General features: G+C 68.4%; 203 protein-coding genes, 2 tRNA genes and 2 pseudogenes (2 of these 207 only partly in view). 103 read left to right on the plus strand and 104 right to left on the minus strand.

Features of this window, described 5'->3' with window-relative positions:
* Both LTV02_RS32100 and LTV02_RS32105 read right to left on the minus strand, forming a co-directional pair.
* Positions 1–576 carry the 5' portion of a lysylphosphatidylglycerol synthase transmembrane domain-containing protein gene (locus tag LTV02_RS32100; RefSeq protein ID WP_233035440.1) on the minus strand. It extends 1,980 nt beyond the left edge of the window, so the window shows 576 of its 2,556 coding nt (coding positions 1–576); the start codon lies at positions 574–576; its stop codon lies off the left edge, out of view.
* 167 nt (positions 577–743) lie between these two features.
* Positions 744–2,222: a threonine/serine exporter family protein gene (locus LTV02_RS32105; protein ID WP_233035441.1), complete on the minus strand. Its 1,479-nt coding sequence runs from the start codon at positions 2,220–2,222 to the stop codon at positions 744–746.
* Positions 2,223–2,482: 260 nt separating this feature from the next.
* Here LTV02_RS32105 and LTV02_RS32110 point away from each other — a divergent pair, with 260 nt between their 5' ends.
* Genes LTV02_RS32110 through LTV02_RS32125 form a run of 3 tightly spaced genes read left to right on the plus strand, consistent with a single transcriptional unit; the run spans position 2,483 to position 4,994 of the window.
* Positions 2,483–3,403 (plus strand): LysR family transcriptional regulator, encoded by a 921-nt coding sequence (locus tag LTV02_RS32110; RefSeq protein WP_233035442.1) that lies wholly within the window; start codon positions 2,483–2,485, stop codon positions 3,401–3,403.
* Positions 3,404–3,424: 21 nt separating this feature from the next.
* Positions 3,425–4,339 (plus strand): LysR family transcriptional regulator, encoded by a 915-nt coding sequence (locus LTV02_RS32120; RefSeq protein ID WP_067720461.1) that lies wholly within the window; start codon positions 3,425–3,427, stop codon positions 4,337–4,339.
* A gap of 16 nt (positions 4,340–4,355) precedes the next feature.
* The gene (locus LTV02_RS32125; protein ID WP_067720460.1) at positions 4,356–4,994 is read left to right on the plus strand and encodes a class I SAM-dependent methyltransferase; all 639 of its coding nucleotides are present in this window, start codon (positions 4,356–4,358) and stop codon (positions 4,992–4,994) included.
* On the opposite strand, the gene LTV02_RS32130 is transcribed toward LTV02_RS32125, so the two are convergent.
* The 3 genes from LTV02_RS32130 to LTV02_RS32140 form a co-directional block, all read right to left on the minus strand.
* Positions 4,975–6,546 (minus strand): phytoene desaturase family protein, encoded by a 1,572-nt coding sequence (locus tag LTV02_RS32130; protein WP_233035443.1) that lies wholly within the window; start codon positions 6,544–6,546, stop codon positions 4,975–4,977. The genes LTV02_RS32125 and LTV02_RS32130 overlap by 20 nt on opposite strands.
* 66 nt (positions 6,547–6,612) lie before the next feature.
* Positions 6,613–8,094, minus strand: a complete 1,482-nt coding sequence (locus tag LTV02_RS32135) for an FAD-binding protein (protein WP_233041782.1) — start codon at positions 8,092–8,094, stop codon at positions 6,613–6,615.
* Positions 8,095–8,244: 150 nt separating this feature from the next.
* Positions 8,245–9,147, minus strand: coding sequence for an NADP-dependent oxidoreductase (locus tag LTV02_RS32140; protein ID WP_233035444.1), 903 nt, complete (start codon positions 9,145–9,147; stop codon positions 8,245–8,247).
* Positions 9,148–9,213: 66 nt separating this feature from the next.
* On the opposite strand from LTV02_RS32140, the gene LTV02_RS39360 reads away from it, so the two are divergent.
* A complete protein-coding gene (locus LTV02_RS39360; protein WP_067720456.1) occupies positions 9,214–9,633 on the plus strand; it encodes a winged helix-turn-helix transcriptional regulator in 420 nt (139 codons plus the stop codon).
* Here LTV02_RS39360 and LTV02_RS32150 read toward each other — a convergent pair whose 3' ends face one another.
* Both LTV02_RS32150 and LTV02_RS32155 read right to left on the minus strand, forming a co-directional pair.
* Positions 9,634–10,269, minus strand: coding sequence for a class I SAM-dependent methyltransferase (locus LTV02_RS32150; protein WP_233035445.1), 636 nt, complete (start codon positions 10,267–10,269; stop codon positions 9,634–9,636).
* 31 nt (positions 10,270–10,300) lie between these two features.
* Entirely contained in the window at positions 10,301–12,271 is a 1,971-nt protein-coding gene (locus tag LTV02_RS32155) for a DUF6301 family protein (RefSeq protein WP_233035446.1), read from the minus strand.
* 199 nt (positions 12,272–12,470) lie between these two features.
* Between LTV02_RS32155 and LTV02_RS32160 the strand changes: the two genes are divergently transcribed.
* From LTV02_RS32160 to LTV02_RS39365, 4 genes are all read left to right on the plus strand, one after another.
* Positions 12,471–13,532 (plus strand): erythromycin esterase family protein, encoded by a 1,062-nt coding sequence (locus LTV02_RS32160; protein WP_233035447.1) that lies wholly within the window; start codon positions 12,471–12,473, stop codon positions 13,530–13,532.
* 199 nt (positions 13,533–13,731) lie between these two features.
* Positions 13,732–14,787: an alpha/beta hydrolase gene (locus LTV02_RS32165; protein ID WP_233035448.1), complete on the plus strand. Its 1,056-nt coding sequence runs from the start codon at positions 13,732–13,734 to the stop codon at positions 14,785–14,787.
* A gap of 81 nt (positions 14,788–14,868) precedes the next feature.
* Positions 14,869–15,384, plus strand: coding sequence for a hypothetical protein (locus LTV02_RS32170; protein WP_233035449.1), 516 nt, complete (start codon positions 14,869–14,871; stop codon positions 15,382–15,384).
* Between the two features lie 116 nt (positions 15,385–15,500).
* Positions 15,501–16,061, plus strand: a complete 561-nt coding sequence (locus tag LTV02_RS39365) for a hypothetical protein (RefSeq protein WP_067720451.1) — start codon at positions 15,501–15,503, stop codon at positions 16,059–16,061.
* A gap of 52 nt (positions 16,062–16,113) precedes the next feature.
* Here LTV02_RS39365 and LTV02_RS32180 read toward each other — a convergent pair whose 3' ends face one another.
* From LTV02_RS32180 to rpsF, 6 genes are all read right to left on the minus strand, one after another.
* Positions 16,114–16,305, minus strand: coding sequence for a hypothetical protein (locus LTV02_RS32180; RefSeq protein ID WP_233035450.1), 192 nt, complete (start codon positions 16,303–16,305; stop codon positions 16,114–16,116).
* Positions 16,306–16,514: 209 nt separating this feature from the next.
* Entirely contained in the window at positions 16,515–19,160 is a 2,646-nt protein-coding gene (gene dnaB, locus LTV02_RS32185; RefSeq protein WP_233035451.1) for a replicative DNA helicase, read from the minus strand.
* 547 nt (positions 19,161–19,707) lie between these two features.
* A complete protein-coding gene (rplI, locus tag LTV02_RS32190) occupies positions 19,708–20,163 on the minus strand; it encodes a 50S ribosomal protein L9 (RefSeq protein ID WP_067720448.1) in 456 nt (151 codons plus the stop codon).
* 17 nt (positions 20,164–20,180) lie between these two features.
* The gene (gene rpsR / locus LTV02_RS32195; RefSeq protein ID WP_067720447.1) at positions 20,181–20,450 is read right to left on the minus strand and encodes a 30S ribosomal protein S18; all 270 of its coding nucleotides are present in this window, start codon (positions 20,448–20,450) and stop codon (positions 20,181–20,183) included.
* 59 nt (positions 20,451–20,509) lie between these two features.
* On the minus strand, positions 20,510–21,073 hold the full coding sequence (locus tag LTV02_RS32200; RefSeq protein ID WP_067720446.1) for a single-stranded DNA-binding protein: 564 nt from the start codon (positions 21,071–21,073) through the stop codon (positions 20,510–20,512).
* A 144-nt stretch (positions 21,074–21,217) separates the two neighbouring features.
* Positions 21,218–21,508, minus strand: a complete 291-nt coding sequence (rpsF, locus tag LTV02_RS32205) for a 30S ribosomal protein S6 (protein ID WP_067720554.1) — start codon at positions 21,506–21,508, stop codon at positions 21,218–21,220.
* Positions 21,509–21,861: 353 nt separating this feature from the next.
* Between rpsF and LTV02_RS32210 the strand changes: the two genes are divergently transcribed.
* Positions 21,862–23,280: a glycosyltransferase family 87 protein gene (locus LTV02_RS32210; RefSeq protein WP_233035452.1), complete on the plus strand. Its 1,419-nt coding sequence runs from the start codon at positions 21,862–21,864 to the stop codon at positions 23,278–23,280.
* On the opposite strand, the gene LTV02_RS32215 is transcribed toward LTV02_RS32210, so the two are convergent.
* Positions 23,194–23,727 (minus strand): CGNR zinc finger domain-containing protein, encoded by a 534-nt coding sequence (locus LTV02_RS32215; protein WP_233035453.1) that lies wholly within the window; start codon positions 23,725–23,727, stop codon positions 23,194–23,196. The two genes, LTV02_RS32210 and LTV02_RS32215, sit on opposite strands and share 87 nt — an antisense overlap.
* A gap of 83 nt (positions 23,728–23,810) precedes the next feature.
* Between LTV02_RS32215 and LTV02_RS32220 the strand changes: the two genes are divergently transcribed.
* A complete protein-coding gene (locus LTV02_RS32220) occupies positions 23,811–24,737 on the plus strand; it encodes a DMT family transporter (RefSeq protein WP_233035454.1) in 927 nt (308 codons plus the stop codon).
* Between the two features lie 37 nt (positions 24,738–24,774).
* Positions 24,775–25,737, plus strand: a complete 963-nt coding sequence (locus LTV02_RS32225) for a DUF389 domain-containing protein (RefSeq protein ID WP_233035455.1) — start codon at positions 24,775–24,777, stop codon at positions 25,735–25,737.
* Positions 25,738–25,785: 48 nt separating this feature from the next.
* On the opposite strand, the gene LTV02_RS32230 is transcribed toward LTV02_RS32225, so the two are convergent.
* The 3 genes from LTV02_RS32230 to LTV02_RS32240 all read right to left on the minus strand — a co-directional run bounded on the left by LTV02_RS32230 (position 25,786) and on the right by LTV02_RS32240 (position 28,292).
* On the minus strand, positions 25,786–26,409 hold the full coding sequence (locus LTV02_RS32230; RefSeq protein ID WP_233035456.1) for a TerD family protein: 624 nt from the start codon (positions 26,407–26,409) through the stop codon (positions 25,786–25,788).
* 90 nt (positions 26,410–26,499) lie between these two features.
* Positions 26,500–27,621 (minus strand): DUF475 domain-containing protein, encoded by a 1,122-nt coding sequence (locus LTV02_RS32235; RefSeq protein WP_233041785.1) that lies wholly within the window; start codon positions 27,619–27,621, stop codon positions 26,500–26,502.
* Between the two features lie 95 nt (positions 27,622–27,716).
* On the minus strand, positions 27,717–28,292 hold the full coding sequence (locus tag LTV02_RS32240; protein ID WP_067720440.1) for a TerD family protein: 576 nt from the start codon (positions 28,290–28,292) through the stop codon (positions 27,717–27,719).
* Positions 28,293–28,503: 211 nt separating this feature from the next.
* Between LTV02_RS32240 and LTV02_RS32245 the strand changes: the two genes are divergently transcribed.
* The 5 genes from LTV02_RS32245 to LTV02_RS32265 all read left to right on the plus strand — a co-directional run bounded on the left by LTV02_RS32245 (position 28,504) and on the right by LTV02_RS32265 (position 35,209).
* The gene (locus LTV02_RS32245) at positions 28,504–29,709 is read left to right on the plus strand and encodes a hypothetical protein (RefSeq protein WP_233035457.1); all 1,206 of its coding nucleotides are present in this window, start codon (positions 28,504–28,506) and stop codon (positions 29,707–29,709) included.
* A 95-nt stretch (positions 29,710–29,804) separates the two neighbouring features.
* A complete protein-coding gene (locus LTV02_RS32250; protein WP_233041786.1) occupies positions 29,805–30,959 on the plus strand; it encodes an HpcH/HpaI aldolase/citrate lyase family protein in 1,155 nt (384 codons plus the stop codon).
* Positions 30,956–33,355, plus strand: coding sequence for a phosphoribosyltransferase (locus tag LTV02_RS32255; protein WP_233035458.1), 2,400 nt, complete (start codon positions 30,956–30,958; stop codon positions 33,353–33,355). Before LTV02_RS32250 ends, LTV02_RS32255 begins: the two co-directional genes overlap by 4 nt.
* The gene (locus tag LTV02_RS32260; protein WP_233035459.1) at positions 33,355–34,206 is read left to right on the plus strand and encodes an HAD family hydrolase; all 852 of its coding nucleotides are present in this window, start codon (positions 33,355–33,357) and stop codon (positions 34,204–34,206) included. The genes LTV02_RS32255 and LTV02_RS32260 overlap by 1 nt, the downstream gene beginning before the upstream one ends.
* A 1-nt stretch (position 34,207) precedes the next feature.
* On the plus strand, positions 34,208–35,209 hold the full coding sequence (locus tag LTV02_RS32265) for an alpha/beta hydrolase (RefSeq protein WP_067720438.1): 1,002 nt from the start codon (positions 34,208–34,210) through the stop codon (positions 35,207–35,209).
* Positions 35,210–35,266: 57 nt separating this feature from the next.
* Here LTV02_RS32265 and LTV02_RS32270 read toward each other — a convergent pair whose 3' ends face one another.
* Complete coding sequence (locus LTV02_RS32270) at positions 35,267–36,589, minus strand: TerD family protein (protein WP_233035460.1); 1,323 nt, start codon at positions 36,587–36,589, stop codon at positions 35,267–35,269.
* A gap of 111 nt (positions 36,590–36,700) precedes the next feature.
* Between LTV02_RS32270 and LTV02_RS32275 the strand changes: the two genes are divergently transcribed.
* From LTV02_RS32275 to LTV02_RS32330, 12 genes are all read left to right on the plus strand, one after another.
* Complete coding sequence (locus LTV02_RS32275; RefSeq protein ID WP_233035461.1) at positions 36,701–37,324, plus strand: AIM24 family protein; 624 nt, start codon at positions 36,701–36,703, stop codon at positions 37,322–37,324.
* A gap of 10 nt (positions 37,325–37,334) precedes the next feature.
* The gene (locus LTV02_RS32280) at positions 37,335–38,042 is read left to right on the plus strand and encodes an AIM24 family protein (RefSeq protein WP_067720435.1); all 708 of its coding nucleotides are present in this window, start codon (positions 37,335–37,337) and stop codon (positions 38,040–38,042) included.
* Positions 38,039–38,800, plus strand: coding sequence for an AIM24 family protein (locus LTV02_RS32285; RefSeq protein WP_233035462.1), 762 nt, complete (start codon positions 38,039–38,041; stop codon positions 38,798–38,800). The genes LTV02_RS32280 and LTV02_RS32285 overlap by 4 nt, the downstream gene beginning before the upstream one ends.
* Positions 38,801–38,853: 53 nt before the next feature.
* Positions 38,854–39,588 (plus strand): hypothetical protein, encoded by a 735-nt coding sequence (locus LTV02_RS32290; RefSeq protein ID WP_233035463.1) that lies wholly within the window; start codon positions 38,854–38,856, stop codon positions 39,586–39,588.
* Positions 39,589–39,666: 78 nt separating this feature from the next.
* The gene (gene dhaK, locus LTV02_RS32295) at positions 39,667–40,668 is read left to right on the plus strand and encodes a dihydroxyacetone kinase subunit DhaK (protein WP_233035464.1); all 1,002 of its coding nucleotides are present in this window, start codon (positions 39,667–39,669) and stop codon (positions 40,666–40,668) included.
* Positions 40,668–41,297 carry a dihydroxyacetone kinase subunit DhaL gene (gene dhaL / locus LTV02_RS32300; protein WP_233035465.1) on the plus strand — a complete coding sequence of 210 codons (630 nt, stop codon included), beginning with the start codon at positions 40,668–40,670 and terminating at the stop codon, positions 41,295–41,297. Before dhaK ends, dhaL begins: the two co-directional genes overlap by 1 nt.
* Entirely contained in the window at positions 41,294–42,022 is a 729-nt protein-coding gene (gene dhaM / locus LTV02_RS32305; protein ID WP_233035466.1) for a dihydroxyacetone kinase phosphoryl donor subunit DhaM, read from the plus strand. Before dhaL ends, dhaM begins: the two co-directional genes overlap by 4 nt.
* A gap of 83 nt (positions 42,023–42,105) precedes the next feature.
* Positions 42,106–43,158: a radical SAM protein gene (locus tag LTV02_RS32310; RefSeq protein ID WP_233035467.1), complete on the plus strand. Its 1,053-nt coding sequence runs from the start codon at positions 42,106–42,108 to the stop codon at positions 43,156–43,158.
* On the plus strand, positions 43,155–43,622 hold the full coding sequence (locus LTV02_RS32315; RefSeq protein ID WP_233035468.1) for a hypothetical protein: 468 nt from the start codon (positions 43,155–43,157) through the stop codon (positions 43,620–43,622). The genes LTV02_RS32310 and LTV02_RS32315 overlap by 4 nt, the downstream gene beginning before the upstream one ends.
* Before the next feature lie 56 nt (positions 43,623–43,678).
* A complete protein-coding gene (locus tag LTV02_RS32320; RefSeq protein ID WP_233035469.1) occupies positions 43,679–44,434 on the plus strand; it encodes an isocitrate lyase/PEP mutase family protein in 756 nt (251 codons plus the stop codon).
* Positions 44,431–45,147 (plus strand): helix-turn-helix transcriptional regulator, encoded by a 717-nt coding sequence (locus LTV02_RS32325; protein ID WP_233035470.1) that lies wholly within the window; start codon positions 44,431–44,433, stop codon positions 45,145–45,147. The genes LTV02_RS32320 and LTV02_RS32325 overlap by 4 nt, the downstream gene beginning before the upstream one ends.
* 12 nt (positions 45,148–45,159) lie before the next feature.
* Complete coding sequence (locus tag LTV02_RS32330) at positions 45,160–45,573, plus strand: nuclear transport factor 2 family protein (RefSeq protein ID WP_233035471.1); 414 nt, start codon at positions 45,160–45,162, stop codon at positions 45,571–45,573.
* Here the strand turns inward: LTV02_RS32330 and LTV02_RS32335 are convergent.
* From LTV02_RS32335 to LTV02_RS32345, 3 genes are all read right to left on the minus strand, one after another.
* Positions 45,545–47,203, minus strand: a complete 1,659-nt coding sequence (locus LTV02_RS32335; RefSeq protein ID WP_233041788.1) for a glycosyltransferase family 87 protein — start codon at positions 47,201–47,203, stop codon at positions 45,545–45,547. The two genes, LTV02_RS32330 and LTV02_RS32335, sit on opposite strands and share 29 nt — an antisense overlap.
* Before the next feature lie 138 nt (positions 47,204–47,341).
* On the minus strand, positions 47,342–49,978 hold the full coding sequence (locus tag LTV02_RS32340) for a transglycosylase domain-containing protein (protein ID WP_408639286.1): 2,637 nt from the start codon (positions 49,976–49,978) through the stop codon (positions 47,342–47,344).
* A gap of 288 nt (positions 49,979–50,266) precedes the next feature.
* The gene (locus LTV02_RS32345; protein ID WP_084523838.1) at positions 50,267–50,680 is read right to left on the minus strand and encodes a DUF5318 domain-containing protein; all 414 of its coding nucleotides are present in this window, start codon (positions 50,678–50,680) and stop codon (positions 50,267–50,269) included.
* A gap of 173 nt (positions 50,681–50,853) precedes the next feature.
* Between LTV02_RS32345 and LTV02_RS32350 the strand changes: the two genes are divergently transcribed.
* Positions 50,854–51,411, plus strand: coding sequence for a PadR family transcriptional regulator (locus LTV02_RS32350; protein ID WP_067720701.1), 558 nt, complete (start codon positions 50,854–50,856; stop codon positions 51,409–51,411).
* A complete protein-coding gene (locus LTV02_RS32355) occupies positions 51,404–52,501 on the plus strand; it encodes an inositol-3-phosphate synthase (RefSeq protein WP_067720702.1) in 1,098 nt (365 codons plus the stop codon). The genes LTV02_RS32350 and LTV02_RS32355 overlap by 8 nt, the downstream gene beginning before the upstream one ends.
* Positions 52,502–52,562: 61 nt before the next feature.
* Here LTV02_RS32355 and LTV02_RS32360 read toward each other — a convergent pair whose 3' ends face one another.
* From LTV02_RS32360 to LTV02_RS32385, 6 genes are all read right to left on the minus strand, one after another.
* A complete protein-coding gene (locus LTV02_RS32360) occupies positions 52,563–52,988 on the minus strand; it encodes a GyrI-like domain-containing protein (protein ID WP_233035472.1) in 426 nt (141 codons plus the stop codon).
* 5 nt (positions 52,989–52,993) lie between these two features.
* Positions 52,994–53,449 carry a GyrI-like domain-containing protein gene (locus LTV02_RS32365; protein ID WP_067720704.1) on the minus strand — a complete coding sequence of 152 codons (456 nt, stop codon included), beginning with the start codon at positions 53,447–53,449 and terminating at the stop codon, positions 52,994–52,996.
* A 252-nt stretch (positions 53,450–53,701) separates the two neighbouring features.
* Positions 53,702–55,837: a transglycosylase domain-containing protein gene (locus LTV02_RS32370; RefSeq protein WP_408639287.1), complete on the minus strand. Its 2,136-nt coding sequence runs from the start codon at positions 55,835–55,837 to the stop codon at positions 53,702–53,704.
* A gap of 268 nt (positions 55,838–56,105) precedes the next feature.
* Entirely contained in the window at positions 56,106–56,927 is an 822-nt protein-coding gene (locus tag LTV02_RS32375; protein WP_067720794.1) for a carbohydrate ABC transporter permease, read from the minus strand.
* 131 nt (positions 56,928–57,058) lie between these two features.
* Complete coding sequence (locus LTV02_RS32380; protein WP_233041791.1) at positions 57,059–58,039, minus strand: carbohydrate ABC transporter permease; 981 nt, start codon at positions 58,037–58,039, stop codon at positions 57,059–57,061.
* 96 nt (positions 58,040–58,135) lie between these two features.
* Positions 58,136–59,431, minus strand: a complete 1,296-nt coding sequence (locus tag LTV02_RS32385; RefSeq protein WP_233035475.1) for an ABC transporter substrate-binding protein — start codon at positions 59,429–59,431, stop codon at positions 58,136–58,138.
* Between the two features lie 236 nt (positions 59,432–59,667).
* On the opposite strand from LTV02_RS32385, the gene LTV02_RS32390 reads away from it, so the two are divergent.
* Both LTV02_RS32390 and LTV02_RS32395 read left to right on the plus strand, forming a co-directional pair.
* Complete coding sequence (locus LTV02_RS32390; protein ID WP_233035476.1) at positions 59,668–60,504, plus strand: DUF2786 domain-containing protein; 837 nt, start codon at positions 59,668–59,670, stop codon at positions 60,502–60,504.
* Positions 60,505–60,545: 41 nt separating this feature from the next.
* Positions 60,546–61,013, plus strand: a complete 468-nt coding sequence (locus LTV02_RS32395) for a TIGR04338 family metallohydrolase (RefSeq protein ID WP_233041792.1) — start codon at positions 60,546–60,548, stop codon at positions 61,011–61,013.
* 44 nt (positions 61,014–61,057) lie between these two features.
* Here the strand turns inward: LTV02_RS32395 and LTV02_RS32400 are convergent, their stop codons facing one another.
* Together LTV02_RS32400 and LTV02_RS39370 are read right to left on the minus strand one after the other, a co-directional pair.
* Positions 61,058–62,032: an o-succinylbenzoate synthase gene (locus LTV02_RS32400; RefSeq protein ID WP_233035477.1), complete on the minus strand. Its 975-nt coding sequence runs from the start codon at positions 62,030–62,032 to the stop codon at positions 61,058–61,060.
* Positions 62,033–62,544: 512 nt separating this feature from the next.
* Positions 62,545–62,775 (minus strand): hypothetical protein, encoded by a 231-nt coding sequence (locus LTV02_RS39370; RefSeq protein WP_269821576.1) that lies wholly within the window; start codon positions 62,773–62,775, stop codon positions 62,545–62,547.
* Positions 62,776–63,729: 954 nt separating this feature from the next.
* On the opposite strand from LTV02_RS39370, the gene LTV02_RS32410 reads away from it, so the two are divergent.
* Complete coding sequence (locus LTV02_RS32410) at positions 63,730–64,083, plus strand: hypothetical protein (protein ID WP_233041925.1); 354 nt, start codon at positions 63,730–63,732, stop codon at positions 64,081–64,083.
* A 28-nt stretch (positions 64,084–64,111) separates the two neighbouring features.
* Positions 64,112–64,453, plus strand: a complete 342-nt coding sequence (locus LTV02_RS32415) for a hypothetical protein (protein ID WP_233035478.1) — start codon at positions 64,112–64,114, stop codon at positions 64,451–64,453.
* Positions 64,454–64,511: 58 nt separating this feature from the next.
* Here the strand turns inward: LTV02_RS32415 and LTV02_RS32420 are convergent, their stop codons facing one another.
* Positions 64,512–65,681, minus strand: a complete 1,170-nt coding sequence (locus LTV02_RS32420) for a thiolase family protein (protein WP_233035479.1) — start codon at positions 65,679–65,681, stop codon at positions 64,512–64,514.
* Between the two features lie 162 nt (positions 65,682–65,843).
* Between LTV02_RS32420 and LTV02_RS32425 the strand changes: the two genes are divergently transcribed.
* Complete coding sequence (locus LTV02_RS32425; RefSeq protein ID WP_233035480.1) at positions 65,844–66,347, plus strand: winged helix-turn-helix transcriptional regulator; 504 nt, start codon at positions 65,844–65,846, stop codon at positions 66,345–66,347.
* 1 nt (position 66,348) lies between these two features.
* Here the strand turns inward: LTV02_RS32425 and LTV02_RS32430 are convergent, their stop codons facing one another.
* The gene (locus tag LTV02_RS32430) at positions 66,349–67,419 is read right to left on the minus strand and encodes an ABC transporter ATP-binding protein (RefSeq protein ID WP_067720710.1); all 1,071 of its coding nucleotides are present in this window, start codon (positions 67,417–67,419) and stop codon (positions 66,349–66,351) included.
* 213 nt (positions 67,420–67,632) lie between these two features.
* On the opposite strand from LTV02_RS32430, the gene LTV02_RS32435 reads away from it, so the two are divergent.
* From LTV02_RS32435 to LTV02_RS32450, 4 genes are all read left to right on the plus strand, one after another.
* Positions 67,633–68,400, plus strand: a complete 768-nt coding sequence (locus tag LTV02_RS32435; protein ID WP_233035481.1) for an LLM class F420-dependent oxidoreductase — start codon at positions 67,633–67,635, stop codon at positions 68,398–68,400.
* 85 nt (positions 68,401–68,485) lie between these two features.
* Complete coding sequence (locus tag LTV02_RS32440) at positions 68,486–70,321, plus strand: ABC transporter substrate-binding protein/permease (protein ID WP_408639288.1); 1,836 nt, start codon at positions 68,486–68,488, stop codon at positions 70,319–70,321.
* Positions 70,318–71,043: an amino acid ABC transporter ATP-binding protein gene (locus LTV02_RS32445; protein WP_067720712.1), complete on the plus strand. Its 726-nt coding sequence runs from the start codon at positions 70,318–70,320 to the stop codon at positions 71,041–71,043. The genes LTV02_RS32440 and LTV02_RS32445 overlap by 4 nt, the downstream gene beginning before the upstream one ends.
* 118 nt (positions 71,044–71,161) lie before the next feature.
* Positions 71,162–73,225: a PhoX family protein gene (locus LTV02_RS32450; RefSeq protein ID WP_233035482.1), complete on the plus strand. Its 2,064-nt coding sequence runs from the start codon at positions 71,162–71,164 to the stop codon at positions 73,223–73,225.
* 14 nt (positions 73,226–73,239) lie between these two features.
* Here LTV02_RS32450 and LTV02_RS32455 read toward each other — a convergent pair whose 3' ends face one another.
* Positions 73,240–73,962 (minus strand): glycoside hydrolase family 25 protein, encoded by a 723-nt coding sequence (locus tag LTV02_RS32455; RefSeq protein WP_233035483.1) that lies wholly within the window; start codon positions 73,960–73,962, stop codon positions 73,240–73,242.
* 157 nt (positions 73,963–74,119) lie between these two features.
* On the opposite strand from LTV02_RS32455, the gene LTV02_RS39375 reads away from it, so the two are divergent.
* Both LTV02_RS39375 and LTV02_RS32460 read left to right on the plus strand, forming a co-directional pair.
* Positions 74,120–74,251 (plus strand): hypothetical protein, encoded by a 132-nt coding sequence (locus LTV02_RS39375; protein WP_267888464.1) that lies wholly within the window; start codon positions 74,120–74,122, stop codon positions 74,249–74,251.
* Between the two features lie 4 nt (positions 74,252–74,255).
* Positions 74,256–75,377: a YeiH family protein gene (locus tag LTV02_RS32460; protein ID WP_233035484.1), complete on the plus strand. Its 1,122-nt coding sequence runs from the start codon at positions 74,256–74,258 to the stop codon at positions 75,375–75,377.
* Here LTV02_RS32460 and ggh read toward each other — a convergent pair.
* Positions 75,374–76,714 (minus strand): glucosylglycerate hydrolase, encoded by a 1,341-nt coding sequence (gene ggh, locus LTV02_RS32465; RefSeq protein ID WP_233035485.1) that lies wholly within the window; start codon positions 76,712–76,714, stop codon positions 75,374–75,376. The two genes, LTV02_RS32460 and ggh, sit on opposite strands and share 4 nt — an antisense overlap.
* A gap of 161 nt (positions 76,715–76,875) precedes the next feature.
* On the opposite strand from ggh, the gene LTV02_RS32470 reads away from it, so the two are divergent.
* The 6 genes from LTV02_RS32470 (at position 76,876) to LTV02_RS32495 (ending at position 81,088) form a co-directional block, all read left to right on the plus strand.
* Positions 76,876–77,580, plus strand: coding sequence for an SDR family oxidoreductase (locus LTV02_RS32470; RefSeq protein WP_067720715.1), 705 nt, complete (start codon positions 76,876–76,878; stop codon positions 77,578–77,580).
* A 142-nt stretch (positions 77,581–77,722) separates the two neighbouring features.
* A complete protein-coding gene (locus LTV02_RS32475) occupies positions 77,723–78,532 on the plus strand; it encodes a polysaccharide deacetylase family protein (protein WP_233035486.1) in 810 nt (269 codons plus the stop codon).
* Positions 78,533–78,562: 30 nt separating this feature from the next.
* Complete coding sequence (locus LTV02_RS32480) at positions 78,563–79,327, plus strand: polysaccharide deacetylase family protein (RefSeq protein WP_233035487.1); 765 nt, start codon at positions 78,563–78,565, stop codon at positions 79,325–79,327.
* 92 nt (positions 79,328–79,419) lie between these two features.
* Entirely contained in the window at positions 79,420–79,896 is a 477-nt protein-coding gene (locus tag LTV02_RS32485; protein WP_233035488.1) for a COG4315 family predicted lipoprotein, read from the plus strand.
* The gene (locus LTV02_RS32490; RefSeq protein ID WP_233035489.1) at positions 79,896–80,444 is read left to right on the plus strand and encodes a sigma-70 family RNA polymerase sigma factor; all 549 of its coding nucleotides are present in this window, start codon (positions 79,896–79,898) and stop codon (positions 80,442–80,444) included. Before LTV02_RS32485 ends, LTV02_RS32490 begins: the two co-directional genes overlap by 1 nt.
* Positions 80,441–81,088 (plus strand): anti-sigma factor family protein, encoded by a 648-nt coding sequence (locus tag LTV02_RS32495; protein WP_233035490.1) that lies wholly within the window; start codon positions 80,441–80,443, stop codon positions 81,086–81,088. The genes LTV02_RS32490 and LTV02_RS32495 overlap by 4 nt, the downstream gene beginning before the upstream one ends.
* A 96-nt stretch (positions 81,089–81,184) precedes the next feature.
* Here LTV02_RS32495 and leuS read toward each other — a convergent pair whose 3' ends face one another.
* Positions 81,185–84,055 carry a leucine--tRNA ligase gene (leuS, locus tag LTV02_RS32500; protein WP_233035491.1) on the minus strand — a complete coding sequence of 957 codons (2,871 nt, stop codon included), beginning with the start codon at positions 84,053–84,055 and terminating at the stop codon, positions 81,185–81,187.
* A 169-nt stretch (positions 84,056–84,224) separates the two neighbouring features.
* Here leuS and LTV02_RS32505 point away from each other — a divergent pair, with 169 nt between their 5' ends.
* Entirely contained in the window at positions 84,225–84,632 is a 408-nt protein-coding gene (locus LTV02_RS32505; RefSeq protein WP_233035492.1) for an SdpI family protein, read from the plus strand.
* Between the two features lie 30 nt (positions 84,633–84,662).
* Here LTV02_RS32505 and LTV02_RS32510 read toward each other — a convergent pair whose 3' ends face one another.
* The 6 genes from LTV02_RS32510 to LTV02_RS32535 form a co-directional block, all read right to left on the minus strand.
* Positions 84,663–85,094 (minus strand): GNAT family N-acetyltransferase, encoded by a 432-nt coding sequence (locus tag LTV02_RS32510; RefSeq protein WP_233035493.1) that lies wholly within the window; start codon positions 85,092–85,094, stop codon positions 84,663–84,665.
* Positions 85,095–85,370: 276 nt separating this feature from the next.
* Complete coding sequence (locus LTV02_RS32515) at positions 85,371–85,757, minus strand: cupin domain-containing protein (protein WP_233035494.1); 387 nt, start codon at positions 85,755–85,757, stop codon at positions 85,371–85,373.
* A gap of 23 nt (positions 85,758–85,780) precedes the next feature.
* A complete protein-coding gene (locus tag LTV02_RS32520; RefSeq protein ID WP_233035495.1) occupies positions 85,781–86,080 on the minus strand; it encodes a hypothetical protein in 300 nt (99 codons plus the stop codon).
* 138 nt (positions 86,081–86,218) lie between these two features.
* Positions 86,219–86,569 carry a hypothetical protein gene (locus LTV02_RS32525; RefSeq protein ID WP_233035496.1) on the minus strand — a complete coding sequence of 117 codons (351 nt, stop codon included), beginning with the start codon at positions 86,567–86,569 and terminating at the stop codon, positions 86,219–86,221.
* A 72-nt stretch (positions 86,570–86,641) separates the two neighbouring features.
* Positions 86,642–87,505 (minus strand): DUF692 domain-containing protein, encoded by an 864-nt coding sequence (locus LTV02_RS32530; RefSeq protein ID WP_233035497.1) that lies wholly within the window; start codon positions 87,503–87,505, stop codon positions 86,642–86,644.
* Between the two features lie 107 nt (positions 87,506–87,612).
* A complete protein-coding gene (locus LTV02_RS32535) occupies positions 87,613–88,554 on the minus strand; it encodes a TIGR04222 domain-containing membrane protein (protein ID WP_233035498.1) in 942 nt (313 codons plus the stop codon).
* 98 nt (positions 88,555–88,652) lie between these two features.
* On the opposite strand from LTV02_RS32535, the gene LTV02_RS32540 reads away from it, so the two are divergent.
* A complete protein-coding gene (locus LTV02_RS32540; RefSeq protein ID WP_233035499.1) occupies positions 88,653–89,621 on the plus strand; it encodes a bile acid:sodium symporter family protein in 969 nt (322 codons plus the stop codon).
* Here LTV02_RS32540 and LTV02_RS32545 read toward each other — a convergent pair.
* The 4 genes from LTV02_RS32545 to LTV02_RS32560 are packed head-to-tail and all read right to left on the minus strand — an operon-like array spanning position 89,575 to position 94,163.
* A complete protein-coding gene (locus tag LTV02_RS32545) occupies positions 89,575–90,744 on the minus strand; it encodes an aminotransferase class I/II-fold pyridoxal phosphate-dependent enzyme (RefSeq protein ID WP_233035500.1) in 1,170 nt (389 codons plus the stop codon). The genes LTV02_RS32540 and LTV02_RS32545 overlap by 47 nt on opposite strands.
* Positions 90,741–91,781: a 3-oxoacyl-ACP synthase III family protein gene (locus LTV02_RS32550; RefSeq protein ID WP_233035501.1), complete on the minus strand. Its 1,041-nt coding sequence runs from the start codon at positions 91,779–91,781 to the stop codon at positions 90,741–90,743. The genes LTV02_RS32545 and LTV02_RS32550 overlap by 4 nt, the downstream gene beginning before the upstream one ends.
* A 10-nt stretch (positions 91,782–91,791) precedes the next feature.
* Positions 91,792–92,460, minus strand: coding sequence for a hypothetical protein (locus LTV02_RS32555; RefSeq protein ID WP_067720729.1), 669 nt, complete (start codon positions 92,458–92,460; stop codon positions 91,792–91,794).
* A 2-nt stretch (positions 92,461–92,462) separates the two neighbouring features.
* Positions 92,463–94,163 (minus strand): thiamine pyrophosphate-binding protein, encoded by a 1,701-nt coding sequence (locus tag LTV02_RS32560; RefSeq protein WP_233035502.1) that lies wholly within the window; start codon positions 94,161–94,163, stop codon positions 92,463–92,465.
* A gap of 253 nt (positions 94,164–94,416) precedes the next feature.
* Here LTV02_RS32560 and LTV02_RS32565 point away from each other — a divergent pair, with 253 nt between their 5' ends.
* From LTV02_RS32565 to LTV02_RS32575, 3 genes are all read left to right on the plus strand, one after another.
* On the plus strand, positions 94,417–94,932 hold the full coding sequence (locus tag LTV02_RS32565) for an EXLDI protein (RefSeq protein ID WP_067720731.1): 516 nt from the start codon (positions 94,417–94,419) through the stop codon (positions 94,930–94,932).
* A 110-nt stretch (positions 94,933–95,042) separates the two neighbouring features.
* Positions 95,043–95,993, plus strand: coding sequence for an ATP-binding cassette domain-containing protein (locus LTV02_RS32570; RefSeq protein WP_233035503.1), 951 nt, complete (start codon positions 95,043–95,045; stop codon positions 95,991–95,993).
* Entirely contained in the window at positions 95,990–96,763 is a 774-nt protein-coding gene (locus LTV02_RS32575; protein ID WP_233035504.1) for an ABC transporter permease, read from the plus strand. Before LTV02_RS32570 ends, LTV02_RS32575 begins: the two co-directional genes overlap by 4 nt.
* Positions 96,764–96,852: 89 nt before the next feature.
* On the opposite strand, the gene LTV02_RS32580 is transcribed toward LTV02_RS32575, so the two are convergent.
* The 3 genes from LTV02_RS32580 to LTV02_RS32590 form a co-directional block, all read right to left on the minus strand.
* Entirely contained in the window at positions 96,853–97,566 is a 714-nt protein-coding gene (locus LTV02_RS32580; protein ID WP_233035505.1) for an anti-sigma factor family protein, read from the minus strand.
* Positions 97,563–98,048 (minus strand): sigma-70 family RNA polymerase sigma factor, encoded by a 486-nt coding sequence (locus LTV02_RS32585; protein ID WP_408639289.1) that lies wholly within the window; start codon positions 98,046–98,048, stop codon positions 97,563–97,565. Before LTV02_RS32585 ends, LTV02_RS32580 begins: the two co-directional genes overlap by 4 nt.
* Before the next feature lie 174 nt (positions 98,049–98,222).
* Positions 98,223–98,837 carry a YqgE/AlgH family protein gene (locus LTV02_RS32590; protein WP_084535677.1) on the minus strand — a complete coding sequence of 205 codons (615 nt, stop codon included), beginning with the start codon at positions 98,835–98,837 and terminating at the stop codon, positions 98,223–98,225.
* Between the two features lie 87 nt (positions 98,838–98,924).
* On the opposite strand from LTV02_RS32590, the gene LTV02_RS32595 reads away from it, so the two are divergent.
* The gene (locus tag LTV02_RS32595; RefSeq protein WP_233035507.1) at positions 98,925–99,686 is read left to right on the plus strand and encodes a lysophospholipid acyltransferase family protein; all 762 of its coding nucleotides are present in this window, start codon (positions 98,925–98,927) and stop codon (positions 99,684–99,686) included.
* A 67-nt stretch (positions 99,687–99,753) separates the two neighbouring features.
* Here LTV02_RS32595 and LTV02_RS32600 read toward each other — a convergent pair whose 3' ends face one another.
* A complete protein-coding gene (locus LTV02_RS32600; RefSeq protein ID WP_067720738.1) occupies positions 99,754–100,086 on the minus strand; it encodes a GNAT family N-acetyltransferase in 333 nt (110 codons plus the stop codon).
* Positions 100,087–100,187: 101 nt separating this feature from the next.
* Between LTV02_RS32600 and LTV02_RS32605 the strand changes: the two genes are divergently transcribed.
* Complete coding sequence (locus LTV02_RS32605) at positions 100,188–101,507, plus strand: glycerate kinase (RefSeq protein ID WP_233035508.1); 1,320 nt, start codon at positions 100,188–100,190, stop codon at positions 101,505–101,507.
* Positions 101,508–101,564: 57 nt separating this feature from the next.
* Here LTV02_RS32605 and LTV02_RS32610 read toward each other — a convergent pair whose 3' ends face one another.
* Entirely contained in the window at positions 101,565–101,921 is a 357-nt protein-coding gene (locus tag LTV02_RS32610) for a winged helix-turn-helix transcriptional regulator (protein ID WP_233035509.1), read from the minus strand.
* A 137-nt stretch (positions 101,922–102,058) separates the two neighbouring features.
* Here LTV02_RS32610 and LTV02_RS32615 point away from each other — a divergent pair, with 137 nt between their 5' ends.
* Entirely contained in the window at positions 102,059–102,946 is an 888-nt protein-coding gene (locus LTV02_RS32615; RefSeq protein ID WP_233035510.1) for an NAD(P)-dependent oxidoreductase, read from the plus strand.
* 62 nt (positions 102,947–103,008) lie between these two features.
* Here the strand turns inward: LTV02_RS32615 and LTV02_RS32620 are convergent, their stop codons facing one another.
* The 5 genes from LTV02_RS32620 to LTV02_RS32640 form a co-directional block, all read right to left on the minus strand.
* Positions 103,009–103,245: a helix-turn-helix transcriptional regulator gene (locus LTV02_RS32620; protein ID WP_233035511.1), complete on the minus strand. Its 237-nt coding sequence runs from the start codon at positions 103,243–103,245 to the stop codon at positions 103,009–103,011.
* On the minus strand, positions 103,235–104,086 hold the full coding sequence (locus tag LTV02_RS32625) for an ABC transporter permease (protein ID WP_233035512.1): 852 nt from the start codon (positions 104,084–104,086) through the stop codon (positions 103,235–103,237). The genes LTV02_RS32620 and LTV02_RS32625 overlap by 11 nt, the downstream gene beginning before the upstream one ends.
* The gene (locus LTV02_RS32630) at positions 104,083–105,009 is read right to left on the minus strand and encodes an ABC transporter ATP-binding protein (RefSeq protein WP_233035513.1); all 927 of its coding nucleotides are present in this window, start codon (positions 105,007–105,009) and stop codon (positions 104,083–104,085) included. The genes LTV02_RS32625 and LTV02_RS32630 overlap by 4 nt, the downstream gene beginning before the upstream one ends.
* 136 nt (positions 105,010–105,145) lie before the next feature.
* Complete coding sequence (aroQ, locus tag LTV02_RS32635) at positions 105,146–105,583, minus strand: type II 3-dehydroquinate dehydratase (RefSeq protein WP_067720745.1); 438 nt, start codon at positions 105,581–105,583, stop codon at positions 105,146–105,148.
* A gap of 60 nt (positions 105,584–105,643) precedes the next feature.
* On the minus strand, positions 105,644–106,240 hold the full coding sequence (locus LTV02_RS32640; RefSeq protein ID WP_233035514.1) for a hypothetical protein: 597 nt from the start codon (positions 106,238–106,240) through the stop codon (positions 105,644–105,646).
* Positions 106,241–106,704: 464 nt separating this feature from the next.
* Here LTV02_RS32640 and LTV02_RS32645 point away from each other — a divergent pair, with 464 nt between their 5' ends.
* Positions 106,705–108,255 (plus strand): NTF2-like N-terminal transpeptidase domain-containing protein, encoded by a 1,551-nt coding sequence (locus tag LTV02_RS32645; protein WP_233035515.1) that lies wholly within the window; start codon positions 106,705–106,707, stop codon positions 108,253–108,255.
* Here the strand turns inward: LTV02_RS32645 and LTV02_RS32650 are convergent.
* The 5 genes from LTV02_RS32650 to LTV02_RS32670 all read right to left on the minus strand — a co-directional run bounded on the left by LTV02_RS32650 (position 108,252) and on the right by LTV02_RS32670 (position 112,577).
* Positions 108,252–108,629, minus strand: a complete 378-nt coding sequence (locus LTV02_RS32650) for a DUF3054 domain-containing protein (RefSeq protein ID WP_233035516.1) — start codon at positions 108,627–108,629, stop codon at positions 108,252–108,254. The two genes, LTV02_RS32645 and LTV02_RS32650, sit on opposite strands and share 4 nt — an antisense overlap.
* A gap of 53 nt (positions 108,630–108,682) precedes the next feature.
* The gene (locus LTV02_RS32655) at positions 108,683–109,819 is read right to left on the minus strand and encodes a lysylphosphatidylglycerol synthase transmembrane domain-containing protein (protein WP_233035517.1); all 1,137 of its coding nucleotides are present in this window, start codon (positions 109,817–109,819) and stop codon (positions 108,683–108,685) included.
* 4 nt (positions 109,820–109,823) lie between these two features.
* Positions 109,824–111,341 (minus strand): adenylate/guanylate cyclase domain-containing protein, encoded by a 1,518-nt coding sequence (locus tag LTV02_RS32660; RefSeq protein WP_233041794.1) that lies wholly within the window; start codon positions 111,339–111,341, stop codon positions 109,824–109,826.
* 112 nt (positions 111,342–111,453) lie between these two features.
* The gene (locus LTV02_RS32665; RefSeq protein ID WP_067720748.1) at positions 111,454–111,888 is read right to left on the minus strand and encodes a YdeI/OmpD-associated family protein; all 435 of its coding nucleotides are present in this window, start codon (positions 111,886–111,888) and stop codon (positions 111,454–111,456) included.
* A gap of 59 nt (positions 111,889–111,947) precedes the next feature.
* On the minus strand, positions 111,948–112,577 hold the full coding sequence (locus LTV02_RS32670; RefSeq protein WP_233035518.1) for a VOC family protein: 630 nt from the start codon (positions 112,575–112,577) through the stop codon (positions 111,948–111,950).
* Between the two features lie 261 nt (positions 112,578–112,838).
* On the opposite strand from LTV02_RS32670, the gene LTV02_RS32675 reads away from it, so the two are divergent.
* The 6 genes from LTV02_RS32675 (at position 112,839) to LTV02_RS32700 (ending at position 120,129) form a co-directional block, all read left to right on the plus strand.
* On the plus strand, positions 112,839–114,212 hold the full coding sequence (locus LTV02_RS32675) for an AI-2E family transporter (protein ID WP_233035519.1): 1,374 nt from the start codon (positions 112,839–112,841) through the stop codon (positions 114,210–114,212).
* Positions 114,196–115,380: a MacS family sensor histidine kinase gene (gene macS, locus LTV02_RS32680; protein WP_233035520.1), complete on the plus strand. Its 1,185-nt coding sequence runs from the start codon at positions 114,196–114,198 to the stop codon at positions 115,378–115,380. Before LTV02_RS32675 ends, macS begins: the two co-directional genes overlap by 17 nt.
* A gap of 64 nt (positions 115,381–115,444) precedes the next feature.
* Positions 115,445–116,107, plus strand: coding sequence for a response regulator (locus LTV02_RS32685; RefSeq protein WP_067720750.1), 663 nt, complete (start codon positions 115,445–115,447; stop codon positions 116,105–116,107).
* Between the two features lie 109 nt (positions 116,108–116,216).
* On the plus strand, positions 116,217–116,840 hold the full coding sequence (locus LTV02_RS32690) for a DUF1707 SHOCT-like domain-containing protein (RefSeq protein ID WP_233041795.1): 624 nt from the start codon (positions 116,217–116,219) through the stop codon (positions 116,838–116,840).
* A 116-nt stretch (positions 116,841–116,956) separates the two neighbouring features.
* A complete protein-coding gene (locus tag LTV02_RS32695; RefSeq protein WP_233035521.1) occupies positions 116,957–117,775 on the plus strand; it encodes an alpha/beta fold hydrolase in 819 nt (272 codons plus the stop codon).
* Positions 117,776–117,870: 95 nt separating this feature from the next.
* Complete coding sequence (locus LTV02_RS32700) at positions 117,871–120,129, plus strand: DUF2339 domain-containing protein (protein WP_233035522.1); 2,259 nt, start codon at positions 117,871–117,873, stop codon at positions 120,127–120,129.
* A 117-nt stretch (positions 120,130–120,246) separates the two neighbouring features.
* On the opposite strand, the gene LTV02_RS32705 is transcribed toward LTV02_RS32700, so the two are convergent.
* Genes LTV02_RS32705 through LTV02_RS32720 form a run of 4 tightly spaced genes read right to left on the minus strand, consistent with a single transcriptional unit; the run spans position 120,247 to position 126,888 of the window.
* Positions 120,247–123,789, minus strand: a complete 3,543-nt coding sequence (locus LTV02_RS32705; protein WP_233035523.1) for an MMPL family transporter — start codon at positions 123,787–123,789, stop codon at positions 120,247–120,249.
* Positions 123,789–124,538 carry an NYN domain-containing protein gene (locus tag LTV02_RS32710; RefSeq protein WP_233035524.1) on the minus strand — a complete coding sequence of 250 codons (750 nt, stop codon included), beginning with the start codon at positions 124,536–124,538 and terminating at the stop codon, positions 123,789–123,791. The genes LTV02_RS32705 and LTV02_RS32710 overlap by 1 nt, the downstream gene beginning before the upstream one ends.
* Entirely contained in the window at positions 124,535–125,338 is an 804-nt protein-coding gene (trmB, locus tag LTV02_RS32715; RefSeq protein ID WP_067720753.1) for a tRNA (guanosine(46)-N7)-methyltransferase TrmB, read from the minus strand. Before trmB ends, LTV02_RS32710 begins: the two co-directional genes overlap by 4 nt.
* A gap of 59 nt (positions 125,339–125,397) precedes the next feature.
* On the minus strand, positions 125,398–126,888 hold the full coding sequence (locus LTV02_RS32720; RefSeq protein ID WP_233035525.1) for a lipase family protein: 1,491 nt from the start codon (positions 126,886–126,888) through the stop codon (positions 125,398–125,400).
* A gap of 259 nt (positions 126,889–127,147) precedes the next feature.
* Between LTV02_RS32720 and LTV02_RS32725 the strand changes: the two genes are divergently transcribed.
* The 3 genes from LTV02_RS32725 to LTV02_RS32735 all read left to right on the plus strand — a co-directional run bounded on the left by LTV02_RS32725 (position 127,148) and on the right by LTV02_RS32735 (position 131,996).
* Positions 127,148–127,846, plus strand: coding sequence for a hypothetical protein (locus LTV02_RS32725; protein ID WP_233035526.1), 699 nt, complete (start codon positions 127,148–127,150; stop codon positions 127,844–127,846).
* A 6-nt stretch (positions 127,847–127,852) separates the two neighbouring features.
* Positions 127,853–129,925 carry a hypothetical protein gene (locus LTV02_RS32730; RefSeq protein ID WP_233035527.1) on the plus strand — a complete coding sequence of 691 codons (2,073 nt, stop codon included), beginning with the start codon at positions 127,853–127,855 and terminating at the stop codon, positions 129,923–129,925.
* Positions 129,926–130,169: 244 nt separating this feature from the next.
* A complete protein-coding gene (locus LTV02_RS32735) occupies positions 130,170–131,996 on the plus strand; it encodes a phosphoenolpyruvate carboxykinase (GTP) (protein WP_233035528.1) in 1,827 nt (608 codons plus the stop codon).
* A gap of 63 nt (positions 131,997–132,059) precedes the next feature.
* On the opposite strand, the gene LTV02_RS32740 is transcribed toward LTV02_RS32735, so the two are convergent.
* Entirely contained in the window at positions 132,060–132,359 is a 300-nt protein-coding gene (locus LTV02_RS32740; protein ID WP_067720756.1) for a DUF4190 domain-containing protein, read from the minus strand.
* Between the two features lie 60 nt (positions 132,360–132,419).
* Complete coding sequence (locus LTV02_RS32745) at positions 132,420–133,850, minus strand: aldehyde dehydrogenase (RefSeq protein ID WP_233035529.1); 1,431 nt, start codon at positions 133,848–133,850, stop codon at positions 132,420–132,422.
* Positions 133,851–134,116: 266 nt separating this feature from the next.
* Between LTV02_RS32745 and LTV02_RS32750 the strand changes: the two genes are divergently transcribed.
* Both LTV02_RS32750 and LTV02_RS32755 read left to right on the plus strand, forming a co-directional pair.
* Positions 134,117–134,320 (plus strand): hypothetical protein, encoded by a 204-nt coding sequence (locus LTV02_RS32750; protein ID WP_233035530.1) that lies wholly within the window; start codon positions 134,117–134,119, stop codon positions 134,318–134,320.
* A 212-nt stretch (positions 134,321–134,532) separates the two neighbouring features.
* A complete protein-coding gene (locus tag LTV02_RS32755) occupies positions 134,533–134,835 on the plus strand; it encodes a hypothetical protein (protein WP_233035531.1) in 303 nt (100 codons plus the stop codon).
* Here the strand turns inward: LTV02_RS32755 and LTV02_RS32760 are convergent.
* The gene (locus LTV02_RS32760; protein WP_233035532.1) at positions 134,797–135,654 is read right to left on the minus strand and encodes a class I SAM-dependent methyltransferase; all 858 of its coding nucleotides are present in this window, start codon (positions 135,652–135,654) and stop codon (positions 134,797–134,799) included. The two genes, LTV02_RS32755 and LTV02_RS32760, sit on opposite strands and share 39 nt — an antisense overlap.
* A 519-nt stretch (positions 135,655–136,173) precedes the next feature.
* On the opposite strand from LTV02_RS32760, the gene LTV02_RS32765 reads away from it, so the two are divergent.
* Positions 136,174–137,352, plus strand: coding sequence for a glycosyltransferase family 4 protein (locus tag LTV02_RS32765; protein ID WP_233035533.1), 1,179 nt, complete (start codon positions 136,174–136,176; stop codon positions 137,350–137,352).
* Positions 137,353–137,449: 97 nt separating this feature from the next.
* On the opposite strand, the gene LTV02_RS32770 is transcribed toward LTV02_RS32765, so the two are convergent.
* The 3 genes from LTV02_RS32770 to LTV02_RS32780 form a co-directional block, all read right to left on the minus strand.
* Positions 137,450–139,864: a hypothetical protein gene (locus tag LTV02_RS32770; protein ID WP_233035534.1), complete on the minus strand. Its 2,415-nt coding sequence runs from the start codon at positions 139,862–139,864 to the stop codon at positions 137,450–137,452.
* 9 nt (positions 139,865–139,873) lie between these two features.
* A complete protein-coding gene (locus LTV02_RS32775; RefSeq protein WP_408639290.1) occupies positions 139,874–141,331 on the minus strand; it encodes a polysaccharide biosynthesis protein in 1,458 nt (485 codons plus the stop codon).
* 401 nt (positions 141,332–141,732) lie between these two features.
* Positions 141,733–142,905 carry a DUF3068 domain-containing protein gene (locus LTV02_RS32780; protein ID WP_233035535.1) on the minus strand — a complete coding sequence of 391 codons (1,173 nt, stop codon included), beginning with the start codon at positions 142,903–142,905 and terminating at the stop codon, positions 141,733–141,735.
* 381 nt (positions 142,906–143,286) lie between these two features.
* Here LTV02_RS32780 and LTV02_RS32785 point away from each other — a divergent pair, with 381 nt between their 5' ends.
* Positions 143,287–144,348 carry an acyltransferase family protein gene (locus tag LTV02_RS32785; protein ID WP_233041797.1) on the plus strand — a complete coding sequence of 354 codons (1,062 nt, stop codon included), beginning with the start codon at positions 143,287–143,289 and terminating at the stop codon, positions 144,346–144,348.
* Between the two features lies 1 nt (position 144,349).
* Here the strand turns inward: LTV02_RS32785 and LTV02_RS32790 are convergent, their stop codons facing one another.
* The 4 genes from LTV02_RS32790 to LTV02_RS32805 all read right to left on the minus strand — a co-directional run bounded on the left by LTV02_RS32790 (position 144,350) and on the right by LTV02_RS32805 (position 150,895).
* Positions 144,350–148,747: an alpha-(1->3)-arabinofuranosyltransferase domain-containing protein gene (locus LTV02_RS32790; RefSeq protein ID WP_456299829.1), complete on the minus strand. Its 4,398-nt coding sequence runs from the start codon at positions 148,745–148,747 to the stop codon at positions 144,350–144,352.
* A 1-nt stretch (position 148,748) separates the two neighbouring features.
* Positions 148,749–148,919 (minus strand): DUF2613 domain-containing protein, encoded by a 171-nt coding sequence (locus tag LTV02_RS32795; RefSeq protein WP_084535691.1) that lies wholly within the window; start codon positions 148,917–148,919, stop codon positions 148,749–148,751.
* A 292-nt stretch (positions 148,920–149,211) separates the two neighbouring features.
* Complete coding sequence (locus tag LTV02_RS32800) at positions 149,212–150,300, minus strand: isochorismate synthase (protein WP_233035536.1); 1,089 nt, start codon at positions 150,298–150,300, stop codon at positions 149,212–149,214.
* Positions 150,301–150,409: 109 nt separating this feature from the next.
* Entirely contained in the window at positions 150,410–150,895 is a 486-nt protein-coding gene (locus LTV02_RS32805; protein ID WP_067720765.1) for a universal stress protein, read from the minus strand.
* 300 nt (positions 150,896–151,195) lie between these two features.
* Here LTV02_RS32805 and LTV02_RS32810 point away from each other — a divergent pair, with 300 nt between their 5' ends.
* A complete protein-coding gene (locus LTV02_RS32810) occupies positions 151,196–151,642 on the plus strand; it encodes a hypothetical protein (RefSeq protein WP_067720766.1) in 447 nt (148 codons plus the stop codon).
* Positions 151,551–152,828: pseudogene (locus LTV02_RS39725) on the plus strand (ADP-ribosylglycohydrolase family protein); the annotation flags it as partial. The gene LTV02_RS32810 and the pseudogene LTV02_RS39725, both read left to right, overlap by 92 nt.
* 166 nt (positions 152,829–152,994) lie before the next feature.
* Here LTV02_RS39725 and LTV02_RS32820 read toward each other — a convergent pair.
* A tRNA-Ala gene (locus LTV02_RS32820) sits at positions 152,995–153,067 on the minus strand.
* Positions 153,068–153,195: 128 nt separating this feature from the next.
* Entirely contained in the window at positions 153,196–154,518 is a 1,323-nt protein-coding gene (locus tag LTV02_RS32825) for an acetyl-CoA C-acetyltransferase (RefSeq protein ID WP_067720767.1), read from the minus strand.
* 286 nt (positions 154,519–154,804) lie between these two features.
* Here LTV02_RS32825 and LTV02_RS32830 point away from each other — a divergent pair, with 286 nt between their 5' ends.
* Both LTV02_RS32830 and LTV02_RS32835 read left to right on the plus strand, forming a co-directional pair.
* Entirely contained in the window at positions 154,805–156,160 is a 1,356-nt protein-coding gene (locus LTV02_RS32830) for a 3-oxoacyl-ACP reductase (RefSeq protein WP_067720768.1), read from the plus strand.
* On the plus strand, positions 156,160–157,026 hold the full coding sequence (locus tag LTV02_RS32835; RefSeq protein WP_233035538.1) for a MaoC family dehydratase: 867 nt from the start codon (positions 156,160–156,162) through the stop codon (positions 157,024–157,026). The genes LTV02_RS32830 and LTV02_RS32835 overlap by 1 nt, the downstream gene beginning before the upstream one ends.
* A 213-nt stretch (positions 157,027–157,239) precedes the next feature.
* Here LTV02_RS32835 and LTV02_RS32840 read toward each other — a convergent pair whose 3' ends face one another.
* The 4 genes from LTV02_RS32840 to gnd all read right to left on the minus strand — a co-directional run bounded on the left by LTV02_RS32840 (position 157,240) and on the right by gnd (position 161,606).
* A complete protein-coding gene (locus LTV02_RS32840; protein ID WP_233035539.1) occupies positions 157,240–158,415 on the minus strand; it encodes a DUF5685 family protein in 1,176 nt (391 codons plus the stop codon).
* 114 nt (positions 158,416–158,529) lie between these two features.
* Positions 158,530–159,135: a TetR/AcrR family transcriptional regulator gene (locus tag LTV02_RS32845; RefSeq protein WP_067720771.1), complete on the minus strand. Its 606-nt coding sequence runs from the start codon at positions 159,133–159,135 to the stop codon at positions 158,530–158,532.
* Between the two features lie 133 nt (positions 159,136–159,268).
* On the minus strand, positions 159,269–160,438 hold the full coding sequence (locus LTV02_RS32850) for a glycoside hydrolase family 3 N-terminal domain-containing protein (RefSeq protein WP_067720772.1): 1,170 nt from the start codon (positions 160,436–160,438) through the stop codon (positions 159,269–159,271).
* A 139-nt stretch (positions 160,439–160,577) separates the two neighbouring features.
* Positions 160,578–161,606, minus strand: a complete 1,029-nt coding sequence (gene gnd, locus LTV02_RS32855; protein WP_233035540.1) for a phosphogluconate dehydrogenase (NAD(+)-dependent, decarboxylating) — start codon at positions 161,604–161,606, stop codon at positions 160,578–160,580.
* 473 nt (positions 161,607–162,079) lie between these two features.
* Here gnd and LTV02_RS32860 point away from each other — a divergent pair, with 473 nt between their 5' ends.
* Positions 162,080–163,825, plus strand: a complete 1,746-nt coding sequence (locus LTV02_RS32860; protein ID WP_233035541.1) for a VanW family protein — start codon at positions 162,080–162,082, stop codon at positions 163,823–163,825.
* Here LTV02_RS32860 and LTV02_RS32865 read toward each other — a convergent pair.
* Positions 163,812–164,405 carry a TetR/AcrR family transcriptional regulator gene (locus LTV02_RS32865; protein ID WP_233035542.1) on the minus strand — a complete coding sequence of 198 codons (594 nt, stop codon included), beginning with the start codon at positions 164,403–164,405 and terminating at the stop codon, positions 163,812–163,814. The two genes, LTV02_RS32860 and LTV02_RS32865, sit on opposite strands and share 14 nt — an antisense overlap.
* A gap of 87 nt (positions 164,406–164,492) precedes the next feature.
* Between LTV02_RS32865 and LTV02_RS32870 the strand changes: the two genes are divergently transcribed.
* Both LTV02_RS32870 and LTV02_RS32875 read left to right on the plus strand, forming a co-directional pair.
* Complete coding sequence (locus LTV02_RS32870; protein WP_233035543.1) at positions 164,493–165,071, plus strand: RBBP9/YdeN family alpha/beta hydrolase; 579 nt, start codon at positions 164,493–164,495, stop codon at positions 165,069–165,071.
* 280 nt (positions 165,072–165,351) lie between these two features.
* Positions 165,352–166,449: a GGDEF domain-containing protein gene (locus LTV02_RS32875; RefSeq protein WP_233035544.1), complete on the plus strand. Its 1,098-nt coding sequence runs from the start codon at positions 165,352–165,354 to the stop codon at positions 166,447–166,449.
* A gap of 65 nt (positions 166,450–166,514) precedes the next feature.
* On the opposite strand, the gene LTV02_RS32880 is transcribed toward LTV02_RS32875, so the two are convergent.
* The gene (locus LTV02_RS32880; protein WP_233035545.1) at positions 166,515–168,341 is read right to left on the minus strand and encodes an acyl-CoA dehydrogenase; all 1,827 of its coding nucleotides are present in this window, start codon (positions 168,339–168,341) and stop codon (positions 166,515–166,517) included.
* A gap of 289 nt (positions 168,342–168,630) precedes the next feature.
* On the opposite strand from LTV02_RS32880, the gene LTV02_RS32885 reads away from it, so the two are divergent.
* Positions 168,631–169,233 (plus strand): alpha/beta hydrolase family protein, encoded by a 603-nt coding sequence (locus tag LTV02_RS32885; RefSeq protein ID WP_233035546.1) that lies wholly within the window; start codon positions 168,631–168,633, stop codon positions 169,231–169,233.
* On the opposite strand, the gene LTV02_RS32890 is transcribed toward LTV02_RS32885, so the two are convergent.
* The 4 genes from LTV02_RS32890 to LTV02_RS32905 all read right to left on the minus strand — a co-directional run bounded on the left by LTV02_RS32890 (position 169,230) and on the right by LTV02_RS32905 (position 172,865).
* Positions 169,230–169,973 carry a class I SAM-dependent methyltransferase gene (locus tag LTV02_RS32890; RefSeq protein WP_233035547.1) on the minus strand — a complete coding sequence of 248 codons (744 nt, stop codon included), beginning with the start codon at positions 169,971–169,973 and terminating at the stop codon, positions 169,230–169,232. The genes LTV02_RS32885 and LTV02_RS32890 overlap by 4 nt on opposite strands.
* 76 nt (positions 169,974–170,049) lie before the next feature.
* Entirely contained in the window at positions 170,050–171,159 is a 1,110-nt protein-coding gene (locus LTV02_RS32895) for a DUF4185 domain-containing protein (protein WP_067720779.1), read from the minus strand.
* 158 nt (positions 171,160–171,317) lie between these two features.
* Positions 171,318–172,079: a crotonase/enoyl-CoA hydratase family protein gene (locus LTV02_RS32900; protein WP_233035548.1), complete on the minus strand. Its 762-nt coding sequence runs from the start codon at positions 172,077–172,079 to the stop codon at positions 171,318–171,320.
* Between the two features lie 3 nt (positions 172,080–172,082).
* A complete protein-coding gene (locus LTV02_RS32905) occupies positions 172,083–172,865 on the minus strand; it encodes an alpha/beta fold hydrolase (RefSeq protein ID WP_233035549.1) in 783 nt (260 codons plus the stop codon).
* 121 nt (positions 172,866–172,986) lie between these two features.
* On the opposite strand from LTV02_RS32905, the gene LTV02_RS32910 reads away from it, so the two are divergent.
* The 4 genes from LTV02_RS32910 (at position 172,987) to LTV02_RS32925 (ending at position 174,421) form a co-directional block, all read left to right on the plus strand.
* Positions 172,987–173,211, plus strand: a complete 225-nt coding sequence (locus tag LTV02_RS32910) for a hypothetical protein (protein WP_233035550.1) — start codon at positions 172,987–172,989, stop codon at positions 173,209–173,211.
* Positions 173,198–173,494 (plus strand): hypothetical protein, encoded by a 297-nt coding sequence (locus LTV02_RS32915; protein WP_067720782.1) that lies wholly within the window; start codon positions 173,198–173,200, stop codon positions 173,492–173,494. The genes LTV02_RS32910 and LTV02_RS32915 overlap by 14 nt, the downstream gene beginning before the upstream one ends.
* A 47-nt stretch (positions 173,495–173,541) precedes the next feature.
* Positions 173,542–173,886, plus strand: coding sequence for a hypothetical protein (locus LTV02_RS32920; protein WP_233035551.1), 345 nt, complete (start codon positions 173,542–173,544; stop codon positions 173,884–173,886).
* 109 nt (positions 173,887–173,995) lie between these two features.
* Positions 173,996–174,421: a hypothetical protein gene (locus LTV02_RS32925; RefSeq protein ID WP_233035552.1), complete on the plus strand. Its 426-nt coding sequence runs from the start codon at positions 173,996–173,998 to the stop codon at positions 174,419–174,421.
* Between the two features lie 66 nt (positions 174,422–174,487).
* Here LTV02_RS32925 and LTV02_RS32930 read toward each other — a convergent pair.
* Positions 174,488–174,561 (minus strand) — tRNA-Gly (locus LTV02_RS32930).
* Positions 174,562–174,831: 270 nt separating this feature from the next.
* Here LTV02_RS32930 and ctaD point away from each other — a divergent pair.
* The 3 genes from ctaD to LTV02_RS32945 all read left to right on the plus strand — a co-directional run bounded on the left by ctaD (position 174,832) and on the right by LTV02_RS32945 (position 178,876).
* Positions 174,832–176,592 carry an aa3-type cytochrome oxidase subunit I gene (ctaD, locus tag LTV02_RS32935; RefSeq protein ID WP_233035553.1) on the plus strand — a complete coding sequence of 587 codons (1,761 nt, stop codon included), beginning with the start codon at positions 174,832–174,834 and terminating at the stop codon, positions 176,590–176,592.
* A 32-nt stretch (positions 176,593–176,624) separates the two neighbouring features.
* Entirely contained in the window at positions 176,625–177,203 is a 579-nt protein-coding gene (gene dcd, locus LTV02_RS32940) for a dCTP deaminase (protein ID WP_233035554.1), read from the plus strand.
* A 263-nt stretch (positions 177,204–177,466) separates the two neighbouring features.
* Positions 177,467–178,876, plus strand: coding sequence for an Hsp70 family protein (locus LTV02_RS32945; protein ID WP_233035555.1), 1,410 nt, complete (start codon positions 177,467–177,469; stop codon positions 178,874–178,876).
* A 135-nt stretch (positions 178,877–179,011) separates the two neighbouring features.
* Here LTV02_RS32945 and LTV02_RS32950 read toward each other — a convergent pair whose 3' ends face one another.
* Entirely contained in the window at positions 179,012–179,461 is a 450-nt protein-coding gene (locus tag LTV02_RS32950; RefSeq protein ID WP_233035556.1) for a hypothetical protein, read from the minus strand.
* A 201-nt stretch (positions 179,462–179,662) separates the two neighbouring features.
* Here LTV02_RS32950 and LTV02_RS32955 point away from each other — a divergent pair, with 201 nt between their 5' ends.
* From LTV02_RS32955 to LTV02_RS32965, 3 genes and pseudogenes are all read left to right on the plus strand, one after another.
* Complete coding sequence (locus LTV02_RS32955) at positions 179,663–181,081, plus strand: helix-turn-helix domain-containing protein (RefSeq protein ID WP_233035557.1); 1,419 nt, start codon at positions 179,663–179,665, stop codon at positions 181,079–181,081.
* A 28-nt stretch (positions 181,082–181,109) separates the two neighbouring features.
* A complete protein-coding gene (locus tag LTV02_RS32960) occupies positions 181,110–182,366 on the plus strand; it encodes a pyridoxal phosphate-dependent aminotransferase (protein WP_157762583.1) in 1,257 nt (418 codons plus the stop codon).
* 479 nt (positions 182,367–182,845) lie between these two features.
* A pseudogene (locus LTV02_RS32965) lies at positions 182,846–184,111 on the plus strand (YibE/F family protein); the annotation flags it as partial.
* A gap of 838 nt (positions 184,112–184,949) precedes the next feature.
* Here LTV02_RS32965 and LTV02_RS32970 read toward each other — a convergent pair.
* The 3 genes from LTV02_RS32970 to LTV02_RS32980 all read right to left on the minus strand — a co-directional run bounded on the left by LTV02_RS32970 (position 184,950) and on the right by LTV02_RS32980 (position 190,265).
* Positions 184,950–185,708 carry a copper homeostasis protein CutC gene (locus tag LTV02_RS32970; protein ID WP_233035558.1) on the minus strand — a complete coding sequence of 253 codons (759 nt, stop codon included), beginning with the start codon at positions 185,706–185,708 and terminating at the stop codon, positions 184,950–184,952.
* Between the two features lie 67 nt (positions 185,709–185,775).
* Positions 185,776–186,681, minus strand: coding sequence for a phytanoyl-CoA dioxygenase family protein (locus LTV02_RS32975; RefSeq protein ID WP_233035559.1), 906 nt, complete (start codon positions 186,679–186,681; stop codon positions 185,776–185,778).
* Between the two features lie 350 nt (positions 186,682–187,031).
* Positions 187,032–190,265, minus strand: coding sequence for a (Fe-S)-binding protein (locus LTV02_RS32980; protein WP_233035560.1), 3,234 nt, complete (start codon positions 190,263–190,265; stop codon positions 187,032–187,034).
* 441 nt (positions 190,266–190,706) lie between these two features.
* Here LTV02_RS32980 and LTV02_RS32985 point away from each other — a divergent pair, with 441 nt between their 5' ends.
* Positions 190,707–191,339: a hypothetical protein gene (locus LTV02_RS32985; RefSeq protein WP_233035561.1), complete on the plus strand. Its 633-nt coding sequence runs from the start codon at positions 190,707–190,709 to the stop codon at positions 191,337–191,339.
* 425 nt (positions 191,340–191,764) lie between these two features.
* On the opposite strand, the gene LTV02_RS32990 is transcribed toward LTV02_RS32985, so the two are convergent.
* The 6 genes from LTV02_RS32990 to LTV02_RS33015 all read right to left on the minus strand — a co-directional run bounded on the left by LTV02_RS32990 (position 191,765) and on the right by LTV02_RS33015 (position 201,693).
* On the minus strand, positions 191,765–192,601 hold the full coding sequence (locus tag LTV02_RS32990) for an NRDE family protein (protein ID WP_067723564.1): 837 nt from the start codon (positions 192,599–192,601) through the stop codon (positions 191,765–191,767).
* 149 nt (positions 192,602–192,750) lie between these two features.
* Positions 192,751–194,073, minus strand: coding sequence for a S1 family peptidase (locus LTV02_RS32995; RefSeq protein ID WP_233035562.1), 1,323 nt, complete (start codon positions 194,071–194,073; stop codon positions 192,751–192,753).
* 193 nt (positions 194,074–194,266) lie between these two features.
* Entirely contained in the window at positions 194,267–195,622 is a 1,356-nt protein-coding gene (locus LTV02_RS33000; RefSeq protein ID WP_067723568.1) for a S1 family peptidase, read from the minus strand.
* A gap of 106 nt (positions 195,623–195,728) precedes the next feature.
* Positions 195,729–196,865, minus strand: coding sequence for a hypothetical protein (locus tag LTV02_RS33005; RefSeq protein WP_233035563.1), 1,137 nt, complete (start codon positions 196,863–196,865; stop codon positions 195,729–195,731).
* Between the two features lie 45 nt (positions 196,866–196,910).
* Complete coding sequence (locus LTV02_RS33010) at positions 196,911–199,784, minus strand: LuxR C-terminal-related transcriptional regulator (RefSeq protein WP_408639292.1); 2,874 nt, start codon at positions 199,782–199,784, stop codon at positions 196,911–196,913.
* Positions 199,785–199,797: 13 nt separating this feature from the next.
* Positions 199,798–201,693, minus strand: coding sequence for an Hsp70 family protein (locus LTV02_RS33015; protein WP_233035564.1), 1,896 nt, complete (start codon positions 201,691–201,693; stop codon positions 199,798–199,800).
* Between the two features lie 316 nt (positions 201,694–202,009).
* Here LTV02_RS33015 and LTV02_RS39380 point away from each other — a divergent pair, with 316 nt between their 5' ends.
* The 3 genes from LTV02_RS39380 to LTV02_RS33030 all read left to right on the plus strand — a co-directional run bounded on the left by LTV02_RS39380 (position 202,010) and on the right by LTV02_RS33030 (position 208,886).
* Complete coding sequence (locus LTV02_RS39380) at positions 202,010–204,412, plus strand: IniB N-terminal domain-containing protein (RefSeq protein ID WP_269821577.1); 2,403 nt, start codon at positions 202,010–202,012, stop codon at positions 204,410–204,412.
* A gap of 384 nt (positions 204,413–204,796) precedes the next feature.
* Positions 204,797–206,674, plus strand: coding sequence for a dynamin family protein (locus LTV02_RS33025; RefSeq protein ID WP_408639293.1), 1,878 nt, complete (start codon positions 204,797–204,799; stop codon positions 206,672–206,674).
* 577 nt (positions 206,675–207,251) lie between these two features.
* Complete coding sequence (locus tag LTV02_RS33030) at positions 207,252–208,886, plus strand: dynamin family protein (RefSeq protein WP_233041800.1); 1,635 nt, start codon at positions 207,252–207,254, stop codon at positions 208,884–208,886.
* 17 nt (positions 208,887–208,903) lie between these two features.
* Here LTV02_RS33030 and LTV02_RS33035 read toward each other — a convergent pair whose 3' ends face one another.
* On the minus strand, positions 208,904–210,064 hold the full coding sequence (locus tag LTV02_RS33035; protein WP_233035566.1) for a zinc-binding dehydrogenase: 1,161 nt from the start codon (positions 210,062–210,064) through the stop codon (positions 208,904–208,906).
* Between the two features lie 225 nt (positions 210,065–210,289).
* Positions 210,290–211,966, minus strand: coding sequence for an MFS transporter (locus LTV02_RS33040; protein ID WP_233035567.1), 1,677 nt, complete (start codon positions 211,964–211,966; stop codon positions 210,290–210,292).
* 110 nt (positions 211,967–212,076) lie between these two features.
* Here LTV02_RS33040 and LTV02_RS33045 point away from each other — a divergent pair, with 110 nt between their 5' ends.
* The 3 genes from LTV02_RS33045 (at position 212,077) to LTV02_RS33055 (ending at position 214,516) form a co-directional block, all read left to right on the plus strand.
* The gene (locus LTV02_RS33045) at positions 212,077–212,586 is read left to right on the plus strand and encodes a MarR family winged helix-turn-helix transcriptional regulator (protein WP_233035568.1); all 510 of its coding nucleotides are present in this window, start codon (positions 212,077–212,079) and stop codon (positions 212,584–212,586) included.
* 72 nt (positions 212,587–212,658) lie between these two features.
* Entirely contained in the window at positions 212,659–213,522 is an 864-nt protein-coding gene (locus LTV02_RS33050) for a haloalkane dehalogenase (RefSeq protein WP_233035569.1), read from the plus strand.
* A gap of 130 nt (positions 213,523–213,652) precedes the next feature.
* Complete coding sequence (locus LTV02_RS33055; protein ID WP_233035570.1) at positions 213,653–214,516, plus strand: RNA polymerase sigma factor; 864 nt, start codon at positions 213,653–213,655, stop codon at positions 214,514–214,516.
* A 12-nt stretch (positions 214,517–214,528) separates the two neighbouring features.
* On the opposite strand, the gene LTV02_RS33060 is transcribed toward LTV02_RS33055, so the two are convergent.
* Positions 214,529–215,422: an LLM class flavin-dependent oxidoreductase gene (locus LTV02_RS33060; protein WP_067722324.1), complete on the minus strand. Its 894-nt coding sequence runs from the start codon at positions 215,420–215,422 to the stop codon at positions 214,529–214,531.
* Positions 215,423–215,584: 162 nt separating this feature from the next.
* Here LTV02_RS33060 and LTV02_RS33065 point away from each other — a divergent pair, with 162 nt between their 5' ends.
* On the plus strand, positions 215,585–216,229 hold the full coding sequence (locus LTV02_RS33065; protein WP_233035571.1) for an HhH-GDP family DNA glycosylase: 645 nt from the start codon (positions 215,585–215,587) through the stop codon (positions 216,227–216,229).
* 58 nt (positions 216,230–216,287) lie between these two features.
* Here LTV02_RS33065 and LTV02_RS33070 read toward each other — a convergent pair whose 3' ends face one another.
* Together LTV02_RS33070 and LTV02_RS33075 are read right to left on the minus strand one after the other, a co-directional pair.
* Positions 216,288–216,770: a hypothetical protein gene (locus LTV02_RS33070; RefSeq protein WP_233035572.1), complete on the minus strand. Its 483-nt coding sequence runs from the start codon at positions 216,768–216,770 to the stop codon at positions 216,288–216,290.
* A gap of 37 nt (positions 216,771–216,807) precedes the next feature.
* Positions 216,808–217,281: a hypothetical protein gene (locus tag LTV02_RS33075; RefSeq protein WP_067722326.1), complete on the minus strand. Its 474-nt coding sequence runs from the start codon at positions 217,279–217,281 to the stop codon at positions 216,808–216,810.
* A gap of 149 nt (positions 217,282–217,430) precedes the next feature.
* On the opposite strand from LTV02_RS33075, the gene LTV02_RS33080 reads away from it, so the two are divergent.
* The 7 genes from LTV02_RS33080 (at position 217,431) to LTV02_RS33110 (ending at position 225,293) form a co-directional block, all read left to right on the plus strand.
* Complete coding sequence (locus tag LTV02_RS33080) at positions 217,431–218,522, plus strand: DUF1707 SHOCT-like domain-containing protein (RefSeq protein WP_233035573.1); 1,092 nt, start codon at positions 217,431–217,433, stop codon at positions 218,520–218,522.
* A gap of 8 nt (positions 218,523–218,530) precedes the next feature.
* Positions 218,531–219,304, plus strand: coding sequence for a DUF1707 SHOCT-like domain-containing protein (locus LTV02_RS33085; RefSeq protein ID WP_233035574.1), 774 nt, complete (start codon positions 218,531–218,533; stop codon positions 219,302–219,304).
* Positions 219,305–219,539: 235 nt separating this feature from the next.
* On the plus strand, positions 219,540–221,378 hold the full coding sequence (dnaK, locus tag LTV02_RS33090) for a molecular chaperone DnaK (protein WP_067722328.1): 1,839 nt from the start codon (positions 219,540–219,542) through the stop codon (positions 221,376–221,378).
* Entirely contained in the window at positions 221,375–221,983 is a 609-nt protein-coding gene (grpE, locus tag LTV02_RS33095) for a nucleotide exchange factor GrpE (RefSeq protein WP_067722329.1), read from the plus strand. Before dnaK ends, grpE begins: the two co-directional genes overlap by 4 nt.
* 48 nt (positions 221,984–222,031) lie before the next feature.
* Positions 222,032–223,207: a molecular chaperone DnaJ gene (dnaJ, locus tag LTV02_RS33100; protein ID WP_067722331.1), complete on the plus strand. Its 1,176-nt coding sequence runs from the start codon at positions 222,032–222,034 to the stop codon at positions 223,205–223,207.
* A complete protein-coding gene (locus LTV02_RS33105) occupies positions 223,207–223,605 on the plus strand; it encodes a heat shock protein transcriptional repressor HspR (RefSeq protein ID WP_157762751.1) in 399 nt (132 codons plus the stop codon). Before dnaJ ends, LTV02_RS33105 begins: the two co-directional genes overlap by 1 nt.
* A 518-nt stretch (positions 223,606–224,123) precedes the next feature.
* Complete coding sequence (locus LTV02_RS33110) at positions 224,124–225,293, plus strand: globin domain-containing protein (RefSeq protein ID WP_233035575.1); 1,170 nt, start codon at positions 224,124–224,126, stop codon at positions 225,291–225,293.
* A 2-nt stretch (positions 225,294–225,295) separates the two neighbouring features.
* Here LTV02_RS33110 and LTV02_RS33115 read toward each other — a convergent pair whose 3' ends face one another.
* The 3 genes from LTV02_RS33115 to LTV02_RS33125 all read right to left on the minus strand — a co-directional run bounded on the left by LTV02_RS33115 (position 225,296) and on the right by LTV02_RS33125 (position 228,433).
* Complete coding sequence (locus LTV02_RS33115) at positions 225,296–226,081, minus strand: FAD-binding oxidoreductase (RefSeq protein ID WP_233035576.1); 786 nt, start codon at positions 226,079–226,081, stop codon at positions 225,296–225,298.
* 78 nt (positions 226,082–226,159) lie between these two features.
* A complete protein-coding gene (locus LTV02_RS33120) occupies positions 226,160–227,320 on the minus strand; it encodes an FAD-binding oxidoreductase (protein WP_067722339.1) in 1,161 nt (386 codons plus the stop codon).
* Between the two features lie 135 nt (positions 227,321–227,455).
* Positions 227,456–228,433, minus strand: coding sequence for an NADP-dependent oxidoreductase (locus tag LTV02_RS33125; RefSeq protein ID WP_233035577.1), 978 nt, complete (start codon positions 228,431–228,433; stop codon positions 227,456–227,458).
* A gap of 203 nt (positions 228,434–228,636) precedes the next feature.
* On the opposite strand from LTV02_RS33125, the gene clpB reads away from it, so the two are divergent.
* A protein-coding gene (gene clpB / locus LTV02_RS33130) for an ATP-dependent chaperone ClpB (protein ID WP_233035578.1) crosses the window boundary here: on the plus strand, positions 228,637–230,686 show its 5' portion. Its footprint extends 506 nt past the window's final position; the window shows 2,050 of its 2,556 coding nt (coding positions 1–2,050); its start codon is at positions 228,637–228,639; its stop codon lies off the right edge, out of view.

Here is a 230,686-nt window from a genome sequence, read left to right on the forward strand (position 1 = left end):
CATGGCCCGCGACGGCACCACCAGCGATACCACCAGGTGGATCGGCACGAAGGCCAGCAGCAGCGTCCACCACCAGCGCCGCCAGCCCGCGGGCAGCCACGGGCTCGCGACCGTCAGCACCGCGGCCAGCATGGCGATCCAGCGCGGATCGTCGAGGAACTGCGACAGGAAGGTATTGACCTGCTGCGGCTGCGACAGATGCCAGCGCGGCGCGTTGAACCCGGTGCCGGTGATGGAGAACAGCAGCACCGCGATCAGCCCGGCGGACAGGAACCCGGCCAGCAGTTTCCACTGCCCCCGCCAGATCAAGCGGGCCAGAATCGTGAACGGCAGCGCCAGGATCGCGATGCCGTAGATGATGTAGACCAGGTTCGACTGTTCCGGCGTGAGGAAACCCACGATGCCGGAGACCGACTTCTCCAGGTTCTCCCACTGCGGGCGGGTGATGAGCGAGCCCGCGATGACCACAGCCACCAGTAGGGCGGACAGTCCGACACGCAAGATGTCGCTGGTCCGCCGGATCCGCGGCTGCAGCAGGCTGCCGGAGACGGGAATCTCCCGTCCGTCGACTCGCATGTCCTATAGGCGCTTTCGGATCGTGGGAACGGCTGCGGTCCCATGTCGGCTGGTCTGAGTATCGCGCGGGCGGCGGGAACCCCCGCTACCTGACACGCGGGTAACCGTAACCCGAGCCGGGCCCGCGGACGGATGTGCCCGGCTCACACACCGGTACGGCGTGTCTGTTATTCCAGCTTGCCCTGCTGTCCGGGGTCGTGGCGGCGGGCCGAGTGCTTTCCGGTGTCCGGGCCCAGCCACTGCTCCAGCATGGGCGCCAGCTGCGGCGCGCGTTTCTTCGCCAGGCCCGAGCCGACCAGCACGCCCATGGCGATGGCCAGCACCGTGAGCGCGGTGGTGACCAGCACGTGCAGGCCGTTCGGATCGGATTTGGTGATCAGCTGCGAGACCCCGGTCAGGCCGATGCCGCCGGGCACCAGCATCCAGAAGGCGGGCAGGAACGCCACCTGGGTCGGGGGCGCATTGTGATTGCGCTGCACCAGGTATGCGGCCGGCACCGCCACCAGCCCGCCCAGGAACGAACCCAGCAGACCGCCGCCGAGCAGGGTGCCGATCTTCTGCGCGCCGAACGCCGCGTACAGCACCACCAGCAGCCAGGGCAGTGATTTCGGGGGCGCGCTGGAGCGCCAGGAATGCCCGAGGCCGATCAGCAGCACGCCGAGATACGGCGCCCACCAGCCCAATTGGTGCACGATGACCGGCGCCTCGGTCTGTTCCGGCCCGAGCAGCTGCAGGCCGATGAGAATGCCGAACGCCAGCAGGGCCAGCTTGTTCATGCCGTAGATGGTGCGGCTCGCGCCCGCCACCATCGATCCGGTGGCCAGTTCGATGGAACCGTTGGTGAGCATCGAACCCGGCAGCAGCGTCGACACCCCCGGCACCAGCAGCTGGGAGGGATGCCCGCCGCCCAGCGCATCGGGAAAACCGAAGGCCAGCAAGGTCACCGCCGCGCCCGCCACCACCGGCAGGCCCATGGACAGCAGCGGCATCCGGTCCGCGGCCATGATGAGCAGCTGCACCACCAGGCCGATCACGATATAGCCGGGCACCGCGTTGGCGGTCGGGTTCAGCATCAGCCCCAGGCCGATGGTCAGCACCACATTGCCCAGCAGCATCAGCCACACCGGCGTCGGCGGCGGCGCGGCCAGGATCTCTTCGAGTTTTGCGGTCGCCCTGGTCGGGGGCGGCACCTCCCGTTTGATCTGCGCGATCAGCTGATACAGGTCGGCGATCTGGTCCAGCCGCAGCGTGTCCCCGCCGGCCTCCAGCAGATCCACCGCCGAGCCGCGCGAATCCTGCACGCGCACGAAGATTCCCGTGGGCAGCACGAAGAAGTGCACTTCCTCGGCGTCGTAGCGGTGTGCGAGATCGTCGAGAATGGCCTGCACCTGATTGGTGGTCTCACCGGCGGACAGCAGCGCCGCCCCCACGTACCGCAGCAGATCCAGCAGCTCCGCCGAGACCGGCGGCTCCTCCGGTTCGGGCGCTTCGTCGGCGGGCGTCTCCAGCGGCGCGGTGCTGACCCGGCGCAGCCAGCGATCCATCGATCCGGCGGCCCGGCGGGTGGCCCCGTACAGGCGTCCGGCCAGCGGCCGCGGCGCGCGGCGATGCTGCGGCGGGTGCGGTGTCGAATTGTCGGTATCCATGCGCCTCCTCGATGGCGCCGCACGCGGGCGGCCGGGAAGCCGTTCAGCTAATTCATCGCAACACATTGCACCCTAGCGCGCACCCGCGATCCGCCCGCGGAACGGACCGCGAACGAATATTTCGCGAGCGTTCGGCCCGCGCTCGCCCGCCCGCTCGGTCATGCTGGAGCCGGACCTATCGAAGGAGCGACCGTGCCGGCATCCCGCCTCGTGAAGCCAGGGGTGTGCCTACCGGTTGCCATCTTCTTAATCTGAGTGGCATGGATATCGACACGCGACTGCTGCGCTTTTTCATGGCAGTCGCGGAAACCGAACACCTGCCGCGAGCGGCACAGCGGCTGCACGTAGCGCAACCCACGCTCGCCACGCAGATCAAACAGCTGGAACAGCAGTTGGGCGTGGAACTGTTCATCCGGTCCCGGGCCGGGTGGACGCTGACCGCGTCGGGCAAGGTACTGGCCGACGAAGTGCCGGGGCTGCTCGCCTCGTGGGACCGGATCCTGCGCGATACCAAGAGCGATGCCAGCCGGGCTGCGCGGGTGCTGCGGCTGGGCTGCGTCAACAGCGCCGCCGACGGCTACATTCCGGAGATCATCCAGGTGTTCCACCGGCTGCACCCGGACTGGCAGATCGATATCCATCAGGGCGGCTGGACCGACCCCACCGCCGGACTCGACGAGGGGGACGTGGACGTGGCGCTGCTGCGGCTGCCGTTTCCGGGACAGCAGGAGTATCACGTCCGGGAACTGTTCACCGAACCGCGCTGGATCGCCCTGCCGGACAATCACTTTCTCGCCGAACGCGAGGACATCGCGTTCCGGGAACTGTGGGACGAACCGTATGTCGCCTCGCCCGCCGAGACCGGCTGGTGGCGCGACTACTGGATGGGCCTGGACTCGCGACCGGCCGACACCGCGATCATCGGGGCCATCGCGCGCAATACCGAGGAGTGGCTGCGGGCCATCGCCAACGGTTTCGGGGTGAGCTTCACCCCCGCCTCCACCGCCGCCGCCTACGCGCACCCGGGCGTGGTGTTCCGGCCGGTGCACGGCATCGGGCCGACCCGGGTGGCCATCGTGTGGCCGGACGCCTCCGAGGCGGATCCGGTGGTGCGCTACTTCATTCGCTGCTGCGCCGACATCATGGGACAGTCGGCGGGGGACGGTCGCCGCACCTCCTAGCCGCGTCCTTAACCTGGGGGGATGGACATCGATACGCGGCTGCTGCGGTACTTCACGGCGGTCGCCGAAGAGGGCCATCTGACGCGGGCCGCGGCCCGGCTCTACATCTCCCAGCCCGCCCTCACCAAGCAGATCCGGCAGCTGGAACAGCAATTGGGCGTGGAATTGTTCACCCGCACGCCCGCCGGGATGACCCTGACCGAACCGGGCCGGATCTTCGCCGAACACGCGCCGGGCCTGCTCGCAGGGTGGGATCTCATGCTGCGCGCGACCAAGGCCGGGGCGAGCCGGGCGGCACGGGTGCTACGGGTCGGGTTCATCGCCAGTGCGGCAAACGAATTCACCCCCGCGATCGTGGCGGCGTTCCGGGCGGCGCGGCCCGGCTGGCAGGTCGATATGCGGCAGTTCGGCTGGACCGATCCGACGGCCGGACTGGACGACGGGGAAGTGGACGCCGCCCTGGTGCGGCTGCCGTTCCCCGGGGCGGACGCCTATCGCACCGAAGTGCTGTTCGCCGAACCGCGTTGGCTGGCGCTGCCGGCCGGGCATCGGCTCGCGGACCGCGCCGAGATCGAGTTCGAGGCGTTGCGGGATGAGCCCTTCGTCGCCTCGCCGCCGGAAAACGGCTGGTGGCGCGACTTCTGGGTGGGCGCCGACGCGCGGCCCGCCGAAACCGTGGTGGTCGGCGCCATCGCGCACAATACCGACGAATGGCTCACCGCCATCGGCAATGGCTACGGCGTGAGCTTCACCCCGGAATCGTCGGCCCGCTACTACCCGCGGCCCGGCGTGGTCTACCGCCCGGTGCGCGGCATCGGCCCCACCCGGGTCGCGGTGGCCTGGCCGGGCAGCGCCGACGGCAACCCCGCGGTCCGCGAATTCGTGCGCTGCTGCATCGCCACCTGCGGCGGGGCCGCTGCCGCGGATCCCGGCTAGCTGCGATCATTTCGGTATGGGCGACCAGCACCAGCACTGGCAGCAGACCTACCGCAGCCACCCCGGCATGTACGGAGGCGAACCGTCGGAGGCGGCGGTGTACGCCGCGCGGCTGTTCCGGGACCGGGGCGCGCGCGAGGTGCTGGAACTGGGCGCGGGACACGGGCGCGACGCGATTCACCTGGCGCGCCAGGGCTTTCACGTGCGCGCCACCGATTTCAGCGCCGTCGGGCTGGAGCAATTGCGCGCCAACGCCGAGCAGGCCGGACTGGCCGATCGGGTGGACGCCTTCGAACACGATGCGCGCCATCCGATTCCGCTGCGCTACGACAGCGTGGACGCGGTGTTCGCGCACATGCTGCTGTGCATGAATCTCAGCACCCGCGAAATCCTGGATCTGGTGGGGGAGATCCGGCGGGTGCTGCGGCCGGGAGGCGTGTTCGTGTACACGGTGCGCAATACCGAGGACGCGCACTACGGGACCGGCAAAGCGCTCGGCGACGACATCTACGAGCACGGCGGGTTCGCGGTGCACTTCTTCTCCCGCGACCTGGTGAACACGCTCGCGCAGGGGTGGGAACTGCGCGATGTGCAATCGCTGGAAGAGGGCGAGCTGCCCAGGCGGCTCTGGCGGGTCACCCAGTCGCTGCGCTGAGCAGGGCCATGGCCGCATTGTGGCCGCCGATCCCGCTGACTCCGCCGCCGCGCACCGCGCCCGCCCCGCACAGCAGGATATTGGCGTGCGCGGTCGCCACACCCCAGCGCTGCGCCGGACTGTCGGCGGCGTCGTCGCGGAACGGAAAGCTCAAGTCCGCGTGGAAGATATGACCGCCGGGCAGCCCGACCTCCTGCTCCAGCTCCACCGGGGTGCGGGCCTCCAGGCAGGGGGTGCCGTGCTCGTCGACGGCCAGGCAGTCGCGGATGGGTTCGGCCAGCACCGAATCCAGTTGTGCCAGCGTCGCATCCACCAGACGGTTCTTCACAGCCTGTGGATCGTTTGTGAAAAGACGTGCGGGAGTGTGCAATCCGAACAGGGTGAGGGTGTGCATGCCGCGCGCGATCAGGTCGGGCGCGAGGATGGACGGGTCGGTGAGGGTGTGGCAGTAGATCTCCGACGGCGGAGCGGACGGAACGTTCCCGGCGGCGGCCTCGCGGTAGGCGCGTTCCAGCTGGGTCGCGGATTCGGCGATGTGGAAGGTGCCGGCGAACGCGGTGCGCGGATCGACGCTCGTATCCCGCAACCGGGGCAGCCGGTGCAGCAGCATATTGATCTTCAGCTGTGCGCCTTCGGGTTTCGGCGCGCTGTCGCCCAGCAGCCGGGCCAGTTCGTAGGGCGCGGCATTGACCAGCACGTGACCGGCCGCCACCGCGCCGCCGTCGAACCGGACCTCCGCGGTGCGGCCGTCGGTGTCGATGCCGGTCACCGCGCACCCGGTCAGGATCTCCGCGCCCGCGGCCCGGGCGGCGTCCGCGAGCGCGTCGGTCAGCGCGCCCATGCCGCCGACCGGCACGTCCCAGTCCCCGGTGCCGCCGCCGATCACGTGATAGAGGAAGCAGCGGTTCTGCAACAGCGACGGATCATGGGCGTGGGTGAAGGTGCCGATCAGCGCATCGGTCAGCACCACGCCGCGCACGGTGTCGTCGGTGAAGGCGGCCTCCACGTATTCGCCCAGCGGTCGTTCGACGATCGCGTCCCAGGCCACGGAATCGTCCACGCGCGCACGCATTTCCGCGCGGGTCGGCAGCGGCTCGGTCAGCGTCGGGAACACCCGCTCCGCCAGCCGGCCCGTCATGGCGTAGAACCGTTGCCACGCGGCGTAATCCCGGTCCGAGCCGGTGACCCGCGCGAAACTCTCCCGGGTTACGGTCTCGGATCCGTTGTCCACCAGCAGCCCGCCGTCGCCCACCGGGGTGTAGGAGGAGATGCGCCGCTTGCGGGTCTCGAACCGCAGTCCCAGCTCCCGCACGATCCGCTGCGGCAGCAGGCTCACCAGATACGAGTACCGCGACAGCCGGGCATCGACCCCGTCGAACACCCGCTCTGACACCGCCGCGCCGCCGGTGTGGTCACGCGCCTCCAGCACCAGTACCGACCGCCCGGCCCGCGCCAGATACGCCGCCGCCACCAGACCGTTGTGGCCGCCGCCGACGACCACGACGTCGTATCGCGCCCGCGCCGGCACCGCTGAACTCCGCTGTGCGCTCATACGCCGACCTTAGGCGGCGCGGCGGCCACCCCTCGTCATCCCGGGCGCTTCTCGGAATGACGGGGGTCAGCGAGTTGTCATGTCCAACGCCGCGAGGTGGCTGAACAGCACGGACGCGCCGATCGGGTTGCCGCCGCCGGGATAGGTGGTGCCGCTGACCGCCGCCATGGTGTTGCCCGCGGCGTAGAGACCGGGAATCGGCGCGCCGGAGGCGTCCAGCACCCGGGCCGCGGTATCGGTGCGCAGACCGCCCTTGGTGCCCAGATCGGAGATGCCGAACGCGGCGGCATGGAAGGGGCCCTTCACGATCGGGGTGAGCGGGGGTTCGCCATTGGAGAAGGCGCGATCGTAGGCCTCGTCACCGCGGCCGAAATCGGGGTCGATGCCCTGGGCCGCGAACTCGTTGAACCGCGCGACGGTGGCGACCAGCGCATCGGCCGGGACGCCGATCTTCGCGGCCAGCTCCTCGAGGGTGTCGGCGGTGTGCCACAGGCCCGCGTCCACGTACTTCTCGGTCTCGACGACCGGCACGTTCGCGGCCTTCACCGGCGGCACCGTGCCCTCGGTGTCGTCGTAGATCATCCAGTACGGGAGCGTCACCGAACCGTCCTTCAGGCCCTCGATGACATCCCGGCCGAGCCGGTCGTACGGGGCGGACTCGTTCACGAACCGCACCCCCGACTGATTCACGAAGATGCCGCCGGTGAACCACAGCGCGAAGGCCGCGCGCCCGTCCGGATGCACCATGCCCGGCGACCACCAGGCCTGATCCATCAGATCGGTATCCGCGCCGACCGCCAGCGCCGCTTCCAGGGCCTTGCCCACATTCCCCCACGGCCCCATGGTGTCTCGCGCGACACCGGGCACCCCGAAACGAGTGCGCAGTTCGTCGTTGCCCTCGAAACCACCCGCCGCCAGCAGCACGCCCTTGCGCGCACGCACCGCCTTGCGCACCCCGTCCTGCTCGACGATCGCGCCGGTCACCGCGCCGTCCTCGACCACCAGCTCGACCAGCGGGGTGTTCAAACGCACGGAAGCATTGGGGTACTTGGCCATTGCCAGCAGGAACCGGCCGACCAGGGCCCGCCCGCCGATGAGCAGATCCGGTTGCGGTTCGCCGAGCCGGTCGGTGCCCAGCGGGCCGCGCACCGATTCGCTCAGCTCCCCCAGCTTGCCGGGCCGCAACGGCTTGGGGACGATATGCCGCTTGCCGTCCAGCCGCGCCTTGGGCGCCTTACCGAAATAGTCCGGCCACGGGAACATCTGGAAGGCGAGGTCGGAATCCTGCTCCAGGTACTCGATCACCTTCGCGCCGTTGCGGATGAAGGTCTCCTGCAGTTCGGCGGGGGTGCGATCGCCGACTACGGCCCGGAAGTACTCCAGCGCGTCCTCGACGGTGTCGTCCACGCCTTCGCGCCGCAGCACCGGATTGGCCGGGAACCACATGCCGCCGCCATTGGAGTAGGAGGTGGTGCCGCCGAACTTCTCGGTCGCCTCCACCAGCAGCACCGTCAAACCCTCGCGCGCGGCCGTGTACGCCCCGGCCATGCCGCCGCCCGAGCCTGCGACCAGCACATCGACTTCTTCGTTCCAGTCCGTCACCGCAACTCCCTGAATAGTCCGCCCCGCCCGACGCTAAGCGCGCCGCGGACGGTGATGCATCAAGTGTCCCGGTGGGCAGGAAGGCGCAGGTGCGCGTCAGGCGGCCCAGGGGACCAGCACGAGCTTGCCACGGACCCGGCCGGATTCGCCGAGCTCGTGCGCCGCCGCCACCTCCGACAGCGGGAAGACGCGGGTGACCGCGGGACGCAGGCGGCCGGCGTCGGCGAGGGCCGCGATCTCGCGCAGATCCGCGCCGGACGGGGTGACGTAGTGGCGGAAATAGCGGGGATCGTCCAGAGGTTCCTCGCCCTGCGCGTCGATGAGGCGGCCGTCGGGGCGCAGAACGGTGAGGGAGCGGGGTGCGTAATCGCCGCCGACCAGGTCGAACACCACATCCAGGTCGGTGAGTATCGAGTCGAAAGGCGTTGTGGTGTAGTCGATCAGCTCGTCCGCGCCCAGGCCGGACAGGAAGTCGTGATTGACCGCGCGGGCGGTCGCGATGACGTGAGCGCCGCGCGCCTTGGCGAGCTGCACCGCCAGGTGACCGACACCGCCCGCCGCCGCGTGCACCAGGATTCGCTGTCCCGCAGTCAGTTCCGCGAGCTCCTGCCAGGCCGTGAGCGCGGCCGTGGGCAGCGCGGCCGCTGCGGTGTGCGTCAGCGTCCGCGGCTTCGGCGCGAGGTGATCCGCCTGTGCCACCACGTATTCCGCGTACGCGCCCGACCTGCCGAGCACCATCCCGTACACCTCGTCGCCCGCCGCGAACCCCGTCACACCCGGGCCCGGCTCCGAAACCACCCCGGACACATCGAATCCCAGCGTGAAAGGCGGCGCGCCCAGCTTGTCGATGAGCCCCGCCCGCAATTTCCAATCCGCCGCGTTCACCGAGGTGGCGGCCACCCGCACCAGCACCTCGCCCGGCGCGGGGCGCGGCACGGGCAGCTCCACGGTCTCGAGTACATCCGGTCCACCGACGCTGTGCTGACTGATCGCTTTCATGCCTTCGATCCTGCGCTCGGTAGTATCCGGAGGGAAGAAGGCACTATTTCGATCCCGAGGTACCCGATGGATACTGTCTCCGACTGGGCGAAATCCCCGAATCTGGTCGAGAGCTACCTTCAGCGCTGCCCGGCGCGGGACACCCTTGCCGTCCTCGCCGACAAATGGGTGATGCTGGTGCTGGGCGTCCTGCGCGCGAGCGGCGAGCCGGTGCGGTTCAACGAACTCCGGCGGCGGCTGGACGGCATCACCCAGAAAATGCTCACCCGCACCCTGCGCGATCTGGAACGCAACGGCCTGGTGCGGCGCGCCGTCTACCCGACCGTGCCGCCGCGCGTCGAATACTCGCTCACCGCCTTGGGCGCGGAACTGGGCCAGATCACCCACGCGATGGGGCAGTGGGCGCTGCGGCACGCCGACGAACTCGATACCGCCCGAGCGGAATTCGACGAACGGCAGGCGGCGGAACCGACGCCGATCGGCTGACTAGTTCCGGATGGCGATCAGCGCGCCCTGCGGGGTGCGCTCGTCGGGGCGGGCGACGCGGGCGAATCGGGACTGCACCTGGAAAGCGCTGCCGCCCAATACTTCTGCCAGGGTATCCGGCGCCCATCTGTACGAGAGGGCGACCTTGTGGTCGTACTCCTGCACGCCCTGTGCGGTATCCGCACCCTGGAAACCCAGCAACAGCGGTGCGCCCGAACGCATTACGCGCGCGAACTCCTCGAACACGGCGGGCACGCGCTCCGGCGGAGTGTGAATGATCGAATACCAGGCCACCAGGCCGCCCAGCGAATCGTCGGCCAGCGGCAGCTCCTCCAGCGCGCCGAGCTCGAAGACGAGATCGGGGTACTCACTGCGCGCGATCCGCAGCATCTCCGGCGAGATATCGACGCCGAACACATTGCGGCCCAGGCTGTTCAGATAGCCGGTGATACGACCCGGCCCGCAGCCCACATCGGCGATCGGACCGGCCGCGTCATCGCTCAGCTCCGCGAAAATACCGAGCAGCGCGCGATCGTACGGATTCTCACCCAGCAGCGGGCGGGCCATATCCGTATACAGCTCGGCCACCTCGTCGTAGGCCGCCCGGGTGATCCGCACATCCTCGATCTCGTTCACCCCACGACTCTAAGCGCGCCCCCGGGACCGGTCACACATTGCTGGTCGAACCCGTCGACGGGGTGCGCAGGCCCTGATCGGCGCCGTCCAGCCACACCCGCAGTACCGTGCCGGGCCGCATCCGGGTGCACAGCGGCCACAGCGCGAACTCCACGTAGTAGCGGAAATCGCGGAACAGCACGGGTAGTCGCATACCGTACCGCCAATGCGGATTCCCGCTGTCGGGGCGCGACCAGCCATTGGCCGTCATGAGTTCGGTGACTCGCGGCGGCAGCTCCTTGCCCGCGACGGCGTCCAGCCGCACCCGCACGCCCTCCACATCCCGGTCGATGCGGGCGCCGCCGTCCAGATCCGAATCCACCGTCAGATGCCCGCCCGGCGCCAAATCGCCCGCCAGACAAGCCAGTTCGTCGAAGAACTGCCGCCATTCCCGATTGCCCGCCCGGCGTGCGGTGTGCTGCTGCTCCGGAATCAGCCGGCGGGCGCGCTCGGCCGGATTCACGATGTACAACTCGACCGTGTCCGGCCCGGCCACCAAACCCAGCGTCAGCCGCGCGTTCGCCCACACCGGACCGTGCGCCTGCCACAGCGTGCCGTGCACCGGCATGCCGAACTCCTCCCGCAGCCCCTCGGTCGCCCGGGTATGCGCGGCCGTCAGCTGCTCCCGCACCTCCACCGGCAAACCGTCCTCGTACAGCGCGGATTCGATGCTGTCGCTGATGCTCACGCACACCGCCTCCAGCCGATCGCCGTCGAAACAGAACCGCGCCCGGGCGCCGTCCACCCGCACCTCGGTCACCGCCCGCACGATCCGATCACGCGGCCAGGCGCTCACCGCCGCCGCGGTCCCGCGCTGCTCCCGCACCCCCGGGCCGGTCAGGCCGCGCACCACACCCTCCCAGCGCCAGCCGGTCAGCTCCGCGAAACGATCCACATCGGCGCGAGTCCAGGTCCAGTCGAAATCACGGGCGGCGCGGGCGATCTCGACGCCCGCGGGGATATCCACCCGCAGCGGGCCGGCATCGAATACCGAAATGGCGTGCTGGCGCAGGAATTCGGCGCGCTGCGAACGTGACGTCGGATGCGCGGGCACACCCAGCGGCGCGATATCGATATCCGCGCCGCCCTCCACCCAGGCGTCCGCCACCAGATCCGTCGCGGCCGCCACACCCAGCGAACGCAGCGCCTCCACCGAACGCAGCGCGAAATTGCTGACCGCCGCCGTGCCCGAACCACGGGGGAGGGTGCGCCACCAGTTCGCGTCCGGCGCGTCCGACCAGCCGTGCGCGCGCAGCACCCGCTCCACCTCCGCGCCGTAACGCCAAGTGGGGTCGACGAATTCGCTGCGGCTCAGCTCGGCGTGCCAGACCGTCTCGTCCACCGCGAACTGCACGTAGCGGCCGCCCGGCGCGGTCAGCACCACGCGCGCGTCCACCGGCAGCCGCTCCAGGAACGCGGCCAGATCCTCGGCGACCCGGCCCCAGCCGCCCAGGGCGGCCCGTCGGCGCACCGCGTCGTGGCGGCGCTCCATCCAATACCGTTGCTCGATCGGATTCACCAGCAGCAGATCGACCGTGCCCGCGGCATCGGTCAAGCCCACTATCAGGTTCGAGAAATTCCAGGACACTCCGTCGTCCGGCCCCGCACCCGGTTCCGGCTCGCCGTACAGGCGGGTGAGCTTGTCCCGCAGCTGCGCGAACGCGGCCGACAGATGCTCCTCGCGGGCGAAGGCGTCCGGGGCCGGCGCGTCGGAAACCGTCACGCGCACATAGCGCAGGCCGTAACCGCTGCCCCAGAACATGGCCGAGTCGAACCACACCCCGAGCCCGGTCCGCGCGAACACCGGGCCGCGGCGCATGGTGCCGACCGGTTCCGGCTTCCCCCAGCCCGCCCGGCGCGCGAAATCACGCACATTGTCCGGTCCCCACGACCATTTGAAGTCCCGGGCGGCCCTGACGATCTCGACCGCTCCCGCCATATCGACGTATACCGCGAAACCCACCTGGCGACAGTAACCCCGGCCCACCGTCCGGTCGATGGGTTCATCGGCGTGGACGCGAACCCGGTCATTCGACAGAGGCGAGGCACGGGCGGGCGGCCGTAGCGTCGCCGATATGACTGCGACACTTCGTGACCTGGACATTCGGCCCTTCGATCGGGACGCCGCGGCAGCGCTGGCGTGATCCGTCGCCGGTGCGGCCGTGGTGGGTATCGGTGAGACGACGCGGTTCTCGCGGGAGACGTTCGACGCCCGGGACCGGGTGTTCCGGGAACTGGTCCGGGCGCACGGGTTCCGGGTGCTGGCGGTGCAGGACGGCGCGGACGTCGGGGCGCGGCTGGACGAGTACGTGCGGGACGGCGGGAGCGCCGTCGCAGCACTCGAAAACGCCTGGGGTCCTTGGCGAACGCGGGAGATGGCGGCGGCGCTGGATTGGATCCGCGACTTCAATCGGGCGCATCCCGGCGATCGGGTCCGGATCATCGGGGTGAAACCGGCGCAGGCGCAGGTCGCGGACTACGACAGCGTGCTCGCGGCGGTCGGTGAACACGCGCCCGCGCTGCTGGAGGAAGTGCGGGCACCGCTGATTCTGATTCGCTCCGCGCACACCGTGGACGAGCATGTGCAGCAGGCGCGGGGCGTGCACCCGGGTGGATCGTTCGCGGCGCGGGCCCGTGCGGTCGAGGCGGTATTGCGTGCGGCGCCAGGGCTGCCCGAGGACGTACTGCGGCGGGTGCGTTCGATCGTCGCCTTCCACGAGGGGAGCGTCGCCGGGCGCGGGAGTTTCGCCGCCGACGAGGCCGCCTGGGCGGAATCGATGCTCGCCGATCACCGCCGATTCGGTTCGCCCATCGTTTACTGGGATGGGATCGCGCACACCGCCGCGGCTCCGACCGGATACGGCGACAACGCACCCGACCCGACCGCCCCGAGCGCGGGCAGCGTGCTGCGCCGGGAACTGGGGGAGCGGTACGCGTCCATTGCCGTCACCTTCCATCACGGCGATCTCGGGCTGCACCGCCTGCCCGCACCACAGACCGGTCTGGTCGAGTCCTACCTCGGCGAATTCCCGCTACCGGTCCTCTGGGCGGACCTGCGCGACCCGTCCGGGCAGGTCCCCGGACCCGCGGCCCTGCGCGTCGTCAGCGGGATCTACGACCCCGCCCAGGACGCCGCCGCCCGCTTGACCGTGCCCGCGCTGTCCGTCGCCTTCGACGCGATCATCCATTTCCAGGAGGTCTCGCCGGTCCATTGGCTGGCCTGATCAGCGGCGATACCAGGCACCGAAACCTCTTGTGGCTAACACGTAGCAAAACTCTCGATGTGAACGATAGGGAATTCGAGCAAGCGCGACAGCGGCTTCCGGCCGCGGTCGCGCCCTCACGTGTCAGTCCGGTGCGGGGACCGGATCCGTAGTACCGGCGGCCGCTCACCCGGCCGCTCGAACGAAAGGATCGGTAGCGATGAGATCGGTTCCCGGTAGATCGAATTCGACCCAACCCAACCGGGGCAGGCTCCGCCGGACGGTGCTGCTGGTGGCCTTGACGCTGCTGGCGCCCCTGGTGAGCGTGCTCGGCGCGCCCTCCGCCACGGCCGCGTTCAATCCGGCCGCCTTCGACTTCTGGGTCGACTCACCGGTCATGGGCCCCATCAAGACTCGAATTATGCGCGCCGCCGACGGCAATACCAACCGCGTGGTCTACGCGCTGGACGGTATGCGCGCCCGCGAAGACCTCAACGGGTGGGAAATCGAAACCAATATCGCCGAAACCCTGGCGAGCTGGAACATCAATGTGGTGATGCCCGTCGGCGGGCAGTCCAGCTTCTACGCCGACTGGAACGCGCCCAGCTCCTTCTTCGGCATCCCGCCCGGAACCGGTTCCGCCAACACCGGATCCGGCGCCACCGACGCGCTCTCCGGCGGACCCGGCAAGAGCTACCGGTACGACTGGGAAACCTTCCTCAACCGCGACCTGCGCTGGGCACTGCGAGATCGGCTGGGCTTCAACCCCAATCGCAACGGCGTGTTCGGACTCTCCATGGGCGGCAGCGCCGCACTCACCCTGGCCGCCTACCATCCCGACCAGTTCAGCTTCGCCGGCTCCTTCTCCGGCTACCTCAACAACTCCGGACCCGGTATGCGCGAAGCCATCCGGCTCGGCATGATCGACGCCGGCGGCTACAACGTCGACTCCATGGCCCCGCCCTGGGGACCGCAATGGCTGCGCATGGACCCCTTCGTCTTCGCGCCCAACCTGGTCGCCAACAACACCCGGCTCTACATCGCCGCCGCCAGCGGCCGGCCCACCGCCATGGACGGCCCGAACATGGGCACCGTCAACGGCATGGCCCTGGAAGCACTGGCCCTCGCCAACACGCGCGCCTTCCAAGTGCGCCTCGCCACCCTCGGCGGTGGTAATGCCGCCTGGTCGTTCCCCGAATACGGAATACACGCCTGGAACAACTGGCAGGACGAGGCCCACCGGATGATCCCCGACCTCTCCGCCAATATCGGTTAGTCGGCCATCCACCGGCAACGGGCCGGCCGAGTGTCCTCCAGCGGCATCCGGCCGGCCCGAGATCTAAGCGAGGAGCGCATCATGAAATGGCGAATCTGGCAGGTACGCATCGCCGTCACCGCCATGCTGATCGCCATGCCGCTATCGGTCATGGACGCGGTGCTCGGCGGCTGGTCCACCGCCCACCACCCGCCACCCGACTGGCCCACCCTGCTGTGGCTCGCCGTGATGCCCGTACTCGCCAACCCGTTCTGGTGGCTCGGCCTCGGCTTCACCATCTGCGACCCGCTGCTGCCCCGCCGCGCCGCCGCCACCTGGTACCTGATCACGCCCGCCGGCGCACTGCTCGCCTTCGGAATCGCCTGGTCCTCGGCGCATCTCGGCCTGCACGGGCCGATCGCCTGGACCGCCGGGGCGCTCATCGCCTTCGCCTGCCTGCTGGCGCAATCCTGGATCGTCGTCGACATGCCCGAAACCGATGCGCACGCAACCCATCCCGCGCGCGTCCGGCCCGATCTCTACGTCTCCGGCACCGCCCGCATCATCCCCTTCGGCCGCCCCGCCCCGCTCCGACTGGTACGCGTGCACGAAGCCTGACGCTCGCCTTTATGTCGGCGCGCTTACACAACGGATGTCGCTGCGCGAACAGAACTTTCGGCGGGAAATCCGAACAATTGCCTCCAACAGCCCGCAGCTCCCGAGAGGCAACCACCGTGACGACCCCCGCGCCGAAACTCAAAACCCTCCTCGCCACCGCGACCCTCGCCCTGGCCGCCACCGGCATCCTCACCCTCACCGCGACCCCCGCGTTGGCCGACACCGCCCCCGGTACATCCGCGACGCCGACCCCCGCCCGCACCCAAGGCTGGCTGAAGATCTACACCGGCACCGCTCCCGACGGCGTCAACGCGGTCCAGCTCAAAGTGGTCACCGACCCCAAAGTCGGCCAGCGCGTGACCGACCGCGAAGGCCGCTCCCTCTACCGCTTCGACAAAGACACGGCCAACCCCTCGGCCTCCAACTGCGCCGGCGACTGCGCCACCACCTGGCCCCCGCTCCTCGTGGCCCGCGGTCAAGCCCTCTACCTCGACGGAATCGACCCCGCCAAAACAAGTTTCATCGAACGCGCCGACGGCTCCTGCCAGATCACCATCGGCGGCTGGCCCGTCTACTACTTCTCGAAGGACCGCACCCCCGGCGACCTCAACGGCCAGGGCGTCGGCGGCACCTGGTTCGCCGTAGCCCCCACCGGCGCGAAAGCCCAAGCAAAGTGATTCCCGCGCCGCATGCCCGCCCTCGCACGAGGCATGCGGCGCCCCCCAAGAATTACTTGGTGGCGGAACCGGTCGACAGCGACTTCAGGATCGCGGCCAGGTTCTTCGACACCAGGTCGGCGGAACCAGCGGACGAACCGGTGGCCGGGGCCGGCGCCGGATCGGCGGCATTGGCGACGCCGGTCGCACCGAAGATCAGACCGGTGGCCACAGCGGCCACACCGAGCACGCGCATCTTGCTCATTTGGAACTCCTCATCAACTGAACGACCGACTAGTTCGATCGAACGCTGAATGAATATCACGAACAGATCTCAGTGCAACACTGTTGTAAACATCACATTCGAAAGGGTGTACAGGCCAACGGCATCGCGGTTCCGAGAATTCACCTTGGATACACCGGTGCATCATTTACGGACGGAATGGTGTTCCGTCGCCATATTTGAGGTGGTTGTTATCCGCGAGCCATATCGACGAACCGGCTCAGGTGCAGCTGGTGTGCGACCGTGATCGTCGCTGTCGGGCCGTTTCGATGCTTGCCGACAATGATGTCGGCCTCGCCGCCGCGTGGGTCGTCGCGCTCGAACGCATCGGGTCGGTGGAGCAGGATGACCATGTCGGCATCCTGCTCGAGGCTGCCCGATTCGCGAAGATCTGACACCATCGGACGTTTGTCTGTTCGTTGCTCGGGACCACGGTTGAGCTGCGAGATTGCGATCACGGGCACCTCGAGTTCCTTTGCCAGCAGCTTGAGGCTTCGGGAGAACTCGGAGACTTCCTGCTGGCGCGATTCGACCTTTTTGCCTGATGTCATCAGCTGGAGGTAGTCGACGACGACCAGGCGGAGGTCATGCCGTTGCTTGAGCCGGCGGGCCTTGGCTCGAATCTCCATCATGGTGAGGTTCGGCGAATCGTCCACAAACAAAGGCGCTTCGCTGATTTCGCTCATTCGGCGGGCGAGTTTGGTCCAGTCGTCGTCGCTCATCCGACCCGAACGCATATCTCCCAGTTTGATTTTCGCTTCCGCGGATAGGAGACGCATGACGATTTCGGTGCGGCTCATTTCCAGGGAGAAGATGACGCTCGCCAGGCCGTGTTTGATGGAGCAACTGCGCATGAAATCCATACCCAGGGTGGAGTTGTGGGTCGGGATCATCGACCGGCTCGCGAGGTAGAGGTGTTCGGAGTTCGAGACCTCGACGCAGCGCACCGGGACGCTGGGGATCGGGCGGACGTCGACAACGAAACGTGAACCGGAGCGTGTGGTATTCGTCGCGCCACGACGTTGCTTGTGCAGCAGCTCTTTTCGGCTCAGGCCGAAGACTTCGTCCTCGGTTTGGAACGTCAGTGTGTAGGCGGTCGAGGAATCTTCGGTCCGGCCGCGCACCCGCTTGGTGGACAGCTGGCAGCGGTAACCGAGGCTGACGATGAGTTCTTCGACATCCCGGACGAGACGCGCATTGGTCACCGAGAATTGAACCGATCCGCCCTTGGTGACGGTGCCGTCGGTATCCAGCAGGCCGGCCAGCAAGGCGCGGCGTTGTGCTTCCGAGGCACGCAGATACTCGATCGGGATGTGCTTGTTCTCCAGGACGCCGATAGTGCGCAGCCGAGCCTGGACGGATCCGATGCTGTTCCGGCATTCCTGGCACATTCGCAGGCCGATCGATGGGCCACCGCAGTGTGAGCAGGTCGGAGCGGGGACCGGATCCGACAGGAAGCGTGCCTTGCCGCCGCAGGATCGGCCGCAGGTACGTACTTCGCTCGTGAAGGGCACGAACTCCTTGCCGCACACGACACATTCGCGAGGAGCGATGGGTTCCTCCGCGGGCAACTGCAGGCTGTACCGCAGCGCCACGCGCTCGGAGTGCACCGCGACGATGCCTTCGTTTTCGATGTGGAGGATGACTTCGGGGTCCGCGCTGGTCAATTGAGCGCAGGCGGAACTACCGTCACCGAGCCAAGCGCCGAGAGTGTAGGGCGGCACGAGCAATTCGCGCTCGGGCAGATTCAGCGGCTCGGTATTCACAACCGAGTGATTGAGTCGGCGATCCGCCGTTTCACAGCGAAGGGTCGTTGCGATCTCGGCGGTGGTCCGGACCTCGGCGAAAGTCTGCTGGCTGCGGTAGCGGTTCTTGCCGGACGCGGCCTGCTGCGCCGAGCGGCGCGACGCCCTGGTCTCGGTGAGCCATTGGTGCTGTTCGTCTGCGACGATCACTGTGCCGTCGGAGAATTCGACCTCGAAGCACGGGCGGCCGGCCATCACTTCGGTCGCGGCCACCACACGGGTGGGGCGGCCGTGTGCGTCCAGCAGATCATCGCCGACCTGGACCTCGCCCATGGTGGTCCATCCGGTGGGCGTCGGCAGCGGAGTGTCCAACGCGAGCGCTTTGCCGACGCCGGGTCGGGCCGCGACGATGATCATCTGACCGGCGTGCAGGCCGTTGGTGAGTTCGTCGAGTTCGGTGAATCCGGTTGGGACGCCGAGGGAGATGCCGCCGCGGGAGGCGATGGAGTCGAGTTCGTCCATGGTGGGCTGGAGGATTTCCTCCAGGGGGGCGAAGTCCTCGGTGGAGCGGCGTTCGGTGACCTCGTAGATTTCGGCCTGGGCGCGGTCCACGACTTCGGCCACGTCCTGGCCGTCGGCGCCGGCGTAGCCGTATTGGACGATGCGGGTGCCGGCTTCGACCAGGCGGCGCAGAATCGCCTTCTCGGCGACGATTTCGGCGTAGTAGCCGGCATTGGCCGCGGTGGGCACCGTTTGGGTCAGGGTGACGAGATAGGGCGGGCCGCCGATGCGCTTGAGTTCGCCCTTGCGGTCGAGGGCGGCGGCGACGGTGACGGGGTCGGCGGGTTCGCCGCGGCCGTAGAGGTCGAGGATGGCGTCGTAGACGGCCTGGTGCGCGGGGCGGTAGAAGTCGCCGGGGCGCAGCACCTCCACCACGTCGGCGATGGCGTCCTTGGACAGCAGCATGCCGCCCAGCACGGACTGTTCGGCGGCCATGTCGTGCGGGGGTTGGCGGCCGAAGTCCTCGCCGGGAGCTTCGGGATATCCGGAGGGCTCGTGTTCATCGTGGCCGCGATCGTCGATGACTGCCATCTGGCTCGACCGTCCTCTCTCCTCGCGCCCGGAACGACGTCAATGACTCGTTCTACGCCTGCGCACCGACATGTTCGGGCTGCCACGCGGAGCCGACACGCCGAAAAGGCTTGGGTGGTCGGCAAACCCGTGGCTACAAGGCAGGGTAGGCGGAGTCGTGCCGTCTCCGGACTGTGGTCACGACAATGTCTGCGAACCTAGGCGACCGGGAGGGCACTCGCCAAACCGAGCTGTGCACACACCTGTGGACAATCTGGGTATTGTTCACCCGCTGTTGTGCACCCCCTGTGTATTACTTGGGGACAACAGCGGACAGCGCTTGTCAATCTGCTGGTAGTGGCCTGATTCTCAGTGTTCGCAACTGTGGATCATTTTGGTGCGGCGTGTCGCTCGGCACACGCTTCCGCGCGTGTTGGGTGAACAGTTGATCGCCGATAGGTGACCTGTCACACAAGCCGGAAGGTTGGTTTGATTTTTCTTCCACAGGCCGCAAACAACATCGGAGGCCACCGCCGCGCACTGCGGCGATGACCTCCGAATGGCCGAATTACTCGGCTGCGCTGACCTGCAGCTCGACCTTGGCAGCCACGTCCGGGTGCAGGTGCACCACGATGTTGTGCTTGCCGGTGGTCTTGATGTGGGCCTTCGGCAGCTCGATGCTGCGCTTGTCGACGACCGGACCGCCCGCGGTCTTGATCGCGGCGGCCACATCGGCGGCGGTGACCGAACCGAACAGCTTGCCGGTGCCCGCGGTCTTCACGGACAGCGCCACGCCGGTCAGGCCCTCGAGGGCCTGCTTCAGCTCGTTCGCGTGGTCCAGGTCGCGCACGCGGCGGGCGTCCTGCGCCCGGCGAATGCCCTCGACCTGCTTCTGCGCGCCGCGGGTGGCCACGATGGCCAGGCCGCGGGGCAGGAGGAAGTTGCGGCCGTAGCCGTCCTTGACCTCCACGGTGTCGCCGGGCGCACCGAGGTTGTCGACATCAGCGGTGAGGATCAACTTCATTGCTGTGCCTTCCCTTCTCAGCGAGCGGTGGACACGTAAGGCAGCAGAGCGACCTCACGCGAGTTCTTGACGGCAACGGCGATATCGCGCTGGTGCTGAACGCAGTTGCCGGTCACCCGGCGAGCGCGGATCTTGCCACGATCGGACACGTACTTGCGCAGCAGCGCGGTGTCCTTGTAATCGATCTTGGCGCCGTGGGTGTTGTTCTTCTTGCCGGCTTTGTCTTCCTTGCAGAAGGTGCAAGCCTTCTTCTTCAGCACCTTTTCGCGTGCCGGTGCTTTGGCCATGGTCTTTCACTCCGTAATTTCGGGAACCCAGCCTGGTGGATTCCTAGGAAAGCCGTTCGCTAGAACGGCGGTTCATCGTCCATTTGGCCGCCCCCGAAGGAGCCGGCCGCGGGCGCACTGCCCCACGGGTCGTCGCCGGCACTCTGGCCGCCGCGACCTCCGCCGCCACCACTGCTGCCGCCACCGGAGAAACCGCCTCCGCCGCCGCCCTGCTGGCCGCCACCGCCACCGCCGAAGCCGCCGCCACCACCGCCACGGGTGGTCTTGTTGACTTTCGCGGTCGCGTAGCGCAGCGAGGGCCCGACTTCGTCGACCTCGAGTTCGACCACGGTGCGCTTCTCACCCTCGCGGGTTTCGTAGGAGCGCTGCTTGAGTCGACCGCTCACGATCACTCGCGAGCCTCGGGTCAGGCTCTCGGCGACATTCTCCGCAGCTTCACGCCAGATGTTGCAGCGCAGGAAAAGCGCTTCGCCGTCTTTCCATTCATTAGTATTACGGTCGAACACACGGGGAGTCGACGCGACCGTGAAGTTCGCGACGGCCGCTCCCGCGGGCGTGAATCGAAGCTCGGGGTCAGCCGTCAAATTTCCGATGACGGTGATGACCGTGTCGCCTTGGGCCATGGTTCCTCCTGCTTTCCGGTGCAGTCCGCAACTCGCTCGCGCCCGTGCGCCGACAGTGCCCGAATTCGGGCTCAGCGCACGGTTTGCCAGTCAGCCTAGAGATAGGGACCGACGATTTACGAGCGACGTCGCGGGAGGACTGGACTACTTCTTGTCGAGGCGCAGCACCTTGGTGCGCAGCACCGACTCGTTCAGGCCCAGCTGGCGGTCGAGCTCACTCACGGTCGCGGACTCGGCGGTCAGCGTGACCACCGCGTAGATGCCCTCGGCCTGCTTGTTGATCTCGTAGGCCAGACGACGGCGGCCCCAGATGTCGACGTTGTCGACCTTGCCGCCCTCGGTCCCGACAACACCGAGCATGGTGTTCAGATTCGGGCCGACGGTGCGCTCGTCCAGGCTCGGATCGAGAATGACCATCACTTCATAATGACGCACGGACCTCATCACCTCCTGTGGACTGGAAACGGCCCACGGACGGTCCGTGGGCAGGAGGGTTCGTTGCGTCAGCAACCCGACAAGAGTACATGGGGCTGTTGCGCAGCCGAAAAGCGGATAGGCGCCCCGCACTGACGTGCGGGGCGCCGGGAAAAGCAGGGGAAAGGCCATGCCCGCCGTGTCGGCGCGGTTGGACGAGACGTGGGCACCAAGGAAGCCCGCGTCGTCAGCCGAGCCGATGCCGCCGGGCGTTGCCCGCCGCGGATTAGGGGGGAGGTGTTGACGTGCGGGGTTCGGGGCGCGATGAGGGTAAAGGAAGCCGACACGCGGGAGGTCCGCTTACATTGGTCCCCATGTCGAACCGACCCGTCGCCAGCGCACCGGTCACCGGGCGTCGTCTGCCGCGGGATCCGGGAACTATCGGTGTCATCGCCGTGCTGGTGTGCTGGGTCACGCTGTTGTTCGCGTATTTCAACAAGGCGCGCTGTGCCGGGTCGCCGTTCGACGGCAACGGGCGGAGTCTGATCTTCGATCGGATCAAGGACTCCGACGTCTGTTATTCGGATATCCAGTTCCTCTGGCTGGGGCGGGATATCAACGAGCATGTTTTCCCGTACGTGAACGGGGGGATCACGCCGGACGGGACGCTGACCGGGGGTGTGGTCGAATATCCGGTGCTCAGTGGGCTTTTCATGTGGCTGGGCGGGCTGGGTGCGCGCAATGACGCGCAGTTCCTGCTGCACAGCGCCTGGCTGCTGGTGCCGTTCGCGCTGCTGACCGCGTATCTGCTGGGGAAATTGTCGGGATGGCCGGCGCTGCTGTGGGCGGCGGGGCCGCCGCTGGTGCTGTACGCGTTCCACAATTGGGAACTGCCGGTGGTGTGCACCTCGGTGGCGGCGGTGTACGTGGTGGCCGCGCTGCCGCGATATTCGTTGCGCACCAGGGGAATCATCGCCGCGATCCTGCTGGGCATCGGTTTCTGCCTGAAGTTGTATCCGGGAATCTTCGTGCTGCCCTTGCTGATTCACGTGCTGGTCGGTGAGAACGGCCGGGAGCGGCGGGAATACGACGTGCGCGGCGCGCTGGCGGTGGCGGGCGCGGCGCTGGGCACGGTGGTGGCGGTGAATCTGCCGTTCGCGCTGGCCGGTTACGAGGGCTGGCGCGCGTCCATCACCTTCCAGCAATTGCGCCAGGCCGATATCACCACCAATTCCATTTGGTACTGGGGTCTGCGGCCGCTGTTCGGCAATGGGCCCGATGCCGAGAACTCTTTCCAGAACGTGGTGTCGGTGGCCTCGCCGGCGCTGGTGCTGGCCTCGTTCGCGCTGGCGGTGTGGATCGGCTGGAAGCGTTTCCAGATTCGCGGGAACTATCCGTGGATCGGCGTCAGCGCGGCCATGCTGTGCGGATTCCTGTTGTTCCACAAGGTGCATTCGCCGCAGTACACGCTGTGGCTGATCCCGTTCCTGGTGCTGCTGGAGATCCCGTGGTCGCTGATCGGGGTGTATCTGCTGGCCGATGCCGCCATCGGCATCGGCGTCTTCCGCTATTTCTATGCTCTCGGCCAGGGCCACAATGCCGATCTGGAGGAGAGCATCGTGCAGTTCGGCGTGTGGGGCCGGGCCGCGCTGCTGGTGTTGTTCTTCTTCATGTTCGTCTGGGCGCATCCGCGCCGGGGCGGGCTGTTAGCTCTGCCGGGCGCGAAAAGCCGCGCTCTTGGCCCGGTTTCCGCAGATGGTCATATCGCACCAGCGGCGCGAACCGCCGCGTGAGGTGTCGATATAGAGCCGGGTACATTCCGGTCGCCCGCATTCCCTGATTCGCGAATGGTCGGCGCCGCCGAACAGTTCGATGGCGTCCCTGGCGATTTCGGTGAGCGCCTGTTCGGCGGTGCCGGTGCGCCGCACGCTGCCGTCCGCGTGCAGGGTCGCCCGGATGGGTTCGCCGTGCGCGAGTTCGTTCACGATCCGTAGGTCCGCGGCGGGCAGTGGCGCGCTGTCGGTTTCGGCGAGCGCCAGGTGCCAGGCGGCTTCGCGGAGCCGGGTGGCGCGGCGCAGGGTGTCCGCGCCGACCTCGGGCGCGGTATCCAGTATTCCGGCCTCGGTCAGCCATTTCCCCAGTTCGGCGGGGCTGGTGAGGAGGTCGTCGAATGCGCTGCGGCGGGCCTTCACCGTGCCGATGAAGTCCAGGGTGCGATTGCCGCTGACGAAGGTGAACACCCCGCCATAGTAACCGCCTTGACAGGTTATGTGCTGCGGTGCGACGGTGGTAACCGGTCAAGATGGTTAGCGCGGGAGGAATCATGAACAACCGGCTCTTCGAAGTAGCGGGCCCGCCCGCGCTGATCCTCATGTGGAGCAGCGCCTTCATCGCCGGAATCATCGGCGTCGGCGCGGCCCCGCCGATGCTGGTGCTGTTCGCCCGCTTCGGCATCGCCGGCGCGCTGCTCATCCTGCTCGTTCTGGTCACCGGCACGCCCTGGCCGCGCGGAAAGGTCCTGGGCCACAGCGTGATCGCGGGCCTGCTCATGCAGATGGTGCAGTTCGGCGCCTTCTACACCGCCATGGGCGAACACGTCAGCGCCGCCGTCATCTCCTTGGTGCAGGGCCTGAGCCCGGTGGTGATCGCGGTCTTCGCGGGCCTGCTCGGCGAAACCGTGACGTCCCGCCAGTGGCTGGGCTTCGGCATCGGCGGCCTCGGCGTCGGTCTGGCGGTCGTCGACCAATCCAGCTTCTCCCTGGCCGGCCTGCTGTTGTGCCTGCTCGGCCTCGCCGGTCTCAGCCTCGGCACCGTCTACCAGAAGCGCTTCACTCCGGGGGTCGATCCCAAGGCGGGCACCGCGGTGCACGTGGCCGTCAGCGCGCCGTTCGCCGGAATTCTGGCGGTCCTGACCGACGCCTTCCATATCTCGGATCCCGGCCGTTTCGCAGGTTCCATGGTGTGGATGGTGCTGATCAACTCCATGGGTGCGTTCCTGCTGCTCAACACCATGTTCCAGCGCTGGGACACCACCCGCGTGGGCCGCTTGTTCTTCGCCACCCCCGTGGTCACCGCGATCATGGCCTGGCTGATCATCGACCAGCCGGTCGGCCCGGTGACCGTCGCCGGTCTCACCCTGGGCGTGCTGGGCCTGATCCTGGCCTCGCGCCGCGCGGTCCCGCCCGCCGTGAGCGCCGCACCCGCCGATCCCGTTCCGGTCGCGACACCGGCGGTCCCCGCCGGTAGATAACCGGACGCCCCGGCGGGAGCACGGCAGACTGTCAGCCATGCTGCACCTGCGAATCATGGCTCCCGCCACGATGACCGACGATATCCTCGCCCTCTTCGACGACGACTGCGCGGTGAGCGGGCTCGTCGTTCTGCGCGGCGCGGCGATCCGCCCGGCGGGGGACCTGATCATGGCGCAGGTGGCGCGCGAGGGCGCGAACCTCATCGTGCAGCAATTGCGGGCCATGCGCGTGCACCAGCACGGCAGCGTCGAGCTGGAGCAGGTCGATACCTGGTTGTCGCGCAAGGGTTTCGAAGCGGAGGTGCGCACGCCGGGCAGTAGTGCGGACGCGGTGGTGTGGGCGGAGGTGGCGCAGCGGGCCTACGACGACACCGAATTGAACTGGACCTACCTGAGTTTCCTGACCCTGGCGACGGTCATCGCCAGTATCGCCATCGTCACCGATTCGCAGATCCTGGTGGTCGGCGCCATGGTGCTCGGCCCGGAGTTCGGTCCGATCGCGGCGTTGGGCGTGGCCCTGGTGCGGCGGCGATTCATGCTGCTGCAATTGGCGATTCGCACCCTGGTGGCGGGTTTCGCGGTGGCCATCGGCATCACCATCGTGCTCGCCCTGATCGCGCGCGGCCTGGGCTGGATCACCCTCGAGGACGTGATCGGCCCGCGTCCGGGCACCGCGTTCATCTACACCCCGGACAAGTGGTCGTTCATCGTCGCCGTGATCGCGGGCGCGGCCGGCGTGCTGGCCATCACTTCGGCCAAATCCCTCGGGCTGGCAGGCGTTTTCATCTCGGTGACCACGGTGCCGGCGGCGGGCAATATCGCCCTCGGCGTCGTGTTCGGCAATGGCGCGACCATTTGGGGCAGTGTCGCGCAGCTGTTCCTGAACGTCGCCGGAATGGCGATCGCGGGCTGGCTCACGCTGCTCGTCCAGCAGCACCTGTGGTCCCGGATCTCGGTGCGGCGCCACCGGCACATGGCCGTGCCGCGCCGCATGCTCTGAACAGACCGATCTCTCGGGACTCTCGGGGGCTTCGCTCCCGCACCCCCCTTATTTGCGCCCGGGCGTCCAGTTGAGACCCCAGTCGTACGCCTTGTCGATGGCGCTCTGGGAACCGTTGATGTACTGCACTTCCCGGTGCACGGTGAGCCCGCCGCCGCTGTTCTGCAACAGCGCGACCGCGCAGGAGCGCGCCCCGTCCACCGGCGAATCCAGCCGCACCTCGACCTGCGGCCCGTGCGTCGGGAACAGCGTCACCACGCCGTCGGCCGCCGCCCAGTTCGGCACGCCCTCGTAGATGAACGCGTAGATCAGGATGCGCCGGAAGGTATCCGGTTTGGCGAGGTTGATGTGCATGTTCTCGCCGCCGCTGGCCGCGCCCGTGCGGTCGTCCCCGTCGAGCTGGATGTAGGGCGCGGATTGCAATGAGCCGAAAGCGTTTCCGAGCGCCTGCACCACGCCCTTGCGACCGTCGGAGAGCTCGTACAGGCAGCCCAGATCCAGGTCGACGGCATTGGAGCGCCGGAACAGCCCGCGCTTGACGCCCTGGGACCAGTTCAGGTTGACCCGCATCGCGCCTTGGCTGTCACCGGGTTTGGTGAGGTTCACCGACGGCGTGGCCTTGGACAGCGTGACCTTGCCGAGGTTGACCCCACCGGGCTGGTTGGAGCTCATACGCACTTCCCCCCTCAGGGATTCGGATAACGAAAAACCCGCGCCCGCCACCTCGCGAATGCGTGGGACGGGCGCGGGTCGCGACGGAACTCAGCCTACCGGCGTGACTTCCTGCTCGCTCAGGCTTTTGGCGCCGCCGTCGTCATCGCCTTCGCGACGATTGCGGATGATGCTGGTGAGGAAGGCCGCGCCGATGAAGCCGACGCCGACGAGACCGGTGATGAGCTCGTTGATGTGCACGCCGATCGACACCAGCAGGATGACCGCCAGCGCGCCGATGGCCCAGTGCGCGCCGTGCTCGAGGTACACGTACTCCGAGAGCGTGCCCTTGCGCACCAGGTACACGGTGATGGACCGGACGAACATGGCACCGATCAGGCCCAGGCCCAGCGCGATCAGGATCGGGTCGGAGGTGATGGCGAAGGCGCCGATGACGCCGTCGAAGGAGAACGAGGCGTCGAGCACTTCCAGGTACAGGAACAGGAAGAAGCCGGCCTTACCGGTGGCCTTCACCAATTCCGAAGGCCCGGAGGCGTTCTCCTCTTCGAACTCCTCGGTGTGGAACATGGAGCCGAGGCCGTCGACCACGATGTAGGTGACCACGCCGAGGATGCCGGCCAGCAGCACGGTGCTGACATCCTTGTCCTTGGCCAGGAATTCGGCGGCCAGCACGATGCCGACCAGGGTGATGACCACGGAGAGCATGTCGAGCTTGCCGAGCTTGGCGAGCGGGCGCTCCAGCCAGCCCAGCCAGGTGATCTCGTGCTCTTCGAGGATGAAGTTCAGGAACAGCAGCAGCAGGAACGCGCCGCCGAAGGCCGCGATCTGCGGGTGCGCGTCGGTCAGCAGCTTCTCGTAACTCGGGTCCCCATTGGGGAATTCGAGCGCGCCGTCCGCGGGCGGGTTCATGGCCAGGTCGAAGGCCTTGGCCGGGTTGAGGCCCGCGGTCACCCACACGATGGCGAGCGGGAACACCAGGCGCATACCGAAGACGGCGATGAGCACGCCGACGGTGAGGAAGATCTTCTGCCACCAGTCGCTCATCTTCTGCAGGATGGAGGCGTTGATGACCGCGTTGTCGAAGGACAGTGACACCTCGAGGATGCCCAGAATCGCGCACAGCGCGAACGCCGTTGGTCCGCCGTAGAGGAACGCCGCGATCAGCGATGCGATCGTGACGACTATGGAGAGGCCGAAAATACGCACCGCAATGGGGCCTTTCGTAGTGCCGGGTCAGTCAGGTCGGGTGATGCTCGCACGTAGAGGGGCCCGACGCCCGAGCCCCCCTGGTGCGTGTTGCTTTCGTCTTAGACGGTGACGCCGTAGTCGCGGGCGATACCGGCCAGTCCGGAAGCGTACCCCTGGCCGATGGCGCGGAACTTCCATTCGGCGCCGTTGCGGTACAGCTCGCCGAAGACCATGGCGGTCTCGGTGGAGGCGTCCTCGGACAGGTCGTAGCGGGCCAGCTCGTTGCCGTTGGCGCGATCCACCACGCGGATGTAGGCGTTGCGGACCTGGCCGAAGCTCTGGCCGCGGCCCTCCGCCTCGTAGATCGAGACCGGGAAGAAGATGGACTCGATGGTCGGCGGGGTGGCGGCCAGGTCGACGTTGATGACCTCGTCGTCGCCTTCGCCCTCACCGGTGCGGTTGTCACCGGCGTGCACGATGGCGCCTTCGGGCGAAGACAGGTTGTTGAAGAAGACGAAGTGCTTGTCGGACACGACCTTCTTGTCGGCGCCGGTCGCGATGGCGCTCGCGTCCAGGTCGAAGTCGGTCCCCGTGGTGGTGCGCACATCCCAGCCGAGGCCGACGGCGACCTGGGTCAGGTTCGGCGCCTGCTTCGTCAGCGAAACGTTGCCGCCCTTGGACAAACTGACACCCATGCGGGAATCCCTTTCGTAGGAAAGCGTTCTAGCGTTGTTGGTTCGCGGCATGTCCGATTTGCCGGGTCCGCCACTACGACACTAGTAGCAAGTGTGGACCCCGTGCAGGAACAAACCGAGGACAAGGAGCGGGACACTCCTGTGGCACGACTTGTCACCCACACGATCGCGGACGTGGCCGACGATGTGAACAGTCTCCTACGATCGGGGCGTGACAGGCCGTAGACGGGGATGGTTCCGCGGATCTTCCCGGAACACCGAATGGGTGCAGCAGGCGCGCTCGGCGCTGACCGCGGCCTTCCTGGACATGGACAAGCGGCAGAGCATCGCCGAGGCGGCGGTGGCGGCCTCGGCGGCGGTGTTCCCGGAGCGCGGGATGGCCGCCGCGTGGGAGCCGGTGCGGGCGCGTTGCTACGACGCGGCGGGCGCGTATCTGGCGCTGACCGAGCGTTTGGACCAGGTGGAACGGGACGGCGGCACGGTGGCGCAGCCGGAGGTCGACACCCAGATCCGTCGGCTCGGGGACGCGGCGCGGGCGGTGGACGACTTCTATCGGGGCAATCAGGCGCATCTGGAGCATGCGGTCGCGGTGTACGGGACGGTGCCGCAATTGGTGAATCAGGTGCGGTCAGCGGCGCAGGCGGCGCGCGAAGCGGCGGCGGCTTCACCGTATGCCGGGTACCCGTCGGTGCGGGCCGCGGCGGCCGCCGTGGATGAGGGATTGATCACCCTGGAGGGGGTGCTGGCGGGGTCCGGCGCGGGGGCGGCGCGCGAGGCCGCAACCCACCTGGAGACCCGCACCAGAACCTTGTCAAGGGCCCTGGAAGACGCACCGGGCAAACAGCATTCGGCCACCACCGCACTGGCCTCGGCGGGTACCCGGCTGGCCGCCGCGCGCCATCGGCTGGAGCGGATCCCGCCAGCACTGTCCGCCCTGCTCCGGGAGTTCAACGCTGCGAGTTCGTCCGATTTGACCAACAATGAACGCGAAGCCCTGCGGGCCATCGACGCCGCCGACGCGGATCTGTCCCGTGCCCGGGCGGCATTGCAGAACAACGACCCGGAGCAAACGCTTGAACTGACCACATCCGCCCGCGGACAGCTCGCTGTCGCCGAGGAGAAAGCCGACGCGGTTACCGACCGGCTCACCCTCCTGCGAGAGGTTCGCGACAAGCCGCAGGACAAGGCCAAGGCCGTCCGGTTCAAACTGCGCGACGCGCAGATGCTGGCGGTCAACAGCGGTCTCGTCCCGCAATGGGGATCGGTACTGGACGCCCAGTCCGACCGCCTGGATCGGGCCACCGCCGGCCTCGCCGAGGGCCGGCATCCCGACTACTGGGCCTATGTCTCCGAGCTCGACGCCATTACGGCGTTCATCACGGGTGTGGTCGAACGCATGCGAAATACCGATAGATAGAACCGACCGCTTTGTAGGAGAAATGGGGGACGATGACCGCGATTATCACCACCAGGCCGGACGTCGCTCCCGTATCGCTGCACAAGCGCATACCCCTGAGACATCACCGGCAGGTGCCGGGACCCGAGCTACGCGAATTGTTCCTGCGCGCCCCCGAACCGTTCGGCGAATCCCTGGACCGGGACACCCTCGCCATGGCGCTGGGCGCGACGCTGTACGTGCCCGCCACCCGTGAGGATCTCACCGCCGCCATCATCAAGCGGGCTCAGCGCGGGGTGACCTCCATGGTCATCGACCTCGAGGACGCCGTCGCCGACCACGATCTGGAGTTCGGAAAGCGCCAGGCCGCGGCCACCTTGGACGAGATCGGCGCGGGCGTGGACCTGTTCCCGCTGCTGTTCGTGCGGGTGCGCGACGCCGAGACCATCGGCCGGATCATCGACTGGATCGGGCCCGGCGCAAGGGTTTTGACCGGTTTCATCTTCCCCAAGTTCGACAGCGCCTCGGGCGAGAAGTACCTGGAGGCCATCGAAGCGGCGTCGGAACGCCTGGGGCGCACCGTGTTCGGCATGCCGGTGCTGGAATCGCCCGCCCTGGTGCACCGGCAGACCCGGGATCTGGAACTGCATCGCATCCAGGACATGCTCACCGCGCACCGGGACAAGGTGCTCGCGGTGCGCATCGGGGCCACCGACATGTGCTCCACCTTCGGCATCCGGCGCGACCGCGACCTCACCATCTACGACGTGCGGGTGGTCGCCGACGTGATCGCCGACATCGTGAACTATCTGGGCCGCACCGACGGCACCGGCTTCACCATCACCGGCCCGGTCTGGGAGTACTTCGCCGACCACGAGCGCATGTTCCGGCCCATGCTGCGCACCTCCCCGTTCGCCGAGGTGGACGCGGTGCCGTTCCGGGAGTACCTGGTCAGCCGGGATCTGGACGGGCTGCTGCGGGAGATCGCGCTCGATCGCACCAACGGCATCCAGGGCAAGACCGTCATCCATCCCTCGCACGTGGCGGTGGTGCACGCGCTGTCGGTGGTCACCCACGAGGAATACTCCGACGCGCTCGACATCCTGCAGCAGGACGCGGGCGGCGTGGCGGCCTCGGAATATCGCAACAAGATGAACGAGATGAAGCCGCATCGCAGCTGGGCCCGCCAGACGCTGTTGCGAGCCAAGGTATTCGGTGTCACCAACAAAGGGGTTTCGTTCGTGGATCTGCTGAAAGCGCTGGCGTCGTGAGCTCGCCCTGGGCCACCCGGGAGCTGGGACTCGGACTGCGGCACGGCAATTCGTACGTGGCGGAGTGGGAGATCCCCGCGCTCGTCGAACCGGGGCTGCGGCGCAATCCGCGCCGGGCGCACCTGCTGGTGTCCACGGTGCTGGGCAAGCATCTGCCGACCGATCCGCACCGGGTGATCGAGGCCGGGAACCGGCTGGGCGAGCTGGTGCGCGAGGTGGTGACCGGACCGGTGGTGGTGCTCGGATTCGCCGAGACCGCAACGGGACTCGGGCATTGCGTGGCCGCGCGGGTGGACGCCGAGTGCTACCTGCACTCCACCCGGCGCGAGGTGCCGACCGCCGAGACGCTCACCGGGTTCGAGGAGGGGCATTCGCACGCCACCTCGCATCTGCTGCAGCCCGCGCCCGCGCGGATCTTCCTGAACTCCCTGCCCATGGTGCTGGTCGACGACGAGATCTCCACCGGCGCAACGGCGCTGGACGCCATCCGGGCGCTGCACGAGTTCACCCCGCGCACCCACTACGTGCTGGCCTCGCTGGTGGACATGCGCACCGAGGCGGACAAGGCGGCTTTCGAAGCGGCCGCCGCCGAACTCGGCGCGCGCATCGACACCGTCTGCCTGGCCGCCGGTGAGACGCTGCTGCCGGCGAACCTGGTCGATTCCGTGCAGGCGCTGCCCGAGCCGGAGCTGAACCCGGTCGCGGCCGCGCGCGGCCATCTCGCCCGGATCGAACTGCCCTGGCCCGCAGGCGTTCCCGAAGGCGGACGGCACGGCATCCTGCGCTCGGACGGGCACGCCTTCGAGGCCGCGCTGACCGCCGCCGCCGGGACGCTGCGGCGCGGACTGGACGCGCTGCCCTGGGGCGGCGCGGCCGGCGACCGGCACCCCCGGCCGATCATCGTGCTCGGTCACGAGGAGCTCATGTACCTGCCGTTGCGGCTGGCCGAGACCCTCGCCGACGGCGGCATCCCCACCCGCTACCAGACCACCACCCGCTCCCCGGCGTACGTGCTGGACGAGCCCGGCTACCCGCTGCGGCGCGGATTCCGTTTCACCGCACCGGAAGCCGGTGAGGACGCGGCCCGCTACGTCTACAACGCGGCCTGGCCGGAACCGGCCGCCGCGGCGCCGATCCTGCTGGTCGTCATCGACGAACCCGCCGACACCGACCGGCTCACCGCCGACGGCGGGCTGCTCGACGTGCTCACCGCGTCCGGCGCGGACGTGGTGCTGGCCGTGCTCCCCGAGGCCGATCCGCGCGCCCTCGCCGCCGCGCGCACCGAACTGCCGAAACCGTTGCGCGGACCGGAATTCGGGTCCTATACCGCCGACGAGGTGACCTGGCTGCTCAAGGACCTGTCGGCGGTGGATCTGGAAGCCGAGGTGGCCGAGCGCGAACAGCGCATCCAGTCCGGCGTCGCGCACTACGCGGAATCGCTGCCCATCGAATACCAGCCCGACGCCGCCTACCGCGAGCTGTTCGACCGGGTGCTCGAGGACAGCGCCGACCGCCTCGCGCTGGCGGTGGCGACGGTGTCCGAACTCGTGGTGGCGCAGCGCGGCACCGATATCGTGCTGGTGTCGCTGGCTCGCGCGGGCACGCCGGTCGGCATCCTCATGCGCCGCTGGCTGGCGACCCGCGGGCTGGACGTCCCGCACTACGCGGTGTCGATCGTGCGGGACCGGGGCATCGACCCGGTCGCGCTGGATTACCTGGCCCAGCACCATGATCCGGCGAGCATCGTGTTCGTGGACGGCTGGACCGGCAAGGGCGCGATCACCCGGGAACTGACCGAGGCGCTGCGGGCGTACGAGGCCGCGGGCGGCGCGCGTTTCGACGACGAACTGGTGGTGCTCGCCGATCCCGGCAGCTGCGTGCGCACCTACGGCACCCGCGACGATTTCCTCATCGCCTCGGCCTGCCTGAATTCCACGGTGTCCGGGCTGGTTTCGCGCACCGTGCTCAACGACACCCTGATCGGCCCCCGGGACTTCCACGGCGCCAAGTACTACCGCGATCTGGTCCCCGACGATGTGTCCGCGCGCCTGCTGGACCGGGTGAGCGCGAGCTTCGACGCCGTCCGCCCGCAGGTGCCCGCGCAGGTCGCCGCGGTGCGAGCCGCGGATCGCACGCCCACCTGGGCGGGCTGGGCCTCGGTGGAGAAGGTGCGCGAAGAGTACGGCATCGCCTCGGTCAATTTCGTGAAACCCGGTGTCGGCGAGACCACCCGGGTGCTGCTGCGCCGGCTGCCCTGGCGGGTGCTGGTGCGCGACGCGGACGCGCCGGAGCACGCCCACATCCGTCTGCTCGCCGCCGCCCGGGGCGTGCCGGTCGAGGTCGTGCCCGACCTCGCCTACGCCTGTATGGGCCTGATCAAGGACGTGAAGAAGTAATGCCGCACCGAAGACGCCTGTCCCCGAGATCCGTGCTGGTGGCGACGGATCTCGATCGCACCATGATCTACTCCCGCAATGCCTTCGGCGCCGCGCCCGAGCCGTCCACGGTGGTGGTGGAACACCTGGAGGGCTCCCCGCTCTCCTATATGACCACCGCCGCCGCGGATCGCATGCGAGCCCTCACCGTCCCGGCCGCGGTCATCCCCACCACCACGCGAACCATCAAGCAGTTCAACAGGATCCGGCTGCCCGGCGCGCCGTGGCCGTACGCCATCACCACCAACGGCGGCAATATCCTGCACCACGGCAAGCCCGATCTGCGCTGGCGCATCGACCTCGACACCGAGGTCCGCACCACGAGCGCGACCCTGTCCCAGGTGAACGCCGAACTCCGGTCCCGCATCAGCGATTCCTTCGTCAAGAAGTTCCGGGTCGCCGACCACCTCTTCAACTACCTGGTGGTCGACACCGCCGCCCTGCCCGCCGATTTCCTCGCCGGATGGGATGCCTGGTGCCGCCCCCGCGGCTGGTCCGCCTCTCAGCAGGGCCGCAAGATCTACACCATGCCCGCTGCCGTCTGCAAGAGCCGCGCGGTCGCCGAGGTGCGGCGCCGGCTCATCGAATCCGGTGTGCTGGAACCCGATTCGCGAGTGCTGGCCGCCGGTGACGGCGCGCTGGACGCGGAGATGCTGCGCGCCGCGGACGCCGCCATCCGGCCCCGGCACGGCGAACTCGAACAACTCGCCTGGACCTCGCCCAACCTGACCATCACCAGTGCGGCGGGCATTCTCGCCGGTGAGGAAATCCTCGACTGGTTCCACAACGCCACCCCGGAGGTCGCCGCCTGATATGAAAACTTCCTTGCGCCGTATCACCGCCGCCGTGTTCACCGCCGCCCTGTCCGCGGGGGTGGTGGCCGGAGCCGCCACCGCCGCCCCGGCCAAGGCCTCGGCCATCACCTCCGTCGACAAGGACGGCCGCACCTGGCATCTGAAGGTGTACTCGGCCGCGATGGACAAGGAAGTCGCCGTCGACGTGCAGCGGCCGGCCGACGAATCGCAACCCGCCCCGAACCTCTACCTGTTCAGCGGCCTCGATGCAGGTGAGGGCGAGGCGAGCTGGCAGGGCCAGACCACCGCCCTGCAATGGCTGGCCGACAAGCCGGTGAACGTGGTGCTGCCCATCGGCGGGCGCGGCAGCTACTACACCGATTGGATCAAGGAAGATCCCAAACTCGGTGTCAACAAGTGGAAGACGTTCTTCACCGAGGAACTGCCCCCGCTGCTGGACCGGCAATTGAACTCCACCGGCCGCAATGCCCTGGCCGGGGTTTCCATGACCGGCACCTCGGTGCTGCAACTCGCCGAAGCCAAACCCGGCCTGTGGCAGTCCGTCGCCGCCTACAGCGGCTGCGCGCAGATCGCCGATCCCATCGGCCGCCAGTTCGTGAAATTCGTGGTCGAGACCTGGTCCGGCGGCAGCACCCAGAACATGTACGGGCCCGACGACAGTCCGCTGTGGGCCGAGAACGATCCGGTGATCCATGCCGAAAAGCTGCGCGGCACCAACCTTTACGTCGCCACCGGCAACGGCATCCCCACGCCCGAGGACATCCAGTACTACCTGTCCAACGCACCCGGCATCACCGGCGGCGTGAACCTGGGTCTCGGCATGGGCATCGAAGCCGCGGTCAACGGCTGCACCACCAACCTGAAGACCAAACTGGATTCCCTGGCCATCCCCGCCACCTACCACTTCAATCCGGTGGGCACCCACTACTGGCCGTACTGGGAAGACGACCTGCACCGATCCTGGCCGGTGCTGGCCCAGGGCATGGGCTTGCAGGGCTGAGTGATTCGACGCGACGGGCCCGCACCGATCCGGTGCGGGCCCGTTCTCGTACGCGGGTCAGGCGCCGACGAAACGCCCGAGCTGCGGGACGGCCTCACCGGGATGTTTGGCCTGGATGCCCTCGCCGATGGCCTCCAGCTTCCAGTCCCCGCCCGAGCGGTACACCTTGGCCATCACCATGCCGGTGAAGGGCATGCCGCCGGCCAGGGTGTAGCGGGCCAGCTCGGCATTGGACGCGCCGTCCACCAAGCGGCAGAAGGCATTCGCGACCTGTTCGAAGGTGTGACCCTTGTAGGAGGTCACCGTGAACAGCAGCGTGGTCACCTGCGGGGAGATCCGGGTGAGATCGACCAGGATGACCTCGTCGTCGCCCGCGCCCTCACCGGTGAGGTTGTCGCCCTGATGGCGGACCGAGCCGTCCTTGGACGCCAGCGACCCGTAGTAGACGACATCCACCGGGCTCATATCGGCGAAGAGGATGACCGAGGCGTCCAGATCGATATCGACGGCGCGGCTGCCCAGCAGGCCGCCGCGCTTGACCGGATCCCAGCCCAGACCCATCTTGACGTAGGTGAGCGCGCTGCCGCCCTCCTTGCGGAGGTTGACGCGCTGGCCCTTCACCAGGCTGACCGCATGGTTCTTGGGCAGGTCCAGATCCGGGAACGGCTCGTGAGCCGGCTGCTGATAGCCCGGGCCCGCGGGCGGCGGGTAACCGCCCTGCGGGGGCGGGAAGCCTTGTCCCGGCGGCGGATTGCCCGGCGGCGGGTAGCCGGCACCGGGCGGCGGCGGGTAACCCCCGGCCGCGGGCGGCGGATAGCCGGGACCACCCGTCGGCGCGGGCTGCTGATAGCTCGCGGGCGCGGGCTGCGCGGCGGGCTCGTTCACGTTCACGCCGTGATCGGTGACCAGGGCCGCGAAACCACCCGCGTACCCCTGGCCGATGGCGCGCACCTTCCAATCCGATCCGCGCCGGTACAACTCCACGGCGATCACGATGGATTCGGTGGTGAGGCTCTCGATGCGGTACTCGTACAACGGATTTCCGCCGCTGTCGGACACCGTCACCACCGGCGGCGCGATCCGGCCGAAATTGGTGCTCGGATCGTCGAGGGTGATGACCGCGCGCAACTGCGCGATATCGGCGGGCACCGCGCCCAGCGACACCGCGAGCACGCCGGACTGGCCGGGAGCGCCGGGCTGCAACTGCACGCCGGGACCGGTGGGCTGGTTGAAGAACACGAAATCCGCGTCGGAGCGCACCTTGCCGCTCTCGGTGACCAGCAGCGCGGACAGGTCCGCGGGGGCCGCGACCTGGATGCCGATCACCACATCATTGACGTTCAAAGGGCCGTTCTGGCCCTTCACCAGTACTGCGGACAAGACTGACCCTTCGCTTGTCGATGCTGACGCACGCCACTCTAGGGGAAAACTCGGACACCAGCCGTTGACCTGATCGGTTAGGGTTGCCGCAAATACGAGTACGAGGCAGTGATGGCGCAGCTGTTCGAGAAATCCAAGAAGGTGATCGAAGCCCATCTCGCGGGGGACAGCCTCCGCGCGATCGCGGGTTCCATGGTCGCCTATGAAGGCAATGTGCAGTTCAAGAGCGCCGGTTTCGGCGGGGGCGACGGGGTGCTGGCGGGACTGAAACGCCGCGCCACCGGAGAATCGCTGTCCCTCATGGAATGCACCGGCAACGGGCGCGTGTTCTTCGCCGTCAACGGACAGCACGTCACCGTGGTGAACCTGAACAACGAGACGCTGCAGGTGGAATCGCAGCAGCTGCTCGCCTTCGCCGGGCAGTTGCGCACCAATGTGGCGTTCGCGGGCCTGCGCGGAGCCTCCACCGGCGCGGGCCTTTTCACCACCACGGTCAGCGGCACCGGTCAGGTCGCGCTGCTGTCGGCGGGCGGGCCGCTCATTCATCTGGAGGTGTCGCCGCAGTTCCCGCTGGTGGTGGATCCGGACGCGTTCGTGGCCTCGCGCGGCAATCTGAACCAGTCCTTCGTCACCGACGTGTCGTGGCGCTCGGCGCTGGGACAGGATGGCGGAGAAGCGTTCTCGCTGCGCTACGACGGGCACGGCGTCGTGTTGATCCAGCCCGCGGAACGGTGAGGGACCGCTGATGTTCGAGCAGGTGAACGGGAAAGTCGTCAAGGTGCACGCCGGACGGGCCGGGGGAGTGGTGGCCCGCACCGGGTCCATGCTCTTCTACACCGGCGACGTGTCCTTCCAGCCGCACCAGATTCCGGGCGCGGGCCAGATGGGCGGCATGGGCGGCCTGATGGGCATGGCCGGGCGCATGATGGCCGGCGAGCACGAGCGCACCATGCTGGCCACCGGCAACGGCGAAGTGCATTACGGTTTCGCGGGTCTGGAGACCCACATCGTGCATATGCAGCCGGGCGCGGTGCTGCGGGTGGAAGCCTCACGGCTGCTGGCCAATACCGCGCAATTGCAGAGTTCGATCGTCTCCGTGGCGAGTTCGGGCGGCGGTGGCGGCGGCGGGCGCGGCGGCGGCCTGATGGGCGCGCTGCGCGGCGCGGCGAGCGGAATGCTCACCGGCGCGGGCATGTTCACCACCCAGCTGTCCGGTCAGGGCAGCGCGGTGCTGCTGGCGCACGGCGGTTTCCTGGAACTCCAGGTCGGCGGTCAGTACCCGGTGGTGGTGGATCCGCAGGCGTTCGTGGCCGCCTACGGCAATGTGCAGACCGAATTGAAGACGGCACTGAGCTGGCGCGACGCCGTCGGCCGCGGTTCCGGCGAGGCCATGCAGCTGCACTGCGTCGGGCAGGGCGTGGTGTACGTGCAGGCCAGCGAGGAGAAGCTGTGAGCCAGATTCTGAATCCGATGAATCTCGGTGAGAGCGACAATGTTCCGGGCAACGACTACGCCTACTGCATCGATCTGCGTAAACCGTGGTTCATGCGCAAGGGCGCGATGATCGCCCACTACGGCGAGATGCGGTTCCAGGCGCTCACCCACGGGCTGCAGGGCGGGCTGTTGCACATGGTGGCGCAACAGTTCTCGGCCCCGCTCTTCGGCGGTGACTACGTGGTTGCCGAGGGGCAGGGCAAGCTGCTGATCGGCGACCGCGGCTACAACATCAACAGCTTCGACCTGGACAACGGCAACCTCACGGTACGGGCCGCCAACCTGCTGGCGTTCGAACCCGAACTGGCACTGAAACAGTCCATCGTGCCGGGCTTCCTGACCCTGATCGGCACCGGCAAGTTCCTGGCCTCCTCCAATGGCCCGGTCATGTTCGCCGAACCGCCGCTGCGGGTGGATCCGGAATCGCTGGTCGGCTGGGCGGACTGCCCGTCGCCCAGTCATCACTACGATCAGCGCTGGGTGAGCAGCTTCCTGGCGGCCGGCGCGGCCCGCTTCGGGGTGACCTCCGGCGAGGAGCGCCAGTTCGATTTCACCGGCGCGGGCACGGTGCTCATCCAGTCCAGCGAGAAGATCCTCGACGACGCGCACCTGGTGCGCACCATCGAGGGCCAGCTGCAGAGCGGCGTCACCCCCACCGGACTGCAGCGCCTGCAGGGAGTAATCCAGCAGCAATTGGGTACCCAGCAGAATTACTAGTTGTTAACTGTCATTGCACCGATGGGCCGCGAACGCGTGGCAGTATCGGGTACGTGAGTGACGGTGAGGTGGATTCCGCACAAGCGCACGAACAGTATCTGCGCGCGTTCCGGCACCCCGCCGTGTCGCGCGGCCAATTGCAGGGACTGCTCGACGCGGTCAACGGCTTCCTCGACACCGTGACGCCCCGCGACGGCGAATTCGTCCCGCAGGGCGGCTGGGCGCCGGAATCCACCGCCATGGCCTTCCAGATCGGCCGCGCCGTCGAACAGGCGCTCGCCGAACGCGAGGAAGCCGAACGGGAACTGCTGCGCCGGCGCGATATTCGCGATCGCCTGGTCGCCGCCCTGGACGCGGTGCTGGACTGCCTGCGCAGCCTGCCCGACCTCACCGAAGCCGAGATCTCGCTCGGCACCACCGCTGTCAACGAGGGCTTCCAGGTGTACGACGACGGTTCGGTGCGCACCACGCCCGCCCAGGAGAACGGCGCGGATCCCGGTCTGCTGGAAGCCCGCCGCGCCGAACTCGACGAACAACTGATGACCCTGGTCACGCGCCGCAACGATCTCATGGACGACACCACCGACCTGGTGCGCGAACGACTCGGCGTGGCCGAAGTGGGTATCCCGTGGGTGATCCTGGCCGCCACCCAGGGCGGACTGGACGTCTCCGAACCCTTCGAATTCGCCGCCGAACACCTGCCCGACTGCGAACTGCGCGATCTCATGGTGCAGTTGGTGACCGATATCGAACTGGCCCGTTCGCTCGAGGACGGCGCCCCCAAGTAGCCCGAAAGCACACCGCGGCCCGGACCGGAGTGCCAGTCTGGCCTAGGAATTCGTCCCAGCCTGCCGAGGGAGCAGCCGGTGAAGAAGCTGATCAACAAGCCCGCCGACGTGGTCGACGCCGCCCTCGCCGGGATGGCCGCCGCACATCCCGAACTGCGCGTGGACGCGAAAGCGCGAGTGGTGATCCGCGCCGACGCGCCCGTGCCCGGCAAGGTCGGGCTGGTCTCCGGCGGCGGCTCCGGGCACGAACCGCTGCACGCCGGTTTCGTCGGGCCCGGCATGCTCGATGCCGCCTGCGCGGGCGAGATCTTCACCTCCCCGGTGCCCGATCAGATCCTGGCCGCCACCACCGCCGTGGACGCCGGGGCCGGGGTGCTGCACATCGTGAAGAACTACACCGGCGACGTGATGAACTTCGAGATGGCCGCCGAACTCGCCGAAGCCGACACCGGGGTGGAGGTGCGCGCGGTGGTGGTGAACGACGATGTGGCGGTACAGGACAGCCTGTACACGGCCGGGCGGCGCGGGGTCGGCGCGACCGTGGTGCTGGAGAAGATGGCGGGCGCGGCCGCGGCGGCGGGCCGGCCGCTCGCGGAGGTGGCGCGCGTCGCCGAACGCGTGAACGCCGAATCCCGCAGCATGGGAATGGCTTTGACCTCGGGCACGGTGCCCGCCGTCGGGCATCCCACCTTCGAGCTCGGCGAGGACGAGATGGAGATCGGCATCGGCATCCACGGCGAACCCGGCCGCCGCCGGGTCCCGCTCGCCCCCGCCCGCGAGATCGCCGCCATGCTGGTCGAACCCATCGTCGCCGATCTGCCCTTCCGATCCGGCGATCAGGTGCTGTGTTTCGTCAACGGGATGGGCGGGACGCCCCTGCTGGAGCTGTATCTCATGTTCGACGAGGTGGCGCGGCTGTTGCGGGGGGAGGGCATCCACATCGCCCGGTCGCTGGTCGGCTCCTACATCACCTCCCTGGACATGGCGGGCTGCTCGGTCACCCTGACCCGTCTCGACGAGGACCTGACCGCCCTGTGGGACGCGCCCGTCCGCACCCCGGCCCTGCGGTGGGGTATCTGATGAGCGTCGATCCCGCGGCCTGGATCCGCGCCTTCGCCGTCCTGGTGAACGAGCACGCCGACGAACTGAACGCCCTGGACGCGGCCATCGGCGACGCCGACCACGGGACGAATATGCAGCGCGGGCTGATGGCAGCCGTTGCGGCCCTGGACGATTCGGCCGCCACCGCCGACGAGCCGCCCACCCCCACCGAGGTGTTCAAGCAGACGGCCATGGTGCTGATCCGCACCATCGGCGGCGCGAGTGGGCCCCTGTACGGCACGTTCTTCCTGCGCTGCGCGCCCGCCATCGGATCCGGTGCGGAGGTAAGCGATTTCGCGCGTGCCTTCCGGGCCGGACTGGACGGCGTCCTGGCCCGCGGCAAGGCCGAACCCGGTGACAAGACCATGGTCGACGTCCTCGAACCCGCCGCCGACGCGCTCGACAAAGCGGTGGCCGGGCAATCCGCCCCGGACGAGGCGCTGGACGCGGCCGTCGCCGCCGCCGAAACCGGCAGGGACGCAACCATTCCCATGGTCGCCCGCAAGGGCCGCGCCTCCTATCTCGGCGAACGCAGTGCCGGACATCAGGATCCGGGCGCGACCAGCGCCGCCCTGCTCGTCCGCGCCGCCCGGCAGGCGTTGCGATGATCGGCCTGGTAGTCGTCTCGCACAGCCGTTCGCTGGCCCGGGCCGCGGTCGCGCTGGCCACGGAACTCCTTCCGGCCCAACCCGTTCGCGTCGAGATCGCCGCCGGACTCGACGACCACACCCTCGGCACCGACGCCGTCGCGGTGGCCGACGCCATCACCGCCGCGGACACCGGCGACGGCGTGCTGCTGCTGATGGACCTCGGCAGCGCCGTGCTGTCCGCCGAAACCGCCTTGGACCTCCTGGACACCCCGCACGACGTCCGCCTCTGCGCCGGGCCGCTGGTGGAAGGACTGGTTGCCGCCCTGGCCGCGGCGGGCGGCGGTGGCGATCTCGCCGCGGTCGCCCGCGAAGCCGAGTCCGCATTGGACGCCAAACGCGCTCAGCTCGGCGCACCGCCGCCGCCCGGTGGCCCAGCCGCCGACGACCATGCCGGCTCCGACACCCTGATCGGCCGCCCGCAGGCCGATGCCGTCTTCGAGGTCACCAACGAGCACGGCCTGCACGCCCGCCCCGCCGCGGAACTGGTCTCCGCCCTCGGCGCTCTCGATGCCGAAGTGCTGCTGCGCAATGCCACCACCGGCGCGGGCCCGGTGCCCGGCAACAGCCTGACCCGGGTGCTCACCCTCGGCGTCCTGCCCGGTCATCGCCTCGAAGTGGCCGCCACCGGACCGGAGGCGGCCCTGGCGATCGAGCAGGTGCGGGCGGTGACCTCCGGCCACTGAAGCTCTTCCCGGGTAGCCGTCCCACCTCGCACCCGCTATTGTAGTCGTTAAGACTAAAACAGTAGGGCGGGGAGGAACTCCAGATGACCACCATCGAGCAACGGTTTCCGGGCGTGGAGATCGACGATCGGATCGACGAAGGGGCCGAACTGGTCCGGCGCCGGATCGGCGGCATCGACCGGACCTTCTCGCTGCCGGTGACCTTCACCCCCTTCGCTTCCGCCCAGCCGTGCTCGGCCCGCTGCGTCTTCTGCTCGGAGACCCTGCGGCATCGCGACGCCACCGTGCTCTCGGCCGGATTGCGGCCCGGTGCGGGCTATTTCGAAGGATTGGCGCGCACCCTCGCGGAATTGCGCGGCCTGCCCTTCGGGCTCTCGCTGTCGGGACTGGAATCGACCGATGATCCGGATTGGCTGGAACGCGTCCTGGATCTGCTCGACGCGCACGACGGGCCGATCACCGAGAAGGTCCTCTACACCAATACCGCCGGACTGGCCCGCGAAACCCATGGTGCACGGCTGATTCCGCGACTCGCGCGCTTCGGGCTGGACCGGGCCGAGGTCTCGCGCCACCACCGGGAGCAGGCCGCGAACGATCTGATCATGCGATTCCGGGACGGCAAACCGGTTGCCGGCAATGCGGTGTTCGAACGCACGGTGCGGGAGCTGGGCGCCGCGCTGCCGGTGCGGCTGGTCTGCGTCATCCAGCGCACCGGCGTGCACGATCTGGCCGGGGTGGAGGGTTATCTCGCTTGGGCGCGTGACGAATTGGGGGTGACCGATGTGGTCTTCCGCGAGTTCTCCCGGCTCGGCGACCTGTACAAGCCGAACGCGCCGCTGCGCACCATCGCGCGGGACCGGGTGCCGATCGAGGATTTGATCGACGAAATCTGGCCCGCCGCAGCCGATCCCGTCGCCGGCTTCACGCCGATCCGGCACACCCGCGGGTACTACTACTGGAACCTGCGCTGCCGCTGGCGGGACGCGGTGGACGTCACCTTCGAAACCTCCGACTACGAGCTGATGAAAGCGCGCCACCACTCCGACCGGGTCTACAAGATGATCTATCACGCGAATGGAAACCTCTGCGCCGATTGGGATCCCGAGACCGCCGTGCTGCTGCGCACCGCCGGATGATCGCCACCTACCTGGCCGCCCTGCGCGCGCTGCGGGCCTCGGGGGTGCCCTACGTGGTGATCGGCGGACTCGCCCTGCACCTGCGCTACGGCGCACTGCTCGATCTGCCCGTCCGCGACTGCGATCTGCTGCTGCCCTCCGCGGCGATCGGACCGGACGCCTGCACCGCCGCCCTGTGCGCCCAGGGCTGGCGGGTGCGGTCCTGGCAGGACGACGTCCACCCGCCGCTCGATCCCGAAATGCTGGCCGGGCGCTACTACCTGCGCGCCACGCAGGGGAACGGAATCATCGACGCCACTTACGAATACGATGCCGTCACCTGGCCCGAGGCGGAGGCCGCGGCCGAACTCCACGCCGGGGTTCCGGTCGCCGCCCCGGCCCACCTCATCGCGCTGATGGCGGCCCGCGACAGCGCCCAGGACCGCGCGCGCATCGCGGCCGTCCGGAAACTCGCCGGTTTGTGACGAATCGAGCAGTACGGGTGCTACCGCCTGCCCGGTACGCGGGGCAGGATCGGAGGATGACCAGCCTCAGCGCGAAAGCCGTTCTGTTCCGCGAGCTCCACAAGCCGGGCGACCCGGTGATCCTGCCGACCGTATGGGACGCCTGGTCGGCCAAGACGGTGCAGGAAGCCGGATTCGCCGGCCTCACCATCGGCAGCCATCCGCTGGCGGACTCCATGGGCAAGGAGGACCGGGAGGGGATGGCGTTCACCGACGTGCTCGGCCGGGTCCGGGAAATCACCGCGGCCGTGGACATTCCGGTGTCGGTGGATCTCGAATCCGGGTACGGGGTCAAGCCCGCCGATCTGATCGACGGGCTGCTGGAAGCGGGAGCGGTCGGCTTCAACCTCGAGGACACCGTGCACAAGGAGGACGGACGGCTGCGGGAACCGCAGGAGCACGCCGATCTGGTGGGCGAACTGCGGCGCGCGTCCGACGCCACCGACGTGCACGTGGTGATCAACGCGCGAACCGACGTGTTCCTGCGGCCCGACACCGGCGCCCCGGAGGAGCGGTTCGGCAGCGCGCTCGAGCGTCTGCGGCTGGCCGCGGCGGCCGGGGCGGACGTGCTGTATCCGGTGGGCGCGCGGGATCCCGAAGTGCTGCGCGCGCTGTGCGCGGAACTGCCGCTGCCGGTCAATGCCATCGGCTTCCCCGAACAGGGCAGCCGGGTGCAATTCGCCGGAATGGGCGTCGCGCGAGTCAGTTTCGGCCCGTTCCTGCAGCGCGCGCTGACCGCCGAGGCGAACCGGCTCTTCCTGCCCTGGCAGTGACCAAGACCGAGCGGCTGTACGCGCTGGCGGAGGAATTGCGCGCGTACAGTCCGCGGCCCCGGACCGCGCGGCAGCTGGCCGCGCGATTCGAGGTCACCGCGCGCACCATCGTGCGGGATATCGCCGCCCTGCAGCAGGCGGGGCTGCCGATCATCACCCTGCCCGGGCGCAATGGCGGCTACGCGCTGGAGCGGGCGCGCACGCTGGGACCGGTCTCGCTGACCGCGACCGAGGCCACCGCGCTGCTGGTGGCGCTGCCGCAGCTGGCCGGTACGCCCTTCGCGGCGGCCGCGCGCTCGGCCGTGCACAAGGTGCTGGCCGTGCTGACCGAGCATGATCGTGAGCTGGCGGCGCAGCTCAGTGACCGAATCCGGTTGCTGCCCAATGAGACTCCGCCCGCGCCGCCCGAAGTGCTGGAAGCCGTGCTCGGCCGCCGCGTGCTGCGCCTGGAATACGTCGACGGCGAGGGCCGGGCCAGCGCGCGCGAGGTCGAACCGCTGGCCTTGCTCGCCGGGGAGCACTGGTACCTGTCGGCCTGGTGCCGGTTGCGGGACGGTATCCGGGGTTTCCGGCTGGACCGGGTCCGGTCCGCGACCGTGCTGGCCGAAGTCGCGCCGGATCGCGGACTCGACTCCTCGGCCATCCGGATGGGCGACGGCCGGCTCGTCGATGTGACCGCGATCACCGACATACCGTTGTCGCGCAACGCCTGAATGCTCGACGCCATGACCAGCACACCAGTCACCGACACCACCGCCGACCTGATCGCCGCCCGCTGGACCGACCTGTGGAACGGGAATTTCGCACTGGCGCGGGAACTCTGCGCCCCGGACTTCCGCATCGCGTTCGCCGGGGCGGGCGACGCGGACGGCACGCACCGCGGCGACGCGGTCTCCGGCCCGGACGCCTTCGTCGCATTCCTGCACGAGTTCCACGCCGCCCGGCCCGGCGTCCGGTTCGGCATCGAAGGCTCCGCGGTGGGCTCGAATCCGGCGGTGGGGCACGGCAGTTCGGCCTGCCGCTGGTACGCGGAGTTCCCGGACGGCAAGACCGTCAGCGGCATCGACATGTTCGACACCGCCGACGGGGCGCTGGTTCAGGTCTGGTCGGTCACCGGCTCGCGCCGATTCCCGCACTGACCCGGGTTCGCGGCCGCCAGTACGGCGGCAGCCACGGATAGACCGGATCGGCGGCGCGATCGAGCAGGCCGCCGCTGGGATCGTCGGCGCCGTCGCGGCGGACCGGATCGTCGTCGGGGCGGTAGATCTGGCGAATCACCAAGACGCACAGGGCGATCACCGCGATATCGCGCAGCACCACCGTGCCGGTGAACCATTGCTCGGGCAGGCCCTTGTGATCGGTGCCGAGGTAGTAGTACATGCGCGGCACCCACACCAGGGCGTCGATCGTCATCCAGGCCAGCAGGATTCGGCGCTGCGGCAGCGCCAGCACCGCCAGTGGCACCAGCCACAGCGAATACTGCGGGCTCCACACCTTGTTGGTCAGCAGGAACGCCGCCACCACCAGGAAGGTCAATTGGGCCAGGCGGGGGCGGCGGGCGGCGGTCAGGCCGATCCAGCCGATCGCCGCACAGCAGGCCAGGAACAGCAGCAGCGACAGGATGTTCAGGATGGTGGGCGCGCGGCCCGGCGCGAGCCCCCCGTCGAAACCGGTCCAGCCGGTGAACGAGGTGATCACGTTGTAGATGGAATCCGGGTCCGCGTGCCGTTCGGTATTGAGCCGGAAGAACTCTCGCCAGCCCGCCGGATACAGCCACGCGATCGGCGCGTTCACCGCCAGCCAGGTGATGGCCGCCGCCGCGATCGCCGCCCACGCCGCGCGCAACGGCCGCAGCCCGCCCCACGCCGGATCATCGTCCTCGTCATGGCGTTCGACCCGCAGGCACAACACCAGGATCGGGCCCAGCAACAGCAGCGGATACAGCTTCGCCGCCCCGCCCAGACCCAGCAGCACACCGGCCAGCACCGGCCGCCGCCGCGCCCAGGCCAGCAGCCCGCCCGCCGCGAAAGCCGTTGCCAGGGCATCGAAATTGGTGAAGGCGTGCACCAGCACCAGCGGTGACAGCGCCACCAGCGCGGCATCCCAGACCCGGCGGCTGCCCGCCAGCCGGGCCGACGCCCACACCGTCACCAGCCACGCCAGCGCCAGGCCGACGGCCACCACATTGAAGTAGATGACCACTTCCAGCGCGTCGGGCAGTCGCGGCCCGGAATAGTGCTTCTCGCCGTCGCCGGTCACCGGCCCCGGATGCGAGGCGGCCTTCCACGCCTTGGCGATGCCCATGGCCGCGTACTGGTAGAGCCCCGACACCACCGGGTATTCCATGTATCGCGCCTGCGGTTTCCCATTGGCGTCGATATCGGTCCACTTCTTCTTGTACGGGAAAGCGCCCTCGTTCAAGCGTTCCGCGCCGTACAGCGGCACCGTGTCCGAATAGCACATGGCCACGTATTGGCGGCCGTTGTCCCAATCCAGGCCGAGCAGCCCGTTCTCGTCCGGCCGCTGCTGAATACAGCCCGCCTTGCCGAACCAGCTCAGCGCCAGGAACAGCACCGCGAACGCGAGCATGACGCGCACCGGCGTCCAATAGCGGGCCCGCCCGATCAGCGCGTGATCGCCCACCGGGCCGCCGATGAGATCGGCCAGCTGCGCGGACATGGCATCGGTGCGGCTCGGCTTGTCGCGATCGTCGGCCGAGCGCAGATCCCGCGCCAGCGGCGCCGGCGAGTCGTAGCGCTGCGTTGAAATGTGCTGCCCCCCAGCATTGTCGGGCGCGGGCGCGCCCCCGGTGGCACCGGGGGCGGACCCACCCGTTTCCGTATCGCCGGCCGGCCCGGCACCGGCCGGCGGCTGCGGCACGAGTTCCTGCTCGATCACGGCCTGAGGCTACCGACCGCGTGTTCCCCCGTTGCCGTTGCCATTACCGCCGCCATTACCGCCGCCGGTCCCGCCACTGGGCGCGGTGGTGGTCGGCGCCCCGCCATCGGCCGGGGCCACCGGTTGGCCGGGCAGCGGACCGGTACCGCCGCCCCCGCCGCCGCTGTCACCGTCCTGGGTCTGCCCGCGGCTGCCGCCGTTCTGGCCGCCCTGGTTCTGCTGGCTCTGGTTCTGCGGGTTCGGCGCCACCCCGGGAATCGGGATGGAGAAGCCGGGCAGCCCCGGAATCGGCATCTGGCTGGTGGTGAACACCGGCGGTGCGATGGCCGCCTCGGTGGTGGACGGCGCGGTGTACGGGGCCGACCAGGACGGCACACCGGCCTGACCGGCGATGGCGCCCGGCTTCGGGAAGTTCTCCAGCGGCGTGCCCTTGAGCGCGCCGTCCATGGTGTCCTTCCAGATATCGGCGGGCAGGCCGGAACCGTAGATCATGCCGCCGCTGGCATTGCGCAGCTTCTCGCCCTGCTCGGTGCCGATCCACACCGCGGTCGCCAGCGACGGGGTGTAGCCGACCATCCAGGAGTCGCGGTTCTCGCCGGTGTCGCCGAGCTGGTTGGTACCGGTCTTGGTGGCGGACAGGCGGCCACCGGCCAGCTGATGGTTACGCGACCACGCCGCAATGGGTTTCATGGCGTCGGTGACATTGTCGGCGACGGCCGCGGACACCCGCTGCTCACCGGCGACCTCGCCGCGATCCAGCAGCACGGTGCCGTCCGAGGTGACGACCTTGGTCACGAAGTGCGGCTTGTGATAGACGCCGGAGGCGGCCAGCGTGGCGTACGCGGAGGCCATGTCCAGCGGCCGCACCTGGTACTGACCCAGCACGACGCCGTTGTTGGGGCCGGAGCCGTCCGGTTCGGTGAGCGTCTTGCCCACGCCCGGAATGGTTTCCGGAATGCCCAGCTTGTGCGCCATATCGGCGATCTTCTGCGGGCCGTTGCCCGGCATGTCCAGCATCATCCGGTAGAAGCTGGTGTTCAGCGACCGCTTCAGCGCCTCGGAGATGGTGCACATACCGCACTGCTCACCCTCGACGTTGGTGATCTTGATGCCGTTCACCGTCACCGGCGAGGAGTCGTAGAGCGTCGAGAGCGGCTTGCCCAGCTCCAGGTTCTCGGCCAGGCCGAACACCTTGAACGAGGAACCCGGGGGCAGACCGGCATTCGCGAAGTCGTAGCCCTGCCCGTCGGAGCCGCCGTAGTAGGCGCGCACCGCACCGGTCTTCGGATCCACCGCCGCCACGGCGGTGCGTAGCTTCTCCGGCTCGCCCTGCATGTTCTTGGCCACCGCGTCGATGGCCGCCTGCTGCGCCTTCGGATCGATGGTGGTGTAGATCTGCAGGCCCTCGGTATTGAGCTCGTGCTCGGAGATACCGGCTTCGGTCAGCTCCTTGAGCACCTGCGTCTTGATCAGGCCCTCGGGCCCGGTGTCCAGGGTCTTGTCGGCCTGCGCGTCGGCGGCCGGAATCACCTGCGGGTACTGCAGCGCCGCGGCATCGGTGGCGGACAGATTGCCGCCGTCCTTCATGCCGTTGACCACGTACTTCCAGCGTTCCTGCGCGCCGGTCGGATTCTTCTCCGGATCCAGGTTCGAGGGCTGCTGAATGGTCGCCGCCAGCACCGCGCCCTCGGCCACGCTCAGCTCCGAGACCGTCTTGCCGAAATACGCCTTGGCGGCGGCGTTGATGCCGTAGGCGCCGCGGCCGAAGTAGATGGTGTTCAGGTACGCGGTGAGGATCTCGTCCTTGGACCACTGCTTGGCCATCTTGGCCGAGATCACCAGCTCGCGCAGCTTACGGGTCAGCGTCCGCTCATTGCCGACCATGGCGTTCTTCACGTACTGCTGCGTGATGGTGGAACCACCGCCGGCGCTTTCCTTGCCGGTCAGGTTGTCCCAGAACGCGCGCCCGAAGCCCTTCATGGAGAAGCCCGGGTTGGTGTAGAAGTCGCGGTCCTCCGCCGCGATCACGGCATTGCGCACGTGCGGCGGAATTTGGTCGATGGTCACATCGGTGCGGTTGCCCTCGGGCGGAACCACTTTCGACAGCACCGAGCTGCCGTCCGACATGAAGATGGTGGCGACCTGGTTGGTCTTGAGATCGCCCGGGCGCGGCACGTTGACCGTCGAGTAGGCGATCAGGAACAGCGCCGACAGGCCGATGATGCCCAGGCCGCTGCCCACGTAGGCGATGCGGCGCAGGATCCGCCAGATGGACCGCTTGCGCGGCGCGCTCGCACTGCGGCCGCCGCCGGAACCACCGGAACCGCCGCCGCCGGGACGCCGCGGCGGCGCGCCCGGAGGCGTGCCGTTGCCGTTGCCGTTGGGCGCGGGCCGCCGGGCGGCGGGCTGTGCGCCCGAGGCCGGACGGGTGCGGTCGTTCACCGGGCGCGGGCGGGTATCGGTCCCGCCGCGCTGGGTGCGATCGGAGGTCGCGGCGCGCTGGATGTGATCCGGCGCCGGGCGTCTGGGCAGCTCTCCACTGCGCGGCTGCCCGCTCTGCGGCTGCGGGCCGCGCGGCGGTTGGGGACCCCGCGGGGGCTGCGGACCGCGCGGCGGCTGCCCGCCCGGCTGCGGACCCCGCTGCACCGGACCGTTCGGGCCCTGCCCGGGCCGGCCCTGCGGCTGTCGTGCGCCCGGAGGCGGACCGCTCGGGCGAGGCGGCGGATAGCCACCGGGTCCGGATTGCGAACCGCCACGGGGGCGGCCGCGGTGCGGTCCGTCGTCATAGGGCGAATTCACAGCGTGGATCTCCAATAGCTACTCGACAAACAGTTCCTGGCGGCTCGGTGCGGTCCTACAGCGCCCCGCGCGGGCCCGCGACACATGCCGCGGCGGGCAGGTGGCTGCCCGCTAATCAGCAGTCGGCGTGGCCTTTCACTCGGCGGCGGTGCGGCGCGTGCCGGAGCGGCGGCGGCCCGTCGGCGCGGGAGCACGGCCCAGCACATAGGACTGCACCAAATGGTTCCAACTGCAGGTCCGGCACACCTCGACCACGTGCACCGTGAACTCCTCGCGGCCTTCGGCCATCCGGAGCAACTCCTCCGGTGCGCGCGCCGAACCGGCCATCTGGCCGAGCCCGTCGCCGTAGACCCACGATACGAGAGTCAGCTGCTCTTTCCTGCAGATCGGGCATGTGACCTCGCTCCCGCGCCCGTGGAACTTCGCCGCACGCAACAGGTACGGGTTCGCGTCACAGACTTCCGCTACGGCCACACGCCCGGCGTAGACGTCGGCCAGCAGCGACCTACGCCGGAGCGCATAGTCCACTACCTGCCGCTGAATTCGCACGGCACCCAGAGTACTTGCGGCGGTGGCGACCCCGCACGCCCCGGATCGACTCTTATCTATCTCCCAGACGCGCCGTCAGCGGCATAGTGCGCGGGAAATATATCGGCGCGATATAGTTTGGAACTGCATCCATCGGTTAGATCTGAAACGAACCAGTCAGGGGGTGAGGCCCGGTGCTCGAGTTGGCAATCCTCGGGCTGCTCCTCGAATCACCGATGCACGGCTACGAACTGCGCAAGCGGCTCACGGGCCTGCTCGGACCGTTCCGCGCCTTCTCCTACGGGTCGCTGTATCCGACCCTGAAGCGAATGCAACTGGACGGTCTTATCGCTGAGGAGAGCCCGCAAGGTTTGACCACGCGACGTGCGCGGCGGGTTTACCAACTGACTGAAACGGGGCGGGTGCGGTTCGCGGAACTGCTCGCCGACACCGGGCCCCAGAACTACACCGACGACGGCTTCGGCGTTCATCTGGCCTTCTTCAGCCGCACCCCCGCGGAAGCGCGGATGCGGATTCTGGAGGGGCGGCGGAGGCAGGTCGAGGAGCGCCGAGAAGGACTGCGGGAGGCCATCAAGCGAGCCAGCGGGCAACTGGATCGCTACACCCGCCAGCTCCATCAACTCGGTCTCGAATCAAGCGAGCGTGAAGTGCGCTGGCTCAACGAGTTGATTGCTGCGGAGCAATCGACGAAGGCGGCACCACAGAAAGAGGGAAATATCGGCCATGAGTGACATCAACACCGAAGTACGGGTGGCCATCGTCGGCGTGGGCAACTGCGCGTCTTCCCTGGTCCAGGGCGTGCAGTACTACAAGGACGCCGACGCTGACTCGACTGTTCCGGGTCTCATGCACGTCAAGTTCGGTCCGTATCACGTGCGCGATGTGAAGTTCGTCGCCGCGTTCGACGTGGACGCGAAGAAGGTCGGCTTCGATCTCGCCGACGCCATCTTCGCCAGCGAGAACAACACCATCAAGATCTCCGACGTGCCGCCGAGCGACGTCACCGTGCAGCGTGGGCCGACCCTCGACGGCATCGGCAAGTACTACGCGCAGACCATCGAGCTCTCCGAGGCCGAGCCGGTCGACGTGGTGCAGGTGCTGAAGGACAACAAGGTCGACGTCCTCGTCTCCTACCTTCCGGTCGGTTCCGAAGAGGCGGACAAGTTCTACGCGCAGTGCGCCATCGACGCCGGTGTGGCGTTCGTCAACGCGCTGCCCGTGTTCATCGCCTCCGACCCGGTCTGGGCGCAGAAGTTCATCGACGCCGGCGTGCCGATCGTCGGCGACGACATCAAGTCGCAGGTCGGCGCGACCATCACGCACCGCGTGATGGCCAAGCTGTTCGAGGACCGCGGTGTCACGCTGGACCGCACCTACCAGCTGAACGTCGGCGGCAATATGGACTTCAAGAACATGCTCGAGCGTGATCGCCTGGAGTCCAAGAAGGTCTCCAAGACCCAGGCCGTGACCTCGAACCTGGAAGGTCCGCTGGCGGGCAAGGTGCACGACCGCAATGTGCACATCGGCCCGTCGGACTACGTCGAGTGGCTCGACGACCGCAAGTGGGCGTACGTCCGCCTCGAGGGTCGCGCCTTCGGTGACGTGCCGCTGAACCTGGAGTACAAGCTCGAGGTGTGGGACTCGCCGAACTCGGCCGGCATCATCATCGACGCCGTCCGCGCGGCGAAGATCGCCAAGGACCGCGGCATCGGCGGACCCGTCATCCCGGCCTCGGCCTACCTGATGAAGTCCCCTCCGAAGCAGATCGCCGACGACGTGGCGCGGGCGCAGCTCGAAGCCTTCATCATCGGCGCCGAGTAAGTTCTCGAAACACAAGAGCCGGGCTGCGATTCGATCGCAGCCCGGCTCTCGGTTTTTCGGCTCAGTCGAGGGAGACGTAGACCTCTACCGAGGTCGGTCCGGTGTAGCGCTCGATCTCCGCGGTGTGGGAGCGGGTGATGGTGCCCGCGTTCTCCGCCTTGGCGACTTTGGCCCAGGCCGTGCGCAGCAAATCGTAAGGCTTGTCGGAGACAACGAATTTCGCGTAGCGGCCCGACGGAATCCGCGTCACCACATCGCCGGTGTCCAGGTCACCGAGGTCCGATAGCTCGTAGCCGAGCACCGCGACGGCGTGGTCGTTCTGGCCGATGTATGCCGCGACCCGCTCGATCTTCTTCTCGCGCGCCAGGTAGCGATCCCAGGTGAAGTTGACCAGGTCCAGGTCGCGTGCGGTGACCTCGCGTCCCGCCAGGGGAATGGTGAGCCCGCCGACCAGGAACGGATCCAGGGTGACGATTTCGAAGTCCACGGCCCCTACCCCTCCACGCTCGTATCGAGCGCGACGAAAATCTCCACCGTCCGGGAATCCGGATAGTGCTCGAAATCCCCGGTGTAGGCGCGGGTCAGCTGGCCCGTCGCCTCCAGATCCCACACCGTGCGCCAGATGGACACCACGGTGTCGCCGAGGTTGTCACCGGTGCGGACGAAACGCGCGAAGGTACCGGCGGGGACCCGCGCCAGCACATCTCCGGGCAGCAGATCGTCGAGGGTCTTGCACTCGTAGCCGACGATATGGGTCAGGTACGAGCCGATTTCCGGCGCGTGGTCCACGTACGCGGTGGCCGGCGGGCCCGGCAGGTCGCGCGCCATGGTGCGCTTCCACGCCTCTTCGACCTTCGCGCGGCGCGGTCCTTCGACCGCGAGAGCCGGGCTGCGTAGCACCGTTCCGGCTACCAGCGTCTCGTGGCGTTCAACGACATTGAATTCCACCGGCGTCGCCCCTATGTCTCGTGCTGTGTCCGACCCCACCCTGCTCCCACCCGCATCCTGCCACCATTCGCCGGAGTCGCTGGCATCGGTAGCCGGTTCCACCATATCCGCGGCTGCCCATGGATGGGGCGGACCGCCGCGCAAACATGATCAACACCGAATCACGGTGAACAGTAGCCGTGAGTGCCCCGCCTTCACACCCCCGAATGGGGGTGGCGGGCGGCGATTCGGCGCGTCGCGGGGACATGCGGGCTATCCGGGGACCGGAATGCTGAGGCCGGGGAAGATCTCCACCTGCTTCGGCGGTTCGGCGGGCGGGATGATCACCACCGGTTCCTGCTGCTGGGCCGGATTCGGATTCAGGATGTCCCAATTGGCATTGGCCGGCGGCGAACCGGGCAGCGGATCGGGATTGGGGAACTGCTCGACCGGCGCGCCGTCCAGCGCGCCGTCCATGGTCTGCTTCCAGATATCGGCGGGCAGGCCGGAACCGTAGATGGCCGCCCCGCGCGCCGTCCGGATCGGTTGCGACTGTTCGGTTCCCACCCACACCGCGGTCGCCAGCGAGGGCGTGAACCCGACCATCCAGGCGTCCTTGTTCTGCCCGCTGTCGCCGAGCTGGGTGGTGCCGGTCTTGGCGGCCGAGGGCCGGCCCGCGAGATTGTGCCCGTTGGAGTAGGCCGCGATGGGCAGCATGGCCTGGGTGACGGTATCGGCCACGGCCGGGGTGATGCGCTGTTCGGTGCGCTGCGGGTCGGCGGCCCGGTCCAGCAGCACCCGGCCGTCGGCGGTGGTCACCTTCTGCACGAAGTAGGGCGCGCGGTAGGCCCCCGACGCGGCGAGGGTGGCGTACGCCGAGGCCATGTCGATGGGCCGGACCGAGTACGCGCCCAGCACGATCGACGGCAGCGGCGGGCCGCCGTCCTCGGTGAGGGTCTTGCCCGCCACGCCCGGAATGGATTCCGGGATGCCCGCCTGATGTGCCGCGTTGGCAATGGCTTTCGGGCCTTCGAACAGCGATTGGGTGAGCCGGTAGAAGCTGGTGTTGAGCGAGCGCTTGAACGCCTCCGACAGCGGGCAGGTGCCGCAGGTCTCGCCGCCGACGTTCTGGATCTTCTCGCCGTTCACGGTCACCGGACCGCTGTCGATCTTGTAGTTCATGGTGATGCCCTGCTGCAGCGCCGCCAGCACCGCGAAGGTCTTGAAGGCGGAACCGGTTTGCAAGGGGGCTTGCGCGAAATCGAATCCGATACCGTCCGGTCCGCCGTAATAGGCGCGCACCGCACCCGTGCGCGGATCGATCGACACCACGGCCGTGCGCAATTCACCCGGCTGCCCGCCCAGCGAGGAGTTCACCGCGTTCAGCGCCGCCTGCTGCGCCCGCGCGTCGATGGTCGTGATGATCTGCAGCGCACCGGTATTCAATTCCTGCTCGCTGATTCCGGAGGCGCGCAGCTCGCGCAGCACCTGGGCACGGATCAAACCCTCCGGACCGCGCGGAATGCTGTCGTCGAGCTCGGTGACCGGCACGATATTCGGGAACACGGTGGCGGCGCGCTCGGGGCGTTGCAGCACGCCCATCTCGATCATGCCGTCCAGCACATAGGACCAGCGCGCCTTCAACTGGTCCAGATGCGTCTCCGGGTCCAGTGCCGACGGCGTGCGCACCACCGACGCCAGCACCGCGCCCTCGGCCAGCGTCAGCTCCGGGACCGGTTTGGCGAAGTACGCCCGCGCCGCCGCCTGGATGCCGTACGCGCCGCGCCCGTAGTAGATGGTGTTCAGATAGGCGGCGAGAATGTCGTCCTTGCTCCATTCGCGGGCCATCTTGGCGGAGATGATGAGCTCGCGCATCTTGCGGCTCAGGGTCCGTTCGGAACTCAGGAAGGCGTTCTTCACGTATTGCTGGGTGATGGTCGAGCCGCCGCCCGCGTCTTCCTTGCCGGTGAAATTGTCCCGGGCCGCGCGCACGAACGCCGAGGTCGAATAGCCGGGATTGGTGTAGAAATTGCGATCCTCGGCCGAGAGCATGGCCAGCCGCACCGGTTGCGGAACATCGCTGAGCGGGACCGGGACCCGATTGCCCTCCGGCGGAACGACCTTCGCGATGACGGTATTGCCGTCCGCGGTGAGAATCGTGGCGATCTGATTGGTCTGCACCGATTCCGGGTCCGGGATCTCCGCGCTCCAGTACGCCAGCCCGAACAGCGCGGCGGGCAGCAGGACCAGGATCGCGAACAGCGTCACCAGCACCCGGAACACCCGATACCCGCGCGAGTGCTTGGGCCGCAGCGAGTTCGACGGCTTTTCGGGCGGTTTCGCCCGTTTGCGCGGCCGGCTGTGCGAGGGTTGACGCCGTGCGGTAGCGAGCTCATTCCAGCCAGCCATGGTGGCGTACGGTGCCGGATCACTGCGACGCCGTTTACGGGACGAGCTCACGAACATCTCCTCACTGGAGCGTCGAAAAAGCTTGCGTGTACGGAGGAAGCCGCAGACAGCGCTGTGCGGCGCGACCCATGCTAATGGACACACCCGACCGGTCGGCGGTATTGCGCGCCTGCGCCAGGCAAGGGGCCCCGGGGGCGGTGCCTGCGCCCGGTATATGGGGGTCCCGGGGGCGAAGCCCCCGAAACCCCTTTCCTGCTGAGCCGAAGGCTCAGCTCTTCACGCCGCCCGCGGTCAGACCCGAGATGATGCGGCGCTGGAACAGCAGCACCATGATCACCAGCGGAATGGTCACGATGGTGCCCGCCGCCATAATGGCCGCGTAGGGCTGGACCAGGGGGTTGTTACCCGAGAACCGGGCGACGGCCACCGTCACCGGCTCGGTCTTGTCCGAGGACAGCAGCCGCGCCAGCAGGTATTCGTTCACCGCGGCGATGAAAGCCAGGATGGCCGTGGTGAATACGGCCGGCGCCGCCAGCGGCAGCATGATCAACCGGAACGCCTGGAACCGCGACGCCCCGTCGATCCGCGCCGCTTCCTCCAGCTCCCAAGGCAATTCGGTGAAGAACGACGCCAGGATGTACACCGTCATGGGCAGCACGAACGAGATGTTCGGAATGATCATGGCCTGGTAGTGCCCGATCCACCCGATATCGGTGAACAACTGGAACAGCGGCGTCACCAGCACCACCACCGGGAACATGGACGCCGACAGGATCAGCCCCGACACCACGTACTGGCCCTTGAACGTCAGCCGCGCCAGCGCGTACGCCGCCATCACGCCGATGATCAGCGCGATCACCGTGGTGAACAACCCGATGATGACGCTGTTGCCCAGCGCCCGCCCGAAGTCGTTGCCGCGACTGGTGTCGAACGCATTGCTGAAGTTCTCGAACGTCACATGGGTGGGCCACGGGGTGTTGTCGAACTGGTAGTCCGGATCGCGCAGCGCGGTCACGACCATCCAGTAGAACGGGCCGAGGCCCCACACCAGCACGATCAGCGCGCCGAGGTAAACGCGCGCGGAGGCCAGCTTCTTCGTCCACGGAACCGGCTGCACGCCCGGCTTGTTCGGCGCGGCGGCGGACTCTTTGGTCATATCGATGGGCCCACCCGTCACCCGACCGCCGCCCCCCACCGAATCGCTTCGCGATGCTGTACTCATCAGTGCGCCTCCCGCTGTGCTTCCTGGGTGCGAACCGCATTGGCGCCCAGCACCTTCACCAGCAGGAACGCCACCGCGAAGATGAGCAGGAAGGTGATGATCGACAGTGCCGAGGCGCTGTTGGGCCCCTGCCGCACCTGATCCACCACCAGCATCGAGATGGTCCGGGTATTGGCATTGGACTGCGTCATGATGGCCGGCAGGTCGTACATGCGCAGCGCGTCCATGGTGCGGAACAGCACCGCCACCAGCAGCGCCGGCTTCAGCAGCGGCATGGTGATGTGCCAGAACCGCTGCCAGGCGGACGCCCCGTCCACCTTCGCGGCCTCGTACACGTCCTCCGGAATCACCTGCAGCCCGGCCAGGATCAGCAGCGCCATGAACGGGGTGGTCTTCCACACGTCGGCGGCGATGACCGCGAACCGCGACGGCCATTCGTCCACGGTCCACAGGATGTGGGTGCCGAGCACCCGGTTGACCACGCCGTCGTACTGGAACATGAACTCCCACAACCGCGCCGTGACGGCGGTGGGGATGGCCCACGGAATGAGCACGGCCGCGCGCAGCAGCGCCCGGCCCTTGAAGGTCTTGCCCATGATCATGGCCATGCCCAGCCCGATGGTGGCCTCCAGCGTCACCGTGATCACGGTGAAGAACAGGGTGACGCCGATGGCCAGCCAGAACTGCGAGCCCAGATTGCCGGTGGGGCAGCTGACCGTCTCACCGAAACTGTTGGTGCACTGCTGCATCAGCCAGTGCGTGTAGTTGTCGAATCCGGCATTGCCGCCCTCGACGAACATGCCGGTGGCGGGATCGAGCCCGGAATCCTTCTGGAACGACATGATCAGCGCCCGGACCACCGGGTAGCCGATCACCACCGCCAGCGCCAGCAGCACCGGCGTGACGAACAGCCAGGCCTTCGCCGTACCGGATAGACCGGTACGGCGCTTCGGCGCGGAGGCAGCGGGTTTCGTGGACATGCCGGGCAGATCGGGCGGCGCGACCTCGGTCGCTCCCGAAGGACGTGACACCGTTTCTCTTCTCCTGCGGGACGGACTCGTCAAGACGGGAGAATCCTACGACCCGGCGGTCTCGATGCCCTTCTGCATCCCGATGATCGCTTCGTCGACGGACTGCTTGCCTTCGATCGCCTTGTAGGCGTTCTCCTGCACGGCCTTCGACACCGCCGAGTAGTACGGGGTCACCGGACGCGGCACCGCCGAGGCGATGGAGTCCTTGAGCGCGGGCAGGTACGGCATCTTGGCGATCAGCGCCGGATCGTCGTAGACCGAGGCGCGGACCGACGGCAGCGCGCCCTGCGCCACGATGTGCTGGGCGTCCTCGCTGATCAGGTAGCGCAGGAAGTCCAGCGCGGTGGCCTTGTTCTTGGAGAAGGCGCTGATGGCGGCGTTGTAGCCACCCAGGGTGGAGGCGCCGATGCCGTCCTTGCCGGGCAGCGGGGCGACCCCGAACTTGTCCTTCACCGCGGAGGCGTCGGAACCGGCGTCACCGAAGCTGGACGGCCAGCCGCGCATGTACATGAGCTTGCCGGTGACGAAGGCGTTCTGCGACTCCGGCTCCTTGAACGAGAGCGCCTGCGGCGGGATGTCGCCGTTCTTGTACGCCTCCACCAGGATCGACAGCCCGGCGCGCGCCTGCGGCGAGTTCACCGTCGGGGTCTTGCCGTCCGCGCCGACGAAGCTGCCGCCGAAAGCGTTGATGACCTCGGCGGTGTTCACGGTCAGGCCCTCGTAGGGGGCGAACTGGCCCGCGTAGCAACCGATTCCGGCCTCACGCGCCTTGGGGCAGCTGGACAGCAGCTCCGACCAGGTCTTCGGGGCTTCCTGCACCAGGTCCTTGCGGTAGTACAGCAGGCCGCCGTTGGTGTTGCGCGGCGCGGCGTACAGGGTGCCGTTGTAGGTGGCCGAGGCGACCGGCGGCGACAGCAGCGTCGAGGTGTCGATCTGGAACTGGTCCTTGAGCGGCTGGATCCAGCCCTTGGCGGCGAACTCGGCGGTCCACGGCACGTCGAGCGCGACCACGTCGTAGTCGGAGCTCTTGGCGTTCAGGTGCTGCTTGAGATCGTCGTACTGCTGGTTGGCGTCGTTCGACTGCTCCTTGAACGTCACCTTCTCGTCCGGGTGCGCGGCGTTCCAGCGCTCGACGAGCTGCTTGACCGCACCGGTCTCGGTGGTGTCCTTGCCCTCGACGTAGGTGATCGGCCCGCGGCCCGTCAGGTTCTGCGAGACGGGGCTGCTCCCACTGTCACTGGAGCAGGCGCTGACGAAGGTCGCCGTCAGCAGCGCGGCTCCGGTCATGACCACGGCGGCGCGTGGGACCAGTGACGTACGTAGGATCTGCTTCAAAGCCATCGCGGATACTCCAGGGTCGAGACGTGAGCGGCAGCACACTGGGCCGGGTGCACAAGGGAAGATACATGGTTGCGATATCGTGCGCCCGAGCTACCTCGTCAGATCGCGGTTCGCTCCAGGTTCGCGGCCGTCTCGTTCTGGACTGAGTGGAGCGGAGGAGCGAAGCGGGGGAGCGGAGGGAGGGAAGAACGAGACATGAGGGCCGCGAACCCGCCCGGAGCGAAGCGGAGGGCAAATTGAGCACAGAGAAGATGCTCACTCGGATCGGCGGTTTGCTGCGGCAGGCCGAGTCGACCGAGAACTCCCATGAGGCGGAAGCCTTTCTGGCGGCGGCGCAGAAGCTGGCCACCCGGTCCTCGATCGATCTGGCGGTGGCGCGGGCGCACATCTCGACCCGGGAGCGGCGGCCGACGCCGGTGCAGCGGGTGATCCCGATCGGCGAGGCGGGCAAGCGCGGGCTGCGGACGTATGTGCAGCTGTTCGTGGCCATCGCGTCGGCCAATGACGTGAAATGCGATGTGGCGCGGACTTCGACCACCGTCTACGCCTACGGATTCGACACCGATATCGATACCTGCGAGGCGCTGTACACGAGCCTGCTGATCCAGATGGTGCGGGCGTCGGACCAGTACATCAAATCCGGGTCCTACAAATCGGCGACCACCGAGAAAGTGGTGGTCGAAAGCCGCTGGGGGCGCAAGATCCAGCGCAAGGTGCAGACGCCGGTGGCCGCGGTGACCGCGCGCCTGAATTTCCAGATGGCGTTCGCGGCGCGGATCGGCAAGCGGCTGGCCGAGGTGAAAGCCGATGTGGAGGCCGAGGCGGTGCGGGCCGAAGTCGCCGAATCGGTGTCCACCGGAATGGCTTTGGCATTGCGCAACAAGGAATTGGAACTGACCGACTTCTACGGCCGCACCTCCGAAGCCCGTGGCACCTGGCGTGGGCCGCAGGCGTCGGCCGGATATTCCGCGGCGGCGCGGCGGGCCGGGGATCGCGCCGGGCGCAATGCGCGCCTGGGTGATTCCGGTGAACTGGGCGGCGCACGCGGGCAATTGCCGCGAGGCGAGGGGTGACCGTCCGCGATTCCCAGCGCAGCCGGGTCTACGACGCGGAGATGCTGGTCCGGGGGATGTTCGACCGCGCCGATGAATTCGGTACGCGCACTGTCGAAATGCACGGTTCACAAATGACGTTGCCGGTCGAGCGGCGTTTCGCCTCGGTGGAATCGGTGCAGAGTTATGTGGATAAAGTGATGGCGCTGAATTGGATACGCGCCCGATGGGATCGCGCGACCACGCCCGTCACGGTCCGTTCCCGCGCGGGCGCGAAGGCCGCCCACTACGAAGCCGAGGGCTCGATCCTGGCCGTGCCTTTGCACGTCGGTGGAACCGCCTGGGCGCTACGAGAATTGGTGATCCTCCACGAACTGGCGCATCACCTCGACCCCGCCCCCGGCGAAACCGCACCGCACGGCCCCGAATTCTGCGCCCGCTACCTCGAATTGGCGGACGGGATCATCGGCCCCGAGGCCGCACTCATACTGCGCACCACCCTGTATTCCTGCGGCGTCCGCATAGCCTGAGCGCCCGAGCCATTCCGCCGCGCGTGCTGTTGATCCCGCCTGGGTCAGGGCAGCAGCTTCCGCACCCGATCCAATCGTTCCCGCCACCACCGCACCCGCTCCGCATCGGGATGCCGATACCGCTCCAGCAATTCCGGATCCGGTGCGGGCGCACGGTCCGGCACCGAAAGAAATCCGTTCACGGGACGCAGCGGCTCCGCCGCCAAATCCCCCGTGAACAGCGACAAAGTGTCGAGCCCGCAAGCGAATTCGAGTTCCGGCAGCGTGGCCGCCAACCGCACCTGTGCCGCCAGCCCCACACTCGTCTCCAGCGCCGACGACACGATGCACGGCAATCCCGCCGCCTCCGCTACCGCCAGCGCCCGCCGCACCCCGCCCAACGGCGTGCATTTCAATACCGCCACATCGGCCGCCCCCGCCACCGCGACCCGCATCGGATCCTCGGCCCGCCGAATCGATTCGTCCGCCGCGATCCGCACATCCACCCGCCGCCGCACCGCCGCCAGTTCCTCCACCGTCCGGCAAGGCTGCTCCACATATTCGAGCCCACCTGCGGCCCGATCGATCAACTTGATCCGCTCCACAGCCGTATCCACATCCCACACGGCGTTCGCATCCACCCGCACCGCCCCGTCGGGCCCGAGCGCCTCGCGCACCGCCGCCACCCGCTCCAGATCCTCGCCCAGCGAATCCGGATGATCAGCAACCTTCACTTTCGCTGTCCGGCAACCGGATCCGGCCACGATCTCCCGCGCCCGCTCCGGCCCCACCGCCGGCACGATGCAATTCACCGGCACCCGATCCCGCACCGTCGCGGGCCACCCCACCGTCGCCTGCTCGACCGCCGTAGCCAGCCAGGCCGCCGCCTCCCGATCGTCGTACTCGGGAAACGCGCAGAACTCCCCCCACCCGGCGGGTCCGGGAATCAGCATCCCTTCTCGCACGGTGATCCCCCGAAACCGCGTCCGCATCGGAATCGCGTACACCACAGACGCCCCGAAATCCGCGCTCTCGCTCATCGCCCGAACGCTACTCGCCCAGCTCGAACACCCTTCCTCGCGGTTTCGCCGGCCCCCGGTGCCACCTGGTCGGCGAAAGACGTTGCCCAGCCTCATCTACCCGCGTGACATCGGTACGGCCTGGTGAACCGGTATCGCGGGTGATCGAGTGCGGTGTGCGCGCCGGGTTATGGGGTAGCGGTGGCGCGGTGAGCCGTTCAAAATGCGCTCAGAGTGTCGAACGACCCGGGGGGAGCCCGCACATCATGAAGCCGCCGCCAGAGGAACCTCGTCAGGAAGACGTGGAGACCCTCCGATCGAACAAGTCGTCGGAAGGCCGGCCGCCGGAACCGCCGTCGCCGCCGGTATGGGGACCGGGGGAGGGACCCAATTCCTTTGGCGGCCCGCAGCAGAACCTGCCCCCGGCCGGTGGCGCACCCGCGCCCGGACGCCCATATCCGCCGAATTCCGGTGGTCCGGGGCCGCAATCGCGCGGTCCGGCCGCCGACTTCGCACCGAATCCGTCCCGTCCGTCAAGGCCGGAACACAACCAGGCGGTCGGCCCCGGGCAGCGTGGACCACGTCCTGAACCGGGCGTCCAGCCGTTCGGCCCTGCCGGCCAGCCGAGCCCGCCGCAGTTCCCGGGGGCCGGACAACCCGGTGCGCCGCAATCGTTCGGCGGCGCAGGTCAATCCGGTCGGCCCCAGCCGCCCGGCGGACCACAGCCCTTCGGCGGGCCGGGTCAGCCCGGAGGGGGCTCGCAACGGGGCGAAATCTCGCGGCCGGGGGCTCGCCCGCGTGCAGAGATCGGACGGAATGATCCGACCGATGTCGCACCCGCCCGTCATCCCGGAGCTCCGGCGGGGAATCCCGGTCCGGGCGGCAATGCCGCTGCGGCAGTGGATCGTTCGGGGGACGACCGGCCGACCAACAAGCTCGGTGGCGGGGATCCGGCACCGGGTGTCGCGCCCGCTGCGCCAGGCGGCTGGCAACCGCCCAATGAACAAGCCGTGGGACGACAGGGGGATGGCCGCCCGGGGAACGCGGTACCTACCAATCGGTTTGGTGACGAGCCCTCAGGAGTGCGTGGCAACCAGCCGCAGCGCGGGCGTGGAGGCTTCGACCCCTCTCGTGGGCAGTCGCCGAGCCGGCCGGACGCGGGGTCGCAGCCGCGAAACTATGGACCGTCGGCGGGTGGTGCCGGGTCCGGTGGGGCCGATTCGAATTTCGGTGGGTGGGGTGCGCCGGGGGCGGCGCAGAATTTCGGTGGGGCAGGGGTGAATTCGCCGTCGGGGCCGAACAGTGGGGCGTGGCCGCCGCAGTCCGGCCCGGCGAGTGGGGAGTGGCCGCGGCAGGGCGGACCGACTGGCGGTGAATGGCCTGATCAGGCTGGTGATCGGTCGAAGGCCGGTGGGCCGGGTACGGGTGAGTGGCCGAATCAGGCGGGGTCGAAATCCGGTGGGCCGAAGTCCGGTGGGCCGGGGACGGGGGAGTGGCCGAATCAGGCGGGGTCGAAGTCCGGTGGGCCGGGGACGGGGGAGTGGCCCAAGCAGGCGGGGCCGAGTACCGGGGAGTGGGCGGCTGTGGGGAGTGCGGCTGGGCGGGATTCGGGATCGGTTGCGAGTGCGGCTGGTTCGGGAAAGTCGGGGAGTGAGCAGTACGACGGGTTCGGGGCTGCCGGGGCGGCGGTGGAGGCGGCGCCCAAGCGGGGTGTGCGGATGGTCGATCTGGGGATAAGTGTCGGGGCGTTCCTGGTCGGCGTGGTCGCCATGTTCGGGTTCGGGAACGACCTGTTCGGGAAGTTCTTCCAGCTGGTGCACAACCGGTGTACGGCGAAGAAGGACTTCTCGGTGCAGTGCGATCTGGTGCGACCGCCCAGTTCTGCGTTGTGGGGCTTGATGATCGCCGGTGGCGGAATGTCGCTGGCGCTGATCACCGGGTTGGTGCTGACGTCGGTCGCGGCGCTCACGGGTCGGAAGCGGCCGTGGCTGGGGCTTGCCATCGCGGTGCCGGTGATCCTGGTCGCGGGCGCGGCCGGACACGTGCTGGTGAGCAGCGCGATCGCGGACTGAAACGGGGCGGGCTGGGCATCCTGGAGGTATGGCGGAGTATTGGCGGCCGCCGCCGCGGCCGGGAGACCTGGCCGTCGCCGTGGTGATCTACCTGCTGGGCGCCGGATTCGCCTGGTTCATGGCGCTTCTGGTGCCGGAGTACGACCTCCTGGCACGCGAACCGGGCGATACCCGCTACCTCCCGGTGGCATACGCCGTCGGCTGGGCGGGCATCGTCATCGCCGCGATGGTGGTCCCCCTGTGGATCCTCCGCGAGTACCAATACCGCCAGCGTTCCTGGCCCACAGCACTATTGATCTTCCCCCTGGTAACCCTCGCCTGGGTCCTGGGCCTCTTCGTAGCGATCTTCGCCGTCGGGGCGAGCGGTTGAGTGGCACACCAGCGCGGACATTCCGGACAGAAACCCACCCTGGTGTGCCACTCGAATTTCAGAGCCTTTCGTAGATGGTGGCGTTGGCTAGGCCGCCTGCCTCGCACATGGTTTGGAGGCCGTAGCGGGCGCCGCGGTCGTGGAGGGCGTGGACGAGGGTGGTGGCCAGGCGGGAACCGGAGGCGCCGAGGGGGTGGCCCAGGGCGATCGCGCCGCCGTTCACGTTCACCTTGGACAGGTCGGCGCCGGTGTCCCGGGCCCAGGCCAGCACTACCGAGGAGAACGCTTCGTTGACTTCGAAGAGGTCGATGTCGGACAGTTCGAGCCCGGCGCGTTGCAGGACTTTGCGGGTCGCGGGGATGACGGCGGTCAGCATGAGCAGCGGATCGTCGCCGGCCACCGCGAAGCTGTGCAGGCGGGCGAGGGGGCGCAGGCCGAGCTGGGCGGCGCGTTCGCTGGTCATGATCAGGACCGCGGAGCTGCCGTCGTTGATCTGGGATGCGTTGGCGGCGGTGATGTTCCAGCCGATCTGCGGGAAACGCGCGGCCATCTCCTCGCTGTAGTAGGCGGGCCGGAGGCCGGCGAGGGTGTCGAGGGTGCTGCCGGTACGGATGCCTTCGTCGAACGTGATGCCGTTCAAGGGCGCCAGCTGGGCTTCGAAGAGGCCGTTCTTCGTTGCGGTGGCGGCCTTTTCGTGGCTGCTCAGGGCGAATTCGTCGAGCTGGGTGCGGGACAGACCCCATTTGGCGGCGATCAACTCGGCGCTGATGCCCTGCGGGACGAGGCCCTCGGGATAGCGCTCGGCGAACCCGACGCCCGCGATGTCCTCCGCGCCGACCATATTGGCCCCCATGGGGACCCGGCTCATGGATTCCACGCCGCCGGCCACCACGATGTCGTACGCCCCGGCGATCACGCCCTGCGCCGCGAAGTGGATCGCCTGCTGGCTGCTGCCGCACTGCCGGTCGACGGTGGTGGCGGGCACCGATTCCGGATATCCGGCGGCCAGGGCGGCGCGCCGGGTGAGGTTGGAGCCCTGCTCGCCGACGGCGGTGACGACACCGCCGATCACATCGTCGATCAAAGCGGGATCGATCTCGCTGCGCCGCACCACTTCTCGCAGGCTGTGCGCGAACAGATCGACCGGATGCACCCCGTGCAATGCGCCGTTCGGCTTGCCTTTGCCGATGGGGCTGCGGACCGCTTCGACGATGACTGCGTCTCTCATTGCGATTCCTTCCGAATGCGCTGCCGTGCACCGCAGGGGGTATCCGGGGGCCTGGCCCCCGGACCCCCCGAGGGGGCGTGGCAAGCGCTGACTTTGTCGCTCTAAAGTCAGGGTAGGAGCTGGCCATAGTTGAGGCAAGTCAGCTTGGGTATGATGTGTGCCATGTCGGCCGTATTGGAAGGAAAGCTCAGTGACCTGAGCGCGTGGAAGCCCGAGGAATGCTCGATCGCCAAGGCGATGGACCTGGTGGGGACACGCTCGGCGATCTTGATCCTGCGCGAGGCCTACTACGGCACGACCAGGTTCGATGGCTTCGCGACGCGGGTTGGCATCACCGATGCCGCGGCCTCGAGCGCATTGAAGAAGCTTGTGGATTCCGGGCTTTTCGAAAAGCGCCCCTACCAGGAGGAGGGCAAGCGCACCCGGCACGAATACATCCTCACCCCCATGGGTTCGGACCTGGTTCCCGCTGTGGTCGCCCTCTGGCAATGGGGCGACAAGTACCTCCAGAACGGCGAACCGCCCCTGCAACGCCTGGAGGACGCGACCGGCGAACCGGTCCAGGTCGAACTGCGCAGCGCCTCGGGAAACAAAGTCTCCCTGGAGAATCTGCGCGTCCGGGTGAATCCCGGTTGGTGGCGGAAGCGCCGCCACCAACCGGACTGACTCAGTTCAACCGCCGCCCATCCTCGGGCGCGAAGAAGTACACGTGCTCCCCGTCCGCCACCAGGGTGAGCTGCGCGCCCTTGGCCGGCGGATTCCGCCAATCCGCCCGCGCCACAATCGTTTCCCCGTCACCGAGCGTCCGCCCGTACACGTAGGCGTCGGAGCCGAGCTCCTCCACCACGTCCACCTCCATGGCGATCCCCGTACCCTGCCCGGTGATCTCCAGATGCTCCGGCCGCACGCCCACCACCACGCTCGGTCCGGTCGCCGCCGCCACCGACCGCGGCAACTGCAGCGGGCACCCGCCCAGCGTCACGGTCCCATTGGTGACCGGCAGCGTGAACAGGTTCATGGCGGGCGAGCCCATGAACCCGGCCACGAACAGATTGGCCGGATTCCGGTACAGATCCCGCGGCGAGGCGCACTGCTGCAACAGCCCGTCCTTGAGCACCGCCACCCGATCACCCATGGTCATGGCCTCGACCTGATCATGGGTCACGTACACGGTGGTGGTGCCGAGCCGCCGCTGCAACTGGGCGATCTGGGTGCGGGTCTGCACGCGCAGCTTGGCGTCCAGGTTGGACAGCGGCTCGTCCATGAGGAACACCTGCGGCTGCCGCACGATCGCGCGCCCCATGGCGACGCGCTGGCGCTGACCGCCGGAGAGCGCCTTGGGCTTGCGATCCAGGTACTGCTCGAGGTCGAGCAGCTTGGCCGCCTCCAGCACCCGTTCCTGCCGTTCGGCTTTGGACACCTTCGCCATCTTCAACGCGAAGCCCATGTTCTCCGCGACGCTCATATGCGGGTAGAGCGCGTAGTTCTGGAACACCATGGCGATATCGCGTTCCTTGGGTTCGGCGTGCGTGACGTCGTTCGCCCCGATCAGGATGCGCCCGCCGCTCACCTCCTCCAAGCCCGCGAGCATGCGCAGCGAGGTGGACTTGCCACAGCCGGAAGGCCCGACCAGCACCAGGAATTCACCATCGGCGATTTCCAGGTTCAGCGCGTCGACGGCGGGTTTGTCGGAGCCCGGGTACAGCCGGGTGGCCTGGTCGAATGTCACCGTAGCCACGGTGGATCACATCCCTTCACCGGCAGGAACGTGCCGGACGATCCGTAGTAGAGGGGTCCGACCCGACTCTCGGGGGCTCTCGGGGGCTGCGCCCCCGAACCCCCTTTCCGGGGGTACGCCCGAAAGTTTCGGGGTCGGCGAAGAGACTAACCGAGGGGCAGAATGGGCGGCAGTGTCGATCGCCATTTGCTTTCAGCCAATAAAGGAGTGCGCATGAGCCATCCGATCCGCATCGGAGTGCAGTTGCAGCCCCAGCACGCCCCCAATTACGGGTTGATTCGCGATGCGGTGCGCCGCGCCGAGGACCTGGGCGTGGACATCGTCTTCAACTGGGATCACTTCTATCCGCTGTACGGGGATCCGGAGGGCGCGCACTTCGAGTGCTGGACCATGCTGGGCGCGATCGCCGAGCAGACCGAGCGGGTGCAGCTGGGCGCGCTGGTCACCGGCGGCGGCTACCGCAATCCGGACCTGCTGGCCGATATGGCTCGCACCGTCGACCACATCAGCGACGGCCGCCTCATCCTCGGCATCGGCGCGGGCTGGTTCCAGAAGGACTACGACCAGTACGGCTACGACTTCGGCACCCCGGGCAGCCGGCTCGCACTGCTGAAGGACTACCTGGCGCGCATCACCGACCGCCTGGCCAAGCTGAATCCGCAGCCGGTGCGCGACATCCCGATCCTGATCGGTGGCGGCGGCGAGAAGAAGACGCTGCGCCTGGTCGCCCAGTACGCCTCGATCTGGCACAGCTTCGCCGACCTGGACGCGCTGAAGTCCAAGTCCGGCATCCTCGCCGCACACTGCGCGGAGGTCGGCACCGATCCCGCGGCCATCGAGCGCTCGGTGGCCTGGCCGGGCGTCGAGGCGGCCCCCGATTTCGTGGCGGCGGGCGCGACCCTGTTCACGGTGGGCACCGGCGGTCCGGACTACGACCTGACCAAGGTCGCGGAGGCCGTGCACTGGCGCGACAGTCTCTGATCGGGCGGGCGCGAATGTGATTCTTGCCGAATCCCGCTGACCGCAACACTGGAATTGCAGGTCACCCCCACTAGGGTGGTTTGTCATGGTTTCCTTGCGTTCGGCCGCGCCTCGGCGATCCCGGCGGCAGCCCCGCATCCTGGCAGTCGCGGGAGTGCTGCTGACCACCCTGTTCGGCACGGTGACGTTGGGCATGGGGGTGGCCACGGCCGCGCCGACGAACGGCGATCTCTGTTCACCACCGGGCGTGGCCGCCGCGAGTGCCGCCCCGACCAATCTGGCAACCGGTGCGCAAGCGGCCGGAGCGGATCGGTTCACGACGGCGAACACGGTCCCGCTGAACCAGATCGACGTGTCCAAGCTGGGCTTGCTCACCCCGGGCAAGCTCAGCGTGGGCACGCTGTCGGACGCCCCGCCGAGCATCTGCGTCAATTCCAAGGGCACGTTCACCGGTTTCGACAATGAACTGCTGCGGGCCATCGGCGCGAAGCTGGGCCTGCAGGTGGAGTTCACCGGCACCGAGTTCGCGGGCCTGCTGGCGCAGGTCGCCAACAATCGCTTCGATGTCGGCTCGTCCAGCATCACCACCACCGATGCCCGCCGCCAGCTGGTCGGCTTCACCAATGGCTACGACTTCGGCTACTTCTCGCTGGTGACGCCGAACGGTTCGGCCGTCAAGGGCTTCTCGGATCTGAAGCCGGGCAATCGGATCGGCGTGGTGCAGGGCACCGTGCAGGACGAGTACGTGGTCAACGAACTGCATCTGGATCCGGTGAAGTTCCCGGATTACAACACCGCCTACGCGAACCTGAAGTCCGGGCAGATCGATGCCTGGGTGGCTCCGTCGCAGCAGGCCATCGGCGCGATCAAACCGGGTGACGCGACCTCGATCGTGCAGAACACCTTCAGCGTCAACAACTTCGTGGGCTGGGCGGTGCGCAAGAACAACCAGCCGCTCACCGATGCGCTGAACGCCGGCCTGGACGCCATCATCGCCGACGGCACCTACGCCAAGCTGTACGAGGACTGGGTGCCGCGCGAGCTGCCGCCGGGCTGGAAGCCGGGTTCGAAAGCCGTTGCCGCGCCGCAGCTCCCGGACTTCGCGAAGATCGCGGCCGAGCACGCGGGCGACAACTCCGGCGGCGAGGTCGCGCAGCCGAAGTCCACGGTGCAGCAGCTGAAGGACACGTTCTTCGATTGGTCGTTGTACCGCAAGGCTTTCCCGGACCTGATCAAGACCGGTCTGCCGAACACGCTGATCCTGGCGCTGGTCTCGGGTGCGCTGGGCACCGTGCTGGGCATGCTGCTGGCGGTCGCCGGCATCTCCCGCACCCGCTGGTTGCGCTGGCCCGCACGGGTTTACACCGATATCTTCCGCGGCCTGCCCGCCGTGGTGATCATCCTGTTGATCGGTCTGGGCATCGGCCCGGTGGTCAAGGGCATCACCGGCAACAATCCGTACTGGCTGGGCGCGGTCGCGCTCGCCCTGCTGGCCTCGGCCTATATCGGCGAGATCTTCCGCTCCGGCATCCAGTCGGTGGAGCCGGGCCAGATGGAGGCCGCGCGCGCCATCGGTTTCGGCTACCGCCAGGCCATGACCCTGGTGGTGATCCCGCAGGGCGTGCGCCGGGTGCTGCCCGCGCTGATGAACCAGTTCATCGCGCTCATCAAGGATTCCTCGCTCATCTACTTCCTGGGTCTGCTGGCCTCGCAGCGCGAACTGTTCGCGGTGGGCCGGGACCTGAACGCGCAGACCGGCAATCTGTCCCCGCTGGTGGCGGCCGGTCTGGTGTACCTGCTGCTGACCGTGCCGCTGACGCACCTGGTCAATTACATCGACAAGCGGTTGCGCACCGGACGTCCGGAGAATCCGGCCGAGCCGATCGAGCAGGCGGTCGTCACGGAAGGGCGTGGAGCATGAGTGCCTCTCTCACCGGTAAGGATCTGCACCTGACGCTGGGCACGAATCACGTGCTGCGCGGGGTGGACATCCAGGTCGACGCGGGCAAGACCACCACGGTCATCGGGCCGTCGGGCTCGGGCAAGTCGACGCTGCTGCGGGTGCTGAACCGCCTGCACGAACCCGACAAGGGCGACATCATGCTCGATGGCGCGTCCATGCTGAAGGTCAATCCGGACACGCTCCGGCAGCGCATCGGCATGGTGTTCCAGCACTTCAATCTGTTCCCGCACATGACGGTGGCCGAGAACATCGCGCTGGGTCCGCGCAAACTGCACGGTCTTTCGAAGGAGCAGGCCCGCACCCTGGCCGTACAGCAGCTGGAGACGGTCGGGCTGGCGGGCAAGGCCGACGCCCGCCCGGCGAATCTGTCCGGCGGGCAGCAGCAGCGGGTGGCGATCGCGCGCGCCCTGGCCATGAAACCGGATGTGATGTTCTTCGACGAGGCCACCTCGGCGCTGGATCCGGAGTTGGTGAAGGGCGTGCTGGCGCTCATGTCGGAGCTGGCCCGCGGCGGCATGTCCATGATCGTGGTCACCCACGAGATGGGTTTCGCCCGTTCGGTTTCCGACCGGGTCGTCTTCATGGATCATGGCCAGGTGGTCGAAACCGGTTCGCCGGACCAGCTTTTCGACAATGCCGAGACCCCGCGCCTGCGGCAGTTCCTGTCCCAGGTGCTGTAGCGGGAAACCCTCGAGCTAACTAAGGGCAACCTAATTGGTCGGCTGTTCACCTTTTGGTCCCCTGCGGCTCTTCTGGCGTGGTTACGGTGCGCCCGACAGTCGATCCTGGGAGCATGCAGTGAGCCTCAAACCCCTCAGCCTCTTCGTGAAGCACGATGGCGCCTCGTCGCGTTCCTCCGTGACCTGCCAGTACAAGTGCGGTAACGCGTGCTTCCACGAGGTCCCCAACACCTCGGCCGGTGAGTATTTCGGCGATATCGTCGCCGCCATTTCGCGCCGCCGCGTCTTCCAGGGCGGCGCCGCCCTGGTGCTGGCCGCGGGCGCCGGCAGCCTGCTGGCCGCCTGCGGTGACGACAAGGCCGAAGCCGCCGAAGCGAACCCGGGCACGGGCATCGGCACCGACTTCGAAGCGGTCGCGCCGAACAAGGAAGACGCCCTGGTCACCGCCAAGGGCTACGAGCAGAGCGTGGTCATCCGCTGGGGCGACCCGGTGGTGGCCGACGCCCCCAAGTGGGATTTCGCCAATCAGACCGCCGCCGCGCAGGCCAAGCAGTTCGGCTTCAACAACGACTACGCCGCGCTGCTGCCCATCGAGGGCAAGGACAATGCGTTCCTGCTGGTCGTGAACCACGAGTACACCACCGAACCGGCCATGTTCCTGGGCTACAACCCGGACGCGCCGACCCGCGAGCAGTTCGAGATCGCCCTTGCCGCGCACGGGCTTTCGGTGGTCGAGGTCAAAGGCGAGTCCGGCAGCGGCAAGCTCACCCCGGTCATGGGCCAGTACAACCGCCGCATCACCGGCACCACCGAGTTCAAGGTGACCGGTCCGGCCGCGGGCAGCGACTTCCTCAAGACCTCGGCCGACCCGACCGGCGCCAAGGTGCTGGGCACCTTCAACAACTGTTCCGGCGGCGTGACCCCGTGGGGCACCGTGCTTTCCGGCGAGGAGAACTTCAACCAGTACTTCGGCGGGGTGGCGGCCGACGCGACCGTGCAGGCGCGCGGCAAGCGCTACGGCCTCGGCTTCCCGGGCGCGGGCCAGGGCGAGATGCCGCGCCGCTGGGAGACTTTCGACAAGCGCTTCGACGTGGCGGCCGAGCCGAACGAGTCCAACCGCTTCGGCTACGTGATCGAGGTGGACCCGTGGGATCCCACCGGCACCCCGGTCAAGCATTCGGCCATGGGCCGCTTCAAGCACGAGTCGGCGAACATCTACGTCACCAAGGACGGCACCGTCGTCGCCTACTCCGGCGATGACGAGCGGTTCGAGTACATGTACAAGTTCGTGTCCGCCAAGAAGATCCAGCCGGGCGATACCGCCGCCGCCCGCAAGGCGAACATGACCATTCTCGACGAGGGCACCCTCTACGTCGCCAAGCTCACCGGCGATCACGCGGGCCAGGTCGACGGCAGCGGAAAGGTGCCGTCCGACAAGGGCTTCACCGGTAAGGGCCAGTGGATTCCGCTCCTGCAGACCGGCGCGGACGGCAAGGGCAAGTCGCTGGTGGAGGGCATGAGCGCGGAAGAGGTCGCGGTGTTCACCCGCCTGGCCGGCGACAAGGTCGGGGCCACCAAGATGGACCGCCCGGAGGATTTCGAGCCCAATCCGCTCACCGGCAAGGTGTACGTGGCGCTCACCAACAACAAGAACCGCGGTGACGAGGGCAAGGCCGCCGCGGACGAGGCGAACCCGCGCAATCAGAACAAGAACGGGCAGATCCTCGAGCTCGTCGACAACCACGCGGGCACCGACTTCACCTGGTCGCTGCTGCTGGTCTGCGGTGATCCGAAGACCGCCGACACCTATTTCGCCGGGTTCGACAAGAACAAGGTCAGCCCGATCTCCTGCCCGGACAATCTGGCGTTCGATCCGCATGGCAACCTGTGGATCTCGACCGACGGCAATGCGCTGAAGTCGAACGACGGGCTGTTCTCGGTGGTGCTCGAGGGCGAGAAGCGCGGCGAGACCAAGCAGTTCCTCACCGTGCCGCTCGGTGCGGAGACCTGCGGGCCGATCGTCACCAAGGATCGCGTCATGGTCTGCGTGCAGCATCCGGGCGAGCTGGACGGCGCGAGCGCCGACAAGCCGGGTTCGCACTGGCCCGACGGCGGGACCTCGCAGCCCCGCCCCGCCGTGGTCGTCGTCTGGAAGACCGGCAACGGCAAGATCGGGGTTTAGGAACAACTCGCTACCTAGCTGCTGCCGCGTCCGCTCCCGCTGAAAGGCATATTGGCGTAGGCGGCGAAATCGCCTTGCGCTCCGCTGTAGACGTTCAGGTCGACGCCCGCCGCGATGCCGGGAATTCGTCCGGAGTCGCTGGTCTGCCAGAAAGTCCAGGCAGGCCAGCCTCCGGGCACTTCCGGTCCGTCATTGCCGCGATAGTCGGCGATCCACAGCGGATACCGGGTGAACTGATTGCTGTCGGCCATCGCCGTCTGCCAGAAGCGCGGGTAGGTGTAGATGATCGGCACGCGACCGGTCAACGCCTGCACGGTGTTCAGATACCGGTGCGTCCAGTCGATGAGCGCGTCCGGCGGCAGCCCGCCCGAATCCTCCATGTCCAGCACCGGCGGCAGATCCAGCAGCCCGTTCTGGCCGAGCACGATGGTCGCGTACAGCGCCGCCTGCGGTTCGGGCGGCAACGCGGGACGCGCGAAATGGTAAGTGCCCCGGGCGACTCCGGCCACCCGCATGGCGAGGCTGTCCGGAATGAAGTGCGGATTCACGTAGTTCAGGCCCTCGGTGGCCTTGACCATGGCGAATTCGTGGCCCGCATTGCGCACCGCGAACCAGTTGATGCCCTGGCCGCCGGGATGTTGCCAGGACGCGACATCCGGCCCGGTCACGTCCGCGGCCGCCAGGCCCGCGGAGGTTGCCGTAAAGATGCCAGCCGCCGCTACAGATACCACTCTCATCAGGTTTCGGTGGTTCATGCGCTGAAAGGCTAGGTTGCTGACGCGTCATAGTCGGTTAGGCGCGGCTGTGATATTCGCCAATTGTTAGCTATTTCCTATGGAATCAGCTCGAGCCGATTACTTCTCCCGAACCTCCGCGGCCTTCATCATTCGGCCCATGAGTTCAAAACCGCTGTCCGGGCCTGTTGGATGGCTGACGCGTATCGATGCCGATTGGGGATCGGTGTTGTTCGCCGGAGTGATCGTGCTGGCCGCCCTGGCCGGTGTCCTGCCCAAGATTCCGTGGTGACCCGATGAGCACCGTGGACATCACCAAAGAAGAACCCGCTGGTGAATCGGCAGTCTCGAGCGGACCGCGCAAGCTGCTCGAACTGCTCCCCGGCATCCTGCTGCTCGCCGCCGTCGGCGTGGCGGCCAAGTACACCCAGATCTATGTGAACAAGCTGGCCCATCACGAGGGCTGGCGCTTCCCGGATATCGAATACGTGCTGTGGGCCATTATTTTCGGCCTAGTCATCGCCAATACCATTGGCGTGCACCGGATTTTCAAACCCGGTGTGGGCAGCTACGAATTCTGGCTCAAGGTCGGCATCGTGGCGCTCGGCTCCCGCTTCGTGCTCGGTGACGTCGCCAGGCTCGGCGGCAGCAGCTTCATCCTGATCCTCATCGATATGACGGCGGCGGGCGCGATCATCCTGCTGGTGGCGCGGCTGCTGGGCCTGTCCGGCAAGCTGGGATCGCTGCTGGCGGTGGGCACTTCGATCTGCGGCGTCTCGGCCATCGTGGCCACCCGCGGGTCCATCCGGGCCAAGAATTCCGAGGTCAGCTACGCCATCGCCGCGATTCTGGCGCTGGGCGCGGTCTCGCTGTTCGCGCTGCCCGCCATCGGGCACGCGATCGGGTTGACCGACAACGAGTTCGGCCTGTGGGCGGGTCTGGCGGTCGACAACACCGCCGAGACCACCGCCACCGGTTACGCCTACTCCGATGCCGCCGGCAAGGTCGCGGTGCTGGTGAAGTCCACCCGCAATGCCCTCATCGGCTTCGTGGTGCTCGGTTTCGCCGCCTACTGGGCCTCGCGCGGCGAGGCCGACCAGATCGCCACCGGCGTGCGCGCCAAGGCGGCCTTCGTCTGGGAGAAGTTCCCCAAGTTCGTGCTCGGCTTCCTCGCGGTGTCGGCGCTGGCCACCCTGCACTGGATCAGCAAGGCGCAGTTGACGAATCTGGCGAACATCTCGCGCTGGGCGTTCCTGCTCACCTTCGCCGGCGTCGGCCTGAACACCGATCTGCGCGAACTGGCCCGCGCGGGCTGGCGGCCACTGCTGGTCGCCATCGCGGGCCTGGTCGTGGTGGCGAGCGTGTCACTCGGCCTGGTGCTGCTGACCTCCCGGGTGCTGCACTGGGATCTGTTCTAGCCCAGCCAGTCCAATACCGATGCGGCAGTCCAGGATTGCTGCATACTGCCCAGCGGTTCCCCGGTGAAGGGCTCGTAGTACTCCGCGAAGCTCCCGTCGCTGGCCTGGCGCAAACCTTCCGCGCGCAGCATGAAGGAGCGCTCGGCCCAGCCGCGGCGGGCGAACACCCAGGAGAACAACCAGCTCATCACCGGCCACACCGGCCCGCGCCAGTATTCGCGGGACCGGAAGTCCTTGGACACCGGCGATGTCGAGGGCGGCAGCGCGTAGCGCAGATCCGGATGCCCGCACCAGCGCGGGCCTTCGAACAGGCGCAGCAGCCGTCGCTCGGCATCGCGGGTGAGCCCGCCACACAGCAGCGGCGCGAAACAGGCCAGGGTCTCGGTATCGATCCAGCGGTCCGCGCGCACGTCGAAATCGCGGGCCACACCCGTCCGGGCGTCGGTGGTCGCGACCACGCCCGCCCGGAAGTAATCGGCCCATTCGTGCAGTTCCCGCACGTCGGCGTGCGGCTGCTTGTAGTCCTCGCCGATATTGGCCAGCACATCGCAGGCCAGCGCGAAGACGGCGGTGACGAACACGTCCTCCACCGCGAAGCTCATGGTGGACGCCAGCTGGTAGTCGTCGTAGCCGGCCCGGCGCATCTGCTCGACCAGCCACATGTACCGGTCGTATTCGCGATCCGACGGCCGCTGCGTCGGATCGCCGACCACGTGCAGGTCCTCGCGCACATACGGCGGCAGGTCCGGGCCCGGAATCACGTTGTCGTAGGCGCGATCCCAGCGCGGCGAATTGTCCATGCCGGATTCCCAGCCGTGGTACAGCGTGATTCGCCCGTGCTGCTTGGGATCTCGCGCGTACGCCAGCCAGCGATGCCAGCGCATCAGATCGGGCCAGCGGCGCTGCAGGAACTCCTCGGCCACCGCGCGGGTGGAACGCCCGTGCCGGCGGGAGTGATCCAGGATCCGTTGCACCGCAATGGCATGCACGGGCGGCTGGGTGATGCCGGAGGTATCCGGCCCGTCCGGCGCGTCGGCCGCGAGTCGCCGGCATTCCCAGCGTGACGGCCCCGGGAAGTACCCGTCCACGCCATTGGCGAAGACGATGTGCGGAATCATGCCGTTGCGCCATTGCGCCGATAACAAGGTGTCCAGTTCCAGTGCCGCGCGTTCCACACTCAACGGGGCCAGACCGACCGCCACGAACGCCGCGTCCCAGCTCCACATGTGCGGATACAACTTGGGCGCGGCACTGGTCATGGTGCCCAGGTCGTTGCCGCGCAGCAGGTAGGCGGCGCGGGCCGCGAGCTGGGTGGGCGTGAACCCCGGGTTCGTCATCGCCCTATTCTGCGCCGGTACCTTCAGGTATGCGCGGTGGGCATGAATGACGGCGGTACCGACGGACGACTCCTGATCGCCAGATTGCACTCTGTTCGCCTACTTTCCATGAGCCTCGCCCGGAGCATCGCCGCACATCCGCGCCCGGTTACGGTGATCGCATGGCGAATTCCGTAAATAGCGGCGACCGTCGTCCCGTAGCGCTCGTCACCGGGGCCAGCCGGGGCCTGGGCGCGGCCATCGCGCGCGAGCTCGCGCCCACACACCGGCTGCTGCTCGGCGCGCGCACGGCGGCGGCGCTGGAACCGATCCTGGATGAACTGCCCGATGCCACGGGTTTCCCGGTGGAGCTGACGGACTACCCGGCGGTGGCTGCGGCGGTGGAGCCTTTCGACCGGCTTGATGTACTTGTGCACAATGCCGGGATCGCCGACCTGGGAACTTTAGCCGATTCGTCCGTCGCGCAATGGCGGAACACCTTGGAAGCCAACCTGATTGCCGTGTCGGAGCTGACGCGCGTGTTGCTTCCGGCGTTGCGCGCGGCGCGCGGGCACGTGGTGCTGATCAACTCGGGCGCGGGACTGCGGGCGAACCCGGGCTGGGGCGTCTACGCCGCCAGCAAGTTCGGCCTGCGCGCCTTCGGCGACGCGCTGCGGCTCGAGGAACCCGAGCTGCGGGTGACCTCGATTCATCCGGGCCGCATCGATACCGATATGCAGCGGGCGATCGTCGCCGACGAGGGCAACGAATACCGTCCCGATGACTTCCTCGAGGCCGGGACCGTGGCGCGGGTGGTGCGCCAGGCGATCGAGACGCCGCGCGACGCGCACCCCACGGAAATCGTGCTGCGACCCATCCCACGTTGAGGATTCGGTACGTTTCATTCGAATTTCGATCGTTTCGCGCAGATTTCGTGACCTGTTCACCAGTAGTCGATATAACGGATGAGGCGGTGCGTAGGGAGGCGCGGACCGGCCCTCGAGCGGAAATTCGGAGTGAACGACGACCATGGACAGACGACGGCTGCTCACGCTGCTCGCCGCCGGAACGGCCGCCGCCCTGACCGGCTGCACCAAAGCGCAGGGCGACGACCTGATCGACACCGGTTCGGCGGGCAACGGCACCTTCACCATGCCGGATATCCCGACCGCGCCGCGCGGGCTCCCCGCCCCTCCCGGCGGGCCGAAGACGCAGCTCGCGGCGGGCACCACCATTACCGCGCTGCCCGGCAGCGGGAACAGCATGGCGCTCACCGTCGATGACGGCGCGAGCCCCGAGGTGGTCGGCGCCTACATCAAGTTCGCCAAGGACACCGGGGCGCGCTTCACCTTCTTCGTGACCGCGTACTACGACTCCTGGACCACCCACAAGGCCGCGCTGCGCCCGCTGGTGGACTCCGGGCAGATCCAGCTCGCCAATCACACCTGGGATCACGCCGATCTGACCACGCTGTCGGCGAGCGCGGTCTCCTCGCAGCTGGAACGCGCGAAGACCTTCCTGCACAACAACTTCGGTGTCGATGGCGCGCCCTACTACCGGCCCCCCTTCGGCCGGCACAACGGTACGGTGGATCGAGTGGCCGCCGATCTCGGATACACCGTGCCGACCATGTGGTACGGCTCGCTGTCGGATTCCGGCGTGATCACCGAGCAGTACCTGATCGAGTGCGCCCACAAGTACTTCAATCCCCAGACCATCGTCATCGGGCACGCCAACGCGCCCGCCGTGACGCACTGCTACGACCAGCTGGTCGAGATCATCCGCGAGCGCAACCTGTCCATGGTGACGCTCAACGATGTTTTGTTGCCTCCGCGCTAGTTCCGCGGAGTGAGTTGATCGAGGTTCGACATGGATAGACGGCGGCTGCTGACGCTCCTGGCGGCGGGCGCCGCCGCGACGCTCGCCGGTGCGGGCGAAGCGCGGGGCGAATTCCCCTGGGAGACAGGTTCGACCGGGGGCACGGGCGCCGCGCCGGGCCTGCCCCGGGTGCAGATCGGCCCCGGGACCATCCAGTCCCTGCCCGGTGACGGCAACAATATGGCGCTCACCATCGACGACGGCGCGAACCCCGCCACGGTCGGCGCGTTCATAGAACTGGCCCGCCGCACCGGAATTCGCCTCACCTTCTTCGTCACCGCCTACTACGACTCCTGGCTGATCCACCGGGATTCCCTGCGGCCCCTGGTCGATTCGGGTCAGATCCAGCTCGGCAATCACAGCTGGGACCACCCGGACCTGACCAAACTCTCCGCCGGCGCCGTGGCCGACCAACTGGACCGCGCGAAATCGTTCCTGTGGAACAACTTCGGCGTCGACGGCACCCCCTACTACCGCCCGCCCTACGGCCGCCACAACGGACTGGTCGACCAGGTCGCCGCCGACACCGGCTACACGGTGCCCACCATGTGGTACGGCACCTTGAACGACACCGCCCCCGTCATCAGCGAGGGCCTGCTACTCGACAGCGCCCGCCAATGGTTCAACGCCCAATCCATCGTCATCGGCCACGCCAACCGCACCACGGTCAACAACATCCTCGACCAGCTCCTGGACATCGTGCGCGAACGCAACCTGCAGCTGGTCACCCTCAACGACGTCATTCAGGTGATGTGACGGTCATCACAAAACCGAAGTGGCCGAACCACTTCGGCCGGCCCGGCGTCCCTACCATCGGAAATACCCGATACCAGGGATGAGAGCTCACCATGACCGCACGACATCGGCCGATCGTCCTCGCGGTGCTGGCGGCCGCCGCCGCGAGCGCCTGTAGCACCGCATCCGAACCGGCGGGAGCGCCGGCGCTGCCGAGTTCGACCACGAGCGCGGCAACCAGCGCGCAGGCCACAGGCATCGTCATCAAGGACCTCGGCGGCAAACAGGCCCTGGCCGATTCCGCGGGCCGCGCCCTGTACCTGTTCACCAAGGACACCGCGGGCGCCTCCGCCTGCACAGGCGACTGCCTGGTGAAATGGCCCGTCCTCCCCGGCACGGTGAGCGCGGGGGCCGGCGTCGACGCCACCAAGATCGGCACCATCACCCGCCCCGACGGCGGCGCCCAGGCCAGCTACGCCGGCAAACCCCTCTACTACTTCTTCGGTGACAAATCCCCCGGCGACACCGCCGGTCAAGGCGTCAACGGGGTCTGGTTCCTGATCGACGCCGCAGGCGAGGCCATCCGCTGATGCGTCTCCCGTGGACGGCGCGCCGCCCGGTATCGGACGCGGACTTCCTGACCGCGATCGACGCCGCCCACGGCCGCGCCGTCCGCGCCTTCCTCCGCACCCACTGGCGCGACCCGCATCAGATAGAAGACCTGACCCAGGAAGTCCTCATGCGGGCCTGGCGCTCGGTGGAAATCCTGCGCCGCAAGGACATCACCGATCACGAGATCCGAGCCTGGCTGCTGACCACCACCCGCCGCGTCGTCATCGACCGCTGGCGGGCTGAGCAGCGCCGCCCCACAACCACACTCGACCAGTCCGACCTCGTCGCCCTGGCTCCCGCCGACGAACCGCTGGACCGGGCCCTGGACTCCTGGCTGGTAGCCGAGGCACTGTCCCGCCTGTCCCCGGACCACCGCGCGGTGGTGACCGAACTCTTCTACCGCGACCGCACCGTAGCCGAAACCGCCCAGCTGCTGGGCATTCCCGAAGGGACCGTGAAATCCCGCAGCTACTATGCCGTCCGCGCCCTGCGCACCATCTTCGACGAACTGGGGGTGACCAGATGACAGCCCACGACGACTACCGCCACATGCTCGGCGCCTACGTCCTCGGCGGCCTCACTCCCACCGACCGTGCCGCCGTGGACACCCACATCACCACCTGCCCCACCTGCCGAGCCGAACTGGCCGACTTCGCGGTGATCCCCTCCCTCCTGGCCAGAACCGCCGCCCCCGAGCCGGATTCATCGTCGGGCCTGGATGCGCGCGTCCTGCGTGCGGTCGCCGGCTCGCGAGGTTCGCAGCGCCGCCGTCGTCGTTCGGCCGCGGCGGTGCTGGCTGCCGCCGCCCTGGCAATCGGAATCGGCGTCGGCGCCACCCTCGCTCCGGAACCCGTCACACCCGCACCCGCACCTGTCGCCGCTCAGCGTGTCCTACCCTTGACCGCCCCGGTCGGAACCCCCACCGGCTCGGTGGATCTCACCTCCAAACCCTGGGGCACCGAACTCCACCTGACCCTGCACGACCTCCCCGCGGGAATGCGCCTGACCGCAATCGTCATCGGAACCGACGGCCACACCGAATCCGCCGCGACCTGGACCACCCCCGACCAATCCCAGATCAAAGTCACCGGCGCGAGCTCCTTTCGCCCGGAAACCGTGCAACGCATAGAGATCCGCTCGGATACCGGCGCCTCCCTCGCCACGGGCTGACCCTCGCCGACACATGATCAGTGGCCAATCACCCTGAACCAGAGACGAATTCGGCCCCGGCGCATCAAGCGCCGGGGCCGAATCGCACAACCTGAATCAGGCGACGATGTTCACCAGGCGGCCCGGGACCACGATGATCTTGCGGGGTTCCTTGCCGCCCAGCAGTTCCACGACCTTCTCGTCGCCCAGGGCGACGGCCTGGACCGCGGCCTGGTCGGCGTCGGCGGGGACGCTGATGCGGGCGCGGACCTTGCCGTTGACCTGGATGGGGTACTCCACCGAATCCGCCACCAGCAGTGCCGGGTCGGCGATCGGGAAGGGGCCGTGGGCCAGGGATGCGGTGTGGCCCAGGCGTTCCCACAGTTCCTCGGCGATGTGCGGGGACAGCGGGGCCAGCATCAGGACCAGGGGTTCGACCACGGTGCGCGGCGCGCCCTGAGGGTAGTTCTTGGTCAGGTGGTTGGTCAGCTCGATCAGCTTGGCGCCGGCGGTGTTGTCCCGCAGGTTGGCCAGGTCGTCGTCGACGCCGGCGATGGTCTTGTGCACCAGGCGCAGGGTCTCGTTCGACGGCTCGGCGTCGGTGACCTTGACCGCGCCGGTCTCCTCGTCCACGACCAGTCGCCACACGCGCTGCAGGAAGCGGTGCGCGCCGACGACATCCTTGGTCGCCCACGGGCGCGAGGTGTCCAGCGGGCCCATCGACATCTCGTAGAAGCGGAAGGTGTCCGCGCCGTACAGATCGCACATCTCGTCCGGGGAGATGGCGTTCTTCAGCGACTTGCCGATCTTGCCGTACTCCTGGAAGACCTCGATCTCCACGCCGTCGGCATTGGTCCAGAAGAACTTGCCGTCCCGCTCGACGATCTCGGCGGCCGGCACGTACGCGCCGCGCTCGTCGGTGTAGGCGAAGGCCTGGATGTAGCCCTGGTTGAACAGGCGGCGGTACGGCTCGTAGCCGCTCACGTCACCCAGATCGAACAGCACCTTCTGCCAGAACCGCGCGTACAGCAGGTGCAGCACCGCGTGCTCCACGCCGCCCACGTACAGATCCACGCCGCCCGGATCCTTCGGCCCGTGCTCGGCGGTGCGCGGACCCAGCCAGTACTCCTCGTTCTTCGGATCGCAGAACGCCTCGGTGTTCGTCGGATCCGCGTAGCGCAGCTGGTACCAGCTGCTGCCCGCCCAGTTGGGCATGACATTGGTGTCGCGGCGGTACCGCTTGGGCCCGTCGCCCAGATCCAGCGTGACGTTCACCCAGTCGGTGGCCTTGGCCAGCGGCGGCGACGGCTCGGAGTTCGCGTCGTCCGCGTCGAAGGTGACCGGCGCGAAGTCCTCCATCTCCGGCAGTTCCACCGGCAGCATGGATTCCGGCAGCGCGTGCGGCGCGCCGTCCTCGTCGTACACGATCGGGAACGGCTCGCCCCAGTACCGCTGCCGCGCGAACAGCCAGTCGCGCAGCTTGTACTGCACCTTGCCGACGCCGTGCCCCTCCGCCTCCAGCTTGGCGATGATCTCGGCCTTGGCGCTTTCGACGTCCATGCCGTCCAGGAAGCCGGAGTTCACCAGCGCCCCGTCACCGGAGTACGCGGACTCCGAGATATCTCCGCCCGCAATGACTTCCACGATGGGCAGCCCGAACGCGGTCGCGAACTCCCAGTCGCGCTGATCGTGCCCCGGCACCGCCATGATCGCGCCGGTGCCGTACCCGCTCAGCACGTAGTCGGCGATGAACACCGGCACCTTTGCCCCGTTCACCGGGTTGATGGCGTACGCGCCGGTGAAGACGCCGGTCTTCTCCTTGTTCTCCTGGCGCTCCAGATCGGACTTGGCCGCGATCGACTTCCGGTACGCCGCAACGGCTTCCGCGGGAGTGGCGGCCCCGAACGTCCAGTGCGCGTCCACGCCCGCCGGGTACTCGGCGGTGACCAGCCGGTCCACCAGCTCGTGCTCCGGCGCCAGCACCACATAGGTGGCCCCGAACAGGGTGTCCGGCCGGGTGGTGAACACCTCGATGACATCCGAGCCCGATTCGAACCGGACCTGCGCGCCGCGCGAGCGCCCGATCCAGTTGCGCTGCATGGACTTCACGTTCTCCGGCCAGTCCAGCTCGTCCAGGTCGTCGACCAGGCGATCGGAGTAGGCGGTGATGCGCATCATCCACTGCCACAGGCGCTTGCGGAACACCGGGAAGTTGCCGCGCTCGGAACGCCCGTCCGCGGTGACCTCCTCGTTGGACAGCACGGTGCCCAGGCCCGGGCACCAGTTGACCATCGAATCGGTCTGGTAGACCAGGCGATACGAGTCGATCAGCGCATTGCGCTCGGCGGGGGACAGCTCGGCCCAGGCGCGGCTGCCGGCCGGCGCGCGCTTACCCGACTCGAATTCCGCGACCAGTTCGCTGATCGGCCGGGCCTTGCCCTGCCCCTCGTCGAACCAGGCGTTGAAGATGCGCAGGAAGATCCACTGCGTCCACTTGTAGTACTCGGGATCGGTGGTCGCGAAGGACCGCCGCTTGTCGTGCCCCAGGCCCAGCCGGTCCAGCTGGCGCTGCATGGTGGCGATATTCGACATGGTGGTGTCGCGCGGGTGCGCACCGGTCTGCACCGCGTACTGCTCGGCGGGCAGGCCGAAGGCGTCGTAGCCCAGGGCGTGCAGCACATTCCGGCCGCGCATGCGGTGGTAGCGGGCGAATACGTCGGTGGCGATATAGCCCAGCGGGTGGCCGACGTGCAGCCCCGCGCCCGACGGATACGGGAACATGTCCTGGACGAACAGCTTGTCGGCGGGGATGTCGCCCTGCAGCGGGCCGACCGGATTCGGCGCGAAGAAGGTGCCGCGGTCCTGCCAGTTCCGCTGCCACTTCTTTTCGACGCGGCCGGCGAGATCGGCGTTATAACGGTGTGCGGGAACGTCAGTCGCTCCCGCCGCTGCCGCGGTGGGATTTTCGGTTGCCTGAGAGTCCTGCACGGTCCTGCCTTCTTTGCCTAGCCGATCCCCGATAAGGTCGCTCACCAGGGTAAAGCGTGCGTACCCCCATCCCCAAAAAGGGTCGAGCCTCGCGCGACCCGCGCCACGTGTCGCATTCCACGGCGCATCGGTGATCGCCGCCGGATCCCGCTGGAGTAGCCTCGACCGAGTGTTCGTGGTAGCGCTGCTTCTCTTCGTCCTCGCGGCTGTGGCCGTGGTCACCGGCGTGCTCGGAACCACGGGCACCCTGCCGCCGAACCGCTTCTTCGGGGTGCACTCCGAGAACGCCGTGCGCAGCGAGGAGACCTTCAAGCTCGCCAACAAGGTGGCCGGTCCGACCTCGCTCATCGCGGGTCTGCTGCTGGCCGCCGCCGGTGGCGTCGCCCTGGTCGGCGGCGGTATCGCGAGCATCATCGTCCCGGTCGTCGCCGTCGTGATCGCCGTGTTCACCATGGGTGCGGGCGCGGCCGCCGCCGAGAAGGCCCTCGACACCCAGATGCCCGCCCCCGCGGCCGCCGGCTGTGGCAGCTCGTGCGGCGCGTGCTCACTGCGCGACGCCTGCGAGACCGCGAGCTGATCTCACCGTCCCGGTGAATCCGGGCGCGAGCTAGTTCCCCAGCTCCCGGCGCATCCAGATGTGCGGGATGCCCGCGTCCATCTCGATCTCCCCGTACGCCTCGTATCCCAGCCGCTCGTAGAAGCCCTGCGCCTGAGTCTGCGAATGCAACTCGACGGCCACGAGCCCGCGTTCCCGCGCGCGTTCCTCGATCGCCCGCACCAGCGCGACCCCGAGTCCCGTGCCGCGCGTCTCCTTCAATACGGCCAGCCGCCCCAGCAAGGCGACATCGTCGCGCACCAGCATCCGCCCGGCCCCCATGGGCGCGCCCTCGACCCGTCCCAGGAAGTGGTCGGCCACCTCGTCCAGCTCGTCGAGTTCCATCTCGGGCGGCACACCCTGCTCATCGACGAAGACCTGCATGCGGACCGCGTACGCGTCCTTCAACTCCTGCTCGGTAGTGACAGTAACGACCTCGATCATGAGGCCATCGTGCCTCGAGATCGTCGCCCGCAACCCGGCGACCCAGCAGGCGGGACAACCACCTAGGGCGATCAAACCGACCGGGGCCAGCAGTATCGGGGCCGGTCCGAATACCGGCGTCAACGCGAAAGCCCCGATGAGGGAGACGAATCCGAGCGTGCCTCGGATCAGTCGGCGGGGATTCGAGGTTCCGGCGGGGATTCGCCCGGTCCGTGCGAGGTCTATGGTCACCACTAGAAGAGGTGCAGCCCTCGCCGGAGGATTCGCGGGGGTCTGTCAGACCGCGCCCGGAGGCGTATCGATGGGGCGGGACAGCGGACTGCCCGCCGGATTCACGTACAGCACCGTGAGTTTCACGCCGCGGGTACCGGTGTTGCGGGCCAGGTGGGCGTGGGCGCGGCCGGGCGGTTCGCGGAAGATCCGCCACGGCTGTTTCACCACGGGGCGCATGTCGGTGCCGGGGTGATCCAGCGGGCCGCCGGTGACCAGCACGAACAATGTGCCGTCGTGATAGTGCCAGCCGGTGTATCCGCCCGGCGCGAGCACCGTCTGGCGCAGCACCAATTCCTTTCCGGCGCAGCTGAACCGGAACAGCACGCGACTGGCGGTGCCGGACGCGGGGGCGGGATTCACCCGGTACCCGCGTCCCCGATCAGCGTGCACGGCCCCGCCCGCCCCCCGCGGTGTCAGTGGTCGTCGTAATGCCCGTCGTGCGCGGCGTGCCGATGTCCGTCATGGATGTAGTCCACATGATCGCCGTGCGGCACCGCCACATGCCCGCAGTCGGGACCGTGCTGGTGATCGTGATCCGTGTGCGCCACGTGCCCGGCCGGCTCGCACTCGTCGAAATGCCCATCGTGGGCACGGTGAATATGCCCGTCATGCACATAGTCGATGTGATCGTCGTGCGGAATGGCTACATGCCCGCAACTCGGACCGTGAACATGGTCGTGACCGGCATGAGCGGCATGTTGTTGTCCTGCCATGAGCGTCCTTCCAGAGAAGTTGGAGCTTCCAGCAAACATGCCGACATTAGCACTTGCGCATCTGTCCCGGTCTGCGGCAGTCCACTGCGGACATGCCGCTCACGACGTACCGAGGATGCCGGCGCGGTGCGGTCGTGGTCAGCGGTTGCGGCGCAGGCGTGCCCAGCGGTTGCGGCGCGGCCGGGGATCCGGGATGCCGTGGTCGGCGGCGAAGGCGACCGCGTCCGCGACGGTGGAAGTCTTCGGGCGGGTGGCCGCCCATTCCAGGTAGCGGGCGATGAAATCCGGGCCGACCTGGTGCGCTAGTAGCGGGAAACGCCGCGCCACCTCGTCGGCGCGCTTGTGCAGCAGCGTATGTGCGGTCGCGGCGACATCACCGGCGTCGAAGCCGGGCGGCACCTCGGCCCCGGCGACCAGCGCGCGGATCAGGGCGGCTTGTTGCGCGGCCAGCGAGGCGCGGTCGGACTCGGTCGTATCGGGGTCAGCCATTACGCGCGGCTCCCGGAGGACTTGCCGGTTGGCGACGGGGCGAGACCAGGTGCCTGTAGGGCGCGAAACCGCTCATGCGGTAAGGCTTTCCGGCCGGATCGTGATCGGGGCGCGTCCCGACGCGGTCGCGATGGAGTTCAACTCGTCGAACAACTCCGCGGCGGGTGGATAGTTTCCATCGCGCTCCAGCATGAGCGGGGTATCGCGGTCGGCGGTGAAGGCCGCGACCAGCGCGAGCACCTCCGGCGGCACGGGATGCACGTGGGTGTCGTGATAGCGGCCGCCGGTCTCACGGCCACCCGCCACATGGCAGTAGGCCAGGCGTTCGGTGGGGAGGCGCAGCAGTTCGGTGAGCGGATCCCGGCCCCGGTTGCGGGCATTGGCATACACATTCGCGATATCGAGCAGTAGGTGGACGCCGGTGCGTTCGATCAGTTCGCTCAGGAATTCGGCTTCGGTGAATTCCGCGTCGGGCCAATCGAACAGGGTCGCGATGTTCTCCACCGCCAGCGGCACGTCCAGCTCGGCCTGGGTCCGAGAGATGTTGCGGGTCAACGCATCCAAGGCCGCGCGAGTCCGAGGGACCAGCAACAGGTGCCCGGCCTCCAGCTCACCCGCGCGCACGAACGCGATGTGCTCGCTGACCAGAGGTGCGCGCACCGCCGCCGCACAGTCGGCCAGATGCCGCACCCGTCGTTCGTCCACCAGCTCCGCGCCGCCCAGCGAGAGTGAAATGCCGTGCGGCACAGCGGGTACTCCGCTCGCGATCAGCGCCGCGAGTTCGTCGGGCACCACGACCCCGCGCCCCTTGGCCGCAGGCGGCAAGGTCTCCGCGATCACCTCGCAGAACCCGATCCCATCGAATCCCGCGATGATCCCGCAGATCTCCCGCCGCCAGCCGATGCCGACCGTTCCGGCGGGCAACGGACTACCCACAGCCGCTGTGGATGACTGTGCATAGACCGGCGAACCGCCCGCCGGAAGCCGTTGGGGCTGTGGGTCTTCGGCCGAACGCGGCTTCGCCGCGGCGGGGCGGAACGTGCTCATCCGCCGCACCCGCCGCCGCAGCCACCACCACAGCTGCTGCCGCAGGAACTGCCGCCGCTGTCCCCACCGCTGGAACCGCTGTCGCCGCTGGAGCAGCTGCTGCCGCTGTATCCGCCGCCTCCGCCGGCCGCGCCCATGATTCCGGCCAGGCCGGGGTCGAGGCTCCACAGCACGGCCGCGCCGAAGAGGGCGGCGGCCAGGGCGGCGCTGTCGGCTCCGTAGGCGGCGTAGGCGGGGGAGTTGCCGGGGCGCAGATGGGTGTTGCGGCGCACGGTTTCGTCGCGGACGCGGCGGCCGCGGCGGGTCAGGCGAGCGGGGCGCATGATCAAGCCGGCGCAGATCAGGACCGGGATCATGAGCAGGATGAGGTAGCCGACCGGGTGGTGGTTGGCGGATCCGGCGATGATGCGGACGATGCCGAGGACCAGCAGGGCGTCCAGGGGGAGGGCGGCCAGGAAGAGCGCCTTGCGCTGATCGGGCCCGAGCAGATAGCCGAGGTCGGCGAGGGACGCGCGCAGGCGGTCGAGCTGGCCCTTCATCGCGGTGTGCATGGCCGGCACGTTGCGGCGACTGGAAGTTTGCAGGTGTTCCAGCAGGCTGACCGAAAGCGGTTCCAGCACTTCGCGTTCCCGGCGGCCCGGAGTGAGTGTCGGGGTGGCGGTGGAATTGATGTGACCGTGCCCGCGCAATTGCGCGAGACCCGCCAGCACCGGCCGGCGGTCGTCGAAGAGCATGCCGGTTTCGACCGGCGAGAGCGGGACGGCGGGTCGTTCGCCGTCGTCGCCGCGAATGATCCTGGTGCGCTGGGCGAATCCGTAGACCGCGGCGGCCACGGCGAGCAGGGCGTAGAGGGCCAGGAAGGCCGGGCCGGAAATCCCCCAGGTATCGGCGGCGGTAGCCGGGCCGGATGCCGCGGCTGTGTAGGTCCCGTGGACCATGGCTCCCCCTCGGGAGTCGTAGGACTGTCGATCACCCCCAGTATCGCGGCGGTACGGGTGCGGCGTTAATGAATTTTTCGGGTGATTAGTGTGATTCGGTGCGATTTCTCAGCAAGTTCTATATCGACGGATTCATCCTGTCGATCCTCGCCGTCGTCGCCGTGGCCAGTGTCTTCCCGGCCCGCGGCGAGGCCGCCGAGGTGGTGAGCTGGCTGACGAAGATAGCCATCGCCTTGCTGTTCCTGCTCTACGGCACCCGCCTGTCCCCGCAGGAGGCGCTCGCGGGCCTCAAACACTGGCGATTGCACGTGACCGTGCTGGTCTGCACCTTCGTCCTGTTCCCGCTGCTCGGCCTGGCCGCGCGGTTGCTGGTGCCGCACATCCTGACCGAGGACCTCTACACCGGCCTGCTGTTCCTGTGCCTGGTGCCGTCCACGGTGCAGTCCTCGATCGCTTTCACCTCCATCGCCAAAGGCAATGTGGCGGGCGCGATCGTCAGCGCCACGGTGTCGAATCTGCTGGGCGTCTTCCTGACCCCCGCCCTGGTCATCCTGTTGATGAACACCACCGGCCAGGCGCGGGTGGATCCGTCGGCCGTGCTCGACATCGTGCTGCAGCTGCTGGTCCCGTTCTTCCTGGGCCAGCTCATCCGCCCGAAGGTGATCGGCTGGCTGCAACGGCACGCCGAGCCGACCAAACTGGTGGATCGCGGCTCCATCCTGCTGGTGGTCTACAGCGCGTTCAGCGCGGGCATGGTGGAGGGCATCTGGCATGCCATGTCGCCGTGGCGGATTCTGGCGCTGGCCGTGGTGTGCGCGGTGATGCTGGCGCTGGTGCTGGGCGCCACCATGCTCATCGGCCGCGGTGAGCATTTCGATCGCGGCGACCGCATCGTGGTGGTGTTCTGCGGTTCCAAGAAGAGCCTGGCGACCGGCCTGCCCATGGCCACGGTGCTGTTCGCGGGCGCGCCCATCGGCCTGATCGTGCTGCCGCTCATGATGTTCCACCAGATTCAGCTGATCACCTGCGCCGCCCTCGCACAGCGCTGGGCTCGGACCGCACCGTAGCCGACAGCACCCGGCTGTCCTCGTGCCGCAGCGGACGCAGGCCGGCCGCGGAGCGGGAAGCCAAGGCGTGCAGCACCGCTCGATCCGCGCCCGGATCACCGACCGCGATGCGCGCGCTGCCGTCCGGATAGCGTTTGGCGGCGATCCCGGCCCGCGCCAGCGCTGGCGCGATATCGGGACCGGGCAGGTACAGGAAGTTCGCACTGCTGCGCGGCACCCGGATCCCGGTGCGCCGCAGCGAGGTGCGCAGCAGTTCCCGTTCGGTGGTGATGCACAGCACCCGCTCGCCGAGTTCGGCCTGCGCGGCGTAGGAGGCCCGCACCGCCGCCACCGCCGTATCCGGCATACCGAACGGCAATTGCAGCCGATGCACCCGCGCCACCAGCTCGGGCGCCCCGAACGCGTAGCCGATGCGCAGCCCGGCCAGCCCGTACGCCTTGGAGAAGGTGCGCAGGATCAGCACGTTCGGATGCCGTTTCACCAATTCGACGGCATCCAATACATCTGCCGCGCCCAGGAATTCGACGTACGCCTCGTCCAGGATCACCGGCACTGTCGCCGGGATCGCGCACAGGAACGCCTTGAGCTCACTGGGCGCGATCACCGTCCCGGTGGGATTGTGCGGCCGGCACACCGCGACCAGCCCGGTGTGTGCGTTGACCGCGCGGGCCATCGCCCACAGATCCTGGCGTCCGGCGGTGTCCAGCGGCACCGGCACCGAGCGCAGGCCGAGCTGTCCGGCCATGATCGGATAGCCGTCGAAGGTCGGTGTGGCGTAGACGAACGGCGCGCCGGGCGCGGGCAGCGTCTGCATGATCTGCATGGCCACGCCGGTCGCCCCGGACCCGACCACCACCTGCTCGGCGTCGACGCCGAGGTGATCGGCGATCAGCCGCGGCAGCTGCCGGGGCACGAATTCCGGATACCGATTGGCCTGGCGCAGGCAGTCCACCAGCGCCGCCCGCACGGAAGGCAGTGGCGGGAACGGGTTTTCGCTCAGCGTCAGGTCGTAGCGCACCGTCCGGTCCCGCTCGCCGGTCCGGTCGGTGGCGCGCAGCCCGGTCGGCCAGCGCACCGCGGCCATGCGGGGCGCGGGGCGCAGTCGGTCCTCGTGCGCGTTCATCGCGCCGCGCCCCAGCGCACCGCCGCCGCCCCCGCGAAATCACCCGCGTGCGCGAAGGCCGACATCAGCACCACCGAACCATTGCGTAACCGGCCCGCCTGATTCTCGGTGTCCAGGGTGACGGGAATGCCCGCCGCGAAAAGGTTTCCGCACTGATCGAAGGTGTCGGGATGGCGTTCGGCCGGCAACTCCAGCGCATCGTGCCAATTGCGCAGGAACAGCCGATTGGGCTGATTGGTGACGAGGGTGTCGATATCGCGGCTCTTCACCCCGATCCGCTTGCACACCTCCAGCGCCACCTCCGGAACGAGGCGGTTGCCGCGCGAGAACACCTTGGCCACTTTGGATTCGGTGAAACTCACGCAGCCCTGGCCTTCGCCCGGCTCCCAGTACTTGCGGTCGCCATTGGTGCTGAAGTCCATATCCCCGGCGAATTCCGGATAGGTGCGGCATTCGATATCGAGAATGGGCGCGCTGTTGTCCTTCACGACCAATCCCACCCCGCACCCGTCCCCGGGCACCGGCGCCTGGGCCAGCTTGCGGATGTCGGGTTGGGTGAACACCGGTCCCGCGCAGTTCTGGGTGACCGCGATCAGCGCGGTGCGGGCGTCGGTGGTCTGCAGAATCATGCGCGCCAGCCACATCATGTGCACGAAGGCCGCGCAACCGCCGTTGTGCACGTCGAATACCCAGCGCGGCTTCATGTTCAGCCGCCGCGCCACCTCGGGACCGCAGCCCAGCACCGGATTGTCGGGCAGCTGGGTGTGGGTGAGCAGTACGTCGATCTTCGAAAGCGTTTCCGCGCCATGGCGATCCACCAGACCGGCGGCGGCCCGCTCCACCATGTCCACCGCGGTCTCGTCGCGGCCGCGATGATGGCGGCCCTTGGGGGCCCGGAACATGACGTTCTTCGCCATCCGGTCGGAACGGGAGAACTGGGTGAAGTACTCGGTGCCGACGGGCTCGCCGGGCAGATAACTCGCTACATCCACCAGGCTGACCGGCGGCGTCCTGAGGGAGGGGTCGGTGAAATCCATGGCGCACAACTCATTTCATCCAAGCGGGCGTGATGGGCAGGCCGTGCGAGGCGCGATACTCCGCGATCGCCTTGAGATTGTCGAGTTCGAGCTGATGCCCGGCCGAGAACATCTCCCAGAAGTCGCCCACCCACACCTTGCGACCCTCCGGCGCGGTGTGCTGGTAGGGGTTGTCGTCGTAGAAGGGGTGGCGGCAATTCGTCCACAGCACCACCGAACCCGGTTTGTCGAACACCACCTGTGCGTCCACGACCCGCAGCAGGTAGATCATCCACAGGTGTTCGCGCTGATCCCAGGCACAGTGGTAATCGACGGTCATGGCATCCGGATTGGCGACGGTGCGGGTGTAGATATCGGTGTAGATGCCGGTGGCGTCGCCGAGCCGGTCGTACGACACCCACAGGCCGGGTTCGTCGGTCTCCTTGAATCCGCGCAGGCTGTAGGTCCACTCCTCCAAACTCCGTGTGTCCGCGAGGTATTCGTACAGCTCGCGCGGCGGCGCGTCGATGTATCCCTGGACCGGGCAGTAATCGCCGAAGATCTGATCGTGCGGATACACCGACCGCAGCATGTCGAGAATGATCGGGGTGGTGGTCTCCCGGTCGGAATTCTCGATGCGCAGCAGGCCGGGCACCTCCTCGGGAATATCGCTGAGTGCGGGCAGGGCGCTGGCGGTCACGATTACCTCCTGGGTACCGAGAGGAAGGGGGTGAAGGGTGGGATTTCGTCCGGATCGCAATCGATCGAGACGAACGACGGCCCCTGCCGGCCGGTGCAGTGCCGCAGCGCCGCGGCGAGTTCACGCAGGGTGGTGGGTGAATGGGTGCACATGTCCGGGAACATGGCGGCCACGCCCGCGCCGGGATGGGCGGGACGGAACCTGTTGAAGCTGTAGCGATCTCCGTAATAGAGCTGTTCGCGAGTTATGCACATGGCATGTGCGTTGTTGTTGAAGACCACGAAGGTGATGGGCAGCCGGTGCTCGATGGCGGTGTGGATTTCCATGCCGTGCATGAAGAACGCGCCGTCCCCGGCGATGACGAAGGTGCGGCGGGTGCCGCCGTCGGGCTTCTCGCGCCGGGCGAAGGCCGAGCCGATGCCCGCGCCGAACGCGTAACCCATTCCGCCCATGCCCAGGGCGACGGTGAAGCGGCCGTCGCGGGGCAGCCGCAGGTGATGGACGACCGCCGCGCCGGTATTGCCCGCATCGGCGAAAACATCGGCGCCGGAGGGCAATTCGGCATTGATGGTGTCGACCACGGCGCGGTACCGCAGGCCGGGCCCGGCCGAGAAGGGCACGTCGATCGGGGTGAGCACGGGTTCGCGCACCGCTCGCGGCCGCTGCGGGACCGTGGTCAGCGCGGTCACCGTGGCCCCGGCCAGTTCGCCGTCCAGTTCGTCGAGCGTGCGCGCCAGATCGGTGGTCCGGGCGTGCGCGGCCATGAGGAACGGCGGTTCGGCCCCGATGCTCGCCAGCGGCACCGCGCCCAGCGCCTCGTCCAGTCCGGCGCGCGCCGTCACCGGCATCCGGGTGCCGACCAGCAGGCACAGGGCCGCGCCGCGCAGGGCGTCCATCAGTTCGGGGTGGCCCATACTGCCCGCGATACCGCAGAAGCCCGGATCGCCGTGGTGGTAGACGTCCTTGGCGTCCGGGGCCACGGCCACGGCGGCCTCGAGCACGTGCACCAGCCGGGCCAGTTCCGTACGGGCGTCGTCGCGCGCCACCTGATCGCCCGCGATGATCACCACTTTGCCGGTGGCGCGCGCGGTGCGAATCGCGTCCAGCACCCGCCCCAGCGCGCCCAGATCGCGCCGGTATTCGCGGCCCGGCGGTGCGAAGGGCGGTGCGACCAGATCGGCCTGCTGGACATCCTTGGGCAGCAGCAAGACCGCGGGTCCGCCGGTGTACGCGGCCCGCACCGCCCGGTCCAGGTGCACGGGCAGGCCGGCGGCGGAATCGACGCGCGCGCAGTACCGCGCGATCGGCGTGAACAACCGCACGGCGTCGAACGCGCCGGCCTGCCCGCTCGAATCCTGGAAGGCGCCCTTGCCCTCCAGGTTCGTCGGCGGCTGCCCGATCAACGCCAGCACCGGCACCCGCGAGGCGAAGGATTCGGCCAGCCCGGCCACCAGATTCACCGCCCCGCCGCCGGACGTCGCGCACACCACCCCCAGCCCGGAAGTCGATCGCGCATACCCGTCGGCCATGGTCGCGGCCGAGAACTCGTGTTTCGCCACCACGCCCGTCACGGCCTGCCGATGGTCGAACGCCGCATCGTAGAGATCCTCGATGTTCGCGCCGTCCACCCCGAAGACATGCCGCACGCCCAGTCCCGAAACCGCCCTGATCAGGTGGTCCACGACGCGTGTGCCGTTGTGCATGGGCGCCCCTTCCGGAGCCGGGTACCGAAACCCCGAAACTCGCTCACTCGGGATACGAATGTGAGCGGTCAGCGGTTCAATAGCGGGTGGCTCACCCGGGTGTCTCTTGCCGCTCGGAAGCGGCCTGCTCGAGGGCCGCGCGGGCGGCTCTCTCGTTGTCTTCCTCCCGGCGGTTCGGGGGCGGAGCCCCTGAGGGCCCGGGAGTCGGACAACCCTCTTGCAGTCTACGTATATGTCTACGTATAGTTAGGTCATGCCGAACAAGACGATCTACGTATCCGATGATGACCTGAAGCTGTTTCAGCGTGCCCAGGAATTGGTGGGGGGAAATCTTTCGGGCGCGATCGTTACGGCCTTGCGACGCTTCATCGAGCTCGAGGAGGGCCGCATCGAGGGCTACGAAGAGGTGGTCCTGAAGGTGGGCAAGGACGGTATCCGGCAGGTCCGGTTCTCCGCCGCGCTGCTCGCCGAATGGCACCAGGTGACCAACGAGCGCATCGAGGACATCCGGGTGTACCGCACACGCAAAGGCGCGTTCGCGGTGCACAGCCACTACTCCAACTGGTCGGAGTTCCCGACCGACACCAACATCCTGAAGGACTGGCGCCAGTGGCGTCGCTTCCTCGGTGTGGGCGAACAGAATTGGGGAGATTTCGACCTGGAGGTCTTCGACACCGTGGCCGATCTGCAGGGCAAGATCCCCGACCGCCTCTACGCCCGCGTTGTGGACGCCACCGAGCACCCCAGCATCGAAGAACTCGATATCTGACCCGAAGTCGTTGAACCACAACTGAATACACCCCGCTTTGTCCACAAGCCAGTGGACACGGCTCAGGTGAGGCATGCAAATATGCGTATTCATTTATGAGAGGGACACTCATGAACCCCGGCTACGGCCCGGCCATCTCGGTCGAGGGCCTCAACAAATCCTACGGCGAGCACATCGTCCTCGAATCCCTCGACTTCGAGGTCGCCGAGGGCAGCATCTACGCGCTGCTCGGCCCCAACGGCGCGGGCAAAACCACCACCGTGCAGATCCTTTCGACGCTGACCAAGCCGGACGGCGGCGAAATCAGCGTCGGCGGTTACGATCCCGTGCGCCAAGCCGACGAGGTGCGCTCGGTGATCGGCGTGACCGGTCAGTTCTCGGCCGTCGACGAACTGCTCACCGGCCGGGAGAACCTGCTGCTCATGGGCGATCTGCACCATCTGCCGCGCGGCGAGAGCCGGCGCATCGCCGAGGATCTGCTGGAGAAGTTCGACCTGGTCGAAGCCGGGAACAAGGTGGCGAGCGGTTACTCCGGCGGCATGACCCGCCGCCTCGACCTGGCCATGACCCTGGTCGGCAGCCCGCGCATCATCTTCCTCGACGAGCCCACCGTCGGCCTCGATCCGCGCAGCCGCCGGGCCATGTGGGACATCATCCGCGAACTGGTCGCGGGCGGCGTCACCATCTTCCTCACCACCCAGTACCTGGAGGAAGCCGACCAGCTCGCCGACCGCATCGCCGTGCTGCACGGCGGCCGCATCGTCGCCGAGGGCACCGCCGACCAGCTCAAGCGCATGGTGCCCGGCGGCTACATCAAACTCGACTTCGCCGAACAGCGCGTGCTCGCCGCGGCGGCGCTGGTGTTCGGTGCGGCCGCGCAGGTCAACGGCGATCTGACGCTGGCCATTCCGAGCGACGGCGGGGTGCGTTCGGTACGCGAGGTGCTCGACCGGCTCGACGCCGCGCAACTCGAACCCGAGGGGCTGTCCGTGCACACCCCGGACCTGGACGACGTATTCCTCGCCCTCACCGGCACCCCCGACAAGGAGACCTCGCGATGAGCACCCTCACCACCACCTTCGCCGATTCGGCGACCATGCTGCGCCGGAATATCGTGCACGCCAAGCGATATCCGTCCATGACGCTGCAGCTGGTGCTGATGCCGGTCGTGATGCTGCTGCTGTTCAACTATGTGTTCGGCGGTGCGCTGAAGGGCGCGACCGGCGGCGGCAAGTACATCGACTACCTGACGCCCGGCATGATGCTCATCATTCCCGCGTACATGATCGCGGGCGTGGCGGTTTCGGTGTCCACCGATATGACCAAGGGCATCGTCAACCGGTTCCGCACCATGCACATCACCCAGTCCTCGATGCTGACCGGCGAGGTGATCGGCTCCGTCATCCAGGGCCTGCTGGGCATTATCGGCATGGTGCTGGTGGCGCTGGCCGTCGGCTTCCGGCCGAACGCGAACCCGGTGGAATGGCTGGCGGTCTTCGGGCTGATGGCGCTGGTCATCTTCGCGCTGAACTGGCTGGGCGCGGCGTTCGGCGTGATCGCGCAGAATCCGGAGAACGCCAGCAATATGCCGATGCCGATCATGTTGCTGCCCTTCCTCGGCAGCGGTCTGGTGCCGACCGACACCATGCCCTCGGGGGTCCGGCAGTTCGCGGAGTACCAGCCCTTCACGCCCATCACCGAGACGGTGCGCGGGCTGCTGATGGGTACCGAGATCGGGCACAACGGGGTGCTGGCCATCGGGTGGTGCGTGGTCATCGCCGCGGGCGGATACTTCTGGTCCACTTCGGTTTTCCGGCGGAAGACCAACTGAACCCCCGAGCATTTCCGGCACGCCTTAAGCCGGAATCCATACAGCACGTGTGGATTCCGGCTAGAAGCATGCCGGAATGACCAGGGGTGTCAGACGTTTGCGGCGAGGAGGATCTTCCCGCTCGCGTTGCGCACCTGCACCGTCTTGACCTCGCCAGGCTTGGCCGAGGTGGTGCCGTCCGGGGTGTACACCTCACCGGGTTCGGCCGTCCACTCCGACAGCTTCGACTGGGTGCCGTCGGCGCGCACCACCCACAATTCCAGCTTCCAGTAGTACTCGTAATCCGCCGGCGGATAAGCACATCGCATATCGACCCGCGTCACGCCGTTCACCTCGAGCAGCTTGAAAGTGGCCGTGATCGGCGTCTCCAGCTGCGGTTGCAGCGTCCCCTCGGCCACCACCTGCTGCACCGCCACCGGTTCGCGCGCCGCCACGGTCGCGGTCACCGGCACCGCGATGGCGACGGCGGCCGCGGCGGCGGTCAGCGCCCCGCCCAGCGACCAGAATCGCCTGCGCCGCTCCCGCTTTCGCGCCTGATCCGCCAGCCGGGGCAGCAGATCGGTCGGGGGCGGCGGCACCGTCGCCGGCGGATCCTCTTGCGCCGCAATGGAAAGCGCTGTCTCGTCGTCGACCAGGGACAGCAGGCCGGGCAGTCCGGCCAGTTTGCCCACCGCCGTCCGGCAGGGCGCGCAGCCCGCCAGATGTTCCTCGTATTCGCGGCGATCGTCGCGGGCGAGAGCGCCGAGCACATACGCGCCGTCCCAGGTGGTGTAGCCATCGCACAATTCGTGGCCGTCGGTCATCTCGTCACCCCCATCTCCTGCAGTGCCAGTCGCAAGGCCCGCATGCCGTAGTGCATGCGCGACTTCACCGTGCCCTCCGGGATCTCCAGCTCCTCCGCGATCTGATGCGTGGACAGGCCCCGGTAGTAGGCGCGGACTATGACATCACGGTGATCGACGCTCAAGCGCGCCAGGGCGTCGGCCACCAGCCAGCCGTCCAGCGCCCGATCGGTGCGATCCGGTTCCGGCACCTCGGGCGGATGGTCGGTCCGGAACTCCCGGCGGCTGCGCGCGCTGCGATGCTCGTCCACCGCCAGATTCCGCGCCACCGTGAACAACCAGGCCCGCGCGGAAGTGGTCGTCTGATCGAGCACATTGGGCCGTTGCCAGGCGCGCAGGAGCGTCTCCTGCACGATGTCCTCGGCCCGGCCCGGATCGCCTACCAGACCGAACGTGTACCGCCACAGCGCCGCCGCGTGCTCTTCGTACAGCGCACGGAGCAATGCTTCCCCGCCTCCCCGCGACTTTTGCCGGTCGTCGGGCGCCGAGCCGGTCACGGACCGGACCGGCGGACGGGTGCGGGTCGGGTTCTGGGCGTCCCCGGTGAGTTACCCATAGCTCACCAGATCAGGCGTCGCGTACCAGCCGGGGTCGATGTCCATGCTGAATCCACGAGACTAGTTGCGTTCTAGTTCGATCGGATGCGTGGCGAGCAGGGACAGTGGCAGGGGTTGCCGGCGCAGCACCTGCGCCCAGAGATCGGTCCGGCCCGCCAGGGGGTCGGACGGGAGCGCGGACAGGACGATCCAGTCGCCGCGATCCATTTCGCCTTCCAATTGCCCGAAGGTCCAGCCGGCGTAACCGGCGAATACCCGCAGGCCCTCGATCAGGGGCGTGATGCGTTCCGGATCGGAGTCCAGATCCACCAGGGCGACGCGGCCGTCCACGCGTCTGAGGCCTTTGGTGCCCTGGAACGAGGTGCCCACCTTGACGGTGGCCAGGCACAGTGCGGCATCGCGTTTCACCGGGCCGCCCAGGTACAGCACGCCGGGATCGGCGGCCAGTTCGGCCCAATTCGGGAGCACGTCCTCGACGGGGGTTTCGCTGGGGCGGTTGAGCACCACCCCGAGACTGCCCGCGTCATTGTGCTCGATGATGTAGACGACGGAGCGCCGGAAAGCGGGCTCCACCAGGTCGGTCGCGGACACAAGCAGAGTACCGGGTCGTACCACCTGGTCCTCGTGCCGGAATTCGCGTCGAGAACGGTCACCGTGTTCCTCTGCGCGTGCCACGCAGCCATCATCGCACTGCCACTGCCCGATTGCCCGGCTTAATTTCCCGACTGCCCAAATGCGCCGTGTCGTAGCTAGGGTGGCGCTATGGAACGTCCCGAGGTGGTCCTCGAGAACAGCGATGCCGTGTACGACTTCTACCGCGATCATCAGCAGAACCTGCTGAAGGCGCGTGGGGCCTATTGGCTGCTGGGGCGTCGTTACCGGCCGCGGATCGGTTACGCGCCGGGAGCCCGGGAGAAGTTGCGGGAGTTGATCTCCCGTAAGCGCCCGCTGCTCATCTCGATCAACCATCTCTCGCAATTGGATCCGTACACGGTGGCCGCGGCCGCGTGGGGGAGCGTGCTGCGGCCGGTGATCGGGCGGACCCGGGTGCTGGCCAAGGACGAGCTGTTCCTCGAGGAGAAACAGCGCGGGCGCATCGACATGATGGGCGGGATCCCGGTGTTCCGGGGCAAGGACCACGGGATTCGCGCGGTCAATGCGGCCGGGCAGCGGATGATCGACATCTGCGCCGAGCGGATGGCGCGCGGCGACGGGGTGGCGGTGTTCCCCGAGGGCACCTGCAACGACGTGGATCCGGCCCAGGTGCAGACGGTGGGAACGGGCATCGGGCACATCGCCTTCCGGGCCAAGAAGCTCGGGGCCGATCCGGTGCTGGTCAGCCTCGGGCTGAGCTACGGCCCGCGGCCGGATCCCAAGATGGAGCCGACCAAGGAGGAGGCGAAGGGGGCCAGCTTCTACTTCGGCGTGCCGGTGGAGGGCCTGCCCACCAAGCCAGCCGAGATCACCCGCATCGTGCGGGACGAGCTACAGATCGCCCTGGACGGAGCCGTCGCCGCGTACTGACCTGCCGCAGCGGAGGATTCGGCCCTGCCGCTGCGGAGGCCGGCCCTGCCGCTGCGATGGTTCGGCTCTACTGCTGCGGCAGATTCAGCCGCTCGCGCGACCACTGCGGCACCTGCGCCAGATACTCCGGCCGCGATTCCACGAAGTGATGCACCATCGGGCACAGCGGCAGGATCCCGAACCCCTCGGCCAGGGTCTGATCCAGTGCCCCCTGCACCAGCTTGCGCCCGTACCCCAATCCCTCGAACTGCGGATAGATCTCGGTGTGCACGAACGCGCGCTCGTTGGCCGTGTCCTGATACGACGCCACCCCCGCGTCCTGCCCGTCGACGTACAGCTCGAACCGATCCAGCGCGGTGTTCTTGCGGACCTCGATCGACCCACTCGTCTCTCTCGACATGCCCACGACGCTAACCTTCCCACGCTGCCCATTTGTCCGTATTCCCATTCCCGCAGCTCGGGCGTGTCGCGAACTCGCGAATCGATCTTCACACTGGGTGGGTGACGACCGCACCCGCCCGCCGGATCATCCTCGCCCCGGACAAGTTCAAGGGTTCCCTGACCGCCGCCCAGGTGGCCTCGGCCCTCGCCGCGGGCATAACCCGCACCGCCCCCGGCGCCGAGATCCGGCAGCTGCCGATCGCCGACGGCGGCGACGGCACGGTCGACGCCTTCCTTGCGGCGGGCTGGAAAAACGAGCCGCTCTCCGCCCCCGGCCCCACCGTCGAACCGGTCTCCACCGCCTACGCGTACCTACCGCCCAGCCCGGGTGCCGTGCTCGGGCGGCCCCCGCATCACAGCGATGCCGAACCCGGCACGCCCGCCGGAGAGTTCCCCGGGGCGTCGCCTGCGTCCGGCACGTCTCCGAAGGTGTCCGGCGCGAGCGCGGGCGAGTGCGAGGTGAATCCGGCCGCTGCGGGCGGCGAAGGCGGGTCCGATGATCACACGCGCGGCGGCACGGCGGTCGTCGAACTCGCCGCGGTGGTCGGGCTTGTGAAACTGCCTGGCGGACAGTTGGATCCGCTGCACTCCAGCACGTACGGGCTCGGCGTGGTCATCGCGCACGCCCTCGATCGTGGCGTGCGGGATATCGTGCTCGGTCTCGGCGGCAGTGCCTCCACCGACGGCGGCGCGGGCCTGCTGCAAGCCCTCGGCCTGCGGATATTCGATGCCGACGACCGCGAATTGCCGCACGGTGGAGCGGAATTGAGCCGCGCCGTGCGCGTGGACCGCACCCATTTGCACCCCGCCCTGGCGGCGACGCGCTTCACTCTCGCCAGCGATGTGGACAATCCGCTCCTCGGCCCGGACGGAGCGGCGGCTGTCTACGGTCCGCAGAAGGGCGCGAGCCCCGAACAGGTGACGAATCTGGATGCGGCGCTGGCCAACTGGGCGAAGCTGATCGGCCCGGAATGGGCGGAGCAGCCGGGCGCGGGCGCTGCGGGCGGCACCGGGTTCGGGGCCATGGCGGTGCTCGGTGCGACAGCGCGGTCCGGCATCGACGTGGTGCTCGACCTGATCGACTTCCCAGCACAGGTCGATGGAGCGGACCTGGTCGTCACCGGGGAGGGCTCCTTCGACGCGCAGAGCCTGAACGGCAAGGCTCCGGTCGGCGTGGCCGCCGCCGCGCATCGGGCGGGGGTGCCGGTGACGGTGGTCGCCGGGCGCGTCGGGCTCACGCCGGACCAGGTGCGGGCGGCCGGATTCTCCGACGCCTACGCGCTTTCCGATCTGGAACCCGACCCGGCTCGCTCTATCGCGAACGCAGCGGTGTTGCTCGAGCGCATCGGCGCGGCTATCGGCGAACGCCTCGCCGGCTGAGCGCAGGTCCCGAGCGGACGGGCGCCGAAGGCCGCGGGTACGAGAGTCCCGTGCGTTCTATGAGGCGGGGGCGAGGGGGCGGTTGGTGAGGGCGTCGCGGTTACGGTCGCCCCAGGCTTCCAAGGGGCGGAGGGCTTCCTCGAGTTCGCGGCCCAAGGGCGTCAGCGAATACTCCACGCGCGGCGGGATTTCCGGGTAGATCTCGCGGTGGACGAGGCCGCTGGCTTCCATCTGACGGAGGTTCTCCGCGAGCACCTTCTCGCTGACGCCGGTGAGCGTGCGGCGGATTTCGCCGAAGCGCTGCGGACCCGCGCCGAGTACCCACATCAGGTGCATCTTCCACTTGCCGCCGACCGCGTCGATGGCGAGGGACATGCCGCACACCGGGTGATCCGCGTCACCGTCGAACCGCATCGCGTCCTCCTGACCAGATTTCGAACCTTCAGGTAAGCAACCCCACCCGAACGTGCGGTCTTCCCGAGCCTACCGATCGTGACGAGTATCGATTCCGGCGCCGACACCAACCGCAGTCACGAAAAGAAGGACACACAATGTCTGAGCAGCAGCAGAACTCCGTCACCGTCATCGGCCTGGGCCCGATGGGCAAGTCCATGGTGCGGGCGTTCCGCAAGGCCGGCACCGAGGTGACGGTGTGGAATCGCAGCGCCGGCAAGGCCGATGAGATGGTCGCCGAGGTGGGCGCGAAGAAGGCCGCGAGCCTGGCCGAAGCGCTCGCCGCCAACGAGGTGATCGTGCTGAGCCTGACCCACTATGCCGCCATGTACGACGTGCTCGGCCCGGCCGCCGATCAGCTCGCGGGCAAGGTCGTGTTCAACCTGTCCTCGGATTCGCCGGAGAAGGCGCGGGCGGGCGGGGCCTGGATCCGTTCGCACGGTGCGGAATTCGTCTCCGGCGGCGTCATGTCGGCGGGCGACAATATCGAGCACCCGGCCTCGTACATCTTCTACAGCGGCCCGCGCGCGGTGTTCGACGCGCACGCCGAGCTGCTGCGCCCGCTCAGCCCGCAGGAGTACCTGGGCACGGACGACGGTCTGGCGCAGGTCTTCTACCAGGGCCTGCTGACCATCTTCCATCCCTGGCTGCTGGCGTTCGACCAGGCGACGGCCATGATCGCGCGGTCCGGGCACGATATCGCCCAGTTCGTCCCGTTCGCGGTGCGTTCCAGCGAGGCGTTCCCGTACTTCATGCAGGAGTTCTCGGTGGCGAACCAGGCCGGCGGCTGGGCCGATCTGGCGAGCCTGAAGATGATGGACGCGGGCGCGCAGCACATCATCGACGCCAGCGAGGAAGTCGGCGTCGACGCCACCTTCTCCCACACCTCACAGGCGTACTGGCGCAAGGCCGTCGCCGCCTCGGAGGAGAAGGGTGCAGCGGTCTCGACCTACGCGCTCATGCACGGCGAGCCGGCGCAGGCGTGATTCCCGGAGAACCCGGCCCGCCGCACCACGGCGGGCCGGTTCGCCATGAAAAGCCAGGTAAATCAAGCGGTTTCGGATCCGATCCGCGGGAACGGCGCGGTGGAGAAGATGATCTCCACCGGCACTTCGAAGTACTGAGCGAGCCGCAGCGCCAAGTGCAGGCTCGGACTGTATTCGCCCCGCTCCAGATACCCGACCGTCTGATAGTGCACGCCCAGCGCATCCGCCAGCTCGCGCCGGGAGACGCCGCGCTCGGCCCGCAGCACGGCGATCCGGTTGTACAGAACTTCAGTAGGCACGGTGCATAGCCTTCTCCCGCCGCTCCGCCACCCGGGACCCGGACTCCCGCCGCGCCATCCGCCGCAGCACGATCGGCGCGATCGTCAACCCCACCACGGACCAGATGCCCAGCACCGCAAAGGTTTCCGCGTGCCGCCAGGATCCGCCGAGCTCCACCGCCGCCGCCCCGTCCGGCAGCATGGCCGAGCGCATGCCCAGCCCCAGCCAGTAGATCGGGAACACCTGGCCGACGGCCTGCAGCCAGCCGGGCAGCGCATTGATCGGATAGAAGATCCCGGAGATCGCCACCAGTCCCATGATGGGGAACGAGACGAAGCCGATACTGCGCGGGCTCTCGAACACCGACCCGATGATCGCGCCCAGCGGCAATGTGGCCAGCAGACCCAGCACCACCACCAGGATCAGCGTGATCCAGCGGCCCACGGTATCCAGGTACACGCCGCCGACCACGACCATGCCGAAGATCAGCATGATGCCCACCTGCACGGCCACCAGCAGGGAATTGAGGGTGATCTTGCCGATCAGATAGCCGACCATCCCGTTCGGAGTGGCCTTGGCGCGCAACAGGGTTCCGTCCTCGCGATCCAGCGACAGGTTCTGCGCGATGCCGAACATGCCGGTGAACGCGATGGTCATGCCCAGCACGCCGGGCAGCGCCAGCGCCCCCAGCCCGAACCCGCTGCCCTCGAAGGTGCTGTCGCGCATGAAGAACAGCGCCACCAGCGAGGCCACCGGCCAGAAGAACTGCGCGAACAGATCCATGCCGTTGGTGAAGGTCTGCCGCAGCTCGATCGTCCCGCGCCGCAGGCCCGCCCGCACCGCGACCGCCGTCGGATTCATCGGACCTCCTCCAAGCTGCGGACATCGGCCTCGCCCTGTCCGGATTCGAAGCGCTGCACCAGCGTCATATAGGTGTCCTCGAGCGAGGCCCGCCGCACCTCCAGCTCGTCGATCGCCTCCCCGTGCTGCTGGAACAGCTCGTAGACGAACTTCGTCGATTCGGTGGTGGTGTGCACGAAGCGCTGCCCGTCGCGGGTCCATTTGACCTCGGCCGCACCGGCGATACGCCGGGAGAGCTGATCGGCCGAACCGTCGGCGATGATGCGCCCGCCCGCCAGGATCAGAATGCGATCGGCCAGCTTCTCGGCTTCGTCGAGATCGTGGGTGGTGAGCAGGATGGTGGTCTGCTCGTCGTCGGCCAGCCGGTGCACCAGATCGTGGAATTCCCGCCGGGCCTGCGGATCGAATCCGGCGGTCGGCTCGTCCAGGAACAGCAGCTCGGGCCGGCCGACGATGCCGATGGCGACGTCCAGGCGGCGGCGCTGCCCGCCGGACAGCGACATCACCTTGGCGTTCGCGTGTTCGCTCAGCCCGACGGTGGCGATGAGTTCGTCGGTGTCCCAAGGCCGCCGGATGGCGTCGGTGCCGTATGGACCGTAGAAGCTGCCGGTGTATTCGAGCAGTTCGCGCACCCGCCATTTGCCGTGGTCGCGCCAGGATTGCAGCACCACGCCGATGCGGGCGCGCCAGGCTTCGTCACCGTGCGCGGGGTCGGCGCCCAGCACGCTCACCCGGCCGTCGGACCGCATCCGGAAGCCTTCGAGGATCTCGATGGTGGTGGTCTTGCCCGCGCCGTTCGGGCCCAGCAGCACCAGGACTTCGCCCTTGTGCGCTTGAAAGGTGACCTCTTGCAATACATCCCGGGTGCCGTACCGCATCCGCAGCGCTTCGACGTCGAGCACGACGCCCTCGCCGACAGTCATATCCGCCCCTAGATCCCTCGATAGTGGATACCGGATCAGATGTAGCATATCTACTACATTTCGCCGCGAACAAGCGATTTTCCGGGGGCATGAAAAAGGCCCGGCTCTGGTGAGCCGGGCCTTTCGGATCAGTGCGTCAGCGCGTGCAGAGGAACTCGACGGCCGCCGCGTACCCCTGGATGCCCATTCCGGCGATCACCGCGGTGGCGATCGGCGAGACGAAGGAGTGATGCCGGAACTCCTCGCGCGCATGCACATTGCTGATGTGCACCTCCACGATCGGCACCTCCGGAATCACCAGGGCATCGCGCAATGCCACCGAGGTGTGGGTCAGCCCGCCGGGATTGATGACGATCCCGGACGCGAACCCGCGCGCCGCGTGGATCCGGTCGATCAGCGCCCCTTCGTGATTGGACTGGAAGGCGTCGACCTCGCGATCGAACCGCGCCGCGGTCTTGCGGCACAGTTCGACCACGTCGTCGAGGGTATCCGCGCCGTACACCTCGGGCTGCCGGGTGCCGAGCATGTTCAGGTTCGGGCCGTTGAGCACGAGGATCGGACCGGTGTCAGCCATGGGCCACACTGTATTCGACCCCCGCGCCCACCACCCGGAACCGGGAGCCCCGGCAAAATGTCACAGCCCGCGCGGGCCCTCGGCGCGCAGGTCGTCGACTTTGCTCATGGCGGTGCGCAATTCCGCCAACCATTCCTCGGCGTGTTTGCCCGCCAGTTTGACGGTCCAGGCCAGGGCGTCGGAGCGGGAGCGCGCCACGCCGGCGTCGACCAGGGTGTCGAGCACCTTGCGTTCGGGCTGGCGCAAGCGCGTCATGACCGGAACGGCCAGGTGGGTGAACATGATTCGCTCACCGCCGACCGACACGCCCCAGGCGACATTGCGCTGGTAACGGGCCTGGGCTTCCTGGGCGATCTGCATGCGAGCGGGCCGGGTGGATTCCCGGAAGCGCGCGATGATGCCCTCGCGGGTGGCGGCCGGGACCTCGCTGGGCACCTGGCCCGGTTCGGCGGTCTCGTCGGGTTCGGGTGCGGGGAGGGGGAGTTCACCGATGACGACGATCTCGTCGCGGTCGATGTCGAGGGTTGCGGGCCCGGTGAACCAGTCGGCGGGCAACCTTCCAGCGAACCAGTCGGCGGCGTCGGCCGCGTCCGGCAGGTCGGCCTGCTGCCAGCCGCCGGGGCGACCGAATCCGTGTCCACGATGTCCGTGTCTCATGTTGGTCACACTCACTTACTGCATGGAGTTGTAATACTGATTACAACGTTACGTCTAAAACGCCCGCGTGGATTCCGCTCTCGGAGAACGGGGTTCGCCGGATTCCGCGAAACTGACGGCGAATGCTGTCAGCCATGCAGACCAACCGGTCTGCATTGGCTCGAATACGCCAGGCCCCGTAACCGACCGGTGATCATGTAAGTGGTCCCTCCTGGCCGATTTCGGCACTATGGTGGTGCTCAGTGCTAGTACGCCTGGTGGAAAGGTGGAACCGCGAGGCTTCGACACGCGGTACCGTGGTCCTGTTGCTGAAGTGGCAAGAGTGAAGAGTGGGCGATATGGATGTGTGGGGATCCCGCCGCTTCCGGGTGCGCGGCACAATCGCGCTCGCGGGGGTAGCCGCGATCGCGATCGCGATGGGGTCATGCTCTTTTCGAGAGCGGACAGGTGGGGCCGAGGCCGTCGTGGAACGGTTCACCACGCTGCTCGACAAAAAGGACTACGAGGGCGCGGCACGGCTGACGTCCTACCCGAGCGGTGCCTCGGCAACGTTGAAGCAAGTCTTCGCGGGGCTCGATCCGGGTAAGCCGGACTACGAGATGACCCAGTTCATCGGACTCGACGGGAACACCGGGCTGTTCAGCATGACCGGCTCCTGGAACTTCGGGGACAAGAAGGACTGGAAATACGATCTCCAGGGCACGGTGCGCAAACTCAGTGTCGGCTGGCGCATCTCGTGGGATCCGGCCCTGGTCATGCCGCAGCTCGACTCGAAGCGCAATGCCAAACTGGTCCGCACCTACGCCCAGCCCTCGCCCAAGGTCAATGACATCGTCGGCGCGCCGCTGATGACCGAGCAGGTCATCAATGTGGTGAAGCTGGACCCGTCCCGCACCGGCGACCTGACCGGCTCGGCCAATGCGCTGGCCGACGCCATCGAACCGGTCGCGCCGCTCATCACCGGACCCAGTCTGGTGCAACAGGTGTCGGCGGCGCAGGGCAAGTCCATCACCGCCGTGCAATTGCGCGAGGGCGACTTCGCCATCCTGGAATCCCGGCTCGCGCCCATCCCGGGCGTGGTGCTGGAGAAGCAGCCCCGGCTCATCTCCGCCGACCGCCGCGTCTGGTCGCCCATGCTCGACGCGCTGCGAAAGGTGTGGCAGGACAACAATGACGCGCGCGCCGGATGGGGCGTGCAGCTGTTCGACCCGGACGGCAAATTCGTCACCCAGCTGGCCGGCGAGCAGGGCCCGCCCGGCCCGGATATCGCCGCCACTATGGATCAGCGCCTGCAGCGCGCCACCGAGGACGCCGTGGTGAGCGTGGGCACGCCCGCGTCCATCGTGGCCATTCAGCCGTCCTCCGGGGCGCTGGTGGCCGCGGCGCAGAACAGCCAGGCCAGTGCGCACGGATCGGTCGCCTTCACCGGGCTGTATCCGGTCGGCGGCATGATAGAGCTGTTCAAGAACATGGCCGCGGTGTCGAAACACAAAGCGCCGCAGGATGTCTCGGTCAACGACGCGGCCGAGGCGGCGACCATGCTGGGCGTCGGGATGGACTTCCAGGTACCGGGGCTGGACGAGACTACCGGACGGCTGCCCACCGGTAAGAACGGCGCGGAGACCGTCAGCCGCGGCAATGCCGGCGATTCGCTGCTCGCCAGTCCGTGGGGCATGGCGATCGCGGCGGCGGCCATCGCCAATGGTCAGGTGCCCAAGCCCATGATGGTGATCGGCAGCCCGGCCACCACCGAAGCCGACCTGCCCGCGCTCCCCGGCGATGTCACCGATCGGGTGCGCACGCTGCTCCGGGAAGGTTCGGGCGCACCCGAACTCGCCTCGCTCACCCGGTACGCGGGGGTGCAGGCCATCGCCGCGACGGCGGGCAACAACGGCTGGCTCATCGCCACCATGGGCGATCTGGCCTTCGCGATTCACATCGACGATGTGGATTCCGGGGATATGACCGCCCGCATGGCGGCGCGGCTGCTGCAGTCGCTGGCGACGCCGGACTAGCGCAGGGCTTTCATCGCCGCGCGCCAGCCCAGCAGGAACAGCGCGAGCACGCTCGCGGCGACCAGCACGAAGCTGAAGGCGATGGTCTGTCCGGAGACGACGCGCAGCAGCATGCCGGTGACCAGGGTGCTGATCCAGACGATGACGCCGGTCGGCCACAGCCGCCGGCCGTCGAATCGCTTTGCGGCGGAAGCGCCCTCGCGGCCCGCGGAGACCGCCACCGCGATCACCCAGCCGAGCACCAGGCCGGTGGCGAAGGGCCAGAGGGTGCGCAGCAGGCCGGTGAGCACGTCCTCGTTGTGGCTGCGGCGGCCGATCGCGCAGAACACGATCACCAGGACGGCATCGACGACGAACGGCACCAGTTTCTTCACGGGCACAGGGTAATCGGCCGGTCCCGGCCGACCGCGGAGGACACCCGGTCGGTTCAGGTCGCGGCCGGATCCGCCGGCCCGCCCGGGCGGCGGCGTTCGGCGACCAGCGAATTGCGCTGCTCGAACTCCTTTTCCAGCTCGGTGTCCCCGGCCTGCGGTTTCCGGAACAGGAACAGGAAGACGATCCAGCCCACGATGGCCACCAGAATGAAGCTGACCAGCCGGTAGAGGAAGGCCGCCGCCACCGCCTGCGCGGCGGGCAGTCCCGCCACCGCGGTGAGCGAGTAGATCAGGGTGGCGTCCACGTAGACGATGCCGCCCGGCGCCAAAGGAATGGTGCCGACCGCCTTTCCGGCCGCGAACACCAGCATCAGCCCGGCCAGCCGCGGCTCCGCCCCGACCGCGTAGCAGGCCGCGCCCAGGCAGGCGACGTCGGCGAGGCGATGCATCAGGGCGAACCCCGTCACCCACGCGCCGTCCCGCTTGCCCAGATCCACCGACTCCAGCTGGGCCAGCAGCTCGGCCACCTTGTCCATGCCCGCGTCGGCGGGCCGGTGCCGAATCCGGTTGACCAGCCGCAGGATTCGCCGGAGCACCCCTTCGACGCCGTCGGGATGGTTGGACACGTAATTGCCCGCCCACACCAGCAGCGCCACCGCGCCCAGCGTCAGGATCACCTTGGTGGGCCCGATCCGGTCCCCGGCCAGCATCGCCCCGAACAGGCCCAGCAGCGCCAGCCCGGCCGCGGCCACCACCCCCGACATGACCAGCTGCCAGGACGCCACCAGCGGGCTCGCGCCCCAGCGCCGGGTCTGCCGATAGGTGAAGGCGGTGGAGAAGACCTGCCCGGCGGGCAGCGTCAAGGCCATGCCGGTCGAGCCGTACACCACCGAAACCGATTTCCGCTGCGAGACGTCCACGCCGCCGGCGTGCAGCAGCTGTTTCTGAATGCGGCCGTATCCGCTCATCGAAACCGCCTGCATCAGGACGCAGGCGACCACCCATCCCCAATGGATTTCGGTCAGGTTCTGCCAGGAATCGGCGAGTCGCGGATAGAGATACGCGCCTTCGGAAATCAGCAGGGCCAGCAGCGCGACGCCGAGAACCCATTTGGCCCACCAGAACCTGCGACGGCGCGCGTCATCAGTGGGCGGCGCGGGTTCGCCGGCCAGATCACCATGGGCCGTCACGTCGTCAGCCTAACGAACTGGCCGCCGCCTCGTCTGCACCCGACTCCCCGGGGGATTCCGCCAGCCAGGCCAATCGGGTTTTCCGGCGGCGGCCGCGCAGTTGCACCTCGTCACCGGTGCGCCAATGGCGTTGTTCGGACTCGTCGGCGAAATACAGCGCACTGCTCGAGGCCAGTACCCGGCCCGGCTGTTCCTTCGCGAGTTCGGTCAATCGCGACGCCTCGTTCACCGGATCGCCGATCACGGTGTACTCGAAGCGATTCGCCGCGCCGATATTCCCGGCCACCGCCAGACCCGCCGAAACGCCCATTCCGATATCCAGCCCGGGCACCTCCTTGAGGGCTTCGCGCAGCTCACGAGCGGCGGACAGGGCCGCGGTCGGGGCATCCGGGCGATCCAGCGGCGCACCGAAGATGGCCAATGCGGCATCGCCCATGAATTTGTTGATCAGGCCGTGGTGCCGGTCGATGACATCCACCACGACGCGAAAGAACTCATTGAGCAGACTGACCACTTCGGTCGGCGGGCGTTCCGCCGCGGTCGCGGTCGAACCGACCATATCCACGAACAACACCGCCACGAACCGGGTTTCCCCGCCGAGTTCGGTGCCGTATTCCAGCGCCCGCCGCGCTACATCCTCGCCGACGTGCTGGCCGAATAATTCCTGGAGTTCGCGGCGCTTGGCCGCTTCGCCCATCATTCGGTTGAAGCCAACTTGCAGCAGCCCTATTTCGGAACCGTCGAAAACTTCCACCCGCACATCCCGCGCGCCTTCCTGCACGCGATCGATGGCCTGGCTGAGCTGGCGCACCGGATCGGAAATACTGGCCGCGGTGAGCATGGAAAGCGCCAGCGCCTGCATGATCACCACCCCGCACAACAGCAGAATCGAGACCGCCAGCGACTGCGCGGAAAACTGCACGCGCGCGGAAATCTGGGTGACGCACAGCAGCACGATGGCGATCACGGGGGCGAAAGTGCCCATGCCCCAGGTCATGGCCATCCGGGTGCCGACGCCCGGGGTGAGGGTGTGATCGAAGGCGCCGACCGTCAGCGCCTCGGCCGCGACCGGGCGCAGGATCCGCTCGCCGAGCATGTAGGTGAAGCCGAAAACGATGGTGGCGGCCATACATTCGGTGACGATCACCGCCGCCGCCAGCTCCGGGGTGCGCACGATGATGAGCGAGGCCAGCACGCTGCCGCCCAGAATCCACAGCACCAGGTGCACGATGGCCTGGCGCAGCGGGGCGTGCAGGGCGGCCATCTGCTCCTGGCGGCTGGGCGGGCCGCCGCGCACCTGCCAGCGCATCACCGGCCGCAGCATGAGCGCGGACGCGGACAGGCTCAGGATGCCGGCCACCACGAAGACCACACCCGGAATCAGCAATCCGGTCTGCTGGGTCGCGCTGGACTTGCCCTCCGGCACCGGCAGTCCGTACTGAATGAACGCCCACACCAGGACGGCACCGAAGGCATTGGCCGCGAGCATCGATGCGAGGTACAGCGGCCAGCGGGTTCGCATGGTCTGTTTGACCGCTTCCAGGGGCGCTGACACGATCACCAATCTAGCTTCCCGGCCGCTCCGAGGCGTCGGCGCGGATGAGCTGTGGAACGAGACTGCCCGGTATTAAGTTTCAGCCGTGCAGGGCGGCGATGGCCTTCTCGATGCGCCGCTGCCGCGTCTCCGGCTTCTTCGCGCTCTCGATGGCGTGCACATGCTCCCGCTTGCGGCTGTGTGCGAGCTTGTCGTAGGCGGCGCGGGCGGCCGGATCGGCGTTCAGCGCCGCGGCGAAGTCCGGGGGTTCGACGACCACGCGCGGTTCGGTGTCGAGTTGCACCTCGACCTCGACGTCCTCGCCGATCTCCACACCCGCGGCCTCGCGATTGGCCTTGCTCAGGCCGATCAGATGCCGGCCGCGCATGAGGGCGATCCGGCTCTTCCAGGAATGCCCGTTGATGGTGATCGTCACCGGCGGGCGCGCGCCCTCACCCAGCGCTTCCACTACTTCCGGCGGAACTTCCAGGCCCCGCATGGGCTCGGGCGGCTCGACGTGGGACCGAAACTTCATGACCTGCTCCTGTTCGATTCTCGGCGGAGGACTTACAACGATCTTGGACCAGCCGGGCCTCAGGCCCGCGTCTCCCACACGTAGCCGTCCGGATCGGCGAACGAGCCGATGCCGCTGTTCAGCACCAGACCGTGCGACCCGCTGCCCTCGATGGACACGCCCGCCTCCTTGGCGGCGGCCTTGCGCGGGTACAGCGCCAGCGTCACCGGCGAGCCTTCCTGTGCGAACTCGGCGTACTTGCCGCCGAAGCTCTTGGACGCGGTCAGCCCGCGCTTGGTATAGAACTGCTTGCTGGCCTTCACATCCGACACGCCCATCAGCAGCACCACGTCCTCGACCGCCCGGGTGAACGGCTCGGTGTCCTTCTTCTTGGAGGTGGCGATCTTCCAGATGGTGCCCTCCGGGGCCTGGATGACCGCGCTGTATCCCCACAGGCTCTTCTTCGCGGCCTTGAGCACCGTGAACCCGGCCTCCAGCGCGGTCCCGACCAGGCTGTCCACGGTGGAGGGCTGCGCGACCACCAGCGACAGGATGAACCCGCGGAACCCGGTGGCCGGCGCGGTCGCGGTGCGGAACCCGATCCGGTCCCCGAGCCCGAACGCGGTCTCGTAGATCGCGGCGGCGGCCTGCGGATCGGCCACCTCGAGCTGAACGTTGATGCCGGTGCTGATGTTCGCGTTGATTTCCATGCACATAAAGCTAGATTCGCGCCGCCCCGCTGCCATCCGTGCCGACCACGGAACCCACCACTGAGTCGTAACCTGCGTGCCACTCGGTGGCACGCCGGTCATGACAGGTGACAACTGATTTCGCCAGTTTCGGGGTAACTCGCCGGGGACGTCCTGAATGGATTCGGCTTCCAGCCGCCGGCACGCGTGCGACACCGCGAGCGGCTCTCAGCTGTGCGCGGAAGACGCGGAGAGGCGGAATGGCACAGTAGGCTCGGGCGCGTGAGCGAGGACGCGGGGGTATTACCGATCGGTACGCCGGAGGAGAAGGGGCGCCGGGACTCCGATGCCGTGCATCCGCTGGTGCGCAAATCCGCCGAATGGTCGTGGCGGTTGCTGCTGATCTTCGCAGCGGTGCTCGCGGTGGCGTATCTGGCGCAGCGGTTGTCCACGGTGACGATTCCCATGTCGATCGCATTGCTCGGGGCGGCGCTGCTGGCGCCGCTGGTGGACCTCATGCAGCGGCTGGGCGTGCCGCGGTCCATCGGCGTGTTCGTGGCGCTGATGGGATCGCTCGGGCTGCTCGCCGGGGTGATGACCTTCGTGATCGAGCAGTTCGTCACCGGTGTGCCGCAACTGTCGGACGAGTTCAAGACCTCGGTGCATCAGATTCAGGACTGGCTGATCAACGGGCCGCTGCACCTGAGCAACGAGCAGATCCGCAATGCCGGCGACACCATCGTCAAGACCATCGAGAACAATCAGGACACGCTGACCAGCGGTGCGCTCACCACCGCCACCGTGATCGGCGAATTCCTCACCGGCACCTTCCTGACGCTGTTCATCCTGATCTTCTTCCTCTACGGCGGGGATCAGATCTGGGCCTTCATCACCAAGGTCATCCCCAGCGCGCAGCGCGAAAAGGTGCGCACCGCGGGCAAACTCGGTTTCGGCACGCTCACCGGATTCGTGCGCGCCACCGTCATGGTGGCGGGCGTGGACGCCATCGGCATCGGTGCGGGCCTGGCGATTCTCAATGTGCCGCTGGCGCTTCCGCTGGCCTCGCTGGTCTTCATCGGCGCGTTCATCCCGATCATCGGCTCGTTCATCGCGGGCTCGGTGGCGGTGTTCATCGCGCTCATGACCAAGGGCCTGGTGACCGCGCTCATCGTGCTCGGCATCACCGTGGCGATCATGCAGCTGGAAGGCCATGTGCTGCAACCGTTGCTGCTCGGGCGGGCGGTGCGGATCCATCCGCTGGCGGTGGTGCTGGCCATCACCGCGGGCGTGGTGCTGGCCGGTATCGCGGGCGGTCTGCTCGCCGTGCCGTTCGTCGCGGTCCTCAATACCGCGATTCGCTCGCTGCTCGCGGACTCGCCCGAAGAGCTGTACCAGGACCTGCACACGGGGGATCCGCACAAACCCATGTTCAGCGCGGAACCCGACGAGGACCCCGATCCGGCGCGCTATCAGGTGCCGCTGCCCACCGGGGCGAGCGGCAAGGTCACCGAGGTAGGCAGCGCCGCCGCCCGCAAGACGGTCGCGGGGAGCGGGTCCGGCGGCAAACCGGCCCCGGCCGGATCCGGTGCGTCCGAGGTGAATCCTTCCGCCCCAACCCCTTCCGCCGCGGACGCCGCCGGTGACGACGCGGACTGAACCCGACTCCGACGATGCCGCCACGGCCCCGCTGTGGCGCGCCGCCCAGGCATTCCGGCTGGTCACGCTGATCTATGCGATCGGGCAGCAGTTCGCGTCGGTGCAGTACTACACCAATCAGCGGCTCAGCTGGATGTTCATCGCGCTCATGGCGGTGTGGTCGGGGGCTTCGGCACTGTTGTTGTCGCAGTGGCGGATCCGGCATCTCAAACGAGTGCGGACCATCGTTGTGCTCGGCGACCACCTCGTCGTCATCCTGCTGGTCTTCGCCACCCGGCTGGTCTCGGACTACGACTGGTACCACGGACATCAGACCCTGCCCACCACGCTGTGGGCCGCCAACGCCGTCATGTCGGCGGCCATCCTGTGGGGGCCGTTCGGCGGCGTCAGCTCCGGAATCCTGATCGCCGCCGCCATTCTCACCGCGCGTTCGCAATGGGGTTTCGACGTCTGGCGTGATGCCACCGTGCCGGTGCTGGTGTCGGTCGGCCTGGCCATCGGGCTCGCGGCCAATACCGCCCGGCGCGCCCACGAACAGCTGCAACGGGCCGTCCGGCTGACCGCCGCCGCCGAGGAACGGGAACGGCTGGCCCGCGAAGTGCACGACGGGGTGCTGCAGGTGCTCAGCTACATCAAACGGCGCGGCGGCGAAATCGGCGGGGCGACAGCCGAACTCGCGCAGCGGGCGGGCGAGCAGGAAGTGGCGTTGCGGGTGCTCATCTCCGAACAGGGCGGGCGCACCGAGACCGGCGGCGCGGAGGAGGATTTGCGGCCGCTGCTGACCGCGCAGGCCACGCCGTCGGTATTCGTCTCCACGCCCGGAGAACCGGTGCCGCTGGGCCGCTGGGAAGCCCGGGAAGCCGCCGCGGCGGTCGCGGCCGCCCTCGCCAATGTGGTGCAGCATGCCGGGCCGGGCGCGAAAGCCTATGTGCTGCTGGAGGATACCGGCGACGAGATCGTGATCAGCGTGCGCGACGACGGGCCCGGCATCCGGCCCGGGCGGCTCGCGGAAGCCGAAACCCAAGGCCGCATGGGGGTTTCGCGTTCCATCATGGGCCGGATCGCCGCGATCGGGGGTGAGGCGGCGCTGCTGTTCGAAGCCGAGGCGGCCGGGGACGACGAGGAGAGCCCCGGGGCGGAGTGGGAGTTCCGGATCCCGCGCACCTGAGCGGGTGGTCCGCGCCCGCGCCCGGGCGAGGGGCGAGAATGAGAGACGACGGCTGGAGGTGGAGATGTCCGAGGCGGACGAGCGGATTTCGATCATGGTGGTCGACGACCATCCGATCTGGCGCGATGGCGTGGCCCGGGACCTGGCCGAACACGGCTTCGACGTGGTCGCCACGGCCGACGGGGTCGGCGCCGCCGGGCGAAGGGCCGCGGCGGTGCAGCCCGCCGTCGTGCTCATGGACATGCAACTGCCCGACGGCAACGGGGCCGACGCCACCGCCGAAGTGCTGCGGGTATCCCCGCACAGCCGGGTGCTGGTGCTGTCCGCCTCCGCCGAACGCGACGATGTGCTCGACGCCATCAAGGCCGGGGCCATCGGCTATCTGGTGAAGAGTGCCTCCGCCACCGAACTCGTGGACGCCGTGCGCGCCACCGCCGCCGGACAGGCCGTGTTCACGCCCGGGCTGGCCGGGCTGGTGCTCGGGGAGTACCGGCGCATCGCCAGCGCCCCGCCCGAACGCGACGAACCGCATCGGCCGGCGCTCACCGAACGCGAGACCGAAGTGCTGCGCATGGTGGCGAAAGGGTTGTCCGCCAAGCAGATCGCCACGCGGATGAGCCTGAGCCATCGCACCGTGGAGAACCATGTGCAATCCACGCTGCGCAAACTGCAGCTCGGCAATCGCGTCGAATTGACCCGGTACGCCATCGAACAGGGACTGGAGTAGGGGGCCGGTTTCAGGGATTGCCCTGATGTGAATCCGCCCCGGTGCTCGCTAACCTCGAATCATGGGAGGTCCTGAATCTGTTTCCGGCCTCGAGACCGGCGCCGCCGTCATCGGCGACCGCGATCTACGGGTGTCGGATGTCGAACGCGAACACGTCGGACGGTTACTACAGCGCGCGGTCGGGCTGGGCATGCTGTCGCTGGGTGAATTCACCGAACGCATGGACACCGCACTGGCGGCCAAGACCCGCGGCGAACTCAATGCCGTACTGATCGATCTGCCCGGGGTCCGGCTCATCGGGCAGCCCGCGGCCGCGCCGCCGCGTTTCGTGCAGGCGCAGCGGGTGCCGCATCCGGGCGCACCCTCGAACGTGGTCCGGGCCTTCCTGTCCGGCGTCGAACGCAAAGGCGTCTGGCATGTGCCGCCGGTGCTGCAACTCGAGAACACCCTCTCCGGCGTGACCCTGGACTTCACCCAGGCCGTCATGTCCACCCAGGTGGTCGAGATCCGGGTGCGCAGCACCCTCAGCTCGCTCACCCTGGTGGTGCCGCCCGCGGCCACGGTGGACCTGAACAGCCTCAACCTCAACGGATCCAGCATCAACAACAAGGTGCGTACCGGTCCGCCCATGGGGCCGCTGCACCTGGTGGTGCACGGTCAGCTCTGGTTCGGGTCGGTCACCGCCAAGCACCCCTTCGGCACCCACTGGAAGCGTTTCCTCAACGGGGCATGAACCGCGACATCGGTAATCGCTTGCCGCGCTTGTGAACTCGGCGCGCCGCGACTCGTTGCCGATCTCACGTGAATCAGCCGCCGCGACACCGCGTCCGGCCGGGTATCGTCACCGCCATGGAGGACGTCACGGCAGATTCGATCCCGGCACCCTGGCATCGGATCGGCCAGGGCGAACCGCTGCTGCTCCTGCACGGCGTGGTGCTGACCTGGCAGTCCTGGCTCCCGGTCCTGGACGACCTGGCCGCCGACCACGACGTCCTCGCCGCCACCCTCCCCGGTCACTGGGGCGGTCCCGCGCCGAAACGTCCCGCCACCGTCGCCTCCCTCGCCGACTACATCGAAACCCTGCTCGACGAAACCGGTTGGGACACAGCCCATATCGCGGGCAATTCGCTCGGCGGCTGGCTGGCCCTGGAACTCGCCGCCCGCGGCCGCGCCCGCTCTGTGACCGCCCTCGCCCCCGCCGGACTCTGGGCCGATCCCTCCTCCGCGGCCTCCCTGATCCGCCGCTTCCGCGCCCTCGGCCCGCTGGTCGGCATCGACAGCGAACGTCCCTCGGCCATGCCCTCCATGATCCGCAGCCTGCTGCTGCCGCTGCTGGCCCACCGCCCCGCCGCCGTCGACCACCGCCTGGCCAAACTCATGACCGCCGCCACCACCAACTGTCTCGTCATCGACGACCTGGCCCACGACCCCGGCCTACCCGCCGGTTTCACCGCCCTGGACGACCTCCCCATACCGGTCACCATCCTCATGCCGGAATACGACCGCGTCCTCCCACCCCACCTCTACGCCCCCCTCACCAGCACCCCCACCCGCGAGGTCCACCACCTCGACGGCGTCGGCCACGTCCCCATGCTGGAAACCCCCGACCGCGTCACCGCCGCCATCCGCTCCACCGTGGCCCGCGCCGCTGCCGCTCGGTCCGCCTGACGGGCTCCCACCTGGTCGATTCGCGTAGGAATCGACCACCACCCGGGTGTTTCTACTCATCCCTCCGCCCCCGCTCGGCGGACAGGATGACCAGCATGAATACCGCCCTCGATCCCCGCTTGATCGCACGGCTGTCGACCGAATTCACGTCGCTCAGCCACACCATGAGCGTCCTCGGCCGTGATCTCGATGTACTGCGCGATCAGGTCGTCGCCGAAAGCACCCGCACCGCGACCCCGCCCACCCCCGCCCCGGAGGTGGGCGGTTCCGCGCGCCCAGCCGCCTGGAACCCCTTCGAAACCGGTCAGCCTCTCCCGGCCGGACCGGGACAGCCTGACCGCGCACCCACCGGCGGAATGCCGGGTGGTCCCGTGCAGACCGGGCCGGCCGTGGCCGGACATGTGGGGACGGCCGGACAGCCCACCCAGGCCGGACAGCCCACCCAGGCCGGGCAGGCCGGGCAGGCCGGTTCTCCATCCGCCGCAATGGGTCACCCGGGGGTTCGGCCCGGGGCGGCTGGGGTCGTGCCGCCCGCCGCGCCCGCTTGGGGCGGAACTCCCGCCACGCCGGTTCCCAGCGGAACTCCCGCCACGCCGGTTCCCGGCGGGTTCCCGGCCGGCGGGGCGCCGATGCCGGGTGCGGGGGCGTGGTTGCCGCCTGGTGGTGTGGATCCGCGATACGTGCCGGGGATGAATCGGGCGAATTACGGTGCTATGGCGCCGGTTTCGCTGCGGCGGCAGGTGCCGGGGCGGGCTCCGCGGACGCCGTGGTGGCAGCGGGAAGGGGTGATCAGCCGGGTGCTGGCCGTTGCCGGTGTCGGGGTCACCTTGATCGGTGTGGTGATGTTGCTGGTGCTGGCCGCGCAGGCGGGGTTCTTCGGACCGGTGCCGAGAGTTGTTGCCGGGGCTGTTTTCTCGGGTGCGCTGGTCGCCGTGGCGACGCGGGTGCACGGGCGGGCCGGGGGACAGGTGGGGGCGATCGCGTTGGCGGCTACGGGTATCGCTGGGGGATATCTCGATGTCGTCGCGATGACTTCCTTCTATGGGTGGCTGAATCCCGTTGTGGGGTATGTGGTTGCGCTGGGGATCGCGGCCGGGGGTGTGGCTTTGGCCATGCGATGGAAGTCCGAGGCGCTGGCCGTGCTGGTGGTGCTGGGGGCGGCGCTGCTATCGCCGGCCGTGACCACCGAGCTGGCGTTGCTCGCGTTCCTGATCGTGCTCCAGATTGCCGCGCTCCCTGTGCAGTTGGTGCGGGACTGGCCGTATCTGCACATCGTGCGGACCGTTCCGGCCGCGCTCGCCACGTTCGTCGCGGTGGTGGCCACGGCATTGGATTCGTCGACCGCGATCGAGCGGAATCAGGTGCTGGCCGCGGCGGTCGCGGTCGCCGTCGTGGGCTTGGCGGGAACCGTGCTGGTGGTGCGCCGGCGGCCTACGGACAACACGGCGAGCTTCACCTTCGGGGCGGCCACCGTTCCGCTGCTGGCGGCTCCGACGCTGTTCCAGGCGCATACCGGTGCGATCGTCTCGGGTGTGTTCGCGGCGGTGCTGCTCGCCGTCGCGGCGCTGCCTTGGGTTCCGAAACTCGGTGGGCTGGTGCGTATTCCGGCGCATCTGGCGGTGGCTTCCGCAGTGGCGGGAGCCTGCGCGCTGCTGGAAACCTGCCTCGGCGTGACCACGGTGCGGACCTTGGCCATCGCGCTGTTCCTGGTGGCGAGCGGTTTCCTGGCCGTGGGCGGCCAGCAGCGCTCGCGGGTGGCCGCGGCGCTCGGCGCGGCGTTCCTGGTGCTCGGCGGCATGGTGTTCCTGAGCAATGCCACACCGGCGATGCTCGCCGACAAGAGCACCGCGCAAGCGCATCTGAGCATCGCGACCGCCCTCGCGGCGATCGCCGCGCTCGCCACGCTGGGCGCCGCGTTCCGGTGCGCCCGCCGCCTCGGCCTCGCCGATCGCGAATCCGATGTGGCCGCCGTGGCGGTGGTCGCCGGGCTGGCCGCGCTCTACGCCCTTACCGCCCTGACGGTTTCGCTCGGCATCGCCACCGGTAACCCGGACGGCTTCCTGGCGGGCCACGGCATCGCCACCATCGCGTGGATGGCGACCGCGACCACCGCGCTCCTGTACGGCCTGCGCCGCCTGGCCCGAACCCCGCAGTCCGCCAAGGTCTCCCTGGCCGCCGGTCTGCTGCTGACCGCCGCCGCCCTGGCCAAACTGTTCCTGTTCGACCTGGCGACCCTGGACGGCCTGGTCCGCGCGGGCGCCTTCCTGGTGGTCGGCGTCCTGCTCCTCGTGGTGGGCACCCGCTACGCGCGAGCCTTCGCCGAAGCGGCCGACAGCCAGGCTCCTTCGCACTGATCCCCAGCACACAACAGCCTGGGGATAACCACCGGAAGTGCCAACCGGCACGAACAGCGAAAGGCCCCGCTGGGATTTTCCCAGCGGGGCCTTTCGCGTTCGAATCGTGAAGCTCGGCTAGTCGTGGTTCTGACGACGGAGCAGTTCGTTCACGCTGACCGTACGGCCTTCACCACCACGGTGTTTGCCCTCGTCGTCGGTCTTCTCGGGCCTGCGGCGGGCCGAGCGCAGATCGGACATCCACTGCTCGATATTGCTGCTGCGCCCGCCCTGCGGAGCATCGTCCACGGAGTGATGCGTCGGATGATGCTCCGTCGCATCCCCTTCCACCGGCTCCTGAGCCGCGACCGGTTCCGTCTCGGGACTCGAATCCTGGCTCGCGATCGGCCTCGGCGCCGGATGCTGACCGCGACTCGGCAGCGGGCTCTGGCCCGGCCGCGCCGCCTGGTTCGCACTCTGACCTTGGCTCGGAGCCTGGTTCGGGCTCTGCTCCGGAACCGGGTTCGACGCCGGCACCTGGCTCTGCCCTTCGCCCGCAGGCGGATTCGGCTGATAAAGCTGCGCGCGCGTCGCCGGATGCGGCGGCACCTTCATCGACGGCGGCGGCAGCACGCGCTCCGCACCGATCGGCTTCGGGGCGTCGGACTCGGTCGAATCCTGTTGCGGCGCGGGCGGCTGCGAGATCGACGGCAGCGGGCTGGGGCGCCCGGCCGCGCCGCTGTTCGGGCGGATGGACGGCTTGTTGTTCGCAGGCGGAGTTCCGAGCAACGAGACCGGCCCGCCGGACGGCGTCACTGGCCCACCGGGCGGCGTCGGCTGCTCCGTCTCCGGCGCGAACGCCCCATCGCCGCCGCGGGTCGTCGCGGCATCCGCACCACCCTCCGCCGGGCGAACCGAGCCACCAGGCGTTCCGAGTCCGGACGGTGTGAAGGCCCCGTCGGTCGCACGATCGCGGCCACCGGAACCACCGGCCGCGGGACCGAACCCGCTCACACCACCGGCATCGGTGCCGAAGCCACCCGCACCGCTCGACGCCGGACCGAGGTCACTTGTACCGCTCGGCGCGGAGCCGAAACCGGTCGCACTGCTGGATGCGGGGCCGAAGCCACTCGCATCGCCGGTCGCGGAGCCGAAACCCTTTGCGCCGCCGGTGGAGCCGAATCCGGCGGGCCCGGCGGACGTCGGTCCGAGGCCCGGGTTCGCCGAATCTCCCGCAGGGGAACCGAATCCGCTCTTGCGGTCGGGATCTGCCGGGGCGGAGACGTTTTCGGGCTTGGGCGGGGTCGGGGCGGGGGTGGTCGACGAGATCACCGGGATGGTCGGCGCCGCGTCGGCGATGCGCTGGGTGGGCGCTTCGCTGTCCACGGTGCGGACCGGGCGCGGTTTGCGGGCCGGGCGGGCCGGGGTGGAACCGTCGGCCAGCATCGGGATCTGCATGGTGACCGGGTCGGTGACCGGGGTGGTCTTGACCAGGTCGACGACCTCTTCGTTGCCGGGGCGCTCATCGTCGAGGATGGGCTCGCCGAGCCCGATCTTCTGCTGGATCTTCTTCATCCAGGCCGGCGCCCACCAGCAGTCGTCGCCGAGCAGCTTCATGGTGGCGGGCACCAGCAGCATGCGCAGCACGGTCGCGTCGATGAACAGCGCCGCCACCATGCCGTAGGCGATGTACTGCATCATCACCAGATCGGAGAAGGCGAACGCACCCGTGACGACGAGCAGGATCAAAGCGGCCGCGGTGATGATCCGCCCGGTCTGGGCGGTTCCCGCGCGCACCGCCTCGGTGGTGCTCGCGCCCTGGGTGCGCGCTTCGACCATGCGGGACAACAGGAATACCTCGTAGTCCACGGATAGGCCGTAGATGATCGCGATGATCAGCACCAGCACCGGCGCGGTGATCGGCTGCGGCGTGAAGTTCAGCAGCGACGCCCCGTGCCCGTCGATGAAGATCCAGGTCAGGATGCCGAGCGTGGAGCCGAGGCCGAGCGCGCTCATCAGCGCGGCCTTAAACGGCAGCACCAGCGAACCGAAGGTCAGGAACATCAGGATGGTGGTGACCAGCAGAACGATGCCGATCATCCACGGCATGCGATCGAGCAGCGTGTCGAGGCTGTCCATCTGCATGGCCGGCTGACCGGTGACCAGCACCTCCGCGCCGTCCGGTACCTCCATCGACCGCAGATAGTCGATGGTCGCCTCCGGATGCGCGCTGTCCTCGACGGTCGCGTCGGAGACCCACACGTTGGAACCGTTCGGCGGCTTGGCCGGAATGCCGAACTGCGCGTTCTTCACCAGCCCCGGAGCCTGATTGGCCTCGGTCAGGATCGGCCCGATATCGCGCGAATTGTCGGTGATGATGACCAGCTGCACCGGATCGGACTTGCGCAGCGGGAACGTCTCGTCGAAGTGCTGCTGCGCCAATCGCACCGGATTGTCCGGCGGCAGATAGGTTTCCGAGATACCGCCGAACTGCAGGTTCTTCACCGGAATGATGAGCAGCAGCAGCCCGATGGTGAGCGGGATCGCGACCTTGAGCGGATGCTTCATCACCCACGCGGTGAGCTTGCCCCAGAAGCCGGCCTCGACCTCTTCGGCCGTCTTGGTCTTGCGAATCCACTTGAGGCTCAGGCTGTCCACGCGCGGACCGAGAATCGCCAGCAGGGCCGGCAGCACGGTCAGTGAGGTGATCATGGCCAGCAGCACCGCGGCGATGGTGCCGTAGGCGACGGACTTGAGGAAGCCCTGCGGGAACAGCAGCATGCCCGCACTGGCCGCGATGATCATGGTGGCCGAGGAGCTCACCGTGCGCCCGGCGGTCATCACCGACCGGCGCACGGCCGCTTTCGTGTCATAGCCTTCTGCTAATTCCTCGCGGAACCGGCTGACTATGAACAGGCCGTAGTCGATGGCCAGACCCAAGCCGATCATCGACACCACGGCCGAGACGAACGAGTTCACCTCGGTGTACTTGGTCAGCGCCATGATCATGCCGTTGGCGGCGATGATGGTCAGGCCGCCGATGATCAAAGGCAGTGCGGCGGCCACGATTCCGCCGAAGATGAAGAACAGCAGCACCGCCACGGCGGGCAGCGCGATCAGCTCCATGCGCTTGACGTCGCTGGCGATGGTGTTGTTCAGCGTGTACGCGACCGGTTGCAGACCACCGACCTCGACTTTCACGCCCGGAATGGCGAAGGCGTTCTGGACCGCGCCATACGCCGCCAGCATTTCGGTGTCGTTATTGCCGTTGAGCGCGACCGTCGCGAACGCGCTCTTGCGATCGGGGCTGACCGCCTGCGCGACCTGCTGACCCGTCTCGGTCTTCCACGGCGCGACATTGACCTTGGTGATCTGCGGGTAGTTCTTCGGCAGCGAGTTGAGGCTGTCGATGATCTTCTGATTCCACGCCGGATCATCCACGGTCTGCCCGTCGGGTGCGGTGTACAGCAGCACCACGTCACTGTTGTGGTCGCGGGTGTACACCGAATCCTTGAGCACCGCAGCCTGTGTCGACTCCGAATTCGGATCGAACCATCCGCTGGAGCTGAGGTGGTTTTCTACTCCCAGCCCGAAATATCCGAGTGAGAGCAAAGCAGCCACCGTCACCCCCAAGACGGTGTAGCGCAGCTTGTAGACCAGGTCGCCCCAGCGGGTGAACACTAAGCGACTCCTTGAGCGGGGCGGGAGGTGAGCAGTGCCGACAGCGGCCGGAACGGCTGCAGCCATGCTCCCTCGTCGGGCAGCGAATCGAGGCTCACCCTGGGCAGCGGTTCACGGAACACGCCCGGGATGTCCTCGAGATCGATGAACTCGAGAATATCCGACGTGACCGCCCAGCTCGCGTGCTCGCGGAATCCGAGCACTTGAACGGGGATTCCCGTACTGGCGATCTCTTCGAGCGGTGCGCGGAATGCCTGCCCGTCGGCGGAGGCGACCATGATGCCGGCCAGCCCCGCCCCACGGCGGCGTAGCTCGATATGGGCCAGCATATCGTTGTCGACGTCGGAATCTTCGTCGATTTTGGGTTTTGCGAAGACGGCGTAGCCGACATTGCGCAGCGCTTCCACCCAGGGCCGCACCACATCCGCGGTGCCGGGGGCGATATTGGTGAAAACGGTGGCTTCGGGTTCGACCCGGGTGACGCTGCCGACCGACAATTCGGCGGTGCGGGCCAGCAGCCAACGGCCGAGGGCGTCGAAACGCGGTCGGTAGGCGGCGGTGGGGCGGCCGCCGAGGATGGCGCCGAGGCCCATATCGAGGTTCGGCGCATCCCAGACCAGTAGGACGCGGCGCACGTCGGTATTGCTGCCGCCGAGGGCCGGAGTGCCTGTTAGTTCCGCCGACGAGGAGGTGCCGTGCATTATTTCGGCAACATCCGCGACCTCGCGGGCCATTTCACTGACGCTCATGATTCGATCTTCCCCCAGATGAACTCGGTGATGGCGCTGCCCGCGCTGAGTCCTTTTCTTTCGAACTTGGTAATCGGACGTTCAAAACCGATCGGTGCGTTTTCGCGATAGGCCTCCGGATCACCACCGGTGGCTTCATTCATGCCGATGAACTGGGATTCTCCCTTACCCACCTCGGCAATCCACTCCGCGTAATCGGCGTGGTCCGTGGCGACATGCAACACGCCGCCCGGCCGCAGCCGACTCGCGATCAAAGACAGGGTGGCGGGCTGCAACAGCCGCCGCTTGTGATGACGCGCCTTCGGCCACGGGTCCGGGAAGAACACTCGGACGCCCGTCAGCGATTCGGGAGCAATCATATTTTCCAGGACATCCACGGCATCGCCGCGCAGCAGCCGAATATTGTCGATGCCTTCGCGTTCCACCCGCTGCACCAGCTGCGCCAGGCCCGGCCGGTACACCTCGATGCCGATCAGATTGAACTGCGGCTCGGCCTGCGCCATGGCCGCCGTCGCCGTGCCGGTGCCGCAGCCGATCTCGATGATCAGCGGGGCCGAACGCCCGAACCAGGCGTCGGCATCCAGCTTGTCGTCCGATACGTCCCGGCCGATGACCGGCCACATCCGGTCCCAGGCCGCCTCCTGCGTCGCCGAGATGGCGCCGCGGCGGGAGCGGAAACTGGTGACCCGGGGGAAGAGCCGGTGCCCGGTCGGGTGATCGGCGTCACCGGCGGCGTCGGCGGACCCCGCCCCGGGAACTGGCTCGGCAGTGTGGTTCGCGGCGTCGTTCACGGCGTCCATTGTCCAGTATTGGATGATTAGCGCAGCAATCGACCACGCGATGCGGGATGCGCCTGCGGTCAGGCCGCCAGCTCCGTCGTCTCCCCGGGGACCTGCGCGGACGCCTGCCGCAGGGGGCGGCCGAGCGTGACTCGCATTGCGGTAGTTGCCATTTCCACCATGCTGCGCCACTGGGCCGGAGCCAATGCTACCGACCAGACAGTCTTGGTTGTGGGTTCTGTGAGAGTTTTGCCGGCGATCCGATCGGCCAGCCAATCCAGGCTCAGCGGGGTCGACAGGGGCAGCAGCGAGAAGTGTTCGCTCAGCCGATCGCGCAGGTACCAGACCGACGCGCCGCCCGCGCGATAGCGCTCCACCTGACCGTCGATGCCCGCGACCGGAATGACCTGATCGTTGACCGGCTGCACCACCAGCACCGGGCAGGCCGGGGTGGAATTGCCGAGGCGGATGTCGTCGAACATGGGCTCCAGCCGGGGCAGGATCTCCGCCAGCGGGCGCTGCAGGTAGTCGTCCATGCGCCGGCCGACCAGCAGCGGCAGCACCGCGATCGGGCCCATGCTCTGCGCGCGCTCCAGCAGCCGGTGGCCCGCCTCGGTGAGGTCCTCGCGCATCACCTCGGCCAGTTGCGGGTAGATCCGGCGCAGCGCGGCGATCACGATGGCCGGGAAGCCCGCGAACAGGCCGCCGTCGAGACTCAGGAACACCTCGCGCGGATCGCCGACCGGCGCGCCCAGCACCGCGCCCACGATATTCAGCTCCGGCGCGTACTCGGGAGCCATCTCCACCGCCCACGAACTGGCCATGCCGCCACCGGAATAACCCCAGACGGCGACCTTGGTGTCCGGGCGCAGGCTCAGCGGGGCGAAACGCAGGGCGGCGCGCACGCCGTCCAGGGCGCGATAGCCGGGTTCGCGGGCGGCGCCGAAATTGCCGTGCGGCCCTTCGTGATCCGCGATGCTCACCGCCCAGCCGCGGCGCAGGGCATTGGCCACCAGGATCCATTCCAGCTGGGTGATGGAGCCGGGCGCGAGCGCCCCTCGCCGCAGGGCATACGACGGCGCGCAGCGGTCGGTGACCGCGTCCATGGCGGACTGGAAGGCCAGCAGCGGCCGATCCGGGTCCGGCTCAGCGCCTTTCGGCAGCAGCACGGTGGTGATGGCCACCTCGGCGCGGCCGTTCAGGTCGGTGGAGCGGTACAGCAGCTGCCATGCGGTGACCTGCTGCGGGACCACGCCGAACAGCGCCACCTCCACTTCGCGGCTGCGCAGGACGGTGCCGGGCACGTGCGCGGCGAAGCCGGCGGGGGCGCGCAGGAAGGGATCCAGGCTGGGCGGCAGCGGGCGCTCGTCACCGAATTCGGCCGCGGCGGCCGACCACGAGTCGTACTCCCGTCCGGCGTCCCGGTTCCCGCGCACGCTGTGCCCGATCGCGCTGAAGGCGATGCTGCCCGCCGTGCCGCGCACCGGCCGCACCGCTTCGGTGTGCTGTCCGGAACGGTATGCGGCGGGGTCCGCCTCCCCGTATCCGATGACGTCGGCATTGACGCTCATCGCAGCCTCCCTGCTCAGCTCGCGGGCAGGGCCGGACCGGATGGAGCCGAACGCTGACGCCGCGTATCGGCGCACTTGCCGACCGGATCAAAACGGTAGGTGAATTCCGGGTACATGTGAAGAGCTGTTGCACCGAATTGTGCTGTCGCACAGGTGGACCGCGAACGCACAGTCACCACGCACATCCGGTGAGCTGACCTGCGGTCATGCCGAATCCGAATCTCCACCCACCCGTGCCCGCGACCATTAGGCTGCCGCTGTGCCGCCAGGGCGATCCCCGCGCATCCAGGTCACCGGCCGCGCCCGCGCAGGCAAAACCACCATCCGAACTGCACTGTCCCTCATCTCTGCCGAGGAAACGCCTCCGGTCGACCGGCCCGGGCAACCCAACCCACCCCTCGACGCCGACCTCTTCCTCTATGTCCTCCCCGGCAGCCTGCAACCCGCGGACCGAGACCTCCTGGAATCCCTCCCGCGCGCCCGCACCCTTGTCCTACTCAACAAGGCCGATTCCATCGGAATCCACTGCCGCGAGGCCGCCGTCGCCGCCGAAAACCATTCCGCCACACTGTCTCTCCCCGTTTACCCGACCATCGCCGACCTGGCCGCCCGCACCCGCGCGGGCATCCTCACCCCCGCCGACCTCCACACCCTGCGCACCCACCGCGACCACATCGACCCCGCCTTCGCCCTCACCCCCGACCGCTTCACCCATCCCGCCATCGGCCCCGACGCCCCTGCCCGCCGCACCCTCCTCGACCGCTGGGGACTGCTCGCCATCACCTACGCCCTGGCCGCCCTCCGCCACGCCCCGGCGCTGGACGCCCGCGCGGTCGTCCAGATCCTCCACTGCGCCAGCGGAATCGACCCTGTCCACCAGCATCTCCACCGTCTCTACCAGGAGGTATCCCTCGAACTACGGGGCGAAGCAAGCCAACTGGGCGTGGAGAACGAATGAGTATCGGTGGACAGCGAGTTCGACGACACGCGCCAGCCGGGATTCCACGGCCCGGCCGGTTCTCTCGACCTGCCCGAACCCACCGGCCCGGCGCATGAGCCGGAGGCGGCGCCGGCCCGGACCGCTGCCGCGCCTGCGCTTCCGAGTGAAAGCCTCGCCGCCGCGCCGGAGCACGACACGGCGGGGTCCGAAGTCGCCTTCGCACTGGAGGCTTCGGCTCCTTCGTCGTCAGCTGCTTCCCGGCCGGAAGCCGTCCGCGCGGTCGCGCCGTCGATCCAGCGTTCAGCAGGCGAATTCTCGCGGCCCGAGGACCGGTCGGCGCGGGGCGGTGGCGAATCCGGTGCCGGCCCGGCGGACTCATCGACGGCCTCGGTGGGGGCGGACGGAGTGCCGGACCGCGGCATCGGCTCATCGACGCACGGGGTGGCCGAGGCCGGGAGTGCGGAATCCGGGGCGGGGCCGGAAGTTGATGTGGCAATACACAATTGCGGTGGGGCGCGTCCGGGTGTGGAATCGGGGTGCGGATTCTCCGAGCGCGTCGCGGGGATCGTCGAGCGGTGGAATCCGAACGGGATGGCATTGCTGCGGGCAGCGGGGACGGCCGGGGCGGGGCAGGTGGCGCTGATCGGGTGTGGCGCGGATGTGAATATGACGCTTTTGCGTACCGAGTTGGCGCGGTTCGCACCGCATGTGGATCTGGTTGTGCGGGAGCCGGGTTGCGGGGACGCCGGGCTGCCGGTGCCGGTCGCGCTGGTGGTGCTGGAGGGCGGCGCGCCGATCGGAGCGGGGCTGTTGGGGGAGTTACGGGGGTTGATCGCGGAGGGGACGCGGATCGTGTTCGCGTTGGACGGGATTCACGCGCATGCCGAATGGCGCGAGGTCAGGCGGCTGGATTGTGAGTTGCTGAGTGCGGAGAAGGTGGCGGCGGAGATCGTGCCGGTTTCGGCGCGGATGGCGATGGCGGCGCGGGCGAACGGGGATGCGGCGCTGCTGGATCGGTCGGGGGTGGGGTTGCTGCACGCGCGGCTGGTGGCGGCGGCCGGGGCGGGGGCGGTGGCCGATCAGGGGGCGATGGTGCGGGAGCGGGTGCTGGGGGAGACGCGGCGGCGGATCGCGGCGGAGCTGGAGAAGGTGCGGTCGGGGCGGGATGTGGCAGCGCTGCGGGAGGAGCGGGCGACCTTGCTGGCGGTGGGGGACGGCGGGCGCGGGGCGGCCATGTCGACGGTGCGGAATCGGGTGCAGTTGGCGCGGGTGGATCTGCTGCACGAGACGGGGGCGCGGGTGCGGGCGCTCAATGCGGCGGTGCGGGTCGAGCTGGAGCGGCTGCCGGCGGGTGAGCGCGGCGGATTTCCACAGCGGTTGCAGTGTGCTGTGGACAAACTCACCTATGAGATGGATCGCGCGGTGCGGCAGCGCATCGCCGAGGTCTCGGCGCAGCTCGACCAGGTGGTGCGGGCCGCCCGATCGGCCGCGCTCGGCGAGTGGGCCGGTCGGCGGGACCAGGACAGCCCGGCCGAATCGTCCGGGGCGGGAATCGGATCGGGGCGGGGCGGGGAGCTCGCGGTGGACAGCGAGTTCCGGGGTGCGGTGCGGCGGGCGGCGCGACCGCCCGAGGTCGGACCGGATCCGGGGCCGCGCCGCCGGGGTGTCGAAGATCATCTGGTGTTCGCGGTCGGGGCGTCGGCCGGAACCGGTTTGGGGCGGCTGGTGATGGCGCCGATGAGCCTGTTCGAGGGGCTCGAATACGCGCTCCTCCCGGTCGGTCTGGTTCTCGGTGTCGTGGCCGCGGCCTGGGTGGTGCGAGCGCGTGGCCAATTGGCTGAGCGCGCTCATTTACGGCAGTGGGTGGCAGATGCCCTGGTCAACGTGAAGGCGCAGCTCGAACAACGGGTCGCCACGGCGCTGGTGGAGACCGAGGAGCGGCTCACCGACCGGGTGGTCCTGGACTGTGCCGCGCGGGTGGTCGAAACAAACCGGAGGGTAGGGGAATTGGAGGCCGACCTGCGCTCGGCGGCGCAGCGGCGACCCGGCTTGACCGCGGCATGCGAACGTGACCTTGCCGCACTCGAATTCGCATAGCGGCTGGTCGGAGGTTTCGACCCGGTACCGACTGGACAACCCGATTCCATCCCTCGGGATATATGGCGTTAACCTGTGTGGCAGGAACCTGGGCGTCCGCTTGGTCCTTGTACGCCGTCCATCCGGGGCGTGCTATCGGCAAGGCGGGTGGGTGCCTTGCCGCAATTGGTGGCACTCGGTGTCGGGAGCCTCACGCCGTCGTGAGGTGACATACAGCGAAGCCGCCCATCTCAGGAGAGTTTTCATGACCTCAGCGACCATTCCTGGTCTTCACGATGGCACCGCGCCCACCGAGCACAAGGAACTGCTTGCCTGGGTACAGGAGGTCGCAGAACTCACCCAGCCCGACCGCGTGGTCTGGGCGGATGGGTCCGAAGCGGAAGCGGTCCGTCTCTCCGAGCAGCTGGTCGCCGCGGGCACCTTCAAGAAGCTCAACGAGGCGAAGAAGCCGAACTCGTACCTGGCGCTGTCCGATCCCACCGATGTCGCGCGCGTCGAGTCGCGCACCTACATCTGTTCCAAGACCGAGGCCGACGCCGGCCCGACCAACAACTGGGTCGACCCGGCCGAGATGCGCGCCACCATGACCGAGCTGTACCGCGGCTCCATGAAGGGCCGCACCATGTACGTGGTGCCCTTCTGCATGGGCCCGCTCGGCGCGGCCGACCCCAAGCTGGGCGTCGAGATCACCGACTCCGAGTACGTCGTGGTCTCCATGCGCGTGATGACCCGCATGGGCGCCGCCGCGCTGGAGAAGCTCGGCACCGACGGCGCGTTCGTGAAGGCGCTGCACTCCGTGGGCGCCCCGCTCGCCGAGGGCCAGGCCGACGTGCCGTGGCCGTGCAACGACACCAAGTACATCACCCACTTCCCCGAGGACCGCGAGATCTGGTCCTACGGTTCGGGTTACGGCGGCAACGCACTGCTGGGCAAGAAGTGCTACTCGCTGCGCATCGCCTCGGCCATGGCGCACGACGAGGGCTGGCTGGCCGAGCACATGCTCATCCTCAAGCTGATCTCGCCCGAGAACAAGAACTACTACGTGGCCGCCGCCTTCCCGTCGGCCTGTGGCAAGACCAACCTCGCCATGATCCAGCCGACCATCCCGGGCTGGCGCGCCGAAACCCTCGGCGACGACATCGCGTGGATGCGTTTCGGCGAGGACGGCCGCCTCTACGCCGTCAACCCGGAGTTCGGTTTCTTCGGCGTCGCGCCGGGCACCAACCACTCCTCCAACCCCAATGCGATGGCCACCATCGACGCGGGCAACACGGTCTACACCAACGTGGCGCTCACCGATGACGGCGACGTGTGGTGGGAGGGCCTGGAGGGCCAGCCCGATCACCTGATCGACTGGAAGGGCAACGACTGGTACGAGCGCGAGTCGGAAACCCTCGCCGCGCACCCGAACTCGCGCTACTGCACCCCGATGTCGCAGTGCCCGACCCTGGCGCCGGAATGGGATGACCCGCAGGGCGTGCCGATCTCGGCCATCCTGTTCGGCGGTCGCCGCAAGACCACCGTGCCGCTGGTGACCGAGTCCCGCGACTGGCAGCACGGCGTGTTCATGGGCGCCACCATGTCGTCCGAGCAGACCGCCGCCGCCGAGGGCAAGGTCGGCACCGTGCGCCGCGACCCGATGGCCATGCTGCCGTTCCTCGGCTACCACGTGGGCGATTACATGAACCACTGGGTGACGCTGGGCAAGAACGCCGACGCGAACAAGCTGCCGAAGATCTTCTACGTCAACTGGTTCCGTCGCGGCGCCGACGGCCGCTTCCTGTGGCCCGGATTCGGTGAGAACTCCCGCGTGCTGGAGTGGATCGTCGGCCGCATCGAAGGCACCGCCGAGGGCGAGACCACGCCGATCGGCACCGTGCCGCACGCCGCCGACCTCGACCTGGAGGGCCTGGACGTCAATGCCGCCGACGTCGACGAGGCGCTCGCGGTGAACGTCGAGGAGTGGAAGCGCGAGATCCCGATGATCGAAGAGTGGTTCCAGTTCGTCGGCGACAAGCTGCCCTCCGGCGTGCGCGACGAGTTCGAGGCCCTCAAAGAGCGCCTGGGATAAGTAGCCCCGCAACGAAAGAAGCCCGCCCGCGCCATCGAGGTGCGAGCGGGCTTTTTCGTCTTGTCAGACGGCCAGGGTCCGGGCGAGTACGCCGAGGCTTTCGGCGGATTCCGAGCCCGCGGCGGAGAGGACGCCGACCGCGATGCCTACGACGGTCCAGATGATGCTGGCGACGATGCCGGTGATGGCCATGCCGCGCCCGGATTCGCCGGTCTTCTTGATCTGCCCGAGGGAGACGAAGCCGAGGATCACGGGGAGCACGCAGAAGCCGAGCAGGCCGGTGATCAGGGTGACGATGGCGAGGGTGTTCTTCTTCGCGGGCTGGGCCGGGTGGTTCGGCTGAAGCGGCGGCTGGTAGTTCATGGCCGTAGTACAGCGGCCGGACCATGACTGAATCATGATCCGGCCGTGGAGATTCGGGACTCAGCTGCCCATCGGCATGAGGAGCGACTTGGTCTCGCAGTAGGCCTCCAGGCCCTCGGGCCCGTTCTCGCGGCCGATGCCGGAGGTCTTGTACCCGCCGAAGGGCGCGCACGGGTCGAAGGCGTACCAGTTGATCGCGTAGGTGCCGGTGCGGACGCGCGAGGCGACCTGCGCGCCGTGTTCGATATCGGTGGTCCAGACCGAGCCCGCCAGACCGTAATCGGAGTCGTTGGCGATGGCCACCGCCTCGTCCTCGGTGTCGTAGGGCAGCACCGACAGCACGGGACCGAAGATCTCCTCGCGGGCGATGGTCATGCCGTTGTTCACGTCCGCGAACACGGTCGGCTCGACGTACCAGCCCGGCAGGTCGGGACGCCCGCCGCCCGAGATCAGCCGTGCGCCTTCGTCTTTGCCCTTGGCGATGTACCCCTCGACGCGCTCGCGCTGCGCCTCGGAGATGAGCGGGCCCAGCTGCGCCGCCGGATCGTCGGGCAGGCCGACGGGGAAGAATCCGATGGAAGCCTGTAGCGCGTCCAGGATTTCGTCGTAGCGGCTGCGCGGCGCCAGGATGCGCGTCTGCGCCACGCACGCCTGGCCGGAGTTCATCAGACCGGCGAAGGCGAGCTTCGGCATGTCCTCGATATTCATGTCCGGCAACAGGATTGCCGCGGATTTGCCACCGAGCTCCAGCGAACAGCGCTTGAGCTGACTGCCGGCGATCGCCGCGATCTTGCGGCCGACCGCGGTGCTGCCGGTGAAGGTCACCTTGTCGACGCCCGGATGCGAGACCAGGTATTCGGCCGCGTCGGCCTCGGCGGGGAGCACCGAGAGCACGCCCTCGGGCAGTCCGGCCTCGGTGAAGAGTTCGGCCAGCTGGTTGGCGGCGAGTGGGGTGAGCGGCGCGGGCTTGAGCACCACGGTGCAGCCCGCGAGCAGGGCGGGGGCGAGCTTGTTGACGGCCAGGAACAGCGGCACGTTCCAGGCGATGACGGCGGCGACCACGCCGATCGGTTCCCGGGAGACCCGGCTGGTGCCGAACAGACCGGTACGGCTTTCGGTCCACGGGAATGCCTTGCCGAGTCCGGCATAGAAATCGAGGGTGGCGCGGGCCGGTACGTAATTCAGGGTGCTGGCGGCCATGGTGGGCGCGCCCATTTCGGCGGAGAGCGCGGCGGTCAGGTCGCCCGCTTTCTGATCGAGCAATTCCACCACGCGGGCGAGCAGCTGGGCGCGTTCTTCCGGCGGGGTGGACGGCCAGGTCCCGTGGTCGAAGGCATGCCGGGCGGCGCCGACCGCGGCGTCGACGTCCGCGCGGGTGACAACGGGCACGCTACCCACGGTTTCGAGGGTGGCGGGCGAGACGACGGCGAGGGTATCGCTGCTGGTGGGCGCGGTCCAGCGGCCGCCGATGAACAGGCTCTGGTAATCCATGAGAACACGTTACAGTTTTGCGGGGATCGTTGTCTGGACTCCAGTCCGGATTCGCGTCCACTCAGTGGGACCCGGAAAATCGCGAGCGGGTAACCCGGTTCGCGATTCTGGTTGCCTATCGGTGGCTTATGCTCTGCGTGATTCTTGTTCCGCCGCCGATCTGGCTGGTTGCTATAAATTTGCTTTGGTGAGTTTTCCACCGCGCTCATGGGTATAGATCTGCGCGGCCGGCTGCTGGTTCGAAACGCGAAGGGTAGGCGAATGGCATGACCGCTGTGGACATCGATCCTTTCCTTTTCCCGGAGATCACCGGGCTCGCCCAGGTATCGGCGACCACGCCGATGCATCGGGCCGCGAGCCAGTTGCAGCGGGTGCTGCCGCCGGGGTGGCGGGTGGAGGTCGTCGAGGGTCCACGCGAGGCCGGCCGCACGGGGCAACCGGTACTGCGGTTGGTCGTGTCGGACATGTGAGGTTCGCCCGGGCTGCCGGAAATACTGGGGCGCAAGGGCTTCCGCATCCGGTCGGCAAACCGGGAGCACTCGGGAAAATCGAATCCCGACCTGTCGGTTCGCTTTTCGGGGAACGCACTATTGCATTCCGCAGGCGTAGCGAGCATGCTTTATAGCTACCGTGGATAGCTCGCGCGACACATGAACCGTTGCCACACAGGGGAGTCCGAGTCATGGCGGTGCAAGTGGTAGACCGGTCGCTGATGACCAGCGATCTCACGCCGCACCAGGCGAAAAGCGTCGGTTTCGGTGGCTGGGTGGTGTCATTTCTGCCGGGCCGGACCCTCACCACCGAGCAGGCCACCGCCGCCCTGCAGGCCGCGGAAGCGGTTGCCGCGGTGAATGCCCTGGCCTGTCAGGTCGGGCTGACCGCGCTGGAGACGGTGGGGCTGGCAACCCAGGAGTCACCCTGGGGCGAACCCGAACGGACGGACGGTCTACGCCGATTCTGGCGTCGCGGCCGGTTCGAGCGCTGAACGCCGATCCGCCTGTGTCCCGGCCCGTTTGGTGGCCACCACGACCAGATTGCTGACCAGCAGCTCGCGCAGGCCCGGTACCCGCACCATCCACCAGGCCCACCACGGGTGATAGCGCGGGAACACGGCCAAGATCTCCACTTCGTCCGGAGTCGAGTTCGCCCAGCGCAGGCCGTCCACCGCGCGCACCGCGAAAAGTGAACGCCCGAAACGGTTCTTGGGTTCTTTGCCCTGTTTGCGTAGATACCGGCGCGCCGCGAACTCCCCGCCCAGGTAATGCCAGGGCCCCGTCTCGTGCCCGCCGAACGGGCCCAGCCACACCGTGTACGAGAACACCATCAGCCCACCGGGTTTGGTGACGCGCAGCATTTCCTCGGCCATCACCCACGGGTGCGGTACATGTTCGGCCACATTCGACGAGATGCAGACCTCGACCGCATCGTCCCGGAACGGCAGCGCCATCCCCGACCCGCGCACCGAACCCGCGACCTTCAGCCCGGCCGCGTGCATCTCCGAAGGATCGGGCTCCACGGGCAGATACCTGGCCCCGGCCCGGCCGAACTCGTCCGCGAAATACCCGGGCCCGCCGCCCACGTCCAGCACGATGGTCCCGCGCAGCGACCGCCCCGTCAGATCCCGATAGAAATCCGCCACCAGCTCCGCGGTATCCGTGGCCACCCCGCCGTAGAAGATGGCCGGATCGGTCTGCTCGAACCGGAAACTCGACAGCAACCGCCACGACCGCCGCAGCGTCGCCCGCCCGGCGAACCGCGGGCGGCGCCCGGCCCAGCGCGAAGCGATCTGTTCAGCTCGAAGCACGGCGGAAAGTCTCGCACAACCGCGCCACCCCCATCCCCGCCGCCCGTACTCTCGCGCACCCCCACCCGGGCCTGTCGCGGCGGGTCGCGCGCCACGCCGTAAGGCATCCCGGCACGCGCGCCCAGGCTGACTCGAAGGTTCTTGTCCGTCGGTTCGCGCCCGCTGGTTCGTGCCCGCTGGTTCGCGCTGCTGGTTCGTGCCCGCTGGTTCGCGCTGCTGGTTTGCGCCCGATGGTTCGCGCTGCTGGTTTGCGCCCGTTGGTTCGCGCCGGCCGGGGTGAGCCGGAGCGCGTGGCTTCACATTGGATGGTCGGCGCAGCCCTGGGCCGGTGCGGGCCGGTCGGCTTCTACCGCGGGTTTCCCGGTCGCTTCCGGCTCGCTGCGGGTGGGTGGGGCGCGGCGGTAATGCGCGGCGATCGGAGCGGGTCGGATGACCACTAAGGGGGTGTGGGTTGACGTGGGGCTATAGGGTGGAGCCCATTGTCCGTTGATCGTCGTAGTGAACCCTGGAGATCCGCCCGTGCGTGAAGTGCTGCTGCTGTGCTGGCGCGACACCGGGCATCCGCAGGGCGGGGGCAGCGAGCGCTACCTGGAACAGGTGGGCGCGCAGCTCGCGGCCAGGGGCGTGAAGGTCACTCTGCGGACCGCGCGCTACCCCGGGGCGGCGCGGCGGGAACGGGTCGACGGGATCGAGATCAGTCGCGGGGGCGGGCGGTACACCGTGTATCCGCGGGCGCTGGCGGCCATTGCCTTGGGGCGCTTGGGGATCGGGCCGCTGCGGGACGTGCGGCCGGACGCGGTGATCGATACCCAGAACGGAATTCCCTTCTTCGCCCGCGCCGCGAGCGCCGCGCCGACGGTGGTGCTGGTGCATCACGGGCATCGGGAGCAATGGCCGGTCGCCGGAAAACTGGTCGGGCGGATCGGCTGGTGGATCGAATCGCGGCTGTCGCCGCGGGTGCATCGCGGCAACCAGTACCTGACCGTGTCGCTGCCGTCGGCCGAGGAACTGACCGCGCTCGGGGTCGAAAGCGCCCGGATCGCCGTGGTGCGCAATGGCGCGGAACCGGTGCCCGCGCACGTGCCCGCCGGTGACGACGCCACCCGCACCCCGCATCCGAGCATGGTGGTGCTGTCGCGGCTGGTCCCGCACAAGCAGATCGAGGACGCGCTGACCGCGGTCGCGGGCCTGCGCGAGCGCATTCCGGACCTGCACCTGGATGTGATCGGCGACGGCTGGTGGGCCGACAATCTGCGCGCGCACGCGGCCGAGCTCGGCATCGCCGACGCCGTCACCTTCCACGGGCACGTCGGCGAGGACCACAAGCACCGGCTGCTGTCCCGGGCCTGGGTGCACGTGCTGCCCTCCCGCAAGGAAGGCTGGGGGCTCGCGGTCATCGAGGCGGCGCAGCACGGGGTGCCGACCATCGGCTATCGCAGTTCGCGCGGGCTCACCGATTCCATCGTGGACGGGGTGACCGGGCTGCTCGTCGATGACGCCGCCCAGCTCACCGCCGCCGCCGGCGATCTGCTCGCCGATCACGAGGCGCGCACCGAACTCGGCGAGAAGGCGCGCACGCGGGCGCGCGAATTCTCCTGGGAGCAAACCGGAAACGGCGTCCACCAGGTGCTGTCGGCCGTCGCTCGCGGCCGGCGCGTGTCCGGTCTGGTCGCGCTGACGCCCGCGAATCAGCCTTAGCCGCTTTCTCTTTCGAATCCGCGCCGACCGGTTCCTGCCGCTCGTACGCTCCTATCCATGTGGATAATCGCCGTCATCGCGGCAGTCAGCGTCGTCATCATCGCGATCGGATTCGCCGTGGGGTTCCCGCGCGATTGACCCGCGCGCTCATCGAATGCCATGCGGCAGCGATGATTCCGCCGAACAGCAAGACGGCCCACAGCACATGCGCCGCACCGGAGATCCTTCGATCGGCGGCCGAAGCATCATGATCGGCGATGACGCCCGGCACTTTGTAAAGCCGCAGATCCCGATCCGCATACACCGAAATCAGCTGATCCAGCGTAGTTTTCGATTCGCCGACGGGCCCCGGGGTGCCGCCCTCCACCAGCACCCACCCCACACCGAGCTCACCCAGCCGCGCGGCGGACCCACCCCGCAGCAAAACCTGCTCCGCCGCCCGCGCTCGCACCCCTTCCCCGGCCACCGACCCGCCCGCCACCGGCAACTCCCCGGTCTGCAGCACATCCCGCCGCACCATCCGCGGTGCCGGATCCAGCACCGGAGCCGGCCCCGAATACCGGAACTTCCGGAACATCCCACCCGGCAGCACCGCCACATCCCCGGGCGCATCAACCATTTCGGCCACCCGCGCCCACCCCGCCGGATAATGCACCGGACGCAACTTCCCGCCCACACCCCATGCCAGATCCGGCAGCGCGATCAACAACAAAACAATGAAAACCGCAGCCACCCCGCCGGTCCGAACATGCAGGTCCGTCCACGATCCCGCCGTCGCGCGCCCCTCAACGACAGCATCGGAGCCCGCCGCAGCCCGCGCCGACTGACCGCGACGCGCTGAAACCCACTCCGCGACAACCTGACACCCGGCCGCCGCACACAGCGCATACCCGGGCATCGCCAGCGCCGCGAACTTCTGCGAATCCCGGAACAGCCCGGCCCCGGGCACATTCGCCACCAGGAACTCACCGACGGCCAGCCCCCACCCGGTCGCACCGAGCGCGGGCCAGACCACCGCGATCACGGCCAGCCCCACGAGCACCCGCCGCACATACCGGCCCGAGTCGCGGCCACCCCGCGCGGCAATCGCCCCGACGCTTCCCGGCGTCACCTCCGATGAGACCGTGGCGCTACCGGCCTCGGAACGCGGCAGCGTACTCGAACCCGAGTCGCCCACATCCTCGCGCACCCGTTCACTCGAGTGGCGCAAACCCTCGGGCACCTGGTCGTCCGAGTGGCCCGCATCCTCGGACACCCGGTCGTCCGGCCAGCCCGCATCCTCGGGCACCCGGTCACCCGACTGGCCTGCGTCCGCGCGCACCCGGCCCACCGCAGCTCCGAGTGTCGCGCGCACACCGGTGGCGACCAACGTCAGCAGGAGCAGGGTTCCGATCACAGCGAAAAATGTTGTGCGAGAACCCGGCACCGCGGTGCTGTTCCAAATCCCGCCCAATCCGGCCAAGCTCCCCAGCGTCCCCAGCCACGGCTCGGCCCGCGCCGCGAACGCCGCCACCCCCGCCGGATCCGAGGTCGCCGCCCCGCCGCCCGCCAGCGCGGTCGCCACCAGCCAAGGCGCCGACGCCAGCACCCACAATCCCAGCGCCGGAACCAGATTGCGCCGACCGACCAGCAGCAGGGCCACGCAGCCCGCCAGCAGGGAACCGGTCGGCGTGAGCCCGGCCGCCGCCAGTAATCCGCCCAGTGCCGCCCACATCCACCAATCGCGCCACGCCGGAGGATGTGCCGCACCGGCTCGGCCCGTTCCAGGTCGATCAACCGCCGCGGTATCGCCCCGGCCGCTGGTGGATTCGATGTGCACCGTCCCAGAGCCGGGTGCGGCCGCAGAACCGGTTTCGGACGGAGCGGTCGCGGTAGCGGGTGCAGCCGGTCCGGCTGTGCCGGCGGCCGAGATGGGAGCTGCTGGGCCGGAAGTAGCCGGTGCGCCCTCGGCCGTGGGTGCCGGTTCGGTGGATGCAACCCCAGCGGCGACCACTTCGACAGCGGCTGGGCCACCGGCTGCCGGGGCGCTCGCGCTGCGGGGTCGGGGCGAACGTAAACGGTTGGCCAGTAGGGCTATCCAGGGGAGGGCGGCGTAGCCGGTGAGGAGGCTCCAGTGGCCTTGGAGGAGGCGTTCGGCTACGTAGGGGTTCCAGAGGGCGAGGGTGGCGGCCACGAGTTGGGGGGCCGGGGATACGCCGAGGAGTTCGCGGGACAGGCGGGCGGCGCCCCAGCCGCTCATCCAGAGTGCGGTCAGGAGAATGGCTTTCACCAGGAGGCCACCGTCGATCACGGTGGAGAGGGTGGCGATCAGGGCGTCCTGGGGGACGGCGCGCGGGGCGGCATCGCCCAGGCCGAGAGCCGAGTCGGTGAGGTAGGAGCGCGGGGTGCTGACGGCGTCGCGGAGCAGGAGGTAGCCGGGGGCGAGCAGCGGGCCCAGGACGAGCAGGGCCAGGGCCAGGCTGTATCCGGCGGGGATCAGGCTGGTCCAGCGCCGGGCGGGGGCCGCGTTCACACCGGCACCCTATGCTCCGGCGGGGCCGGGATCGGGGACGCTGGAAGGGGTCTCGTCGTCGGCGCGGGCGGTGCGGAGTACCAGGGCGGCGATGACGAGGGTCGTCACGGCCGAGGTCGCGGTGGCGATGACGATCAGGCTGGTGACCGAGTGGGCGCAGGTCAGCATGACGGTGACGCCGACCGCGAGCCCGACCCAGGTGATCGCGGCGGGAGCGGTCCGGTCGGCGGCGATCGCGGACAACAGCGCGCCCTGCAACACCGCGAGCAACGCGCCGTTCAGCGCGAACAACCACAGCAGCCCCTGAATGGGCGCGTAATCCTGCCCGGCGAACAACGGAGCCAATGGCGCGGCCACCGCCGCCCCCGCGACCGCCAGCGCCCCGATCCCGGTGAGTACCGCCAGCGCCGACCGCACCGCCCGCGCCGAATGCCGCGGCTGCGCCATCCGCGGATAAAGAACCACCCCGACCGCCTGCGGCAACCAGAAAGCGATCTTCGCCGCGATCGCCCCCAGCGCATAACGCCCGGCATCGTCCTCGCCCAGCACAATCCGCGACACGATCAAATCCGCCGACGACAAAGCCATCAACGCCGCCTGCACCTGCGCCGCCCGAAAAACCGGCAGCACCTCCGCCGCATACCCGCCCGCCCCGCCGCCCCCGGAACCGGACCGCACCGCGCCGGAGTCGATCCGCCGCCCGAAACGGCCGGTGCCGGAATATCGTCGGACGCGGCCCGGAGCGGAAGCGGTGGCGCGGAGTTCGTCGGCGCCTTCGCCTGCCTTGCCGTGGCTTTCGATATCGAGGACATCCGCACGGAGATCCGGCGTCGCGTGCTGACCGAAATCCGGTGCCGCAGTCGGAGCCCCGTCGGCGCTTGCGGCGCCTTCCGTGAAGTCGTCGATGCGGCGCGCACCGACTGCCGCGACCGCGATGCCTGCCGCCGCGGCCCACAACGCGGCGGTGGTGCCGCCGCCGACCGCCAGCACGGCGATAGCCGGAGTCACGCGGGCGATTCCCGCGCCGCCGAGTACCCAGGCGAGGCCACGGAATCGGCTACGGCCCTGCAGGATTCCTTGCTCGCCGGACAGCAGGACCAACACGGGCGCGGCGATCAAGGCCCCCGCGGCAGCCGCCACACTCACCTTCAGGACAGCGCTCACGATCGGTATGAGCGGCACCGCGATCACCGCCACCAGAGCAGCGCACCGCCACCCCAGCCGCCGCGCCGCCGCGACGGGCGCACCCAGCACGACCTCTCTCGCAACGACGTTCTGCAGCGCCAACGCCGGCACCGCGCACAGCAACTGCACCGCCAGCAGACTCGCGAACGGGCTGTACCCGGAAACCCCCAACCACCGGCTGGCCAGCAATTGCAGCAGATACCCCGCCACATTCGCCGTCATAGCCCCCGCGGTCACCAGGGTGAGGTCCGCAACCACAGGCAGACGGCGTACAACGGACACGCCTGCAATGCTCCCACCCACCCACCGCCGCCCCCGCAGCGCACCCCTCGGCCGAAACGGACTCCAGCTCCTCGCCTGTTCCGGCCCGCGTCAGACGATCATCGTCGGCCGCCCCGTGCTGGCGATCCCGCCCGCGTGCTCGGTCTGGGTGCATGTAGACGTGCGCTGTGGTGTTCAGGTCCGAACCGGCGCTCAGGCTCTCGCCGACGCGGTTCCACCGGATAACCACCATGTGGGCCGGCACGGATCTGCCGATCCCGCGAACGGCCGAGATCCTCCTCAGCGGAATCCTCCTCGGGCCGACAAGAACCTCCGCCGGGCAACGGGCGAAGGCTTCCTACCGTGGAAACGACAGCGGCCCCGCACCATTGGTGCGGGGCCGCTCGGCTTATCGAAGCGGGCTAGGACTTCTTGTCGAGGTCGATGCCGCTGATGTCGATCTGCTGGGTGGGGGCGTCGGCCAGGTTGTCGGTGCGGGTCGGCGCGGGGCCGGCGGGGGCCGGGCCGCGGCCGGGGGCGCGGCGGACGGGGGCCGGGCCGGAGCCGGAGCCGCCGAGGAAGCCGAAGACCAGGCCGGCGATCAGGGCGATGGCGCCCACGACGCCGAGGACGATCGGCAGGGTGCGGCCGTACAGCGACAGCTTGTCGATGTTCTCCTTGGCCACCGAGATCTGCGATTCGATGGTGTTCTCGTCGAACGCGAGGGTCGACTTGAGCACCGTCACCTCGGGCTTGTCGGCGCTGCGCGCGTAGTACTGGCTGAGCTGCTCCTGGCCCTTGATCACGGTGCCGGTCTGCGGCTCGACCCACAGGTCACGCGTGTTGGTGTAGAAGCGGGTCATGGTGACCGGGGTTTCGCCGCCCTCGACGCCCCACTTCTCGGCCGGCAGGGACAGCTTGTTGGTGACCGTGTTCGCGACGGTGGAGAGATCGGTGACCGGGACGGTCTGCTGGAAGTGGTAGACCTTCAGGCTGTTGATCTCGGTCTCTTCGACGAAGTTGATGTCGAAGGTCTTGCGCACGTTGAGGTCGAAGTACGGGTACGTCTTCTTCTCGGTGTCGAGCGGGAAGCGGTACTGCAGACCGGTGTGCTGCACGGCGTCCATGACCGACTGACCCTGCTTGTCGACGGTGACGGCGACGGAGCCGTTGGGGCCGCCGTCCACCGAATCCACCGGCATGCCGGTCTTACGGTCGATGGTGACGCGGTCGATGCTCGCGGTCAGCAGGCCGGTGTCGCCCTGCTTGTCGATGCGGCGCAGCGTCTGACCGGCCTGAACCGTCATTTCGCTGGCGTCGGAGGGGTTCTCGACGGTGAGGAAGCGCTGCGAGACCAGCGCGACGTTCTGATCCACCTTCGCCGACCCGGGCCCGGTGAGCGACTTGGAGTCCAGCACCTCGCTGGGCTTGCCCTCGGCATTGGTCGCTACGGTGGTGATCTCCAGGTCGAGGGGGGTCTTCGCGAGCCGACTCACCGTATAGGTGGGGATCATGATCGCGGCGACGAGCAGCATCGCACCCAGCCCTACGAGCAGGCAGGCCACCGTCCTTCTGGTACCGGCACTCAGTGCCATGCAAGTTCTCCTCGTCGTCGAACAGGTCGTTCCGATGAGCACTGCGGTCGCCGCACAGCACTCGTGAGCCCCGACACTAACAGTCCAGGGCCGTCATGCCACTCGCCGAGGCAGGAAAACATCGCGAAACGGTCGTTAGTCAAACACGGAATGCTCACGGTTGGGGGCCACAAGGCAAACTGGACCGCAATGACGACCACCGCCCGCCCCGATTCCGACCCCGCGCCGCCGGTAGAGCCGACGCCGGGCGCCGGGATCGCGGCGGCGGCCGCGGGGGCCGGACCGGACGCCCGCGCAATCGATGAGCGATCGGGAACGGCGACGACATCGGGTGCCGTTGCGCCGAACCGGTCCGGTGGTTTCGTGCCCGCGCTCGAAGGCATGCGCGCCCTGGCGGCCCTCGGCGTCGTGCTCACCCACGTGGCCTTCCAGACCGGCGCCACCGCCCAGCCGATCCTCGGCCCGCTGTGGGAGCGCTTCGATATGGCGGTCGCGGTGTTCTTCGCGCTCTCCGGTTTCCTGCTCTGGCGGCCGCACGCCCTCGCGGCGTGGGGACTCGGCACCGCACCCCGCGCCGGGCGCTACCTGCTGCATCGCGCCGCCCGCATCCTGCCCGCCTACTGGCTGGTGGTGTGCGTGGTGCTGATCATGCTGCCGAGTGCCGCGCACACCGCCGGCCTGCGGGTCTGGGTATCGAATCTCGGTCTGCTGCAGGTCTTCGTGCCCTACACCCTCACCGACGGCCTCACCCAGATGTGGAGTCTGTCGGTGGAGGTGGCCTTCTATCTTTTGCTGCCGCTGCTGGCCTTCGCGCTCGCCTGGCTGCGCGGGCCGCGCGCTCGCCTGCGGGTGCCGGTGGTGCTGGGCTTCGGCTTGCTGTTCCTGGCCTGGAATTTCCTGCCCGTCCCGACCAAAGAGGGCATCCACGCCGACAATTGGCTGCCCGGCTATCTGCCCTGGTTCGCGGTCGGCATGCTGCTGGCCGAGCTTTCGCTGCTGGATGCGCCGCGCTGGCGGCGTATCGCGGGCAAGCGCCGGCTCATGTGGTCGACGGCGGCGCTGGCCATGGTCTTCGCCACCACCGAACTGGCCGGTCCGCGCGGGCTCACCCACGGTCAGCCCTGGCAGTACGTGACCAAGATGGCGCTCGGCGTGGTCATCGCGTTCAGTTTGATCGCCCCGCTGGTGCTGCGGCCCGAGGTCCGGCACCGCTGGCTGGAGAGCCGGGTGGCGGCGACCATGGGCCGCTGGTCGTACGGCATTTTCATCTGGCACCTGGTGGTGTTGTCGATCATCTTCCCGGTGTTCGGCATCGTCCCGTTCCGGGGCAATTTCGTGATCGTGTACCTGCTGACGGTCGCCTTCACACTGCCGCTGGCGGCGGCTTCGTTCGCATTGATCGAAGAGCCGGTGCGGGTGTGGACCCGCCGGCGGTTCGGCTGAATCAGCGCTCGCGGGACGGCAGCGCGGCGATACCGACGGCGACGATCGCGACCAGGGCCGGGAACTGCACCCACAGCGAACCGCCCAGGTAACCATCGAGCGATCGCCAGGGACCGGTCGACAGGGCGGCCGCGCAGACCGCCGTGCCGAGCCCCGCGACCCATACCAGCAGGGTCGGATGACGTCGGATCAAATAGCGGTCGGCTATCAATCCCAGTGCGGTGAGCGCGATTCCGGCCGGGCCGCCGATGAGTCCGGTGGCGGCGGCGAGACCGATCGCGCCGACGGTCCGGCTGCGCCAGGTGCGCGGTGCGGGCCCGTTGTCCGGCCGCGGCCGGCGCGCGCTGCGGAATGCGATCACCGCCAAGGGAATCAGCAGCAGCAGGCCGCCGAAGATGGCGAAGCGGTACCAGCGGTCGGCCGGGAAGGACACGGTGACAGGTCCTTTCGCGTCCGCCGGCAGCAGCCACGCCTGCTGCCAGCCGTCGATCACGATCGGCTTCAGCTCGGTCCCGTCGGCGGTGCGCGCCTGCCAGCCCACATTGGTGCTGAGCGGCAGCACCAGCAACCGGGTACCGCCCGGCGCACTCGTCCCGCTGTTCGCAGCCAAATCCGGTTGCGCCCCAGCCGGTCCACCCACCCGCCGCATGGCCAGTTCGTCGACGGTGAACAGGCTGGTCGGTGCGACGGTGACATCCACGCGACCGCCGATCAGATCGAAGGTGGCCGCGGCCGGGTCGCCGACGGTCCGCGTCACCGGCTCGGCCTCGCTCGCGTCCGGACCGGAGTCCTCGGTCACCGCGCACACCTTGGCGGGCAGCGGTGCGCCGGACAGGAATTCGGCGGCGGTGCCGGTGACCGTGGTGTGCAGGGTGCGCCCCGCCGCGGCGATGGTCGGGCCGTTGTCGCAGTCGACGGTGAGCAGCCGGTTCGGATCGGCGGGCGCCGGATAGTCCGGGCCGAGCACGTTCACCTCGGCCAGGCCCGGCGGCTGCTCGGCCGCGAATCCCAGTGCGGTCTGGTCGAGTACGGGCTTCCAGGAATTGATGCTCAGCTCGATGCGGTCGGTGACGAACGGCTCCAGTTCGAGCCGGGTCGCCCCGGTGGCCTCCGGATCGATCTCGCGCACCTGCGGACCGTTGCCGAGATTCACCGCGACGGCGCTCGCGTGCGCGGGCAGGTCGCCCCGGGACGGCAGCACCTCTAGCCCGGTGACCAGCGTCGGCTCGGGCAGATCGATGACCAGGGTCGGTTTCGCGCCGGTGGGATTGCGCACTGAGGTCTCCGGCGCGATCCAGCTGGTGCGCGGATCCCCGTCGGTGGCGGCGAAGGCGGAACCGCGCGGGTCGCCGACATCGGACTGGCCGCGCGCGACGGGGCGGTCGCGATCGGTGAGCAGGTTCGCCAGGGCGGGCCCGGGCCGGGTGTGGACGGTGAGTTCCGCGCCGACCGTGATCGGCTGCTGGACGGTCAGGGTGCGCTGGAAAACGCCCGGCTCCTCGGCTGACAGCGCCAGCGCCTTACTGCATCGCACCCGGTCGGGAGCATCGAAACACGCACTGCGCCCGGGGAACTCCTGTCCCAGATCCCAGCCGTCCACCTGCGCGCCGGCCGGGGCCGCGGGCAGCACGGTGCGATGCCGGATATCGACGCGCACCGGATGCTCCCGATCCGCGTAATCGTCCAGGGTCAGCTCGCTGATCCCGAATTGCCCACCGGCGCTGCCGTCTTCGGTGCGCGCGGCAGTGATCTCGATCCATTCGGTGCGACCGGGCGGCAGCGAGACATTCACCGGCGCACCGGGTTCGGTGATCCGCGCCGACACCGTGCCCTTGGACGTCGCCACCTCCAGCCACTTCACCGGCGAGCCGATGGCCGCCGCGCTGGTCGTGATCTTCAGTACGGCGCTGTTCACCGGCTGGTCCAGATCCAGCCGAAGCCATTGCCCCACGGCGTGTTCCGCGCCATTGCTGATCCAGGCGGTGGCCGGATCACCGTCGAAGGCGGCGGCCGTCGAATTCCCCGGTGCGGCCCCGCCGATCTGCGTGGCATCGGCGGCCGACCCGGACGCCGTCACGGTCGCTCCCGACCATTCGCCCTCTACCAGCGGCGTACCCGGCACGGCGTAATCGGGAACCAGGTTGTGCGTGCGCCGCGCGTCCGTGGCTGCCCGCAGCGCCGAATTGTGGTTGTCCACCCGCCCGAAATCGGTCTCCCGATCCATCGGCGTATCGGTGACCGTCACGCCCCGCACCGGCAGCCCGGCCCGCGCGGCATCGGCCGCCAGCAGCACCGGATCGCTGGAACCATTGCGCCGCAACCGTTCCAGCACTTCCGGACCGCCCTGCACCACGGGCACCCCGCCCAGCGGCGCCGTGTAGGCCCCGGGGAACGATTCCGGCGCACCGGCACCGCTCCGCACACTGACCGCGTCGCGTGCCGTGGCGGCCTCCACCCGGTAGATCTCGATCGCGGGGTAGGACGGGCGCAGGTCGCCGTCCGCGACGAGGCCGTCCACCTTGCGGGGTTCGGACGGTTCGCCGAATTCGGTGACCTTCACCAGGCCGGGTGAGCCCTCGATCGCGCGGTGGGCGAGCATGGGCCGGGTCGAGCGGGCGGTGTCCGGGTCGAGGTCGTTGCGCAGCACCAGGACTCCGATGCCCTGGGCGGCGAGGGTCGGCGCGAGGCCGGTGGAGGGTCGGCCGTCGGCGATGAGCCGCTGCACCGAATCCATGGCGCGAATGGCTCCGGGCGGGTTCAAGGGGATGGCGTCGCGCACGGCCCAGGGGGTGCTCGCCAGGGCTTGCAGTGGTTCGTCGCGGGTGAGCCCCCAGACCTGACTGCCGAACGGCGCGCCCGGGACGATCAATGCCCGGGTGTCGGATGCGTTGTGCGCCAGCCAATCCGCGGTCTGCTGCCAGTAGCCGGGCACCTTGTCGTAATCCCCGCGCGGGGCGAGCTTGCCGGTCCAGGCCAGCGAGGTGGACAGCGCCAGCGCGGTGAGGATGAGCGCGCCCAGCGCCACCATGCGATCGCGTTCGGGATGCGCGAAAGCCCTGCGCCACACCGGCATCGGCACCGAGGCGGGCAGCGGCACCCGGCCCAGCAGATGCGCCAGGCCCAGCACCAGGGGTAGTCGGATGAGCGGTTCCAGCTTGTGCACATTGCGCAGCGGCGCGCCCCCGGAATCCAGGAACATGCGCACCTGTTCGGCGAACGGCCCGCCCAGCTGGCCCGCGTAACCGGCGCAGATGCCGACCAGGCCGACGCACAGGATCAGCACCAGCCGGCCGCGACCGGGCATGGCGCGCATGGCCAATCCGGCCATGCCCGCGGCGGCCAGCATGCCGGTGGCCAGCACCGCGGCGGGCTGGGTGACCAGCACCGCGCCCGCGATGCGCTCCGGCGAGACGAACGGCGTCCAGCTGTCGGTGCCGCGCAGCACCTCGCCCAGCGACGCCCATTGCGTGGTGACGCCGGAGGATTCGATGTAGTCCAGGAACGGCGGACTCACCTTGCCCAGCAACAGCAATGGCACCACCCACCAGCAGGTGGCCAGCACCAGCAGCGGAATCCAGGCGCGGGTGAACTTCCACCAGGCGCGGTTCGGCCGGTACGACGCCCACCACAGTGCCGCGGGCAGGAACGCCGCGGCCGTGGCGACCGCGTTCACCGAACCCATCAGAGCGAGCGCCAGCGCACTGCCCGCGGGGGAGGCCGCGCCCGCGCGCCCGGTACCGGCGACCAGGAAACTACTGCGGCATCGTGCGAGGGCCCGCCGCCACCGGTTCCCGATCGCGGGTGCGGCCGTGTCCTGCGGATCGTGCGCGTCGTGGGGGTCGTGCGGGCCGGCCGAGCGCAGTGCGACGCCCAGCGCGGCGGGGGCCAGCAGCACCCAGGGCGCGAGCATCATCGGCAGTGTCTCGGAGGAGATGGAGCCGAGGGTGGTGAGTACGCGCGGGGAGAGCGCGAAAGCGGTGGCGGCGATGATCCGGGACCCGCGGCTGCCGATGCCGAGCGTTTCGGCCAGCCGGACGATGCCCCAGAAACCGGCGAGCAGCAGCAGTGCCCACCAGACGCGCTGGATCATCCAGGCGGGCAGGCCCAGGACGTGCCCGAGGGAGAAGAACGCGCCGTGCGGGAAGAAGTATCCGTAAGCCTGGTTCTGCACCTGGCCCATCGGGGCCTGGCTGCTCCACAGGTGCGAGGCGCGCGCGAGGAAGCCGAGCGGATTCTGTGCCAGGTCGTATTTGGTGTCGGCGACCGTGCGCCCCGGCGCCTGCAGAAAGGTCGGCAGGAATGCGGCGAGGATGGTCCCGAGCAGCCAGCGGCGGCCCAGCGGTGCGATCTCCGAGGACCGGTCCGCGTCGGGACCGGTCGCGGTGTCGCTCGAAGTCAGGTCAGCGGGCGCCGTACTCAACGTTGTTCAGCAGCGACGAGGAAGAGTCGCCACTGCGATCGATGTCGGGGCGCGTGTCCTGCGAGGCCGCCATCGTGATGACCAGGACCGCCGCCAGCCCGACCAGGGCTCCACCGACAGCACTCGCTGCACCAGGAACGGCAAACTTCATCGCGGTACTCCCAACATCGGACGCATGCGTAACTCGGCCAACCTAGCAGGTCGATCACCGATCGGCCGACAGGAGTTCGATCAACTCTCGAAACTCCCAGGGGCTGCGCCCCTCAACCCCTTGGGGAAGCGTCTCGGGGGCAAGCCCCCGAACCCTCGATCGAGGGCAGGCGACCTGCCCGAACTCCGAGGCGAAAGGGCTGTGGATTGCCCGCCGAACCTCGAAGCGGGAATGGTCGTTCGTACGTCGAACTCCGTGGTGAAGTGGTCGGTTGGCTGGGATCCACACGGAGCTATTCGGGCACCGCGCAATTCAAGCCGTTGAAGAAGGTGCGGAGTTTGGCCGTGGTCTCCACGAGTTCGGTGTGGGGATCGGAGGCCGCGACGATGCCGCCGCCGCCGAAGGCGCGCAGGGTCAGGCCGTCGGCGGAGAGTTCGGCGCAGCGGATGGCTACCACCCATTCGCCGTCGCCGTGGTCGTCGCACCAGCCGACGGCGCCGCTGTAGAAGCCGCGGTCGCCTTCTTGATCGGTGATGAGTTCCAGCGCGAGGTCGGTGGGGGTGCCGCAGATCGCGGGGGTGGGGTGCAGGAGGACGGCGAGGTCGAGGGCGGTGACCGAGGGGTCGTGGAGGGTGCCGGTGATGGGGGTGGCCAGATGCCAGACCTCGGGGGTTTGCAGGAGTTCCGGGCCGTCGGGGATGACGAGGTCGCAGACGGGGCCGAGGCGTTCGCGGATCCACTCGATCACGTACGCGTGCTCGTCCTGATTCTTGGTGCTGGCCAAGAGTTCTCGCGCTTGGGCGGCGTCGGCGGCGGGGTCGGCGAGGCGGGGGAGGGTTCCGGCCAGCGGGCGCAGGGTGACGGCGGTGCCGTGCCGGGCGACCAGGACTTCGGGGGTCGCGCCGAGCAGGGTTTCGCCGGGGCGGCCGGCGGGGGTGAGGTCGACGGCGAAGACGTTGGCGCGCGGATGCCGGGTGATCAGGTGCGCGGCGATCAGTTCGGGGTCCAGGGGCGCGTCGGCGGTGGCGAGCAGGGAGCGGGCGGCCACCACTTTGCGCAGCGGCCGGCCGGGGTCGGAGAGTTGTTCGACCAGTTTCGTCACGCGCGCGACATGCTCTGCGGCACTGGGGATTTCGGTGACGATGCGGACTTCCGGCAGGGCCGGGAGCGCGGCGGGCCGCCAGGGTCCGGCGGTGTGGAGGGCTTCGGCGGGTGCGCGCAGGGCGGCGGGTCGGGCCGGGTCGAAGGGGAGTGCGCCGACGATCAGTTCGGCGGTTCCGTCCCGCAGCGCCGCGCTCGCACCGGCCACGCTGTCGAACGCGCGTCGCGTGCCGCTGGTGCGTACGACACCGTCGGGTGTCGCGAGCAGAAAACCGTCCATATTTCCGACCCTAGTCCGGTCCCGCGGGGGTGGCGGCAGGGGAGCGACGCATCTCTCAGCACCCGGCCGCGGCCTGTCCGACCAGCGATCTTCCAGTGTCGTTGCGCCGTCAGGGTTTCGGCCCGGGTTCCCGCCCGGGCGGCACCATGAGCACCGGCCGATGGCAGTGTTTGAGCACCGCGTCGGCAACGCTGGAGTGCATGAGCGCCCGGATGCCGGTGGCCCCGCGGGTGCCCGCCACGATGATGTCCACATCCAGTTCGTCGGCCACTTCGACAATGGCCGTCCAGATGGTGGTGGTGCATTCCACGGTCCGTGCCTCGGCGTTCAGCCCGGCCAGCTTGGCCAGCTTCACGCCCTCGGCATTGATGGTTTTGGCATCGGCGAACGCGATGTCCTCGATCTCCTCGTCGGTTACCCAGTCGGGCTGCATCACCCCGGAGATCCCGGACAGCCGCGCCGCCTGCCGCACCATGGGCTCCCACGCGGTGAGCACCACGGCTCTGTTCGCGGCCAGGAACCGGCCGGCGTATTCGACGGCCCGGCGTGCGTTCTCGGAGCCGTCGTAGGCGATGAGCATCAGATCGCAGGGCATGACGAACCTCCTGATGGGAACGTCCGACTCTGATCTGAGGCTACCCCCGAACGGCACCTTTACGCGGGACCCGCAACCTCTGCGGTTGGAGGTTCGCGCCGCCCAGCGCCGCGAACACGCCCGGAGCGGAGCGAAGGGCCATCGAACACAGCACAGCTTGCAAACCGTTTGCGAACGATTCACCCAAATTCGTAGTGCGCGCGCTCAGCGGGGTTTTCACTGAGAATTGGTAAGTGTGTCGGCTCTCGCCGACGATCGACATCGCCGTCGTTGGAGCAAGGCCCGAACGAGGGGTGGATTGTGCGGTTGGACGAGCTGACGACTCCGCAGGAATGGGCGCGCGTGTATCGCTCCCTGTTCGGACTGCCGTATGTGCACGTGACCACCCCGGGTTTCGTCGTACTACCGCTGATCGACACCATCGCGGCATTGAACACCCCGGAACCGTTGGGGGCCTTGATACTCGACGAACTCGAACGGATCGGCGTGCCCGGCCCGGTGCTGGTGCGCGAGCGCCCGCCGCGCCGCACCTTCCTGGCCGTGTTCGACGGCTACCCCTCCGATGAGTGCATAGAGATTCTCGAACGCAACAGCGTCGATATCGGCCCGCATCGCAGTAATGTCATCCTGCCCACCGGATTCGGCCGGCACACCCATGAGGGCCGCTGGTGGGCGCGCGCTCCCCAGCGCGACGAATCAATGCCCCTGCTGTCCGAGGTGGTGGCCGCCGCGCAGGCGGTCCTGTGAGGATTCGGTGGATTCGATAGAGACGGCGTTCTTCGGCCACCACGAGGCCGATCCGCGCGCCCTGCTGTACTTCGAATGGTGCCAGCGCCGGGAATCCGGTTACGCGGTGGACGATTTCGCGGAGGAGGTCCGCGAACTCACCCACACCGCGAAGCCACAGCCGGGTTCCTGCTGGAAGCTGCTGGACCGGGTGGAGGCGGCGCCGCGACTACCCGGCTGGCCCTACGACGAATGGGCCGATATCGGTCCGCCGCGCGCCCGCGACGCCCCCACCGCCGCGAAAAGCCCGGTCGCCCTGCGGCATTCGGAACTGCTCGATCGCATCCACGGCGGCTGGCTGGGCCGTTGCATCGGCTGCACGCTCGGCAAGCCGCTGGAGAACGGTTTCGTCTGGACACCCGACCGCATCCGCGCCTATCTGGAACCCGCCGCCGCCTACCCCCTGCGCGATTACGTCCCCGCCCGCGATCCCATGCCCGACGACCTCCGATTGCATTGGACCTGGGCGGAATCCACGCTCGGCCACGTCGACGGCGCACCGCGCGACGACGACCTCGACTACACGGTGCTGGGCCTGCACCTGCTCGAACAGCACGGCCCCGATTTCACGGTGGCGGATGTCGCGGCCCTCTGGCTGGAACGTCTCCCGTTCTTGCAGACGTACACCGCCGAGCGCGTCGCCTACCGCAATCTCATCGACGGATACCTGCCGCCCGAGACCGCCACCTGGCGAAACCCGTACCGCGAGTGGATAGGTGCGCTCATCCGCGCCGATATCTACGGTTACGTCAGCCCGGGCGATCCGCATCGCGCCGCCGCCCTGGCCGCCCGCGACGCCTCGATCTCGCACGTGGGCAATGGATTATGGGCCGCCATGTGGGCCGCCGCGCTGGTGGCGGCCGCTTTCACCGCCCCCGATCCGCACACCGCGCTGGCCGTCGCGCATCAGGTGCTGCCGCCGCGCTCCCGCCTGGCGGTGGCGCTCACCGAGGTTGCCGAAGATTTTCGCCGGGGATTTCCCTGGGACCACGCCGTCGCGGCGATCCGCGCGCGGCACGGCCATTACAACTGGGTCCACGCCATCGGCAATGCGGCCTGTATCGCCGCCGGACTGCTCTGGGGCGAAGGCGATTTCACCCGGACGGTCGGTCTCACCGTGCAGGCGGGCTGGGACACCGACTCCAACGGCGCGACCGTGGGCTCGGTGGCGGGCGTGCTGACCGGGGCGTCCGGTATCCCGGCGCATTGGACGGCACCCCTGCACGACCGCTTGCGCAGCGCGGTCTCCGGATACGACAGCAGCGGCATCACGGACCTGGCGCGGCGCACGACGGCGCTGATCGATCAGGGGGCCGCGGAGGCGGGGATCGAACCCGCGACTCCCTCTCTGCCAGAAAGGTGATCTACCAACTGATCCACTCCGCGGCCCGCCGGTCAGCCTAGCGGCCGAGATCGTTTGCCCGCACCGGGTTTTCGCGGCGATACGGCGAAGGGCGGTACCGGAGGAATCCGATACCGCCCTCGAGGCTTGCGCCGGCTATGCCGCCATGCGACTAGCGCTCGACGATCGCCACGACGCCCTGGCCGCCCGCGGCGCAGATGGAGACCAGCGCGCGGCCGCCACCCTTCTCCGCCAGCTGCTTGGCGGTCTGGGCGATGATGCGGCCGCCGGTGGCGGCGAACGGGTGGCCCGCGGCCAGCGAGGAACCGTTCACGTTCAGCTTCGACCGGTCGATCGAGCCGAGCGCGCCGTCCAGGCCCAGGCGCTCCTTGCAGTACTGATCCGACTCCCACGCCTGCAGGGTGGCGAGCACGACGGACGCGAACGCCTCGTGGATCTCGTAGTAGTCGAAGTCCTGCAGGGTCAGGCCGTTACGGGCCAGCAGGCGCGGCACCGCGTAGGTGGGGGCCATCAGCAGGCCGTCGGGGCCGTGGATGTAGTCCACCGCGGCGACCTCGGAGTCCACCAGGTAGGCCAGCGGCGACAGGTTGCGCGAGGCCGCCCACTCCTCGGAGCCCAGCAGCACCGCCGACGCGCCGTCGGTGAGCGGGGTGGAGTTGCCGGCGGTCATGGTGGCGTCGCCCAGCTTGGTGCCGAACACCGGCTTCAGGGTCGACAGCTTCTCGATGGTCGAGCCGGGACGCAGGTTGTCGTCGCGGGTCAGGCCCAGGAAGGGGGTGATCAGGTCGTCCATGAAACCGCGGTCGTAGGCGGCGGCCATGTTCTTGTGCGACAGGTAGGCCAGCTCGTCCTGGGCCTCGCGGGAGACGCCGAATTCCTTGGCGGTGATGGCGGCGTGCTCGCCCATCGAAAGTCCGGTGCGCGGTTCGGCATTGCGCGGGATCTCGATGCCGACCATGGACGGGCGCAGGCGGCCGACCAGCTTCACGTAGTCGGAGTTCTTCTTGGCGCGGTTGGCGTCGAGCATCCACTCGCGCATGCCCTCGCTCACGCCGATGGGCGCGTCGGAGGTGGTGTCGGTGCCGCCGCCGATGCCGTTCTCCAGCCGGCCCAGCGCGATGCCGTCGGCCACGGTGACGATGGACTGCAGGCCGGTGCCGCAGGCCAGCTGCAGGTCGTGGGCCGGGGTGTACGGGGACAGGGTGGAGCCGAGCACCGACTCGCGGATCATGCCGTGCTCGCCGACCCGCTTGAGCACCGCGCCGCCGACGACCATGCCCAGGCGCTCGCCCTGCAGGCCGAAGCGGCTGACGAGGCCGTTCAGCGCGGCGGTGAACATGTCCTGGTTGGAGGCGTGGGCGTACTTGCCGTCGGAGCGAGCGAACGGAATGCGGTTACCGCCGAGGATGGCTACCGGGCGGGCCTGCTTGGTGTTCTTGGCCGCGGTCTTCGCCGAACGGGCTTTGGTGGTCACTCGAGTCTCCAGTGTCTCGTCGGTGGATTTCCCCTGCGCGCGATCCCGCGGGACCCGCTGCTGTCGGTTTACATTAAACTTACTCTGGAGTAAGTTCATTTGTCGACACCGGACCCCGTTGGTGTGCTCGAGACCGCTCTGGGCCGAGCCCGCAAGTGGGGCCGAACCACACGCACGCGATAGACAATCGAGGCGTAAACGACCCCGCGCAGCTCCGGGGGGTTCGGGGGCGAAGCCCCTGAGAGTCCCGAGAGTTGGACCTGAGACGAAGAGAAGGTAGGAACCAGTGGCTGCCAAGAGCAAGGGCGCTCCCAATCTGTACGGATCGTTCATCCACTCCGCCCCCGGCGCGTTCCTGGCCTCGAAGCTGGGCCTGCCGCAGCCGGAAACCCTGCGTCGTTACAAGGCCGGCGAGCCCGCGCTCCCCGGTCCGGTGCTGGTCGGCGGCAAGGGCCGCGTGGCCGACGCCGTGCGAAACCTGCTGGGCGACTACACCTTCGTCGATGGCGTGACCCCCGGCGTGAAGTTCGGCGCGCTGGTCTTCGACGCCACCGGCATCAAGACCATCGAAGAGCTCGAGCAGCTGTTCCAGTTCTTCCAGCCCGCCATGCGCAGCATCGCCCCGTCCGGCCGCGTGCTCGTCATCGGCACCACCCCGGAACTGTCCGCCACCGTCGACGAGCAGATCGCCCAGCGCGCCCTCGAAGGCTTCTCGCGCTCGGTCGGCAAGGAGCTGCTGCGCGGCGCCACCGCCAACCTGGTGTACCTGCACCCGGAGGCCGCCGCCGGCGCCACCGGCCTCGAATCCACCCTGCGCTTCATCCTTTCCGGCAAGTCGGCCTTCGTCGACGGCCAGGTCTTCAAGGTGGGCAAGGACGACTCCACCGCCCCCGCCTCCTGGGACAAGCCGCTGGAAGGCAAGGTCGCCGTGGTGACCGGTGCGGCCCGCGGCATCGGCGCCACCATCGCCGAGGTCTTCGCCCGGGACGGCGCGACCGTCATCGTCGCCGACATCCCGGCCGCCGGTGAGGCGCTGTCGGAGACCGCCAACAAGGTCGGCGCCACCGCCCTCGCGCTGGACGTCACCGCCCCCGACGCCGCCGAGAAGCTGGCCGCCTTCGCCACCGAGCGCTTCGGCGGCATCGACATCGTCGTGCACAACGCGGGCATCACCCGGGACAAGCTGCTCGCCAACATGGACGACGGCCGCTGGAACTCGGTCATCAACGTGAACCTGGCTGCCCCGCACCGCATTACCGAGGGCCTCGTCGCCGCGGGTGCGCTCAAGTCCGGCGGCCGCGTCATCGACGTGTCCTCCATCGCCGGTATCGCCGGTAACCGCGGCCAGACCAACTACGGCGCGTCCAAGGCCGGCGTCATCGGCATGGTGAACGCCGAATCGCCGAAGCTGGCCGAGAAGGGCATCACCATCAACGCGGTGGCCCCCGGCTTCATCGAGACCGCCATGACCGCCGCGATCCCGCTCGGCACCCGTGAGGCCGGCCGCCTGCTGTCCTCGCTGCTGCAGGGCGGTCAGACCGTGGACGTCGCCGAGACCATCGCCTACTTCGCCTCCCCGGCCTCGAACGCGGTGTCCGGCAATATCGTTCGCGTCTGCGGCCAGGCCCTGATCGGAGCATGATGAGCCAGACCATCACGCTCAGCGAAATCCCCAAGAACAGCAGCCTTTTTGTCAAGGCGGCACTGGGAGCGGTGCCGGTGCCGGGACTTTCGGCGCGGCCGTCCAAGCTGCCCGACCGGGTCATCAAGCTGGAGGGGCTGCAGGTCGATCCCGACCATCTGGCCGCCTACTGCCGGGCCACCGGGCTGCGCTTCGACGACGCCCTGCCGCTGACCTACCCGTTCGTGCTCAGCTTCCCGCTGGCCATGCAGCTGGTGGTGGCGCGGGACTTCCCGTTCGTGGCGGTCGGCGCGGTGCACGCGCAGAACACCATCGAACGCACCCGGGACATCTCGGTGTCGGAGCCGCTGGACTTCGAAACCCACATCGAGAACCTGCGCGAGCACCCCAAGGGCCTGCTCGTCGATGCCATCACCGAGGTGAGTGTGGGCCGGGAACTGGTGTGGCGGCAGGTCACCACCTTCCTGCACCAGCAGCGCACCTCGCTCTCGGGCGGCCCCAAGCCGGAGCCGAAGCCGGAGGAGGAAGCGCCCGCGCCGCTGCGGCAGACCCGGGTCGATCAGAAGATGATCAACCGGTACGCCGCCGCATCGGGTGACCACAATCCGATCCACACTTCCGCGCTGGGCGCCAAGGCTTTCGGTTTCCCGAAGCCGATCGCGCACGGCATGTGGTCGGCCGCCAATATCCTCTCGAATCTCGAGGGGCGGGTGCCCGGCCAGGTCACCTACGACGTGAAGTTCGGCAAGCCGATCTTCCTGCCGTCCACCGTGAACGTGTACGCCGACCGCGTCGAAGGCGGCTGGGACCTGGCGTTGCGGAATCCGAAGAAGGGTTACCCGCACCTCACCGCCACCCTGCGCTAAGGTAGGAGCCCAACTCCCGGGGTTCGTCAAGACCTCGTCCCGGACACCGGGAGTTCGCACTCCGTAGCGCCGCACCGGCACCGCGAAGTGCCCACCGCGCACCGATTCGCGAACCGTATGTCGTCTCGCAGGGGTTTCGACATCCGGATCACGAATCGGTGCGCGGTTTTTGGTTTCAGGGGCGTGTTCGCCGAGCTGGTTGTGGTGCGCGGGTCAGCAGCTGCAATCGCAACCGCAGCAATCACAGTCGCAGCAGTCGCAATCACCGCAGCAGCCGCCGTCGCCATCGCCGCAATTGCAGCTGCAGCAGTTCGAGCAGCCGTCGCAGCCGCAATCGCACACCTCGTGCAGATTCCGCTCGAGCCACGACTTCTTCTGCTCACCGGTGCACGGATTGGTGTGCTCGGCGCAGCAGGCGTAACCGGTGCAGTACTGGGTGACCCCGATTCCGATGCCCTCCCAGAATCCCGGGCGGCTGAACGGAGTTCGCGGCGGTTCGACGCCGTGCTGAGCATGCATCCCGCACGCCCGTACCGACCCGGCCGCCTGCCCCAGCCGCCGCACGACGGTGCGCAGCGGATCGAGCAGCATCCACCGCACCTCGGCGGTCTTCTCCAATCCGGTGCGCAGCAGTGCTGCACGCAACAGCGAATTCGATTCCCGCAGCAGCTCGTACGCCTCGCCGGTGGAGGTTCCGGTCGCGGTCAGCGGATTGAACCGCCCGTGCTCGCGATCAGCCTCGAGATCCTCGATGGCGTCGGCCAGATGCGCGATCCGCCCGAAGTGCCAGCCGACTTCGCGTAGCGCGTCGGTGTTCTCGGGTTTCCCGGCGAGTATCGCGGTGTGCCCGAACAACTCGGCCGCGCACAGCTGGGTGGGGCCGGTCAGATCGTCGAGGGAGGCGCCCGGCGTCTGTTCCAGGCGCGCTTGCGATTCGATCGCGGTGATCAGCGGTTCGATGTCCAGTCCGATCCCGCCCGCCGCCGCGCGGGCCCGGCCGTGCCAGCGATTCGAGACCCGCGCGAGCGGGAGCCCGGCCACTTTCCCGGTGTCGCCGTCATCGATATGGTCGCGAATCTTGGCCGCGCCCAACAGGAGTGAAGCCGTCGCGGCGAGGCGCACGCCGGGGGAGCCGGGGGCCGCCACGCTCGCCCGGCGCATACCGCGCGCGGGGCATGGGCCGGCGGTGCGCCGGTCCGCCGGATCCGATTGCTGTGCCTCGGTGAGCATTCCGAGCAGAATGGCGTCGGTGTTGGTGGCCGCGCGGGCGACCTGACCGTGACCGTCGCGCAATCCCAGGCACAGCCCGCACATCTGGGCCTGGAAGTCCGAGACGGTGAGCCCGTACTTCCCGGCATTGTGTGTACACGGTTTGAGCAGCCCGAACACAGCGAATTCCCCATTCCCCGCCCGACCCGATCCGGGCGGTCCAGCGACACGATCAGAGCGAACTGTCGCAGGGTTCCACGGCGCGGGCAACCCGGCGGTTCAGCCGGGCCCGGGTCAGACCGTCTCGGCCTTCTTCTTGCCCGACAGACCGCGCCAGGCCAGATCGTCGAGCAGGTTCACGGCCTCGGCCATTTCGATCTGCCCGGCCGCCACCCGGTCCGCGATGGCCTCGCCCGCGCCGATCACGGCCACCGACACCACCTCGAAATTGGTCCCGGGCTCGGCGTACTTGGCGCTGGATTCCAGCAGCTTCGCGGTCAGCTCGATGATCCGGTCCCGGCTGTTGGCGATCTCCGAGGCGAACGGCGCCTGGCCGAGCGCCTGCCGGTAGAGCACCTGCCAGGACAGCCGGTTGTTGTCCACATAGGAAAGGAAGGCCTCCAGGCCCGCCCGCAATTGCTCGTGCGGCGTCAGCTTGGGGTTGCCGGCCACCGCGACGGCTTCGATGAACCGGATGCTCTCCCGGTGGATGCAGGCCCGGAAGAGCTCGTCCTTGGAGCCGTAGTAGAGGTACAGCATGGGCTTGGAGATCTTCGCCTCGGCGGCGATCGCGTCCATGGAGGTGTCGTGATAACCCTTGCGGGAGAAGACCTCCACGGCGGCGTCGAGCATCTGCTGCTCGCGCACCGCGCGAGGAAGCCGTTTCGTTCCGCCAGCCATGCACTCTCCTAGGACATATCGAAGCCCTTATCTTACTCCATGGTAAGTTCCGCGACCCCGAATTGCCGGTGATTCGCCGATCAGGCGGGTGAACCGCGCCGGATCAGTTGCCAGGAGGGTGATCGAGCGGCCCTCAGCAGTGCGGCGCGGTGCCCTTGAACTTTGCCATGCGCAGCACCGAGGCATCCACCTGGCTTCCCGGTAGCCGGCCACTCGACACCGCCTGCTCCAGCCGATCCAGCACCTGCGGCACCGCGTCGGTGGTGATCCACAGGGCATTGTCGGCCCCCGCGACCAGGGCGGCTTCCACCGCGTCGGCGATGCTCATGCGCGCGGTGATGGCCGCCATACCGCCCAGATCATCGGTGAAGATCACACCGGTGAAGGGTGCCGAATCGTAGCCGGTGCCCTGCCGCAGCAGCGCCATGGCCTGCGGGCTGATGCTGGCCGGGACATTCGGCTCGGTCAGTCCCGGCACGTCCAGATGCCCGACCATGACCGCCGACCCGGAGTCGATCAGCTTGCGATACGGCACCAGGTCCTTGTCCTGGAGTTCGGCCAGCGGCGGCGTGCGCACCGCACCGGTGTGCGAGTCGCCCGAACCGGAGCCGTGGCCTGGGAAATGCTTCATGACGGTGCCGATGCCGGCCTCGTGATAGGCGCGGATGAGGGCATCGGCGTACTGGACCACCACGTCCGGGTCATCGGAGAAGGAACGGTCGCCGATCACCGAATCGTCCGGCTGCGCGCTCACGTCCACATCCGGCGCGAAATCCACGGTGACGCCCAGCGCCTTCAGCTTCTGCGCCCGGTCCAGGCTGAACTTGTAGAACTCGTCCGGGGTCATGGTCTGCGCGGTGACCCGGGCCGAGGGCGCCGGGCCGATCAGGTCCTTGACCCGCGACACCCGGCCGCCTTCCTCGTCGATGGTCACCATGAGCGGGGTCCGCGCCGCCGCCTTGACCTTGGCCATCGAGGACTGGTCGGTCAGGATGGACTTGTCGGTCCAGCCGCCCACGAAGATCCCGCCCACCTGCTCGGTCTTGATCACGTTCTCCGCGTCCGCGGCCCCGGTGACACCCACCGTGAGCAACTGCGCCAGCTTCTGGCGCGGTGTGAACTGCGCCAAATACCCTGCGGCGCAATCCTGTTTCCCGGATGTGGTGGGCGGCACGGCGCTACTGCTGCTGCCGGACGTGGACGAACCGGACGCGGAGTCGCTGGACGAGCCGCTGTTGCTGCCCGAACAGGCGGTCAGCACGACGGCGGTCAGTGCGAGGACGATCCCCGGTGCAAGGCGCATGCGTCCGACGGTAGCCGCCGATGTGCGCGCAACCCACTCCGACACCAACTTCGCGCACCGCCACGCCGCGTGTCGCACGCCCGGGGGAATCAATTCCACTGGGGTTTCAGGAGCTTGCCCCCGAGCGCCGCGAGAGTTGTTACTTCCCTGGCAGTTCGTGATGTCCGCCGAAGGCCTGGCGCATGGCCGAGAGCACCTTGTCGGCGTACAGGGACTCACCCCGGGAAGCGAAGCGCTGGAACAGCGCGGCCGAAAGTACCGGCGCCGGAACGCCTTCGTCGATGGCGGCGTCGACGGTCCAACGGCCCTCGCCCGAATCGGAGACGCGTCCGCCGAAGGAATCGAGGTTGGGATCGGCATAGAGTTCGGCGGCGGTCAGATCCAACAACCAGGACGCGACTACCGATCCGCGCCGCCAGACCTCGGTGACCTCGGGTAGATCGATGTCGTACCGGTAATACTCGGGATGCTCGAGCGGCGTCACCTCGGCGGAATGCTCCGCGTCCGACTGCTTCCCCACATTGGCGTGGTGCAGGATGTTCATCCCCTCGGCGTAAGCCGCCATCGCCCCGTACTCGATGCCGTTGTGCACCATCTTCACGAAGTGGCCCGCACCCGCCGGCCCGCAATGCAGATAACCCTGTTCCGAGGTGGACGGTTCACCGCTGCGACCGGGAGTGCGCGGCGCGGCATCGACTCCGGGCGCGATGGACTTCAGCAGCGGCTCGATGTACGAAACCGTGTCCGCTTCCCCGCCGATCATCAAGCAGAACCCCCGTTTCAGCCCGAACACCCCACCCGAGGTCCCGATATCCACATAGTGAATCCCCTTGGGCAGCAACATCGCAGCGCGCTTGATGTCCTCGTGGTACCGGCTGTTCCCGCCATCGATGATGATGTCCCCGGGCTCCAGCAGTTCCGACAATTCGTCGATCACCGCCCCCGTCGCCCCCGCCGGAATCATCACCCACACCACCCGCGGCTTCGCGAGCAGAGCCACGAACTTCGGCAGATCCGTGGTTCCGCTGAACCGGTCGCCCAGTTCCGCCGAGAGCTCGCCGATATGCGGTTGCTTGCGTTCGTAGCCGACGGCCGTATGCCCGTCCCCGGCGATCCGCCGCACGATATTGGCGCCCATACGGCCGAGCCCGATCATTCCGAGCTGCATGCTCATCTCCTCGAGTAGTCCGGAGCCGCGGCATGGTCCTCGAGCTTCGCCTGACGGCATTTGCCTCGATTGTCCCAGTCTTACCCGCTGGAAGTTTTTTCCGGCAGCGCCGCGCGGGTGTGTAACGCCCTCGAACCCACTCCGATAGACGGGGTGGCTCCGTGCTGTTGCCAGACCCCCGACCCGGCAACCGCACGGAGCTCTGTACCGCCTCCCCGAGAATTCCGCGCACGGCTCGGAGCCGTTGCCGGCCCGGCACGCGTGCCGGCGGATGGGAGCCGAATCAATTCTGGGCGTACCCGGTGAGTTACCCGGATCGCCGCGAAATCAGTTGTCGCGTTTGTCGACGAGAGTATTTGCTGGAAGTTCGCCAACCTTACGGCCGAGCTGCGGGTTGTCGGTGGCGGCCATTAAGGTGGGCGGGGAATTCGCGCTGTGCGAGTTTGCCAGTCGACCATTTGGGAGGATGGTTCGTGACCAGCGGTAGTCCCGGACGTCACGCGCATGCGCGTCGGCCCGTCGAGGAACCGACGCCCGGACGGCAGTTCCTGAACTCCACCGCGGCCCGCCGAGCCGGGATCGCCGCGGGTGTGCTGATGGCCGCGTGCGGAGTCGCCTATGCGCTGGACTGGTCGCTATCGTCCGGCGAGGTGCCGCGCGGCGTGCAGGTCGCGGGCATCGATATCGGCGGCCTGGACCGCGCCGTCGCGCAGAATCGCCTGGAAGCCGAGCTGAATCAGCGTGTGGCGCAACCGCTGACGGTCGAGATCGGTGATGTGAAGACCACGCTGGTGCCGCGCGACGCGGGGCTGGGCGTGGACTGGGACGGCACCTGGGACCGGGTCGGCGGGCAGCCGGTGAATCCGTTCACCCGGCTGTGGTCGTTCTTCGGCACCCGCGACGTGGAGCCCGCCCCCATCGTCGATGCCGCCGCCATGGACAAACAGCTGCAGGCGCTGACCGCCCACGACCGCCAACCCGTCGAGGGCGGCGTGGTTTTCGAACAGGCCAGACCCGTGCCGGTACAGCCGGTGCCCGGTCGTGTGCTCGACGTGACCGCCGCCCGCGCTGTGCTGGCCGAACATTGGGCCGACGGCTCGGTGCTGGACCTGCCCGCCGTGGAGAAGCAGCCGCAGGTGCGCGCGGACGCGGTGGACCGGGCGATCCGCGAATCCGCGCAGCCCGCCGTGCGTTCCGCCGTCACCTTCACCGGCAAGGGCGGCAACGGGGTGCTCGAACCCGCCCAGATCGCCGGCGCGCTCACCTTCCAGCCGGACGGGCAAGGCGCACTGACCCTTTCGTACAACACCGAGGCCCTGATCGCCGCGCTGGACCCGCAGCTGAAGCGCACCGAGGTGGAGCCCAAGGACGCCACCTTTGCCCTGTCCGGCGGTCGCGCCACCGTGGTGCCCGCGGTCACCGGCGACACCATCAACTGGGAGAAGACCTTCGAAGGGCTTGCCGCCCTGCTGGTTTCGCCAGGCGACCGCACCCGCGCCGTCGTCTACGAGCAGGTGAAGCCCAAGCTCGCCACCGACGAGGCCGAGAAGCTGGGCGTGGTGCAGCCGATCGGTTCCTTCACCACCTCCGGTTTCAGCGGCCCGTCCGGCGTGAACATCCGCGTGGTGGCCAAGAAGGTGGACGGCGCGGTGGTGAAACCCGGAGACACCTTCTCGCTCAACGACTTCACCGGTCCGCGCGGTATCGACCAGGGCTATGTGGAGTCCGGCATCATCGATCACGGCCGCCCCGGCGTCGCGGTCGGCGGCGGCATCAGCCAGTTCGCCACCACCCTCTACAACGCCTCGTATTTCGCGGGCATGGAGGATGCCGGGCACACCGAGCACAGCTACTACATCTCGCGCTATCCGGCGGCGCGCGAGGCCACCGTGTTCGACGGCGCGATCGATCTGAAGTTCCGCAACAACAGCCCCTACGGCGTGCTGATCGAGACCTCGACCACCGATTCGGAGGTCACCGTGCGGTTGTGGAGCACCAAGACCGTCGAGGTGGAATCGATCAGCGGCGAGCGCACCAAGCCGACCGAACCGACCACGGTGACGCTGCCCAAGGGCAAGAACTGCATCGCCTCCGACGGTGCGCCCGGTTTCACCACCTCCGACACCCGGGTCATCCGGGATGCCAAGACCGGCAAGGAGATCTCCCGCAAGACCCGGACCGTGAAATACGATCCGGTCCCGGTCGTCAAGTGCGAGTGAGCCCTTCGAGCAGGCGGTCGACATGGTCGGCCGCCTGTTCCGGTTCCAGCTCGCGTTCGGTGAGCAGCCGGTACCAGAACACCCCGAACAGCTGATCCGCCGCGTAGTCGAGATCGATATCGGCCGTCAGTTCCGCGCGTTCGATCCCGCGCGCCAGCAGCCCCGCCACCACCGCGCGCCGGGTGTCCACCCAGGCCCGGAAGGCGGTTCCGAATCCGGCATCCAGTTGCGCCTCGGCCATCAGCCCGCGAAGTGCCTTGACCCGCACCGGATATGCGCTGATCCCGTACAGCCGGGTGGTGAATTCGATCAGGTCCGCGCGCACGTTCCCGGTATCGGGTTCGGGCATGCGCTCTTCCACCGTCAGCCGGTAGGCGTCCATCACCAGTTCGGCCTTGGACTTCCACCAGCGGTAGATGGTGCTCTTGGCGACCCCGGCCCGCTGTGCCACGCCCTCGATGGTGACGCGCTGGTACCCGATCTCCTCGACCAGTTCGGCGGCTGCGGCGAGCACGGCGTCGTGGGCGTCCTGGCTGCGGACCCGGCCGCCGGTGCGGGCGGGACGATCGGTGATCGGCATGGGCCCACGGTAGCAGCGCGGTTGACATTAATTCAAACGCGACGTAGCGTTTCGATTCAGTTCGACCGCATCACCGAGGAGATCCCAATGAGCACCATCGTCGTGAACCACGGATACGCCATGGCCCCGGCCGAGAACTGGTACCCGCACCTGGCCGGGCAGTTCCGCGCCGCGGGTGACGAGGTCCGCCTCCCGCAGCTGCCCGATCCCGCGAATCCCGTTGCGGCCGAATGGCTCACCGCATTGCAGAAGGAGGTGCGCGACAGTGCCGCGGCCGACACCGTGCTGGTCGGTCACAGCCTCGGCGGCGTGAACGTGCTGCGACTGCTGCAGGCGCACGACACGGAGACCGAAGGGCAGTTCGCGGGCGTGGTCCTGGTCGCCTCCATGGCGGGCGAGGTCGGCTACGACGCCCTGGCCGCGTTCTTCGAAGGCGGTTTCGACTGGCCGCGAATTCGGGCCGCCGCCAGGCACTTCCGTATTCTGCACGCCGCCGACGACCCGGTCACCGGTGCGGCCACTCCGGATCACATCATGAAGTTCGTGACCGAATTGGACGCCACCGCAACGGTTACCGCGACCGGCGGGCATTTCCCCACCACCCCGGACACCCGCACCGAACTGCCCGAGGCCGAGCGGCTGGTGCGAGAAGTGCTGGGCCGGTGAGTATTCGGAGTTATCCACAGCTGAGCTGTCTATCCACAATCGGGGGATAAATCTTGGGACAGCTGTGGATACTTCGGGGAACCGAGATTTCCGCCCGTGGACGGCGGGAATCAGCGAACTTCCGGCATGCCGGGGTGGCGCGGCAGGCAATCCGGGGATAGCCTGCCGACCGGGGGAAACGAGAGCTGCCGGAGTGACGCCGGTTGCCTACACTTGGCTTGCTGGCAGCAAACCTCCTGGATGTTTCGGTGACCGAAGAACCTGGGGAAGAAGGTCCACGTTGTCGACAGCTAGTGGTGATATCGGACGCGATCGGCGCACCCTGGTGCGCGACTGGTGGCGCGATCCGGTCGACTATCGCTGGCTGGTCCGGACATTCGAGGCGCGGGGTGCGCTCGGCCCGATAAAGGTGCTCATCGCCGCGGCCGGCGGGGTGATGTTCGTGATCACGGTGCTGACCATGATCTCCGAGGCCGGTCCGAGCAGCCGCCTCGGCATCGCCATCGACCTGGTCACCGCGACCGTCGCGGGCGTGTGGGTGGTGTACTGGTGGCTGGCGCCGTGGCCGAGCGAACGCGTGTCACTGCTGCTCCTGGCCCTGGCCGATGCCCTCATCGCGATCACCGGACTGTCCGACACCGACCATATGTACGGCGCGATGGCCGCGGTGCTCTTCGTCGTCACCGGCAGCTACTTCACCATTTTCCACGGACCGCGCCTGCTCGCCCTGCACGCCGCCTGGTGCCTGCTGATCATTCTGCTGCTCGCGTCCCGGCTGCTGGCGCACTACTCCGCGGATCTGGCGCTCGCGGTCGCCATCGTGCTGAGTCTCGGCTCCGCGACCGTGGTGGTGCTGCCCGCCGTGCACTTCTGTTTCTGGCTGCTGCGCCTGGACGCGCTGTCGGATCCGCTCACCGGTCTGTTCGACCGCCGCGGCCTGGACTACTACCTGTCCGGCTGGCTCTCGTCCTGCGATTCCGCGCCCATCTGCGTCATGACCGTCGACCTGGATCGCTTCAAGGCCGTGAACGACACCTTCGGCCACTCGCAAGGCGATCAGGTGCTGATCCGCACCGCGAACTGCCTGCGCGCCGCCGCCCGCCCGGGATCGATCGTGGCGCGCAGTGGCGGTGAGGAATTCGTGATCGTCGAACGCCTGGCCTCGATCGAGGAGGCGACCGCCGAAGCCGAACGCGTGCGCAGCGCCATCGCCACCTGCGACTCCGGCACCCAGGTCACGGCCAGCGTGGGAGTCGCTGTCATCGAAGGCAATTCGAATGCCCGTCACGCCGAATACCTGCTGGCCTTCGCCGATGCCGCCATGTACCGCGCCAAGAGCATGGGCGGCAATGCCGTGGTCCTGGCCGAACCCTCCTGAACACAGCACTGCGGCCCGGGATCACCCGGGCCGCAGTGTTTGTCTTCCGGTATGGAAGTTCAGGCTCAGAACGCGGCCTCGTCCAGCTCCATGATGTCGTTGTCGAGGTTCGACAGGATGGTGCGGGTCGCGGTCAGCTCGGGGAGCACGTTGCGGGCGAAGAACTGCGCGGACGCGATCTTGCCCTGGTAGAACGGCTCGGTCGAACCGTTGTCGAGCGCCTTGATGGCGACCTCGGCCTGCTGCAGCAGCTGCCAGCCGATGAGCAGGTCACCGACGGCCATCAGGAAGCGGACCGAACCCAGGCCGACCTTGTAGAGCTCCTTCGGGTCCTGCTGGGCGCCCATCAGGTGCCCGGTCAGGGTGGCCGCCATGCCCTGCACGTCCTCCAGCGCGGTGGCGAGCAGCTTGCGCTCGGCCTTCAGGCGACCGTTGCCGCCCTCACGCTCGATGAACTTCTGCACCTGGCCGGCCACGTGGGCCAGCGCCACGCCGCGGTCGCGGGCGATCTTGCGGAAGAAGAAGTCCTGCGCCTGGATGGCGGTGGTGCCCTCGTAGAGCGAGTCGATCTTGGCGTCGCGGATGTACTGCTCGATCGGGTAGTCCTGCAGGAAGCCGGAGCCACCGAAGGTCTGCAGCGAATCGGTCAGGTACTGGTAGGCGCGCTCGGAACCGACACCCTTGACGATCGGCAGCAGCAGATCGTTGACGCGGAACGCCAGGTCCTTGTCGGCGCCCGAAACCAGTTCGGCCACATCGGCGTTCTGGTGCGCGGCGGTGTACAGGTAGATGGCGCGAAGGCCCTCGGCGTACGCCTTCTGCATGGCCAGCGAGCGACGCACGTCCGGGTGGTGGGTGATGGTCACGCGGGGCGCGGCCTTGTCGGTCATCTGGGTCAGGTCGGCGCCCTGCACGCGGATCTTGGCGTACTCCAGCGCGTTCAGGTAACCGGTCGACAGGGTGGCGATGGCCTTGGTGCCCACCATCATTCGAGCGTTCTCGATGACGTCGAACATCTGCGCGATGCCGTTGTGCACCTCGCCGACCAGCCAGCCCTTGGCCGGGATGCCGTGGCCGCCGAAGGTGACCTCACAGGTGGCCGAGACCTTGATGCCCATCTTGTGCTCGACATTGGTGACGAACACGCCGTTGCGCTCACCCAGGGTGTCGGTCTCGAAGTCGAAGTGCCACTTCGGCACGTAGAACAGCGACAGGCCCTTGGTGCCCGGGCCGGCGCCCTCGGGGCGAGCCAGCACCAGGTGCATGATGTTCTCGAACAGGTCGTCGGAGTCACCCGAGGTGATGAAGCGCTTGACGCCCTCGATGTGCCAGGAGCCGTCTTCCTGCTGGATCGCCTTGGTGCGGCCGGCGCCGACGTCGGAGCCCGCGTCGGGCTCGGTCAGCACCATGGTGGCGCCCCAGTTGCGGTCGGCGATCTTCTGAGCCCACTTCTTCTGCTCATCGGTGCCGTTGTTGTAGAAGACCTGCGCGAAACCGGCGCCGGCGGCGTACATCTGGGCCGGCGGGTTGGCGCCGAGGATCATTTCGCCCAGGGCCCAGCCGACGACGGAGGGGGCGCCGAGGCCACCGAGCTCCTCGCGCACGGGCACCTTGGACCATTCGCCGTCCTCGAGCGCCTTGTAGGACTTCTTGAAGGATTCGGGGAGCTTGACCGTGTGGGTCTCCGGGTCGAAGACCGGCGGGTTGCGGTCGCCGTCTTCGAAGGAGTCGGCCAGCGGGCCTTCGGCGAGGCGACGGACCTCGTTGAGCATTTCCTTCACGGTGTCGGCGTCGAGATCGCCGTATGCGCCGCTGTCGAGCAGGGAACCGAGCCCGAGCACCTCGAAGAGGTTGAACTCGAGGTCGCGGACGTTTGCCTTGTAGTGACCCATGGTCGTACTCACTCTCCATTGAGATGGGTGCGGTTCGGTGTGTGCCGTTCCCGCCCGTTAGGTCTCCACCGGGTAGACGCCGTAAAGCAACGCTACTGGCGGGTAACTTATACGCCATGTTACCGACCGGTAGAACCGTGGCCAAGATGATCAGGGCCGAATGTGAGCAACGGCACGAACCGTAGTGCCCGAGCGCGGTTCCGTTGCGGGCCGGGGGATTCCGGCGGTCCCGGCTCACCGGCCCGGACCTGGGGCGATGAGGTTCCGCACCGGTCGATACCGTGGTCCGGTGCGCATCGACACGAGTGCCGGACCGGCCGAGGTGGAGATCGATCGGCCCGGACGGAAGAGCCCCGGGTTCTTATTGATCTTGACTCACGGGTCCGGGGGCGGTACGGACGCGAAAGACCTACTCGCCGTACGCGATTCGGCCGTGGCGCTGGGCGGCGCGGTGGCGCTGGTGACGCAGCCCTATCGGGTGTCGGGACGGCGCGCGCCGGGCAAGGCGGACGTGCAGGACGCCGCCTGGCTGGAGATCGTCGCGGCGCTGCGCAAGAAATTCCGGGGCAAGCCGATCGTCCAGGGCGGGCGCAGCAACGGTGCGCGGGTGGCTTGCCGGACGGCGCGGGAGGTGGGCGCGCGGGGCGTGCTGGCGCTGTCGTTCCCATTGCATCCGCCGGGCAAGCCCGAGAAATCCCGGCGCGAGGAACTGCTCGCGCCCGGCGATATCGAGGTCGTGGTGATCAACGGCGCGCGCGATCCGTTCGGCATCCCGGACGCCGCTGACGCCGCCGAAGTGCAGGTCATCCCCGGTCAGGCGCATTCCTATCGGGCCGGCTTCGACGAGATCGCCGCCACCGCCGCGCGCTGGCTGGAGCGCTGGACCGCCTAGTCCGATGCGGTGCCGGGCGGTAGTTCGGGCAGACCGGGCGCGCCGCCGAGCGCGGGCTCTTCCTCGGGTTCGGCCGGGGCCGGTTTGTGCGCCACCACCAGCGCGTCGATGGCATCGCGATCCTCGGTCGGGCGCTGGATGCGATCGGCGGCGCGAATGCGGATCTCCGGGCCCGCCGGACCGAGATCGGCGAGGATGTCGTCCGGTGAGAACAGCAGCGCCGGATCCTGTTCGCCGCCATAGCCTTCGGTGAGGTTGAGCCGGTCGTGGCCGAGCACCAGCAGGGTGCCCTCGGGGGAGAGCATGTCCGCCGCGCGCAGCAGCAGGGCGCGGCGATCTTCGGCGGGGATGTGCACGTAGGCCATCAGGATCAGCTCGTACGGCCCGGTCAAACCCGCGGATTCCAGTTCGGTCACGTCGGCGTGGTGCCAGCTGATCCGGGACCGCACCGACCGCGACAACCGGGATGCGACGGTCCGCCCCTTGTCGATCCCCACCTGTGAATAGTCGACCGCGTCGACCTGCCAGCCGTGCGTGGCGAGCCAGAGCGCATTGCGCCCTTCCCCGCTGCCGAGATCGAGGGCACGCGGCAACTCGGGTCGCGGCTCCCCGATACCGAAACCGCCGAGCGGCAGCCGGCGCTCCAGTCCGAAGACCTGTTCCACGACGGTATCGCTGGGCGGTGCGCCCCAGACCAATTCGGTCCGGGCGTAGTGCTCGTCCCATGCCACGGCATCCATGGTTGCGAGTCTAGGAGCCCCCGAAACGACGATCGGCCGCGAACTTTCGTTCGCGGCCGATTCCGTCAGGCGGTGGTCACAACGTGGTGTGCATCAGGATCACGTTGTACTGACTGTGCACGGTCGTGAGGAAGTACAGGTCACGGCCGGTCTGGTAGGGGAAAATGTAGGGCGCGTAGGCCGTCGGCAGTTCCCGGGTGTCGATGAGAACTTCGGGCCCGCCCCACGGGCCTTCGGGCGAAGGCGAGCGGTACATGACCACCGAGTTCCACGGATCGGTGGTGAGCATGATGTATTGCCCGAGGTAGTCGTTCCACTGCACCGACATCTCGGAGATCCCGCCGCCGATCACCGGCTGCGCCGCGTTCACGTCGCCCTTCTTCCAGGCGCCGCCGTCCCAGTACTCGTAGGCACCGAGATCCGCGATGGCCGCCTCCGGCACCCGCGCCAGGAACACGGCATTGTTGCGGCCCGACTGCGTCCCGTACTCGTAGACGAACCCGCCGCCCTTGACGAACGCGTTCATCTGGAAGTTCGAGTTGCCGCCCTCGTCCGGTCGGCGAGTCGCGGGCAGTTCGCCCCAGGTCTCGCCATTGTCACCGGAGATGGCCAGGCCCGAGTAGTTGGTGGTCCACTGCCCGACGTCGTCCCAGCTCTTCACCGACATCAGGCTCATGTACTGCACCCCGCCCACCGAGATGGCCGCGGTGGGAATGCGGCTGATCTCCAGGAACGGGATCTTCGGGCTGGGGATGAGATCCCGGGCCTGCCCGAACACGTCGCGTACGACCGAATCGAAGTAGATGCCGTTGGCCGGGTTGGTGGTGTGCGAGCGCACCAGGATATTGGAGCGCCACGCCCAGGTACTGCCGACCAGCAGGTTGGGGAAGCCCAGCCCGGCGGTGTCACCGAAGGTGGTGAGCAGTTCGCCGTTCCCGTTGTCCCACATGATGCCGAGGTCGGTGCCGAGCACGTTGTAGTTCTGGGTGTTGTTGGGGCTGGCCATGCCGGTGACCTGGAAGACCGCTTTGGAGCGCCCCGGGAGCTGGGGCAAGCCATTGGTGCCGTTGAGCACCGGAATCGGATTGATCGCGTTGGGGTTGGCTGCGGCCGGGCTGGTCACGGTAAGGAGCAAGGCCGTGGCACCTGCTAGGGCGGACAGCAGCAGGGGGGCGGTCTTGGTCAATGCGGTGGGTCCTCTTCCGGTTGTCGCCGAATATGAACGGACCGCACGGTATGTGACGGGCCGCACATTACGTTCGACTCGCTGGCAAAGTGTGAAAATGCTAACAGCGATACCCTCGCGGTGGGGATTCCAAACCGGATTGTTTGCCGTGAATTGCCTTACGTTTGCGAATTGGTATCTCGGGTAAGCGCCTGACGCAGGATCAACGGCAGCTGGGTCGCGCGCTCGACGGCCAGCGTACGTCGGACCGACGCCGTCCAGGTGCGATCGAACAGGCGTTTCGCGGCGGCCACCGCGTGCGGGGAGCGGGTGGCGATGCGATCGGCCAGCTTTTCCGCCGCCGCCCGCGGATCCGCCGACACCTCGGTAACCAGGCCGATACGCTCGGCGTACGCGGCGTCCACCGGGTCGGCGGTCATGGTCAGCAGCAGCGCCTGATCCACGCCGATCAGCCGGGACAGGGTGGCCGCGCCGGACATATCGGGGATCAGGCCGTGCTTGGCCTCCATCACCGAGAACTCGGAATCCGGTGTGACGAAACGGAAATCGGCGGCCAGCGCCAATTGCAGCCCGCCGCCGTAGCAACGGCCGTGCACCACCGCGATCACCGGCTGCGGCAGCCGCCGCCAGGCCCAGCACGCCTCCTGGAAGGTATTGGTGCCCTTCCACGGCAGCGGCACGAAATTGCGGATGATGGCCAGCGGATCGCCCATGGCCTTGGCGACATCCAGGCCGGAGCTGAAGCTCGGGCCGTTACCGGACAGGATGACGGCGCGAATATCCTTGCGCCGCTCGATGATTCCGGCGGTCTTCACCAATTCGTTCAGCATCTCGATGGTGAGGCCGTTGTGCTTGTCCGGGCGATCCAAGGTGACGTAGGCGCGGTCACCCTCGAAGGTCAGCGTGACATTGTTGCTCATCGGTCAGTCCTCCAGCAGGTCCAGCAGCAGCCGGGCGCAACCGGCTGGGTCGTCGTAGAACGGCGTGTGGCCACTGCCCTGCAGCGTGACATGCCGGGCGCCGGGCAGTTCGGCGCGGGCGCGCCGGGACTGGGTGGCGTACGTGAGCAGAATGTCACGGTTGCCCCAGGCGATGGTGAGCGGGAGGTGGTCCAGGCGGCTGGGGTCCGGGAGCCGGAATTCGGTGAAGGAGGCCAGGGCCGGGCGGAAGCCGGGCGAGGCCAGCAGGTTCTCGACGGTGTCCACCGAGACCCGCGGGGTCAGCGCCCACGGCTTGCCGAACACCAGGCCCAGGAAGGTCGAGCGGCCGGTGGCGGAGCCGAAGAGCGAGGGGACGGCGGGGCGCAGCAGTTTGGTGAGCTGCTCGGCGCGGCCCAGCGCCTGCTGGCACCACACCCGGCCGGGCGTGTCCCAGAATCCGATGGGGGAGTAGGCGGTGACCGAGCGGGCCAGGCCGCGCGCGGCCAGATCGAGGATGATGCCGCCGCCCATGGAATTGCCTGCCAGATGCGGGTTCTCGATGCCCTCGGCGGCGAGGAAGTCCACGAGCGCGTCGGCGAGCGTCGAGACCGTGGTGGTGGCGAGTGGTTCGCTGCCGCCGAATCCGGGCAGGTCCACGGCGATCACGTCGAAGCGCTCGGCGAGCGTGCCGATGATCGGTTCCCACACCTGCCAGTGGCTGCCGACGCCGTGCACGAGCACGAGCGGGTCCCCGCTGCCCTGGCGATGATGGTTCAACTTGGTCATTTCCATTCCCCTGACCTGGTGCTGTGCGCCGACCCTAACAGTCGTGGCCGGAGGGCCAGTTGAGCTTTTCGGCCGCTCGACGGCGGTCTGCGCGGCCCGTTCGGGCGGTACGATAAAAGGTATGGCAACCCGGAAAGTGACCCTGTCGCTGGACGAGGCGGCCTGGTCGTATGCCGAACAGGCCGCGGCCCGTGCGGGAATGTCGCCCTCGGCGTGGATCTCCCGCGCCGCCCGGCGCGAAGCCGTGCGCACGGGTTGCGTCCCCGGTCCCGATCCGGTCGAGCTCGCCGTCGGCGACGAGGCGGAAAGGAAAGCCGCCGAGAAGGAGATGCGTGCGCAAGGGTGAACTCTGGGTTTATCACCCGCATGGCACCAAGAGACGCCGCAATATCATCCTCATCAGCAGTGACGGCATCAACGAGTCGCCGCGTCCGTGGCTGATCGCCGCGGAGGTGGAATCGGAAGACCCGCAGGACATTCTGGCGGTTCCGATTCCCGGGCACGGCTGGGTGCACGCCGGCAATCTGGGCCGCATCTATCGCGGCTGGCTGGCCGAGCGCATCGACGCCGTGGACGGCGAAATCGTGGACCGTATCGACACTGCCCTGCGCGCGGCCATGGATCTGTGAGATCGTTCCTCGGCATTCACCGTCCAACGTCGAGAGTCGAGACTTCCGTGCGTATTTCCCTGATCGCCGCCGCGCTGGTGGCGCTGCCGCTGCTGACCGCCTGCGGGGGCAATGACAAGGCCGATGCCAAGCCGAACGTCACTCAGGAAGAACTCGCCAAGTACTTCAAGAGCACCAACCTCCCCGTCGACCTGGCCGACTGCGCCGCCAAAATCTATTACACCCAGGGCATTTCGCAGGACGGCCTGCGCCTCATGGTCAGCTCCGACGCCAAGTCCGCCGCCGTGGACCCCGACGCCGCCGCCAAGAACGGCATGAGCGCCGACGACCAGGCCAAGGTGGGCGCCGCCACCAGCCGCATCATGACCGAATGCGTCAACAAGGCCAAGTAGCCCCCATGCCGGCCAGCCCTTTTGGTATTCGCTAACCGATCCGCAAGTCCCCGCGGCCACGCTCTGGGGTGACGGTGAAACCCGACACCCCAGAGACCCGAGGATCCCCATGCGGAAATCCGCCTTCGCCATAGCCCTGCTGACCCTTCCCCTCCTGGCCGCCTGCACCAAGGCCGAGCAGGCCGTGGCACCCGCCACCACCAGCGCCGCCGCGTCCACATCTCCGGCCGCCGCCTCCACCGCCCCGAAGTCATCGGCCGCCGCTACGACCACCCCCGGCAGCGTCCCCACCGGCACCCTCTCCGCCGGCCAGATCTCGCAGTCGCTCCAGGACAAGGGGCACCTGGACCAGAAGACGGCCGACTGCATCGCCAACATCTATGTGGCCGAAGGCATCTCCCAATCGGGCATTCGCGTCATCCTGAGCAGTGACTACACCTCGGGCGCGGCCAGCCCCGCCGAACTGGGCCTCACCATGGACGACGTCAAGAAGGCCACCGCCGCTACCAAGCGCGTTGTCTCCGAGTGCATCTGACCGGCGCCCCGAGCGGGGTGTGAGGTGGGGATGAAAAAGGCCCCTGATCTGGGATCAGGGGCCTTGTGGAGCCGATGACGGGAATCGAACCCGCGCCATCTGCTTGGGAAGCAGAAGTTCTACCATTGAACTACATCGGCATCTGGTGGTGCGTTCGCGACTCTATCAGACGGGGTGTGTGGGGGTGCAAATTCTTTGCGGTCGGGGCCGGTCGGGGGCCGGTTCGGGTGGAGTGCGGCGTGTCGGGCGCGAAGATCGGGGGATTCGATCGAAAGCGGGGCGTGTCGATTACCGGCGGTCGTAGACTGGGCGACGGGTCGAAAACCCGTCCACCACAGGGACTTTGGATGCGCTGAGAGTTAGCTGAGCGCTGGTTTGCGCGTGTCCTGGTCGGCGGCCGAGGAGGACTTATGACCGCGGTGCCCGCGCGGGATGTCCCGCAGATCGAGGCTGCGCGGCCTTTTCCGCGCCGGATGGGGCCCAAGGGGTCGTATCTGTGGAAGGCCATCACCACTACCGATCCCAAGATGCTCGGGAACATGTATTTGTTCACGGCCATGACGTTCTTCCTGATCGGCGGCGTGCTGGCGCTGCTGATGCGGGCGGAGCTGGCGCGGCCGGGGCTGCAGTTCCTGTCGGCCGAACAGTTCAATCAGCTGTTCACCATGCACGGGACGATCATGTTGCTGTTCTATGCGACACCGATCGTCTTCGGATTCGCCAATGCGGTGCTGCCGCTCCAGATCGGGGCGCCCGATGTGGCGTTTCCGCGGCTCAATGCGCTGAGCTACTGGCTGTACCTGTTCGGGGCCACCATGGCGACGGCCGGGTTCATCACCCCGGGCGGGGCCGCGGACTTCGGGTGGACGGCCTACACGCCGCTCAGCGATTTCACGCACGCGCCCGGCGTGGGCGCGGATCTGTGGATCATGGGCCTGGCCGTCTCCGGCGTCGGCACCATCCTCGGCGGCGTCAATATGATCACCACGGTGATCTGCCTGCGCTGCCCGGGCATGACCATGTTCCGGATGCCCATCTTCACCTGGAACATCCTGGTGACGAGTGTGCTTGTGCTGCTGGCGTTCCCGATCCTCACCGCCGCGCTGATGGCCCTGGCCGTGGACCGGCATCTGGGCGCGCACATCTACGACTCGGCCAATGGCGGCGCACTGCTGTGGCAGCACCTGTTCTGGTTCTTCGGCCATCCCGAGGTGTACATCGTCGCGCTGCCCTTCTTCGGCATCGTGACCGAGATCTTCCCGGTGTTCAGCCGCAAACCGCTCTTCGGCTACAGCACGCTGGTGTACGCGACCCTGTCCATCGCCGCGCTGTCGGTGGCGGTGTGGGCGCACCACATGTACGCCACCGGCGCGGTGCTGCTGCCGTTCTTCTCGCTCATGACGTTCTTGATCGCGGTGCCCACCGGCGTGAAGTTCTTCAACTGGATCGGCACCATGTGGCGCGGGCAGCTCACCTTCGAAACCCCCATGCTGTGGTCGGTCGGCTTCCTGGTGACCTTCCTGTTCGGCGGCCTGTCCGGCGTCATCCTGGCCAGCCCGCCGCTGGACTTCCACGTCTCCGACTCGTATTTCGTTGTGGCGCACTTCCATTACGTGCTGTTCGGCACCATCGTGTTCGCCACCTTCGCCGGCATCTACTTCTGGTTCCCCAAGATGACGGGCAGGCTGCTCGACGAACGCCTCGGCAAACTGCACTTCTGGACCACCTTCTTCGGCTTCCACCTCACCTTCCTGGTGCAGCACTGGCTGGGCAACGAGGGCATGCCGCGCCGCTACGCCGACTATCTGGACAGTGACGGGTTCACCACCCTGAACACGATTTCGACCGTCGGATCCTTCGTGCTCGGGTTCTCGATGGTCACCTTCGTCTGGAACGTCTTCAAGAGCTACCGCTACGGCGAAGTGGTCACCGTCGACGACCCGTGGGGCTACGGCAACTCCCTGGAATGGGCCACCACCTGCCCGCCGCCCCGCCACAACTTCTACGAACTACCCCGCGTGCGCTCCGAACGCCCGGCCTTCGAACTGCACTATCCGCACATGGTGGACCGGATGCGCGCGGAGGCGCACGTCAGCTGGGGGCTCCGGAGGAAACAGGTCACCGATGCCGCCGAACCGGTCGACCTCGACAAGGACTCCGGCCGCGCGTAACCGGGCCCGGTCCGCCCACTACGCTCTTGCCCGTGCTCCTTTCCGATCGTGACATCCGTGCGGAGATCGCCGCTGGGCGTCTCGCGCTCGAGCCATTCGACCAGGACCTGGTGCAACCGTCGAGTATCGACGTGCGCCTCGACAGCCTGTTCCGGGTGTTCAACAACACCCGCTACACCCATATCGATCCGGCTCAGCGCCAAGACGAGTTGACCACCCTGGTGGAACCCGCGCCCGGCGAGCCGTTCGTGCTGCACCCGGGCGAGTTCGTGCTGGGCTCCACCCTCGAGGTGTGCTCGCTGCCCGACGATCTGGCCGGGCGGCTGGAGGGCAAGTCCAGCCTGGGCCGGCTCGGCCTGCTCACCCATTCGACCGCCGGATTCATCGATCCGGGTTTCAGCGGGCACATCACCCTGGAGCTGTCGAACGTGGCGAACCTGCCGATCACGCTGTGGCCGGGCATGAAGATCGGCCAGCTGTGCCTGATCCGCCTGTCCAGTCCCGCCGAGCATCCTTACGGCAGCGCCGCCGCGGGCTCCAAGTACCAGGGCCAGCGCGGTCCCACCCCGTCCCGCGCCTACCTGAACTTCCCGCTGTCCAACCACAATTGAGCCGCCCGGGCAATTGTGAGTTCGCACCGCGGTACGGCCTGGAGTTTTTCATTTCGACGATTCGGAGTTGAAGCCCCTGTGGTGCAGCCGAGTTGGTGAGACTGTGGGTGTACGGATTGCTCGGCACGTCGTAAGGTGTCGGCGACAGGTACAGTGACCACACCGTAATGTACGGTTCCACCCCCAGCGCCTGGCAATTTCCGGGCACGCCGCGGACGGGTGGCCGTCGCCGGTCGAGTGGGTGTGAACGAGATGGGCAACGGATGAGTTCGGTACTGGGAGTTTCGGTGGGGACGGGCGCGGTGCGCGTCGCACGTCCGCACGCCGGGAGTTCCGCCGGGCCCGCGTTCGGTGCGCCCGAGTCCTTCCCCGGCGCGGGATCCTCCGGCGCCCCCGGTCAATTCGATCTGCAGGCGGTGCCGGTCGGCGAACGCCGGGTGGAGGAATTGGCGGCCGATGCCGTCAGCGCGTTGCTGGCCGCCGATCCGCAGATCGCCGCGACTGCCATCGCCTACCGCGACGAACAGCACGCGCGCGGCATTCGCGCCGAGCTGGCTCGCCGGCAGCTGACCAATTACGAACTGGTGCCGGATGTGATCGCGGCGCTGGAATTCCTGGAATCCTCCGGCGAATTGCAGGCGCATCTGCCGTCGCCGGGCTACGGCACGCTGGCGCTCTACGATCTCGGCGCGTCCGGGCTGTCGGTGACGGTGGTCGATATCGGTTCGCGGCAGGTGTGTTTCAGCGAGCGCACCAGCGATATCAGCGGCGACTACCTGGATTCGCTGATCCGCGAACAGCAGATCGCGTCCGGCCGGATCGCGCATCCACCGGACCAGGCGGGCCTGGCGGCGCTGGACGCGTTGTGCCGCACCGCCAAAGAACAGCTCTCCACCAGCAGCGCCGTCGCACTGCCCTCGCCCGAGGGCCTGGTGCTGTTGTCCCAGGAGAATTTCGAAGCCCTGATCATGCTGGCCGTGGAGTCCTCGGCCCGCATGACCCGCGATGTCATCCTGCGCTCCGAACAGCAGGTGCAGGCGGTCGCCCTGATCGGCGGCGGCGCTCAGATCCCGCTGGTCGCAAAGGTTTTGCGGCGCTGGCTCGGCGTCCCGGTGATCGTTGCCCCCGGCCCGGAGAGCATCGCCAGCCGCGGCGCGGCCCTGCTGGCCCGCCCGGTCCGGCAGCGCCCCGCGGCCGTGCCCTTCCCGTCGGCCCCGGACGACGCCTCGTCGCTGCCCCCGCTGGACCCGGTCGCGGATTGGCTATCGACCGCGTCCCAGGCGGAGAAGCCGACCCGCCGCCGCGAGATCAGCATCGCAGGCGTGGCGGTCGGCGCCCTCGTGGTCGTGGCCGCCATCGGCGTCTCCCTCGGCTGGGGACCCCAAGTCCTGGAACACGATTCGCAGTCCTCCGACGCCACCACCTCGGCCACGGTCACCCCCAGCCGCCCCGCCACCGAATCCACCACCGTCGCCCCGACCACCACCGAGGCCACCAACGAATCCCTCGCCGTGCCCGCCCCGCGCCGCGAGACCACCACCACCGAGGCCCCGGCCCCCACCGCCGGCCCGAACACCATCACGATCATCCCCGGCCTCCCCCCGGTAATCGTGCCCACCATCCCGCCCCTCTTCCCGGCCCCGGCGGCCGCCGAAAACCAGCAGCAGCAATAACACTGACCTTGTAATCCCATTTGCGCTGTTCGCGAGGATCGTGAAAACACCCCCCGAGTCCGCCCCGTCGACTGCCAGAAGGGGGCGGACTCGGTGGGCCCGGCGCGGGCGCCGGACGGCGAGGACCTGCTGCGTTCAGTCCTCGCTCTCGGTTCCCACCGCCAGAGCTGTCGTTATCAATACCGACAGGGGTGGGAGTTTCTGATCTCGGGCGGGCGGCACCACCCAGTGACATCCTTCGCGGGTCCAGCGACCCAATCCGGTGGGCAGCATGACCGCGCTGCCGATCGCGGGAATGCCGATATCCAGCCGGTTCAGGGCTTCCAGCACCTGATCACCGGGCCGGCTGTCGGGTTCGGCGAGAAAGCTCCAGCGGATCTGCCGCGCCAGCATGGGCCCGGTGCGATGCTGGGATTGCAGTGCGGCGCGGACCTTTTCGGCCCGGGCGACCGGCAGGTGGATGATTCCGACCCGGCCGGTGACGGGAAGCATGACGAATCCGCCTCTTTCGGTGACCGGCAGCCCGAATTCGTGCCGGTAGTAGGACACCCAGTCCTCGACCGTCCTCAGCTTGTCCGCGTTCACCGCCCGACTCCTTCGTCTTGGTACCAGGGTCGCGCGGCCGGCCGCGGTAGGTGAATGCCCGCGCACCCGCCTTTCGCTGCCCTTTCGCTGCCCTTATTACCGATCCGTATATCCCCTGGTACCAGGTAGGTTTCGGACGTGGCCGCCGTCACGATGCGCGCATACCCTGGATGTCGGAGTTCGTTCGGAAGGGATGACATCGTGGTCCGGCACTGGTCAGGCAAAGAGGCCCGCGCCCTCCGCGATGCCAAACGCATGAGTATCCGGGAGTTCGCCGCACATCTGGGTGTGCACGAACGCCTGGTGTCGAAGTGGGAGGCCGGTGGTGACCGGGTGCATCCGCGCCCCGTCAATCAGGCCGCTCTCGATACTTCCCTTGCCAGGTCCGACGATGTTGTGCGGGCACGGTTCGCGGCTTTGATCGATCAACCCTTGATCGACCGCCCCGCCGTTCCCGGTTTCGATGTGCGTCAAGCCGGTTCCGATGTGCGGTCCGGCACCACGGCGCAAGCCAGTTATTCCAGCGACGCGGAACTGCTGGCACTCGTCGATACGGGTGCGATGAGAGGCGATGCGTTAGCGGCGATTTCGGAGAGGGATCTGATCATGGCGGCTGCCCATGAAGCAAGTGAGCACGCCGGTCGGGCGGAGAGCAGCAATGTGGGTGCGACCGCATTGGAGCAATTCGATGCGGATGTCACGCGCATCGCGAACGACTACGTGCATGTGCCGCCGGTGCCGATGATGGTGGAGATGTTGCGGGTGCGGCGTCGCGTGTACCGGTTGCTGGAAGGCCATCAACGTCCGGCCGATACTTCCCACCTATATCAACTGGCCGGAATTTTGTCCGGTCTGCTGGCCAATGCCTCCACCGATCTGGGCTATGTCGATGCGGCCGGCGAACAGGCCAGGGCCGCTTGGGCTTACGCGGAGCTGTGCGGGCACAACGGATTACGCGCCTGGACCCGCGGGATGCAGGCGCTCATCGAGTACCGGTCGGAGCAGCCGCGGCGCGCGGTGGTGCTGGCGCAGAGCGGACAGCAGTACGCGGAATCGGTGACCGCCCGGGTGCGGCTGCTCAATATCGAGGCCCGCATCTGGTCGCGGCTGGGCAGCGCCACCGATACCGAACGGTGCATCCGCGCGGCCGACGACGCGCGCGAGGGCGGCGGCAGCAGCGACACCCTGCACGACGAGGTCGGCGGCGTGTTCGGGTTCAACCAGCCCAAGAGCCATTACTACGCGGGCGCCACCTATATCCATCTCGGGCAGGCCGAGCTGGCGCTGGACGCCACCCGCCGGGCCATCGACCTGTATGCCAACGGCCCGACCGAGGAGCGGTCCTACGGCGCGGAGTCGCTGGCCCGGGTGGATTGCGCGACCGCGCACCTGATCAACGGCAGCCTGGACGGCGCGGCCGAAGCGCTCGAACCGGTGCTGCAATTGGAGGAGGACAAGCGCATCGCACAATTGGGTGAACGGCTCAGCAGTCTGCGCCGGCGGCTCGCCTCCCCGGATTTCCGGGACGCGGTCGAGGCCCGTCACCTGGACGAGCGCATCGAGGAGTTCTGCGGAACCAGCGCCGCCAAGGGCATGCTGTCGCTGGATGCCCCGCGCTGAAAATTCCTGGTTGCGGGCGGATGGCACCATAGGACGGGTGAGCACTGGTCACCTACCGCATCGATCCCCACGCGTTCTGGAGCAATCCACCAAGCTGCAGAACGTGCTCTACGAGATCCGTGGGCCGGTACACGCGCATGCGGCACGGCTGGAGGCCGAGGGACATCGCATCCTCAAGCTGAATATCGGCAATCCGGCGCCGTTCGGGTTCGACGCGCCCGACGTCATCATGCGCGACATGATCGCGGCGCTGCCGTACGCGCAGGGATACTCGGAGTCGAAGGGCATCCTGCCGGCGCGGCGGGCCATCTTCACCCGATACGAGCTGGTGCCGGGCTTCCCGGAGTTCGACGTCGACGACGTGTACCTGGGCAACGGCGTGTCCGAGCTGATCACCATCACCATGCAGGCGCTGCTCGACAACGGCGACGAGGTGCTGATCCCCGCGCCGGACTATCCGCTGTGGACGGCCATGACCTCGCTCGCGGGCGGCACCCCGGTGCACTACCTGTGCGACGAGTCCAATGACTGGCAGCCGGATATCGCCGATATGGAATCCAAGATCACGGACAAGACCAAGGCGATCGTCGTGATCAACCCGAACAACCCGACGGGTGCGGTCTATTCGGCGGAGGTGCTGCAGCAGGTCGTGGACCTGGCGCGCAAGCATCAGCTGCTGCTGCTCGCGGACGAGATCTACGACAAGATCCTCTACGACGATGCCAAGCACACGTCCCTTGCGACGCTCGCGCCCGACCTGCTGTGCCTGACCTTCAATGGTCTGTCCAAGGCGTACCGGGTGGCCGGATACCGCTCCGGCTGGCTGGTGATCACCGGGCCGAAGGATCACGCGGCCGGGTTCATCGAGGGCATCGATCTGCTGGCTTCGACCCGGCTCTGCCCGAATGTGCCTGCGCAGCATGCGATTCAGGTGGCGCTGGGCGGACATCAGAGCATCGAGGATCTGGTGCTGCCGGGCGGGCGACTACTCGAGCAGCGCGATGTGGCATGGGAGAAGCTCAACACCATTCCGGGCGTGTCGTGTGTGAAGCCGAAGGGCGCGCTGTACGCGTTCCCGCGGCTGGATCCGGAAGTGCACGAGATCCACGACGATTCGAAGCTGGTGCTCGACCTGTTGCTCCAGGAGAAGATCCTCATGGTGCAGGGGACCGGCTTCAACTGGCCGCATCACGACCACTTGCGGATCGTCACGCTGCCCTGGGCGCGGGACCTGTCGGTGGCGATCGAGCGGTTCGGAAACTTCCTCTCGAGCTATCGCCAATAGGGGTACTTGGGGTATTTGCCCTGTACCCTCGGGTACAGGGGACCGGATGGCCCCCTTGTGTCAGTGGCTAAAACAAACCGCTAGTACGAAAAAGTTGGGTTTTTAGAGACTTAGCTAGCGCAAAGAACTGACTTTTGTGTACAGTGGTCCTCGGCACTTCAAGTGCCCCGGCTGGACCGACTACCCCCCCTGGTCCGTCCAGCCCCGGGTTGCGTGGCCTACCCCCCCTGGGCCACCACCCCCCGGGCGGCGGAGACATCCCCCTGCTCTCCGCCGCCCCCTTAACTTTCTCCTCCGCCTCTCCGCGAATTCAGCGCGCGGCAGAGAGCCGTCTCCTGTTGGCAACGCGTGCCGGCGGTCGAGAGCCGAAACAATTTTGGGCGTACCCGGTGAGTTACCCCGATCCTTGCGAAATCAGTTGTCACCTTGGTGCACTGACCTCCGGGGAATGGGGAACCGTTTTCGTTTAGGCTCGTCGGGTGAGCGATCACCACCACCATCACCACGACCACTCCGGACCCATTGCGATCGGTGATACCGCCGCGCGGGTGGTGGTCGGGTTGCTCGTCGCCATCGGCGTGCTGGTTCTGGCCGGGGCGGTGTGGCTGTGGCCGAGTGCGCAGCACGTCGATATTCCGTTGCCGATGCAGAACGCGGGCGGCGGGGCCGTGGAGACCGAAGCGGGCACGGTGATCAGCCAGGACTTCGGGGCCTGCGGTAGCCCGTCGATCGGGAAGGTGTTCCCGGATGATCCACAGCCGCCGCGCAACAACTCCTACAGCTGTGATCGGAGCATCGTCTCGATCGATTCCGGGCCGCACCAGGGGAACAAGACGCTGCTCGAAATCGCCAAGGGGCCGGGGCAACCCGAGCTGCACCAGGGTGACAAGATCCGGATCGTGCGGCAGGCGGATCCCAATGGGACGCCGATGTATTCGTTCGAGGACTTCGCGCGCGGGCTGCCGCTGACCATCATCGCCATCGTGTTCGCGGTGGTGATCATCGTGGTGGCGCGCTGGCGCGGGTTGCGGGCGCTGCTCGGGCTGGTGTTCGCGTTCGGGGTGCTGGTGGTGTTCCTGTTGCCGGCGCTGCTGGACGGGAAGCCGGCGATTCCGGTCGCGCTGGTGTCGGGAGCGCTGATTCTCTACGCGGTGCTGTACCTCGCGCACGGGGTGAATCTGCGCACCAGTTCGGCGCTGCTGGGCACTTTGACCTCGATGGTGCTGGCGGCGGTGCTGTCGTGGGTGGTCCTGGAGATGACGCATCTGACGGGGCTCTCGGAAGAGCAGAACACCAATGTGGCCACGTATCTGCAGCATGTCAGCATTACCGGATTGCTGTTGGCGGGCTTCATCATCGGTTCGCTGGGCGTGCTCAACGATGTGACCATCACGCAGGCGTCGGCGGCGTTCGAGCTCGCGGCGCTGGACGAGAAGGCCACGCGCCGCAGCATTTTCGCCGCCGCCATGCGCGTCGGCCGGGACCACATCGCCAGTACCGTCTACACCCTGGTGCTCGCCTACGCCGGCGGCGCACTGCCCCTGCTGCTGCTGTTCAGTGTGGCGGGGCGGTCCATTCGCGATGTGCTCACCGGTGACGCGGTCGGCATCGAGATCGCGCGGTCTGCGGTCGGCGGTATCGCACTGGCCATGTCGGTGCCGTTGACCACCCTCATCGCGGTCATGCTGGCCCGCCCCTTCGGTGCCAAGCCGGTCCCCGCGCCCGCCCGGAAACGCCCGGCGGCCAAGGCCGGTGCGCGAACCGGTCCGCGCGCCGCCGGTAACCGCACGCCCGCGGCCCGCCGGACCCGGACCGAAGCGGACCTGGACGCGGATGTCTCGCTCGGTGATCCGGGCACCCCGGAATCGCCGACCGTCCCCCGCACCGCCACGGTCGTCCCACCCGCCCCCCGAATCACCCTGCAGCCCAACGGTCCCCGAACCGGCGACTGGCCCGCGCAACCGCGCACCGGCGAGTTTCCGGCCTATGGCGGCAATACGCCGCAGCAGCCGAACTCCGGCAACTATCCGCCCCGCGGTGATCAAGCGCCGCAACAGCCGAACGCCGGGAACTATCCGCCCCGGGGTGATCAAACGCCGCAACAGCCGAACTCCGGGAACTATCCGCCGCACGGTGATCAAACGCCGCAGCAGCCGACCACGGGGAGCTTTCCGGCCTTCGGTAATCAAGCGGCGGGGCAGCCGACTACCGGAAGCTTTCCGGCTTTCGGTGATCCAGCGGCGGGGCAGCCTGCCACCGGGGGTTACTCGCCTTACCGCGGCCGAACGCCGGGGCGATTCGATTCCGGGGACTACCAGGCCGCACCCGAGCCGCAACAGGATTGGTTCGGGTCGGAGCCGGAGCCGGAGCCGGAGCAGGCGGCGTGGCCGGAGCAGTCCGGGTGGCCGGAGACGCCGCCCGAGCCGCCGCGCGGCGGCAGGCATTCCCGGCCCGAGTAATGAGATCGCGCCCGGCTCCTTCGGGCCGGGCGCGATTTCTTTTGCGCGCCAGGCTGTTCCAGGTCGCGCGCCGGGGTTCTGGCCTGGTCGGCCGGAGCTGGCAGGCGTGTTCGCGGCTCCGGGTTCAGTTCGCGGCGGCTTCGATCAGAGCTGCGACGCCTGCGGGGTCGGTGGCGAAATGGTCGAAACCGGTCGGCACGCTCGATTCGGCGAACGATACTTCGTTATCCGGTTGTGGGGGCAGTCCCGGCACCGGAAGTCGTACGGCGGCATGCAGATCCCGCACGCCGGTCAATTCGAGGACGCGGCGGGCATTGTCGGCGCGGAGGCCGCCGCAGGCCATCACGTCGATGCGGCCCGCGGCCAGGTTCACCAGGCGCGCGATCAGCGGGGCGCCGTCGAGAACCGACAGCTGGCGGCCGGAGGTGAGGAGCCTGGTGAAACCGAGTTCGAGGAGCGTGTCGAAACCGCTGTAGGGGTCGGTGCAGATATCGAAGGCGCGGTGGAAGGTGGCCTGCATGCCGTCAGCGGCGGCGCGCAGTTCGGCGTTGGCGGCGCGATCCACATTGCCGTCCGCGTCCAGCACGCCGAACACCACGCCGTGCGCGCCGAGCCGCCGGGCCCATTCGATATCGGTGCGGATCAGCTCGATCTCCTCGGGCGCGTACCGGAAATCGCCGGTGCGCGGCCGAATCAGCACGTGCACCTCGGTATCGGTGACCGCGCCCACGGCCGCTTCGATGAGCGCGGCGGACGGGGTGAGGCCGCCGCCGGACAATCCGGTGCCCAGTTCGACCCGGGACGCGCCCGCCGCGTCCGCGATCCGGACCCCGGCGAGGTTCTCCACGGCGATCTCGACCCTTACCGGCTGCGCATCCGTCATACCTTGCAGTATGGGCGAAACCTCCCCACTTCGTTTGCCTGGGATTAGCGGAATGGCGCTGACCAGGTCAGGAGACCGCGGTCTCGGGTAGCGAACCGACCGCTCGCTGGTAGGCGACGGCCAGATCGTCGCCGACCGGCGCGTGCGTGCGCGGGTGCAGGAAGTCACGCAGGTTGGTGCCCGTGCAGGCGGAGTCCACATTGCGGGCGCCGCGCGCGGCCGTCACATCCGCGAGGTGCACGGTGCGGAAGTCGATGGAGAAACGGGTCACGCCGGAATCGTTCGGCAGTGAGGAATGCAGCTGGTTCGCGGAGAACATCATGAGCCCGCCGCGTTCGGGCAGGACCACGGTATTCGGCTCCAGTTCGGCGTCGCCGGTGATGCGCGGCTGTATCCGGGTGTCCTTGCCGACATGGCTGGCGGCATTGAAACGCGAGGTGCGATTCCATTCGTCGTAGTCGTAGCCGTCCGACGAATTCGGTACGGGCTGTGCGAAATAGCGGGGATGGAAGCACATTGCATTGCGCTCGGTCACCTCGAAGATCGGCAGCCACCAGTTGATCTGGCAGAACGGGGCCGAGTACCAGGTGTCGCGATGGGCGTGGAAGACATAGGAAATCCCCGTGGTCAGATACCCGTCCGAAGTCGAAGTGCGCAGCCGCGGCACATCGAAATAGGTCTGCTCGTCGCACCCCATGGCCGCCATCACCCCGGCCACCAGTTCCTTCGATTTCGGATGGTGAATGAACCGCGGTTTGAGTTCGGCGAGGATCTGCACCATCCGCTCCACCGGCAATTCGTGCTGCGCCGTCCGCGGATCCAGCTCCCCGAACGCCTCGCCGATCAACTCCCGCGCGAAATCCACCAGCGCGGTGGTGGCCGGGTTCGCGGGAAAGGCGCACACCGCCCCCCGGTAGATCAGTTCGCGACGTTCGGCCTCGGTGACGGTGGGTGCGGAGTACACAACTGTCATGATCTTGTCCCGGAAGAGGTTTGGGGCACGCTGAATTCGGACCCTAACCCACCCATCGCACCGGCCCGCCCGCATGCAACCAACACGCCCGAACACCGGCTTTGCTTCGGCGTGCCATGCCCGATTCGGGGTATTACACGCCGCAATCCCCATCTGCCCTCGTCATTCCGGCGTGCTCTCAGCCGGAATCCACACGGCTCGCTCGGGCGTGGACCCCGGCTTGAAGCATGCCGGGATGACGGAGTGGGCTGCGCCGCCCGGATGACCGAGAAGGGCGGCGCTACCGAGTGGTAGCGCCGCCCTTCGTCAGTTGTGTTCGGCGGTCGGATCTTTCGATCCGGTTGGTCCGATCAGCTCTTCTTGCCCGGCGACTTGGCGTTGGACTTGAAGCCCAGGCCACCCGGCTTGGCGGCCGGCGGCGGCGGAGTGCTGCCGTTGCCTTCCGACTTGCCGTTGCCTTCCGACGTGCCGTTGGTCTCCGACGCGGCCGGAGCCGGCGCGGCGGGGGCCTCGGGAGCGGCTGCCGGCGCCGCGGGAGCCTCGGCGGCCGGAGCCGGATCCGCCGGAGCCGCAGGGGCTTCCGCCGGAGCGGCCGGAGCCTTCGGGCCGGGGCGCTTCAGACCGGACTTCATGGCCAGGCCCTTGGCCGCGATGGTCGGCTTGGCCTCGGCCGGAGCTGCGGCGGCCGGAGCCGAATCAGCGGGAGCCGCAGCGGTTTCCGGAGCGGCGGCGGCCGGAGCCGCTTCCGCCGGAGCCGCGGGGGCCTCGGTCTTCGCACCGGGAGCCTTGGCGGCGCCCTTCATCGCGAGGCCGCCGGGCTTGGCGCCCGGAGCCTTGAGCCCGCCCTTCATGGCGAGCCCGCCCGGCTTGGCGGCCGGGGTGGCCGGAGCCGAAGTGCCTTCGGCCGGAGCGGCCTCGGCGGGGGCGGCAGCCTCGGCGGGAGCGGCCGGAGCGGCCTTCGCGCCGGGGGTCTTCAGCCCGCCCTTCATGGCCAGGCCGCCCGGCTTGGCGCCGGGAGCCTTGAGGCCGCCCTTCATGGCGAGACCCTTGGCCGGTGCCGGGGTGCCTTCGGCCGGGGCGGCTTCGGTGGAAGCCGGAGCGGCGGAGGCGGATTCGGCGGGTGCGGCGGCGGGCTTGGCGCCGGGGGCCTTGAGGCCGCCCTTCATGCCCAGACCCTTGCCGCCACCCGGCGGCTTCAGGCCACCCTTCATGCCCAGGCCACCACCGGCCGGTGCGGCCTTCGGCTCGGCCGCCGGGGCCGGAGCTTCGGCGACGGCTGCTTCGGCCTTGGCGGGCTCGGGCTCGGAAACCGGTTCGGGCTCTTCGACCTTGGGCTGCTGAACAACCTTGAGGTTCTCGGTCAGCTGCGCGGCCTCGATGCGGTCGATGGACTGCAGCATCAGCTGCGCCACATCCACCACCTCGACACCCTGACCGACCTCGCCACCATCCTTACGCGCGGTGACACCATCGGTCAGCATCACGCGACAGAACGGGCAACCGGTCGCGATCATCGACGGCTCGTTACCACCATTGAGCGTGGACAGCGCCTCATCGACACGGTCGACGTTGATGCGCTTGCCCAGCTGTTCTTCCATCCACATGCGGGCACCACCGGCACCACAGCACATCGAACGCTCACCGTGACGCGGCATCTCCACCAGCGTCGAGCCCGAAGCCTCCATCAGCTCACGCGGCGCGTTGTAGATCTTGTTGTGCCGGCCCAGGTAGCACGGATCGTGATAGGTCACGTTCTGCGCCACCGGCGACACCGGCACCAGCGACTTGGCCCGCACCAGACGATTCAGCAACTGCGTGTGGTGCACCACCTCGTAGGTGCCACCGACCTGCGGATACTCGTTGTTGAGCGCGTTGAAGCAATGCGCGCAGGTGACGACGATCTTCTTCTTCGCCTGCTCCACACCCTCGAACACCGAGTTCAACAACTCGATGTTCTGCATCGCCAGCTGCTGGAACAGGAACTCGTTGCCCGCACGACGCGCCGAGTCACCGGTGCAGGTCTCCTCCTGACCCAGCACCATGAACTTCACCCCGGCGGTCGCCAACAACTCCGCGACGGCCTTGGTGGTCTTCTTCGCCCGGTCCTCGTACGCGCCGGCACACCCGACCCAAAACAGGTATTCGTAGCCGTCGAAGGAATCAGCGTCCTTACCGAAGACCGGGATCTCGAAATCGACCTCGGAGATCCAATTCAGCCGGTCCTTGGCGTTCTGACCCCACGGATTGCCCTTGTTCTCCAGGTTCTTGAACAGACCCGCGAGCTCGGACGGGAACTCCGACTCGATCAGCACCTGATACCGGCGCATATCGATGATGTGATCCACGTGCTCGATATCGACCGGGCACTGCTCCACACACGCACCACAGGTCGTGCACGACCACAACACCTCGGGATCGATGATGCCGTTGACATCCTCGTGCCCGACCAGCGGCCGCTCCGCCTCGGCGCGCGCCTCGGCCGAAATCTTCGCCAGCGCAGCCTCGTTCGGCTTGCCCTCGGCATCGACCAGACCGATCTCGTCGCCGCCCATGTCCTTGCGGCCACCGGCCAGCAGGTACGGCGCCTTGGCGTAACCGTGGTCACGCAGCGACATGATCAGCAGCTTCGGCGACAGCGGCTTACCGGTATTCCAAGCGGGGCACTGGGATTGGCAGCGACCGCATTCGGTGCAGGTGGTGACGTCGAGGATGTCCTTCCAGGAGAAGTCCTCGAACTTGCCGACGCCGAAGGTGTCGTTGTCCGGATCCGCGGTCTCCATGTCGATGGGCTTGCCGCCCGACATCATCGGCTTCAGCGCGCCCAGCGCGACGTCGCCGTCCTGCTCACGCTTGAAGTAGATGTTCGGGAACGCGGCGAACCGGTGCCAGGCCACGCCCCAGGTGGTGTTGCGGCCGACCAGCAGCAGGAACAGCGCGCCGGAGCACAGCTTCACGAATGCGAAGACGGACACCAGGGTCGGGCTGGCGGGCAGCAGCTTGGCGACCTGCTCGGTGAAAAAGTCGCTCCAGGTGTGGGATTCGCCATAGGCGGCGATCTTCCCGGCCTTCACCAGCACCATGCCGAGGCCCTCGACGAGCACGATGGACTCGATCACGTAGGCGGGCGCGAACTTCGATCCGCTGAAGCGCGACAGGCGTTCCGGCACGCGCGGATGGTTCAGCTGCCGGATGACGATCAGCACCACGATGCCGACAACCGTTCCGATGCCGAGGATTTCGTCCATCAGGTGGTAGATGCCCCAGGACCCGATGATCGGCCAGTGGAACTCGCCGTCGAAGGTCTGGCCGTAGGCCTCGAACCAGAGGATGAAACCGGCCAGGAAGCCGATCATGACCAGCCAGTGCGCCCAGCCCACGGTGCGGAACTTGTTCATCCGCGTATGCGCCAGGAACTCGACCATCATGGTCTTGAAGCGGGGGAAGAACGGCCGCCAGCGATCCGGCGCGGACTGGCCGACCATGATGGTGCGGGCGATACCGCGTACGCCGCCGAAGAACGACGCCCACGCGATTAACGTGAACGCCGCTCCAATCGTGCCCAGCGTCACTGTCAGGGCATTCATGTCCGCGACCTTTCTCGGAGTGTCAACGTGCTTGCCGAGCGGCGTCTACCGCTCCGGGTTGCTCGTATCCTAACGGACGGTAAGTTACCCGCCGGTAACTTAACTGCATAGGGTTTCTCACACCGTAAATCCCGGCATTTCGCCTCACCAACCAAGGGCAGGCTTACTTTGAAAACCCGGGCCGCTTCCTTATGAAAGCAATGTCGCATCTGTCCGGGTGATCGACTAGGCTCACGCTGTCCGACAGCTGTGCGCATCTTCACATGCTCGGGGAAGGTTCGCCGTTTGGCGCGTGGCAGGGCCCGGAGGGAAGCTCGGGCCTCGCGTGGTGACAGATGAGCACAGACTGCTGTACCTGATGACGGATTGGAAAAAAACCGAATGAAGCTTCGCAGCACCACTGCGGCGGCTGCCCTGGTCATTGGCGCTATGACCGTCGGGATGTCCTCTGCCCACGCCGATACCGCCCCTGCCACCGAGGGCAACATCCAGTACTCCACCAAGATGGAGGAGAAGGACGGCACCAAGGTAGTCGTCTCCAAGCTCAAGAACGGCACGTTCGAGCTCGCCGAAGTCGAGGGTGCGACGCCCGAAGACAAGAAGCAGACCGTGGTGAACGTCAAGGACATCTCCGGCGCCACCACCATCACCTTCCCCCTCTCGTTCTCCGTCGGCGGCACCCCCGTCGAGGTGAAGTCCGAGCTCAAGGAGAACGGCACCGTCCTGCAGGTGACCCCCGAGAAGCCGGAAGGCTTCCAGCCGGGCACCCAGCCGGTCGTGGCGCAGGCCCAGCCGATCGCCTCGGCCACCGAGAACCAGCGCGCGATGTCGAACTTCTCGACCCAGTTCGCCCTGGCGACCGGTATCGGCACCTTCGTGGGCACCGCGCTCGGCGCGGTCATCGGCTGCATCGTGACCATCCCGGCCGGCTGCGTGCCCGGACTGGTGCTGGGCGCCGGTGTCGGCGGCATCATCGGCACCATCGTCGCCGGTGGCCCGACCCTGGTCGCCGCGGGCCTGGAGCTGATCCAGGTGCTGCAGGCCGCGGACGGCACCACCAAGTGGGCCAACTGAGCTAGTACCGCACAACGGCCCGTCCTCCTCGTAGGGACGGGCCGTTGTCGTATCTATAGGGGGCATTAGGGGATTCGGGGCAATAGTCCGCTCCGTGTGTCGCCCCATTCATCGGGTTAGTCCGAATGGTCCCCCGGAAAAGCGAATCCCCCCACACCCATTGGATGTGAGGGGAACTCCCCGAATGCGAGGCTGAAGCTCAGGCGCCCCAGCCCGCGCAGGCGGCGCCACCGGAAGAAATGGTGCACAGGGTCTTGAGCAGGGCGAAGAGTGCGCCAGTGATACCGGTGTCAGCGACGAAGAACATGTAATCAACCTCGAAAGATAGTGTGGGCCAGGAGTGCTGGGTTGCAACCAGTTCGCGGATACCTTACCGAGATTTGCGGTATTCTCCTAGTCCCTTTTACGGGGGTGTTTCCGATATCTCAGGGCAATTCCAGACGGCCGGTCTGTGACACCGTGCCCTTGCGCCGTCCGAAGCGCGCGAATGTGCGTTCCGTCATTTCGAAGCGGCCGTCCTCGCGAACCAGCAGCACCGTGCTGCAGCGGGTGCCGTGCATCGGATGGGTGACGAAGCGGGAGGACACGGCGCGCTCGCCGTATCGGCCCAGGCCGGTGTGCGGGAGTTCGGCGCGCGGCGCGCGGGTGCGATCGGCCAGCACGTCCAGGTAGCCCGCGGTATTCGCGGGATCGGCGGCGACCACGTCGGCCAGGGCGCGCACGCCGTCACGGACCTTCGGCCAGGCGGGAGTGGCGGTCCCCGTGCGGATCTCGCGGCCGTCGGGCTCCAGCGTGCCCACCAGGCAGCCGTTCGAGACGCCGTGGAAGCCGGGGGCGAGTTCGCGCGGGGCCTGTGCGCTGCGATTGCTGTGCCACCACAGCGTCTCCAGATCCGAGACCACCAGATTGAATCCGTTGTAATCGTCGGGCGTGGCGGCCACCCCGCGCACGAACTTCTCCGGGCCCGCGTCACCGCGCAGGAAATCCAGCAGCAGCGCGCCGCGCGAACGCGCGTCGGGGCGGGCCTCGTCCGGGCCGCGCACATTGGTGACGGTGGCGAAGCGATGCGAATTCTCGGCCACGCCGAGCCAGGTGCCGGGGGTAGCGCCCGCCGCGCCGAGATCCCGCCCGGCCAGCAATCCCGGCACCTCGTCCCAGCGGCGCAGGGATTCCGTTGGGCGGGTATAGAACTCGTCCCGATTGGCGGCGACGATCAATCGGTAATCCGGATGCGCCTTCCAGCCGAGCAACACCAAACACATGGATCCAGGATGCCCGAGCGCCCCGGTGCGCGTCTCCTGCCCGATGGCTGCCCCGCTACCGCCCGAACACTGCCCGGTCGTACCCTGTGACCCCGGAAAGCGAAAAGCCCGGCAGCGCAACGGCTGCCGGGCTTTTCGGGAAAACACTGTCAGTTGGTAAGCACCCGCAGGCCCGGGTTGTCCGAGAGCACGGTGCTCAGCGGCTGCGCGAACAGCTGCGGGGCGTCGCCGGTGAGCAGGCCGATCAGGTTGGGGATCTCGCAGATCGGGTAGTCGGCGACCGAGGAGGCGCTGGAAATGCCCAGGGCCTGGGTGCCGGTGATGATCGGCCCGCCCGAATCACCGGGCAGGGCGCAGATATTCGCGGAGAACGACTGGGTCAGCAGCCGGTCGCCGACCTGCACGGTCTGATCGATGGCGTTCACCACGCCGCAGCTGAAGCCGGTGCGGGCGCCGGACTTGCAGACCGGGGCGCCGACCACGGGCACGGCCACGCCGGTCAGAGCCACCGGAGCGGCGTTCGGGACGCGCACCAGGTTGTTGACGAAACGGTCCTTGTACTCGGAATTGATGGCGACCAGCGAGTAGTCCTGGTTGCCCAGCACCGACTTGTCGAAGAAGCCCATCTGGTTGCCCATGCGGTCGCCGACCATCTCGTACACGCCGGGCGAGTTGGAGCCGCCGGTGGCCGCGATATTCGGATTGCAGTGGCCCGCGGTGATATTCACCAGGTAGTTGTTCTTGTCCACGCCGTTGAAGCCGAGCGAGCACTTCAGCGACATGCGGCCGGAGACCGAGGCGTAGCCGTCGCCGGCGGCCAGCGGGCCGGAACCCGCGCCCGCAACCGGGGTCGCCTGCGCGATGTCCTCACCGGCGGCCGGCGGGGCGGCCATCACGATGACGCGGGCCGGGCTCATGAAACCGGGCAGCGTCAGCCCGGCCTGATCCACGCGCACCGCGAGGGTGTTGTTCATGGTGTCGATGGCCACGCCACGAACGGACTTCGACACCGCGGCGGGCTGGCCCTCCAGCCACTTCTGGAAGGCGTTCTTCTCGCTGCGCAGCGTGGATTCGCTCTTGGCCACGTCCTTCACGCTGAAGCCGGCGTCCGCCGCGGCCTTGCGGGCGGCGTCCAGATCCTCGCCCTGGGCCAGCGCGACCACGGCCTTACCGGCCTCGTCCAGCCAGGAACCGGCGAAGACGGCCGGGAACTGGCGCTGCGCGGTGGTGGCGAAGGCGGCCAGCTTCTGCGCGGTGTCGGCGCGCGCGAGGTAGTCCTGCGGGGAGATCTTGAGGTCGCGGGTGATGGCGGCGACCAGCTCCGCGGGCAGCTCCGCCTTGGCGGGTTCCGCGTGCGCGCTGCCTGCCAGCGGTCCGGCGACCAGCAGCGCGGCGGCTGCGACGGCGGCGGAACGGACAAGGGCTCGCGGACGGCCCGCGGCAAGCGAATAGCGCATACGTGGCAGGAGCATGAGCCGACTATATGGTGTCGGGACCGTTATGCCTACTTATTGCCGGGTGACGATTGGGTATTGGCGCGGCAAACAAGAGGCGTGTCCGGTTCAAGATCATCGCCAGCGCCCGTATTCGGCGCCTACGGTGCAGATCACGATCCGGAAGAGCGGAAATCCGCCCTTCCATCACGACACGCGGAACATGTCCGGTTCAGGCGCCCGACTGGGTGCGCACCCGAATGCCGCTGCCGATTCCGCCGCCCGAATTCGCATCGATATCGGCGAGAATGGCACGCACCGGAATGCCCAGCGTCGCGGTTCCACCGTACTGGGCCAGCGCGCTATTGGCCTCGTTGCAGTTCGGCGCGTCGGCCGCATTCGATCCACTGGTGATGCCGAGCGCGAGCGTGCCGGTGACGATGGCGCCGCCGCTGTCGCCGCCCAGGGTGCAGGCACTGGAAGCGAAGCCGCGCACCGTCTTGGACTGGCCCTCGGCGGTGTAGAGCTGGGTCTCCACCCGATCCGCCACCACGAAACCGCAAGTGAAGGTGGACGATTGGCCCGACTTGCAGACCGGCGCGCCGGTGATCGGGTCCGCCACGCCGGTGATGGTGAGCGTGGTGGAGTTGGCGCCGCGCACGTGCGGCTGGTCCATGCCGTTGGCCACCGCCGCGTCGTTCAGCTTGATGACCGAGTAGTCGAGGGCCTGGCCGCCGCCCAGCTGCGAGCGCACGAAGGAACCCACCTGCGGGCTGGCCGCGATATTGCGCACGTTCGGGATGTAGACGTCCGCGCGCTCGTTGCCCTTGCCGATATTCGGATTGCAGTGCCCGGCGCTGATATTGAGCGCATTGCCCGCCGCGTCCACGCTGTTGAAGCCGAACGAGCACACGTCCACGGTGGTCAGCGCGGAATCGCTGATCGCGGTCGGCGCGGTGATGTAGGTGTCGCCGCCCATCGGCCGCCGGTCCACCGGGCCGCCGCTGTCGGGCGAGAGGATCACCTTGATATTGGCGATCAGGGTGGGCAGGTTCAGCAGATGCCCGGCCGGCGTATTGGCCACGCTCAGCACCAGCTGCGAATTCAGGAAATCGATGGCGACCGAGTTGATCGCGCCGGAGATCTCGCGCGGCAGGCTGGTGATCCAGCTGTTCAGCTGATCCAGCGAGGACTCCATGCCGTCGGCGTTGATCGGGGCCAGCCGGGTCTGGTAGCCGTCCTCGGCGGCGATGCGGGCGGCATCGAGCGAGGTGACGGCCAGGACCGGCTTGCCGTCGGTGCCCATCCAGGCGCCGGCGAATTCGTCGGGGCGCTCGGAACGGAATTCCTTGGCGTAGTCCCGCAATTGCTGGGCCTTGGCGGAACGCTCCAGGTATTCGGTCGCGGTCATCTTCAGATCACGCTGGATGGCCTGCACGAGTTCGGCCGGAAGTTTGTCAGCGGCAAGCTGATTCGGCGAGCCCGGCTCCGCGTGCGCGGTGACCAGCAGGGGACTTGCGATAACGGTCGAAGCGAAAGCGACGGTGGCAGCTCGGACCGCGGCGCGGCGCGCCATGAACTTGCGCATGGAGTCCCTTCGTAGTGCACCCAGCTGACCGATGTGCCCGGTTACTTCGCGGAACCACGGTCAGCGCACCACTTTAGGGCACGAAGCACGGTTGAGCGCTACGAAATCATTGCGGAATGAACTCCCACGGATTCTGCGGCACCTGTTGCCCCGGCATCATCCAGCTCGGCACCGGGTACTGATACGGGTACGTCGGCGTCGAACGGGTGGTGGTCGGCGGCGTGGTGCGCGGCGGCTCCGTGGTGGTCGGGGGCGCGGTGGTCGTGGTGGGCGGCGGCGTCGTGGTGGGCGCCGGCTCCACCGGTTCGGCGATGGGCGGCGCGACCGGGGTGGGGGCGTCCGAACTGGCCGGCGGCAGCAGCGGCGGGGCGGCGCCGGCGGTGCCGGAGGGCTCGGAGCCGATCTGGCCGCTGGGCGGGCTGGGCGGCGAGTCGTCGGGGCGCAACACCGTCGCGACCCCGAGGGCACCCAGCAGCAAACCGATGGCGGCGGCCGCGGCGGCGATGAAGTAGGGACCGCGATTGGGGCGGGCGGCCGGGGTGGCGCGCACCGCGGGCTGTTCGCCGGTGCCGGTGCCGGTCACGGCGGGTTCGGCGGTGGTCGGGGTGACGGTGACGGGCACCGCGGCCGAGTACGCCTGGGCCAGGGTGGCGTTCTTGAGCGCGGGCAGCACATCGGTGACGTCGGCCGCATTGGGCGTGGCCTCGGACGGGTCCGGCGGGGTCAGGCCGGCCGGGGTGGACAGCACCGCGGCCAGGGCGGCGCGGGCGGCGTTGTAGGCGAACGATTTCCCGGTGTCGGCGTCGGGCTGCGGCAGATCGCGCTCGCTGACCAGTACCACCGATTTCAGGCCCAGATAGTCCAGGGCCTCACGCAGCGCCCGGATATTGGCTTCCGGCCAGGTCGGGGGATGGGTGGCGTAGAACTCGGCGGGGCCGTTCAGGTGATCGGTGGCCAGGTCGATCAGGCAGAAGGCGGCGGTGGCCAGCAGGTCCTCGGCGCGGTACGCCTCGCCGTCGTCCACCGCGATTCCGGCCGGATCGCCGACCGCGGACACGAAGCCGGTGATCGAATGCGAATGCCCGGCCGGCTGTTCGCCGCCCAGCACGGCATCCCCGTCGTCGGACATGTGCAGCACCGACTCGCGCACGATGTAGTGCACCGGGAGTGTGGCGTCGTCGCCCGTCACGACGGCCACGACGCATTCGTCGTCGGCCATCCGCAGGCCCACCCCAGTGGCCATCCTCGTTACCTCGCTAGATGCGTCCGGGCTCGCCCCGCGCCCAGGTCATACGAGGAGTGAACCATGACCCATGGCGCGGAGCATTGACAATAACTCCGAACGCGAGCCCGCACCGATCCGACGCCTGATCCGCGCCACGTGATGCTCCACCGTCTTCGCCGAGATGTAGAGGCGGGCGCCGATCTCGCGATAGGTCAAGCCCAGCAGCACCAGCTCCGCGACCTCACGCTCGCGCTCACTGAGAACGGTATCGGACATCGGCTCCGGGCGTGTCACGGGTGTCGCCGGAACCGCCGGGCGGACCGGGACCGGCTGGGACGGATGCGCCTGCGCGCGCACCGTGCGCGCCAGCTTGAGCAGCGCGGTGGCGGCCACCGCGTCCTGGGTGGCCAGCGCGGCCTCGCTCGCCAGCCGCGCCGCGTCCCAGCCGAGCCCGAGATCGGCCAGCCGCGCCACCGCGCCCTCGACCCGATCGCGATCGACCTGCCCGCGCAGCACCAGCACCCAGGTGCGTCCCGCGTCGGCCAGCACCGCGGCCTGCGGATCCCCGGCCAGCGCCGCCGTCTTCAGCCGGTGCGCGTGCGGGAGCAACTCTTCCGGGCTCTCGTGCGCGATCGCCGCCTGTACTCCGTACCAATGGAACGCATTCCCCCAAGCGGGCGGATCCTCCAGGCGCGCAAGCAGCTCCGACGCCGCGTCCACCAGCGACTTCACCCGGGCCTCGTCCTTCAGCCGGATCCCCGCCAGCCACAGTTCCCCGATCGGCAAGAGCGCCAGCAGATCCGCGCTCACCTCGTCGAACAGTGGATAGGCGGCATGCCAAGCCAGTGTCAGCGCCGCGTGATCCCCACCGCGCCTGGCCAATCCGACCAGCACGCCGTGCGCCAGCAACCGATCCCGCGCATCGAGATCGGCGATCCGAACCTCCGCCAGCCGCGCCGTCGCCGATTGCTCGTCCCCGCCCAGCATCGCCACCCAGGCCGCCAGCACCCGCTGCTGCGCATCCTCGGTCCCGCCCCGCAACGCGTCACCCGCCCGGCCGGGCTCTCCCATGCTCAGGCACAACAGGGTCGCGATCGACACCGCCGAACACGGGAGGAACCGATCACCCCCGTTCTCCCCGGGCGCGACACCCGAATGCGTGGCGTGGATGAGCGCGGAGGCCGCCGCCACCGCCGCGGTTCGCGCGGTGGTGACCGCTTGGTCGTGGGTGGGGCTGGCGGCTGCTGCGGAGGCGTCCGGATCGGTTGCCTGCCTACCGAATTCTGCGGCGGGGTCGGTCGATACCGGGGTGCCTGCGATTTCGCGGGATGCGTGGTGTGGTGGGTCGCTGTTGTCGGAGCTCGGGGGTAGAGCCGGATCGGGCGGGGTCTGGTGCATGGAGTCGCCGAGGGCTGTCGCGATCAGGGCGGCGCGGGCGGTGGCCTCGGTGGGCGGCCAGTGGGTGGCGGCCGCGGCGAGGGCCCGGGCGGCGGCGAGGTCGCCGGCGAGGTAGAGGACGGCGGCGGCCACGGCCCAGTCGGCGCCGACGCGGTGCGGGCCGAGCCAGGTGTAGAGCTGGGCGGCGCGGGTGGTGAGGGATCGGCGGGTCCAGACGCCGGAGCAGATGCGGACGGCGGCGGCCAGGTCGGCGGGGTCCGCGTCGGGGCGGCTGAGGGTGGGCTCGGCCAGGCGCAGGGCGGTGTCGCAGTCGCCGGTGCGGGCGGCGGCGTCGGCCCAGCGTAGGGCGATGGCGGTGGTGTCGGCGCCGGCCGCCGCCGCTGCCGCGTAGTGGCGGACGGCTTCCTCGCCCGCTTTCTCGGCTGTGCCGCACAGGAATTCGGCGAGGCGGGGATCGCGGACGCCGGATTCGGCGAGGTGCAGGGCGGTGTGATCGCGGAGCAGGCCCGCGCCCAGGCGGGCGTGCAGCAGGAGGCGCTGGACGGCCAGGTAGCGGCGATCGCCCACCAGGGTGCGGAGCGGGGCGATAGCGGGATGCAGCAGGAGATCGGCGTCGGTGATCAGGGCGCTGCCCCGAGCGCGATCGACCAGATCCTGTGCGGCGGAATGGGTTACGCCGAGCACCTCGGTGAGTTCGCTGGTGTCCAGACCCGCGCCGGCGGCCGCCACCACGAAGGTGTCGAGCAGGTCCGGATCGGCGTCGTCCAAACGGGCACGGGCCCAGGCGGACACGGCGTCGTCGACCGCGACCGCGCCCGCGTCCAGCCGGGCGGCGCAGGCGGCGGACAGGGCGGCCACCACGCCGCCGTGGATACCCGCGGTCTCCCGATGAATATGCTGCGCCAGCGCTTTCGGCACCATCATGCCCAATTCGCGCGCGAACGGGGCGATCTCGGTGGTGCCGAGCGCGCGCAGATCCACCACCCGCCCACGCCGCGCCGCTCGATCGGTGAGAGCGCGCAGGCGAGTGTCGTGCGGACGCGGCCGCGTCGCGACGATCACCACCCCGGACGCGGATTCGATGACCTCGCCCAGCATTTCGAACAGTGCCGACGGCAGGGTGTGAGCGTCGTCGACCACCAGCGCCAGGCGATTCGCCCGGCCCCGGGCAGCGCCGCCCCGCCCGGACCTCGCGCCGGCGCTCAGGTTCGGCACTTCAGCTCCCTGCCCGGAGAACACCGGATCGGAATCCGCCGGTGTCACATCGGCCGCCCAGTCGGCGAGGGCGTCCGCCTCGACGCCGAGCTGTATCGCATCGTGGCCCGGCCGGGCGGGGAGCAGCTCGGCCGGATTGTCGGTGAGGGTGTAGCCGCGGGACCGGAGACGAGTGCGGATGGCGCCGAGCAGCACCGACTTTCCGGTGCCGGAGCGGCCGCGGATCAGATAGAGCGGGGGAGCCGGATCATCGGAGTCCAGGTCCCGGAAGATCTCTCGTGCGCACGGGAGGGAATCGAGTGCGACGGGGGTGTTGCTTGCCACGAAGAACCAACTCTCAGCCGCCGTTGTTGGAACGGTTCTGGCCCGGAAGGGCGCCGACCGCGTTGCCGAGACCGTCGACTGCGGAGTTGAGGCCGGGGACGGCCGTGGGCACCGGAGGGAGTGCCGGTGCGACCACCGTGGGCTGATAGGTCGGCGCTTGCCCCTGCCCGGGAGCTGCCGGAACCTGTTGCTGGGTGGTGGTATTCGGTTGCGGAGCGGAGCCTTCGGCGGGCTGGGCCGCTGCCGGTTGCCCCGCGGCCGGTTCGGCGGCGGGTGCGCCCGTGGGTGTCGTCGCCACCGGGTTGGCCGCGCCGCCGGGTCGGGCCGCCGCGCTCGTCGCGGGATGTCCGGCAATGGCCCGGCCGGTCGCGCCGGATTGCGCGACGGGGGTGTCCAGGGCGGCCACGGCGGTCGAAGACGGTTGCGGGGCAGTCGGATCCGAGGGGGCGGACTGCACGCCGGTGCCCATGGCCAGGGTGCCGGTGGCGAGCGCCGCCACCGCCGCGGCGGCCGCGCCGACGATCGCCACTCGCTTCCAGTGCGCGAAGCCGGTGGGTCGTTCGGCGGCCGTCGGCAGGGCGGGCAGGAGGGGGATCCGGCGCTCGTCGTTCGTGTCGGTGTCGTCCGTGCCGGTACCGCTGCTGCACAGGGTGCCGTGATCGACGGCGATCGCAATCGTCTCGTCCGGCTGCTCGTCGTATCGCTCCTGTGCAGGCCTGTAATCCATTGCGCCGGGACCGAGTTCGCTGATCTCCCGACGCAGCCGGTTCCGGCCGGCGGCCGAATCCTGGTACGGGACCGGGTCGTTCGGGTCCTCCGGATGATGCGGTGCGCCGAGTTCGGCATCGCGGGCGGTGAGGCCCGGGATGCGGCGCGGCAGGATGCGGGGCGCAGCGGACAGCGCCGGATGCGGTTCCGTCGCGGTGGTGTCGGCCAGCAGATCGGCGGCGAGCAGGGCCGCGCCGTGTGCGCTCAGGTGCGCGGGATCGGTGGCCGCGGCGACCGGGACGCCGAATTCGGTGGAGAGCAGTTCGGTGATCAACGGGATGGCCGCGCCGCCGCCGGTCAGCAGGAAACCGTCCAGATCGCCCGGGCCGAGACCGGCGCGCCGGATGGCCTCGTGCACCAGATCGAGCGAACCCAGCAGCGGTCCGCGGAACAGGTCCTCCAGTTCGTCGCGCACCAGGCGCACATCGACCGCGCCGAGTGCGGGCAACCGGACCGGGACGGTGGTCGCCGTATTCTTCGACAGCGTTTCTTTCGCGATTTTGCAGCGCACCCGCAGGGCGGCCAATTCCTGTTCCACCAACGGGTCGAATGGATCGAAATCCTTTTCCCCCACCGCGAATGCGAGAACGTAACGCATGGTAAGTAAATCGAATTCGGCGCCGGCCACGGCAGTGGTACGTACCGGTTCACCGAGCAACCCGGACATTGCGCCGGTGCGCGCCACCGAAACGGTCAAACCGGTTGCGCCGAGGTCGTATACGACCATCGCACCGTCATGGGTGGATTCATGGACTTCCTGCAACCAGCGCATGGCCGCAGCCGGTTCCGGCACCAGCGCCACGCCGTCCAGACCGGCGGCGGTCAGCGCGGCCCGCTGCACCTCCACCGTGTGCTGCGACCACCACGCCGGATAACAGGTCACCGCGGCGGCCGGGCGACCCGCGTCCTCCACCGCGCGGGCGACCGCCGCGACCACCAGATCCGCTGCGCGAACAGCGGATCCGTCGCGGGTGCGAATATCCACGGGATCCCCGACCCGGGACAGAAAACTCTCCGGTACCTCCGGTTCGGCGCCGAGCATGCTGGGCCGTACCGCTAGCCTGCGTTGTCCCCCCGAAGATGTCACGGCGACCGTGTTCGACGACCCGACGGTGATGCCGAGCGCCAGACCCTGACTCATTCGAGTTCCCCTGTCGATTCGAAACACGCGGCGAATGGATCGCGTGCGGCGTCGAAAGCTCTTGCGTCCGATTTGTGTGAAACGGCGTGCGGGCCGGGCGGCCCATGGTTCCTGTCGGTTGCTGTGGGGGCGTCGTTACCAATCTCCCCCCAGGTTCGGGGAAATTCCCCTAATGCCGCGAAACCCCCGTATCGGTGCGACACGCGATACGGGGGACTTCACCCCGTTTCGGCGTAACGGGTCGCGTTCCTAACGTGAAAGGCAATTGGAGCAGCGCGGGTCACCGGGGCCCGCCCCAGATAGGGAACGAGTTGTCATGAGCCCCAACGCAATTCTCGAGTTCATCCTCAACCTGCTGCGTGACCACGAAGCCGCCGTCGCCTACTGCACCAACCCCGGCCAAGCCCTCACCGCCGCCGGCCTCGACGCCGTCACCCCCGAAGACATCGCCGCCGTGGCCCCCATGGTCGCCGAATCCGCCCTGGTAGCCGGCGGTTCGCAACTCTCCGCCATCATCGCCGCCGGCCACACCGCAGCCGCGACCCTCAACGGCTCCAGCGCCCTCAACGGAGCCACCAGCGTCAACGGCTCCACCGCCGTGACCGGTGCCACCGCCGTGACCGGCACCACAACCGCCGCCGCCACCACCGGCGCCGCCCTCACCACCGGCGCCGTAACCACCCCCGACCTCCACCTCGGCACCGAAGCCGCCGCCAACCTCGACCTCGGCCTCTCCACCGGCATCGGCGCAATAACCGGCGCAGCCACCAACCTGACCACCGCCCTCGACGCCGCCACCAACCTGACCACCGAACTCCAAGCTGGCCTGACCGGAGTGACCGGCGTCGCCGCCACCCTCGGCACCGGCCTGGAAGCCGGTCTCACCGGCGCAACCAGCGTTGCTGCGACCCTCGGCACCGGAATTCAAGGCGGCCTCACCGCAGCCTCCGATGCCGCCATGACCTTGGGCACCGGGCTGCAAGCCGGCCTGACCGCCGCAGCCGACGCCGCCGCAGGAGTCGGCGCGACCCTCGGCGGCGGCGTGGACGCCGCCCTCTCCGGTGTAACCGGAACCGCCGCAACCGCGAGCGCCACCCTCGGAACCGGCGTCGAAGCCGGCGTGTCCACAGTTCTCGATGCGGTCGCCGGCACTCATACAGGGGTGAATCTCGGCGCAGGCCTGCACACCGCCGTGGCCGCCGCCACCCAAGCCGGTGCCGAACTTGCCGGAAATGTCGGCGTCGCAGCGGATCTCGGTGGCCTGGCCGATGCCGCCGCCGGAGTCGGCACAACCCTCGGCAGCGGTTTGGACGCCGCGCTCACCGGCGTAGCCGGAGCCGCCACAGGCGCAGGCGCACACCTCGGGACCGGTATCGAAGCCGGTGTATCCACTGTTCTCAATGCAGTCGGTGGCACCCATGCAGGTGCGAACCTCGGCGCGGAAGCAAACGCCGTCACCCAGGTAGGTGCCGAGCTCGCCGGAAATGTCGGCGTCGCAGCGGGTCTCGGTGCGCAGGCCGCAGCGGGCGCGAATGCGGGCCTCGCCGCTGCGGGCAATGCGGTCGCCGGAGCAGGCGCGAACCTCGGAAGTGGCTTGGATGCCGGACTCTCCGGCGTGCTCGGTGCGGGCACCCACCTCGGAACCGGCCTCGAGGCAGGGCTTTCGACCGGCCTCGATGCGGTGGCCGATGCGGGAGCACAGGCCGGGACGGGCCTCGATGCGGTTGTCGGCGCCGGAACGCAGGCCGGTGCGAACATCGGTGCCGGGCTTGGCGTTGCCGGCACAGCCGTGCACACGGCCGGTTCGGCGGCCACGAACCTCGGTACCGGCCTGAACGGTGAACTCGGCGGTGTGGTCGACGCGGGCACGCACGCAGTCGGTGGACTGGGCTTGGGGCTCAACGGTGGAGTCGATGCTGCAACCGGCCTCGGTGCGCAGGCGGGCGCAGGTCTCGGCGCAGGCGTGAACGCCGCCACCCAGGCTGGTGCCGAGCTCGCCGGACATGCCGGTGTCGCAGCTGGTCTCGGCGGAGTGGTCGACGCCGCAACGGACCTCGGTGTGCAGGCTGCGGGTAATGCTGCTGCTGGAGCGGGTGCGAACCTCGGCACCGGGCTGAGCGGTGGCCTCGGCGGCGTGGTCGACGCTGGAACGCATGCGGCTGGTGGACTGGGCGCGGACCTCGGAAGTGGTTTGGATGGGGGGCTTTCCGGGGCGGTCGGGGTCGTGAATGGTGCGGGCGGCCAGCTCGGTACCGGGTTGGAGGCGGGGCTTTCGAGTGGGGTCGATGCGGGCGCGCAGGCCGGTGGGAATCTCGGTGCGGGCATCGATTCGGTTGTCGGTGCCGGTACACATGCTGGTGCGGATCTCGGGGCGGGACTTGGCGGAAATGCCGGAGCTGTGGCTGGGGTCGGCACGGATCTCGGGGCGCAGGCCGGGGGCATCCTGGGGAGCGGGCTTACCGGGGTTGGGAATGCTGTGGCGGGGGTATCGGCCGGGGACGGGGTGGCGGTTGGGGCGCATGGTGGGGGTGCGGTGGATGCGGGGCTTTCGGGGGGTTTGAATCCTTGGGCTTCGGTGGATGTTTCGCATGCGTTCGGGGCCGGGGTGCAGGGGAGCGGGATGGAGTCGGGGTTGTTCGGGGACGGTGGGGTGCACGGGGTCGGTGGTGCGGATGCGCAGGTCGGCGGTGACATCATCGGCGACATGCTGCATTCCTGACGGCTGCGGCCGTACTCGGGCGCGTTGCCGAGATCCCGTTCACGGAACGGGATCTCGGGGGCCCGGCGGCGAGCCGGGACGGTGCGGTGCGAGCTCCGGCGCGCCGGACTCGTGTTCCGGCATGAGCCGAGGGTTCCGGGGCGGGCTTGTGCCACCGGCGGGTCTGTTGCTCCAGGACAGGCTGGTGCTCCGTGGCGGCCGGGTATTCCGTGGCGGGCCTGTTGCTCCAAGCGCAGGCATCGCGGTCCGGAGTGGGCGTGGTGCTCCAGGGCGCCCTGGTGTTTCGTGGCAGCCCGGTTTTCCGGGCGGGCTCGGCGTGACTGGGCGGGCGCAGTCCTGACGGGTGTGGATCTAGGTAATGAAATCGCTGCTATCGGATGAGGAATGAGGTGTCGCGCGGTGAGCGGGATCGAGGCTGGGCGGCCTTTGCTGGGGTTGTTGGAGGAGGCCGTGGGGGTGGCGCGGGGTGCGGGGCGGGGGGATTTGGTGGGGCGGTTGGAGGGGTTGGCGGGGCGGGTTCGGGATCCGCGGCGGCGGATCGTGGTGGCGGGGTTGGGGAATCAGGGGAAGAGTCAGTTCGTCAATGCGCTGATCAATGCGGATGTTTGTGCGGTGGGGGATGACGTCACGACCACGGTGGTGACGCAGTTGGCGTATGGGGCGGAGGCGGGGGCGCGGTTGGTGGTGGAGGGTGAGGGTGGGGCGCCGGTGGAGGTTCCGGTGGCGTTCGAGGCGATCGGTGCGATGGGGAGCTGGGCGGGGGCTGCGCGGGGGCGGCGGGTTTTGCGGTTGGCGGTGGAGGTGCCCAATCGGCTGCTGGGGGATGGGGTCGTGGTGGTGGATACGCCGGGGTGGGGCGGGTATGGGAAGGGCGGGGCGGCTGGGGTTTTGGGGAGTGTGCCGGGGGCCGATGCGGTGCTGGTGTTGAGTGATGCTTCGACCGAGTTGACCGCGCCGGAGGTGGATTTCCTGCGGCAGGTGCGGGAGTTGTGCCCGGCGGTGGCGGTGGTGTCGACCAAGGTGGATCTGTATCCGTATTGGCGGCAGGTGTTCGAGGCGAATCGGGAGCATTTGGCGCGGGCGGGGATCGATGCGCCGATGCTGCCGGTGTCGGCGGTGCTGCGGGCGCATGCCATGCGATTGCAGGATGAACAGCTGGGGCGCGAGTCGGGGTTCGGGGCGGTGTTCGGGTTCCTGCGAGAGCAGGTGGTGGGTCCGGAGCGGTCGGCGCTGACGCGGGCGGTGGCGGTCGATATCGGTTCGGCGGCAGAGCATTTGGCGTTGACCCTGGGCAGTGAGCTGGTGGCGTTGCGGGATCCGGAGCGGGGTGCGGCGGCGATCCGGGAATTGCGGGCCGCCAAGGCTTCTGCGGAGCGGTTGCAGCGGAGTACGTCCGCGTGGCAGCAGACGCTGGGGGACGGGGTGACTGATCTGGCGGGGGATGTCGATCATGACCTGCGGAATCGATTGCGGAATATCGCGAAGGAAGCCGAGGAGTGGATCGACGAGCATGATCCGGGCCGGCATTGGGACAGCATGGACGAATGGCTGACCGCGACCGTCGGCACTGCGGTCGGGGACAACCTGCTGTGGACGCGCACCCGGGCGGTGCGGCTGGCCGAACGGGTGGGCGGGCATTTCAGCGAGCTCGACCTGGAGTTGCCGGATGTGCGGGCGGGCTTGGATTCCGGTGCTTCCCGCACCGGCTCCTGCACCCTCGCCGACCTGGAACCCGATCTGGGTTTCGGGCACAAGGTGCTGGTCGGCGTGCGCGGTTCCTACGGCGGCGTGGTGATGGCCGGCCTGGTCGGCACCATGGCGGGCATGGCGTTGATCAATCCGCTGTCACTGGGCGCGGGAGTCCTGCTGGGCGGCAAGGCCTTCCGCGACGACAAGCAGGCGCGGCTGCTGAAACGCCGCGCCGACGCCAAAACCGCCGTGCGCCGCTACCTCGACGATGTCGCCTTCCACACCGGCAAGGAAACGAAGGACCGCCTGCACCGCATCCACCGCCTGCTGCGCGACCATTTCACCGCCATCGCCGACCGCACCCTGCGTTCCCTCGACGAATCCCTGCGCGCCGCCCAGGAAGCCGCCAATCTCGAATCGGCCCGCCGCGCCGAACGCGCCGCCGAACTCGAACGCCGCCTCCACGCGGTCGCCGAACTCCGCCGCCACGCCGACGCCCTCCTCCCGCCCGCTGCCCGGCCCGCCGTGACGGCACAGCGGCAGTCGGCTCTGCCGCCCGCCACGGAGACGTGACCGGCGAGGCTCCGGCACGAGCCCGCCGGGGCGACGACCGCGCGGGGTGGCGACGAGCGCGTGCGCGGGACTTCGACCACGCGCGCGGGACGACCGGGCGTGGGATGACGACTAGGTGCGCGGGGGCGACGAGCGGGTGCGCGGGACTTCGACCACGCACGTGACGACCGGGCGTGGGATGACGACTAGGCGCGCGGGGGCGACGAGCGGGTGCGCGGGACTTCGACCACGCACGTGACGACCGGGCGCGGGCTGACGACTAGGCGAGTGGGCGCGGGGGCGACTGGGCGTGCAGGACGGCGACGCGGGGCGAGCGGGTGCCCGGGACTGCGACTCGGGTGGGTGGGACGACGACCACGCGCGCGGGACGACCGGGCGTACGGGATGACGACTGGGCGCGTGGGGTGGCGAGCGGGCGCGGGTGGCGAGTGAGCGCGGGTGGCGAGTGGGCGCACCTCGCGGGGGCAACGGCGGCGGTGGGTGGGTGATGTGGTGCGGGTTCTGCTAACGCCGCGTAGGGTGCGCGCGAATGCCATGCGATGCGTGGAGGTGAGGCGTGCTCGGGAAGCGGGAGCCGATGAGCGGTGGCGTGGGAGAGGCCGGATACGGGCTGGTGCCGGAGACTCGCGGGTTGGCGGCGGCGGCGCGGCGCGCGCTGGGTGATCGTCCGCGGGTGCGCGCGCAGCTCGACGAATGTGCGCGGCGTTTGGACGAACCGCTGCGGGTGGCGTTGGCGGGGCAGCTCAAGGCGGGTAAGTCGACGCTGTTGAATGCGCTTGTCGGACAGGACATCGCACCCACCGACGCGACCGAGTGCACGCGGCTCGTCACCTGGTATCGCGACGGCGCGTCGCCGCGGGTGACCGCGTATTCGGCCGATGGGGCCCGTGCCGATGTGGTGGTGCGGCGCGGTCGGACCGCCGAGGCCTCGGCCGCCGGTCTCACCTTCGATCTGTCGGCACTGCGCTGGAATGCCGCCGCCCCGCGCGCCGTCGACCATCTCGAAGTGGAATGGCCGTCGTCCGAATTGGCGCGCACCACGATCATCGACACCCCGGGCATCTCCTCGCTCTCCCGCGACGTATCGGCCCGCACCTCCCAACTGCTCACACCGGGCGAATCCGACGCGCCGCTACCCAACGCCGACGCAGTCGTCTATCTACTGCGCCGCCTCGACGCCGCCGATATCGACTTCCTCGAACGCATCAACGTCGGCGGCAGCGGGGTTTCGGGATTCGGTGGGCCGGGCGGCCCTGCGGGTGGCGCTGGAACTGGCGGTGGGGTTTCGGGGTTCGGTGGGCCGCTCGGGGTGATCGGGGTGGTGTCGCGGGCCGATGAGATCGGGGCGGGGCGGATCGATGCTCTGCATTCGGCGCGGGAGGTGGCCGCGCGGTTCGCGGGGGAGTTGGAGCGGACGGGGTTGTGTCAGTCGGTGATTCCGGTGGCGGGGTTGCTGGCGTTCGCGGCGGCCACCTTGCGGCAGCGGGAGTTCGCGGCGTTCGAGGCGTTGGCCACGGTGCCGGTGGAGGAACTCGGGGTGGCGCTGTTGTCGGCGGATCGGTTCGGGCGGGCGGAGCTGCCGTTGCCGGTGCCGGGGGAATTGCGGGTGCAGCTGGCGGAGCGGTTCGGGATGTTCGGGATTCGGCTGGCCGTCACGCTGATTCGGCTCGGGGTGCGTGACTCCGCTTCCCTTGCTGCCGAATTGGGGCGGCGCAGCGGGCTCGACGAATTGCGGACCGTGCTGGATGTGCAGTTCGCGCAGCGGGCGGAGGAGTTGAAGGCGCATTCGGCGCTGACCGCGCTGGCGCGGATACTGATCGCGAATCCCGGTACGGCCGCGGATGCGCTGCTGCCCAGGGTGCGGACGCTGCTCGCCGACGTGCACGGGTTCGCCGAACTGCGCTTGCTCGGGCATCTACGTTCCGAGGAATTGCCTTTGCCCGCAGCGGATCTCGCCGAACTGCACCGGTTGGTCGGCGGTTCCGGAGTCGCCTCGCATCTGCGCCTGGGCTTGTCCGCGCACACCGATCTCGCCACCCAGCGGGAGGAAGCGCTGGCCGCCGTCAACAAGTGGCGCGCCCGCGCTCGCCATCCGCTCGCCGATCAGTTCACCGCCAATGCCTGCCTCACCGCCGTGCGCAGCGCCGAGGGCCTGCTCGAGGTCCTGCACGAACCGCCGACAACCCCTTTCGTCAGGGTGCGACGCGGCTGAACGGTCCGGACGCTGCCCTACACGCTGGTCGCGGTGCTGCGCGGGTCCACCAGGATTTTGGCGTGCTGTTCGGGGCTAGCCAGGGCGGTGAAGGCGGCGTCGATGCCGTCCAGTCCGACCGTGCCCGTCAGCAGTGGTGCCGGGTCCACCTTGCCGTCGGCGATCATGTGCAGCGTGTCGCGGAATTCGCCCGGGTCGTAACCGAATACGAACCGCAGATCGATTTCCTTGTTGATCGCCACCGCCGGATGAATGCTGTCGGCCTGCATGCACACGCCGACCACGATGACCCGGGACAGGGGCGGAGCGGCCGTGAGGATCTGGTCGAGAATGCCGGGTACGCCTACGCATTCGAAGATGGCCGGTCCGCTCGGCCCCTGGTCGAAGGTGTGGGCGGCCCGGAAGAGATACCACCACGGCACCCCCGGAATCCGGCGCAGGCGTTCCATGGCGTCGAATCCGAGGTTGAGGATGTCGGTCGCCCCGGTGATGCGGGCCTGGCGTGGTGCGGCTTCCCAGGGCGAGTCGACGCCCGGGTCGACCACGTGATCCGCCCCGCAGCGCGCCGCCAGTTCGCGCCGGCGGGGTGAGAAGTCGCTGGCCACGACCGTCCGCACGCCCGCGGCTTTGAGCATGCTGATGACGGCGAGACCTATGGGCCCGCAACCGATAACGAACGCGGTGCGGTTCTTGTTCACCCGCCCCCGCCGGACGGCATGCCAGGCCACCGCCATCGGCTCGGTCAGCGCGGCGTGGTCGGCGGACAGGCCGTTGGGTACCTCGAAGGTCATCGCTTCCTGCACCAGCACCTGTTCCGCGTATCCGCCGGACGCGGCCGCCGACAGTCCGGTCAGGTGCGGTTCCCGGCCCTGCCGGACGATGGGCAGGGCGACCACGCGGGTGCCGGGCTTCCAGCGGCGGCGCGTCTTGGGTCCGTATTCCACTACCTCGCCGACGAATTCGTGCCCCATCACCACGTTCTGATCCGAGCGCATGAAGTGCTGGTATCCGGTGGCGGCGGCCAGGTCGGCGAGGGCGTCGCAGTGCACGCGCGCGTGCAGGTCGGAACCGCAGATGCCGCAGCGCAATACGTCGACCAGCAGCTGGCCGGGGCCGGGCTGGGGCGTGGGCAACTCCTCGATCCGGAACTCGCCCTTGCTACATACGGCTGCGCGCATCTCGACTCCCTCGTACGACGGTGCCCCCGATTCTTCCGCGCCCCCGCCCGCCCGGTGGGAAAACGGCCCTCCGGAAGCAAGTTCGCGCACCCCGAGCCATACGGCGTGTCGGCCGCGGCGGAGGGCCGGTCTCCACCGAACGTGGAGACCGGCCCTCGTCGCATCGAAGCCGTGTCGGCATCTCGAAGCCGAGTGTCAGCTGCCGGCACTTCGGAAGCCGAGCGGTCAGACCCCGACCAGATCGTCTTCCAAGACCTCGTGCTGCTCCAACCGCACATTCCCCGGCAGCAGCAGGAACCCGACACACACCATCCCCATCAACGCGATCCCCCACCACAACGTGTAATTGAACGTGTGCGAGAAGTTGACCGCGTTCGCATCCATCCCAGCCCGCGAAAGCGTCTCGGCCACAGCCGAATCCCCGCCTCCGGTCCGGCAGCTGGCGGGCACGACGGACGGATCGACCTCCGCCGACCGATCCTGCACGCAGGCCCGGAACCCGGCCAGGATCTCGTCCTGCGCCGACGCGGGCAGCCCGGTAGCAGCCAGTTCCGTGCGCGTCTGCGCCGTCACCGCATCCACCCCGCGCGCCGAATCCTGATCCAGCTGCGTGAAGAACAGAATCCCGACCAATGCCACGCCCAGCGCCATACCCAGCTGCTGCCCGGTATTGAGCAGCCCCGACGCCGAACCCGCTTCCCGATCCGGAATCTGCCCGAGCAGCATGTCGATGGTCGGCGCGACCACGATCCCGAACCCGACCCCGGTCACGATCAGCGGCAACACCATCTGCCAGGAGGCGAAATCGGACGTGTAGTGCGTCGCCATCCACCCGTACAGCCCGAACCCGGCCGCGGTGATCAGCGTGCCGATCATCAGCACCCATTTGCCGAATTTCGGCGCCAGCGCGCTCACCGACACCCCGGCCCCGATGCCCGCGCCGACCGCGAAGAACACCGAGGTGAGCCCGGCGCGCATGGGCGACCAGCCCAGCCCCGCCTGCATGAACAGCGTCCAGATCAGGAAGAACCCGCCGAACGCGATCCAGAACAGCAGCCACGCGGACAGTCCGACGGTGAACGGCCGGGACCGGAACAGCTCCAGGTCGATCAGCGGTGAGCCGGTCGTGCGCGCCCGCCGCCGTTCGTAGGCGAGGAAGGCCGCGAACACCGCGAACGCCGCCGCGATCATGACGAAAGTCCAAGCGGGCCAATCCAGCCGGCGGCCTTCGGTGAGCGGGTAGACCAGCAGCAGCACGCCGGACACGGCCAGCACCATGCCCACGATGTCCAGCTTCGGCGCGTGCGCGGATCGCGAATCGCGCATGACGATCGACGCCGCGATCAGCGCCGCGATGCCGACCGGGATATTGACCAGGAAGATGGGCCGCCAGCCCAGCCCGAACAGATCCCATTGCACCAGCAGCCCGCCCAGCGACAGCCCGACCGCGGAGGCCGAACCGCCGACACCGCTGTAGATGGCGATGGCTTTGGCGCGTTCATGTTTGGGGAAGGTGACGCGAATGATGGCGAGGATCTGCGGCACCATCAGGCCGGCCATGGCGCCCTGCACGAACCGGGATCCGATGAGCATGGCCGGATCGGTCGCCAGCCCGCAGGCCGCCGAGGCGAGGGTGAACCCGGTCATGCCGAGCAGGAACAGGCGTTTGCGCCCGTAGATGTCGCCGAGCCGGCCGCCGGTGATGAGTACCGCGGCGAAGGACAGCACGTAGGCGGCGATGATCCATTCGATCTGCGAGTACTGGGCTTGCAGGTCGTTCTGAATGCTCGGCACCGCCACATTGACGATGGTGACGTCGAGCAGATCCATGAAGCCCGCGGCGAGGACGACCGCGAAGGCGATCCAGCGGCGGGGGTCGAGGGGTGGGGTTTCGGTGTCCACGGCGAGCTCTCTTCGAGTCGGAGGAGGGTGAGACTCCTCAAACTATGCACCTGAAGTGATTATCAATCAAGTGAGCAATCACAATTGATGCATTGCTGTACCCTGGGGAGGTGACCGCTGCCGATCCCCAGTACCCGCCGCTGTTTCGCAGTCCCGCATTCCTGTTGGGGCAGTTGGGATCCCACTCCGCGTATCGGTTCGCGGAACTGCTCGCGCCGCTCGGCCTGCGGCCGCCGCAGTACGGCACGCTGCGCATCCTCGAGGCCAATGACGGGCAGTCGCAGCAGCAGCTGTGCGAGGCGCTGGGCATCCATCGCAATGTGATGGTCGGGCTGGTAGACGATCTGGAGAAGCGCGAACTGGTGGAACGCCGCCGGCATCCGGTCGACCGGCGGGCGCACGCCGTCCACCTGCTGCCCGCCGGACGCGAGATGATCGCCCGCGCGGCGGCGGTCGCACTCGGCCTCGATACCGAGATGCTGTCCGCGCTGACGCCGCAGGAGCGTCCCGTGCTGATCGCCATGCTGCAGCGGGTCGCCGTCGGCAATGGCCTGACCCCGGGCATCCACCCAGGATTGGCGGACGCGAACAACGCCCCGGGGTGTGACGCGGCTCACTGAGCCCGCCGGTCACAGCGGCCGGAATCCCGTGTCCAACCAGGTGAAGGCAAAACACCCGGAAGGACCGAAACCATGGCCACCATCGACATTCTCGACTCGTTCATCAACTACACCGACACCGGCAGCGGCGACATCCCGGTGGTGTTCCTGCACGGCAACCCCACCTCCTCCTACATCTGGCGCAATGTCATTCCGTACGTGAGTGGCGAAACCCGCGCGCTGGCACCGGATCTCATCGGCATGGGCGCCTCCGGCCAACCGGACAGCGACTACCGCCTCGTCGATCACGCCCGCTACCTGGATGCCTGGTTCGAGGCCCTGGGCCTGGATCAGGTGATCCTGGTCGGCCACGACTGGGGCGGCGCGCTCGCCATGCACTGGGCGGCCCGGCATCCCGGACGGGTGCGCGGCATCGCCGTCATGGAGACCTTCCTGCGGCCGCTGGCCTGGAGCGAAATGCCGCCCACCGGCGCGGAACTGTTCCGCCGCTTCCGTTCTCCCGAAGGCGAGGAGATGGTGCTGGAGAAGAATATGTTCATCGAATTCAACCTCCCCGCCTCCACCCGCAGCCTGTCGCTGGAAGCCCTGGAGGAGTACCGCAAGCCGTACCCCACCCCGGAATCCCGTAAGCCGATGCTGGTGTGGCCGCGCGAATTCCCCCTCGACGGCGAACCCGCCGACGTGGTCGCGCTGATCGAGAACTACGGACGCTGGATGGCCCAGAGCCCGGAGGTGCCCAAGCTGGTGCTGGCCGTCGAACACGGCGTCGGTCTCGGCTCCCCCGAGGCGATCGACTGGGCGGCAAAGACTTTCGCCTCGGTCGAGATCGGTGATATCGGCCCCGCCGGGCACCACTGCCCGGAGGACCAGCCCGATGCCATCGGCAAGGCGGTGGCGGAGTGGATCCAGCGGCACGGGCTGCTGACCGCCGCCTGAAGCACGGCGGTTCCGGCGGCCGCACGGTGCCGGTAATCTCGGAGGCGCCGTGGCAGGGCTGATCGCGGGGCGAGCCACTCGCCCCGCGATCCCTTTTCACCAGGGCGATGCTCCGGGAAGGGAACACGAGGTGGATAGCGAGCCGGAAGCGGGGCAGGGGCCGGACGAGGCCGAGCGGGAACTGGTGACCCGGGCCGTCGCGGGGGATCGGACGGCGGTCGGGGAGATCGTGCGGCAGTTGCAGGATCCGATCTACCGGCTCGCGCTGCGCATGGTGTGGCGGCCGGCCGACGCCGAGGACGCCTGTCAGGAGATCCTGCTGCGGGTGGTCGGCAAACTCGATACCTGGCGGGGTGAGGCGAAACTGCTGACCTGGGCGTATCGGATCGGCGTGAACTATCTGCTGAATCTGAAGCGCAAGACGCCGCAGGAGGCGGCGCAGCTCTCCCTCGATCAGTACAGCGAGGGGCTGAAAGACGGTCTCGCCGAAGAGGATTACCGGGGACCGGAGTCGACGCTGCTGGTCCACGAGGTGCGATTGAATTGCAGCCAGGCCATGTTGCAGTGCCTGGCGCGGGAGGAACGGGTCGCGTTCGTGCTCTCGGATGTCTTCGAATTGAGTTCCGCCGAGGGCGCGTACATCTCGGGCACCACGGCCGTCGCGTACCGGAAACGGTTGGAGCGGGCCAAGAAACGGCTCGGGAACTTTCTGACCAGCACCTGCGGGGTGGCGAATCCGGCGGCGTTCTGCAAATGCCCGCGCCGGGTCGGTAAGGCGCTGGAGCTGGGGCGGGTGGATCCGCGCCGGCCCGCTTTCGCCGAGCATCCGATCACGCCGGGCGGGCGCACGGTGCAGGAGGCGGAATCGCAGATGGCGCGACTGCACGATGTGGCGGCCGTCATCGGCGCGCATCCGGATTACGCTGCCCCGCAGGCGAAAATGGACGCCATCGCCGGGATCCTGGGTTCGGGCCGGTTTCCGCTGCTGGACTGAGTTCCCGCGAATTCAGCTCTCCCGCAGGCGTTCCCGGGCCGCGGGCACCACGTACCGCGCGAAACGCTGCACCTGGTCGACGTCGAAGCCGGGCGGCCAGTAGACGAAGGTATCGAAGCCGACATTGCGGGCCAGGCCTTCGATGATGCTCGCCCATTCGTCCGGTGAGCCGTGGATGGGATCCGATCCGGTCGGATGCGGGTGCAGAGCACGGTCGCTGATCGCGCCGGGCAGCGCCGCCAGCCGGGTGATCGAGCGCGGATCGCGGCCGACCGCGCGGGCGGCGGCGTCGATGCGCAGGTTCGCGGGACGCCATTCCTCCCACGGCATCCAGTTGGGCAGCGGGGCCACCCAGCCGTCGGCGGCCGAACCGATCAGGTCCAGCGCGTGCGGGCCCATCGCCCCCACCCAGATGCCGATCCGGTGCGCGGGCGCGGGGCCGCCCTCGATGCCCTGCACGGTGTATTCGGTGCCCTGCACCGAAACCAGTTGTCCCGTACGCCATTCCGCGCGAATGATCGCGATTCCCTCGGCCAGCGCCAGCAGCGCCGCTCGCCCCTTACGCGCCGGGCCGCCCATGGCGACCACGCCGCTCTCGAATGCGCCCGAACCTATTCCGAGTTCGAAGCGGCCATTGCTGAGCAGGTCGAAGGTGGCGGCCTGCTTGCCGAGCATGGCCGGGGTACGCAGCGGCAGATTCGCCACGCCCGGATACACGCTGATGCGGCTGGTGGCGGCCAGGCAGGCCCCGATCACGGCGAAGGTGTCGGCGAATTCCGCGTTGTACGGGTGGTCCTGGATGGCGACCAGGTCCAGGCCCTCGTCCTCGGCGGCGCGGGTCATGTCGAGCACGTCCGGCAGCGCGGCCGCGACGGGTGGGATGGAGATTCCGAACCGAGCTTGCACCGTGCCTCCTCACCTGGGAAACCCGCGAAGCAGACGCTGCCGATCTTGCTCTGCCGCTCCGGAAATACCCGGCATTTCGGACGTGGCGTGTCCGGGGCGCGGCGCCCGGTGTGGAAGCCCGCGCAGCGGGTATTCGCCCGCTGTCCGAAGGGCAGGTGCCGCATGGAGCGACAACAGACGGTGCACGCATTGCTGGATCGCGCGGGAACCAGCTATGCCGCCGAAGCCGGGATTCACCTGGCCGACAAACCCGCGCCCCTCTATCAACTGCTGATGCTCACCGAACTGCTCGGCGCCCGCATCTCCGCCGATATCGCGGTGGCGGCCGCCCGTGAACTCGTCACCACCGGCTATCGCACCCCGCAACGCGTGGCCGACGCCGACTGGCAGGAACTGGTGGACGCCCTGGGCCGCGCCCGCTACCGCCGCTACGACGAATCCACCGCAACCCGGCTGGGCGCCAATGCCTGTCTGCTACTCGACCGCTATCACGGCGACCTCCGCGAACTGGCCGCCGAAGCGCAGGAAAGCCCCTGCCGCCTGGCCGACCTGCTCCGGCAATTCCAGGGCATCGGCCCGGTCGGCGTCGACATCTTCCTGCGCGAAGTCCAGGACACCTGGACCTGGGTCCGCCCGCATTTCGACGAACGCGCCCGCAAAGGCGCTGCCGAGATCGGTCTGCCGACCGACCCGGCCGCCCTGTCCGCGCTGGCGCCCCCCGACCGCGACGCCGACCTGGCGGCCGCCCTGGTCCGGGTCACCCTGGATCGGGACCTCGTCACCGAAATACGCGCCGCCACCTCCTGATCGCTCTCGCCGGGGAATTCCGACCGGAATCTCCCTGTGGGAGTGCGCAACCCAAGGGCTAGGGCACCTGGTAGAACGCGCCGTAGACCGAACCTTCGGGTACTAACCAGTGATTGGTCCCGACGACCGTCACGAACACCCGGCCGGAACCGGTCGGGAGGTCGACCGAGGTCGTCGGGCCGCCGTTGCGGTCGGCGTGCACCTGCGAGAACTGGTAGGGCCACCAGCGGCTGGCCGGCAGGTTGTCGTAGTTGGTGAACCGCACGTCCACCCAGCCGTCGCAACCGCCGGGAATGTCCGCGCCCGGGCCGAAACTATTGGTCGGCTGGAGCTGAAGGGTCACGTGGCCCGGGTTTTCCGGGTTGTAGTCGACCGCGATCCGGTAGTGCACGCCACAGATCCCGACGACCGCATTGCCCTCCCGCTGCGAGCCGCTGGATTCGCCGGTCGGTTCGAGGGTGTAGGCATTCGCGGTGCCGGTGCCGGCGATGAGCAGGGCGACGGCGGCGGCGCTCGCGCCGGCCAGGGGGAGGAGCTTCATTCGGATCTTCCGTTGCAAAGGGCTGGGGGAGAGGCGATTACGGGACCACATAGGACGCGGAGAGGAACTGCTCCACGGCGAGGACCTGATTGGTGCCGTTCGCGACGATCGCGACCGTGCCGGATCCGGTCGGCAGCTCGACGGAGGTGATGGCGCCGCCGTTCTTCGTGGCGTGCACGGGCGCGTAGTTGTACAGCCACAGGCTGCTCGCGAGCGGATTGTTCACGTTGAACCAGTAGTAGTTCACGAAGGCGTCGCAGCCGCCCGGGGTGTTCTCGCCCGGGCCGTAGGTGTTCAGGCCCTGCAGATTGAGCGTCACCGTTCCGGGGCGCTCCGGGTTGTGGTCCACCCACATGCGGTATTGCACGCCGCAGGCTCCGAGCAGGGCGCGACCCTCGGTGCCGTAGGGGGTGGCGGTCGGTGGCAGTTCCGCGGCGGAGGCGGTGCCGGTTCCGGCAAGGGCGAGGGCGCCGGCGGCCGTGGCGGCTGCGGCGAGGGAGATCAGTTTCATCAGGGTGGCGTTTCCGGATCGGTGGCAAACTTCTGGCGAATTCTCTCATGGCTCGGGTCGGGGCTGATCTCGCGGTACCGGGTGACCAGGGGATATCGGTTCGATCGACTGGTGGGCGCGGGTGGGCGGGGGGATCTACGATCCGGGGTGTGAGTGGAAGAACGTCCGGAACGCCGGAGTGGTCGGCGGCGGCCGGGCGGATGCGGGCCCGGGACCTCGATCGGGTGAATGCGCGGGCTCGGCTCGATGCCGCGTACGAAGAGGGGCAGCTGGAGAACGACGAGTATCACCGGCGGTCGGAGCGGGCGCAGCGGGCCAGGACGGTGGGTGAGCTGGCGCGGCTGGTCGAGGATCTGCAGCCGGGCAAGGGCGGGGCGGGGGTCACGGTGCCGCCGGTCAAGAAGATGCGGGGCGGGTATCCGAAGGGGACTCGGGCGCGGGATTCGGATCGGGCGGCGACCGCGGTGCTGCTGGACGCGGCGCTGGCCGATGGGCAGCTGACCGCCGATGACCATCGGACGCTCACCGAACTCGCTTCGGAGGCAAAGACGCTGGGGGATCTGGGTGAACTCACCGATGATCTGCAGCGACCCGTGGACGCGCCCGCCGAGGCCCGGCCGCCGAGGTCGTATCGCGGGCCGCTCTATAGGGTCGCGGCGCTCGCCGTCTGTGCGCTGGCCTTCGCGGGCGGGTTCGCGGCGGTGCATCGGTCCGGCGACGCGCCTTCGGGAGTGGCCGTCGCCGAATCCGGGCCGGTGCAGCCGCTCGTCATCAAAACGCCGAATCTGCATACGGCGGAGGGGATTTCGCTGTTCATCGAGCAGTACCGGGCCAAGTTCGGCGACACGCTGGTGGACAAGCTGAACCTGTACGACAAGTACGCCATCGTGACCCGCCCGGTCGCCGGGCAGCCGAATCGTCAGGTGCGCTACGACTATCGGGGCGGGTTCGATCCGGACTCCGCGCCCGTCACGCGCAAAACCGATGAGCCCACTTTCGATCTGGCCGCCGTCGACGTCGCCGCGCTGAGCAAACTGCTCGCCGACGCGCCTGCGACCCTGCGCGTGCAGGGCGGAACCATCAGCCATGTCGGCTTCGAGACGGAGGCGGTGCGGACCGGTCGCGATACCGCCATGCAGTCCGTCGTCAGCGTGTACGTGAGCAATCCGGCCGGTGAGAGCGGCTTTCTCGAAGCGTCTCCGGCGGGCGCGATCCTGCGCAGTTACCCCTTCAAGGGATAGGACCCGACATGGCCGACATCAGGAATCAGGGCATGCGGGTCCGCGACGCCGATCGCGTGGACGCCTGCGCGCTGCTCGACAATGCCCGCGACACCGGGGAATTGACCGCGGCCGAGCATGCCGAGCGCACCGCCGCCGCCATGGACGCCCGCACCTTCGGTGATCTCGACGCCCTCATCGGCGATCTGCAGATCCCCCGGAATCTGGTGCACAAGCCCCTGTTGCGCCCGCAGCGGCGAAACGACCTGCGGCGCTGGCAGTTCGGTGCGGCCGCGCTCGCCGTCGCGGTGATCGCGGGCGCTATGGGCGGCTGCATCTCCAATGCCGACCCGTTGCGCCCGCCGATCCCGGATGCCACGACCGGGCAGGGCGTCGCCAGTTTCGTGGCCGCCTACCGGGAGCATTTCGGCGACACCCTGGCCGACGAGGTGACCCTCTATCCGCAGTACGTCCTGGTCACCCGGCGCGGCGGCGACAACGACCGCAACGACCGATACCGCTACGACAAGGGCGGATTCAGCTCCTACGGCGATGCCTCGCGCTCGTCCGGCACCGAACCGATCGACATGTCCCAGATCGATCTGCCGAAGCTGGCGCGCTTGCTCGCCGGCGCGGGCGAGACGGTCCACGTCCCCGACGGCGCGGCCAAGTATCTGATCCTCGAGCACAAGGCGGGCGAGGATCCGGCGGTCAGCGTCTACGCGGGCAAGGGCGATCGTTCGGGGTACTTCAAAGCCACCCTGTCCGGCGAGCCGCTGATGGTCTACCCCGCCGAGGGCTGACCCGAACCTGAGCGAAAGAATTTTTCCGCGCCCGGGAATACCACGACCTGCACCACCTGTTGCAGCTGTTCGACAAGGTTGAGTGGCTCGGACTCAAGTTAAAGTTGCGCCGGAGGAGATCCGGAGGCAGGATTGAGCCGACCACGCTCAGTGTTGCTGTGGACCGTGCGCCGTGAGTGCTCAGGGGCGGGTCCAGCGCATGACAAGCAGGTACGTACAACTAGGAGGAACAACCATGGCTCGTGCGGTCGGTATCGACCTCGGAACCACGAACTCGGTTATCGCCATTCTCGAAGGCGGAGAGCCGGTCGTCGTCGCCAACTCGGAAGGATCGCGGACCACCCCGTCGATCGTCGCGTTCGCGAAGAACGGTGAGGTGCTCGTCGGGCAGCCCGCCAAGAACCAGGCCGTCACCAACGTCGACCGCACCATCAAGTCCGTCAAGCGCCACATGGGCGAGGACTGGTCGGTCGAGATCGATGGCAAGAAGTACACCCCGCAGGAGATCTCCGCGCGCACGCTGATGAAGCTGAAGCGCGACGCCGAGGCCTTCCTCGGTGAGGAGATCACCGACGCGGTCATCACCGTCCCGGCCTACTTCGAGGACGCGCAGCGCCAGGCCACCAAGGAAGCCGGCCAGATCGCGGGCCTGAACGTGCTCCGCATCGTCAACGAGCCCACCGCGGCCGCGCTGGCGTACGGCCTGGACAAGGGCGACAAGGAACAGTCCATCCTGGTGTTCGACCTCGGTGGCGGCACCTTCGACGTCTCGCTGCTGGATATCGGCGACGGCGTCGTCGAGGTCCGCGCGACCTCCGGTGACAACCACCTCGGTGGCGACGACTGGGACGAGCGCATCGTGTCCTGGCTGGTCGACAAGTTCAAGGCGTCCTCGGGCATCGACCTGACCAAGGACAAGATGGCCATGCAGCGCCTGCGCGAGGCCGCCGAGAAGGCCAAGATCGAACTGTCGTCCTCGCAGTCGACCTCGATCAACCTGCCCTACATCACGGTCGACGCGGACAAGAACCCGCTGTTCCTCGACGAGCAGCTGACCCGCGCCGAGTTCCAGAAGATCACCTCCGATCTGCTGGACCGCACCCGCAAGCCGTTCCAGTCGGTCATCAAGGACGCCGGCATCTCCGTCGGCGAGATCGACCACGTCGTGCTCGTCGGTGGCTCGACCCGTATGCCCGCCGTCTCCGAGCTGGTCAAGGAGCTGACCGGCGGCCGGGAGCCGAACAAGGGCGTGAACCCGGACGAGGTCGTCGCCGTCGGCGCCGCCCTGCAGGCCGGCGTGCTCAAGGGTGAGGTCAAGGACGTCCTGCTGCTCGATGTCACCCCGCTGTCGCTGGGCATCGAGACCAAGGGCGGCGTGATGACCAAGCTGATCGAGCGCAACACCACCATTCCGACCAAGCGGTCGGAGACCTTCACCACGGCCGACGACAACCAGCCGTCGGTGCAGATCCAGGTCTTCCAGGGTGAGCGCGAAATCGCTTCGCACAACAAGCTGCTGGGCTCCTTCGAGCTGACCGGCATCCCGCCGGCCCCGCGTGGCGTGCCGCAGATCGAGGTCACCTTCGACATCGACGCCAACGGCATCGTGCACGTGACGGCCAAGGACAAGGGCACCAACCAGGAGAAGTCGATCAAGATCCAGGACGGCTCCGGCCTGTCCAAGGAGGAGATCGACCGCATGGTGAAGGACGCCGAGGCGCACGCCGCCGAGGACAAGGCCCGCCGCGAGGAGGCCGAGACCCGCAACCAGGCCGAGTCGCTGGTGCACCAGACCGAGAAGTTCATCAAGGACAACGAGGACAAGGTCCCGGCCGACGTCAAGGAGAAGGTCGAAGCGGCCATCGCCGAGGCGAACGAGGCGCTCAAGGGCACCGACACCGCGGCCATCAAGACCGCCGTGGAGAAGCTGGCGACCGAGTCGCAGGCGCTGGGCCAGGCCATCTACGAGGCGGCCGGTGCGGAGCAGGCGGCGCAGGGCAACGGTCAGGCCGCGCCCGACGCCGATGACACCGTGGTCGATGCCGAGGTCGTCGAGGAGCCTGAGAAGAAGTGACGAACCAGAACCCGGAACAAACGGTCGATCCGGCCACGGGTGAGGTGTACGAGGCCGCGGCGGAGGACTCCGCCGCGGCCCTCGGGCCCGAAGGTTCGGAGTTCGGCGAGGACGTGCTCGCCGACACCATCAGCGCCGAATTGGCCGAGCGCACCGCCGATCTCCAGCGGTTGACGGCCGAGTACGCCAACTACCGCCGCCGTGTCGAACGGGACCGCAAGGCCACCATCGACACCGCCAAGGCGCAGGTGGTCGGCGAATTGCTCGGCGTGCTGGACGATTTGGATCGCGCTCGCGCCCACGGTGACCTGGAAGCCGGACCGCTCAAGTCGGTCGCGGACAAGCTGGTCACCGCACTGCAGAAGCAGGGCCTCGAGGAATTCGGTTCGGAGGGCGATCCTTTCGATCCGACCCTGCACGAGGCCGTGCAGCACGAGGGCAGCGGCGCCGATCCGGTGATCGGCATGGTGATGCGCAAGGGCTACCGCTTCGGCGACCGGGTGCTGCGGCACGCGCTCGTCGGCGTCACCGACGGTGTGGCGGATTCGGCTGCGGCGCAGCCGGATACGACGAACGCTGGCACCGATGCCGCTGGCACTGATTAACAACCCACTCGCGCTACCCGCGCGGACTACAGAGAAAGGAGGAGATGCCTGGTGAATCGGGAGTGGCTGGAGAAGGACTTCTACAAGGATCTGGGTGTTTCCTCCGGCGCCACCCAGGACGAGATCAAGAAGGCCTACCGCAAACTGGCCCGCGACCTGCACCCGGACAAGAACCCGGGTGACGCCAAGGCCGAGGAGCGGTTCAAGGCCGTCAGCGAGGCGAATGCCGTGCTGTCGGATCCGGAGAAGCGCAAGGAGTACGACGAAGCACGAAAGCTGTTCGCGGGCGGCGGTTTCGGCCGCGGCGGCTTCACCCCCGGTGCGGGCTACGGCCAGCCCGGCGGGTTCTCCGGCGATTTCAATATCGGGGATATCTTCGGCGCCGGCGCCGGCGGCGCCGCCGACGGTGGGCTCGGCGATATCCTGGGCGGCCTGTTCAACCGGGGTGGCACCCGCACCTCGTCGCGGCCGCGCCGCGGCAGCGATGTGGAGACCGAGACGACCCTGGGCTTCCGCGAGGCCGCCCAGGGCGTGACGGTGCCATTGCGGATGACCAGTCCCGCGGCCTGCACCACCTGCCACGGCAGCGGCGCCAAGCCCGGGACCAGCCCGCGGGTCTGCCCGCACTGCAACGGTTCCGGCGTGGTCAGCCGCAATCAGGGCGCGTTCGGCTTCAGCGAGCCGTGCGAGGACTGCCGGGGCACCGGCTCCATCATCGACGATCCGTGCCCGGACTGCCGGGGCTCCGGCATCCAGAACCGGACCCGCACCATCACCGTGCGCATTCCCCCGGGGGTGCGCGACGGGCAGCGGATCCGGCTGGCCGGTCAGGGTGAAGCGGGCCTGCGCGGCGCACCGCCCGGTGACCTGTACGTCACCGTGCATGTCAGCCAGGACAAGGTCTTCGGCCGCAATGGCGACGATCTGACCCTGGTGCTGCCGGTCAGCTATGCCGAACTGGTGCTGGGCACAACGGTTTCGGTGCCGACCCTGGAGGGCCGCGTCGGCGTCAAGGTGCCCCCGGGCACCGCGGACGGCCGGACCCTGCGGGTGCGCGGCCGCGGCGTGCCCAAGCGCGGCGGCGGCGCGGGCGATCTGCTCGTCACCGTGAAGGTCGCGGTCCCGCAGAAGCTGGACGACAATGCCACCGAGGCGCTGCGGCGGTACGCGGAGGCCGAGAAGACCAGTGGTTTCGACCCGCGCGCGGGATGGGCAGGTGCGTGATGAGTTCCGATCCGAAGAAGAGCACCGAGGCGCAGTACTTCCTGATCTCGGTGGCGGCGCAGCTGGCGGGCATGCACGCCCAGACGCTGCGCACCTATGACCGCTTGGGTCTGGTGTCGCCGCAACGCACTTCGGGTGGCGGCCGCCGCTATTCGGATCGGGATGTGGAGCTGCTCCGCGAGGTGCAGCGCCTGTCCCAGGACGAGGGCGTCAATCTGGCCGGCATCAAACGGATCATCGAACTCACCAACCAGGTCGAGGAGCTGCAGCAGCGGGTCTCGGAGCTGAGTGCGGAGGTGGACAGGCTGCGGTCGGGCTACCGGCCGGACCTGACCCCGCCGGCGCGCAGCACCGCGCTCGTGGTCTGGCAGCCCCGGAACCGGCGTCGGCAACAGTAGTTCACGGCTCCGGCGCAGGCGGCGATCCGAATCCGGGTCGCCGCCTGCGTCGTTCGCGGGGGAAGTCGGGCGCGCGGATGATTTGCGTGAAATATGCTGGTTCGAGGTAATTTTCGCCTGTGGCGCGGTGTCTTTATCGGTTCGAATTACAAACGGACCGGTAGGTAAATTCATTCTGTAAATCATGAGTTTTGTCCGTATGTTGCAAGGGAATTCAAGCCGGGCCGAGGTTGCGGTTCGGTCGCTGTGTACCTGAGTCTTGCAAAATGAATCCTCCTGGTTCCTTGAGCGAAACCCCGTGTCGTGCGGCGTGTTACAGGTGAACAGTCTGTTTTCTGCTCTGAATACCCGCAAAGTTCAGGTTTTCGAGGATTAAAGGGCGTGTTATTGAAACGTCCCGTTCCGTTGCTGGCTAACCTCGCCTACACTTGCTGAGCAACGGCTGCTGTCGAGTGTCCCGCAGCACTGCACTCGCCGGTCTTGCTTGTGTTCGAGTGCGAAATGGGGTTGTGACACAAATGGATTCGCGGACCGTCGCATTGATAAGAACGACGTTCAAGGCGGTTGCTGCGGAGGATGGTGGCCCCGAGAAACTCGCCCGATCGTTCTACGCCATCCTCTTCACCGACTTCCCACAGGTTCGCGACTTCTTCCCCGCCGCGCTGGACGCCCAGCGCGACCGGCTGGTGAAGGCCATCGCGTATGTGGTGGACCGGCTGGAGGAGCCGGACAAGCTGCTGCCCTTCCTCGCCCAGCTCGGGCGCGACCATCGCAAGTACGGTGTGGTGGCCGAACACTATGCGGCCGTGGGGAAGTCGCTCAAGGCCGCGTTGCAGGCGTACGCGGGCACCGAGATGTGGACCGAGGAGGTCGGGCGGGCCTGGGACGAGGGCATCGGCGTCATCGCCGAGACCATGATCAACGCCGCCGATCAGGAGAGCACCCCGCCGGTCTGGACCGGCACCGTCATCGAACATCGGGAAGTACTGCGCAATCTCGCGGTCGTGCGACTGCAACTGGACCAGCCCATGCAGTACGCGGCCGGCCAGTACATGAGCGTGCAGATCCCCTCGCGTCCGCGCATGTGGCGCTATCTCTCACCGGCCATTCCGGCCAACCCCTCGGGTGAGATCGAGTTCCACATCCGCGGCGTCACCGGCGGCTGGGTGAGTCCGGCCATGGTCGGGCACACCCACGTCGGTGAGAAGTGGCTCATCGGTTCGCCGCTCGGCGGGCTCGGCGTGCCGCGCAATACCCGCCGCAAAATGCTCATGATCGGCTGCGGCACCGGTATCGCGCCGCTGCGCGCCCAGCTCATGGCCATGACGCAGCGCCGGTCCAATCCCAAGGTGGACCTGTTCGTGGGTGGGCACTACCCCTGCGATCTCTACGATCTCCAGGTGCTCAGCCAGATCGCGCAGGCCAACAAATGGCTGACGGTCACTCCGGTCACCGAGAGCAACGAGAACCCGTGGTGGCAGGCCGATGCCCCCACCGACCTGCCGGACCTGCCCTGCCTGCAACCGCGTCAGGTCGGGCAGATCGGCAAAATCGTTGCGGGCTACGGGAACTGGGACGACCGCGACGTGCAGATCGTCGGCTCACCGTCCATGGTGCAGACCACCAAGTTCCGGCTGATGGCGGCCGGCACCCCCACCAAGAACATCCGCCACGACCCGCTTTTTTGAAGCTAAAACCCTTCGTAGCGAATGGCTTCCGGGGCCGTCCCGGTGGCGATCAGGCGTTCCACCGTGGCATGAACGACGGACGAACTGCCGCATACCAGTACCCCGTGCTGATCCAAGGGGGCGAAGCGGCCGATGACGTCGGCGAGCGAGCCGGGGAGCATTTCCTCCGGGCTGAAGCCGATATCGACCCGGCACTGCTCGTACCAGTTGTCCATGCGCGGCGGATCGTATTCGTCCTGCACCACGGGAACGACCGTGAGCCAAGGTAGTTCGTTGGCCAGCAGGTAGAGCATGTCCGAGGCGTACAGGTCGCGCGGGTACCGCGCGCCCACGAACAGCGTCACCCGCTGGGGGTTCTCCCGGCGGGAGTGATCCAGCAGCAGCGCGCGTAGCGGTGCCAGCCCGACGCCGTCGGCGACCATGACGATCTCCGGCGCGTATGGATCCACGGCCAGCCATCCGGCCGGTGCGCTGATCCGCCATTCGTCCCCGGCGCGGGTATCGGCGACCAGCGACCCGCTGCACCAGCCGCCCGGCACCGTGCGGACATGGAATTCCAGCTTCCCGTCCATGGACGGCGGCAGCGCGGGATACAAGCGCCGCACCATGTTCGGATGCTGCGGCGTGCGCACCTCCACCGACTGCCCGGCCGCGAACGGTACGAATTCGCCGATCAGCCGCACCACGGTGGTGTCCTCGCGCAGCCGGTGCGCGCCGACCACGGTCGCCGTCCATTCGGTCTGCTCGCCGAGCGCGAGCGCGCCGGTCTCGTCCGGGCCGAGGGTCACCGTGTCCTCCTGATTTTCAACAACTCTCGGACTCTCGGGGGCGCACCCCTGAGAGCCCGGTTCAGCTGGTCGGTCCCGCTATACGGGATCGCATTGGATGATCGTCTCGGGCGTGCCCACCGACATGAGCGCGCGTTTGGTGTCGGCGATCATCCGCGCCGACCCCGCGATCTGGATCTGCCGATCCGTCCACGCCCCGAAACTGGCCACCACCGCACCGAGATTACCGATCAACCGGCGGTGCATGCCGAACGGCGTGTCCGCGGGCGGATAGGGGTGCCACCACGGATTGGTCTCGTTCTCGCACACCGGCACCACGGTCAGCCACGGATTGGATTGCGAGAGCTGCCAGAGGTTTTCGACATCGTAGAGATCGCACGGATAGCGCCCGCCCACGAACAGGTGCACCCGCGGATTGATCCCGCGCCGCCCCATCTCGATCAGCTGGGCGCGCAGCGGCGCGATCCCGGTGCCGGAGCCGATCATCAGCACATCGCGGCGGCTGCTCAGATCCACGTGCAGCCCGCCCAGCGGCGCGGCGATCATCCACCGGTCGCCCACCTGCGTTTCGTTCACGATGGCCGGGCTCACCCAGCCGGTCCGCACTTTGCGCACGTGGAATTCGATCTCGCCGTACGGGTTGGTGGGAATCGCGGGCGACAGGTAGCGCCACATCTTGGGCCGCTGCGGAATGGCGATCGGCACGTACTGCCCGGCCAGATACGGGATCGGCGTATCGGACTGCAGGCGCACGATGGCCAGATCGTCCACTACCCGCCGGTGCCCGACCACCGTCGCCTCCCAGAAGGGTTGCGATTTGTCGGAATTCGCACCGATGGCCATCGAGGCCGAGATCAGGATGGTGATATCCCGCCAGCCCTCCTCCAGCCCGCGATTCCAGTGCGCCACCCCGTTGTAACTGCGGAACGCCGCCAGCAGCGCCCGCCCCGCGATGTCGTAATGCGCGGCCTCCACCCCGTATTTGCGGTGGTCGCGCGCGAGCTGCTCCAGGAATCGCTGTGCGCGGTCCCAGTTCTCCAGATTGTCGAGAACGAACTGGATCGCGGTGACCAACCGCTTGGGCTGCATATCCATGGCCGAGGGGAACAGCTCCCGCAAGGCCGGAATCTCCGCGAACAAATGGCCGTAGAACGCGCTGATCAGTCGTTCGGGCCCGTGTGGGGTCTCGACGACTGTCCGGAAGTTTGCGCGGACCAGCGCTGCCGTACGCGCATCCACGACGACGAACTTTCCTTCCTGTGCTGCTAGAGCGGGACGCGCCAGGTTTCCGGCGATCCTCCGCGTTCAGTATCCCTGAAAAAACGGTGGTCGCACGGATATAGCCAACGCCGATCGGTTTGCGTAACCCGGGGTTCAGATGACCAGGACCGTTTTGCCCCGCGCGCCGGGCGCGCCGACCACCTTGCCGGCCTCCGCGAGGGGCGGGGTGGCGTCGATGGGGATGACCAGTTCGCCCTTGGCCGCGAGGTCCAGCAGCCGCGCCAATTGTGCTGCGCCGCCACCGGATTCGAAATTACCACCGGAGATCCGGCGCGATTGCAGCAGCGTGTCGTCGGCCGCCCACACGGTGGAGTACAGCGCCCCGCCCTCACGCACGAGCATGGTCAGCTCGCGCAATTGGTCCGGTCCGTCGACCAGATCGAACAGCACATCCACCCCGCCCGGATGGGTGGCGCGCACCTGATCGGCGATGGTCGCCTCGTACCGCGCCGGCTCCGGGCTGTCCGACGCGGGCACCCGCACCCCGTAGTTGACCACCTCGGCCGCGCCCAGCCGGATCATCCGATCGGTGTCGTCGGGCCGGGCGGTGGCTATGACATTGCCACCCGCGGCGGCCACCAGCTGCACCAGGAAGGAACCGACCCCGCCCGCCGCGCCGACGATGAGCACCGACTGGCCCGCGACGATGCCCGCCGCGTCGACCAGATCGAGCGCGGTGATGGCCGCCGTGGGCAGCGCCGCCGCCTGCACCGCGGTCACCGCGTCCGGGACGGCCGCCACGGTGGAAGCCTCGGGCACCACGATGTATTCGGCCCAGGTGCCGTGCCCGATCGGCGGCACCAGGAACTTGCCGACCACGCGATCGCCGACCCGGAACCCGGTCACGCCGTCGCCGACTCCGGACACCTTCCCCGCGCCGTCCACGCCCGGGATCATCGGAAACTCGTACGGCACTTTGCCGTCCAGGAATCCGTCGATGAGCTTCTTGTCGAAGGGGTTCACGCCCGCCGCTTCCAGTGCGATCTGGATCTGCCCCGGTCCGGCCTGCGGTTTCGGCATTTCGGAGGGCTGGATCGGGCCGCCGAATTCGTTCACGACGATCGCGCGCATAGGGGCTGCTCCATTCGTTCGGGTAACCGGTACGGACGAGCTGAATGTGATGCGTCAACGAACGGTGTCATCCTAACGCGGCGCGTAGCGTGGACCTCGGTTCCCAGCCCACTGGCGGGACCGCCGGAAACTAGTCAGACTTGAGCGGAACAGACTCAACTCTCCCCGCGTTGCATGAGTAAACGACTAGTAGGAAGGTGCATGTGGACTCGTTCAATCCCACCACCAAGACCCAGGCGGCCCTGACCGCCGCACTGCAGGCGGCCTCCGCCGCGGGCAATCCGGAGATCCGTCCGGCGCACTTGCTGGTGGCGTTGCTGGATCAGACCGATGGCATCGCCGCTCCCTTGCTCAAGGCCGTCGGCACCGATCCCGCGACCGTGCGGGGCGAGGCCCAGGACATCGTCGACCGCCTGCCCCGGGCGAGCGGCCAGACCACCACCCCCAATCTCGGCCGCGAGGCCCTGGCCGCGGTGACCGCCGCCCAGCGCCTGGCCACCGAGATGGGCGACGAGTACGTCTCCACCGAGCACATGATGGTCGGTCTCGCGAGCGGCGATTCCGATGTGTCGCAACTGCTCCTGAAGTACGGCGCGACCGCCGACGCGCTGCGCGATGCGTTCACCACCGTGCGCGGCAACACCCGCGTCACCTCCGCCGATCCCGAGGGGCAGTACCAGGCGCTGGAGAAGTACTCCACCGACCTGACCGCCGCCGCGCGCGACGGCAAGCTGGACCCGGTCATCGGCCGCGATACCGAAATCCGGCGTGTCGTACAGGTGCTGAGCCGCCGCACCAAGAACAACCCGGTGCTGATCGGCGAGCCCGGCGTGGGCAAGACCGCCATCGTGGAGGGCCTGGCGCAGCGCATCGTGGCCGGTGACGTGCCGGAGTCGTTGCGCGGCAAGAAGCTGGTCTCGCTCGACCTGGGCGCGATGGTCGCCGGCGCGAAGTACCGCGGTGAGTTCGAGGAGCGGCTCAAGGCCGTGCTCGAGGAGATCAAAGACAGTGCGGGACAGATCATCACGTTCATCGACGAGCTGCACACCATCGTGGGCGCCGGCGCGACCGGTGAATCCGCCATGGACGCGGGCAATATGATCAAGCCCCTGCTGGCCCGCGGTGAACTGCGCCTGGTCGGCGCCACCACCCTGGACGAGTACCGCAAGCACATCGAGAAGGATCCGGCGCTGGAGCGCCGCTTCCAGCAGGTGCTGGTGGGCGAGCCGTCGGTGGAGGACACGGTCGGCATCCTGCGCGGGCTCAAGGAGCGGTACGAGGTGCACCACGGCGTGCGCATCACCGACTCCGCGCTGGTGGCCGCCGCGACCCTGTCGGATCGGTACATCACCTCGCGGTTCCTGCCGGACAAGGCCATCGACCTGGTGGACGAGTCGGCCTCGCGGCTGCGCATGGAGATCGATTCCCGCCCGGTCGAGATCGACCAGGTGGAGCGGGCCGTGCGGCGGCTCGAGATCGAGGAGATGGCGCTGGCCAAGGAGACCGACGAGGCCTCCAAGGCGCGGCTGGAGAAACTGCGCTCCGAGCTCGCCGACGATCGCGAGAAGCTCAACCAGTTGATGACCCGCTGGCAGAACGAGAAGCAGGCCATCGATTCGGTGCGCGGGCTCAAGGAGCAGTTCGAGGCGCTCAAGGGCGAGTCCGAGCGCGCCGAACGCGACGGCGACCTGGGCAAGGCGGCCGAGCTCCGGTACGGGCGAATCCCCAAGCTGGAGAAGGAACTCGCCGAGGCCGAGGCCAAGGCCAAGGGCGCGGCCGACGGTGACGTCATGCTCAAGGAGGAGGTCGGACCGGACGATATCGCCGAGGTGGTGTCGGCCTGGACCGGTGTCCCCGTGGGCAAGATGATGGAGGGCGAGACCCAGAAACTGCTCCGCATGGAGGAGGAACTGGGGCATCGCGTGGTCGGGCAGACCGAAGCCGTGCAAGCGGTTTCGGATGCGGTGCGCCGCGCCCGGGCCGGGGTCGCCGACCCCAACCGGCCGACCGGTTCCTTCATGTTCGTGGGTCCCACCGGTGTCGGTAAGACCGAGCTGGCGAAGGCCCTCGCCGACTTCCTGTTCGACGACGAGCGCGCCATGGTGCGCATCGACATGTCCGAGTACAGCGAAAAGCATTCGGTCGCACGGCTGGTCGGCGCGCCCCCCGGGTACGTCGGCTACGACCAGGGCGGTCAGCTCACCGAAGCGGTACGCCGCCGGCCCTACACCGTGGTGCTCTTCGACGAGATCG

The sequence above is a fragment of the Nocardia yamanashiensis genome (assembly GCF_021183565.1).
Taxonomy (GTDB): Bacteria; Actinomycetota; Actinomycetes; order Mycobacteriales; family Mycobacteriaceae; genus Nocardia; species Nocardia yamanashiensis.

Coding starts and splice junctions, on each gene's coding strand:
- LTV02_RS32985 (WP_233035561.1), top strand. CDS start 190,707: ATGTCCTCTGCCCACGCCGATACCGCCCCTGCCACCGAGGGCAACATC.
- LTV02_RS32990 (WP_067723564.1), bottom strand. CDS start 192,601: ATGTGTTTGGTGTTGCTCGGCTGGAAGGCGCATCCGGATTACCGATTG.
- LTV02_RS32410 (WP_233041925.1), top strand. CDS start 63,730: ATGGTCGATCTGGGGATAAGTGTCGGGGCGTTCCTGGTCGGCGTGGTC.
- LTV02_RS33125 (WP_233035577.1), bottom strand. CDS start 228,433: ATGCGCGCGATCGTCGTGAACGAATTCGGCGGCCCGATCCAGCCCTCC.
- LTV02_RS32630 (WP_233035513.1), bottom strand. CDS start 105,009: ATGACTGTCGGCGAGGGCGTCGTGCTCGACGTCGAAGCGCTGCGGATG.
- LTV02_RS32665 (WP_067720748.1), bottom strand. CDS start 111,888: ATGAAGTTTCGGTCCCACGTCGAGCCGCCCGAGCCCATGCGGGGCCTG.
- LTV02_RS33105 (WP_157762751.1), top strand. CDS start 223,207: ATGAGTTCCGATCCGAAGAAGAGCACCGAGGCGCAGTACTTCCTGATC.
- LTV02_RS32700 (WP_233035522.1), top strand. CDS start 117,871: ATGAATACCGCCCTCGATCCCCGCTTGATCGCACGGCTGTCGACCGAA.
- LTV02_RS32240 (WP_067720440.1), bottom strand. CDS start 28,292: ATGGGTGTCAGTTTGTCCAAGGGCGGCAACGTTTCGCTGACGAAGCAG.
- LTV02_RS32600 (WP_067720738.1), bottom strand. CDS start 100,086: ATGTCGAGAGAGACGAGTGGGTCGATCGAGGTCCGCAAGAACACCGCG.
- LTV02_RS32120 (WP_067720461.1), top strand. CDS start 3,425: ATGGACATCGATACGCGGCTGCTGCGGTACTTCACGGCGGTCGCCGAA.
- LTV02_RS32740 (WP_067720756.1), bottom strand. CDS start 132,359: ATGAACTACCAGCCGCCGCTTCAGCCGAACCACCCGGCCCAGCCCGCG.
- LTV02_RS32400 (WP_233035477.1), bottom strand. CDS start 62,032: ATGAGCGAGAGCGCGGATTTCGGGGCGTCTGTGGTGTACGCGATTCCG.
- LTV02_RS32275 (WP_233035461.1), top strand. CDS start 36,701: ATGGCGCAGCTGTTCGAGAAATCCAAGAAGGTGATCGAAGCCCATCTC.
- rpsR (WP_067720447.1), bottom strand. CDS start 20,450: ATGGCCAAAGCACCGGCACGCGAAAAGGTGCTGAAGAAGAAGGCTTGC.
- LTV02_RS32455 (WP_233035483.1), bottom strand. CDS start 73,962: ATGAGAGTGGTATCTGTAGCGGCGGCTGGCATCTTTACGGCAACCTCC.
- LTV02_RS32170 (WP_233035449.1), top strand. CDS start 14,869: ATGAAATGGCGAATCTGGCAGGTACGCATCGCCGTCACCGCCATGCTG.
- LTV02_RS32460 (WP_233035484.1), top strand. CDS start 74,256: ATGAGCACCGTGGACATCACCAAAGAAGAACCCGCTGGTGAATCGGCA.
- LTV02_RS32380 (WP_233041791.1), bottom strand. CDS start 58,039: ATGTCCACGAAACCCGCTGCCTCCGCGCCGAAGCGCCGTACCGGTCTA.
- LTV02_RS32230 (WP_233035456.1), bottom strand. CDS start 26,409: ATGAGCTCCAACCAGCCCGGTGGGGTCAACCTCGGCAAGGTCACGCTG.
- LTV02_RS32355 (WP_067720702.1), top strand. CDS start 51,404: ATGAGTGACATCAACACCGAAGTACGGGTGGCCATCGTCGGCGTGGGC.
- LTV02_RS32425 (WP_233035480.1), top strand. CDS start 65,844: ATGTCGGCCGTATTGGAAGGAAAGCTCAGTGACCTGAGCGCGTGGAAG.
- LTV02_RS32910 (WP_233035550.1), top strand. CDS start 172,987: ATGGCAACCCGGAAAGTGACCCTGTCGCTGGACGAGGCGGCCTGGTCG.
- aroQ (WP_067720745.1), bottom strand. CDS start 105,583: ATGGCTGACACCGGTCCGATCCTCGTGCTCAACGGCCCGAACCTGAAC.
- LTV02_RS32320 (WP_233035469.1), top strand. CDS start 43,679: ATGACCAGCCTCAGCGCGAAAGCCGTTCTGTTCCGCGAGCTCCACAAG.
- LTV02_RS32565 (WP_067720731.1), top strand. CDS start 94,417: ATGCCGAACAAGACGATCTACGTATCCGATGATGACCTGAAGCTGTTT.
- LTV02_RS33005 (WP_233035563.1), bottom strand. CDS start 196,865: ATGGCCACTGGGGTGGGCCTGCGGATGGCCGACGACGAATGCGTCGTG.
- LTV02_RS32710 (WP_233035524.1), bottom strand. CDS start 124,538: ATGAGCGTCAGTGAAATGGCCCGCGAGGTCGCGGATGTTGCCGAAATA.
- LTV02_RS32535 (WP_233035498.1), bottom strand. CDS start 88,554: ATGGTCCACGGGACCTACACAGCCGCGGCATCCGGCCCGGCTACCGCC.
- LTV02_RS32310 (WP_233035467.1), top strand. CDS start 42,106: ATGACCACCATCGAGCAACGGTTTCCGGGCGTGGAGATCGACGATCGG.
- LTV02_RS32745 (WP_233035529.1), bottom strand. CDS start 133,850: ATGGATTACCAGAGCCTGTTCATCGGCGGCCGCTGGACCGCGCCCACC.
- LTV02_RS32265 (WP_067720438.1), top strand. CDS start 34,208: ATGAAAACTTCCTTGCGCCGTATCACCGCCGCCGTGTTCACCGCCGCC.
- LTV02_RS32330 (WP_233035471.1), top strand. CDS start 45,160: ATGACCAGCACACCAGTCACCGACACCACCGCCGACCTGATCGCCGCC.
- LTV02_RS32560 (WP_233035502.1), bottom strand. CDS start 94,163: ATGCACAACGGCACACGCGTCGTGGACCACCTGATCAGGGCGGTTTCG.
- LTV02_RS32510 (WP_233035493.1), bottom strand. CDS start 85,094: ATGATCGAGGTCGTTACTGTCACTACCGAGCAGGAGTTGAAGGACGCG.
- LTV02_RS32435 (WP_233035481.1), top strand. CDS start 67,633: ATGAGCCATCCGATCCGCATCGGAGTGCAGTTGCAGCCCCAGCACGCC.
- LTV02_RS33030 (WP_233041800.1), top strand. CDS start 207,252: ATGAGCGGTGGCGTGGGAGAGGCCGGATACGGGCTGGTGCCGGAGACT.
- LTV02_RS32225 (WP_233035455.1), top strand. CDS start 24,775: ATGCTGCACCTGCGAATCATGGCTCCCGCCACGATGACCGACGATATC.
- LTV02_RS32130 (WP_233035443.1), bottom strand. CDS start 6,546: ATGAGCGCACAGCGGAGTTCAGCGGTGCCGGCGCGGGCGCGATACGAC.
- LTV02_RS32575 (WP_233035504.1), top strand. CDS start 95,990: ATGAGCACCCTCACCACCACCTTCGCCGATTCGGCGACCATGCTGCGC.
- LTV02_RS32385 (WP_233035475.1), bottom strand. CDS start 59,431: ATGGCTTTGAAGCAGATCCTACGTACGTCACTGGTCCCACGCGCCGCC.
- LTV02_RS32805 (WP_067720765.1), bottom strand. CDS start 150,895: ATGCCCTGCGATCTGATGCTCATCGCCTACGACGGCTCCGAGAACGCA.
- LTV02_RS32165 (WP_233035448.1), top strand. CDS start 13,732: ATGAGATCGGTTCCCGGTAGATCGAATTCGACCCAACCCAACCGGGGC.
- LTV02_RS32980 (WP_233035560.1), bottom strand. CDS start 190,265: ATGAATGCCCTGACAGTGACGCTGGGCACGATTGGAGCGGCGTTCACG.
- LTV02_RS32180 (WP_233035450.1), bottom strand. CDS start 16,305: ATGAGCAAGATGCGCGTGCTCGGTGTGGCCGCTGTGGCCACCGGTCTG.
- LTV02_RS32975 (WP_233035559.1), bottom strand. CDS start 186,681: ATGACAGTTGTGTACTCCGCACCCACCGTCACCGAGGCCGAACGTCGC.
- LTV02_RS32670 (WP_233035518.1), bottom strand. CDS start 112,577: ATGGAAATCAACGCGAACATCAGCACCGGCATCAACGTTCAGCTCGAG.
- LTV02_RS32105 (WP_233035441.1), bottom strand. CDS start 2,222: ATGGATACCGACAATTCGACACCGCACCCGCCGCAGCATCGCCGCGCG.
- ggh (WP_233035485.1), bottom strand. CDS start 76,714: ATGACGAACCCGGGGTTCACGCCCACCCAGCTCGCGGCCCGCGCCGCC.
- LTV02_RS39380 (WP_269821577.1), top strand. CDS start 202,010: ATGAGCCCCAACGCAATTCTCGAGTTCATCCTCAACCTGCTGCGTGAC.
- LTV02_RS32945 (WP_233035555.1), top strand. CDS start 177,467: ATGAGTTCGGTACTGGGAGTTTCGGTGGGGACGGGCGCGGTGCGCGTC.
- LTV02_RS32495 (WP_233035490.1), top strand. CDS start 80,441: ATGACAGCCCACGACGACTACCGCCACATGCTCGGCGCCTACGTCCTC.
- LTV02_RS32525 (WP_233035496.1), bottom strand. CDS start 86,569: ATGGCTGACCCCGATACGACCGAGTCCGACCGCGCCTCGCTGGCCGCG.
- LTV02_RS32735 (WP_233035528.1), top strand. CDS start 130,170: ATGACCTCAGCGACCATTCCTGGTCTTCACGATGGCACCGCGCCCACC.
- LTV02_RS32490 (WP_233035489.1), top strand. CDS start 79,896: ATGCGTCTCCCGTGGACGGCGCGCCGCCCGGTATCGGACGCGGACTTC.
- LTV02_RS32610 (WP_233035509.1), bottom strand. CDS start 101,921: ATGCGGTTCGACGGTGACGCGGATCACCCGGTGTGCGGCATGTCCCTC.
- LTV02_RS32480 (WP_233035487.1), top strand. CDS start 78,563: ATGGATAGACGGCGGCTGCTGACGCTCCTGGCGGCGGGCGCCGCCGCG.
- LTV02_RS33035 (WP_233035566.1), bottom strand. CDS start 210,064: ATGCGCGCAGCCGTATGTAGCAAGGGCGAGTTCCGGATCGAGGAGTTG.
- trmB (WP_067720753.1), bottom strand. CDS start 125,338: ATGGACGCCGTGAACGACGCCGCGAACCACACTGCCGAGCCAGTTCCC.
- LTV02_RS32640 (WP_233035514.1), bottom strand. CDS start 106,240: ATGAGACACGGACATCGTGGACACGGATTCGGTCGCCCCGGCGGCTGG.
- LTV02_RS32470 (WP_067720715.1), top strand. CDS start 76,876: ATGGCGAATTCCGTAAATAGCGGCGACCGTCGTCCCGTAGCGCTCGTC.
- LTV02_RS32110 (WP_233035442.1), top strand. CDS start 2,483: ATGGATATCGACACGCGACTGCTGCGCTTTTTCATGGCAGTCGCGGAA.
- LTV02_RS32625 (WP_233035512.1), bottom strand. CDS start 104,086: ATGAATCCGACGGCGGTCGCGGTGCGGGCGGGCCTGCGGCGCGGGACG.
- LTV02_RS32900 (WP_233035548.1), bottom strand. CDS start 172,079: ATGAGCAACAATGTCACGCTGACCTTCGAGGGTGACCGCGCCTACGTC.
- LTV02_RS32545 (WP_233035500.1), bottom strand. CDS start 90,744: ATGAACGCGCACGAGGACCGACTGCGCCCCGCGCCCCGCATGGCCGCG.
- LTV02_RS32220 (WP_233035454.1), top strand. CDS start 23,811: ATGAACAACCGGCTCTTCGAAGTAGCGGGCCCGCCCGCGCTGATCCTC.
- LTV02_RS32995 (WP_233035562.1), bottom strand. CDS start 194,073: ATGCTCCTGCCACGTATGCGCTATTCGCTTGCCGCGGGCCGTCCGCGA.
- dnaB (WP_233035451.1), bottom strand. CDS start 19,160: ATGGCAGTCATCGACGATCGCGGCCACGATGAACACGAGCCCTCCGGA.
- LTV02_RS32415 (WP_233035478.1), top strand. CDS start 64,112: ATGGCGGAGTATTGGCGGCCGCCGCCGCGGCCGGGAGACCTGGCCGTC.
- LTV02_RS33025 (WP_408639293.1), top strand. CDS start 204,797: ATGAGGTGTCGCGCGGTGAGCGGGATCGAGGCTGGGCGGCCTTTGCTG.
- LTV02_RS32865 (WP_233035542.1), bottom strand. CDS start 164,405: ATGCCGATCACCGATCGTCCCGCCCGCACCGGCGGCCGGGTCCGCAGC.
- LTV02_RS32890 (WP_233035547.1), bottom strand. CDS start 169,973: ATGGATGCCGTGGCATGGGACGAGCACTACGCCCGGACCGAATTGGTC.
- LTV02_RS33075 (WP_067722326.1), bottom strand. CDS start 217,281: ATGAAACTGATCTCCCTCGCCGCAGCCGCCACGGCCGCCGGCGCCCTC.
- LTV02_RS32905 (WP_233035549.1), bottom strand. CDS start 172,865: ATGACCAAGTTGAACCATCATCGCCAGGGCAGCGGGGACCCGCTCGTG.
- LTV02_RS32880 (WP_233035545.1), bottom strand. CDS start 168,341: ATGGGTCACTACAAGGCAAACGTCCGCGACCTCGAGTTCAACCTCTTC.
- LTV02_RS32370 (WP_408639287.1), bottom strand. CDS start 55,837: ATGGCTGGCTGGAATGAGCTCGCTACCGCACGGCGTCAACCCTCGCAC.
- LTV02_RS32395 (WP_233041792.1), top strand. CDS start 60,546: ATGCTGGTCCGGGGGATGTTCGACCGCGCCGATGAATTCGGTACGCGC.
- LTV02_RS32615 (WP_233035510.1), top strand. CDS start 102,059: ATGTCTGAGCAGCAGCAGAACTCCGTCACCGTCATCGGCCTGGGCCCG.
- LTV02_RS32315 (WP_233035468.1), top strand. CDS start 43,155: ATGATCGCCACCTACCTGGCCGCCCTGCGCGCGCTGCGGGCCTCGGGG.
- LTV02_RS32260 (WP_233035459.1), top strand. CDS start 33,355: ATGCCGCACCGAAGACGCCTGTCCCCGAGATCCGTGCTGGTGGCGACG.
- LTV02_RS33085 (WP_233035574.1), top strand. CDS start 218,531: ATGGCCGACATCAGGAATCAGGGCATGCGGGTCCGCGACGCCGATCGC.
- dnaK (WP_067722328.1), top strand. CDS start 219,540: ATGGCTCGTGCGGTCGGTATCGACCTCGGAACCACGAACTCGGTTATC.
- LTV02_RS39375 (WP_267888464.1), top strand. CDS start 74,120: ATGAGTTCAAAACCGCTGTCCGGGCCTGTTGGATGGCTGACGCGTATC.
- LTV02_RS32755 (WP_233035531.1), top strand. CDS start 134,533: ATGGCGGTGCAAGTGGTAGACCGGTCGCTGATGACCAGCGATCTCACG.
- LTV02_RS32845 (WP_067720771.1), bottom strand. CDS start 159,135: ATGGCTGGCGGAACGAAACGGCTTCCTCGCGCGGTGCGCGAGCAGCAG.
- LTV02_RS32720 (WP_233035525.1), bottom strand. CDS start 126,888: ATGAGCGTCAATGCCGACGTCATCGGATACGGGGAGGCGGACCCCGCC.
- rplI (WP_067720448.1), bottom strand. CDS start 20,163: ATGAAGTTGATCCTCACCGCTGATGTCGACAACCTCGGTGCGCCCGGC.
- LTV02_RS32800 (WP_233035536.1), bottom strand. CDS start 150,300: ATGGACGGTTTTCTGCTCGCGACACCCGACGGTGTCGTACGCACCAGC.
- LTV02_RS32685 (WP_067720750.1), top strand. CDS start 115,445: ATGTCCGAGGCGGACGAGCGGATTTCGATCATGGTGGTCGACGACCAT.
- LTV02_RS32475 (WP_233035486.1), top strand. CDS start 77,723: ATGGACAGACGACGGCTGCTCACGCTGCTCGCCGCCGGAACGGCCGCC.
- LTV02_RS33050 (WP_233035569.1), top strand. CDS start 212,659: ATGGCCACCATCGACATTCTCGACTCGTTCATCAACTACACCGACACC.
- LTV02_RS32550 (WP_233035501.1), bottom strand. CDS start 91,781: ATGGATTTCACCGACCCCTCCCTCAGGACGCCGCCGGTCAGCCTGGTG.
- LTV02_RS33065 (WP_233035571.1), top strand. CDS start 215,585: ATGGAGCGACAACAGACGGTGCACGCATTGCTGGATCGCGCGGGAACC.
- LTV02_RS32125 (WP_067720460.1), top strand. CDS start 4,356: ATGGGCGACCAGCACCAGCACTGGCAGCAGACCTACCGCAGCCACCCC.
- LTV02_RS33015 (WP_233035564.1), bottom strand. CDS start 201,693: ATGAGTCAGGGTCTGGCGCTCGGCATCACCGTCGGGTCGTCGAACACG.
- LTV02_RS39360 (WP_067720456.1), top strand. CDS start 9,214: ATGGATACTGTCTCCGACTGGGCGAAATCCCCGAATCTGGTCGAGAGC.
- LTV02_RS32520 (WP_233035495.1), bottom strand. CDS start 86,080: ATGGCAGGACAACAACATGCCGCTCATGCCGGTCACGACCATGTTCAC.
- LTV02_RS33000 (WP_067723568.1), bottom strand. CDS start 195,622: ATGCGCAAGTTCATGGCGCGCCGCGCCGCGGTCCGAGCTGCCACCGTC.
- ctaD (WP_233035553.1), top strand. CDS start 174,832: ATGACCGCGGTGCCCGCGCGGGATGTCCCGCAGATCGAGGCTGCGCGG.
- LTV02_RS32420 (WP_233035479.1), bottom strand. CDS start 65,681: ATGAGAGACGCAGTCATCGTCGAAGCGGTCCGCAGCCCCATCGGCAAA.
- LTV02_RS33070 (WP_233035572.1), bottom strand. CDS start 216,770: ATGAAGCTCCTCCCCCTGGCCGGCGCGAGCGCCGCCGCCGTCGCCCTG.
- LTV02_RS32925 (WP_233035552.1), top strand. CDS start 173,996: ATGCGGAAATCCGCCTTCGCCATAGCCCTGCTGACCCTTCCCCTCCTG.
- LTV02_RS32785 (WP_233041797.1), top strand. CDS start 143,287: ATGCGCGCCCTGGCGGCCCTCGGCGTCGTGCTCACCCACGTGGCCTTC.
- LTV02_RS32850 (WP_067720772.1), bottom strand. CDS start 160,438: ATGCGCCTTGCACCGGGGATCGTCCTCGCACTGACCGCCGTCGTGCTG.
- LTV02_RS32870 (WP_233035543.1), top strand. CDS start 164,493: ATGAGCACCATCGTCGTGAACCACGGATACGCCATGGCCCCGGCCGAG.
- LTV02_RS32595 (WP_233035507.1), top strand. CDS start 98,925: ATGGAACGTCCCGAGGTGGTCCTCGAGAACAGCGATGCCGTGTACGAC.
- LTV02_RS32780 (WP_233035535.1), bottom strand. CDS start 142,905: ATGGCACTGAGTGCCGGTACCAGAAGGACGGTGGCCTGCCTGCTCGTA.
- dhaM (WP_233035466.1), top strand. CDS start 41,294: ATGATCGGCCTGGTAGTCGTCTCGCACAGCCGTTCGCTGGCCCGGGCC.
- LTV02_RS32695 (WP_233035521.1), top strand. CDS start 116,957: ATGGAGGACGTCACGGCAGATTCGATCCCGGCACCCTGGCATCGGATC.
- LTV02_RS32140 (WP_233035444.1), bottom strand. CDS start 9,147: ATGAAAGCGATCAGTCAGCACAGCGTCGGTGGACCGGATGTACTCGAG.
- LTV02_RS32970 (WP_233035558.1), bottom strand. CDS start 185,708: ATGACGGATGCGCAGCCGGTAAGGGTCGAGATCGCCGTGGAGAACCTC.
- LTV02_RS32135 (WP_233041782.1), bottom strand. CDS start 8,094: ATGGCCGGGGCGTACACGGCCGCGCGCGAGGGTTTGACGGTGCTGCTG.
- LTV02_RS32580 (WP_233035505.1), bottom strand. CDS start 97,566: ATGACCGACGGCCACGAATTGTGCGATGGCTACACCACCTGGGACGGC.
- LTV02_RS32280 (WP_067720435.1), top strand. CDS start 37,335: ATGTTCGAGCAGGTGAACGGGAAAGTCGTCAAGGTGCACGCCGGACGG.
- LTV02_RS32210 (WP_233035452.1), top strand. CDS start 21,862: ATGTCGAACCGACCCGTCGCCAGCGCACCGGTCACCGGGCGTCGTCTG.
- LTV02_RS32795 (WP_084535691.1), bottom strand. CDS start 148,919: ATGAAGTTTGCCGTTCCTGGTGCAGCGAGTGCTGTCGGTGGAGCCCTG.
- dhaL (WP_233035465.1), top strand. CDS start 40,668: ATGAGCGTCGATCCCGCGGCCTGGATCCGCGCCTTCGCCGTCCTGGTG.
- gnd (WP_233035540.1), bottom strand. CDS start 161,606: ATGCAGCTCGGAATGATCGGGCTCGGCCGTATGGGCGCCAATATCGTG.
- LTV02_RS32485 (WP_233035488.1), top strand. CDS start 79,420: ATGACCGCACGACATCGGCCGATCGTCCTCGCGGTGCTGGCGGCCGCC.
- LTV02_RS32200 (WP_067720446.1), bottom strand. CDS start 21,073: ATGGCCCAAGGCGACACGGTCATCACCGTCATCGGAAATTTGACGGCT.
- LTV02_RS32445 (WP_067720712.1), top strand. CDS start 70,318: ATGAGTGCCTCTCTCACCGGTAAGGATCTGCACCTGACGCTGGGCACG.
- LTV02_RS33110 (WP_233035575.1), top strand. CDS start 224,124: ATGGATTCGCGGACCGTCGCATTGATAAGAACGACGTTCAAGGCGGTT.
- LTV02_RS32440 (WP_408639288.1), top strand. CDS start 68,486: ATGGTTTCCTTGCGTTCGGCCGCGCCTCGGCGATCCCGGCGGCAGCCC.
- LTV02_RS32660 (WP_233041794.1), bottom strand. CDS start 111,341: ATGCGAACCCGCTGGCCGCTGTACCTCGCATCGATGCTCGCGGCCAAT.
- LTV02_RS32750 (WP_233035530.1), top strand. CDS start 134,117: ATGACCGCTGTGGACATCGATCCTTTCCTTTTCCCGGAGATCACCGGG.
- LTV02_RS32570 (WP_233035503.1), top strand. CDS start 95,043: ATGAACCCCGGCTACGGCCCGGCCATCTCGGTCGAGGGCCTCAACAAA.
- LTV02_RS32835 (WP_233035538.1), top strand. CDS start 156,160: ATGAGCCAGACCATCACGCTCAGCGAAATCCCCAAGAACAGCAGCCTT.